The following is a 230,686-nucleotide window of genomic DNA, read 5'->3' as shown; positions in this document are numbered from 1 at the left end:
GCCTGCTGCGCCCTTGTTCGGAGTTTCACATGTTTGATTTTTCTACCCCGGTAGATCGTCACGGTACCTGGTGCACCCAGTGGGACTACATCGCCGACCGGTTTGGTACCGCAGATCTGCTGCCTTTCACCATCTCCGATATGGATTTCGCCACCGCCCCCTGCATTCTTGAAGCCCTGCAACAGCGCCTGCAACACGGCGTGTTGGGCTACAGCCGCTGGCAGCATGAAGACTTTCTTGGTGCGGTACGGCATTGGTATCAACAGCGCTTCAATGCCCCCATCGATACGACCAAGGCGGTCTATGGCCCTTCGGTGATTTACATGGTGGCGCAGCTGGTGCGTATCTGGTCGGCTCCGGGGGAATATGTGGTCACCCATACGCCAGCCTATGATGCGTTCTATAAGGTGATCCTGGGTAATCAACGCCAGGTGTTGCCTTGCCCGCTGCACAAAGTGGATAACGATTGGCAATGCGATATGGCGCATCTGGAAGCCCTGCTAGCTCGGCCGCAAACCAAGATCCTACTGTTGTGCAGCCCGCAGAATCCCACCGGCAAGGTGTGGACACAGCAGGAGCTGGAGCAGATGGCAGAGCTGTGCGAACGCCATGACGTCAAGGTGATCAGCGATGAGATCCATATGGATATGGTTTGGGGGGAACATCGTCACACTCCATGGAGCCAGGTAGCTACCACTCCGTGGGCGTTGCTGACTTCCGGCTCTAAAACCTTCAACATTCCGGCGCTCACCGGGGCCTATGGCATTATCAGCGATGATAGTGCGCGGGATAGCTATGTTCAGGCGCTGAAAAGCCGCGATGGATTATCCTCTCCGGCGGTGCTGGCGGTTGCAGCCCATATTGCCGCCTATCGCCACGGCGAGCCTTGGCTAGACGCCCTGCGCGACTACCTGCAAGATAACCTGACCTACGTGGCAGAACGGCTCAACCAGGCGTTGCCACAGCTAAACTGGCAGCCACCGCAGGCCACCTATCTGGCGTGGATCGATATACGCCCATTGGGCATTGACGACCGCGAATTGCAGCAGGTGCTGATCGAACGTGAGAAAGTCGCCATCATGCCAGGCTTTACCTATGGCGAAGAAGGCCGTGGTTTCCTGCGCTTGAACGTCGGCTGCCCACGCAGCAAGGTTGAGGCCGGGATGGATAAGCTGATCGCCGCGTTGCAATTTGTCCTGGACGCAAAATAGGTTATATCGCCAGGGGCGTAGTGCCCCTGGTTTTTCATTGAGTGCCAACTCCCCTCAGCATTGTCATGCTACCCGTTAAAACCAGAACCATTGCGATTGACCTGATTTCATCGACTAATGACCTGAGAGCATGCCTCTGCTTACCCGCCTTATACATCTACCCCATATCCTGAAGTGCGATCTTGCGATTTAATGTGACTACAATCACTTTTTTATGCAACTCAATAGCTATTTTCATTCATTTGTTTTTATACTGCTCTGCACTTTACCTATACAAAAACAATGAGTGCCGCCATGATTGACTCCCGCTTGCCCCTTACCGATATTCACCGTCACCTGGACGGTAACATCCGCGCGCAAACCATTCTTGAACTGGGCAGCCAGTTCAATCTAGCCCTGCCAGCCAACGAGCTGGCTGCCCTGCTTCCCCATGTGCAAATCACCCAGACTGAACCCGATCTGATGAGCTTTTTACAAAAGCTTGACTGGGGCGTGGCGGTGCTGGGCGATCTGGATGCCTGCCGTCGCGTGGCCTATGAAAACGTGGAAGATGCAGCAAACGCTGGATTGCACTACGCCGAACTGCGTTTCTCCCCATACTACATGGCGATGAAGCACCAGCTACCGGTGGCTGGCGTGGTGGAAGCGGTGATTGACGGCATTCGCTATGGTTGCCGCGACCGCGATATTGATGTGCGCCTGATCGGCATCATGAGCCGTACCTTCGGTGAAGCGGCCTGCCTGCAAGAGCTGGACGCCTTGTTAGCCCACCGCGATGGCATTACCGCATTGGATCTGGCCGGCGATGAACTCGGCTTCCCTGGCAGCCTGTTCCTCAGCCATTTCAACCGTGCTCGTGACGCAGGCCTGCGCATTACCGTTCATGCCGGTGAAGCCGCTGGCCCAGAAAGCATCTGGCAGGCGATCCGTGAGTTGGGTGCAGAGCGCATCGGCCACGGGGTAAAAGCGGTAGAAGATCCGGCACTGATGGATTACCTGGCGCAGCATGCCATCGGCATTGAATCGTGCCTGACCTCGAATATACAAACCAGCACTGTAGCTTCGTTGGCACAACATCCGCTGGCCACCTTCCTGCGCCATAGCGTGGTGGCCTCAATCAATACCGACGATCCGGCCGTGCAAGGCATTGAGATTGAGCATGAATACCGCGTGGCGGCTCCACAGGCGGGATTAACGCCGCAGGAAATCCGCACCGCGCAGGAAAACGGCCTGAAGATGGCCTTCCTCAGCGAGCAGGAAAAACAGGCGTTACGCGCGAAAGTACTTGGCTAATCCCCTGTTGCAGACTCAGCGGCCTTGCCCGTTGGGTCTGCTCTCAGGACCTTGCCCTGGCGGTTCTGGATATTTTCATCTCATAACGTAAAACTCAGTAAACCTGAATTTTCACTCTAAAAGTATCAGACTATAGCCCCAGAATAAAATGTGTTATGGTTGATTTTTGAACTCATCATTTGTCCTCAACAGCATAAACGTCAGAAACGAAAGTTATAAATGGTGTGCATATGGACTTGTACAGATATACGGAAAACTTATCGCTATTTATTGATATTGCCAGAAATGGTTCATTTTCTTCTGTTGCACGCAGGCACGGGGTGAACCCATCCTCGATCATGCGCAAAATAAACAGGCTTGAAGATGTGATGAGGATAAAGTTATTTATCCGTTCTCCCCGTGGACTGATGCTTACCGATGCCGGAGAGGCCTTATATCTTCGATCAATAAAAATCCTTGATGCTCTCAGTGATATGTATAGTGAAATAGGCTCAATGAACACAGGGCTAAAAGGAATTTTACGTGTTAGCTGTTTGCCCACCTTCGCCAAACTTCATATATTCCCATGGCTGTCTGAGTTCAAGAAAAATTTCCCTGATATTGATCTTGCGCTGGATTTGACGGAACGGTTGGCCAATCCATCGATCGAACGACTTGATGCCGTCATCAGAATTGGTCCCCTAAAAGATAGCGCACTGTATGCCACTCATATTGCGGACCAGTATTGGATAGCATGTGCAAGCCCGTTTTATCTGCAGAACCATGGTCATCCAAGCGGGCTTGATGAACTTGAAGGGCATCATCTGCTAGATAAATTTCAGGATCCCTATTCGATATGTTGGCGGAGAGTGATCTATCAGGATCCAGAGAGGAAGCACCATATCTATTTACGCTGCAATGATTTTGACGCACTGCGCATTTCGGCTGTCCATGGATTAGGTATTGCATTCCTGCCTAACTGGGTGGTCGGTACTGATATTAACGCAGGGCGACTCGTGAAAGTCTTTGATGATCCTCAACAGCAGACTCAGGAAATCCACCTCTTACGTGCCGAACCAAAAGTTTCCCCTAGGTTGACAGTGTTTCTTCAGGCGCTACATAAACACCTGGCCAACGAATTGGGGAAACCTTAGGAATAATTCTCATATTATAACGAAGGGGGAGACGGTCGCCGGAACAAAGACAGCATCCCTTTGAAGTTGAAGAACATGACGATCAGGGAGGTGATAACGCCAAGCAACGCAATGCCAAACCATCCAAATCGCAGGCTTAGCTCTGCACCTATGCGTGTGCCTAAGGCTCCGCCGAGAAAATAGCAAAACATAAAGACAGTATTGAGCCTACTGCGGGCGGTTTCCGACAGTGCCAGAGCACGTAACTGATTGCCAACTAGGCCTGCCCGTCCTCCAACATCTAGAAAAATGACGCTGATGATGAGTGCGGTCAAGTAGTGTCCTGACATTGCCAGCAGTAAAAAACCGACTATAGCGCAGAGGCTGCCTAATATAACAATCGCCTGTGGAGTATACCTGTCCGCCAAATTACCGATAATCGGCGTCATCAGGATCCCTGCGATTCCTGCAAAACCGAAAGCACCAACAATATCACTACCGAAATGATAGGGAGGACGAGACAGAAGCAAAGCCAGGGCCCCCCATAATGCACTGAAAGAACCAAACATTAACGCTCCAGAAAGACAGGCTTTGCGTAACTCGCTCTCTTGCCGGAAATAGGCTAAAAGCGATACGATTAACTGTCGGTAAGGCATCGGATTTTTTGATGGGCAGTTATGAGGCAGTAAACGATAGATTATCACTATCATTATCACATTGATGGCTGCTGCCACGATGTACATGACACGCCATCCCCAATGCTCACCAATAGTCCCGGAAAGGATACGAGCAAACAGCACTCCGGCCATCAGTCCACTCATCACTATTCCGACAGCCCGTCCCCGTTGTTCCTGGGGCGCCAACAAAGTCGCCATAGGAATAATTATTTGTGCACCCACTGCGGTCATACCAATGGCGACATTACTTATCAGCAGTTGTGCAATATCTTGAGCCATAGCGGCGAACAGTGAAGCAACAGCATTAATCCCCAACAAAATGCCCAGCAGCCTTCGCCGCACAACGCGATCGCCCAAGGGGACAAAAAAGACCAATCCTGCGGCATAAGATAACTGAACAACCATCGCAATTGAGCCTACCGTCTTGGCATCAGCGCTGAATTCCCTAGAAAACAGCTCCAGCAACGGTTGGTTATAATAAATATTCGCCACAGACAGCGCGCACAAACAGGCTAACGAAAAGTAAACCCTCGTTTCTATCATAGTAAATTCACCATTATCATTAACTGCTTCAGTCGAATTAAAATGAGGCCAATTTCCCTGGGGGAACAGGCAAGAATTTTTGATCCTGTAAGTAACCGAGATAGCGATCGAGAAGTTCATACTTCAGTAAAGGCAACTCATGCCTAGCTAATTCGGTAGCCTCCTTGACTTTTTTGTAGCGGAACTTTTCAATTTCCCGGCCAAATCGTAATATTTTATCGTGTGCGCCTTCAGAACCATAAAGAGGCAGGAACCTGTACAATGCATTTTCTTCATTATCCGCTAGCAGTTTACTCTGCCATTCATAAAAGGGTATAATTTTAATGTTGTACCCTCTGGCATTTAACCAGCTTATAATACCCTCCCAACTAATTAGGCCATGATAATTAAAAAGGTTTAGCACTTCCCCACCCTGACATCTATATTTTGACTGACTCATTAAGGCTATCGTATAGTCGATTGGGGTAAAATTAATTGTTCGTGCCAATTCCGGTGCATAACCTAGTTGAATACAACTTTTTATAAACAACATAAATTGATTATTAGCAAATAGCGCAACGCCTGTTTTGCTGTGGCCGGAGATGTAACCAAGGCGGAATAGGTTGGTTTTACCCCCTTCATTCTGGAAGCAAGAAAGTAACTTCTCAGCTTCCCACTTTGACAGTAAATACCCCATATCTGAATGCCAAGGTGTGCGATCAGGAAGTTCCTCAACATAAAAACCCTGTTTGTCTTTTTTAGCGGCAGAACCCAATGTTGATACAAAGTTGACTATTTTTGTTTTTCCTGTCCGCGCCATCGAAATAATATCAGCGAGGCTGTCAACATTGGCACTCTTGAGGGCTTCATAAGATCTTATGTGATTGACACGAGCAGCAACATGATAGATAACATCAACTTCTTTGCAGAGTTCTTTATAATGCACTTTGTTGATACCAAGAGATGGTTGCGTGATATCTCCTTCTATCATATGGATGTTTTTGGTATAGACCAGTACATCCAAGCTATCAATTGAGAACTTATGGTATGCTTCAATCAGTCTCTGCCTTTCATTATTCGGCTGAATGTTTCGACATAATACATATATCTTACCAACGGAAACATCGGCAAGTAAATCATGAAGCAAGTAGGCCCCTACAAATCCAGTTGCCCCTGTGATTAATATATTAATTTTACTTTCCACTTTATCACCTAAATAGTAAATAACCCGTTTTTATTTTATTTACTGGTGACGATAGTGGAATACCATTAAATCAGATAATGGCTTTGCAGGTATCGCAAAGCTCATGCAAGAAAATAAGAGATTTATCCAAAGTCTACAATCCGTTTGCCAGTTGGAGATGGCACCGATCCGATATCAACCAGTGCCACTTCCCCGACCGGACAATTCCGTTTAGCCCACAACCCACGGCAGGTCAGGGCTGATACGGCAGCACCACCCGGTGGCTCTCCTCGATCAGGGCCACAATCTCGGTACGTGGCCCCTCCAACCAAGCTTGGCTGCGGTAGAAGGCCTGCAATACCTGTTCCATTTCCGCCATGTCGTCAAACCGCCGCATCAGGTAGTAGGCATCAGGATCGTGTAGCGAGACACCGTGCTCCAGCACGGTGATCCCTGCGGCCTTGTGGAGCGGCACGCTAACATGCTGCATTAGGTGGTGAAAACGCTCGCCACTGTCCGCTTGTAAACGATATTGCAAAATCTCGACTACCTTGATCATGCTACGTCCTTGTCTTTTATTTAGTTACGGCAACTTCGCGTTGCTGTGCTGTTTTACGCGCATAGCGCTGTGCCAGTACTGCACATACCATCAACTGTACCTGATGGAAAATCATCAAGGGTAATACCATAGCCCCAACGGCAGCGGCCGGAAATAGCACGTTGGCCATCGGAATGCCGTTGGCCAGGCTCTTTTTCGAACCGCAAAACACGATAGTGATCTCATCGGCGGTATCAAAGCCCAGCCAACGTGCAGCATAGGTGTTGATAATCAGTACCACCGCCAACAGCACCAGCGACATCACCAGGATCGTCAGCAGCGACCAGCCGTCAATGGTGTGCCAAATCCCCTCAACCACCGCCGCGCTGAACGCGGTATAGACCACCAGCAGGATCGAGGAACGGTCGGTGAGATTAATCAGTTTGCGATGGCGATCGATCCATTTGCCAATCAGCGGACGTGCCAGATGGCCAATAACAAACGGCACCATCAGTTGCAGAATAATCGAGCCGATGGCATGCAATACGTCAGTATTGCCTCCTTGTGTATGCATCAATGCCCCCACCAGCAGCGGAGACAGGAATACCCCAAGAATGCTGGATGCCGAAGCGCTGCAGATCGCCGCCGCCACGTTCCCGCCAGCTGCGGAGGTAAAAGCGATTGCCGATTGAACCGTGGCAGGCAAAGCACAAAGATAGAGGAAACCCAGATAAACGGTGGGCGTCATTATGCCCGGCACCAGCAGGTTCATCGACAACCCTAGCAGCGGGAAGAGCGCAAAGGTACTGAGAAACACCACCAGGTGCAGTTTCCAGTGGCTCATGCCGGCAACGATCGCCTCACGGGAGAGTTTCGCCCCATGCATGAAGAACAACAGGGCTATCGCGGCGGTGGTTAAATGTTCAAAGAAGGTCTGCCAAATCCCTTCACAGGGTAGCAATGAGGCCAACAGCACCACCATCAGCAGTACCAGTAAAAACTTGTCGATACGTAGACGTTGTAACCAGGACATCCTGCACAATTCCTTGCTATTTAATGCGTAAATAAGGGTTCAGAAGCGCTCTGAACCCTACTGTTATTATTGCTATTAGCTGACAGGTAGCGCTTTTTGCTGTTTCGCCGACTCAATGCCCAGCTCGATCATTTCCATGACCTGTATCGCCTCGCTTGCCGGAACAGGGTTGGTACCTGCACCGGAAATCGCGTCGCGAATGGCGGCGTAATAGGCTGGGTAATTGCCCGGAATGGTCAACAGCGGCTGTTCCGCCAGCATGCCGTTACGTGACAACGTCACTACTCCGTCGCGCATATCGTAACCCCAGTCGGCCTGCGGCAAACGCTCACCGGCTTTCAGGCGATCTTCCTGCGGATCCAGACCATACTTGATAAAGCTGCCCTGTGTACCGTGCACAATGTAACGTGCAGTTTCTGCCGCGGCCAGCACCGTGCCATGCAGCACCACACGCCGATGGCCGTAATTGAGCACCGCATGGAAATAATCTACCGATTGTGAACCCGGGCGTAGCTCGCCCAGATCGACAAACAGCGTTTGTGGCTTGCCAAACAGCTGCAACGCCTGGTCGATCAGATGCGGCCCCAGATCGTACCAAATACCGCTGCCAGCCCCACCTTGCTCACGCCAGCGCTGGCGGACTTCCGGGCGGAAACGATCGAAATGGGATTCAAAATAGACCACTTCTCCTAAAGCGCCGTCTTTCAGCAAAGCTTTTAAGGTGAGGAAATCGCTGTCCCAGCGACGGTTGTGAAACACCGAAAGCAGTTGTCCACTCTGCTCTGCCTGCTGTTGTAGCTGCTGCGCCTGTGACAGTGTCACGGTAAACGGTTTATCCACCACCACATGCTTGCCCGCCGCCATCGCCTGTTGTGCCAATGGGAAGTGGGTATCGTTCGGTGTTGGAATGACAATCAGGTCAATCGAGGGATCGTTAAACAGCGCCTGTGGGTCGCTGACCACCGTCATCATCGGCCAGTCGGCGTGGACTTTACCGGCGTCGCTGCTGGAAACAGCGGCCAACTCCATGCCAGGGGTTCCCGCGATCAGCGGAGCATGAAAGGTCTTGCTGGCGTAACCATAGCCCACCAGGCCAACGCGGATTGTTTCAGACATCTTGTTTCCTCATACAGGGCGATATACACATCAATTCCAGGCGGTTGAAATGCTACGTCCATATAAGTCAGGGGCAAGAAACCCGCTCCTAGTGTTGCCGCGAGAAAAGATGAAGTCGTGATTGATTCGATTTGACACCATGATGCGGGCTGGAACAAGAGCTAAATGCAGATTGTTAACAAACTGGCAATAAACTGAACCGGCGCAGCATGCTGCGCCCCCAACAACGGTCGTATCCGCATGCCAATTAACGGGATGCGGCAATCAGTGGCCGATCCCGGGAAGGGTTCACCGGGTAGTTGATCTCCAGGCTGCGGCGGCGAAAATCGCTGGGGCTGACGCCAACCCGCTTGCGAAACACCCGGGAAAAATAGAGCTGATCGTCATAGCCAACTCCCCGGCCAATAGTGGCAATCGATTCCTGAGTGGTTTGCAGCAACAGTTTGGCGCGGATCACCCGCTGATCTTCACGCCAGCGCAGGATATTTATCCCGACCTGGTCACGGAACAGATGTGCCAGCCGCGAAGGCGAAAGGCAAACGTGGCGGGCCACTTCATCGATACGCAGCTCCCCTGCCAGATTGCCGGTAATAAACTGGCAGGCCTCAATCACCCGTGGGTCCATAATCTTCTGTGGGCTGAGGGGATCCTCCTCCATCGCGCGCAGCAACAGTCGTTCCAGCAGGTTCATGCCAATTTCTTCGGCAAAACGACGGCCGGAGCGTTGGGTCTGCTCAATGTTGGCAAATAGCCGGTCAAACTCGGTCAGCAACTCGTTGTTGGGCAGTGTCAGACGCCCTACCTGATGTGCCTTGCTGTGCCATTCCAGCCAGTCGGCCCAATAGGCCCGCGGGCGGAAATAAACCCAGCGGTGATACCAGCAGTCACTATCCGGTGATCGGCCATAGTTATGTGCCGCCTTGGGCGGAAATAGCAGTAGATCGCCGGGGTTACAGTAAAGCGTCTCCTCACCGTCAAACACTTTGCCCTGGCCTTTAATGGTCAGATTGAGGATGTAACCCTTCATGCCGCCGGGGCGGTCGATAAAGAAATCCAGCGGTCCGTCCGCCATAATCGGCGTCAGCCCGGCAACCAGGTAGGCGTTAAAGGTGTAACCCGGCAACAACGGGTTCGGTTGGGGTTCCTGAACCATGCGATGATACATCTGGCCTCCAAAAGTGTCGTTTCTTTATCCCAATACTTGGCAAAATGAGTGGCCTGTTCCCCTCACCCTAACCCTCTCCCACAGGGAGAGGGGACCGATCGAGTTCATTGATTTTTCTGTGTAAAACCTATCTTTCCTCTTACTCCCTACTTTCCGAAGTTGCACGGGTCAACCACGCGCTCCGTGCAGCTCCCACTCCCTACGGGAGAGAGTTCATTGATTTTTCTGTGTAAAACCTATCTTTCCTCTTACTCCCTACTTTCCGAAGTTGCACGGGCCAACCACGCGCTCCGTGCAGCTCCCTCTCCCTGAGGGAGAGGGTTGGGGTGAGGGGGAAATAGAAATTGCTGAATAACGACAAAACACTATCGCACCTATAGCAAGTTTACCCATTCGGCAAAATGCTGCTCATAGCAATCGCAAAATTGTGATGGGCCTTCACGCCCTGCTCTTCGCTTGTTGCTTGTAGCGGTCAAAAATCACCGCGGCCAGCAGGATCACGCCGCGCACCACATACTGCGAGAACGGTGAGATATTCAGCAGGTTCATGGCGTTCTCCACCGTGCCCAGGATCAGGATCCCAGCGATAACATAGGAAATTTTGCCAATCCCCCCTTTGAGCGAAACGCCACCCAGCACGCAGGCGGAAATCACGATCAGCTCATAGCCGATGGAGGTCATCGGCTGGCCGCTGGTCATACGCGAAGCCAGAATGATGCCCGCAGCGGCAGATACCAGCCCGGAAAGGACAAAGATGATGATCTTGGTGCGCACCACCGGCACACCGGCCAGACGAGCCGCTTCCTCGTTGCCACCGATAGCCAGAGTATTACGGCCAAAGGTGGTTTTATTGAGCAGGAAACCAAACAGGATCAGGCAGCCAATGGTGATCCAAATCGGTGCAGGCAGCCCCCACCAGTTGGCATAGCCGAGCGCAAAGAAACGCTCGTCTTCGATCCCCACCGCTTTCCCATCGGAAATGATATAGGCCAGGCCGCGGAAGATCTGCATGGTGGCCAAGGTGGTGATCAGCGCGTTAATCTTCAGCCGGGCGATCACAAAACCATTGATCAGCCCAGAGAGCACGCCCAACAGCAAACCGGCAGCCACGCCGATCCACAGGCTCTCCGTCATGTTGATGACCACCGCCGCGGTGACACCCGCACAGGCGATAACCGACGCCACCGACAGGTCAAAATCGCCCGAGGCCAGGCAAAACAGCATGCCGCACGCCACCATACCGGACATGGAGATCGCCAGCCCCAGACCCTTCATATTGATAAAGCTGCCAAAATTCGGCACAAACACGACGCAGGCAACAAACAGCACGGCAAATACCACCAGCATGCCATAGCTGTCCCAGATACGCGCTAACCCAAGGCCGCCACGGTTTTTCACAGAATCGGTTGTCATGCTCGACATCTCTTGCTCCTTCACAATCAGGCCATCGCCGCTGCAATATCAGGGGTACGTAACATCGCCAGGCTGAGGGCTTTTTCCTCAGTGGCCTCGCTATGGGTCAACTCGCCAGAGATTGCCCCTTCACGCATCACGATGATGCGATCTGCCAGCCCCAGCACTTCGGGCAAATCGCTGGAGGCGAACAGCACCGCAATGCCCTGCTGCGCCAACTGATAAATCACGTGGTAGATTTCGTGTTTTGCGCCAACGTCAATGCCGCGTGTCGGCTCATCCAGCAGGATCACCTTCATCTCTTCCGACAACCAGCGGCCCAGGATCGCCTTCTGTTGGTTGCCACCGGAGAGGTTCATGATCAGCTGTTCGGCGCTGGGGGTTTTGATATTCAGCGCGCGGATATGGTGATCGGCATTGCTGGTTTCCCAGGCGTTATCGATCAGGCAGCCCGCCTTGATGCTTTTGCGGCGTGCGCTGATGTTGATATTGTCACGCACCGAGTGCACAGGAATGATGCCGTCGGCCTTACGATCTTCCGGGCACAGCATCACGCCCGCACGGATAGCGTCGATCGGTGAACGAACATCGAGCCGCTTGCCATCCAGCATCAATTGGCCCGCAGTTACCCGCGTAGCGCCAAAAATTCCTTTCATCAATTCGCTACGCCCTGCGCCTACCAAGCCAAACAGGCCAACAATTTCGCCAGCGCGTACGTTAAGGCTGATAGGCGTTTTCACCCCGGCGGCCTGCAAATCGGTAAGCTGCAAACGCACTTCTCCCAGCTCGCGTGGCTGATAGCCATAGACATCACCGAGATCCCGCCCCACCATCGCCTGCACCAGCACTTCATTGTTCACCTGCTGCATATCGTCGAAGGTGCGTACATAGCGGCCATCCTTAAACACGGTAATGGCATCGCTCAGCGCAAAGATTTCCTCCATACGATGCGAGACATACAGGATCACTCGCCCTTCGGACCGCAACTCGCGGATCACCCGGAACAGTTGCTCAATTTCACGTGCCGACAGCGAACTGGTTGGCTCATCAAACGCAATTACTTTGGCGTTACGCGCCAGGGCCTTGGCAATCTCCACCATCTGCCACTGGCCAATCGACAGATACTTCAACGGGGTATCCGGATCGATGTCCAACCCGAGGTGTTCCAGCTGTAAGCGGGATTCATAACGCAGCAGTTTGCGATCCACCAGGCCGTGTTTGGTCGGCAACTGGCCAAGGTAGATGTTCTCTGCCACGGTCATTTCCGGCACCAGGTGCAGTTCCTGGTAGATAATCGCCACCCCGGCGTTTAACGCGTCGGTGGTATTGGCAAACTGCACCGCTTGCCCCTGGAGGTGGATATCCCCTTTGCTTGGGGCGTAATTACCGCTGAGAATTTTCAGCAACGTCGATTTCCCGGCGCCGTTTTCCCCCATCAGCGCGTGGATCTGTCCGGCCTGACAGCTGAAACTGATATCATCCAGCGCTTTGACGCCAGGGAAGCTTTTACCGATGCCTTTGAAAGCCAGATAGGGCGTGACGGCAGTCATAGTGCTTTCCTCAATGCTATGCGATAAATGGCCGCCCGCTTGTTGCAGGCGGCTCGCCCCTTACATCAGACCTTTTTTCTGCAGTTCCACCTGGAAGTTGTCGCGGGTGATCAGCACCACGTCAGTCACTTCGGTGAATTTCTCTGGTTCTACGCCTTTCTCTACCCAGTCATGCAGCATCTGAATGCTCTTGTAGCCATGAATATCCGGGCTTGGCAGCAGTGAACCGTAGAAGCCGGTAGCCTGTTTCTTGGAAAGCTCGCTTACCGCGTCAACGCCGTTGATACCAATGCCGATCACGTTAGGCGCTTTAAAGCCCTGGCCTTCGGTGGCTCGCACGCCGCCTAGCACGGTGTTGTCGTTCATCCCGACGATCAGCCAGTTTTTCACTTCCGGATGCTGCACCAGCATCGAGTTGGCGGCATCGAACGCCCCAGGGATATCGTTGGATTTGGTCGGTACCTTGTAGATCTGCTGCTCTGGGAAACCAGCGGTTTTCAATGCGTCCATCGAGCCACCGGTACGGCGGCGTGCAGTGTCCAGTTCATCGGAGGTGATCGCCATTACCCCCGTCTCTGCCACTTTCCAGCCACGCTTGTTCATCTCTTTCCACAGCTCTGCGCCTTGGCGTTCACCTATCTTGGTGGCCGCCATCATCACTAGCGGCACGCTCTCCATCGGTTTGCCTTTGGCGTTAACAAACTGGTCGTCAACCGCGATCACTTTCAGATCGTAGCTGCGCGCCTTGGCGACAATCGCCGAGCCGAGTTTCGGATCTGGGGTGCAGATGACAAACCCCTTGGCCCCGCTGGCTGCCAGGCTGTCGATGGCATTGAGGGTTTTCTCGCCGTCCGGCACGGCAATCTTGATCACTTCAAACCCCAGGTCTTTACCCGCCTTGTCGGCAAATTTCCATTCGGTCTGGAACCAGGGCTCTTCTGGCTGTTTAACCAAAAAACCCAGTTTCATGGTCTCTGCGACAGCTGAATGTGACATAACCGCCGTCAGACCAATCACTGCCAACGCCTTAGTGAATTTATGCATGGTACTCTCCGCTGTTTTGCTTTCATCGGCAGAAAAACCGGGCCACCGTGAAAACGTTATCATTATGAGATCCTGTCACGACAATGGCCTTATATCTCGCTTATTGCCGTCGACTCAGGTAAGACGCAAACAGTTTTAGCCGGTATTTGTTAGTTAAATGTAGAGCGCTATCACATCCCGAGATAACAGCAGATATGTGCATACATTTAGCAAATTTAACCAAGTGATAACTTTTGACCCCCATCACAAAATCACTGTAGCAAGCAGAAAAGTGCATACTTCCAGCCAATGATTCCTCACCTGCCTCCCCGTCCCGCTCCTATCGTTAACCTCAACCTAACAAGTAAGGAGTCCGCATCATGACGGCAGGTGCTATTGCCCTGGGATTAGACTTCGGCAGTGATTCAGTGCGGGTACTGGCTGTCGACTGTCAAAATGGTAACGAACTGGATACCGAGGTGGTCTACTACCCTCGCTGGCAGCGTGGTGACTTTTGTAACGCCGCGCAGAACCAGTTTCGCCACCATCCACTCGACTATATCGAAGCCATGGAACAGGCCGTCGTCGCCGTGGTGCAGCGCATGAGCCCGGAACAGCGGCAGGCCGTGGTCGGGATTGGGGTAGATTCCACCGGATCCACTCCCGCCCCGATTGATGAACATGGCGACGTATTGGCGTTGCGGCCGGAGTTTGCCAGCAATCCCAACGCCATGTTTGTGCTGTGGAAAGACCACACCGCCATCGAGGAGGCGGAGGAGATTAACCAACTGTGCCGCCGCGGCGATTTCCCCGATTATTCACGCTATATCGGCGGCGTTTACTCCTCTGAGTGGTTCTGGGCCAAGATCTTGCACGTTTCACGCCAGGATGAAGAGGTACGCCACGCCGCCGCCTCTTGGGTAGAGCTTTGCGACTGGGTACCGGCGCTGCTTTCTGGCACTACCGCACCGGATCGGTTAAAGCGCGGCCGTTGCAGCGTTGGGCATAAAACGTTATGGCATCCGGACTGGGATGGTTTGCCACCTAAAGCCTTCTTTGCGGCTTTGGATCCGTTGCTGGTGGAAGATCTGCCCTATCCGCTGTTTACCGGTTCTTACACTGCCGATCTTCCGGTAGGGACTCTGAGCAAAGAGTGGGCCACACGGCTAGGGCTATCAGAAAGCGTGGTGCTGTCAGGTGGTGCGTTTGACTGTCACATGGGGGCCGTCGGAGCCGGAGCGCAGCCTTATACGCTGGTGAAGGTGATTGGCACGTCGACCTGCGACATTCTGATCGCCGATCGTGAGCGCGTGGGCGATCGTGCCATCAGCGGCATCTGCGGCCAGGTGGACGGCAGCGTCGTGCCGCAAACCATCGGGATGGAGGCCGGGCAATCCGCTTTCGGCGATATGTACGCCTGGTTCAGCCGCCTGCTGAGCTGGCCACTGCGTGAAGCCGCCAAGACGCAACCGCAACTCCAGACACAGCTGCAACAAATCGAGCATGACATGCTGGCTGCCCTGACTGCCGCCTGGGCCAAAAACCCGTCGCTTGACCATCTACCCGTGGTCTTGGACTGGTTCAATGGCCGCCGCACCCCCTACGCCAACCAGCGCCTGAAAGGAGTGATCACCGATCTCAACCTCGGTACCGATGCACCCACGCTGTTTGGTGGCTTTATCGCCGCAACGGCTTTTGGCGCTCGTGCCATCATGGAGTGCTTCGAACAGCAGGACATTCCCGTCGATAACGTGTTGGCTTTGGGCGGGATTGCCCGAAAATCTCCGGTGATTATGCAGGTTTGTGCCGATGTGATGGATCGTCCGCTACAGATCGTCGCCTCCGACCAATGCTGTGCACTGGGTGCGGCCATTTTCGCCGCAGTGGCCGCCGGGCACTTCAGCGACGTTCCGCAAGCTCAGCAGCATATGGCTTGCAATATTGAACGTACTTTGCAGCCCGATCCGGCAAACGTCGTGCGCTACCAACAACTTTATGAACGCTATCAACAGTGGTGCCAGGCCGCAGAGCCGCGCTTTGCCGCAACCACCAAAAATTAATATGCCGGGGCAGCCCCCTCGGCTCAATAAAACCTCTAGATCCAGGAGTTTTTGATGAACATCTTTAAGCAACGTGAAGTGTGGTTCGTGATCGGTAGCCAGCATCTTTATGGCCCCAAAACCCTGCAACAGGTGATGGAAAACGCCGAGCAGGTCGTGAACAGCCTGAACCGCGACGCAGGTTTACCTGTGAAGATGGTGCTGAAACCGCTGGTCACCACGCCGGACGAAATCACCACCGTCTGCCGTGATGCCAACTATCACCAGGACTGCGTCGGCATCATCACCTGGCTGCACACCTTCTCACCGGCAAAAATGTGGATTGCCGGCCTGTCGATCCTCGATAAGCCGCTGCTCCAGTTCCATACCCAATTTAATGCCGAGGTTCCCTGGGACAGCATGGATATGGACTTTATGAACCTGAACCAGACCGCCCACGGTGGCCGTGAGTTCGGGTTTATCGGTGCTCGTATGCGCCAGCAGCACAGCGTGATCGCGGGCCACTGGCAAGACAAAAATGCCCAGGAACGTATCGCTCAATGGATGCGTGTTGCCTGTGCCAAACAGGAAAGCCAGCAGCTGAAAGTGGCGCGTTTTGGTGACAACATGCGCCAGGTCGCCGTGACCGATGGCGATAAAGTGGCCGCGCAGATCCAGTTTGGCTACTCCGTGGATGCTTACGGCATCGGCGATTTAGTCAGCGTAATCGATGAAGTGAGCAAGGGCGATATCGATGCTCTGATCGAAGAGTACGAAGCCAGCTATGAGCTGAGCGACGTAGCAAAAGTTAACGGTGCCAAACGGCAGAACCTGATCGATGCCGCGGCTATCGAACTGGGTATGAAACGTTTCCTCGAACAGGGCAAGTTCCACGCCTTCACCACCAATTTTGAAACGCTGCACGGCATGAAGCAGTTGCCAGGTTTAGCGGTACAGCGCCTGATGCAGCAAGGCTACGGCTTTGCCGGCGAGGGCGACTGGAAAACTGCGGCCCTGCTGCGCATTATGAAAGTGATGGGCAGCGGCTTAAACGGCGGCACTTCGTTTATGGAGGACTACACCTACAACTTCCAGCCGGGCAACGATCTGGTGGTGGGTTCCCACATGCTGGAGGTCTGCCCTTCCATCGCCAAAGAACACAAGCCGCTGCTGGATATTCAATATCTGGGCATCGGTGGCAAGGCCGATCCGGCCCGCCTGATCTTCTCTACCCCGGCAGGCCCGGCGGTAAACGCCAGCCTGATCGATATGGGCGATCGTTTCCGCCTGCTGGTCAATCAGGTTGATACCATTGAGCAGCCTAAACCGTTACCTAAACTGCCGGTGGCGCGGGCGATCTGGCGTGCTCAGCCTTCCCTGGCTACGGCGGCGGAAGCCTGGATCCTGGCAGGTGGCGCACACCACACGGTGTTCTCGCAGTCACTGAACGCAGACTACCTGCGTCTGTATGCCGAAATGCACAACATCGAATTCCTGCTGATCGATAACGACACCACCCTGCCAGCGTTCAAGAACGAAATCCGCTGGAATGAAACCTACTACCAAATCAACCGTCGCTAAACGCTCCCGCAAAAACTGCAACCGGTTTCAGAAACCGGTTGCAAACTCATTTCAACTCGACCTAAACTAGACTCAATATTTAACGTATAGAGAGAATAGTTATGTCTGCTTTCCCGAAAGAGTTCCTCTGGGGCGCGGCTAGCGCGGCGTATCAGGTTGAAGGCGCACACGATGCCGACGGCAAAGGCCCATCCATCTGGGATACCTTCTCCCACCTGCCAGGTACCACTTACCAAGGCACAAACGGCGACGTTGCCGTCGATCACTATCACCGCTTCCGTGAGGACGTGGCGCTGATGGCCGAAATGGGGATGCGGAGCTACCGCTTCTCTATCTCCTGGCCGCGCCTGCTGCCACAGGGCCGGGGCACCATCAATGAGGCCGGGGTCAAATTCTATAGCGATCTGATCGATGCCCTGTTGGAACACAACATTGAGCCGATGATCACCCTGTACCACTGGGATCTGCCGCAGGCATTGCAAGATGAAGGCGGTTGGGAAGCACGCAGCACTGCGGAGGCTTTCGAAGAGTATGCCCGCCTGTGTTACCAGCGTTACGGCGATCGTGTCAAACTATGGTCTACCTTCAATGAGACCGTGTGCTTTATCGGCTTCGGTTACATCACCGGCGGCCACCCACCAGGCGTACAGAGCCCGGCGCGCGCTATCCAGGCCTGCCACCACGTCTTTGTGGCCCACGCCAAAGCGGTGGCTGCATTCCGCACTAGCGGCATTGCCGGCCAAATCGGCTTCGTCAACGTGTTGCAAACCCATACCCCGCTCAGCCAATCTGCGGAAGACCTGGCGGCCTATCAATTGGCCGAAGGGATCTTTACCCACTGGCTGTACGATCCGGTACTGAAAGGGGAATATCCAGCTGAACTGCTGGCGCAGACTCAGGCACTGTGGGGCGTGCCACAATTCGCACCTGGTGATGAGCAACTGCTGCGCGACAATATCTGTGACTTTATTGGCCTGAACTATTACAAACGTGAAACCATCGCGGCCAATAATCAAGAGTCACATCTGACCATCAACACCACCGGTGAGAAAGGCAGCGGCCACCAGCAGGGTAACGAATTCGGCTTTAAGGGGCTGTTCAAGTTCGTCCGCAACCCGAATGGCGTGTATACCGATTGGGACTGGGAGATTTATCCCCAAGGTCTCACCGAAGGGATCATGAATATCAAGGCGCGTTACGGCGATATCCCTATCTACATTACCGAGAACGGTCTGGGAGCCAAAGATCCGATTATTGATGGTGAAGTGGTGGATGACGATCGTATCGACTATCTGCGCCAGCACATTGGTGCCATTGAAGACGCCATCAAACTGGGCGCCGACGTACGCGGCTATTACCCATGGTCGTTTATCGATCTGCTGAGCTGGCTCAACGGCTTCCAGAAGCAGTACGGCTTTATCTACGTTGACCACAACAAAGATCTGGCACGCCAGCGTAAGAAGAGCTTCTTCTGGTACCAAAAGCTGATCGCCAGCAACGGTGCGGAACGTTAACAGCCGCTAAGTGGGCGCAGCATGCAGCGCCCCTACAATAAGAACCGGCTGAGGTTTGTAAGCCATGTCATGCCAGTCAGTGCAATCTGACTGGCATTTTGCCGTTGGTACCGCCTTATCCTCGCGCATTGGCACATATTTGAGTAAGCTATGCCGCTTACTTCGTTGGAATACCACTCAGGATCTCGTATGACCCAAGCTGAATATTCGCGCATCGGCGGTTGGCTGCTAGCCCCGATGGCCTATCTGATCGTTACCCTGCTCAGTGCCAGCCTTATGTTGGCTCTGTACGGTATGGCCATTTTTATGCCGGAATCACGCGAGTATCTGAGCACCAATGCTCACGCCTTCTCCACGCAGTGGTATCTATCGGTGATCACTACGCTGGTGATGTGGTGCTTTACGCTGTACCTGCTGTGGCTGTTCTGCCAGCGTTCACAACGTTTTCCAAAGCTGTTCTTGGTCTGGCTGCTGATCACTGTGCTATTGGCGATCAAAGCGTTCGCCTTTTCTCCCGTGCCCGATGAGCTTGCCGTGCGTAGCCTGCTATGGCCGTTGGTGATGGCCGCCCTGCTGGTGCCCTATTTTAAGCGCTCCCAACGCGTGAAAGGCACCTTCACAGAGAAGTAACCACGGCAAGGCACGATTTGATCGCCCTGCCGGATAAATTTTCAGCAAAACAGGCAAAAAAGCGCAATACCCTTGCGATTAGTATGTTGTCGTTACGCCGCCGATTACCGATAATAGGCGGCTTTTATTTTTTTAGGCATTGCAATGACCGAATACCTGCTCTTGTTTGTTGGCACCGTACTGGTGAACAACTTTGTCCTGGTGAAATTCCTGGGCCTGTGCCCCTTTATGGGCGTTTCCAAGAAACTGGAAAGTGCCATCGGCATGGGCATGGCGACCACATTCGTGATGACGCTGGCCTCGGTCTGCGCCTGGCTAATCAACAGCTTTATCCTGATCCCGTTGGATCTGGTTTATCTGCGCACGCTGTCCTTTATTCTGGTGATCGCCGTCGTGGTGCAATTCACCGAAATGGTGGTGCGTAAAACCAGCCCGGCGCTGTATCGCCTGCTGGGGATTTTCCTGCCGTTGATCACCACCAACTGCGCCGTGTTAGGCGTGGCGTTGCTCAACGTCAACCTTGGCTACAACTTCCTGCAGTCTGCGGTTTATGGCTTTAGTGCCGCCGCAGGCTTCTCATTGGTGATGGTGCTGTTTGCCGCCATCCGTGAACGCCTGGCGGTAGCCGATGTGCCCGCGCCGTTTCGCGGTTCCTCCATCGCCTTGATCACTGCTGGCCTGATGTCTCTGGCCTTTATGGGCTTTACCGGGCTGGTGAGATTCTAATGACTGCGTTGTGGATTGCGGTGGCGGCATTAAGCGCTCTGGGGCTGCTGTTTGGCCTGGTGCTAGGCTTTGCCGCGCGCCGCTTTGAAGTCGAAGAAGATCCGGTCGCCGAACAGATCGACGAAATTCTGCCACAGAGCCAGTGTGGCCAATGTGGTTATCCTGGCTGCCGTCCCTATGCCGAAGCGGTTGCCAATGGCGAGATGATCAACAAATGCGCCCCGGGTGGCGAGCAGGTGATGCTCAAGCTGGCCGAGTTACTCAACGTCGAGCCGCAACCGCTGGACGGCGGTGCCGCCGTGGCCGAACCGGTACGTAAGGTCGCCTTTATTGACGAAGCCAACTGCATCGGCTGCACCAAGTGCATTCAGGCCTGCCCGGTCGACGCCATCGTGGGTGCCACCCGCGCCATGCACACGGTCATTACCGATCTCTGTACAGGCTGTGATCTATGTGTTGCGCCCTGCCCAACCGACTGTATTGAAATGAAACCGGTCGCCACCACGACCGCCAGCTGGAAGTGGGATATGCAAACCATTCCGGTGCAAGTGATCCCCGTGGAGCAACATGTTTAATCTGTTCGCCGCTTTGAAAAAAGATCGGATTTGGGATTTTGACGGTGGCATTCATCCACCCGAAATGAAGACCCAGTCCAGCGGTGTGCCACTGCGCGTGGCTCCCCTACCCGACATTTTTATCGTCCCCTTGCAACAGCATCTCGGGCCAGAGGGTGAGCTGTGCGTCAAAGCCGGTGACCGCGTACTGAAAGGCCAACCGCTGACCTTTGGCCGTGGCCGCACCTTGCCGGTACATGCGCCAACCTCGGGCACCATCCGCGCCATTGAACCTCATGTTACCGCCCACCCTTCAGGGCTGGCGGAACTGTGCGTGATTATTGATCCAGACGGTGAAGATCGCTGGTGCGAACTGACGCCGGTCGCCGATTATCGCCAACTGGACGCGGCAGAGCTGATCCAACGTATTCATCAGGCCGGGATTGCCGGTCTGGGGGGCGCAGGTTTCCCAACGGCCAGTAAGCTGCAAGGCGGCCGTGAAGAGGTGGAAACCCTGATCCTCAACGCTGCCGAATGCGAGCCCTATATCACCGCCGACGACCGGCTGATGCAGGAACAGGCCGCTCAGATTATCGAAGGCACCCAGATCCTGCGCCACCTGCTACAACCCAAGGTGACGCTGATCGGCATCGAAGATAACAAGCCGGAAGCCATCGCCGCTCTGAAAGCCGCTTTGCGCGGGCAGGATGGGATCGCCCTGCGGGTGGTTCCCACCAAATACCCTTCCGGCGGTGCCAAGCAGTTAACCAAAATTCTGACGGGCAAAGAAGTGCCTCACGGCAAGCGTTCGTCCACCATCGGCGTGCTGATGCAAAACGTGGGCACCGCCTTTGCCATCAAGCGGGCGATTGTCGATGGCGAACCGTTGATTGAGCGCGTCGTCACCTTAACCGGTGATGCCATGAGCCAACCGGGCAACGTCTGGGCGCGCCTCGGCACGCCGGTGCAACACCTGCTGGCCTTTGGCGGTTATCAATCACAATCCCCGCAGATGGTGATAATGGGCGGCCCGCTGATGGGCTTTACGTTGCCAACGTTAGACGTGCCGATCGTCAAAATCAGCAACTGCTTGTTGGCCCCGACGGTTGACGAAATGGCCGTACAAGAGCCAGAGCAGTCATGTATCCGCTGTGGGCTATGCGTTGATGCCTGCCCTGCCGGGCTGTTGCCACAGCAGCTTTACTGGTTCAGCCGTGGCGAAGAGCACGAGAAGGCGCGTAAGCACAATCTGTTCGACTGTATCGAATGTGGTGCCTGTGCCTACGTCTGCCCCAGCAATATTCCGCTGGTGCAATATTATCGCCAAGAGAAGGCCGAGATTAACGCGTTGGATCAGGAAGCGGCACGTACCGCCGAAGCCAAAGCACGTTATGAAGCCAAGCTGGCCCGCTTAGAGCGTGAGAAATTGGCACGTGAAGAGCGTCATAAAAAGGCCGCAGTGAAACTGACCGACAGCGATCAGGATGCCGTTCAGGCGGCGCTGGCTCGCGTGCGCAGTAAAAACAGTGAGGCTGCTGGCATTGCTATCAGCGGCCAGGAGCCGGATAACAGCGCTGCCATTGCTGCCCGCGAAGCGCGTAAGGCACAGGCCAGAGAGCGTAAGCGCGAGCAAGCAAGCGAAATGCCTGCGGCGGCAGCGGTGCAAGAGGAAGACCCACGTAAAGCGGCCGTGGCTGCAGCATTGGCACGAGTCAAAGCCAAGAAAGAGGCACAGGCACAAGAAGCTGAAAGCGTGGCGGAAACTGTAGCTTCAGAGGATCCGCGTAAGGCTGCGGTAGCGGCGGCATTAGCCCGCGTGAAGGCGAAAAAGGCTGCGCAGCAGGCTGAGCTTTCTCAACCACCAGTTGACGAGGAACCCATCCCTACGGCTGAATCGGAGGATCCACGCAAGGCCGCTGTTGCTGCCGCGCTGGCCCGAGTCAAAGCCAAAAAGGCGGCGCAGCAAGCTGAGCTTTCTCAACCGCAAGTTGACCAGGAACCCATCCCTACGGCTGAACCGGAGGATCCACGCAAGGCCGCTGTTGCCGCCGCGCTGGCCCGAGTCAAGGCAAAAAAGGCCGCTCAGCAAGCTGAGCTTTCTCAACCGCAAGTTGACGAGGAACCCATCCCTACGGCTGAACCGGAAGATCCGCGCAAGGCCGCCGTTGCTGCTGCACTGGCACGAGTCAAGGCAAAAAAGGCCGCTCAGCAACTAGCGATGGTAGATAAAGAGTAAGCGGTATGGGGTCTTGCTGAATGCAAGACCCCACTTAATCGATAGAAATCAGGTAGGTGTAATTGACATCGATCTGCCGCAGTTTCGCATCCTGGTTCCACGCCTTAGCTTCGATCACCTCCATCTCTACGCTTCCGCGTACTTCATTACGCAGCCCTGGCATCACATGCGAGATCAGGTAAAAGATAAATTTCACGCACTCTTTGGCCGTCCCCTGATGGGTAATAGCGATGTACTCACGCGCTGGCAAGCGAATATCTTCAATCTTGTGACCAGAAAGGATGTCCTTCTTGAATTCCGGCTCCACCGCCATGGTATGCGTGACTGAACACTCGCCTTCGCCACGCTCATTGTCAGAATGGATGCTGTAAACCTTGTGGCACTCCATATTCAGCCCTTTGAAGAAGTCATTAAAGATTTCCCCCTTCATGGCGATACAGGAAGAAATGGCCATCTCTTGGGCAGTATCAAATTCCATCTCACGCGTAAAACCGACCAGGTGCGTATCCGGCAACGTCAACCGTTGAATCTCCGGATAAAAACCGGCCTCATACACGGCTTCGAAGTCGAAGCGCGGCATCAGGCTCTTCACGTCCCATTTATCCATGGTACGGTAGCGGTTTGGCGTAATGCCAAAACGTTGCTTAAACATCCGGGTAAAGGTTTGCTGTGAATCAAAGCCCAATTCATCGGAGATATCGATAATTGTACGATTGCTGATGCGCAGCGCGACCGCCGCGCGGGTAAGAATGCGTGAGCGAATATAGGTGGCGAGCTGGATACCGGTGATACGCTTGAACTTACGCTGCAGGTGCCACTTGGAGTAGCCGGAGATACGCGCAACTTCATCCAGATTGGGCCGCGTCTCAAGATGAATTTCGACCCATTCAATCAGCTCTTCAATAAATAAAATATCTTCATTAGTCATTATTAGATGTTCGCTACTTCAAAAATGCTCAGGATAGTAACCTGCGTTAATTATATGAAAGTTGTTATTCCGTGCGCAAAGCAGTCCAAAAATAGCAGCTCGATCATCAGTATGACAACCCATACTGCACGTTTTACATCCAGCCTGGCTTTTTCTCACCGCAAAAGCTGAATATCCTTATGATTAGCACGTATTACCCGGCATATGATTGAGGTAGAATGCAGCGCTGTAATTTCCCCCGGTGCCCGCACCGTGAATGCACTGATTAACATGGCAAAGAAATGGTAGTTATTCTATGAAGTTCAGGCCGGTACAACAGGCAGCCCCCAAGGGCTTACACATCGCCAGCTCTCCGTTTACCCATAACCAGCAAAGCACCAGCCGCATCATGCTTTGGGTTATGCTGGCCTGCATTCCCGGCATGGCCGCACAGGTGTGGTTCTTTGGCTATGGCAACCTTATTCAGACCGCGCTGGCCATGGTGACCGCCCTCGGGGCCGAGGCCGCCATTCTTGCGCTACGTAAACAGCCAGTCAAGACACGGCTGGCAGATAATTCCGCCCTGCTCACTGCGCTGTTGCTGGGCATTAGCCTGCCACCGCTGGCTCCCTGGTGGATGATCGTTATCGGCACCTTCTTCGCCATTGTGATCGCCAAACAGCTATACGGCGGACTGGGGCAAAACCCTTTCAACCCGGCCATGGTGGGTTACGTGGTGCTGCTAATCTCCTTCCCGGTACAGATGACCAGTTGGTTACCGCCGGAAGAGCTGCGCGCAACCACCCTGACCCTGCCGGATACCCTGCTAGCTATTTTCAGTGGCCACACCGCCCAGGGAGCCACTCTGCACGAATTGCAGATGGGCGTTGATGGCATCAGCCAGGCGACGCCATTAGACGGTTTTAAAACCGGCCTACGCAGCGGCCACTCGGTCGAACAGGTACTCCAGCAACCGCTGTTCGGTGGCACCCTGGCCGGTATCGGCTGGCAGTGGATTAACCTGGGCTTCCTGCTCGGCGGCCTGTTTATGCTGGGTCGTAAGCTGATCCACTGGCAAATCCCGTTCAGCATGTTGGCCGTCATTACCCTGTGCTCAGGATTAGCCTGGACGTTAGATCCGGCCCATCAGGCTTCCCCGCTGATCCACCTGTTTTCCGGGGCCACTATGCTCGGGGCTTTCTTTATTGCCACCGACCCGGTCAGTGCCTCTACCACGCCCAAAGGTCGGCTGATTTACGGCGGCCTGGTTGGCTTGCTGGTCTGGCTGATCCGCGTGTATGGCGGTTATCCCGACGGGGTAGCCTTTGCCGTACTGCTGGCCAACATTACCGTGCCTTTGATCGATCACTACACGCAGCCACGCGTGTATGGCCACCGTTGAGGAGTCATTATGCTTAATTCCATGAGAAAGCATGGCACCACACTGGCCGTGTTTGCCGCGGTCACCACCGGCCTGACCGCCGTGGTGTACCAGTTAACCAAAACCACCATTGCCCACCAGGCGGCTTTGCAACAAAAAGCGCTGCTGGACCAGGTCGTCCCGCCGGAACATTATGACAACGATATGCAGAGCGAATGCCTGCTGGTCAGCGATCCGGCGTTAGGCAACGGCGCGCCGCACCATCTGTATCTGGCCCGCAAAAATGGTCAACTGGTGGCAGCCGCGTTGGAAACGACCGCGCCAGACGGTTATTCTGGGGCGATCCAACTGCTGGTCGGGGCCGATTTTAACGGCACGGTATTGGGAACCCGCGTGATAGAACATCACGAAACGCCTGGGCTGGGCGACAAAATCGAATTACGTATCACCGACTGGATCACCTTCTTCAGCGGTAAAAAGATCGACGGCCCGGATGATAAACGTTGGGCAGTGAAGAAAGACGGCGGCATGTTTGATCAGTTCACTGGGGCCACCATCACCCCGCGAGCAGTGGTCAACGCCGTGCGTCGTACAGCGTTGTTTATGGAGACGCTGCCGCCTAAACTGGATACCTTGCCTGCCTGCGGAGCCAGCGAATGAGTGAAGCCAAAGAGTTAATCGTACAGGGGTTGTGGAAAAACAACTCTGCGTTAGTGCAATTATTGGGGCTGTGCCCGCTGCTGGCGGTAACGTCAACTGCCACCAACGCCTTGGGGCTTGGGCTGGCCACCACGCTGGTGCTGACCATTACCAACGGTTCTATTTCCGCCCTGCGCCGTTGGATCCCGAGTGAGGTCCGAATTCCGATTTATGTGATGATCATTGCTGCCGCGGTGAGTATCGTGCAAATGCTGATCAACGCCTACGCTTTCGGTTTGTATCAGTCGTTGGGGATTTTTATCCCGCTGATCGTCACCAACTGCATCGTGGTGGGCCGGGCTGAAGCTGTCGCGGCGCGAAAACCGGTAGGACTGGCATTGATCGACGGTATGGCCATCGGCCTTGGTGCCACCAGTGCCATGTTTGTGCTGGGCTCGTTACGCGAGCTGATTGGTAACGGTACGCTATTTGATGGCGCTGACCTGCTGCTGGGCAGTTGGGCCAAGGTGTTGCGCATTGAAATTGTCCATTTCGACACCCCTTTCCTGCTGGCCATGCTGCCACCGGGTGCCTTCATCGGTCTGGGCTTGATGCTGGCAACCAAATATCTGATTGACGAAAAAATGAAGGCGCGTAAAGCCAAGGCCTTGGCAGTTGAACCTAACATGGAACAGGGACACGTAGAGAAAGCGCTATGAATAAAGAGAAACGCCTGGAGATCCTGACCCGCTTGCGGGATAACGACCCGCATCCGACCACCGAGCTGGTGTATACCACCCCTTTTGAGCTGTTGATTTCCGTGCTGCTCTCCGCTCAGGCAACCGACGTCAGCGTTAACAAGGCCACGGCCAAGCTCTACCCGGTTGCCAACACGCCAGCGGCCTTGCTGGCGTTAGGGGTAGACGGCGTCAAGGAGTACATCAAAACCATCGGCCTGTTTAACAGCAAAGCCGAGAACGTGATTAAAACCTGCCGTATCCTACTGGAAAAGCATGAGGGTGAAGTGCCGGAAGATCGCGCTGCACTCGAAGCCCTGCCCGGCGTGGGGCGCAAAACAGCCAATGTGGTGTTGAACACGGCCTTCGGTTGGCCAACCATTGCTGTTGATACCCATATCTTCCGCGTCTGTAACCGCACCCACTTCGCCCCAGGGAAAAACGTGGAGCAGGTAGAGGAAAAGCTGCTGAAAGTGGTTCCCGCCGAGTTTAAAGTCGACTGCCATCACTGGTTTATCCTGCATGGCCGCTATACCTGTATCGCCCGTAAACCGCGCTGCGGTTCATGCATTATCGAAGACCTATGCGAGTTTAAAGAGAAGGTCTATCCGCTTGATTGAGAGTACCGGGCACGGCGATCCGTGTCCGCGACTCTTCCCTCCGGTTTTTTATCAAAAATGTGACGTCGGGCAGCATTAACCTTGGTGGAACCCGGGATTACCCTACAAACTCGCTGTTTCAGATATTTTCAACCGTAAAATTAGTCAAAAATTGTGGTTAACCTCACGTCTTGACGATCACATCTCATTTACAAACCTCACTACCGATCTGTTCATTTTCAGATATTTTGCATAACCCAATTTATGCACAACAAACCAAGGCCTAATCAATCATGAGCATTGATATGGACTGGATATGACTTAAATAGCAGAAGATATAACTAAATTAATTCAGGATAGCTTTTAATCAAAACAAAAACTCGGCAAATTTAAAAATGGCAAACGTTAATACTGCATAACATTTGCAACATAGTTGCATAGCGTTGCCTATGTTATATGTAACAGAACATGTCAAAAAGCTTGCCACGTTGACAAAGATAGTGAACATTAACCGCCGGCATTCATCCTATAACAATGCAGAAGGGTGCAGCCCTGCATCACATTCTGCTATTCCCGTCCTGACAATACGGGTAGTGAAAAAACCAGAGGTACCAGTGTCAACTGCAAACAACAATTCTTCGGAAAACATTAGCCTTAACGCGTTTAAGCAACCTAAGGCCTTCTACCTGATCTTCTCGATTGAACTCTGGGAACGTTTCGGCTACTACGGTCTGCAAGGCATCATGGCGGTCTATCTGGTCAAGATGCTTGGCCTGAGTGAAGCCGACTCGATTACGCTGTTCTCCTCATTCAGCGCGCTGGTGTACGGTTTCGTGGCCATTGGTGGCTGGTTGGGGGATAAAGTTCTTGGCTCCAAGCGGGTGATCGTATTGGGGGCCATTGTGCTGGCCGCCGGCTACGCCATGGTGGCCTATTCTGGCCATGATATCTTCTGGGTTTATCTGGGGATGGCCACCATCGCCGTGGGTAGCGGTCTGTTTAAAGCCAACCCTTCTTCCCTGCTGTCTACCTGCTATGAGAAAGACGATCCACGTTTGGACGGTGCATTTACCATGTACTATATGTCCGTCAACATCGGATCATTCTTCTCCATGCTGGCAACCCCATGGCTAGCGGCCAAATATGGCTGGAGCGTCGCCTTCTCACTGAGCGTGGTGGGGATGCTGATCACCCTGGTCAACTTCATGATGTGCCACGGCTGGGTTAAGCAATACGGTTCAAAACCTGACTTTAAGCCCCTGCAGGTCAAAAAACTGCTGATGGTGATCGTTGGTGTTGTGGCGTTGATCGCCATTTCCAGCTGGTTGCTGCACAACCAGATTATCGCACGCTGGGCACTGGCTATCATCTCTGTGGGTATCGTCATCGTGTTCGCCAAGGAAACCTTCGCCTTACACGGCGCTGCTCGTCGTAAAATGATCGTGGCCTTCCTGCTGATGCTCGAAGCGGTGGTGTTCTTCGTGTTGTACAGCCAGATGCCAACCTCACTGAACTTCTTTGCTATCCACAACGTTGAGCACAATATTCTGGGGATCGCTTTTGAACCAGAGCAGTATCAGGCACTGAACCCGTTCTGGATCATGATGGCCAGCCCTATTCTCGCCGCGCTGTATAACAAGATGGGCGATCGTCTGCCAATGCCGCACAAGTTTGCCTTCGGCATGATCCTGTGTTCCGGTGCATTCCTGGTGCTGCCGTGGGGCGCAAGCTTCGCCAACGACCAAGGCATCGTGTCCGTTAACTGGCTAATCTTGAGCTATGCGCTGCAGAGTATCGGTGAGTTGATGATCTCTGGTCTGGGTCTGGCCATGGTCGCCCAGTTGGTACCACAGCGCCTGATGGGCTTTATCATGGGCTCATGGTTCCTGACCACCGCCGCCGCCGCGTTGATCGCCGGTAAGGTAGCGGGTCTGACTGCCGTCCCAAGCGACATTAACGATGCGCATGCTTCTTTGGCTATCTATAGCCACGTGTTTATGCAGATTGGTATCGCCACGGCAGTGATCGCCGTGCTGATGATGCTGACCGCACCGAAGCTGTATCGCATGACGCTGGATACCGCAGAAGATACGGCAGCAAAAGCGAAAGCTGCTGCTCTCTAATCTCTGCTGTAACCTGACCTCAAAAACGCCGGAGCCTAGCTTCGGCGTTTTTTATGATGCACAGAAAAATTGCGAATCGCTTCGCTATCTGAACAATCGCGTGCATTCAACAGCGAGGGTATTAAGTAGACTGCAGGTGGGTGCTCTGGATCTTTCTGTCTGGAGCATTTGGTAAAGGATGGAAAGAGAAAAGCCCCGGACCGATTTACATCAATCCGAGGCCGATCTCACTCCCTAACAAGGTGAGATTATCCTCTAAAATTCCCGAAATCAAGGGACAAGGAGGTTAATAATGCCGCAAAAACTGCTGGTTTTATGCCTGATCGTTATCTGTGTGACGCTGATCGCAGTCATCTGGATAACACGTGATTCGCTGTGTGAATTACGCGTCAGGCAAGGAACAACGGAAATTGCCGCCATTCTGTCTTGCCTGAAACAGCGGTAAGGCGATCCCACGGATGGGGTTCGCCCCATCCGTAACTTGCTGGGAGGCGATCCGCGAGCACCCTTCTTTGACCTTTCAACATCCTGTCAAATCATCCCACACGCTTTTCCTTATCAATTCCCCGGATGCCAGCATTCGGTATTGCAGTACGTGCACAGAAAAATTGCGAATCGCTTCGCTATCTGAACAATCGCGCGCATTCAACAGCATGGGTATTAAGTAGACTGCAGGTGGGTGCTCTGGATCTTTCCGTCTGGAGCATTTGGTAAAGGATGGAAAGAGAAAAGCCCCGGACCGATTTACATCAATCCGAGGCCGATCTCACTCCTAAGCAAGGTGAGGTTAGCCTCTTAAAATCCCAAAATCAAGGGACAAGGAGGTTAAGAATGCCGCAAAAACTGCTGGTTTTATGCCTGATCGTTATCTGTGTGACGCTGATCGCATTCACCTGGATAACACGTGATTCGCTGTGTGAATTACGCGTCAGGCAAGGAACAACGGAAATTGCCGCCATTCTGTCTTGCCTGAAACAGCGGTAAGGCGATCCCACGGATGGGGTTCGCCCCATCCGTAACTTGCTGGGAGGCGATCCGCGAGCACCCTTTTAGCACGTCAAAATTCACTGCTGCGATTAAATCCGGTTTAAACCAGGGGGTAATGGATCAAGTCGTGAATACGTACCGGCTCTGCGCTGGCATTATGATACGCATGTGGGCAATCCGCCTGGAAACGCATGGCTTCGCCGCTGGCAAGGCTATGCCACTCACCGTTAATCGCCAGTTCAAGTTGGCCACTGATGACAATGACATGTTCAATCACGCCCGGCTCATGAGCCGAGGATTCACTGAGCGCGCCAGGGGCTAAATCGATGACAAACATATCAAAACCCAGTTGGTGGTCGAACGGGAAAAGCGGCACCACACGCATGTCGGCATTGTCTTGATTGAAGATTGGCAACTCGCCATAACGATGCAACATAGCCGCCGGCTGCAACGGCGCCGTTTCCAGAAAGGCAGAGAAAGCCACGTTAAACCCGGTAGCAATTTTCCATAAGGTCGCCACCGTTGGGCTGGACTCACCCCGTTCGATCTGCCCCAGCATCGCCTTGCTGACGCCCGTATTTTCGGCAGCCTGATTAAGGCTCCAACCGCGTTGCGTACGTAATGACTTCAGCGTTTGCGCCAAATGGCTGGCAAGATCCTGCATAGCTATTCTCCTGAAAAACCTGCGGCGATTATAGCCCCTTGTGCGCTATAACGCACGATGCTATGCTCCGTCAATTCGACCGTTATAACGCACACTACTCGGGAGCGGTTATGCGTCCTGCACTCTCATTACGTGATATCTCCTTTTCTGCCATCGTTGCCGGTTTTGTCGCCGTGCTGGTAGGCTATACCAGTTCTGCAGCGATTATCTTCCAGGCCGCTGCTGCTGCGGGGGCAAGCCCGATACAAATTGGCGGCTGGCTGAGCATGCTTGGTCTAGGTATGGGTATCACTTCGGTGGGGCTCTCGCTCTATTACCGTACGCCAATCCTCACCGCCTGGTCGACGCCTGGTGCCGCGTTGCTGGTCACCAGCTTGCCCGGTACCCCGCTCAATGAGGCCATCGGGGTATTTATTTTCGCCAGTGGGCTAATCCTGCTGTGTGGTGTCACCGGCCTGTTTGCCAGGTTGATGAATCATATCCCGCAGGCCATATCGGCAGCGATGCTGGCCGGAATATTGCTCCGCTTCGGGTTGGACGCCTTTGCTTCCTTGCAGATCAACTTTTCTCTCAGCGCCGGTATGTGCCTGGTGTATCTATTCACCCGCCGCTATCTGCCGCGTTACGGGATCGTTCTGACGTTGCTGGCCGGGCTGATCATCGCAGCGTTACAGGGTAACATTCATTTCACCCAACAAACGCTGTCCTTCGCCAAGCCGGAATTTATCGCTCCGCACTTCACGCTGTCGACGCTGCTGGGCATAGGTATTCCTTTCTTTGTCGTGACAATGGCCTCGCAGAACGCGCCTGGCATCGCCACTCTCAAGGCTGGCGGGTATGACGTCCCCACTTCACCATTAATCAGTTGGACTGCCCTGACGGCTCTGGTGCTGGCCCCCTTTGGCGGCTTTACAGTGTGTATTGCGGCCATCACCGCCGCCATCTGTATGGGGCCGGATGTTCATCCCGATCCCAAGCGCCGTTATATGGCCGCCGTGGCCGCCGGTGGTTTTTATCTGTTAGCTGGGGTGTTCGGCGGTACCATTGGCATGCTGTTCAGCGCCCTGCCGGTAACCTTGATCCATACCATCGCCGGGCTGGCGTTATTAGGCACCATTGCAGGTAGTTTGCAACGCGCGCTCCAGGATGATAAACAGCGGGACGCCGCGGTGATCACCTTTCTGATCACCGCTTCCGGGCTGACGTTGTTAAACGTGGGGGCTGCGTTCTGGGGGTTGATTGGCGGTGTACTGGCATACGCTATTTTCTCATTACCACGGCGCAAAATGCCTTGAATCCCGCTATTGGCTCTCAACGATTGGCAGGATAAATCCGCTATCACCCTGCGGCAGCGCGATACCCAAGGCACGCGCTGCCAGTTCTGCTACGCGAAAATCGATATCCGCTTGCTCACCATCTTCCAAAAACCAGGCCGCGGAAAGTCCCGCCCAGGCCAGGATCCACTGCAGCAGACGGCAACGTTCCAAGCCAGCCAGCGAGCAAACCTGTTCAACGCGACTATGGAAGATATCGGGATCGGTGGCGACACCGTAATTGGGGTTGCAGAAGATATTGGCGTAATCAAATCCTCGCTCGCCATACAGACGCTTGGGATCGATCACTAGCCAGCCGCGTTCGGCAAAATCCAGCACGTTGTCATGGTGAATATCCCCATGCAACACCCCTTGATCCCGCGGGCTGGTCAACAGTTCTGCCGCAGCGGTAGCACTCAAGCGCAGCATGCCTCCGTGAGCCTGCGCTGCGGGCCATAGGGCATTAAACCACTGATGCAAGGGGATCAATTCGGGGTAAGGTTCATCTCGCGGCGCATGCAATCGAGCAATGACCTTGCACAGAATAGCGGTTGCCCGTTGGTCTTCACCGTTGCGTACCAGCTGTGCCAATGACAAAGGCCCCATAGCCCTTTCCAGCAAAATGCCGTCATCATGCCAGGCCAGCACCCGCGCAGCACCTTCTCCACGCCACCAGCACATCAGTTGGCCGCCAAATTTTTCTTCCTGTTCGCGGGCAATTTTCAGCATTGCGGGCATCATTTGATAGCGTACCGGCATCAACAGGCTGCTATGGGTTTCAAACGCTTGCCCGTCTGGCTCAAGTTGCCAACGTTGCAGATAAGGAATAAATGCCTGGTTGATCACCCTTATGCACCCTTATTGCGTGAACGACTGCTTGGGATGATAGTATTACCAGGCAGCATCATGCAAAACTTTCGGCTGCACGCGCTGATGAGTGCGTGCTATTGGTCATCTCGTGGGGTCATCATGTCATTACTCAAACGTACCAACTATGCAAAATTACCTAAGCCGGGTGGGCCCTATGTGCACGCGGTACGCCACGCCGATACGCTGTACGTTTCTGGCCTGACCGCCTTTGCCACCGAAGCCCAGGGACAAGCGGTACAAGACCAGGCTCGCGCCATACTGGAACAACTGGCGGCCGTGGCTGCCAGCGAAGGCACCAATCTTAAATCACTGATCAAAATCACCGTTTTTCTGACCGAGATAGCCGACCTGGCCGCCATCCGTGACGTCCTGTTCGACTATCTGGACGGTGCGCTCCCTGCAAGTTCACTGGTTGCCGTCAGCGCCCTGTTTTCACCCGATCTCAACGTCGAGATCGAAGCCATTTTGGCACTGTAAATCAGGGGGGCGCTATAATGCGCCCTCATCCAGTTCACAAGGCCCAATCTTAAACCAGGCCTTGGCGATCTTCCCTTGCTCAATTTCATAGATGGCAATAACGTCCATCTTCCCGCGTCCCTGTGGAAAATTGCGCGTGACCACCTCTTGGTCGATGACCAAATTCTCCACCACCATACGTTTTATTCGCTCCCCGTATAGGCTAGGCTCTTGGAAGCGGGCAAGATGACGCTCACGAATTTCACCTTTACCACGAGCAAGCAGCGTATCCGGATGCTGATAATACAGCGCATCATCGGCCCAGCAGGCCATAAAGGCGTCGATATCACGGGCATTGTAGGCATCAAGCTGCTGTTGCACGGTCTCTTCTGGGCGCACTGTTTTGCTGTTCATCGTAATCCCCTGCATAACGTTGAATCCGAGGTTAAAGCTCGACGATTTCATCAACCTGATGGTGAAACACGTAAGGATCGGAGATCAGCGCGAAGGCTTCATCATCCGGATAAGTGACCGCCACCTGATAGGCTTCACCGGCGAAACACTTGATGGCCGCCAACGAGGTCCAATAGGTTGCCAGAAAGAAATGCGCATACTCTCCCTGCACTTCTTGCCTGACAAAAGCCCCACGGTTGCCCGCAATCTCTTTAGCATGCTTGACGCCTGTGACATGTAAATGATCGGCAAATCCTTGCCGATGTTGTAGCGGCACGCAGCCGTGCCAGGTTCTGACAATCATCGCCACCCACTGAATATAAAACCGTAAATAGTGAATAAATAACCTATCATGTTTTTGGCCGATTTCAATCCGTCAGCGCATGATTTTTAAACCGATGCAAAAAGTGACATAACAGCCATTATCCGCTATGACGCTGTCGGGAATAATCTGCTAATTTAGCAACTGGACTGATTGATGATGAGTGACTATGCAGCAAAAGCCGGTTTTGCATGAAGCCAGACAGTTGAAACGCCTTAACGCCGCAACGCGGCGGCAGTCGCACATGTATAAGTGGATTGCCCTGGTGGCGGCGCTGGATGCATTGTTGGTGTTTTATTATGACCGGGATATGCGTAATGTTTCATTTTCAACGCTGGTGGCCCTGGTTTGCGGCTATCTATGGATACGCGATCGCAATAAGGCACGCGGCTATCGGCGCGAGTACGACAACAAATACGGCAACCTTCGCAACGAGTAATCCCTCCTCACTTCCAGCCTATTGATAAGGATCGATTTGTGCATTCTCCAACTGTCTCCCCAGAGCTGTTACAACCCTTCTCTCCATTTCAGGCATTAGCCCAGGAATTGCTGCCGCTGACGCTAGAGGGCGATGATGGCTCGCACGATGTAGCCCACCTGCACCGCGTGTGGAAAAATTGTCGCCAAATCAGCCAGGATGAAGGGGGAGACCAGCAAATTCTGTGTGCCGCCGTGTTGCTGCATGACTGCGTTGCGGTAGAGAAAAACTCCCCTCAGCGCCATCTGGCCTCCCGCATGGCGGCAGAAAAAGCCGGCATCGCGCTGGCAACCCTTGGTTGGTCTGATGAGAATATCAACAAGACCGCGCACGCGATTGAGGCTCACAGCTTTTCTGCCGCTATTCCACCGCAAACGCTGGAGGCCAAAATCCTGCAGGATGCCGACAGGCTGGATGCGATTGGCATGATCGGCGTTGCCCGCTGCTTCTACATCGGTGGCCGCATGCGTAGTGCCCTATACGATGCCGCCGACCCGCTGGCGCAACAGCGCCAGTATGATGACAAGCGATTCACTCTGGATCACTTCGAAACCAAGCTGTTCAAACTACAGGAAGGGTTTCAGACTGCGGCAGGCCGAAGGATGGCGGCATTACGCACCGAACGCATGCGCCGCTTTCTCAGCGAACTACTGGAAGAAGTTTGATAGGCTCGTTGATAACTTCAGAACAATATCTTTGCCATAAATGCTGTACACTGAAAGTCAACTTCACAACACAGGTTGCCAAAATGAAGAGACTAACGCTGAAAGAGATGACAGAAAGCGAACAACGTGAAGTAAAAACCGATCTGGACAGAGCAAGCAAAAACCTCGAGCGCCAGTTGACCAACTCCGAACATAATAGAATTAAAGACGAAGCCATCGATCGCATTATGGCCGCGCGTGAAAAGATTGCCAAAGCGACCCGCGCAGAACGCAAAGCCAACCGGGCACAGCCAACAGGTGCCACCTTCAGTTGGACTGCCTCCATCAGCACGCGCCCACATCGTTGATCACAGACCCCGCTTCGGCGGGGTTTCTGTTTGATAAGCCAGATTCATATGCACCCTGCCATTATTAATATCACTATTATCATCTAGTTATCCATTGACAGCTAACCGTGACCTGTCCACTATCGGGTGACATTCACTGGTTACGAGATCGCCATGACCCCTTTCATCCAACAGGCAACACCGCAGCAAACCGCGTTGACCGTGGGTGAAGCTTTGGCGCTTACTTCGAAGAAACAGCCGCTCATTTGACCGGGGCGCGCTGTCCCGTCAGATGAGCTGACTGGATGGTGTGCAACGCGATACTCCTCTCTGGTTTTCTCATCTGACTCCTAGTCGGTCACGCAGCAGGAGTTTTACATGGCTTCATTTTCCGGTATTTGGGTAGCACTGGTTACCCCATTCAATCATGACGACGTGGATTTCCCGGCAGTCAAAAGGCTGGCTCAGCATCTGATCGCCAAAGGCGTCGCTGGCGTGGTGGTCTGCGGTTCAACCGGTGAAGCCGCGGCCCTGAGCAAAGAAGAACAGTTGGCGGTGCTGGATACCGTTCTCGAGGTGGTGCCAGCCTGCCAGGTGGTCATGGGCCTTTCCGGAAATAACATGGCTAGTACCTTGCAGATGCAGCAAGCCATCAACCAGCGCGATATCGCCGGTGTGCTGATCCCCGCCCCATACTATATTCGCCCTTCGCAGGCGGGCCTGGTGGAGTATTTTACCCGCCTTGCCGATGCCTCTCGCGTCCCGGTAATTTTGTATAACGTGCCTTATCGCACCGGAGCAACCTTTGAGCTGGCAACGCTGCGGCAACTCGCCCGCCACCCGCAAATCAAGGCGATCAAAGATTGTGGCGGCTGCCCCGAGGCCACCATGGCGCTGATCCAGGACGGAGAGATCGACGTGCTGACCGGTGAAGACCATCTGATCCTGACCACGCTATGTTTGGGAGGAAGTGGCGCGATTTCCGCTGCGGCACACCTGCACCCGGAACGCTTTGTTGCTCTGGTTGAACAAGTCGTGCAAGGCGATCTGGCCGCCGCACGCAGCAACTTCTATACCCTGCTGCCGATGATCCAACAGATGTTCAGCTACCCGAACCCAGGCCCGGTTAAAGCGGCGCTGTCTCAGCAAGGGCTGATAAAAAACGAGCTTCGCTCCCCAATGCAAATCGCGCCACAGGCATTGCAACAGCAAATCGCCGATTTACTGGCGCAGATGCCAGCGCTCACTTTGGTGAAGTAATAAAATATTGTTGGTAAAACCGCTGTAATTTTTCTGGCCTAGGACTAGGATGGGAGGTTAAACCTGCCTGTCCTTCATCACCATCAAGGAGTTTTCGATGAAATTGTTCTATAAAGCTGGCGCCTGTTCCCTGTCCCCTCACATCGTATTACGTGAGGCCGGGTTGGATTTCACCGCAGAGAAAGTCGATTTAGCTCACAAGAAAACCGAAAGTGGTGCCGACTATCTGGCGATCAACCCGAAGGGGCAAGTCCCGGCGTTGGTACTTGACGATGGCAGCCTGCTGACCGAAGGCGTGGCGATTGTGCAATACCTGGCGGATCGCGTACCAGATCGTAACCTGATCCCGGCCGCTGGTACGCTTTCTCGCTATCATGCGATCGAATGGCTGAACTACGTGGCCACCGAGCTGCACAAAGGCTTCAGCCCGCTGTTTAACCCGAAAACGCCGGACGAATATAAAGCGATTGCCCGCGATAAGCTGGCTAGCCAGTTCAGCTATCTGGATTCAGTGCTGGAGAAGCAGCATTACCTGTTGGGCCAGCGTTTCAGCGTGGCGGACGCGTATCTGTTCACCGTGTTGCGTTGGGCGAAGGCGTTACAGTTTGATCTCACGAAGCATGCACACCTGACGGCTTATTTCGATCGCGTAGCGGCTCGCCCGGCGGTGGCAGCAACGTTAAGTGCCGAAGGTCTATAAAACCAGAATAAAAGAAAGGGGCCACATTGGGCCCCTTGTCAGCATCAAAACAGATTATTTCCAGTCAACCAGGCAGTAATGCTTTTTGCCACGACGCAGCAGCGTGTAACGGCCAAACAGGCGATCGCTATCGGTAAACAGATATTCTGGGTTGGACTGCTTCTCACCGTTGATGGTCACCGCGTTGGAACCGATCATGGTGCGAGCCTGGCCACGAGAAGGAACCAGCTCCGCATTAACCAATGCCTGTTGCAGATCGGCATCGTTCTCCAGCTTGATGGTTGGCATGCCATCCTGAGCCAACTGCGCAAAGTCCGCCTCGGTCATATCATGCAGTGCGCCAGAGAACAGGCTCTGGGTGATACGTTTCGCCGCGGCCAAGCCCTCAGCGCCATGCACCATACCGGTCACTTCCTCTGCCAGCACATACTGGGCGCGCGGCGCTTTGCCGCTGTTCTTGTCTTCTTCTTCTAGCGCATTAATCTCTTCAATGCTCAGGAAGGTGAAGAACTTCAGGAAGCGATAAACGTCCGCATCCGCGGTGTTGATCCAGAACTGGTAGAATTTGTACGGGCTGGTTTTTTCCGGAGCCAGCCATACCGCACCGCCTTCGGTTTTACCAAACTTGGTACCGTCTGACTTGGTGATCAACGGCACCGTCAGGCCAAACACCTGTTTCTGGTGCATGCGGCGAGTCAGGTCGATACCCGAGGTGATGTTGCCCCACTGGTCTGAACCCCCGATCTGCAGCTCCACCTGATGGCGGTTATACAGCTCGGAGAAGTCGAACCCTTGCAGCAGGTTGTAGGAAAACTCGGTGAAGGAGATCCCGGAATCATCACGGTTCAGGCGCTGCTTGACCGCTTCCTTGTTGATCATCTGGTTAACCGAGAAGTGTTTACCGATGTCACGCAGGAAGGTCAGCACGTTCATGCCGCCAAACCAATCGTAGTTGTTGGCCGCAATGGCGCTGTTGCTGCCACAGTCGAAATCGAGGAACGGAGAAACCTGCTTGCGGATTTTCTCGACCCATTCGTTGACTGTTTCCGTGGTGTTGAGTTTGCGTTCGGCGGCTTTAAAGCTTGGGTCGCCGATCATACCGGTCGCGCCACCTACCAACGCTACCGGCGTATGGCCGGCCAGTTGGAAACGCTTCAGGCACAGCAGAGGCACCAGATGGCCCAAATGCAAGCTGTCAGCGGTCGGATCGAAGCCGCAATACAGTGCAATTGGCCCTTGCGCCAGTCGCTCTGCTAACGCTTCCTCGTCCGTCACTTGAGCCACCAGGCCCCGCTCTTGCAGTTGTTGAATCAGGTTGATGCTAGCCATCAATTTCTCCATGTATAAACGAATGCACCTTTGCCGGTACACGGCCTTCGCCCATTGGCGAAAATCACAAAATTCGGGGTAGCGCATAGAATAAAGCGCCAGCGGCATCAGTGCCAGCGCTTAAGGGGGATTTTCCGTCTATCAGGGTGCCAGTCGGTCAATTTTCCAGTCATTTCCCTCGCGTTGATACAGGAAACGGTCATGCAAGCGGTGCGCGCCCCCTTGCCAGAACTCAACGGAGTCGAATCTGACGCGGAAACCACCCCAGAAACTGGGCAATGGCACTTCCCCTTGCTGGAACTTTTGCTTCAGTTCGAGGAACTTGCTTTCGAGGATGCCACGGGCAGAAATGCGCGTTGACTGTTGCGACACCCAAGCGCCAATCTGGCTGTCTTTGGGCCGACTGTTGAAATACTTCATCACTTCCAGCGTTGACAGCCGCTCGGCCTTGCCGAGGAAGATCACCTGACGATCCAGCATATGCCACGGGAACAGCAGGCTGATATGCGGGTTTTGCGCCAGTTGTTGCGCTTTGCGGCTGCCCAGGTTGGTATAAAACACCAAGCCTTGGTCATCGAAGTGCTTTAGCAACACGATGCGTTGGAAAGGCTGCCCCTGCTCGTCCACGGTAGCGACGCACATGGCGGTAGGATCGGCCAGACGCGCCTCACAAGCCTGTTTGAGCCAGCGTTCGAACAAATCCAGGGGGTTGGCGGTCAGATCGTTACGGCGCAGACCGCCACGGGTATATTCACGGCGCAGATCCGCCACATCAAACTCATTATTATCAGTCATCTGGATTAGCAACCAAGCGGTAAATTCGTTGTCATATTCTGCGCCTGTAGCAGTAGGATCTCAATCATTCTGCTAGCAAATAGCTCCCCCGATAATGCAACAGGTGAGAGTCATGCAGAACGCCGACACGCCGTAAATCCATCCATGGAGGCTCGTATCGCACATCCTTGCGCTCAACGGTCGGCTAACCTGCACAACTCCCACCTGCCTCAGGCTTCAGTGGCGCGGTATTAAGCGTGGTTCGCGTCTTGAGCCAGCACGCAGTCGCTCATGATCACTTTATCATTGCGCTCGATAAAGGCGTTTGGCCCTTTCGACCAGAAGGTGTATTTACCGTCGCTGTATTTGGCACCGGACGCCGCCAGCACCTGTTTCAGCTTCAGCTGTTCGCCGTCCATCAGGAAGCTGACCGTGCTCTCTTCACCATTGAGATCTACGGTGAGCGGCGTCGTTCCGCATTGATAGTGCAGCGTTTCGCTTTTTTGCGGGACTACGTAACTGCAACCCGCCAACACGAGAACCCCGACAACCATCGCTATTTTTTTCATCTGGTGCTCCTTAAGATATTAACCCTTTCTTTATCCTAACAGAGCTAGCGGTAGCCCAACGGCAAAACCGGATAAATCCCACCCAGCAGAGTTTCACAACTGGCACCGGTAACCGAAGGCAGATTTCCCGGCAGACCGGAAATGGTTCGGAATGCCAGCCAGGCGAAGGCTAACGCCTCCATGTCATCCCCACTGACGCCAAAGTGATCGGTGGTAGCCACCTCGGTCCCCGGCAGTAAAGCGGACATTCGCGCCATCAGCAGTGGATTACGGGCACCACCACCGCAGACCAGCAGACGCTCACAGCCCCCAGCCAGCATCACCTGCTCGCAGATGGTGGTGGCGGTCAGCTCCACCAGCGTGCTCATCACATCCACCGGAGTTAACCCCGGCAACGTCGCCAGCTGTTTTTCCAGCCAACTGATATTGAAATATTCCCGACCGGTACTTTTCGGTGCCGGTAAGGCGAAATAAGGATCGGCCAACATCTGTTGCAATAGCGGTAAGCAGACGCGCCCTTCCATCGCCCAAAGGCCGTCTTTATCAAAAGGTTTTGAGCGGTGGCGCCATACCCACGCATCCAGCAGCATATTCCCCGGCCCGGTATCAAAACCGCGCACCGGTGCGCCGGGCAGTAGCAGTGACAGGTTGGCGATGCCGCCAATATTCAGCACCATACGGCGCTCGGTCGGGTGAGCCAACAAAGCCTGATGAAACGCGGGAACCAAGGGCGCGCCTTGGCCACCATAGGCCATATCACGGCGGCGAAAATCCCCCACGGTAGTGATATTGGTCAATGCCGCCACCCGGTTATTGTCCCCAAGCTGCATCGAAAAGCGCGTCTCGCCCTCCGGTTCATGCCACACCGTTTGGCCATGACAGCCAATGGCGGTGATTTCATGGGCAGGAATACCGGTTTGCTTTAACAGCCCCAGCACCGCTTCACCGAACAGCGTGCCCAACTGGGCATCCAACCGTCCTACGGCAGAAAGCGTGGTCTGCTGCCCTTGGCACATCCCCAGAATCTCTTTTTTCAGTTGGATCGGCATTGGGTGGCTATAGCTTGCCTGTTGCGCCACCATACGTTCATCGATCGCGGCAAGCACCACGTCGATCCCATCCAGACTGGTGCCAGACATAACACCAATATAGCGGCCTGACTTCATCAGCACTATCCTTTACCCTTTCCAGGTTGCAACCGTTTTCACCCTTTAAATAGACCAGAATTGTGCGATTAACGCCATGAATTATGATGCCTTTTTTACAGCCTGTGAGCGAAGTTGTTTATTTTATGTCGAGCATTGGTTACATAATAAACAATTCAGGGGAGAATAAAGCGCCGGTTATTTGTTTTCAGTTCTGTCACAAAGTTAAACCACCGTTTATTATTGGTTGAACAGAGAAAAGCTAAGCTGTATACAGAAGGCAACACATGGGTGATATCAAACCGATTCAACCATAATTGCTGTAAGATTTATAGAACTTGGTTTGGGCCTATCTCCCAGATCTGGATTACCAACTGCAGGAGCTTTATATGATCAAGCGTCTTCTTGTTGTCGCTCTCGCCTCAGTCACACTGGCGGGCTGTGCAAACCAAACCGCGTCCGGTGATGTCTATTCCGCCTCTCAGGCCAAACAGGTACAAACCGTGACCTTTGGGACCTTGGTGTCCGTACGCCCGGTGCAAATTCAGGGCGGTGAAGGCTCAAGCATGCTTGGCACTATCGGCGGCGCAGTCCTGGGTGGATTCCTGGGGAATACCATTGGTGGCGGCACAGGCCGTAGCCTGGCAACCGCAGCGGGCGCCGTAGCCGGTGGTGTGGTAGGCGACAGCGTCGGTAGCGCAGCTAGCCGTAGCAACGCTTGGGAGCTGGAAATCAAAACCGATAATAAAGAAAATATCGTAGTGGTACAGAAAGCCGGGTCGACTAAATTCAGCCCAGGCCAGCGCGTTCGTATGGCGCAAAATGGCAGTACCGTTACCGTTTCTCCACTGTAACGTCCTTGCCTGAATGTAAAACCGGAGGCCCCTGGGCCTCCGGTTTCTGTTTGTTGCTGTGACTAAGCATAATAATAAAGGCGCTGGATTTATTGTTTTTCTTGCAGTTCGATGATGTTCTGTTCCAGCTTGCTAATCAGACCAACTAAAAGTCTTACTTCTTCTGCCGAGATACCGCTGAGAATTTCGCCTCTGGTCGACGTGATCACACTATCCACTTCACGAATAATCGGCTCTGCCGCCTCGGTCAATTTGATGCGCTTGGCACGGCGATCGTTAGCGCAGGTGTGTCGGGTGATCAACCCTTTTTCTTCCAGTTGATCCAAAGTACGAACCAATGAAGGCTGCTCAATACCTATCGCTTTTGCCAATTGGATTTGCGACTGTTCTGGCGGTAATCGATTGATATTGTGCAATGTCACCCAATGCGTTTGTGTAAGCTCCAACGGCTTTAGCCGATGATCGATCAGCGCACGCCAAACACGAACTAATCGTGCTAAATCTGAACCTAACGTTGATTCCACTTCCCCCTCCTTATAGTTAGCATGCTAACATTACTCCCCAAAGTGTAGCCCATTTTGGTTAATTAACATTAAAAACACAAATGTATATAATCCAAATCGCAAAAATAGACACATTTTTATCGGTAATTGGTTATCCTCTATGCAAACATCCTTCATATTCACTCATCGGGATTGCTAACGTGAATACGACTTGGCTCCATACTGCGTCACCACTGCCCGATCTGGTGCTGGGTGCATCGCTTTATTTCCCACCTCTATTTAAAGCTTTCTTACTCGGGTTAGTCTTCTGGCTGCTGGTGCATCATTTGCTACGCGACTGGATGTACTCCGGTGATATCTGGCACCCTATGCTGATGGATCTGTCCATCTTCGTCATTACCGTCAGCGGTTCCCTGTGGCTCCTAGCGAGTTGGTAGCTCATGAAGCATAAGACATTAAAGTATTTTTCGACGGTTATTGTTTGCGCCATCGCGCTTTGTGCCGGCTGGTGGTTATGGAATTACTACATGCAATCCCCTTGGACACGCGACGGTAAGGTGCGGGCTGAGCTGGTCAATATTACTCCGGAAGTCTCTGGCAGATTAGAGAAGATACTAGTTCATGATAACCAGTTCGTTTCTGCGGGCAGCTTGATTTTCAGCATTGATCCCGTGCCTTACCAAATTGCGTTGGACAATGCCGAGGCGGCACTAGCCAAAGCGCAGGCCGATATGGCCAAGGCCGACCATGAAGCGGCCCGCCGCCGCAGCCTGCCCCGTAACGTCATCTCCTCTGAAGATCTGGATGAGTCAAACCTGGCCGCCGCCTCCATGAAAGCCTCGTATAAGGCGGCTCAGGCCAATCTGGAACAGGCCAAATGGAACCTCAGCAAGACGCGGATCTATGCCCCAACCGACGGTTACATCACCAACTTACAGGCCCGCGTCGGCAACTACGCCACCGCAGGAACGCCGTTGGTGGCGCTGGTAGACACCCATTCGTTCTATGTGCTGGGTTATTTCGAAGAGACCAAGCTCAGGCATATCAGAGAGGGTCGCAAGGCGGATATCGTGTTATATAACGGCAATATTCGGCTGCAAGGGGTGGTCGAAAGCATTGGCCGGGCCATTTACGACCAAAGTGCCGACAGCAGCAGTGACTTGCTGATGGATGTGAAACCCAACGTGCCTTGGGTGCGCCTGGCACAGCGGGTGCCGGTACGTATCAAGCTGATCGATATTCCGGCCGACCTGACTCTGGTAGCCGGTACCACCTGCACCATTTCAATTCATCAGCAGGACTAATGTGTGAACCTGCCCTTTCTTGAATGGAAGCGCTCGCCCTGGGGTAAAGCCACCGCAGGGCAGTGGCGCTATGCGTTACGCAACACCCTGGCAATGTGTCTGGCTCTGTGGGTCGCCTTCGTTCTACAGCTGGATGAGCCCTATTGGGCACTAACCTCCGCCGCCGTCGTTAGCTTCCCGACGGTTGGCGGCGTGATCAGCAAAAGCATTGGCCGCATTTTTGGCAGCCTGATCGGCGCCATGGCTTCACTGCTGATTGCCGGTTGCCTGAACGATCCCTGGTTGTTCACCCTGTCGATTGCCAGTTGGTTGGGGCTGTGCACCTACATTTCCAACCACTACCAGAACAATGTCTCCTACGCCTTTGCCCTGGCGGGCTATACCGCCGCGATCATCGTGTTTGGCACGGTTAATATTACCGACACCCAGCAAATTTTTGATATCACCCAGGCACGCGTCTGTGAGGTGATCACCGGTATCCTGTGCGGCGGCCTGATGATGATGATCCTGCCAAGCACGTCGGATGGTGAGACTTTGCTGGTATCGCTACGCCGCATGCACTTACGCCTGCTGGAACACGCCGCCATGCTGTGGCAACCGGAAATCAGCCTGCGGATGCGTACCTCCCACGAGGGCGTTATCGGCCAGATCCTCACCATGAACCTGCTGCGTATTCAGGCCTTCTGGAGCCATTACCGGCTGCGTCGGCAAAACAATATCCTCAACTACATGCTGCACCAGCAATTGCGCATCACCAGCGTCATCTCCAGCCTGCGCCGCATGTTGTTAAACTGGCCAGATCGTCCGGAGAATCTGGCGGCGGTGTTGGAGCAGGTGTTGAATGAATTACGCGACCCCACCACAGATAAATACCGGCTGGCTCATATTCTGGTCGCCATCGCTCCCCAGGATCCAGCCGATTATCGCCATCGGGCCTTCTTCCTGCGCCTGCGCCACTTTTGCTGGCTCTATCTGCGCTGTACCCGTTGGCTACAACGGCTGGAAAGCGCTACCCAGGTCAGCGATATCGAACCACCGCGGGTTACCTCACTCGCGCGCCATACCGACAGCGTTGAGGCCGCCTACAACGGGCTTCGCACCTTCTTGTGCATCCTGATCGGTTGCGCTTATTGGATCACTACCCAGTGGGACGCCGGTAGCTCTGCGCTGACGCTGATCGCGATCAGTTGCGTGCTCTATTCCTCTACCCCTTCGCCGATCAAATCCATCACCACCTTACTGAAGGCCGTTTCCCTGCTGTTTGCCTTCTGCTTTGTGATGAAGTTTGGCCTGATGATCCAGATCGACGACTTCTGGGTGTTCTGCGCCTTCCTGTTCCCGACCCTGGTCACGATGCAGATGATGAAACTGCAAAATCCCCCCTATGCCCCACTATGGGGTCAGTTGATCGTGTTTATGGGATCGTTTCTCGCCGTGACCAACCCGCCGAGCTACGATTATCAGGGCTATATCAATGACAGTCTCGCCAAGATTGCCGGCGTGCTGTTGGCCGGATTGGCGTTCCAAATCCTGCGGCCCAGTTCGGACAAACGCAAAAGCCGACGGATTATCCGCGCGTTACGCCGTGATTTCATCGATCAGTTGAGTAAGAAACCGCAGCAAAGCGAAAGCCAGTTTGAGTCGCGTATCTATCACCGCATCAGTCAACTGAATCAAAGCCTGGATCAGGAGGCTCGCACCTGGCTATTGCGTTGGGGAGTCGTGCTGCTGAACTGCAGCCACGTTGTCTGGCAACTGCGTGATTGGCAAACCCGTTCAGATCCGCTGGCCGCCGTGCGCGACGTCTGTATTCATTGTTTGAAGGGAGTCATGACTGAGAAAGGGGTGCAGCATGCGTCGTTGGACGCCACCTTGCAGGAGCTGCAGCGTATGAGTAATGCGCTTGCCCAGCATCCAGAACAGGCAGCTCGTGATTTGGCGGGTTTGATTTGGCGGCTGTACTGCTCACTGCAACAATTGCAGCAGGCAATCATTCCACAGGAAGCGGCAACAGCGCCCACGCCAGGCTGACGCAGGCGGCTGATTTATTTGATTACGCCACAGGCGAAGCGATCGCCACCACCACCCAGAGGCTTGGGTTGATCGGAGTGGTTATCCCCCCCGGCGTGTACCATCAGCGCTTTGCCTTCGATTTCGCTGATTTTCTTCAAGCGCGGAGCCAGGACCTGGGTGTCAGCCATACCGTCCGCTGTGACATAGATTGCTGGCAAATCGCCTAAATGCCCGTTGGCATCATAAGGCCCGAGATGCTTGCCGGTTTTTTCAGGGTCAAAGTGGCCACCCGCAGCCAGTGCGGCTACCGCCTTGCCGTCTTTCATACCCGGCTCACAGCTGCCTTTCTCATGAACGTGAAAACCGTGCACACCAGCAGGCAAGGCTTTCAGCTGCGGGGTGAACAACAGGCCGTAAGGCGTTTCGCTAATTGTGATTTTACCAATGTCCTGACCAATTCCCTGGCCGGTCACCAGATTCATTTCGACATCAACCGTTGCCGCCTGCGCAACGCCGCAGGCCATCAAACCCAATGCCGCACACCAATAACGTTTCATCACTCAATCTCCATGCGATAGTTATAGTCCTTAGGGAGTATATACCGAATAAATCCTGCCACAGTGGAAACCACCGTTAATCAGCGCAGCCACTGAGTCGGTTATAATATTTTGTGACCTTCCTCCCGTTATTCCTTGGTTTTCTGCCACCCTGCATCGGCAAGTGTCATTAACACAAAGGTCCCAGCGCCATTTATTTCTTAAGCTGCAATCTTGCTGATAATTAAAAGGAATAGTGCGTGAAAAAGAAAATAATCCCGCTGGTCACTCTGTTTTTAGCCATGATATGGCAGCCCACCGCAGCGCTATCGCAAGATCAGGCCAACACAGAACAGACAAAAACGCTGCGCTTTTATTTAGTTCGCCACGGGCAGACCTACTCCAATATCAAGGAAATGACCATTGGCGGTGGCGGTAACGCCCAATTGACCCCAAAAGGCCGTTATGACGCCAGCAGTTTAGGGCTGGGGCTGGCAGAAGTAGAGTTTATCGCCGGTTATAGCAGCACCTTGGGCCGGGCCTATGAAACCGCCAACCAGATTTTGCGTGGCCGCAACATGCAGGTGAAGCAGATTGACGATCTGAAAGATATCTCGTGGGGCGACGCCGAAGGAGGCCGAATTGACGATCTGACGGATAAATTCGGCCATTCTGGCAACGACTTCGCGTTCTATTTCGGCGCCTATAACGATCCCGCGTTCAAATCCCCGGTCAATGCCGAAAATATGGCTAATTTTTCGGCGCGCTTTGAAGGTGCATTGCGACAGATTGCCACACAGCATGCCGATCAGGATGGTAATATTCTGGTTACCGCCCACTCATCAATGGCGTTCTACCTGCAAAAATACCGCGCCAACCAACCACTGGCCGGGTTAGCTAATACCAGCGTCTCGGTGCTGGAGTTCAAGGATGGCCAATTCCATCTTATCGATTTTAATAATACCGATTATCTTAAATCTGGCTACGCCAGAGCAAAGGCCCTGCCACCGCTGGAAATCACTCTGGTCGTTAATCCGCTGACCCAATTGCAGCAGGCTGGTGTCATGGAAGGCACCACAGATTCAGACTTCACCGACGCGGGCGAAAAGGCTAACCAGCAATTACACCGCACGCTAAAATCCACCCGGTTTATCGCGGCTTATAGCAGCGAGTTGGGGCGTGGCTACAAAACCGCCCAACGCGTGATGGCTGACCATCAAATCCCGGTTCAGCAAGATAATCAATTGAACGAAATGTTCCTGGGGCACTGGGAGGCAGAAAAGGTGGCAACGCTGAAAAACGACCAGAGCGAAGCGGCGAGAAACCTGTTCTCTGCCAACAACCTGATCCGCTTTGTTGCGCCAGATGAAGGCGAGAATGGCGAGATTGCCGCCTACCGTTTGGATAAGTTCCTGTCCGCTATCGGTCAAAAATATGAATTTAGCCAGGGTAAAGTGATCGTCTTCACCCACCCGCTAATACTGAATGCATTCTTTAACAAGCGGTTGCCAGATTCCTCATGGCAACCAAGCCAAGGGCTGCAAGTTGTCACCTTGGCATATAAAAACGAAACCTTCAGCGTTATGCAAGTGAAGTAGTGGCAAAGGCTGGCACAATGCCAGCCTTACCAGCTCAACTTAAGGTACGTCGTAACCTAGTGCCGCTTTACGAATGCGGAACCACTGCTGGCGGCTCAAGGCCAGCTCTTGCGCCTTCAGGGCCGAACGTACGCGTTCGATCTTGCCGGAGCCGATAATTGGCAGCGGTGCCGAAGGCAGACGCATCACCCAGGCATACACCACCTGCTCAATGGTTTCGGCACCAATCTCTTGCGCCACCGTTTGCAGTTCATCGCGTAACGGCTGGAACTCAGCATCGCTGAACAACCGCCCGCCACCCAGGCAAGACCAGGCCATCGGTTTAATACGCAGTTGCTGGCATTGATCCAGGGTGCCATCGAGGATCGCTGGCTGATAAATCGGGGATATCTCGACCTGGTTGGTCACCAGTGAGAACGGCAGACGCGACTGCAATAAGGAAAACTGTGCTGGCGTAAAGTTCGAAACGCCGAAATGGCGCACCTTGCCGCTTTTATGCAGCGCCACAAAGGCTTCTGCTACCTCATCGGCCTCCATCAACGGATCGGGACGATGGATCAACAATAAATCCAGGTAGTCCGTATGCAGGTGCGATAAAGACTGCTCTGCGCTGTGCACAATATACTCGCGATCGGTGATGTAATGCCCGATTGGGTTACCCGGCTTGGCGGTGGTAGCGATGCCGCACTTCGACACCAGCTCCATCCCCTGGCGCACCGAGGGCTGTAGCTTGATAGCCTCGCCAAAAGCCTGCTCACAGGCATAGCCACCATAAATATCCGCGTGGTCCGCCGTGGTCACCCCTAGCTCAACGTGTTGCTTGATAAACGTCAGCAACTGCTGCGGTGACATGCCCCACTCCATCAAACGCCAGTAGCCGCAAATCATGCGTGAGAACTCAGGCCCAAGTGGTGCCAGCTTAATACGATTCAGCATTGTTAAACCTCATGACAATAGTTAACGCCAGCATACACAAGCGCCCAAGCCGTAGGAAACGCAAAAGTAGCCTTAACGTGCGGCAGATCGAGAAAATCAGCAATAAAGTTAAAACAGCGAGGGCTGCTCTGGCGGGATCTCTTCTGGCTGCTTGCCGGTACGCAATGAACGCAGGTAACGCTGGCGACACAGGCGCAGAACGTCCTTTTTCTGGACATCGTTCATTTGCATCCAGCCAAAGCGCTCCTCGCGGCTGCGCAGGCAACCACGACAATAGCCGCGCTCATCGGCCTGGCAAATGCCACGGCACGGGCTTGGGATGTCAAAGAACTCGAGTTGCTGCGCCACACGTCCTCCTGCGTTGTCATGCTAATTGAAGACGTCATCGGGGCCATTGGCAAGTGGCTTTTCCCCATGACGGCGAAAATATTCTCGCAAATAGTGCAGCGCCTGGCGCGTTTTCTCCGGCAGAACCCGTTCCAGAGTCAACGCATGCAGCCGATATGGCGCTGGCCGCCACTGCGGTAACAGGGCGATTAATTCTCCCCGGCGCAGTTCGTCACCAATTTCATACAGCGGTTGGCCGGAAATCCCCAGACCATTGCGGGTAAAGGCCCGGATCACGTTCATGCTACCACTGACAACCTGCCCCGCCGCCAGGCGTAGTTTGAATGTTTCACCCGCATGGTGATGTAAATCGAGATGCAGCCCGTGACCGCTGCCGGTGATCCAGCGATGTTGCACCAGTTCCTGGGGCGTTTCTGGCACGCCATGCTGGCTAAGATAACGCGGCGCGGCACAGAGCACCATGGGCCAGGCGGTCAGCGGGTGAGCAATCAGGTTGGTATCTGCCAGTTGTAGATTTACGCGCAGTGAGATATCTACCCGCTGCTCGATCATATCCACTACCTGGTCATCTGCCAGAATGCGCAGCGTCAGCTTCGGGTGCGCCAGCAGCAAAGGAGCCAGAGCCTCCGCCAAGGGGCCGCTACCGATCCCGACGGTGGTGGCAATACGTAGTTCGCCCACCAATGTATCCCGCAGTTCCGCCAGCCGCTGCTCCGCGCGCTGTGCTTCCTGCAACATGGCTTCACAGCCGGGGTAAAAGGCTTCCCCCGCATCGGTGAGTGCCAAGCGGCGAGTCGAGCGGTGTAATAACGGCACGCCCAACGACTTTTCTAACGACCTCATATGCTGGCTGACCGCAGAAGGCGTCATCTCTAGCCGACGGGCCGCCGCAACAAAAGATCCCTCGGCCACCACGGTGGCGAATACCGCCATTCGATTCAGTTTATCCATGATTATGAAGTTTTACTTAATCAAGAAAGCATAAATATGGCACTAATCAGCCGCATTGTTAAGGCTTATAGTATTTCTACTGCGCCGCCACTGAGTGGTACGGCAACCCGTTAAAAAACATTTCACAGGAGAGACCTCATGAAAGTCGCCATTATTGGAGCAACCGGTTTTGTTGGCCGCCGCGTAGTCGATGAAGCTTTGGCCCGCGGCCTGCAAGTGACCGCCATCGCCCGTCAGAAAAAAGATCTGCCGGATAATGCCAATCTCACCATCGCCTTGGGTGACGTGGCCGACGGCCCGTGGTTGGCACAACAGTTAGCTGGCCATGATGTCGTGATCAGCGCCTATAACCCAGGTTGGGCAGAAGCGGATCTGTATGAGAAAACCGCTAAAGGTGCTCAGCAGATCCTGGCGGCGGTAAAACAATCCGCGGTTAAACGCCTGCTGTACGTTGGCGGTGCCGGCAGCCTGGAAGTGGCTCCAGGAGTTGAGCTGGTTGATACCCCGCAGTTCCCGGAAAATATTCGTCCAGGGGCCCAGGCGGTACGGGATTTACGTAATGCGTTGAAAAAAGAAACCCAGTTGGATTGGACCTACCTTTCTCCTGCCGCGTTGCTGGAACCCGGCAAGCGTACCGGCCAGTTCCGTTTGGGCACGACACAATTGCTGATGAAGGGGGACGCACCAGCCAATATTTCGGTAGAAGACCTCGCGGTTGCCATTATCGACGAAGTTGAAAAACCACAGTTCATCAAGGCACAGTTTACCGCTGCCTATTAATCGTCCGCCAGCGGCTGTAATCGTTGCAGCCGCTGTCCTGCCGCTCACTACGTCTAAGGTTATCTTAAGTTTCATCTGGTAAATTTCGGCGCATTACCTCATGGCAGGATCCAGATTTGGCAATGCGCTTACGTCAATCATTACAATGCAACAGCTTGGGTTTTATCCTGGCTTGCGCCCTATTCTTCACGCTTTTCCAGAACCTGCTATTTATTCACCAGGCCTGGTCATATATCACCTTTGATAGCGTACATAGCATCATTTTTGCGGCGACTATGCCGGTGGTTATTTTCTGTGCCCTGAATATTATCTTCAGCGTATTAACCATTCCGTTCCTGCGTAAACCTCTGGTTATTCTGTTGCTGCTCGGCAGCGCGGCGGCCAACTATTTTATGTTCAGCTACGGCGTGGTGATTGATGGCAATATGATGCAGAACGCCTTCGAGACCAACCCGCAGGAAGCGACGGCGTTGCTCACCCCTCGTATGGGGCTATGGCTGCTGTTGCTGGGTATTTTGCCTGCCGTTTTCGTGTGCTTTGTACGCATCAATAAAACCCGCCCTTGGTGGTACATGATTGGCCTGCGCGCGGCCAATGTGATGCTTTCCGTGGTGGTGATCCTGTTGGTTGCGGCGTTGTTCTACAAAGATTACGCCTCGCTGATCCGCAACAATAAAAGCGTGGTGAAAATGCTCACCCCAAGCAATTTTGTGGCTGGCACCATCAAGTACGCTCAACACCGCTATTTCCACCAAAATCTGCCGCTGGTCAAAATTGGTGAAGATGCCCATTTAGGCCCGGTGATTAGCAGCCAGGCCAAGAAGACCCTGGTGATACTGGTGGTCGGTGAAACCGCGCGGGCGGAGAATTTTTCGCTAGGTGGTTACTCACGGGAGACGAATCCCCGCTTGAAGCAGGACGATGTGGTTTATTTCAAAAATGCCAGTTCCTGCGGTACCGAAACGGCTATCTCCGTGCCCTGCATGTTCTCCAACATGCCACGCAGCGATTACGACGCCACCTTGGCCGCACACCAGGAAGGCATACTGGACGTAATGGCACATGCTGGAGTCAACCTGCTGTGGCGCGAGAATGACGGCGGTTGTAAGGGCGCCTGCGATCGTATCCCACATATCGACATGACCAAACTGAAGCTTTCACAGTATTGCGACGGCGATGTCTGCATGGATAATGTGCTGCTGCATAAACTGGACGATTATATCAACGGCCTGCAAGAGGACGGTGTGATCGTACTGCATCAGATGGGGAGCCACGGTCCGGCCTACTATCGCCGTAGTACGCCAGAATTACGTCAGTTCTCACCAACCTGTGACAGCAACCAGATCCAGGACTGTACCCACGAGCAACTGGTGAATACCTACGACAATTCGCTACTGTACACCGACGCCATGCTGGACAACACCATCAAGCTGTTGCAGCAATACAGCGGCAAATTCAATACGGCGATGGTCTATCTTTCCGATCACGGTGAATCGCTCGGGGAGAATGGCATGTACCTGCACGGTACGCCGTATATGTTCGCGCCTTCTCAGCAGACCCACGTGCCTTTCCTGATGTGGATGTCGGCCGATTATGAACGCAATTTCGGCATTAACCGCCAATGCCTGCAATCCCTGGCGGAGATCGATAAGGTTTCACAGGATAATCTGTTCCACACCCTGTTGGGCATGTTAAACGTCCAGTCACGTCAATATCAGCCCGACCTGGATATTCTGCAGCGCTGTCGCAACTAGACGGGCGCAGCATGTGGCGCCCCTACGGTATGAGGTCTTGTGCAGCACCTCGATAGAATGTAAGTTGGTCGACTGTTTACCGTCAGAACCGGGAATTTTTTTACCGGTTTTTTTATCTGCGACTTGACCTAGACCAATCGGTCTATTATTCTCATTTTCATTATGACAAAACAGACGAATTGCAACGGGGATACCCGAGAACATCTGCTCGCTACCGGCGAAACGCTCAGCCTGCGCCTTGGTTTTACCGGCATGGGCCTCAGTGAGTTGCTCGCTACCGCTGGCGTGCCCAAAGGGTCGTTCTATCACTATTTTCGCTCGAAGGAAGCCTTCGGCGAAGCAATGTTGCAACGCTATTTTGCCCATTACGACGCTCAAATGCAGGCTCTATTTGCCGACAGCCGCAGCGATGCGCGTAATCAGTTATTAAGTTATTACGCCCAGGCCATCAGCTTCCACTGCCGTAGTGAGTGCCATAACGCTTGCCTGGCAGTGAAACTCTCCGCAGAGGTCAGCGATCTTTCTGAACCTATGCGCCATGCCTTGGAAGCGGGCACCAGCCGCGTGATCGGTCATCTGCAAGACGCGATCGAACGCGGCATCCGTGAAGGTTCACTGGCTGTCACCATGAGCCCAGCGGCCACGGCGGAAACGCTGTATTCGCTGTGGTTGGGCGCATCGTTGCGGGCTAAAATCCGCCACTCGGTCGCCCCACTGACCTGTGCGCTGGAAAGTATCGAATTGCTGTTGCGCCCAGCGCAGCCATAAACTCCCTTTTTTACCCGAAAGACATTGTAGCGATATTGTTTATCATCACTAGTCGACTGGTCTAATACTATAGGATGCACTATGAAGATTGAAAAATTGTTCTCTCCGCTCAAAGTTGGCCACACCACCCTCCCCAACCGTGTGTTCATGGCTCCGCTGACTCGTCTGCGCAGCATCGAGCCAGGTGACATCCCAACGCCGTTGATGGCGGAATATTATGCACAGCGTGCCAGCGCTGGCCTGCTGATCACCGAAGCCACCCAGATTTCTTTCCAGGCGAAAGGTTATGCCGGAGCTCCCGGTCTGCATACCCCAGAACAAATCGCCGCGTGGAAAAAAATCACCCAGGCAGTACATGACAAACAGGGCCATATTGCCGTGCAGCTGTGGCACGTAGGGCGTATCTCCCACTCAAGCTTGCAGCCGGGCCAGCAGGCTCCGGTCGCGCCTTCAGCGATCAATGCCGAAACCCGCACCACGGTGCGTGATGAAACCGGTGCCTGGGTTCGTGTGCCAACCTCAACCCCACGTGCGTTGGAAACCAACGAAATCCCGGGGATCGTCAACGATTTCCGCCAGGCTGCTGCCAACTCGCGTGAGGCCGGTTTTGACTATATTGAACTGCACGCCGCGCACGGTTACCTGCTGCACCAGTTTATGTCTCCGGCGTCCAACCAACGTACCGACCAATACGGTGGCAGCATTGAAAACCGTACCCGTCTGACGCTGGAAGTGGTCGATGCCAGCATTGCCGAAATCGGTGCCGATCGCGTTGGTATCCGTATCTCACCGTTGGGCCCGTTCAATGGCCTGGACAACGGCGAAGATCAGGAAGAAGCGGCGCTGTATTTGATCGAAGAGCTGAACAAGCGCGGTATCGCCTACCTGCATATTTCCGAGCCAGATTGGGCCGGTGGCAAGCCTTACTCAACCGCCTTCCGCGATGCAGTAAGAGCGCACTTCCAAGGCGTGATTATTGGCGCGGGTGCCTATACGGCGGAGAAAGCGGAAGAGTTGATCGCCCAAGGCTTTATTGATGCCGTCGCCTTTGGCCGCAGCTATATCGCCAATCCAGATCTGGTGGAACGCTTTAAACACCAGGCTCCACTCAACGAGCAGCGTGCCGATTTCTTCTACGGCGGCGGTGCCGAGGGTTATACCGATTACCCGACACTGTAAAGCTCAGCTAAATAGGTGCGCTGAATACCGCGACGCCTCAAGGCTGAGCCGGGTGGGAGCCATACAGGTTAGCCGACCGTTGAGCGCATGGATGCGCGATACGAGCCTCCATGGATGGATCCACGGCGTGTCGGCGTTCTGTATGGCTCCCGCCTGCTGCACTATTATCCGCAGCTATTTTTTGTTTGTGACAACGTAACCTACCCCATCACCAACCGCACGCGTTGAATTGCCTTATGCGACAAGGCTATACTGTCTGACGCTGTTCAAGTCACCTGCCGTCAGCCGCGGCATATCCAATCAGAGGAAATTATGCGCTTACTCCATACCATGCTCCGTGTCGGCGATCTGCAACGCTCCATCGACTTCTATACCAAGGTATTAGGCATGCGCTTACTGCGTACCAGCGAAAACACCGAGTACAAATACTCGTTGGCCTTCGTGGGTTATAGCGATGAAAGCGAAGGCTCGGTCATCGAGCTGACCTATAACTGGGGCGTAGACAGCTACGACATGGGCTCCGCATTTGGTCATCTGGCACTGGGCGTCGATGATGTAGCAGCCACCTGCGACAACATCCGTCAGGCCGGTGGCAAAGTCACCCGCGAAGCCGGCCCAGTCAAGGGCGGTACCACCGTGATTGCCTTCGTCGAAGATCCGGACGGTTACAAGATTGAACTGATCGAGAACAAGCACGCAGGTCACGGCCTCGGTAACTGAGGTTTCTCTAGGGCGCCCCCTGCGCCCTGCTTTCTATCTCCGCTGCACCAAGACAAGAAATTTGTCATAATGCGCGCTGAATTCGCTAAAGATAAGAAACTGATGGCCGAAAAAAGTGATCTTAACGCCCTGAGTGGCCGTTTCCGTGGGTTTTATCCCGTTGTTATTGATGTGGAAACCGCTGGGTTTCATGCTCAGACCGATGCGCTGCTAGAGATTGCCGCCGTCACGCTGAAAATGGATGAAAATGGTTGGTTGCAGCAAGATGAAACGCTGCATTTTCATGTAGAGCCGTTTGAAGGGGCGAACCTGCAACCGGAAGCGCTGGCCTTCAACGGTATCGACCCACATAACCCACTGCGTGGCGCAGTGAGTGAATATGATGCGCTGCATGCGATTTTCAAAGCCGTACGTAAAGGTCTTAAGGATCAGGGGTGTAACCGGGCGATCATCGTGGCGCATAATGCCAATTTTGATCACAGTTTCCTGATGGCTGCCGCCGAACGTGCCAGCCTGAAGCGCAACCCGTTCCATCCGTTCGCCACCTTTGATACTGCTGCGCTTAGCGGGCTGGTATTGGGGCAGACAGTACTGGCTAAAGCCTGTATCGCCGCCGGTATGCCGTTTGATAGCAGCCAGGCACACTCAGCCCTGTATGATACCCAGCAAACCGCCCAACTGTTCTGTGAATTGGTCAACCGCTGGAAACGTCTCGGTGGCTGGCCGATTGCCAACAGCCATAATGACGGCGCGGAGTAATTTAGAACGTATACCCTATGGATTTCAAGCCGCAGCTAGGCGACAAGCTTGCTCATCCCCAGGAGCTTACTTTAGTAAGTGACTGGGGTGAGCAAGTGCAGGTAACAACGCTGCGGTTTGAAAGACGACGGGTATAAAAAAATCGGGCGGCACTGTTAAAGGTGCCGCCCGATTTTATTTGGTAAAAACCTGCGCCATTAAGGCTGCTGGTCTTCCTGATCTTTATACTTCTCGGCCGTTTCTTTGATCAACGGCTGCAGTTCACCACGCTGGTACATCTCGATGATGATATCGCAGCCGCCAACCAGTTCACCATCAACCCACAGCTGCGGGAAGGTTGGCCAGTTTGCGTACTTTGGCAGCTCAGCGCGGATGTCCGGGTTTTGCAGAATATCAACATAGGCAAAACGTTCGCCACAGGCTGAAAGCGCCTGCACGGCCTGAGCAGAGAAACCGCAGCTTGGCAATTTCGGTGAGCCTTTCATATACAGCAGGATCGGGTTGGCAGAAATTTGCTGCTGAATTTTTTCAATCGTCGTCATTATTGCTTCCTCAAGCCACATCATGGCTACAACATGCATCACACTGGCTATTGTAGCGGCAGGACCGGTGCCAAGAAAACGCCATCTTTTGCAGGGACATTCTCTGATTGCCTTAGCAAAAGCGGCGGACACACCGAACCGGTTAAAACATGGCCCCAGAATAACATTTTTAATCGGGACGTTTCACTATTATATTTGCCCTGCCCAATGCCGGCGAGCAATAAGCCAACCACATGATCTCTGTCGCTTTTTTAGGCGCCAGGCGTTTGATTTTGCAACAATAAAAATGCCATTAACGTTTTCTCACAATATGGATTAGTATTTATGAGATCCACGCTGTTTTATAGGGTGAATTTCGGGAATACTGTGACTCATTCGATTTCTGTTTCGGAGCCAAGGTTGGTAACGTCGATATGCGGTTAATTATTACACTTTTTGTGCTGCTATTTACGCAGCTCTTCTTCAATTTGGCGCACGCTGCGCCACAGGCACGTGTTTCTGCCGAGCAGCGCAAGAGTCACGTTAATGAAGCCCGGCCAGACGACCGCAAGAAAAAGAAAGCGGTGAAAGCCAATAAAAAAGTGAAGGCAGCCACCCCTCCGAAAACGCTAAAAACCAAACCAGCAACCTTAAAGACCGCCAAAAAAACCACCAGCGTTAAAACCAAAAGCCAGGCAACCAAAACGGCCAAGCTAAAAGTAACTCCGCCTAAAAAAGGCTATAAAAAAGGTTATGGTCGCCATCGTGAAGAAGGCAAAGCTACGGCAAAATTAGCTGGCCGCGAAAAGCCGTTGAAACTTTCCGCCGCTCACAAAAAACGTTATCAGCACGCCAAACAGACCGCCATGGCCAAGCTGATGGGGCAAATGGGCAAACCCTATCGCTGGGGTGGGTCGTCACCTGGTACAGGCTTCGACTGCAGCGGGCTGATTTATTACGCGTACAAAGACGTGGTGAAAATCAAAATGCCGCGTACCGCCAACGAAATGTACCACCTGCGTGATGCAGCGCCGATCAAGCGTAATGAGCTGGAGAAAGGCGATCTGGTGTTCTTCCGCATCAACAACCGTGGCACCGCCGATCACGTTGGCGTCTATCTTGGTAACGGTAAGTTCATCCAGTCACCGCGCACCGGTGAAGAAATTCGCATCAGTCAGTTGGATAACGACTATTGGCAAAACCATTACATTGGTGCCCGCCGCGTAGTGACCCCTACCACCATCCGTTAACCTTTCACGGCTGAGCCAACTGCTCGGCCGTGCTCTCTATCACCCGCTGCAACTTTAAACAATCAGTCACTTGGCACACTTTGGATGTTCTTTTCCCTCCGAAAGTTGTTAAGATTAATAACCATAACAAAAGTGGTGCAATTGCGTTTTTCCGCCCTCGGCCCCCCTTAGGCCTGCAGCGTCGGAGAGGCGTATTGTCTATAAAAGGAGAAAGCAATGTCGTTTGAATTACCTGCATTACCATATGAGAAAAACGCTCTCGAACCGCACATTTCCGCAGAAACGCTGGAATACCACTATGGCAAGCACCATAACACCTACGTGGTTAACCTGAACAATCTGGTGAAAGGTAGCGAGTTCGAAGGCAAATCCCTGGTCGAGATCGTCAAGACCTCCACCGGCGGCGTGTTCAACAACGCCGCTCAGGTCTGGAACCACACCTTCTATTGGCACTGCTTATCACCGCAAGGTGGTGGCGAGCCAACGGGCGCAGTGGCAGAGGCGATCAATAAGTCATTCGGCTCCTTCGCCGCCTTTAAAGAGCAGTTCACCGATGCCGCCGTGAAAAACTTCGGCGCTGGCTGGACCTGGCTGGTGAAAAAAGCGGACGGTAGTTTGGCGATCGTCAGCACCTCAAATGCGGCAACCCCGCTGACCGGCGCAGACGTTCCGTTATTGACCGTTGACGTGTGGGAGCATGCTTACTACATCGACTACCGCAATGCGCGGCCAAAGTACCTGGAAAACTTCTGGGCGTTGGTGAACTGGGCGTTCGTGGCAGAAAACCTGGCTTAACGGCGGGTGGCTAGCTAATAATAAGGCGCGGCATCAAGCTGCGCCTTTGTTTTTCTGCTGCGGATCAGTTCAATGCGGCAATAAAACTGAAAGCAATAATCATTGCCAAAGCACCCACGGTGGTGAGTAATGACATCTTCAAATTGGTATCCATATACAACTCCCTCTCAGATTGGCTTTTCCAGAGCATAAGCCACACAGTTTATACGTCAAATCATTTTCCCACAGTTCGTGATTAAAATCTTGTTATGATTTCCCCGCTGATAATTACCGATTAGCTCTTCCACTTTTCTTCAATATGCGACAAAATCCGCAGTTCACAACTGCGTACCGATAAACTGCCCCTCCCTGTTCAAGCGATTTACGACTTCAGCACTAAAAACTCAGTTTTCGCTTATCTGGGAAAGGATCTACGTAGGCAAACGATTAACATCATACTTACATGCTGTAACATGTGGGTTTAGGAGTCATTTTTTACATGGCAACGATTAAAGATGTGGCCAAACGCGCTGGCGTTTCTACCACTACCGTTTCGCACGTTATCAATAAAACGCGTTTCGTCGCCGAAGATACCAAAACGGCCGTTTGGGCCGCCATCAAAGAGCTGCACTATTCACCCAGCGCCGTCGCCCGCAGCCTCAAGGTCAATCACACCAAATCGATCGGTTTGCTCGCCACCTCGAGCGAGGCCCCCTATTTTGCCGAAGTGATCGAAGCGGTAGAAAACAGCTGCTACAGCAAAGGCTATACCCTGATCTTGTGTAACTCGCACAATAATCTGGATAAACAGCAAGCCTATCTGGCGATGCTGGCGCAAAAGCGCGTCGATGGCCTGCTGGTGATGTGTTCAGAATATCCAGATCAGCTACTGGGCATGCTGGAAGATTACCGTAATATTCCCATGGTAGTGATGGATTGGGGTACCGCACGCGGAGACTTCACCGATACCATTATCGACAATGCCTTCGAGGGCGGTTACCTGGCAGGCCGCTACCTGATCGAACGTGGCCACCGTGACATCGGTGCAATTCCTGGTCAACTGGCGCGTAATACCGGTGGAGGTCGCCACCAGGGCTTTCTGAAAGCTATGAAGGAAGCCAACATCGAAGTGCGCGAAGAATGGATCGTGCAGGGGGATTTCGAGCCTGAATCTGGCTACAAAGCCATGCATCAGATCCTGTCGCAAAAACATCGCCCAACCGCCGTTTTCTGTGGCGGCGATATTATGGCCATGGGGGCGATCTGCGCCGCCGACGAGCTGGGGTTGCGTGTACCGCAGGATATCTCGGTTATTGGCTACGACAACGTGCGTAATGCCCGCTACTTCACCCCGGCGCTGACCACCATTCACCAGCCGAAAGAGCGCCTGGGCGAAATGGCCTTTACCATGCTGTTGGATCGTATCATCAGCAAGCGTGAAGAATCGCAGGTAATTGAAGTGCATCCAAAACTCATCGAGCGCCGCTCAGTCGCCGATGGTCCTTTTGTCGATTACCGTCGCTAAATACTGTGCCTTAACCCCATATTTCTCCGTAGAGGCGCCGCATGCTGCGCCCGATTACCCCCCGGATCCTCTTCACTGAGCCATTCCTGATTGAGCGTTTCGCTATCGCCCAGATAGTCCAGCAGCCAGGCCATGGCCGGAGACTGGGCGTTTTGCTGCCAGGTCAGGCAGCAAGCGCTGGGCGGGAAAGGCTCATGCAGTGTCAACACCACCAGTTCGCCACTTTGCACCAACGGCAATACGCGATGTGCAGGCACCATGCCCACACACAGCCCGGCACGCAAACAATCTACCGCCGAAACCCAGTCAGGCACGGTCAGCCGCCGCTGGTTGTCCAGCGACCAGGTCACCCGCTTGGGTAAATTGCGCGAAGTATCTTCCAACAGCAACGAGGGATAAGGCCGTAGCTGATCGTCGCGCAGCTTTCCTTGCAAGGCGGCGAGCGGATGTTTAGCATGTACTACGCAGAGCCAATTCATAAAGCCCATATCGCGAAAGGCAAAACCGCCACCCACCGGCACCGCCCGCGTTGCACCAATGGCCATCTCCGCACGGCCATCGACTAGCGCATCCCATACGCCGTTGAATACTTCCGGCTGCACTATCAGTTCCACGTCGGGGAAATGGCGATAAAAATCCAGCACCAGTTGGCGGCTGCGCTGAGGTTTGACGATCAGATCGACCGCAATCCGCAGTTGCCCGCGCCAACCGTTGGCCACCTGCTGGCACTGTCGTCGGGTATCGAGCATTTTTTTGATAACAACCCGCGCCTCCTTAACAAACAGCGCCCCCGCTGGCGTCAGTTCCACATCGCGGTGACGGCGTTCAAACAGCGGTACCGCCAGCCATTGCTCCAGTTGGCGTACCGTATAGCTCACCGCAGAAGGAACTCGGTGCAACTCCTGTGCCGCCGCACTGAAACTGCCGGTCCGCGCTACCGCATCTACCACATCGAGTGAATATTCAGACCACATAAGTTTGCCTTCAAATTTTTTAACAGCACCTTGCAAATATTACCGTTTCACAAGCAGAGATCCAGCCGTATACACTTGCCGGCGCTTCAAAACCTGCGACAACATAATTTTAACGAGAAATAGCAATGCGAAATTTTGGATTTATGTTCTACCTGGCCGGCCTGAGCATGTTGGGCTATCTGGCTACCGATATGTACCTGCCCGCCTTTGGGGCAATGCAGCAGGATCTGCAAATCTCCGCTGGGGCGATCAGCGCCAGCCTGAGTATCTTCCTGGCAGGCTTTGCCTTTGCCCAGTTGCTGTGGGGGCCGCTGTCCGACCGTATTGGCCGTAAACCCGTGTTATTGATTGGCCTGGCGCTGTTCGCCGTCGGCTGCCTCGGTATGCTTTGGGTCGAGAACGTGGCACAACTGTGGTCACTGCGCTTTATTCAAGCCATTGGCGTGTGTTCCGCCGCCGTCACCTGGCAGGCGATCGTGGTCGATCGCTACCGCGATGGCAAAGCCAACCGCGTTTTTGCCTCCATTATGCCTCTGGTTGCCCTCTCTCCGGCGCTGGCCCCGCTGCTGGGCGCCTGGTTGCTCAACCATATGGGATGGCGGGCCATCTTCGCCGTGCTGCTGGGGATCACTGCCCTGCTGCTGATCCCCACCTTACTGCTGAAAGACCGTAGCAGACTGGTACCTTCCGCCGATAAAAAGCCCAGCCTTGGCTTTATGCAGATCTTGAAATCCCCGGTGTTCAGCGGCAACGTGATGGTTTTTGCCGCCTGTTCTGCCGGGTTCTTTGCCTGGCTGACGGGCTCCCCCTTTATCCTCGGCGATATGGGGTATAGTCCCAACGATATTGGCCTGAGTTATGTGCCACAAACGCTGGCTTTCTTATTAGGAGGTTACAGCTGCCGTAGCGCCTTAAATCGCATTTCTGGCAAAACCTTGCTGCCATGGCTGTTGGTAGCTTATGGCATCAGCATGGTAGCGCTGTATCTGATTGCCACCCTGAGCGAACCGACGTTGACCACTCTGCTGATCCCGTTCTGCTTTATGGCGTTAGTAAACGGTGCCAGCTATCCTATTTTAGTGGCCAATGCGTTGATGCCCTTCCCCAACAACAGTGGCAAAGCCGCTGCGCTGCAAAACACGCTACAATTGGGATTATGTTTTATCGCCAGCCTGTTGGTTTCGGCATTTATCGCCCAACCGCTGTTAGCCACGGCTACCGTAATGGTTGCTACCGTATTTTTAGCGGCCTTGGGCTATCTGATCCAGCGTGGGAAAGGAACGGATGAAACTCAGGTAACACGGCCGGAGCATGCCGACTCCGTCTCATAATTACCTATGTAAATAGTCACTTAATGAAAATTCTTGCCGAGCGCGATTTGCAGTTGAGTCTACGCCTCGGCAAGCCTATACTCAAAAACGACCTTTTAGAATAACAGTTATACTAAGCTCTTATTGCAGCAACTGCTGCGTACGTGGATGGCATCACACTTTATTTAAGGTTGCATTTACCCGCGTCCTTTGACGCAGGGAGTCTCTTAAATTTCCTCTGTTCAAGTCGGATTTCAGACACCACGGTGAATTTTTACCGTAGGTATACGTATGTCCCTGTAGAAATTGTCTACGCTAAATTCTGCAGGATCATAAGTCAGAAGAAGGTGATGGAGAAGCTATGAGTTCATCGTGTATAGAAGATCTGAGCATCCAGGATAACCATTGGTATCGTATCGCTCATGAAATGCTTAGCATGGCCGGTATTGAAATCAATGGTTCACGCCCTTTCGATATTCAGATCAATAATCCCAATTTCTTTAAACGCGTACTGCAAGACGGCTCTCTGGGGCTGGGCGAAAGCTATATGGACGGTTGGTGGGAGTGTGAACGGCTGGACATGTTTTTTCAGCGGGTTGTCGCAGCTGGCCTGGAAAAGAAACTGCCCCACCACCTGAAGGATATCTTGCGTATTGCCGCCGCCCGCCTGACCAATCTGCAATCCCAAAAACGTGCCTGGATCGTTGGCAAAGAGCATTACGATCTGGGTAACGATTTGTTTACTCAGATGCTGGATCCCTATATGCAATATTCCTGCGGCTATTGGCAACAGGCCACGACGTTGGAAGAAGCGCAAGAAGCCAAGCTACGGCTAATTTGCGAAAAGCTGCACCTGCGGCCCGGCATGCGGGTATTGGATATCGGCTGTGGCTGGGGCGGTCTGTCTGCTTATGCGGCCAAGCACTACGGCGTTTCCATGGTGGGGGTCACCATCTCCGCCGAACAGCAGAAAATGGCGCAAGAGCGCTGTGCCGGGCTGGACGTGGAAATTCTGCTGCAGGATTACCGCGATCTCCACCAGCAGTTTGACCGCATCGTCTCGGTCGGCATGTTCGAACACGTTGGGCCGAAGAACTACCGAACCTATTTCGAGGTGGTGGAACGTAATTTAAAACCTGATGGCATTTTCCTGTTGCATACCATAGGGTCCAACGAGACCGATATGAACGTTGATCCGTGGATCAATAAATACATCTTCCCCAACGGCTGCCTGCCGTCGGTGAAACATATTGCCCAGGCCAGCGAAGGCCGTTTCGTCATGGAAGATTGGCATAATATCGGCGCAGATTACGATCGCACCCTGATGGCCTGGTATGAACGTTTCAAACACAGCTGGCCACAGCTGGCATCGCGCTATTCCGAACGTTTTGAAAGGATGTTCAGTTATTACCTTAATGCCTGCGCAGGAGCGTTCCGCGCTCGCGATATTCAACTTTGGCAGGTGGTATTCAGCCCTAAAGGCGTCGAAGGCGGTCTGCGAGTTCCCCGCTAAAATCCTTTACCCCAACCCACAGGGTTGGGGTAAAGGGTTATTAACCGCAATAAACGCGAATGATTTTGTCTTCACTGTCACCCAGGAAGTTCAAGCGCTTTAGATTGAAGTCCATGGTTACCATCGAGTTATAAGGAATAGTCCGAACCTGCTGGGGAATATTGACCCCGTCCAACGCAGACAGCGGTTTACCCACATAATTCTGATACTGCGATGCACCACAGGTATCATCTTCAGCCTCGGCAGACTGTGAGTTCGCCTGTTCTGGGGAGCTTGAACAGGCGGTCAGCGCCAACAGCGCCGCTAGCATCATCGTTTTCCCGTAAAACTTCACGTTTGGCTCCTATATGTGGTTATTGGTGCAGGGTTATCAGGCTTTGGGTACAGACGGCTTGGTGACAGCTAACGCAGCCTCACGATTAGCTAGCACACGCTCGACGGTATCCACCACCGCTTGAGTTTGCGGATCGATTTCTATATTGACCTTATCCCCCAGGCGCTTTTTACCCAGCGTGGTGCGCTCAAGGGTTTCCGGGATCAAATGCACGCAGAAACGGTTATTGACCACCTCACCTATGGTCAGGCTAATGCCATCAATGCCGATGAAACCCTTATGCAGCACATATTTCATCAAATCGATATTCGGCATACGCAGCCAGATCTGGCGATTATTTTCCGAGGTATAAATCTTGGTGACTTCCGCGGTACAGATAATATGCCCGGACATCAGGTGCCCGCCGATTTCATCGTTAAACTTGGCGGCTCTTTCCAGATTGACCACATCACCCAGTTTAAGATCGCCAAGATTGGTCAACCGCAGAGTCTCTTTGATCAAATCAAAGCTGACGCGATTGCCTGCAATCTCCGTGACGGTCAGACAGCAGCCGTTGTGGGCCACCGAGGCCCCCAACTCCAGCCCTGGTAACAGCTCATCAGGCATTTCAACAACGTGGGTACGGAAGTTGGGTTTTTCATCAATGGCAACCAGCGGGGCGGTGCCTTGTACGATACCGGTAAACATGTTGGCCTCTTCTTTATGACTATGTTCAACGCGCTGTAAGCAGTTTGCCCCAGTTACGGCAGAAAACCAAACGCACAACGGCAAAAAAGCAGTGCTTGCCTAGTTTATGCCCTGGGGGCTAACAGCACTGTAGTTTCAAGACGACGAGTATAACTATTTCGTTACAACCTTTGCTTAACCCCGGCTAGCAGGTACAATCTTTTCGGCATATTCCGCAGTTTTTAGTTGTTGCTGATGCAGCGACACCCCTTCCCCATAAATAATTAGAAAGGTGTATACGTGCAGAAGTACTTTATTGAGGCGCGTAGTTTATTGACCCTCGCAATTCCGGTCATCATCGCGCAAATATCCCAAACCGCAATGGGCGTGGTCGATACCATCATGGCGGGCTCTTATAGCGCCACGGATATGGCCGCCGTTGCCGTCGGGACCTCTATCTGGCTGCCGACCATCCTGTTCGGCCACGGTTTACTGCTGGCCTTGACCCCGGTGATCGCCCAGCTCAACGGCGCGGGTCGCCGCGATCGTATCGCGTATCAGGTGCGCCAGGGCTTTTGGCTGGCATCAGGGGTTTCATTACTCATTATCGCCGTGATTTATAACAGCCAGTTGGTGATCGACATGATGCACAACATCGATCCGCTGCTGGCTGAAAAGGCCGTTGGTTTCCTGCATGCCATTATGTGGGGAGCTCCCGGCTATTTGTTCTTCCAGGTCGTCCGTGGCCAGTGTGAAGGTTTATCCAAAACCAAGCCCGGCATGGTAATCGGTTTTTTGGGTCTGCTGATCAACATCCCGATCAACTACATATTGATTTTCGGCAAGTTTGGCATGCCGGAAATGGGCGGCGTCGGTTGTGGTGTCGCCACCGCCAGCGTGTATTGGATGATGTTCCTGATGATGCGCTGGTATGCCAAACGTGCGTCCTCGCTGCGGGATATCAAGCTGGAGGAAGGTGCACATCGTGGTCCGGACTGGCAGGCGTTAAAACGCCTGATCGGTATTGGTCTGCCGGTTGCCCTGGCCTTGTTCTTTGAGGTGACGCTGTTTGCCGTGGTGGCATTATTGGTTTCACCGCTGGGCATCGTCGCGGTGGCCGGGCACCAGATTGCCCTGAACTTCAGCTCACTGATGTTTGTACTGCCGCTGTCGCTCGGCGTTGGGGCGACTATTCGTGTTGGACACCGTCTGGGCGAAGGCTCGGTAGAGGGCGCTCGGATTGCCGCCTATGCGGCGATTGCCGTAGGCATCGCCATGGCCAGTTGCTCGGCATTGTTCACCGCCGCGTTCCGCGAGTCTATCGCCCTGCTGTATAACGATAACCCTGCGGTCGTGACCATGGCCTCCCATCTGATGCTGCTGGCAGCGATTTATCAGATATCCGACTCCATCCAGGTGATCGGTAGCGGTATTCTGCGGGGCTATAAAGATACCCGGGCGATCTTCTATATCACCTTTGTGGCCTATTGGGTTCTCGGGTTGCCAAGCGGCTATCTGCTGGCGCTGACGGACTACATCGTGCCAGCGATGGGGCCTAGCGGATTCTGGTTCGGCTTTATTATTGGCCTGACCTTCGCCGCCATCATGATGGTATTGCGGATGCGTTGGTTGCAGCGCCAACCCCCGGCGTTGATTTTGCAGCGTTCCACCCGTTAATAGCGTTCGCCGGTTTGTCACAGGCAAACCGGCGAGTTCCTCGCCAGCCATTGCAGAAAAAACCGCCTTACTGCACATAAGCTCAGCAATCGCGTGAAATACCAAATAAAATTGCGTTTTTCCCCTTGCCAGCAGCCAGGTTGCTCGTTAATATTCGTCCCCGCTGTCAGCCATGACAGAGAGGGAAAAGATGCGTCTGTAGCTCAGTTGGTTAGAGCACCACCTTGACATGGTGGGGGTCGATGGTTCGAGTCCATTCAGACGCACCAAATTCCTGAAAGTAGCACAGTGCGTCCGTAGCTCAGTTGGTTAGAGCACCACCTTGACATGGTGGGGGTCGATGGTTCGAGTCCATTCGGACGCACCACTTCTTGTTTCGCTTCCCAGTATTATCTCTCGCCTAACGGCAACCCAATTTAACAGTAATACCGGACAGAGCGTCAGCCCGTCGCGTATCATCAGCGCAGTATCCTGATGGAGGTAATTTTGATGTCGGTTTTTAAATCACAGCTGCCGTTCGAACAACTCGACAATGGCCTCGCCCGCCGCCAAGGGCTAATGAGCGATGGTAGCACCGCCTGGGAAGTCAAGTTTGCCGCAGGCACCTTCGACCAACTGCAAAAACGCCCCTACCCCCAACACATCCGCATCCTTTCTGGGATCTTCGAGTTCACCGTCGGCAGTGACGTGCATACTCTGATGGCCCAGGAAACGTTGGCGATCCCTGCCGCTACCGTATTTGGCTGTTTCTGTCTGGATGACGGAGTCCTGTTGGAAATTCAGCAAAATGTTTGAAAGCGTGAAGTCCGTCACTTTATTTTTTTGAAAACATAATCCGTTACAGTAATGCTATTTGCGCAACAAACCCGCTGGCAGGCGGCCAATTTGCGCCACATTTGCTGACTTTATGTACAAAACTGCCGACAACTGCGGTTTTTTGTTTTGTTTCCAGCCGCATAGCCTTATAATGCGCAACGTCTTTCAGTTGAATGGTTTCAGCCCTTGATCTGCGAAAACGCAATTACAACAAATTCTCATCCTCGCTTTTTGCGCAGCTTACCCGCACCTGGGCATCGGCCGAATTTTTCCACCCCATTTCGACCAAGGTCACCTATCCTTAACTATGTTTTGCATTGCCAGGCACAGCCCAAATCCCTTACCGATGGCCTAGCCGCCGGTACCGTTAGTTTTATTATCCATCACAACTTGCAGAAAAAATCGTCATGAAAAAGACCAAAATTGTTTGTACTATCGGCCCGAAAACCGAGTCGGAAGAAATGCTGACTAGCCTGCTGAACGCGGGCATGAACGTAATGCGCCTTAACTTCTCCCACGGCGATTATGAAGAACACGGCAACCGCATCAAGAACATGCGTGCGGTAATTGCCAAAACCGGTAAAAACGCCGGTATCCTGCTCGATACCAAAGGCCCGGAAATCCGTACCATGAAGCTGGAAGGCGGCGTTGATGCAGCCCTGGTTGCTGGTCAGACCTTCACCTTCACTACCGACCAGAGCGTTATCGGCAACAAAGAGCGCGTTGCGGTGACCTACCCTGGCTTTGCTGCCGACCTGAAAATTGGCAACACCGTCCTGGTGGACGATGGCCTGATCGGTATGGAAGTGACTGCGGTCACCGAAAGCGAAGTGATCTGTAAAGTACTGAACAGCGGCGATCTGGGCGAAAACAAAGGCGTTAACCTGCCAGGTGTTTCCATTCAGCTGCCAGCGCTGGCCGAAAAAGACAAACGTGACCTGATCTTCGGTTGTGAGCAAGGCGTAGACTTCGTTGCGGCTTCCTTCATCCGTAAGCGTTCCGACGTGCTGGAAATCCGTGAGCACCTGAAAGCCCACGGCGGCGAAAACATTCAGATCATCTCCAAGATCGAAAACCAGGAAGGCCTGAACAACTTCGACGAGATCCTCGAAGCGTCTGACGGCATCATGGTAGCTCGTGGCGATCTGGGTGTTGAAATCCCGGTTGAAGAAGTAATCTTCGCGCAGAAGATGATGATCGAGAAGTGTAACCGCGCACGCAAAGTGGTTATCACCGCGACCCAGATGCTGGATTCAATGATCAAGAACCCGCGCCCTACCCGTGCAGAAGCCGGTGACGTTGCCAACGCCATCCTGGACGGTACCGATGCGGTGATGCTGTCTGGTGAAAGCGCCAAGGGTAAATACCCGCTGGAAGCCGTTACCATCATGGCAACCATCTGCGAACGTACCGATCGCGTGATGCCTAGCCGTATCGACACCCTGAACGACAACCGTAAACTGCGTATCACCGAAGCGGTATGCCGCGGTGCGGTAGAAACTGCCGAAAAACTGGACGCGCCACTGATCGTGGTTGCCACCAGCGGCGGCAAATCAGCCAAATCCGTGCGTAAGTACTTCCCTAACGCCGTGATCCTGGCACTGACGACCAACGAAGTCACCGCTCGTCAACTGATCCTGAGCAAAGGTATCACCACTCAGATGGTCAAAGAAATCGCTTCTACCGACGACTTCTACCGCATTGGTAAAGAAGTTGCTTTGGCGAGCGGCCTGGCACAGAAAGGCGACGTCGTAGTGATGGTTTCTGGTGCTCTGGTACCAAGCGGCACCACCAATACTGCCTCGGTTCACGTGCTGTAATAATAAACGTGACAACAAGTCTGTGACCCAAACGCCGCTTAGCGGCGTTTTTTTTATCTGCAATAACGCACTTTCAGAAAAACGCAACCATTAAAGCGGTTTATTTCGCCAATTTCATTTGAGAGTTGTCCCATAGAATCAGGCTGTTTTCCTTCGATTTTTTAACTATTTTGCAAAACAAGATGCAAGTTTGAGCGAACGATCAAAATAAAGGGCCTTAATACAAAAAATTTATTCTCTTTCGAAAAAAGTTTGTGTAATACTTGTAACGCTACATGGAGATTAACTCAATCTAGAGGGTGTTATAATGAATCGTACTAAACTGGTACTGGGCGCGGTAATCCTGGCTTCTACTATGCTGGCTGGTTGCTCAAGCAACGCTAAAATCGATCAACTGTCTTCTGACGTTCAGACTCTGAACGCTAAAGTTGATCAGCTGAGCAACGACGTGAACGCAATCCGTTCTGACGTTCAAGCAGCTAAAGACGACGCAGCGCGCGCTAACCAGCGTCTGGACAACCAAGCACACGCTTACAAAAAGTAAGTTTGCTTCGGTTATTGAAAACGGTGCACATTGTGCACCGTTTTTTTTTGCCTATAAATAAATAGCCCCTGCACATCATCCCATCCCATACCTAGGCACAAAAAAAGGGCCAGGCTCAATGCCGGACCCCACTACTTTCGCACCATTAAGGTTTAGTTCACCGAGCTAATCGGTGCACCAGTCTCGCCAGAGGTGTCAGCTCCCTCACCAGGAAGCGCTGTAGGCGGTGTAGCGACCTCAGAAGGGTCTTGCCCTACACTGACCAGCACCGGCATGCCAGAACGCCGTACGATGGCGCTGTCGAGCATTGCCTTATCGGTCTCTGGATCGGTAGCAAAGGCTTTCTGATTTTTAGAAAGTGCGATCGGCATGGTCTGCGGATCGTCATTGGCCACTCTCGACAATGGCTGATGCACTTCTACATAGCGTTTGCCGTCTGGTTCAACGGAGACCTTCAGCGGTTCATTGACGATTTGCACTCTGGTACCTTGTGGCACCTGGTTGAACAGCGCTTCGATATCGTCCGGGCGCAGGCGGATACAACCTGAGCTCACGCGCATCCCGATACCAAAGTTGGCATTGGTGCCGTGGATCAGGTATTCACCGTGCCCCATGGCCAGACGCATGGCAAACAGCCCCATCGGATTCTCTGGCCCAGCCGGTATTACCGCAGGCAGAGTCACGCCCTGTGACTGGTAGCGCTTGCGGATGTTGGCAGTTGGCGTCCAGGTTGGATTCGGGATCTTCTGGCTGACCGAGGTCACCTTCAACGGTGTATTCATACCGGTCTGGCCGATACCGATCGGATAGACGATCACCTTATCTTCCCCTTTCGGGTAATAGTACAAGCGCAGTTCCGCTAGATTGACCACAATGCCTTCACGTGGAGTATCCGGCAGCAGCATCTGAGTCGGGATCGTCAGCGCCGTCCCCGGTTTAGGCAGATAGGGATCGGTACCCGGGTTGGCTTCCAGCATGCCCAAGAGCCCAATCTTGTAGTCAGCCGCAATGGCTTCCAGCGAACGGCCATCATTTGGCACGTTGTAAATCGTATTCTCACCAATCAGACGGCTGCCTGGCGGCGGCAATGGGTATTCGTTCGCACTGGCGACCTGGGTGCCGGTCAGTACGGTGGCGAATAACACGCCCATTAGAGTCAACGCACGTTTCATTCTTATCCCTATTGATTTTACGGTTCATTGCAAGGCTAGCGGTCGCTGGCCAGCAGGTAAATAAGATAAATGCTCGTTCGATATTAGCAAGATCCGATTTAAAGGCAATAAATTGCAAAAAATCAACATGTTATAACGTAATCAAACGCAGGAATTGTCAATGACTCGTCAACGGGTAAACGGCTGAAATACTTATAATTTGTGGAAAAATGACGGGACTTGGCAGGAATTGTAAAGGCTCATTGACATAACATGCCATCAATAAGCCTTGGGTGCCCGCTCAGACGAGCTGGGCCGCTTTACTGCGAATAGCGCGGATCATCGCCTCCAAACCTTGAGAACGAGAAGGCGTCAGATGTTGGCTCAAGGCCAGTTCGCTGAAGAATGGGCGCACATCCAGATCGAGAATTTGCTGCGGCGTAAGCTGGTGATAAACAATAAACACCACCGCCAGCAGCCCCTTGACGATAGCGGCATCGCTATCACCATGAAACTCTACCTGCCCTTGCGCGTTGTTGCTCATCACGATCCAGACCTGGCTTTGACAGCCAGAAATCAGGTTAGCCGCCTGCCGCTCGCTTTCATCCAGCGGTGGCAACTGGCTACCCAGTTCGATCACATACAGGTACTTCTCTTCCCAGTTCAGGCAGCGGGAAAAGTTACGCACCAATTTATCTTTGTCCGGCAAATGCGCCATGGGGCTCCCTTTAATGATTAGCCTAACAAGCTGTGGATGCGCTGCAAACCGGCGACCAGCCGATCCACTTCCTGGCGGGTATTGTACAACGCCAGCGAGGCACGGCACATACTTGGTACCTGGTAGAACTCCATCAGCGGCATGGCGCAGTGGTGCCCAGTGCGGATCGCAATACCGTATTGATCCAGGAAACTGCCCACGTCGTAGGCATGATGTTCACCCAGGTTAAAGGCTATCACACCGGCACGCTGTGCAGGGCCGTAGATCTTCAGCGTTGGCACCTGCTGCAATTCATCCAATGCGTAATGCATTAAAGACTGCTCGTAATCGTGAATATTTTCCAGCCCCAGAGCCTCGACATAGTCGATGGCCGCCCCTAGCCCCATCATCCCCGCCGTATTAGGTGACCCGGCCTCAAAACGCCATGGTGGCGCTGCAAAGGTAGTGCCTTGCGTCAGGCTGACCCGTTGGATCATCGCGCCGCCGCCTTCCCACGGAGGCATCTGTTCCAGCAACGCCTGCTTGCCATACAGAATGCCGATACCGCTTGGCCCATACAGCTTGTGGCCGGAGAACACATAAAAATCACAGTCAAGCGCCTGGACATCGATACGCTGATGCATTACCGCTTGAGCGCCGTCCACCAGCACCTTCAGCCCAGCCGCTTTGGCCACGGGAACGATCTCACTCAGTGGGTTGACGGTTCCCAGCACGTTCGATACCTGGGTGATCGCCAACAGCTTGGTGGAGGCATCGATCAGGCCCGGCAGTTGCGCCAGATCCAAGGTGCCGTCTGGCTGCAATGGCCAGACACGCAGCGTGATGCCTCGCTCCTGCGCCAGCATTTGCCACGGCACAATGTTGGCGTGGTGCTCCATCTCGGTGATGATGATGCTATCACCCGCCGTGAGCAAATGGCGGCCAAAGCTGTTAGCCACCAGGTTGATGCCTTCAGTGGTGCCTTTCACGAACACAATTTCTTCCGCCGAGCCCGCGTGGATAAAGCGCGCCACTTGCTCACGCACGGCCTCCATCTGCTGGGTAGCTTCGGCGCTCAACGTATGGATACCGCGATGAACCGCGGCATAACCGTGACGGTAGAAATCCAGTTCGCGGTCAATCACGCTCTGCGGTTTCTGCGCGCTGGCAGCACTGTCCAGGTAAGCCAACGGTTGCCCATTGACCTCCCGAGCCAACAGGGGGAAATCGCTACGTACCCGTTCCAGGGGATAACTCATGCCGCCTCCTGGGGTAAACGATCGGCGATACGCGCCAGCACCAACTCCCGAATGACCGGGTCGGCAATGCCCTCCGTCAGTTCAGCGGCAAAGGCAAAGATGATCATCTGCTGCGCCGCGTGCTTATCAATACCGCGCGATTGCAGATAGAACAGCTGCTCTTCATCGATGCGGCCCACGGTGGCACCGTGGCTGCATTTGACATCATCGGCGTAGATTTCCAGCTGCGGTTTGGTATCGACCTCCGCCACCTTGCCCAACAACAGGTTGTGGTTGTTCATTTGGCCGTCGGTTTTGATCGCGTGTTGCGCGACCTTGATCATGCCGTTAAACACCGCTTTGGCCCGATCGCTGACCACCGTTTTGTGCAGTTGGCGGCTTTCGCAGTAGCCTTTGTTGTGTTCCAGATAGGTGCGGGTATCGCACACCTCTTTACCCACCGGCAACACCAAACTATTGATTACCACATTGCTCCCCTCACCGTTTAACTGCGCACTGGTGTGGTGGCGAGTCAGCCCAGCTCCCAGCAGGAAGCTATCGCTTTTAACTCGAGCGTCGCGGCCTATCATCAGGTCGTTATGGGCAAAGTGGTAACTGGCCTGGCTCTCAAACGCCAGTTTGCAATGATGCAGCTCGGCATTATCACCCACCATCACGGTCAGGCGCGCACCGGTGAAGTGAGCCGCAGCGCTGACGCTGGCATAGTGTTCGATGACCGAAGCTCGTGCACCACTCGCAATCTCCAAATGGTGCCGGTGATGCAGCGTATTCACTTCTCCGGGCTGCTCGCGACCGGTGCTGATATGCAACAGATAGAGCGGTTTAACCGGAGCTTTGCCCGCCGCCAGGCTAATCACGCTGGTTTCCTGCGCCAGGCTTTCGGTCAAATGCAGAAAGATTTCTGGTTGGATCGGTTCCGGCAGCGTTAGTGGCGCATCATAGGCCACCCTAGTCAACCGGTAGTCGCCAAGATCCTCATCGCTCAGTTGTGGACATAAGCGCCCATCGACAAACACCAGGCAATACGCATCGATCTTCAACGCCAGTTTGTCGCGCTGTTCCGCGTTGAAAACGTTGTCCACAGGCTCCAGGAACTGTTGCTCCAGCAAGCCTTCCAACGGGGTATATTTCCAGTTTTCCTGCTTGCGAGTCGGCCAGCCTTGGCGTAAAGCCTGCTGCCAATGGGCTAACGCATGCGCAGAACGCTCGCCGCCGCGCGCTTCGAACAGGCTGTACAACTGCTGTAACGCCCGTGAATTACTGTTGGTCGGAAAGCCAGCCATAGCCCTGCTCCTCCAACTGTTTCACCAATGAGAAATCACCGGACTTCACGATGCGCCCCTGGGAAAGCACGTGAACGTAATCCGGTTTGATGTAATCGAGAATGCGCTGATAGTGGGTGACAATAATAAAGGCGCGCTTGCCGTCACGCAGCGAATTGACGCCGTTGGCGACGATCTTCAGGGCATCGATATCCAGCCCGGAATCCGTTTCATCCAGAATGCACAGCTCCGGCTCCAGCGCGGCCATTTGCAGGATGTCGTTTCGTTTCTTCTCGCCGCCGGAAAAACCGACGTTGACCGAACGGGTCAACAAATCCGCTGGCATATTCAGCAACTCAATCTTCTGTTCGATAAAGTCGGCGAAGTCGAAGCGATCCAGCGCCTCTTGGCCACGGTAATTACGCACCGCATTCACCGAGGTCTGCAGGAAGAAATGGTTGCTGACGCCGGGGATCTCTACCGGGTACTGGAACGCCAGGAATACGCCCTCACCGGCCCGATCCTCAGGAGCCAGTTCCAACAGATCTTTGCCTTTAAACGTCACTTCACCTGCGGTGACCTCATACTCTTCCCGGCCAGCCAACGTGGCGGAAAGCGTGCTTTTGCCGGAACCGTTGGGCCCCATAATGGCGTGCACTTCGCCCGGTTTGATGTCCAGGCTCAGCCCTTTGAGGATTTCATTTCCTTCGGCGCTGACGTGCAAATTCTTGATACTTAACATGCTGTGTCCTCTGATCGCGCTACTGCGCTATAAATACGGGTGCTTAACCGACGCTGTGTTCCAGGCTGATAGCCAGTAACTTCTGTGCCTCTACGGCAAATTCCAGCGGCAGCTCGGAGAACACGTCCTTACAGAAACCATTGACGATCATCGAGATGGCGTTATCTTCGCTGATGCCCCGTTGCAGGCAGTAGAACAGTTGGTCGTCACCAATCTTCGAGGTGGTAGCCTCATGCTCAAGCTGGGCGCTGTTATTGCGCGTCTCCACATAGGGGAAGGTATGCGCCCCGCTGTTGGGCCCGATCAGCATCGAATCGCACTGGGTAAAGTTACGGGCGTTTTCCGCCCCGGGCAGGATCTTCACCAGTCCACGATAGGTATTTTGGCTGTGCCCGGCGGAGATCCCTTTGGCAATAATGGTCGACTTGGTGTTTTTACCAATGTGGATCATCTTGGTGCCGGTATCCGCCTGTTGGTAGCCGCTGGTCAGCGCCACCGAGAAAAACTCACCGATCGAGTTGTCGCCCTGCAAGATCACGCTTGGGTATTTCCAGGTGATGGCCGAGCCGGTTTCAGACTGTGTCCAGGACATTTTGGACCCTGAGCCTTCACACAGCGCACGCTTGGTGACGAAGTTAAGAATGCCGCCCTTGCTTTCGCCGCCGCCGGAGAACCAGTTTTGCACCGTGGAATACTTCACTTCGGCGTCTTTATGCAGGATCACTTCTACTACCGCCGCGTGCAGCTGATAGCTGTCGCGTACCGGCGCTGAGCAGCCTTCAATGTAGCTGACATAGCTGCCTTCATCGGCAATCAGAATGGTGCGTTCAAACTGGCCGGTTTTCGCGGCGTTAATGCGGAAATAGGTGGAAAGCTCCATTGGGCAGCGTACGCCCTTCGGCACGTAGACGAAAGTGCCGTCGGAAGCCACCGCAGCGTTGAGTGCGGCAAAGAAGTTGTCGTTATGCGGCACCACTCGGCCCAGATACTTACGTACTAAGTCTGGATGGTCGTGAATGGCCTCACCGAACGAGCAGAAGATCACCCCGCTCTCCGCCAGCTTTTCACGGTAGGTGGTCGCGACGGAAACCGAGTCGAAAATGGCATCTACCGCCACTTCACTACCTTCACGCACCGGTACACCCAACTGATTAAACGCCAGTTCAACTTCGCTGGTCAGGTAGCCGTTTTCCGTACTGGCGCCAGGCTGCTGTTCCGCCCCAGGCTGAGAACCGCAGGCGTCATCACAGCTGCCGCAGGACGGCGCTGAATAGTAGCTGTAATCCTGATAGTTCAGCTTGTCATAGTTGGCTTTCAGCCAGTGTGGCTCTTCCATTTGCAGCCAGGCACGGTAAGCCTCCAGGCGGAATTCCAGCATCCACTCGGGTTCGTTACGCTTGGCCGAGATGGCGCGTACCACCTCTTCGTTGATACCTTTGGCCAACTCATCGGTGGCCAGTTGGGTAAAGAATCCTTCCTTGTAGCGACCTTCGCTGACCCAAGCCGGTACATCTTTCGCTGTTTCTACGTTGCTTCGTGTCATGTTGATTGCATCGCTTAAACGCCAAAGCTCTCACCGCATCCGCAGGCGTTCTGAGCTTTAGGGTTATTAAATTTGAACATCTGATTCAGCCCTTCCCGAACAAAATCTACCGTGGTGCCATCGATAAACGGCATCGCTTTGAGCGGCACGAATAGCTTGGCCCCGTCACGTTCAAACAACAGATCGTCGCTGGCCGGTTCGCGGGTCAAATCCAGTACGTAGGCAAAGCCCGCACAGCCAGATTGTTTGACGCCGAGTTGCAACCCTTTCACCTGCGCATCCTGCTGCATGAGTCTGATTATCTGCTTCACCGCGCTGTCGCTCAGCGAAATGCCTTGCCAGACGTTGTCTGCCAAGGAAAAAGTACCAACATCTTCCGTATGCATATGGCCTACCTCACATTCGTGTTTTACTACAGCCGATCTGGCTTACCGCCCATGTTAGTGATAATGATTATCACTTCAACCGTTTGTTTTGCGGGGGTATTTACCAAACGCCCGGATTTACGCTCGGCAACACGATAAATCGATGGCGCATCCAGGCAAAATAGACACGGGGATAATTTTTATCCCTCTGAATTCATGGCAATTCATCATATCTCGTACGGCTTATCCCGCTGCCCCGACAAGGTTATAGCAACGGATAAGTCGTCTGTTTTAAACATTCATAGAAAATACCTATTTCTGCATTTTGTCTGTCTGAAAAATGCCTTTCCCTGCTTTAAGTCTAGTCGCTCACGTGTTTTTAGCCCGTGAGGGTCAAAAGACCCATAACAGAAAAAAATCTGCGGGGAGCATTGATCATCGCCACAGCTGCAAATATGATAATGATTATCATTAAGCTTTAATTGGGCGTGGACCTATGGCTATCTCGATGAATGCGTGGCTGCTGAGCAAAATTGATGAATACAAGTTCAACATCCGTGATGCCACGGTGGATTTCTATATGGCGGAAGCGGCGCTACAGCGGCCGGAATGCAACATCAATCATCTGAAGCGTTACAACGGTGTCAGCCTTGGCATGGCGAATTTATGCCTGGAAAATGGCGATGACGAGAGTTATCTGCATGCGCTGAGCAAACTGCATAACCGGCTGATCGTCGAGATCAACAACCCACAGCGCTGTCAGCTGTTCCGCGTGCAGTGCTATCATTTTGCCCGGCATACGCTAACGCTGATTTGCCAGAAATATTCGATGGAAGGCGGCTGGGACAAGGCTACCGCTTTTCAGAAGGATTTTGTGAAACGGGTGCCGTTCCAACTCTAACGTTTGCCCCGCAGGCGAAAACCTGCGGGGTAGGTGTTACTCCAATACTGCCGTGGTCAGCCGCGAGGTACAGCACAGGCGATCGCGATCGTCGAAGATCTCGATCTGCCAGACCTGATTGCGGCGGCCAGCGTGTAACGCACGACAAACCCCGCGTACCTGCCCTTTAAATACCGCGCGCAGGTGATTGGCGTTAATCTCCAACCCCACCACCTTTTGTTCCCCTTCGGTGCACAGATAACCCGCCATTGAGCCCATCGACTCGGCCAGCACCACCGAAGCCCCGCCGTGTAACAGGCCAAACGGCTGGGTAGTGCGGTGATCGACGGGCATCACCGCCTCTAAATAGTCATCTTCCAAGCGGGTAAACTGAATGCCCACATGGGCCACCATACATCCTTCGCCGCTTTGGTTGAGTTGTTCCAGCGTTGTTTCACGTTTCCACAGCTTCACGCAATCATCTCCAGAAGTGCCTGTAATGGATGCCGCACGCCATTGCCTTCAATGCGTTTAACCTGGCTGCGGCAAGAATAACCGGTCGCCAGACAGCGTTGCCTTGGCAAACGTTGTAGCGCCTGATGCCATGATAGCTCATAAATCCCCAGGGAATTTTGCAGATTCTTGGCTTCGTGACCGTAAGTGCCCGCCATGCCACAGCAACCCACGCTGACGTTTTCCAACTTGGCACCAAAACGGGCAAAGATGGCAGCCCACTGCTGGGTACTCGCCGGTAATGCGGTGGTTTCGGTACAGTGGCCAAACAGATACCAGGCTTCCCCGGTGGCAGGCTGTTCCGCACGTTCTGCCAGCAACTTTTGCAACCATTCATGGACCAGTTGCACCTGGAAACTCCCCCGTTCGGCCCCGAGAATTTCTTGATACTCGTCGCGGTAACACAGCACCAGCGCCGGATCGACACCCACCATCGGCATCCCCAGTTTGGCTACCCGGTTAAGGAAGTCCGCTGTCTTGCGCGCCGTTTTGGCAAAGCGCGTCAGGAAGCCTTTGATATGCTGTGCCTTACCGTTCGGTGAAAAAGGCAACAGCACCGGCTTGTAGCCCAGCTTTTCCACCAGCCGTACAAAGTCTGCCACGACCTGGGCATCGTAATAGCTGGTAAACGGATCCTGCACCACCAGCACATGCTGTTCGCGCTGGCTTTCGCTCAATGCTTCCAACTGTTCAAGCGTCATGCTGAACGCGCTATGGCCCGACAGTTGTTGGCGTAACGTTGGGCTGGATAGCAATGGTAAATCCACCATGCCGATGCTGTTGCGGCTCAGTTCGCGCACCCATGGCTGCTTGAAGAAGAAGTTGAACACCTTCGGCGCTTTGGCCATCAACGGGGTATAGCTCTCGACGCCAGCGACCACGTAGTCACGCATTGGGCGCAGATAACGGGTGTGATAAAGCTGCAGGAAGCGCGAACGGAAGCCCGGCACGTCGATCTTGATCGGGCACTGGGTCGAACAAGCTTTACAGGCCAGGCAGCCAGACATCGCTTCTTTGACTTCATGGGAGAAGTCATATTCACCCTTGCCTGCATGCCAGCTATTACGGGTTTTCTCGACCAGGGTGCGGAAGCTGAGGCGCTGCTGCGGCAACTGCTTTTCCAGCGCGACGGGGTCGACGCCCTGCTCTGCCAATAACCGTAACCATTCGCGCACCAGGGCCGCACGGCCTTTCGGCGAGTGGATCCGATTAGCGGTGATCTTCATCGACGGACACATCGGGCTGTGCACGTCAAAGTTGAAACAGAGTCCGTTGCCGTTACACTCCATCGCACCACGGAATGAGGTGCGGACATCGATGGGAATGCGGCGATCGAATGTACCGCGTTTCACCGCATCGACTTTCATCATTACGGCATCTACGCCCAGCGGCGGGCAGATTTTGCCCGGGTTGAGGCGATTGAGCGGGTCAAACGCGGCCTTGATGCGGCGCAGTTCTTCATAGAGCTCCTCGCCGAAGAACGCCGGGCTGTACTCCGCCCGGAAGCCTTTCCCGTGTTCCCCCCACAGCAAGCCACCATACTTCGCGGTTAACGCCACCACCTGGTCAGATATTTGCTTCATCAGCACTTCTTGCTGGGGATCGCACATATCTAACGCCGGGCGCACGTGCAGCACTCCAGCATCAACGTGGCCGAACATACCGTAGCTCAGGTTATGGCTATCCAACAGTTGGCGGAACTCGGTAATGTAATCGGCCAGATGTTGCGGCGGCACGCAGGTATCTTCGGCAAACGGGATGGGCTTAGCCTGCCCTTTGGCGTTGCCCAACAACCCAACCGCCTTTTTGCGCATATTGTAGATGCGCTCAATGCCGGTCAAATCGCCGCAAATCTGATAACCGATCACCCCAGCCTGCTGCTCGGAGATCAGATCGTCCAGACGCTCGCACAGCGCTTCCATCTGGCCGTCGATCAGTTCCTTATCGTCACCGGCAAACTCAACGATGTTCAACCCGAGCATCTCTTTATCCGGCACATTGGTGATCAGTTCGCTGACCGAGTGCCAGACGATATCTTCGCGGGCCAGATTCAGCACCTTGGAGTCAATGGTTTCCACCGACAGCGCCTTGGCTTCCACCATAAAGGGCGCATTGCGCAGGGCCGAATCGAAAGAGTCATATTTGACGTTTACCAGGCGCCGCACCTTCGGCAGCGGTGTGATATCCAGCCGCGCTTCGGTGATAAAGGCCAAGGTCCCTTCGGCACCGGTCAGAATGCGGGTCAGATCGAAGGTTTGCAGATCGTCGCTCAGTACGTGGCGCAGATCGTAGCCGGTGAGGAAGCGGTTAAGCTTGGGGAATTTCTCCAGGATCAGCGCCCGTTGCTCACGGCAACGGTTCAGCACGGTGTGGTAGATCCGCCCCTCTGGCGTATCTTCCTGGGCAATCGTTTCCGCCAGCGGCGTTGGCATGGCGCGGGTGTCGATCATTTCGCCCCCCAGCAACACCGCCCGCAGCCCCAGCACATGGTCTGAGGTTTTACCGTACACCAGCGAACCCTGGCCAGACGCGTCGGTATTGATCATACCGCCAAGGGTAGCTCGGTTGCTGGTGGAAAGTTCCGGCGCGAAGAAATAGCCGAACGGCCTTAAATACTGGTTGAGCTGGTCTTTAATCACCCCGGCTTCTACCCGCACCCAACCCTGCTCGACGTTGATGTCCAGAATGCGGTTCATGTAACGCGACATATCAACCACTATGCCGGTGTTAAGTGCCTGTCCATTGGTGCCGGTGCCGCCACCGCGCGGACTGAAGGTCAGCGCCTTGAAGCGTTCTTCGTCGGCCAGCCGGGCGATTAGCGCCACATCAGCGGTTGAGCGAGGAAACACCACCGCATCGGGCAACAGCTGATAAATGCTGTTGTCCGTCGCCATCGTCAGCCGATCGGCATAGCTAGTGGCGGTATCGCCGTTGAATCCGCTCTGTTTTAACGCGGCCAAAAAGTCCAGCACCCGTTGAACGAGGCCGGATGCCTGAGAAATTTGTGGGATCATTCGCTTGTTTGACTCTGTCTGCTCTTAATTGCTTAATCGGGCCCGGAACTGGCCCTCCCCTGTCTTTTATTATCACGATAACCGCAAGGGCCGTTACCCGCCCCTGCATCATCGCTATCTACCTCATAATGGCGGGTGTTTTGCCGCTTGTACATCCTGAATTTGGCATTATTTGGCTGGGAAAATGATAGCGCAGCCGATGGCTGCGCTTTAGGAAGAGGAAAGTCTGGCGGTTATTCCACTGCGCTTAATAATGAAAGGCTGTACCGCGGATGGTGTTCCACGACAAAATGTGCGGCTGACTGTGAAAGTTGCCAAAAATGCTCCATGATAAAAGGGTACCAAGGAATTAACTCACTAGGATGAAAATGCATTCATGACACAACCGCAACGCCGCTACGATTTACCGACGATAATTTTTGGTGTGCTGTTTATCGCCATTATGATCGTCGCCAGTTTTTGGGTCATTCAACCCTTTATTCTGGGATTTGCCTGGGCATCGATGGTGGTGATCGCCACCTGGCCGGTATTGATTAAACTGCAGAGCCTACTTTGGGGCCGCCGGTCGCTGGCAGTGGTGGCGATGACTATCCTGCTGCTCTTGCTGTTTGTGCTGCCTATTGCCCTGCTGATCAGCAGCGTGGTGGATAACAGCGCGCCAATCGTAGCCTGGGTGAACTCGCCGGGCCAGCTCCATGTTCCACAGTTGGAGTGGCTGCGCTCCATTCCGGTGATTGGGCACAAAGTCTATAACAGCTATCATCTGTTGGTGAACACCGGTGGTAACGCCCTGGTGGCCAAAATTCAACCTTACTTCGGCCAGACCGCCACCTGGTTTGTCACCCAGGCAGCGCATATTGGTCGTTTCCTGATCCACTGTTCGCTAATGTTACTGTTCAGCGCCTTGCTGTACGCCCGCGGTGAGCAGGTCGGCATGGCGATCCGCCATTTTGCCGTGCGCCTTGCTTCCACTCGGGGCGATGCGGCCGTGTTACTAGCCGGGCAAGCGATCCGTGCCGTTGCATTGGGCGTGGTGGTGACAGCATTGGTGCAGTCGATCCTGGGCGGTATTGGGTTGGCCATTTCTGGCATTCCCGCAGCCACCTTGCTGACCGTAGTGATGTTCATCTTTTGCCTTGCCCAACTGGGGCCATTGTTGGTCTTGATCCCGGCCATCATCTGGCTGTACTGGACCGGTGACACCACCTGGGGCACCGTGCTATTGGTGTGGAGCTGCGTGGTCGGAACGCTGGATAACTTCCTGCGCCCGGCGCTAATCCGCATGGGTGCCGACTTGCCATTGATTCTGATCTTGTCAGGCGTTATCGGTGGCCTGCTGGCCTTCGGGATGATTGGCCTGTTTATCGGCCCAGTCGTGCTGGCGGTCTCTTATCGGTTGGTTAGCGCCTGGGTGAACGAAGCTCCAGAGCCCACCGCCGATCTGGAAGAAGTCGCCAAAGATTTAGAACAGTTGTGATCCCTACATCGCCTGCCCATTCATTGGGCAGGCGATTAACCCGCATATTCCCTTTCGCCGCCGCATCGCTGCCGATAATTATTCTGCTGACTCACTTGTTGCAATAATAGATGCCATTCAAATACCTGTTCTCGCAATGAACCAGTACAATCCAGGCTATTTTATTGGGACGATTCTTAATGACGCGCACCAGATAACTGCCTAGTATAAAACTCTATCTTGCTGAAAATCATTGCTTTCCATGCATTGTTTTACCAGTCAAGTCAGCCAACAAGGTAACCCCGAATCACTGAATTGCTGTGTGTAGTCTTTGCCCGTCTGTTGATGGGCTTTTTTTTGTGCAAAATAACCCGCCGATATAAAAAAACCGCCAGGTTTAACCGGCGGTTGGCAATTAATGAAAAAATGGCAATGTTATTTAACTTGACGGGCGCAGCATGCAGCGCCCCTAAAACTATCTTTGTGACAAATTAACCCAGGTCTGCACCACGGTATCCGGGTTAAGCGACAGGCTATCAATCCCCTGATCCATCAGCCACTCGGCAAAGTCCGCATGGTCTGACGGGCCTTGCCCACAGATGCCGACATATTTACCGTGACGCTTGGCCGCCTGGATCGCCATGGAAAGCAGCACCTTAACCGCCTCATTGCGCTCGTCAAACAGCTCAGAGACCACTCCGGAATCGCGATCCAGCCCCAGCGTGAGCTGCGTCATATCGTTGGAACCGATAGAGAAACCATCGAAGTGCTCAAGGAACTGATCGGCCAGCAAGGCGTTGGATGGGATCTCACACATCATGATCACTTTCAGCCCGTTCTCGCCGCGCTTGAGCCCTTGGCGCCCCAACTCTGCCACCACGGCCTCCGCCTGAGCCACGGTACGCACAAACGGTACCATCACCTCAACGTTGGTCAGGCCCATCTCATTACGTACCCGCTTCATCGCGGCACATTCCATGGCGAAGCAGTCGCGGAAACTGTCTGCCACGTAACGACCCGCGCCACGGAAACCTAACATCGGGTTTTCTTCGTGCGGCTCATATTTCTCGCCGCCGACCAGGTTGGCGTATTCGTTAGATTTGAAATCGGAAAGGCGTACGATGACGCGCTTCGGCCAGAATGCAGCGCCAAGCGTAGCGATCCCTTCGGTCAAACGACCGACATAGAACTCGACCGGATCGTCATAACCCAGCATCAACGTCTTGATTTCTGCCTGCAGATCCGGGGTTTGCTGGTCGAACTCCAACAGGGCACGCGGGTGTACGCCGATCATGCGGTTGATAATAAACTCCAACCGGGCCAGCCCCACACCTTCATTTGGCAAGCGAGCGAAGTCGAACGCACGGTCAGGGTTTCCGACGTTCATCATAATCTTCAACGGGAGTTCCGGCAGTTCAGTGACTTCCGAGCTTTGTACGCTGAATTCCAGCATGTCGCTGTAGACAAAACCGGTGTCGCCTTCGGCGCAGGAGACGGTGACTTTCTGCCCTTCTTTCAGCAGGTCCGTTGCGTGGCCACAGCCTACAACAGCAGGGATCCCCAGTTCGCGGGCAATGATCGCCGCATGGCAGGTACGCCCGCCACGGTTGGTAACGATCGCTGCCGCCTTCTTCATGATCGGTTCCCAATCCGGGTCGGTCATGTCGGTGACCAATACGTCGCCCGGTTCGATGCGATCCATTTCGCTGATATTGTGGATGACCTTCACCGGGCCTGCCCCAATGCGATGGCCAATAGCTCGCCCTTCCACCAGCACGGTGCTGTTACCGTTCAGTTGGTAGCGTTCCATCACCTGCTCATTGGAGCGCACGGTTTCTGGCCGCGCCTGGACTATCAGCAGCTTGCCGGTGTGGCCGTCTTTGGCCCACTCGATATCCATCGGGCGGCCGTAGTGTTTTTCAATCAGCAACGCCTGATGTGCCAGTGCCTGAACTTCATCATCGGTCAAAGAGAAACGATTGCGTTGCTCTTCTGGCACATCCTCGATACGGACCTGCTTGCCGTGATCCTGTGAAGGTGCGTACACCATGCGGATTTTTTTCGAGCCAAGGTTGCGGCGCACAATGGCCGGTTTGCCCTTCAACAGTGTCGGTTTATGGACATAGAACTCATCCGGGTTGACCGCCCCTTGCACCACCATTTCCCCCAGGCCAAACGCCGAGGTAATAAATACCACCTGATCAAAGCCGGACTCCGTATCGATGGTAAACATCACCCCAGAGGAAGCCAGGTCGGAGCGAACCATGCGCTGTACACCGGCGGAAAGCGCCACGCCACGGTGATCGTAACCCTGATGCACACGGTAGGAGATGGCCCGGTCGTTAAACAAAGAGGCGAAGACGTGTTTGATCGCCACCATCACCGCATCAATGCCCTGCACGTTGAGGAAGGTTTCCTGCTGGCCGGCAAACGAGGCGTCTGGCATATCTTCGGCGGTGGCGGAAGAACGCACGGCAAAGGAGGCTTCGCTTTCGCCCTCGGAGAGTTGTTGGTACGCCAGGGTAATTTCACGTTCAAATTCCGCGTGGAAAGGCGTATCGATCACCCATTGGCGAATTTGCGCACCGGCCTTGGACAGTTGAGCAATATCGTCAACGTCAGTCTGATCCAGCAGCTGATAAATGCGCTGGTTAACCCCACTTTGCTCAAGAAAATCGTTAAATGCCTGGGCGGTGGTGGCAAAACCGTTGGGTACGGCCACGCCCAAATCGGAGAGATTGGTGATCATTTCACCGAGGGAGGCATTTTTGCCACCGACACGGTCAACGTCGTGCATGCCAAGCTGGTTGTACCAAAGCACATTACGCAAGTCTGGGCCATTGTTAGACATCGAGACAATCCTTATTGCTATCAGTAGGGTATTGACGGATTTTTGACTCGTACCGCAAAAAACGGCACCCACCCACACTAGCACAATGATCCATAGACAATGGACAGGTGAATCGATCAAGCCAATGAAGAAAATAGCAATTAAGAGAATTCCAGCGGGCACAATTTTATTAGGGATCGTTCCCTAACTGGCTAAAAGCTTACAATTCAACAAATTATGTATTATTTAAACTTTTGCTTAAATACCCGTATTTTTAATGATTGATTTGACGAAAATAGCGCCAATTTGCTTCTGAGCAGGTAGCTAAAATAGCATTCGTCATTTTATTAAAAATGAAATTAGGTTTTATTAAATATATTTAATTGCCGCGAATGATTCCCAACGTCACAAAATTTCTGTCCCCCTCTTTACCGTATGTGGGTATGCAGACCATGATGTTGCTATCAGTCGTTTCAGGCATTAAGGAGTTATGGGTGGAAAGAAGCGTTTTTTATATCTCGGATGGCACGGCCATTACCGCCGAAGTTTTGGGGCATGCGGTGCTGTCACAGTTTCCCGTCAAGGCCACCACTTTCACTCTGCCCTTTGTGGAAACCGAAGCGCGTGCGCGGGGCGTATGCCAGCAGATCAATGATATTTACCAGCAGACTGGCGTGCGCCCACTGGTGTTCTATTCGATTATCTCGCCGGAAGTGCGCCAGGTGATCACCCAAAGTGAAGGGTTCTGTCAGGATATCGTGCAGGCCCTGGTTGGCCCGCTACAGGGGGAATTAGCGGTGGATCCAACGCCGGTACCTAATCGCACCCACGGACTGACCGAAAACAACCTGGGCAAGTATGACGCCCGGATCGCGGCCATTGAATACACCCTGGCCCATGATGACGGCATATCGCTGCGCAATCTCGATCAGGCGCAGGTGATCCTGCTCGGCGTATCCCGCTGCGGTAAAACCCCCACCAGCCTGTATCTGGCGATGCAATTTGGTATCCGCGCGGCCAACTATCCGTTTACTGCCGATGATATGGATAATTTGCAGCTACCCGCCGCGCTAAAACCGTTTCAACATAAATTATTTGGGTTGACCATCAACCCAGAGCGGTTAACGGCGATCCGCGAAGAACGCCGCGAAAACAGCCGTTACTCTTCCCCGCGCCAATGCAGGATGGAAGTTGCCGAGGTGGAAGCGCTGTTTCGCAAAAACCAGATCCGCTATCTCAATACCACCAACTATTCGGTGGAGGAGATCTCCACCAAAATCCTCGATATCCTCGGTATGAGCCGGAGGATGTTCTGATACTAGGGGCTGGCGGATAGTCGTCTATGCCCCCTTTTTTGTGCTTTTTTACCGGTTTTAATCAGCCGATCACAATCTCTACGGTTGAATTCAGCGGTTTTTGCGTTATTGTGATCGCCATCACTTCCCGGTATTCCTGCCGTCGCGAAGAACAGTTTTAGAGACAATCATGCACAAAACAGATGAACTGCGGACCGCGCGCATCGACAGCTTGGTCACGCCTCAGGCGCTGGCAGAGAAGTTGCCGATCTCAGCATCGGTAGCCGATAACGTGACAGCGTCACGTAAACGTATTGAAAAAATCCTCACCGGCGAAGACAAGCGCCTGTTGGTGGTGATTGGCCCCTGCTCCATTCACGATCTGGATGCGGCGATGGACTATGCCACCCGCCTTAACGCACTGCGCGAGCGCTATCAGGACCGCCTGGAAATCGTGATGCGCACCTATTTTGAAAAACCGCGCACCGTGGTGGGCTGGAAAGGCTTGATTTCCGATCCCGATCTGGACGGCAGCTATCAGGTCAACCGTGGCATTGAGATGGCGCGCAAACTGCTATTGTCAGTGAACCAACTTGGCCTGCCAACAGCGACCGAGTTCCTGGATATGGTGATCGGCCAGTATATTGCCGACCTGATCAGCTGGGGCGCGATTGGCGCTCGCACCACCGAAAGCCAGATCCACCGTGAAATGGCCTCGGCGCTCTCCTGCCCGGTCGGTTTCAAAAACGGTACCGACGGCAACACCCGCATCGCCATTGATGCCATCCGTGCCGCGCGCGCTGGTCATATGTTCCTGTCACCGGACAAAACCGGCCAGATGACCATTTACCAGACCAGCGGCAATCCTTATGGCCATATCATCATGCGCGGCGGCAAGACGCCAAACTATCACGCGACCGATGTGGTTGCCGCCTGTGATAGCCTGCGCGAGTTCGATTTACCTGAACAACTGGTGATCGACTTCAGCCACGGCAACTGCCAGAAATTGCATCGCCGCCAGTTGGAAGTGGCGGAAAACGTCTGCCAACAGATCCGTGCAGGCTCAGTGGCCGTGGCTGGCGTGATGGCCGAAAGCTTCCTGGTGGAAGGCACGCAGAAGATTGTGGCTGGCCAATCACTAACCTACGGGCAATCCATTACCGATCCTTGCCTGAGCTGGTCGGACAGCGAGCAGTTGCTGGCTATGCTGGCCGATGCGGTAGATACCCGTTTCTGATTATTTTAGCCAGCATGCTTTTGGCCTGCTGGCTCTCATTTATCCGTTCACTCAGTATCACTTTCGTAATGGGATTGAAAACTCAATAATTCATCCACTCAATCATAAAAACCAAAAAAGGTATGAAAGAAAGAGTTACGTACAACATACCTATGTTATCTATTTCTTTTAGGCGTTTCTTTCCTTTAACCCACCGTATTACACAAGCCAATAGCATGAGAATAATGCAAAAATTTGCAGTGAAAATCTTATAGCCACTAGATACCCCTGCAAACAAAAGCATCAAAGAGGCAAGTATCATTGTATTTCTCTTAACGTCTGGAAATACTCTCGAACCCACAAGAAAGTGGCAACAGACTGATAATATTAAAAATCCCACACTTAATACATTCATATCATCTCCCTATGCAACAACTAGCTCATACTTTCCCTATTTACGTAGATACCACAAAATAATGTTACACATTCAAAAACCCAAGCGTCAATGCCTGTAAAATAAAAGCTGAACACCTATTATTACTTAATCAATTAAACATTTTCAATATAACATGGCATTTACATGTGATGCTGACTTTAATTTAATTATTGCTTTTCAACGAGTAAGTGGGGATTTTAAACACTGCATTATCTAATTTTCATCACCTAAATCAGGTTATTGATGCTATATTCTACGAAGTATTCTTACGTCATTCAGCTATACTTGCCAAACGTCCGAGCTAAACCGATCTGGAGCCCTCTTCCGTGAACCATTCACTGCTGTCCATTCCCTGTATCACCCTGCAAGGGGAACATAAAACGCTGGCTGACTTTCCGGCGCGAGCCTACTTGGTGGTCAATACCGCCAGCAAGTGTGGCTTTACCCCGCAGTATGCGGGCTTGGAAAAGCTGTGGCAGTATTATCGCTCACGCGGGTTGATGGTGCTGGGCTTCCCCTGCAATCAGTTTGGCGGGCAAGAGCCGGGCAATCCGCTGGAGATTGCCAACTTCTGCACCCTCAACTATGGCGTCAGCTTTCCGCTGTTCAGCAAGATCGACGTCAATGGCGCGCAGGCGCATCCCCTGTTCAGCGAGTTAAAACGCCGTGCTCCTGGTCTGTTAGGCAGCCAACGTATCAAGTGGAACTTCACCAAATTCCTGCTCACCGCCGATGGCGAGCGCATCACACGCTTTGCCCCCATCACCAAACCTGAGCGCCTGTTCAGCCGTATCGAAACCCTGTTGAAATAGCCGTTTTATCAGCAAATTGATCGCAATCAATCTAGCTCCGGTAAGCATGACGACAAAAAGGTTCCATCGGTAAGAAAATTTCCCTTGATGTAACCTTTCGTTCACATGATAATGATTATCAATTTGATATTAATTACCATTTACCGGTTGAATTTATGGACAATCTCAATAATTGCCAACAGTCCAACAACGCTTTGGTTACCCCTGACGGCAGTGCTCCTGCCGCTTTACCGCCCTGTTTCGACAGTGCCGAGCTGCTGGGCACTGATGGGCTGGCGGTGATCATCCATCAAGGGCAACGCTATCAACTTCGCCAAACCAAAGCGGGAAAATTGATCTTAACCAAATAACGTCTTAGTTCCTTTTAACGCCAGCCACCCCGATCTTGCGATCCAGGCAGCCAGCAAATCTATTGATATGTTGAGTCATACGGAGAGTTGCCACATGCCTGCCATTTTTGCCTCCCGGCTGCGTTTATCCGCATTAAGCCTGGCCATTGCCTGCGCTTTGCCTACGGTGGTTTTTGCCCAGACCGACACCAGTGTTTCCGCTGCCACCAAGGCACAAGAAAAAAACAAAGATGAGACCATGACCGTGGTCGCCACCGGTAATCAGCGCAGCAGTTTTGAAGCGCCGATGATGGTGACGGTGATCGACGGCAACAGCCCTCAGAGCCAAACCGCCACCACCGCCGGCGATATGCTGCGTCATGTGCCTGGGGTTACCGTGACCGGTACTGGCCGGAGCAATGGGCAAGACATTATGATGCGGGGTTACGATCGCCGTGGCGTGCTGATCCTGGTTGATGGTATTCGTCAGGGAACCGATACCGGCCATATCAATGGCACCTTCCTGGATCCTGGCTTGGTAAAACGGATTGAAGTAGTGCGTGGCCCATCGGCATTGTTGTACGGCAGTGGCGCATTAGGTGGGGTTATCTCCTATGAAACGGTGGATGCCGCCGATCTGCTGTTGCCCGGCCATAACACCGGCTATCGCGTGTTCGGCACGGGGGCTACCGGCGATCATAGCCTGGGCATGGGCGCCAGCGCTTACGGTAAAACTGACGATCTCGATGGTCTGATCTCTTTCGGCACCCGCGATATTGGCGATATTCGCCAGGGCGATGGTTTTAATGCACCGAACGACGAGACCATCAGCAACGTTCTGGCCAAGGGCACCTGGGCCATCGATGACAACCAGTCCCTGAGCGGTAATCTGCGTTATTACAACAACCGGGCACAAGAACCTAAGAACCCGCAAACGCCTGATGTTTCCAGCAGCAATGTGTTAACTAACCGTTCTACGATTCAGCGTGACGCACAGCTCGGCTATAAGCTCAAGCCCACAGGCCAAGATTGGCTGGATGCCGATGCCAAGCTCTATTACTCCGAAGTAGAGATCAATGCGCATACCGACGGCAGCACGGATGAAGCTCGCAAACAAACTACCAAAGGTGGCAAGCTGGAAAACCGTACCCGCCTGTTTGCCGACAGCTTCGCTTCACACCTGTTTACCTATGGTAGCGAAGCCTACCGGCAGGAACAGACGCCGGGGGGCGCAACAGAGAGCTTCCCGCAGGCCAAAATCAACTTCGCTTCCGGCTGGTTGCAGGATGAGATCACTCTGCGTGACCTGCCCGTCTCTTTCCTGGCTGGGACGCGTTATGACAACTACAAAGGCTCTAGCGACGGTTATGACGACGTCAACGCCAACAAGTGGTCATCCCGTGGTGCGATGAGCGTTACCCCTACCGATTGGCTGATGATGTTCGCCTCCTATGCTCAGGCGTTCCGCGCACCAACCATGGGCGAGATGTACAACGACTCCAAGCACTTCTCGATCCCGATGGGCCCGACCACCATCACCAACTATTGGGTGCCTAACCCGAATCTGAAGCCGGAAACCAACGCCACGCAGGAATACGGCTTCGGCTTACGCTTTGACGATCTGCTAATGGCCGATGACAGCCTGCAATTCAAGGCCAGCTACTTCGATACCAAAGCCAAAGATTATATTACTACCGGTGTCACCATGGAGTTAGGCCGTGGCCCACGCGGTATGTACTGCATTAGCTGTACCACCTTCTCAACCAATATCGATCGCGCCAAGATTTGGGGATGGGATGCCTCGCTGAACTATAAAACCCAGTGGTTCGGTTTGGATCTGGCCTACAACCGCACACGTGGTAAAGATGAAACTACGGGTGACTGGCTCTCCAGTATCAACCCGGATACGGTCACCAGCGTGTTGGATATTCCTATTGCCGAGACCGGTTTATCCACCGGTTGGGTTGGAACCTTTGCCCAGAGTGCCCACCACGTGGCTACCGGCTACACCAAGCAAGCCGGTTATGGCGTGAACGATTTCTACCTAAGCTATAAAGGCCGCGAAAACCTGCAGGGCGTCACCACTACCGTGGTACTGGGGAACGCCTTCGATAAAGAATATTACTCACCACAGGGCATTCCGCAGGATGGTCGTAATGCCAAACTGCTGGTCAGCTATCAGTGGTAACCCATTGAACCACAGCGGGCAGACCGTTTTTGCCCGCTCCTCACCCACAATTACAGGAAGCAAAATAATGAGCGAGACTCTATACCAACGTTATGAGCAGGCGAAAATTGATCACCCAGGTAAATATGCCCGCGATCTGGCCGAGCTGTTGGGTATCAGCGAAGCCGAACTGACCCACGCCCGCGTCGGCCACGATGCTCGTCGCCTGCAAGCCGATGCCCGTACGCTGCTGACCGAACTGGAACAGGTTGGCGTCACCAAGTCCATTACTCGTAACAGCTATGCGGTACACGAGCAGGTTGGGCGTTATCAGAATCAGCATCTCAATGGCCATGCCGGGCTGATCCTCAACCCACGCGAGCTGGATCTGCGCCTGTTCCTCAACCAATGGGCCAGCGTTTTTGCCCTGAGTGAAACCAACAAGCGTGGCGTGCGCCACAGCATTCAGTTCTTTGATCATCAAGGCGACGCGCTGCATAAGGTCTACACCACCGACGAAACCGATCTCGCCGCCTGGTTCGCCCTGGTCGAGCGCCATCAAAGTGCAGAAAACCCGACGCTGGAGCTGCAACCGGCCGAGATTAAAGAGAGTAACGGCGCGCCAGATACCGCCAAAATCGATGCCGAGTGGCGGGCCATGACCGACGTCCACCAGTTCTTCCAACTGCTGAGCCGCAATAATCTGACCCGTCAACAGGCCTTCCGCGCCGTGGGCAACGATCTGGCCTATCGAGTGGACAACAGCGCGCTGACGGCGATCCTGGAAGCCGCCAAGTCTGCGCAAAACGAAATCATGATCTTCGTCGGCAATCGGGGCTGTGTGCAGATCTTTACCGGCCAGATTGAGCGCCTGATGCCGCAGGACGGCTGGGTCAACATCTTCAACCGCCACTTTATCCTGCACCTGATTGAAGGGGCGATCGCCGAAAGCTGGATCACCCGCAAACCAACTAAAGATGGCATGGTCACCAGCCTGGAGCTGTTTGCTGCCGATGGCACCCAGATCGCCCAACTTTACGGGCAGCGTACCGAAGGCCAACCGGAGCAGCTCCAGTGGCGTGAGCAGGTTGCTGCACTTGAACCGAAGGAAGTCGCCGCATGATAGCTTCATTGCCCCGTCGCCTGGCGCTGTGCATCGCCCTGGCGTTTCCATTAGCCGCCGTGGCGGCCGAGAGGATTGTCTCAATAGGCGGTGACGTGACCGAAATTGCCTTCGCGCTGGGCGCGGGCGATGAAGTTGTGGCACGAGACAGTACCAGTTTGCACCCTGCTGCGGTGCAGAAATTGCCCGACGTCGGCTATATGCGCCAGCTGAATGCCGAAGGGATCCTGGCGCTGAACCCCACCCTGATCCTGACCACCGAATTAGCTGAGCCCGCGTTGGTGCTTAAGCAATTGGAAGACAGTGGCGTGAAGGTGGTGCGTATCCCTGGGGATACCACCGTGCAGGCGGTGCCCAAAAAAATCAGCGTGATAGCCGATGCCATCCATCGCAGTAGCCAAGGCAAGCAGTTGGCCGAACGCTATCAGCAACAGTTGGCAGCAATAGCCAATACGCCGCTGCCGGTGAAAGTGCTGTTCGTGATGAGTCACGGAGGTATCACCCCCATGGCCGCGGGCCAACAAACCGCGGCAGATGCCATTATCAGAGCGGCTGGGTTGAAAAACGCGATGCAAGGTTTCAGCCGTTACCGCCCACTCTCGCAAGAGGGCGTGATTGCCAGTGAACCAGACTTGCTGCTGGTGACTACCGATGGCGTTCGCTCCATCGGTGGCCAGGAAAACCTGTGGCTGTTGCCCGGCATGGCTCTGACACCGGCGGGGAAAAACCGCCGCGTGCTGATCGTTGATGATATGGCGCTGCTTGGTTTTGGTCTGGAAACACCGCAGGCGCTGGGTCTGTTGCGTAAAGCGGCGGAGCAAAAGTAATGCGATGCCGAACCTCACCCCGCCTGGCGATCGGCAGCCTGCTGATCTTGCTGACGGTCCTGGCGCTTGGGGCCGCTAACCTGGGGGCGTTGACACTGTCATTTCGCACCCTGTGGCTGGCTCCCCTCAGCGATGCCTCCTGGCATATCTGGCTGAATATTCGCCTGCCTCGCGTGCTATTGGCCGTGGTCATCGGCTGCGCGTTGGCCGTTTCCGGTGCGGTGATGCAGGGGCTGTTCCGCAACCCCTTGGCCGATCCCAGTCTGTTGGGGATCAGCAGCGGCGGTGCACTGTTCGTCGCCCTGGTGATCGTCATGCCGCTGGCCCTGCCCCCGCTCATCGCTCTGTACAGCCATATGCTGGCGGCGTTTCTTGGCAGCCTGCTGGTTTCGATACTGATTTACGGCATCAGCCGCAGCGGACACGGCAGCCTGTCGCGGCTGTTGCTGGCCGGTATCGCCATCAATGCGCTGTGCATGGCAGCGATAGGCGTACTGTCGTACCTCAGTAGCGATCAGCAATTACGTCAGTTTTCACTCTGGATGATGGGCAGCCTTAGCCAGTCACAGTGGCCTACCTTAGTGGTGTCCGCTTCGCTGATCTTGCCAGCCGCATTGCTGACGCTGTTACAGGCTCGTCGTTTGAATCTGCTACAGCTGGGCGATGAAGAGGCACATTACCTTGGGGTTAATGTGCAACGCGCCAAGCTACAGTTGCTACTGTTGAGCGCCTTGCTGATTGGGGCCGCGGTAGCGATGAGCGGCGTCATCGGTTTTATTGGCCTGGTGGTTCCCCACCTGGTGCGTATGCGGCTTGGGGGCGATCACCGCTGGTTGTTGCCAGCCTCTGCCCTCGGCGGTGCCTGCCTGCTGTTGGTGAGCGATACGCTGGCACGTACGCTGGTCGCTCCGGCAGAAATGCCAGTAGGCCTGATGACCAGCCTGATCGGTGGTCCCTATTTTCTGTGGCTGGTGATGCGCCAGCGGGAGCGCACGGGTGGATGATTCATCAACGCTGACAGCACGGCAATTGCGTTACAACCTGGGGGAGCGCCGGTTGATCACTGATGTTTCCCTCAGTATCGCCAGCGGTGAGATGGTGGCGATTATCGGCCCCAACGGCGCGGGGAAGTCGACCCTGCTTCGCTTACTTACCGGTTATCTGGCCGCAGACTGTGGCGAGTGCCGCCTGCAAGGTAAACCGCTTGAGCAGTGGCAACCGCAGCAGTTGGCTAAGGTTCGGGCGGTAATGCGTCAACACAGCGAGCTGGCCTTTCCGTTTACCGTAGAAGAAGTGGTTGCCATGGGACGCTCTCCGCATAGCGGGCGCGATGCCAAACGGGCGATCCAACAGGTGATGGAACAGACCGATTGCGCCAGCCTGGCCCAACGCGATTACCGCCAGCTATCCGGCGGGGAACAGCAGCGGGTGCAACTGGCCAGAGTATTGGTGCAGTTGTGGCAGCCGCAACCCGCACCATCCTGGTTATTCCTTGATGAACCTACCTCGGCGCTCGATCTGTATCATCAGCAGCATACCTTACGCCTTCTGCGCTCCCTGACGCGTCAGCAACCGTTGGCGGTCTGTTGCGTATTGCACGATCTTAATCTGGCCGCGCTGTACGCCGATCGTATTCTGTTGTTGCATCAGGGCCGCCTGGTCGCTTCCGGTACCCCGCAGCAGGTATTACAGACGGATATCCTGACACGTTGGTATCAGGCCGATCTCGGTGTCACCGCCCACCCGGAAACCGCACTGCCGCAGGTATTTTTACGGCAGTAACGGTAAGCCATGGAGGGCTTGCTGCATTCAGCTCGAACAGGAAATTTCCAAGTGCTTGCCCCAATCCGGTGGTAAGGCCGCCAGATCGTCATACTGAGCATCATCGGCAAAAGGTTGCAGCAACGCCTGGTGCAAACGTGCCAGCTTGCTGACATCGTCCTGCTCTGCCGCTTCGATGGCCTGTTGCGCCAGATAATTACGCAAAATCAGTTTAGGATTCGCCAGCTTCATCGCTTGCTGGCGCTCGGCATCACTCACCTGTTCAAGCTGTAAGCGCTGGCGATATTTTTGATACCAGCCGTCGAACGCATCGCGATCGATAAATTCGTCGCGCATTGGCGTTTGCGCCTGCTGCTGCTCAACGTCGCTCAATAAACGGAAGGTCCGGGTGTAGTCACGCCCCTCTTGCGCCATCAGGCTCAATAAGCCGGTCAGCAGATCGTTATCCTGTTTCGACTGGGTAAACAAGCCCAGTTTGGCACGCATTTGCTCGCCATAAGCCTGCATCAGCGCCGGTTCATAGGCGGCCAGTGCCTGCTGTAACTGCTCGGCACTCAGTAAACCGGACAGCGTTTGCGCCAATCGATGCAGGTTCCATAGCCCCACGGCTGGCTGGTTATCGAACGCATAACGGCCCTGATGATCGGAGTGATTGCAGATATAATCGGGCCGGTAGTCATCAAGGAAACCATAAGGCCCATAATCCATCGTCAGGCCGAGGATCGACATATTGTCGGTATTCATCACGCCGTGGGCAAATCCCACGCACTGCCAATGGGCAATCATACGTGCGGTGCGTTCCACCACATCGGTAAACCACAGCAGATAGCGATCTTGTTCATCAACCCATTGCGACCAGTGGCGCGCAATAACGAAGTCCGCCAGTTGCCTGACCTGTTCCGACTGTTTGCGGTAATAGAAATGTTCGAAATGGCCAAAGCGGACATGGCTTTCCGCCACCCGCAGCAGCATTGCCCCGCGCTCCGGTTGTTCACGGAACACCGGATGTTCGCTGGTGACTATCGTCAGGGCCCGCGTCGTCGGGATCCCCAAATGGTATAGCGCCTCGGAGGCCAGGAATTCACGGATCACCGAGCGTAGCACCGCCCGCCCATCACCCATGCGGGAATACGGCGTCAACCCGGCGCCTTTCAGATGCCAGTCCATACTGCGGCCGTCCGCGAGCCGCTGTTCGCCCAGCAGGATCCCCCGGCCATCTCCCAATTGCCCCGCCCAGGAACCAAACTGATGGCCGCTGTAAACCTGCGCCAAAGGCTGCATGCCGGGTAACAGGGTTTCACCTGCCCAAATTGGCGTTTTCTCTGGGGTAAACCAGCTTGGGTCCAGCCCCAGTTCCTGAGCCAGCGGCTGGCTGTAATACAGCAGACGGGCTGCTTTAAGCGGCGTCGGTGGCAGTGCGGTATAAAAACCGGGCAGCTGTTGGTAATAAGCGTTTTCAAATTGCGGCATAGGCCCTCCGTAACGTTTAGTGTAGAGCCTGAAGGTGCGGATTAACACGGAGGATTTACAAGGGATTCGCCCCTGGCCGATAACCTTAAGGGGCGTGGTACACTAAAAAGCGGCGGCGAGCCCTATTAGCTTGGTTATTTAACGCCGGCGGCGTGAGTCTTTTAATGACCTACTACGCGCATGGCTAAAGTGCTTTATCAATGATAAAGCGACAATAATTATCAGTACAGGGATCACGGTAAAAATCATCCAGTCCACTATTTACCCCGGTGTGTAAGAAAAAATCAGCTATTATTATCGAACTCTTCAGCAATCCTGCGTAGAGACCGCAGATTATCCACACTGATGGCAGGCCATAAAAACCCCTGTAGCCCTAAAACACCGGTGTTGGTCAGTTTATTGAAATACTCATGTTTCTCAATGCCGCAAACAATAACTCCCTTACAAAGTTGATTGATATTCTTAAGCAGTGAATCGATAACCAGGTCATATCCCTGTTGGGTAACCAATTGCCAATAAAAGCGTTTGTCGATCTTCACAAAATCAAATAAACCATCGTACAACGCGGTCAACGTCGCTTTGCCAGAACCGAAACCATCGAGCCACAGCGAAAAGTAGTCGCTTAACGAGCGTATTTTCACATTGTCTTTCCCAGCGGAAAGGTTGGGGAAACGCTCATTGATTTCAAAAGCAATAAACGGCAGCTGCTGCACTCGTTGACGACGTGTTTCACTGCCAAGCAGCCAATCGACAACCGTTTCTTCGATATTAATGGTCAATGTCACCCCGTTGGCAACAAACCATGACGCGTGCTTTTCAGCCAGCGTGAGTTGATCGGTGAATAACTCAATCCTTTGTTCTGGGGTTAATAACCGCAGGCCGATCTCCGTAGGCATCGCCAGGTTGTCGCCCGAGCCAGTAAAACGGGTGAGAAGTTCCACCGCCAGTAATCTTCCCGTCATGGCGTAAATCGGCAGGAAGACGTACTGACTAATAAAATCAACGTCAGATTGAATATTCATTTTAATGCCAGAGGCTTAATGGCGTGCAAACCATCGTATAACAATAAGTTATACCGATCAATCCCTGGGAGATAGTTCAGAAATAGTAATGTGATTAGCCAGTCGTTGCCAAGTAATTGATAGTTTTGGCGATGTTTTTTTGTACAGGCAGTCAGGTGCGTTAATTTAATTTGCGGCATGTATCATTACAAATTAAAAGCTTTACGCAATATGTGAATTATTTTTTATGTTCAACGATCAGGTGATGCGGCGACCACCTGATTTTATTAATAAAATTCCTAATTTATTTACCACACAGCACTACTTAATGGTTTCCAACAGCCAACGCCGCAACTCACTAAGCTCGCTCTCCTGCTGCGGATATTGCGCTACCAGCTGTGCACAACAGTCTGCCAACGCCTCGCTGCGATAGGCACAGCCCACCAGCTTTTCGGCCAAAGTCTGTAATGGCGCAGGGTTAAGGCTGTCGGTGAAGATCTGCGCGCGTACAATCGCGCCCTTCTCCACGTCAAAGAAGATATCCACCCCACCCCAGGTAAAGCGCTCATTCAGCAAGTGGCTAAACGCTGGCGCTTTGCCAAAATTCCATTCCCAACTGCTCTGCTTGGCAAATTGCTGGGCAAAATCGGGCAGGTCTGGGAAGACATCCGGGGAGATCACTTCCGGCTGTGCCGTTTCACCATAATGAGCGAAGAAAGCCTGAATGACGGCGTCACAAACCTGCTGATGGTCGATTTCTGGCACAAACTCGGCCAGGTTGGCGACCCTGGAACGCACGGAGGTAATGCCTTTCGCCTGCAATTTTTTCGGATCGGGATTGAGATAATCCGCCAGGCGATTGAGATCGGCATTCAACAGCAGCGTACCGTGATGAAAACCACGATCCTGAGTTTCGCGGTAGGCTGAGCCGGAGATCTTGCGCACTCCGTCGGCCGTTTCGACCACCAAATCGTTACGTCCGGAAGCCGAAGCATCAACACCCAGCTGTTTCAGCGCCGCCAGAATAATGCCGGTAGAAACGGTTTTATCGTAGCCGGGCTTACCGGCCATAAAGGTAAAGCAGGTATTGCCCAGGTCGTGAAACACCGCCCCGCCGCCGCTGCTGCGCCGTGCCAGACGAATGCCATCCTGCTCCATCCGCCGGGTATTGCACTCTTTCCACGGGTTCTGCGACTGGCCGATCACCACGGTTTCGGCATTACGCCACAGGAAGAGGATTTTTTGCGTGGTCATTTCGCGGAAGATGCACTCTTCTACCGCCAGATTAAACCAGGGATCGTAGGAATCGGAAATCAATAAACGTAAGGAATTCATGGCAGTCACCTCATCATGCAGTGCTGCCATAATACACCAGATAGGGGGTTTGGGGCGTTAAATCCGGCGCGCCTGCCAGTACACCTTGCGCCAATAGACGTTGTTGAGTGAGGAACGTGTCACGCCTTTACTGGTAGAGGCATGAATAAACTCGTCGTTGGTATCGTAGATCCCCACATGCAGGCCATTCTCTCCGCTGCCGGTTTTAAAAAACACCAGATCGCCCGGCATCAGCTCGTCGCGCGAGACTTTGGTCCCCAGCCCGGTTTGCTGCGCCGTGGATCGCGGTAATTGCATATCAAAACGATCGCTGAAGGTGCGATAGACAAAGCCGGAACAGTCGACACCGCCGCGATCTAACCCACCATAGCGATACGGGGTACCATACCATTGACGCAGTTGCTCGTTCAATTGCGCTACCACCACGATGGAATCGGACAAACGGCCACTCGGCGGCGGCGCATGGCTGCTGCAACCGGCGAGAATTAAACTGGCTAATAGAAACCACACACGCATCGCATTTTACCTTTCACTTGAACACCGAAGCGGATCAACCGCCTGCGATATTTCACCACGCCACCCCAGGTAAGGAGAATGCTGTTTGGCATTAATTTATCGCTCAAGTTAATAAAAAGGCAAGTTTTGTCCATGAGATATTCGAATCGACAACGATTTTTTCCGCTATTAACGGTTTTTTGCCGCCCGATGGCTGTTAATCAACCACACACCGAACAGAATAAACAGCGTCCCCAGCGTTTTGAGCAAGGTGGCAGATTCATTAAACCAGGGCAGGATCACCGCCGCCAGGTAAACCAGCGCATAACTGACGCTCAGTAGCGGATAAGCCCGGTTCAGCGGCAGATAATGTAGCGCGAAGAACCAGCACAGCATTGATAATGCATAGCCGAAGATGCCAACGGCCACCGCTATCAAGGCCATTCCGTACTGGTTGAGTAACGGCCAGGTAACATCGGCAAAGGACAACAGCGGGATTTGTCCCATGCCCCATTTCATCAGCAACTGGGCCAACGTCACTAACAGAACGCTGCCCGCCCCCCAAAGATAACCTTTCATGATTGCAGACTCATCAGCAGGATCCCCAGCATGATCGACGCCACGCCGCACCAGTGACGCACCGTAGTCGGCTCGTTGAACAACCAGCGTGCCGCCAGCGTCACCAGGACAAAATTGAGGCTCAGCATCGGATAGGCCAGGCTGAGCGGCAGACGCTGCAACACATTTAGCCACACCAGCATGCCCAGCCCCATTAGCAGCACCGCCAGCGCCAACCAGCGCAGCGTTAAAGCCCGCCGCCGATCGCCAGCCTGTTGCCAGGTAAGGGCAGCCTGTTTCTGACACAGCTGCCCCGCACAGGTGAACAGGCTAACCAGGATCACCAATAAATACGCCATCATGGTTGCTGCTTATACCATACCAATGCCATGCGATGCATCTCGACCACGCTGTCTGGCGGTGGCAAATCTGTCGGCACGTGTTCACCACGGGAGAGTTGCATTACCAGTGACACATCCCCCTGTTTACGAGCCTGAGCCAACCAGCCAGCAAAATCTTCTTCGCCGATATAGTGGCCACGTGCATCGGGATAGGCCAAGCCATAAGTGAGCTCGCCTTTTTCACCGTACATCAGCACATCGCTGCGTTTCAGTTCCCAGGCCAGGCCAGCGGCGATACCCACGCGATCGGCCAACACAAACTGGCTCTGGCTGAGCGTGGCGATATTGTCACGAATGAAGTTTTGCGGCTGCTTGGAGTCGATCACCTGCTGTGGGATAGCGTAGCCGATCAACAGACAAAGCAGCAGCGGGCAGGCGGCCGCCCAGGTCCAGCGTTTCGCGTTATCACGAGCGGAAATCACGGCAAACAGCAGCCAACCACCAAAGGCAATCAGACCGAGCACGATTTTCGGCCACTCATCGGCAGTAAACAGATGTACTTTATGTAACACACCGGAACCGATGAGCAACAACGCGATAATGCCAATCAGACCAAACAGGCCATTCAGTAGAGCATTCACCTTGAAGACCCGAGTACGTAACTGCCCTGCGCAATCCTCGGCGTAAGCCGCCATCAGCAGTGCCAACGGCGCCATGCAAGGCAGAATATAGGTAGGCAGCTTGCCTTTGGCGATGCTGAAGAAGATCAGCGGCATCACCACCCAGCTCAACAGGAAAAACAGCTCTGGGCGCTGCACACGCTCACGCCATCCCTTGAGCAGGGAACCAGGCAATAATCCCAACCACGGCAGTACCGCAGCGATCAGGATCGGGATGTAATACCAAAAGGGTGCCTTATGCTGGGCATTGTCTTCGGCAAAGCGCTGAATATGCTCCACCCAGAAGAAGTAGTTCCAATAGTCCGGCTCGCGTTGGGCCACCGCTAGCGCCCACGGCAGGCTGAGCAGTACCGCCACCACGATCGCCACTGGCCCATAGCAGAACAGATCTTTGACTTTACGCTGCTGAATAACAATGGGGATAACGGCAATCACCGGCACCGCCAGCGCCAGAAAGCCTTTGGTCATAAACCCCATGCCACAGGCCAGCCCGAGCAACACATAGCCCCCCAGCTTACCTTTGGCGGTGGTGGCTTTCAGCGTCAGATAATAGCTGACCATGGCTGCCGTCAACCACAGCGAGATCATCGGATCGAGGACGCTATAAGTACCGATACTGAATACCAGCACCATCGACAGGAAGATCAGCACTGCCAGGCTGGCACGACGCGCATTTTTCCACATCAGCCAGGCCAGGGCAAAGACCAGCAAGGCGGTCATACCAGTGCTGAATATCGAACCAAAGCGCACGGCAAAGTTGCTATCGCCGAACAACCACTGGCTAATGTTGTTAAACCAGTAACCGGCGACCGGCTTTTCAAAATAGCGCAGGCCTAGCAGGTTAGGCACAACCCAATCTCCGCGCGCCAGCATTTCACGGCTGATTTCGGCATAGCGGGTTTCATCCGGCTGCCACAGCAACCGCCCATTCACCGGCAGCAGATACACCAGGGCAAAAAAAATGGCCAATACGATGGCCCAGGATCCTTTCAACGCTTTCATGAAACCTTTTCTCCCCCAACTTCGGTTTGATAACCCAACCAGCCTTCTCGGCCAGGAAATGGGGCGCGAGTAATGCGGCCTAGCGGCAGTGATGACACGTCTTGGGGCAGTAACGCGCTCAGCGGGCAGAACTCGATACCTTGCTGTTTTGCACGCTGTAACAGCTGTTCGAACATGGCCGACTGCGACATACCTTCCACCTCGGTATGTATGGTGTACACTGGCACCCCACCATCGTTTTCTATCGCTCGCAGAATATAATCATTGAAATCCGCCATGCTGGTTTCACGGCCAACCACCTCATCAAAGGTGGGGAGCGTCACGGGGATTTGCACCGTGCCCGGCTGGCCGTTCTCTAATAGCGGACGGAACGGATGGGTGCCACGGCAATCGCTGTTATACTCGAAACCAAAACCTTGCTTAACCTCCACCACGCGCTGATCGGCACGCCACCCCGCCACCGCCGAAAATCGGACCGGTTGACCGATTGCATTGGCCAGTGCATCAACGCCCAACTGAACCTGACGCGTCAACTCGGGTTTGGACCACTGCCCCACCTTGGCCTGCCACCCTTGATGATCCCAGGCATGCAACCCTACTTCGTGGCCCATTTCCAACGTGCGCTTCATCAACGGCCCCAAAGGTCGGGAAATATTCCGCCCAGGCCACGCGGTCCCCGCCAGCAGGATATCCCAACCGTACAGAGACGCCGCCTTGGAACGCAGCATTTTCAGCAGGAATTGGGGACGAAGCAGGCGCCACAAGTGGCGCCCCATGTTGTCCGGCCCGACGCTGAAGAAGAAGCTGGCCTGAATATCGTATTTGGCAAACAGTTCCAGCAGGCGCGGCACCCCTTCACGGGTACCGCTAAAGGTGTCTACATCAACTCGCAGGCCGACCTTCTTCATGCACCATCACCTTCCTTTACCGTAGTACGCAGGAAGTAGTCCAGCGTCTCGGCAACGGTTTGCTGCATGGCGATCGTCGGCTGCCAGCCCAGCAGGCGGCGCGCGTTCTTGATGCTTGGTGTACGGTGCTCAACGTCCTGATACCCTTTGCCGTAGTAGCTGCTGCTTTCCACGTCCTTGAAACCGGCAAACGGCGGGAAATTACCGCGCAGCGGATGCTCATTGAAGCTGGCCAGCAGCATTTCCGCCAGCTCACGAATACTGGCTTCGTTGGTCGGGTTGCCGATGTTGACGATCTGACCATCACATTGACCGTCGCGGTTTTCAATAATGCGGTACAGCGCTTCAATACCATCGTTGATATCGGTAAAGCAACGTTTCTGCGCCCCACCGTCCACCAGTTTGATCGGTGAGCCTTCAACCAGGTTCAGGATCAACTGGGTGATCGCGCGCGATGAGCCGATGCGCGCCGCATCCAGGTTGTCCAGACGTGGCCCCATCCAGTTAAACGGACGGAACAGCGTGAACTTCAGGCCTTCTTTAGCCCCATAAGCCCAGATAACCCGGTCCAACAGCTGTTTGGAGACCGAATAGATCCAGCGCTGTTTGTTGATTGGCCCGACGATCAGACGCGAAGTGTCCTCATCAAACTCTTTATCGTCACACATGCCGTAAACCTCGGAGGTGGACGGGAAGATGATGCGTTTGTTGTATTTCACGCAGTCGCGAACGATTTTCAGGTTTTCTTCGAAATCCAGCTCGAACACGCGCAGCGGATTGCGGGTGTATTCGATCGGTGTGGCGATCGCCACCAGCGGCAATACCACGTCGCACTTCTTGATGTGATATTCGATCCACTCCGAATGAATGCTGATATCCCCTTCCACAAAGTGGAAGCGCGGGTTATCGAGGAAACGGCTGATGGCATCAGAGCCGATATCCAGGCCATAAATATCGTAACGATCTTCGCGCAGCAGACGTTCGGTGAGATGGTTACCGATAAAGCCGTTAACGCCCAGGATCAACACGCGGGTCCGGCGCTTCATCACCGAGCTTGGCTTGGCAGCCAGACGTACGTCGCTCACCATGCCCATTTCCGCGGCAAGGCGGTTGCCTTGCACATACAAACCAGACTCGCTCTGGCCAGCCACGATTTCCAGCGCCCCTTCACCACAGGCAATCACCAGTGGAGTGGTGCTCAGCACCGTGCCAGGCTGCTTATCATGTGCGGTATCCAGCACGCGTGCGCGCCAAACGATCACCTTGCGCTGGCCCAGATAGCTGAAGGCGCCCGGATAAGGTTCGGTGACAGCTCGCACCAGGTTGTTGATTTCATGAGCAGACTTGTGCCACTGAATCTCACCGTCGGCAGCGGTACGGCGGCCAAAATAGCTGGCATCCGCTTCGTTTTGCACCGTCAGGCTGGCCGTACCGTTTTTCAGTTTCGGCAGTTGTTCTTTCAAGACGATCTGCGCCGCTTCCAACACTTTTTTGTGCAGCGTCAGTGCGGTGTCCTGATCGGAAATCGCCACTTTATGCTGACCTACGATATCACCAGCATCCGGACGTTTGACCATCTTGTGCAGCGTGGCTCCGGTCTCGGTTTCGCCGTTCACCAGCGCCCAGTTGATCGGTGCGCGGCCACGGTAGCGTGGCAACAGTGAACCATGCAGGTTAAAACCACCTTTTGGAGCCAGAGACAGGATCTCATCGCTCAACATATTGCGGTAGTAGAAAGAGAAAATAATATCCGGTTGCAGCTCACGGATACGCTCCACCCACAGCGGATGATTGACATCTTCCGGTGCATACACCGGCAGCTCCAGTTCAGCGCCCTGGCGAGCAACGGAAGAGAAGAAGTTGTTTTCACCTGGATCATCGGTATGGGTAAATACGGCCTGTACGTCATAGCCCGCTTCTGTCAGCGCTTTCAAACCCGCGCAGCCGATATCATGGTATGCAAATACAATAGCTTTCATCATTCTTCTTCCTGAGTATTTTGGGTTGGTTTAGCACCGACCACTTTCTGGACAAAATAGCGGGGACGAGCGCGGACGTCGTTATAAATCCGGCCGATGTACTCCCCTAACAATCCCATACCGACAAACTGTGCACCGATAAAGGTGAATAACACCGCAAACAATGTGAACACTCCGCCTGCCGCCCATTCCGGCCCCAGAACCAAGCGCAGCACGATCAACAACACCGCCAGCACGAAGCCCGACAGTGCAATCACGCTGCCTATCACGCTAAGCAGACGCAGCGGCGTGGTGGTCAGGCAGGTGATCAGGTCATACATCAGGTTGATCAGCTTCATCAGGCTATATTTGGAGTCACCGAACTCGCGTTCAGCGTGACGCACCTCGATCTCCGTGGTACGGCGAGCAAAGGTGTTGGCCAGGATCGGAATAAAGGTACTGCGCTCATGGCAATGCAGCATCGCTTCGATGATATGGCGACGATAGGCACGCAGCATGCATCCATAGTCGCCCATGGATTTACCGGTCGCGCGCTGGATCATCATATTGATCATGCGGGAGGCCGTCTTGCGGAACCAGGAGTCCTGACGGTTGGCACGCACGGTACCCACCACGTCATAGCCCTCTTCCGCGACGCTGACCAGACGGGGAATTTCCTCCGGCGGGTTTTGCAAATCGGCATCCAGGGTGATCACCAGATCGCCACTGACCTGATTGAAACCCGCCATGATGGCGGAATGCTGGCCGTAGTTACGGTTCAGGAGCACGGCAATAATGCAACTCCCCGGTTGTTCCGCCGCGGCGGTCAGCATGGCGGCAGAGTTGTCGCTGCTGCCATCGTCAATCAGAATAATTTCATAAGGTTGCAATAGTTGTTTACAGGCGGCGGTGGTGCGCTCCAACAAGGCAGGTAAACTCTCCTGCTCGTTGTACACCGGGATCACCACCGAAACTTTGCTAATAGGTTCAGCGCGAGACACGGGAAGACTCCAATACGGAAGACAAGGCATTGACCACGCGATCGACATCGGCTTCGGTCATATCCGGGAACAGCGGTAAAGTACACAGGCGTGCCGAATTCCATTCGGTATTAGGCAGTGACAGCTGTGGGTAACGTTCGCGGTAGAATTTTTGTGTATGGGCGGCACGGAAATGCAGACCGGTACCAACCCCAACTTCTTTCAGCCGTTCCATCAGTTGATCGCGCCCAATGCCGCAACGTTGTTCATCAACACGCACCATAAACAGGTGCCAGGCGTGATCGTGCGGATAATCTGGCAACCCCAACGGCTGGAAAGGCGAGTCTTGCAGCGCGGCCAGGTAACGTTCCGCCAGCACCTTGCGCCGGGCGTTCAGCTCTGGCAAGCGCGCCAGCTGCACCACAGCGATCGCCGCATGAATATCTGACAGGTTGTATTTATAGCCAGGTTCAACCACTTCTGCCTGCGGCTTACGCCCCTGCAGTTGGCGGTCAAAAGCATCAACGCCCAGGCCATGGAACTTCAGGCAGCGGACGCGATCGGCCAGTTGATCGTCATCGGTCGCGATCAGGCCACCTTCTGCACAGGTCAGGTTTTTGATGGCGTGGAAAGAGAAAATGGCGGTGCCCCGCGCGCCCACCCATTCACCATTGAAACGGGTGCCCACGGCGTGAGCGGCATCTTCAATCAGGGGAATATTATGGCGTTGAGCCACTGCGCGCAGTTCATCCATCGGTAATGGTGCGCCCGCATAGTGGACGGGAATAATCGCTTTGGTACGTGGGGTGATTGCAGCCTCAACATCGGCTGCGCTGACCATCAAAGTGTCACGGTCAACATCGATCATCACCGGCGTAGCGCCCAGCAACTCGATCATATTGAGCGTGGAAACCCAGGTTTGAGAGGGGGTAATGACTTCATCCCCTGGCCCGATATCCAGAGCCATCAGAGTGATGTGCATCCCCGCAGTTGCAGAGCAGACGGCAACCGCATGCTTGCAGCCGAAAGTACGGCAAAACTCGCTTTCCAACTGCTGATTTTGCGGCCCGGTAGTGATCCAGCCCGAACGCAACACCTTTTCTACCGCCGCAATTTCTTCATCCCCAATTGCCGGGCGTGAAAAAGGCAGGAATTGATCCATAATTAAACCCCAAACGTCTCGATTTTCTTTAAACCACTGTAAGACTTTTACATTTAACGAATAGTAAACGTCACAAAGAATGATCACTGGTGGATTAACTGCCAATGTACGTGGGCAAGCTTAACTAAACCTTAAGGGAGAAATTATTATCAGGAAACCTTCTGTAAAACTTCTTCATCAAGGAAATAATGATTAGTTGTATAATCATTGAGTTATGTAGTTATAATTTTTTACTTAATTCTTTTTCAACCCGTTCAGCCTAGCAGGTAATCGTGGATTTACCATGTTATTTTGTGAGATTACCCGCAAGATTTGTACCCTTATTGGGTAATTATATCGAGCACGTTTACTTTTCGTTTAATCTCCGTTTTATCGGTTAAAAAACGTCTAAACATCGCTAGGCCGTTTTAGTCATAATCCAGCGCTGTTCCCCTACCGCCTGCAGATGAAAATCCACGTCATAAACCTTGGATAATAACCCCGGCTCCATGACCTCGTGGGTGCCCCCCTCGGCCACCAACCGTCCTGATTGCAGCAACCAGACCCGATCGGCCTGTTGCAAGGTATGATTGAGATCGTGAGCACAGACCAGGGCGCTGCGGCCACTTTGGCAAAATTCGCGCAGCAGGCGATCGAGCGCCACCTTTTGCGCCACATCCAGACTGTTGGTCGGTTCATCGAGCAGCAGTAATTGGCTAAGCGGGTTGACCGTCGGCCAAACCTGTAACAACACTGCGGCCAGCCGCACCCGTTGCCATTCCCCCCCAGAGAGTTGAGTCAACATGCGGGATAATTTATCCGCCAGCTTTAGGCTACGTGCCAAATACAGGATGGCTTTTTCCAGCTCGCTTTCTTCCGCCCCGGCGGGCTGATGTAAGGCGAGATATTGAAATACCGGCATTAGCGCAACCGGAGGCTGCTGCTGACACAGATAAGCCCGGTGCCTTGCCAGTTCATTCCCCGTATACGCTTCCAGTAAACGCCCAGACAGCCGAACTTCGCCAAGCCCTGGCAACATTCCCGCCAATCTGGCCAACAACGTGCTCTTACCTGCGCCGTTAGGGCCGATCAGGTGCACCTGCAACCCAGCGGCGATCTGCCCAGAAAACGGCACCAATCGCCCTTCTACCCCTACCTCACTGAGTTGCAGCATGGTTCTGTTCGCTCCTTTACTTGGCCAAAGCCTGTTTGATGGCCTCGGACACCTGTGGATCTTCCGGCGTCATATCCGGCGAGAAGCGTTGGATCACCTGACCATCACGGCCAATCAAGAATTTCTCAAAGTTCCACAGGATATCGCCGGTGTGCTTCGGCGCACGGCCTTTGCTGCTCATCCGCTCCAGGAAACCACTGCCTTCTGGTACGACGGCCTCTGGCTGTGCGGCAATCAGTTCCCGATACAGCGGATGACGGCCCTCACCATTGACTTCGATTTTGGCAAACATTGGGAACTGGACGCCAAAGGTGCCACGGCAAAACGCCAGGATCTCTTCATTGCTGCCCGGCTCCTGGCCAAGAAACTCATTGGAGGGGAAGCCCAACACCGCTAAACCCTGCTCACGCCAGGTTTCATAAAGCTTTTCCAGACCTTCGTATTGCTTGGTCAGGCCGCATTCCGACGCTACGTTGACCACCAGCAGCACCTTGCCAGCATAAGCGTTCAGCGTGGTAGATTGGTTCTCAATGGTTTGCAGGGGAATGGCATAAATCGGGTTGCTCATCAGATGTTTTCCTTTGGTTTTATTTGCAGGTGAGACAGAAAAACGCCGCCGGACATTACCGGCAGCCGGTTTACCTTACGCTTTTTGTCCGCGCCAGTAACCAGATAAAAAGAGGCGCTCCAAGCGTTGCAGTGACCACGCCGATGGGTAATTCCGCCGAAAACAGCGCAATCCGCGCCACCACGTCCGCCACTAACAATACGCCCGCGCCTGCCAAGGCGCAGCCAGGCAGCAGGTAACGTTGGTTGGTCAAACCACTGAGGCGCAAAATATGCGGGATCACCAGGCCGATAAAGCCAATCACGCCCGCCAGGGCCACACTGGTGCCCACCAGCCAGCCGATGGCCAGCACCAGCAGATTACGCCATACGTGCAGAGAGAGGCCCAACTGCCGGGCCTGCATTTCGCCAAGCGCCATCAAGTTCAGCACCTTGCCTTGCGCGCATAGCCACAGCAGCGCCGGCAACAGGGCTAACAGCAGCCATTTCTGCCGCCAATCCACCCCGCCGAAACCGCCCATCATCCAGTACATTAGCTGCCGCAGGTCGAGGCTCGAACTGAAATAGACGGCCCAGGTCATAATCGCGCTGCACACAATCCCCAGCGCTACCCCCACCAGCAGCAAGCGTGCGTTGCTCAACCGGCGACGGCGGGCAAAAATCAGCAACAGGAAGGTCATCACCAGGGCGCCTGCGATGGCGTTCATGCTCATCAACGCCACCGGCAGCAGGCCGTTACCGAACAGCACCGTCAGCACCAGCGCCACTCCGGCACCGTTGGATACGCCAAGCAGTCCAGGCTCCGCCAACGGGTTCTCAAACAGAGCCTGCATCGCCGCCCCGGCCACCGCCAGGCTTGCCCCCACCAGCATCACCGCCAGCGCTCGTGGCAGGCGCAATTGCCAGACAAACAGCTGTGCAGGCTCACTCAACCACTCCGCAGGCCAGATCCACAGATCCCCGGCGCTCAGGCTGAAGGCAAATGCCAGCACGACGCCCAGCGTCAGCCAGGTCAAATAGCGTTTATCGCGGCGGTGTTGATGCTGTTGCAACAAAGTGAAGGTCTGACTGCTCGGCATAACTACACAACTTCCCTACTGGCCGATAGCGGCCTGAAAATAACGTCTTGCAGCAAATAGTAGGAGGTTCGGGCGCTTAGGGGAAGGACTGAGTCATCGAATGGTTGGGAAAACAGCGGCTGGCATTGCCGGTCATCGGTGCAATGATGGCAATAGACCGGAACAGCATGCAGCGCTGGCCCAGTGAGGTTGATAAACTGGCTAAAGAAAAAGGCCGCTTGCGCGGCCTTTTTGGCGTTGTGTAACCTACTCTTTCGGGCTGGCGTTCTCCACCCGGCTTTTCAGTTTCTGTCCCGGACGGAAAGTGACCACGCGGCGCGCCGTAATCGGAATGTCCTCACCGGTTTTCGGGTTGCGTCCCGGACGTTGGTTCTTGTCTCGCAAATCAAAATTGCCAAAACCAGACAGCTTGACCTGTTCTCCGTTCTCCAGAGCTCGACGGACCTCTTCAAAGAACAGTTCTACCAGGTCTTTGGCATCCCGTTTGCTAAGCCCTAGCTTCTCAAACAGGTGTTCTGACATTTCAGCTTTAGTAAGCGCCATAGGTTCAATCCCTCAAGGATGCTTGGAATCGCTGTTTTAGAGCCTCTACACATTTTGCAACGGTAGCGGCAATCTCCTCTTCTTCCAGTGTACGGGCGGTATCCTGCAACACCAGACTGATAGCCAGGCTCTTATAACCCTCAGCTACGCCCTTGCCACGGTACACATCAAACAAGTTTACGCCAACTACCTGATTTGCGCCAACTTTCTTACACTCTGCCAAAATATCTTCTGCGGCGACGTTTTCAGCCACTACAACGGCGATATCGCGGCGGTTTGCAGGGAAGCGAGAAACCTCACGGGCCTGAGGCACGGCGCGGCTTGCGAGCTTGTTCCACTCCAATTCAAATACCACAGTACGGCCGTTAAGATCCAGTTTACGTTCAAGTTCTGGGTGAACCACACCGATGAAACCGACACGCTCGCCGTGTAAATAAATAGCCGCACTTTGCCCAGGATGCAGGGCGGGATTGGACTCTGCCTTGAACTGAATTTCGGATAATTTACCGGTCAGCTCCAATACCGATTCCAGATCCCCTTTCAAATCATAGAAGTCCACTGGCTTTCTTGCCAGATCCCAATGCTCATCATGGGTATGCCCGGCAATCACGCCAGCCAGCATGACATCCTGGCGGATACCCAGATTTGCCGCAGTATCAGGGACAAAGCGCAGCCCGCTCTCAAACAGGCGCACCCGAGTTTGCTGGCGATTCTGGTTGTATACCACCGCCGAGAGCAGGCCGGTCCACAGTGACAGACGCATCGCGGACATCTCTACCGAGATAGGGCTTGGCAGGATCAGGGCTTCTTCACCTGGGTGCAGCAACGCCTGCACTTTCGGGTCAACAAAACTGTAAGTAATTGCTTCCTGATAGCCATGATCGACCAACATGGTCTTCACGCGCTTCAGGGTCAGATCGGATTCGCGGTGTTTGGTCATCACCAGATCGGCGCGCACTGGCACATCCGGGATGTTGTTGTAGCCATAGACACGGGCCACTTCTTCCACCAAATCTTCTTCGATCTCCATATCGAAACGCCAGCTTGGCGCCACCGCCAGCCAGTTGTCGCCCTGCTCGGTAACCTGGCAACCCAGGCGGCGCAGAATATCGCTCACCTGCTCGCTTGGCACCACGTGGCCAATCAGACGGTCCAGTTTTTCACGGCGCAGCGCAATGGTGGCTCGCTTCGGTAAGGTGCTCTCATCGCTAACGTCAATGATTGGGCCAGCCTGACCACCGCAGATGTCAATCAGCAGGCGTGTGGCACGCTCCATCGCCTTATGTTGCAGTGCCGGGTCTACGCCACGCTCGTAACGATGTGAAGCATCGGTATGCAGGCCATGACGGCGAGCACGACCAGTAATCGACAGCGGGCTGAAGAAAGCACACTCCAGCAGCACATCCTGGGTTTCGTCATTCACGCCAGAGTGCTCACCGCCAAAGATGCCACCCATGGCCAGCGCTTTTTGCTGATCGGCAATCACCAGGGTATCTGCCTGCAGTTTGGCTTCGTTGCCATCCAGCAGACGCAGCGTTTCACCTTCGTGAGCCATACGCACCACGATACCGCCCTCAATACGATTGAGGTCAAAAGCGTGCATCGGTTGGCCCAGCTCCATCAGCACGTAGTTGGTCACGTCGACCACGGCATCAATCGAGCGAATACCGGCACGGCGCAGCTTCTCACGCATCCACAGTGGTGAAGGTGCCTTCACGTTGATGCCTTTCACTACGCGGCCAAGGTAACGTGGGCAGGCCTGAGGGGCTTCTACACGGATTGGCAGGGTGTCGGTGATGGTGGCAGCAACCGGGCTCATATCCGGCTCGGTCAGCGGCAGTTGGTTCAGCACGGCAACGTCGCGCGCGACGCCAATGATGCCCAGGCAATCGGCACGGTTCGGCGTGACGCTGATTTCGATCGCGCTATCGTTCAATTGCAGATAGTCACGGATATCGGTGCCGATCGGTGCATCTTGCGGCAACTCAATGATGCCGTCATGATCGTCTGAAATCGCCAGTTCGGAGAACGAACACAGCATGCCTTCAGAAGGCTCGCCACGCAGCTTGGCGGCCTTGATTTTGAAGTCGCCCGGCAGCACGGCACCGACGGTAGCAACGGCTACTTTCAGGCCAGAACGGCAGTTTGGCGCGCCACAAACGATGTCTAACAGGCGTTCACCGCCCACATCGACTTTGGTGACGCGCAGTTTGTCGGCGTTCGGGTGCTGACCGCACTCCACCACGTGGCCCACGACTACGCCGTTGAACACGCCAGCCACCGGCTCAACGCCGTCTACTTCCAGGCCAGCCATGGTGATTTGATCGGATAATGCTTCGCTGCTGATGGCCGGGTTTACCCACTCGCGCAACCAGAGTTCACTGAATTTCATGTGATATTCCCGCCTTACTTAAACTGTTTGAGGAAACGCAGATCGTTTTCGAAGAACGCGCGCAGGTCGGTGACGCCGTAACGCAGCATCGTCAGGCGCTCCATACCCATACCGAAGGCAAAGCCGGAATAGATTTCCGGATCGATACCCACGTTGCGCAGTACGTTCGGGTGCACCATGCCGCAACCCAACACTTCCAGCCACTTACCGTTTTTGCCCATTACATCCACTTCGGCAGAAGGCTCGGTGAACGGGAAATAGGAAGGACGGAAACGAACCTGCAGGTCTTCTTCAAAGAAGTTGTTCAGGAAATCGTGCAGCGTCCCTTTCAGGTTGGTGAAGCTGATGTCCTTGTCGACGATCAGCCCTTCCATCTGGTGGAACATCGGGGTATGTGTCTGATCGTAGTCGTTACGATACACGCGGCCCGGTGCGATGATGCGGATCGGTGGCTGCTGGTTCTTCATGGTGCGGATCTGCACGCCAGAAGTTTGGGTACGCAGCAGGCGCGTCGCGTCAAACCAGAAGGTATCGTGGTCGGCGCGCGCCGGGTGATGCCCAGGGATATTCAGCGCGTCGAAGTTATGGTAATCGTCTTCGATTTCCGGGCCGGTCTCAACCGAGAAGCCCAGTTCGCCAAAGAAGGTTTCGATACGATCGATGGTGCGAGTGACAGGGTGCAGGCCACCGTTCTCCAGGCGACGCCCCGGTAGCGAGACGTCGATGGTCTCCGCCGCCAGGCGAGCGTTCAGCACCGCAGACTCCAACGCGTTCTTACGCGCGTTCAGCGCATCCTGAACTTCCTGTTTTGCCTGGTTGATCACCGCCCCGGCTGCCGGGCGATCTTCCGCTGGCACTTCACGCAGGGACTGCATCTGTAAGGTAAAATGACCTTTCTTGCCAAAATATTCGACGCGTACCAAATCCAACGCGGCAACATCTTGGGCATCTTCTACGGCTGCCTTGGCGTTGGCAACCAGCTCTGCGAGATGTGACATTGCTTTCCTCTTCCTCTGGCCTTGTGGCCCTAAGTAATTGTTATCTATTATTCCAACACGCCTTTGGTTGATCTTCAAAGAATTTCAAGCCGTAGCCAAGCAAGTGCCGCGGGCCCGAAAGGCGCAGAAGGTGGCCAAAAACAAAAAAGCCTCCACTTGGGAGGCTTGGGCGCTACTTTCCGTTTCTTTTCTTACGCGCAAAGCCTCCTGAAGTCAGGCGCTAAAGTAAAAAAAGAAGCGGAAAATAACAGCGTGCATGTTGGTGATACCTTGTCGATAGAGTGGCAACCAGTGTTAAAGCGCCAGCCAAAAAAGTCAATATCTGTATTGGGAACAAACAGTAAAAGAGGGAGCAAGCTCCCTCTTTTCAACTAGCTTACGCCAGTGCTGCTTTCGCTTTTTCAACCAGTGCGCCAAAGGCCACTTTGTCGAATACTGCGATGTCAGCCAGGATCTTACGGTCAATTTCAATAGAAGCTTTTTTCAAGCCGTTAATGAATTTGCTGTAAGACAAGCCGTTCTGACGAGCAGCTGCGTTGATACGTGCAATCCACAGCTGACGGAACTGACGCTTACGTTGACGACGGTCACGGTAAGCATACTGACCTGCTTTGATTACTGCCTGGAAGGCAACACGATAAACGCGCGAACGGGCACCGTAGTAACCTTTCGCTTGTTTCAGTATTTTCTTGTGACGTGCGCGTGCAATTACACCACGTTTTACGCGAGCCATATGCTCTCTCCTAAAGTCTTATTCTAGATTCAAAAAATGTGGCTTATGCGTACGGCAGGCACGCGATAACCAGGACCAGATCGTTTTTAGACACCATGCCTTTCGGACGCAGATGACGTTTACGCTTGGTTGCTTTTTTGGTCAGAATATGACGCAGGTTAGCATGTTTGCGCTTAAAACCACCGCTGCCGGTCTTTTTGAAGCGCTTGGCTGCACCACGTACAGTTTTAATCTTTGGCATGTTAATTAAATCCACTTCGCATTGTTAAACAACGAATCAGTGAGGCGAATAAAACCCACGCACGCTTGCACGGCGTGGGTTCGATTACTTGGAAGCCTTACTGTTTCTTCTTGGGTGCGAGCACCATAATCATCTGACGGCCTTCGATCCTTGTTGGGAAGGACTCGACCACTGCCAGATCAATATCTTCACACAGGTCTTTACGGACGCGGTTAAGCACTTCCATACCGATCTGCTGGTGCGCCATTTCACGCCCACGGAAACGCAGGGTGATCTTGGCTTTATCGCCGTCTTCCAGAAAGCGAATCAGGTTGCGTAGTTTGACCTGATAGTCGCCATCATCGGTGCCAGGACGGAATTTGATTTCCTTAACCTGGATAACTTTTTGCTTCTTCTTCTGTTCTTTTGTCGACTTGCTCTTCTCGTAGAGGAATTTGCCGTAATCCATGATCCGGCAAACTGGCGGTTCGGCATTTGGGCTGATCTCTACTAAATCAACACCCGCTTCCTCAGCTTTTTCAAGAGCTTCATTCAGACTGACAATACCAATCTGCTCGCCATCGACGCCGGTTAGGCGAACTTCTTGCGCGCGAATTTCTTTGTTAATGCGATTTGGACGCGCCGGTTGAACTCGTTTTCCGCCTTTAATACTTTATTCCTCCAGTTGATGAAGACTTCGGCTGCGTATCTCATGTAGCAGCTTGTCTACGACTTCTTGTACGTCCAGGCTCCCCAGGTCTTTGCCACGGCGGGTACGAACGGCAACTTTGCCTGATTCGACCTCTTTATCACCGCACACCAACATGTATGGAACCCGTCGTAAAGTATGTTCGCGAATTTTAAAGCCAATCTTCTCGTTTCTCAAGTCCGCTTTTGCCCGAATGCCTGCATCTTGCAGTTTTTTGGTCAATTGCTGGACGTAATCAGACTGGCTGTCGGTGATATTCATCACCACTACCTGCACTGGAGCAATCCAGGTTGGGTAGAAACCGGCATATTCTTCGGTAAGGATACCGATGAAGCGCTCCATGGAGCCAAGAATAGCACGGTGTATCATTACAGGGACCACGCGTTCGTTGTTTTCGCCAACATACGACGCGCCTAAACGGCCCGGTAAGAAGAAATCGAGTTGCACGGTACCACATTGCCATGCGCGATCCAAACAATCATGCAAGGTAAATTCAATTTTTGGTCCGTAGAAAGCGCCCTCACCCGGCTGATATTCAAACGGAATCCCATTTTCAGTCAGCGCAGCGGCCAGATCGTTTTCGGCTCGAGTCCACATTTCGTCAGTCCCAATGCGCTTCTCTGGACGGGTGGACAGTTTCACCACAATCTTTTCGAAGCCAAAGACACCGTACATATCGTAGACCATTTTGATGCAGTCGTTCACTTCGGAACGCACCTGATCTTCGGTACAGAAGATATGGGCATCGTCCTGGGTGAAGCCACGCACACGCATCAGGCCATGCAGCGAACCTGATGGCTCGTTACGGTGGCAGCTACCGAACTCGCCCATACGCAGCGGCAGATCACGGTAAGACTTCAGGCCCTGGTTGAAGATCTGCACGTGGCCCGGGCAGTTCATCGGCTTGATGCAATATTCACGGTTCTCTGAAGAAGTGGTGAACATGGCGTCTTTGTAGTTTTCCCAGTGGCCGGTTTTTTCCCACAGTACGCGGTCCATCATGAACGGCCCTTTCACTTCCTGATACTGGTGCTCTTTGAGCTTCATGCGCACAAAGGCTTCCAGTTCGCGGAAGATGGTCCAGCCGTCGTTATGCCAGAACACCATGCCAGGGGCTTCTTCCTGCATATGATACAGGTCGAGCTGCTTGCCGATCTTGCGGTGGTCACGCTTGGCCGCTTCTTCCAGGCGTTGCAGGTAGGCGTTCAACTGCTTCTTGTCTGCCCAGGCAGTGCCGTAGATACGTTGCAGCATTTTGTTTTTGCTGTCGCCACGCCAGTAGGCACCGGAGGTTTTCTGCAGTTTGAAATGGTGGCAGAAACGCATATTCGGCACATGCGGGCCACGGCACATATCCACGTATTCTTCGTGATGATACAGGCCTGGGCGATCGTCATGGCTGATATTTTCATCCAGAATCGCCACCTTGTAGCTTTCACCACGGGCTGCGAAGGTGTCGCGGGCTTCCTGCCAGCTCACTGTTTTCTTGATGACGTCATAATCTTTGTCGGCCAATTCATGCATCCGCTTCTCCAGCAGATCCAGATCTTCCTGCGTCAGGGTATGGTCGAGGTCAACATCATAGTAAAAACCGTTGTCGATCACCGGACCAATGGCCATTTTGGTGTCTGGCCACAGCTGTTTGATCGCATGACCCAGCAGGTGCGCACAGGAGTGGCGCATGATTTCCAGGCCTTCGGCATCTTTGATAGTAATGATGGCCAGCTGTGCATCGGCTTCAATGGCATCGTTGGCATCGACCAGTTCACCGTTAACGCGGCCGGCGATACAGGCTTTGGCAAGGCCAGGGCCAATATCACGGGCAACATCCATCGGGGAAACGGCATGGTCGTATTGACGCTGACTTCCGTCAGGAAGAGTAATAACAGGCATTCATAATTCCTTATCTACAGTGGTGACCCACACGACAGATCACATGCAGTACAGATATTTTGGTTAGTGTTGAGTCAGTTATGCGTCATATCTCGCCCACAATTGCCAGATTGACGCACAACTTGGTCCGTTAGTAACACGCGAACCTCCAGTGGCTGTTCACAGCCTTGCGAATAGTAACATTAAAACTGTGGAGGATAAATAAAGCGCAGTTTACCCTGCGGCATAATTGATCGCACTTGACTTACCACGGTAATTCAGCCAAATTACCCGGGTAAAACAATTTAACCCGGGTATAAAGCACATGAAAACTATCAGTACGCCAAGCTGCACCGCCTTCTTGCAGCATCAACGAGTGGCTGCCGGGTCTTATGCCGATGTTGCTCAGGCGCTTGCTGCGATGGATCTTACTGCCGGTGGGCTGTTAGTGTTTGATGATGCCACCGGCTCCCAGGTGGATTACCCTTGGCCAGCAGGCTACGTTTGGCCTCAGCCTGGTGGCGATGTCGCTGAGCTTGACAGCGAACCGGCAGCTCAGCCCTCAGTTGGTCGGCCCAAGCTCGGCGTAGTAGCCCGCGAAGTGACCCTCCTACCCCGTCATTGGGAATGGCTGGCACAACAGCGTGGTGGAGCCTCTGCGGCACTACGTCGCCTGGTTGATGAAGCCCGGCGTACTACGATCGAGCAAGACAATGAGCGCCGCATCAAAGAGAACAGCTACCGCTTTATGAGCGCCATCGCCGGTGCTTTGCCAGGCTATGAAGAGGCCACGCGCGCACTGTTTGGCCACGATGGTAAACTGTTTGCCGAGCGAATTGCGCACTGGCCTGCCGATATTCAGGTACATCTGGCCTGGATGACCCGAGATGCATTCCCCCAGTGATTGCGGTGCCCCTAAATATGAGTCTCAGTATCACTGGAGCTCTTTACACGCCTTTAAAGCGCAGGAAAAACGATTAAATGCAAACCCGTCCGCAGCACAAGCAGCCACCGCTTTGGCGCATCTATCTGATCTTTTTGGTGCCCATGGTGCTGTCCAACTTCCTGCAAGGATTTTCAGGCACGCTGAACGGCATCTATATCGGCCAGATGCTCGGCACCCATGCGCTGGCCGCCATCTCCGGCATGTTCCCGGTAGTGTTCTTCTTTATTTCACTGGTGATTGGCGTTGGTGCCGGTGCCTCGGTGCTGATTGGGCAGGCATGGGGCGCGAATGAACCAGAAAAAGTCAAAACCATTGCCGGTACGGCCTTGATGCTGGGCGTGACGCTTGGCTTACTGGCGGCGGTATTTGGCAGCCTGTTTGCCCGCCAGGCGCTACAAGCGCTAGGCACACCAGCTGACGTGCTGGAAGAGGCGGTCTCTTACGCCCGCATCATGATGCTGATTATGCCGTTACTGCTGGTATTTGTGTTGTTCACCCAGTTGCTGCGCGGCGTCAGCGATACGGTCTCGCCACTCTTGGCCCTACTGCTGTCTACCATCGTCGGCTTGCTGCTCACCCCGGCCCTGATCCGTGGCTGGCTGGGCTTTGCCCCCATGGGCATACAGAGCGCGGCTCTGGCGGGTATGGTCGGTAACGCACTGGCGATGGTGTATCTGACATTGCGCCTGCGCCGCAAAAAACACGTGCTGGCTCCCGACCGGGCGATGCTGGCCGCGCTCAAGCTGGATACGGTGGTACTACGCAAAGTTTTACGTATTGGCCTGCCTACCGGTTTGCAAATGGTGGTAATTTCTATCTCTGAATTGATCATCCTGACGTTGGTCAACCGCCACGGTTCGGATGCTACGGCAGCCTACGGTGCAGTGACACAGATCGTTAACTATGTGCAATTCCCTGCCCTGTCGATTGCCATCACCGCCTCTATTTTGGGTGCTCAGGCCATCGGCGCTGGCAAAACCGAACGCATTGCCCCCATCTTGCGTACCGGGTTGTATATCAACCTCTGGCTGACCGGTTCGTTGATTATTCTGGTCTACCTGCTGTCACATTGGCTGCTGGGCTTGTTCCTGACCAGCCCGGTAGTATTGGCAGAAGCGGAGCATTTATTGCATATCATGCTGTGGAGCATGCTGGTATTTGGTTTCCAGGCGATTGTCGGCGGCATCATGCGCGCCAGCGGCGTGGTGTTGGTACCGGTGACGATCTCCATTCTCTGCATCGTGGCCGTACAGTTGCCAGCGGCCTATCTGCTCAGCAATCACTTCGGATTAGAGGGGTATGGATGGCGTTCCCTATCGCCTATTTGACAATGCTGGCATTGCAGACAACGTTTTATAGGTTGGTATGGCGACACAGAAAAATTGAGCGTCTGGTCTGACGCTGATAGTCACAATACTTTTTGGGCGTAGTGACTGCGCCCCCATTTCATTCTCTTGCTGGGGTTTGTTTTATGTCGAGTATTCTGCAGTTGTTTCAGGCCATAGGGCTGGGGCTAGCCCTACTATTGCCACTGGCCAACCCGCTCACCACCGTGGCGTTGCTGCTTGGTCTGTCGGGAAATATGACCAACGAAGAGCGCAACCATCAGTCGCTGATGGCTTCGGTCTACGTGTTCAGCATCATGACGGTGGCGTTCTATGCCGGTCAGCTAGTGATGAGCACCTTTGGGATTTCCATCCCCGGCCTGCGGATCGCCGGGGGGTTGATTGTCGCCTTTATCGGTTTTCGCATGTTGTTTCCGCAGCAAAGTGCCGATGAAGCACCAGAGGTAGAATCCAAAAGCAGAGAACTGCACAAGAAAACCTCGGCCAATATCGCCTTTGTCCCACTGGCCATGCCAAGCACCGCCGGGCCGGGGACTATCGCCATGATCATCAGCACCGCATCCAGCGTCCACGAAAATACGCTGGGCTTTGCCCACTGGGTGCTGCTGGCCGCACCGGTGGCCATTTTCCTGTCGATATCGATCATTCTGTGGGTCTGTTTACGCAGTTCCACGGCGATCATGAAACTGGTTGGCGAAAGCGGTATCGAGGCCATTTCGCGCCTGATGGGCTTCCTGCTGGTGTGCATGGGCGTACAGTTTATTATCAACGGCGTGTTGGAGCTGATATCTACCTACGTGCCTGTTGCCTGACCCAACCGGGCCCCGCAGTCGCGGGGCCAATTTGATCTCTATGCCAAACCGTAAACTAAAGCGGAAAGCGCAATCAGCCCCATCACTAGTACAAAGACATTACTCAAGGCACGATAACGGCGCATAGCCGGAACCGCGCGCACCGCATACATCGGCAAAATAAACAGGATCACCGCAATTAGCGGACCGCTGATGGTTTCAATGATATGCAAGGCGCTCGGATTCCAGACGGTGGCCGCCCAGGTGAGCAAGAACAGCACCACGCCGGAAATACGATGGGTAGTGACGGCAGTTAGCGGCTTGCCAACGGCGCGTGTTAGCCCATCAATCAGGCTGGTTGCCCCTTCGGTTACGCCTAATGACGTGCCAAGATAGGACTTTGCCATCGCCAACATCGCCATCACCGGCCCAAGATAAGCTATCAGCGGGTTGGAGAACTTGTTGGCCAAAGTGGTCAACACCGTGATGTTCTGCGCTTTCGCCTGCTCCATCTCCTGGTGCGAAAGGCTCAGCACGCAGCTGAACACGAAGAACAACACGGTGACGCAAATCAGCAGGTAGCTGTAACGCATAATCCGCGCACAACGGCGCTCGGCCTTGTCACCGTATAAGCTGTTCTGGGTGGAAGCGAACGACGAAATGATCGGCGCATGGCTAAAGGAAAATACCATCACCGGGACCGCCAACCACAGCGAATGCCACAGCTCGGGGCTGTCAAATTGGGTGTTGGCCAAACCACTGACAAAGTTCTCGGTCTGCCAGGTGGGTACCAGATACAGCGAAATCCCCATCAGAAACACCAGCAATGGGAATACCAGAACGCCCATCGCGGCCACGATCGTATCCTTTCCACGCAACAGCACCAGATTGAGCACCACCACCACCGCCAAACTCAGCCAGATGCGGGGTACCGGGGCGAAGTGAAATTGGTGAGTCAGGAAGCTGTCCAACGCGTTGGTGATGGAAATACTGTAGACCAGCACGATGGGGAAAAACGCCATCAGGTACAGCACCATAATGATCTTGCCGGCTAACACGCCGAAATGCTCGACCACCACGTCCTGAATGTTGCCATCACGGCTGGAGCCGGAAAGGACAAAGCGGGTTAGCGCCAGATGGGGTAAATAGGTCAGAGGGAAAGCGAACAGTGCCATCAATAACAGCACCAGCGGGCCATTCAGACCGGCATTGATCGGCAGAAACAAGGTGCCGGCACCCACGGCCGTGGCGTAAAGCCCGAACATCCAGACGGTGTCGGTCTTGTTCCATTTGGCAGGTTGTGCAATGGCCAACCTGCCCTGATCTGGAGAAATCGTACTCATGAGACAGCTTACCTTAATCTACAGCGCCAACGATTGCGCCCGACGGAAACTCCCTTCTCCGTAGAATGTTTATATAAAACAGGATATTAATGGCGAGAGAAATTCACCTACCTGATAAAAGGACGGCAAAGGATAAAGAAAATCTCTGGAATGGTCTATATTTCGGCGGTTAACTGCGCGCTTCGTGAGCAGCCGATGCCGCTCACGAGCCATATGAAATGAAACAATGCCTAGGCGCTGGCGGCGGCCACAAACCGGCGTATTTCGCCGATATGCTGCGGGCCATAAGCACATTGCCCTACTTCTATTTTTGGCTTGTTACGCCCGTGGAAATCACTGCCGCAGGTAACAAAAGCTGAACGACCAACGGTAAACTCATACAGCTGGCTGGCCAATTCGGGTGAATGATAGCTTGAGAACACTTCGACCCCCATCACACCAATCTTCAACATTTCATCTATGACTTGGGTATGATCCTGTTTAACGTTGGCACCGATATGCGCCAGGATCGGGATCCCCCCATTATGGCGGATCACCTCCACCATGCGGCTCATGGCGGGATAGGTGACCGGCATATAGCACACCTTCCCTGGGCCAAAGAAATCCCAGTAGAAGTTGATTAACGGCATATCAGCTCTTTCACCACCGGGGCGATAAGGCATCAGCAACGGATGCCCATCATTGCGTGGGTCTTCGAGTATCACCTCGCCCATCTGCTCTTCCTGCGGGATAGCGCCACCGCATACCTGCTCCAGGCGTTGCTCATCCAGATGGAATTTCAATCCACGCAGCTTGGCAAACTTTTGCGGCGTCAGTTCCCGTTGAATGGCACTGAAATTGTTATAGATTTCAACAAAGTCATTGCTGGGGGTAAACCCGTAGCCCAACAGGTGGAAGTTGCGCCCAGCGAAGGTGCAGTCGATCTCGATACCAGACAGGACATTGAGGCTGGACGATGCCAGCGCCTTGGCTTCCGGCACCGAGTTGGCATTATTATGGTCGGTCACCGCCAACGTACTGATGCCGTTGGCCAGGCAGCGTGCAATCACCGTCTCAACCGGGAAGTCTGCATCATCGCTGTAGTTGGAATGCATATGCAGGTCGATTTTTTCCATGGCAATGTCCTTTGGCGAATGCTCAAACCAAGACCATACTAAAGCCGCCCCTGAATGCATACAGTGGATTTGACACTTTTTATCGTCGGGATCACAAAAGCGTGGGTCTGCTCACAGGGTGTAGATCGACATGTTGACGAGATCGATAACGGTGCAGACTGTTAACAGGCATTGACGATGCCAAATAACTGCGGCTACTTGGTCATCCATCTAAAATGCCCCACTTTTCCGGGGCATTTCACCTGATGAAATCTGCTTTTTTTGCCAAAGATGGCAAACCGCAACACATCATGTTCGAAAAAGCAGCGTATCGATTAACCTCGCACATTTCCTTTTGAACTTGATGCGCTTTCTGTAGGTATATTTTCGACCAAGACTGATACAGATACGCTTACGTCTATCAACCTCAAAAGCAATGGAGATGTACACCACCATCAATAAAACTATTACCATCACGCCCATAGCCTCCCTTTGGTTTCAACGCTCCCTTGCGATTAACATTAATAACATTAATGGAATTTTTATTCACCAATAAATGAAATTACAACAACCCAATCAATAACAGCGACATAGCACAAATATGAAGTGCAATATATCGCAGACATGGTAACAATCTCAGATCAAATAGTTTAAAACCCCAGGAATATGCCGTTAAAGGTGATTAAAAATCACACACAGTGAAATGATTAACAATTCTAACTTATTTAAGGATAATTAAGATAATTAAAGGGCCCCGAACGAGGCCCTTGGGAAGATTACTTGGCACCCACTGGCTCTGGGACAGCAGAGCTGCCCATCGCCTTCTCATCGCGAATTATTGAACGATCCTTACGCACGTCAGCCACATCGGAGGCGCTGATAGCTTTGGCGTTGTTACCCCAACTGGAACGGATAAAATTCACCACGTCCGCTACCTGTTGGTCGTTCAAGCGCCAGCCAAACGGCGGCATGGTGAGGTTGGAAACCGCCCCTTTCACCGCTGGCGTAGTATTGCCGACCAGCACAATGTGGATCAGCGAGGTCGCGTCTTCGGTCTGCACCACCGGGTTGCCCTTCAGCGCCGGGAAGGCACGCTTGTAACCAACACCATCGGTACGATGGCAAGCGGCACAGTTATCGACATACAGCGCGGCGCCGGGCTTGCTGTCGTTACCACGCCACAAATCTTTGGCTACGCTGTCTTCAACCGGGGCGGCCTGCTGTTTACCGTCTTTCGGCGGCAAGGTTTTCAGATAGCGGGCAATCGCGGTCAAATCCTCATCGCTGAGATATTGCAGGCTATGTTCGACCACGTCGCTCATGCCACCAAATACCACCGACTTATCGTTGCGGCCAGTTTTCAGGAACTCGGTCAGTTCACTCTCGCTCCAGGTGCCTAGACCATCTTTATTGTCGCCACGCAGGCTGGATGCCACCCAACCGTCGATCGGCGCGTTGCTGCCGGACAGGTAATCATCCCCTTCCGTATTGCTCAACGCCTTCTCTTGCATGGTCAGGCTACGCGGCGTATGGCATGCACCACAGTGCCCCAACCCTTCGACCAGATAGCGGCCACGTTCGATAACCGGATCGGCGTTGGCGTTTGCCGCAAAATCAGCCGGTGTTGGTGCAAACATCGAACGCCAGATGTGCAGTGGCCAACGCATGGACAGCGGCCAGGGAATATCGGAGTCTTGGTTCGCTTGTTCGACTGGCTGCACGCCGTGCATGAAATAGGCATACATGGCACGCATATCCTCCTCTTTCACCAGCGCAAACGAAGGATAAGGCATCGCCGGGTACAGGGTGCTGCCGCTCTTGGCGACGCCTTTGCGTACCGCATTGTCGAAATCTTCAAAACTGTAATCGCCAATGCCGGTGGTTTTGTCCGGGGTGATGTTGGTGGAATAGATAGTGCCAATCGGCGTTTCCATCGCCAAACCACCAGCAAAGGGCACGCCGCTTTTGCCATTGGTGTGGCAGGCCACACAGTCACCGGCACGTGCCAGATATTCACCGCGTTTGAGCAATTCGCTGCTGACCGTCGCGTCTTGCGCCAATACGGAAAAACTCAGTGCACTGAGAACCAGTGCGGGAACCAAAGCTTTCATCAGATTGCCTCCGGGAAACCTCGGCCTTTAGGCCGGGGAGGAAAGGAGGCGGTTTTCAAGCTAACTTCTTTTTGTCTTTTCACTATAACTCCTGTAATTTTGTACATATGAAACGCGCCTACAAATATCGGTTTTATCCAACACAGGATCAGATTGAGTTTTTAGCTCACACCTTCGGCTGTGTGCGTTTTGTCTACAATTCAGTTCTTCGCTGGCGAACTGATGCGTACCGCGAACGGCAGGAGAAGATCGGCTACATTCAGGCCAATGCCCGACTAACCGCCCTAAAAAAAGAGCCTGAATTGACCTGGCTGAATGATGTTTCCTGCGTCCCGTTACAGCAGACTCTTCGCCACCAACAGACCGCCTTTTCTAACTTCTTTGCGGGGCGTGCCAGGTACCCAGCATTCAAAAGCAAACACCACAAACAATCTGCTGAATTTACGGCGAGTGCCTTTAAATACCGTAACGGCACGCTGTACATGGCTAAAAGCACAACGCCACTCCATGTTCGCTGGAGTCGTGAACTCCCCTCGACACCTTCAACCGTCACCATTTCCAAAGACGCATCAGGTCGATATTTCGTGTCCTGCTTGTGCGAATTTGAATCAAAATCACTGCCTGTTACCGCAAAAATGACGGGCATTGATATGGGTTTAAAAGATTTGTTCGTCACAGATAGCGGATTTAAAACCGGCAATCCCCGCCACACGGCGAAGTACGCGAAACGTTTAGCGTTGTTACAGCGCCGATTGAGCAAGAAGCAAAAAGGTTCAAGGAACCGTGCTAAAGCAAGATTAAAAGTCGCAAAGCTCCACGCTAAAATTGCTGATTGCCGAATGGACAGCCTGCATAAGTTGTCCCGCAAACTGATAAACGAGAACCAAGTTGTTTGCGTTGAATCCCTGAAAGTGAAAAACATGATCCGTAATCCCAAACTGTCGAAAGCGATATCCGATGCCGGATGGGGTGAATTTGTGCGGCAGCTACAGTACAAGGCGAAAGAGTCTGGACGTTCTGTCGTTGCCATAGATCAGTTTTTCCCGTCGTCAAAACGCTGTAGCTGTTGCGGCTTCATCATGGAAAAAATGCCACTTGATGTTCGAAACTGGCACTGCCCTGAGTGCGGTGCTGAGCATGATCGAGATATCAACGCGGCGCGCAATATCAAAGCTGCCGGGCTGGCAGTGTTAGCCCACGGAGAGCCTGTAAATCCTGAATCGCAGCACGCGGCTTAGGTTCGGCTCTGTGAAGTGGGAGTCCTCGCCCTTTAGGGCGGGGAGCAGTCAACACTCGCATCCTCATGCCTGCACCAATGGGCCTGGGTTTTTCAAATACTGCTCGCGAATGGCGCGGGCAGACCAGTAGGCCAACGCGGCAACGGTGCCGGTCGGGTTGTAGCCTAGCCCCTGCGGGAAGGCCGATGCGCCGATCGAGAACACGTTATGCACGTCCCAGCTTTGCAGATAACGGTTTACCGCGCTGGTCTTGGGATCTTCTCCCATCACCGCACCGCCGTTCATATGCGTAGTTTGGTAGCTGGTGGTATCGAAATGGCTGTTGGCGTTTTTCGGGCTGCCGGAAATCAGTTTCGGGTTCATCGCCTTGGCGATCGGGGCCATCTTGTTAAACATAAACTGCGCCATCTTGATGTCGTTTTCCTGCCAGTCGAAGGTCATGCGTAGCAGCGGTTGGCCAAAGACGTTCTTGTAGGTCGGATCGAGATCGAGGTAGTTGCTACGATAGGACTGGTGCGCGCCATGCGCATCCATAGAGACATGGTGCGTATAGGCATCCGCCACCGCAGCTTTCCACTTACTGCCCCAGGCTGGAGTGCCAGGAGGCGTTGGCAGGCCGGAGATCGGTTTGGTACCCGCCTGGTTGACCCAGAACGGTGAGCCACCGACAAAGCCCTCTTTGCCGTGGTCAAAGTTATCCGCGTTGAAATCATCCACGCCGACGCCGTTACCGCCCGCGCCAATAAACGGGTTGGTGTGGACGTCCTTATCAAAGAACGCTTTGATGGTAGTCATGTTCTGGTAGGCAAAATTACGCCCAACCACCCCTTCGCCGGTCTGTGGATCGTAAGGTTTGCCAATACCGGAGAGCAGCATCAGATGCACATTGTGGAACTGGAAGGCACCTAGGATCACCAGATCGGCAGGTTGTTCAATCTCGCGCCCCTGGGCATCGATATAGTTGACCCCGGTCGCCCGGCTTTTGTCAGCGGTCAGGTTAACTTTCAGCACGTTAGCGTTGGTGCGCAGCTCAAAGCGCTTCTCCATCCGCAGTGCTGGCAAGATATTGACGTTCGGCGACGCCTTGGAATACATGTAGCAGGCATAGCCGCTGCAATAACCGCAGAAGTTACAAGGCCCCATCTGCGCGCCATAGGGGTTGGTATAAGAATCTGAGGTATTGGCGGAGGGCAGATTGTAAGGGTGATAACCCACCTCACGCGCGGCCTTTTCAAACAATTGAGCGGAGAAGGTGTTTTTCTGCGCTGGCAGAGGGAAATGGTCGGAACGGTCTGGTGCAAAGGGGTTTCCGCCTTTGTCTTTACCCACCAACTGCCCCTTCACCGACCAGGCAGTGCCTGAGGTGCCGAATACCTTCTCGGCCTTATCGAAGAACGGCTCCAGCTCGTCGTAGCTCACCCCAAAATCCTGGATCGTCATGTCTTTTGGAATAAAGCTTTTTCCGTAGCGTTCTTCATAATGGCTGCGCATACGCAGCTCGATAGGATCGACACGGAAATGCACGCCAGACCAGTGCAGCCCAGCTCCGCCCACGCCGGTGCCCGGCAGGAAAGCCGCCAACTGGCGATAAGGCACTGCGGTTTGGCTGGTGTTGTGACGGATGGTCACGGTACTTTTGGAAAGGTCCTGGAACAGCTTGCGGCGGATATTATAGGTCAGTTCATCGATCACTTGCGGGTAGGAACCGTCTGGGTAGGTATCGCGCATCGGGCCACGCTCAAGCGCCACCACGTTCAGCCCGGCCTCGGTCAACTCCTTGGCCATAATGGCACCAACCCAACCAAAACCGACGATCACCACATCCTGCTTCTTCATTACCGTTGCCATAATTACCCCCTCTCCCCACGAATCGATACCGGTGGGAAGGGATAACGTTCCCCTCGCTCAACCCAGTCCATAAAGTCGGCGCGCGCGCCCGGAAAATTAATCAGCTTCCATCCCACCATTTCTTTGTTACCGCCATGGATTGGATCGCTGAAAAAACCTTCACGGGTGTTTTGCAAAAGGTAAGAGAAGAACAGCTTGGCAGGCAGTTGCGCAAACTCGGCCTCACCGGATTCAAACTTCTGCAACAGCGCATCCTGTTGTGCGCCATCCAGCTCGGCGAATACTTTACCTGCCGTTTTCTTGCTGTAGGCATCCGCGTCGCTGATACCCAGGTTATAAATCTGTTTCGGCACCAACGGCAGTTGATAACCCATTTCCGGTGCGACATCTGGATTGAACGGCCCTTGCATGTACCAGATTGAACCGGTGGCATAAGGCGTATTCATCTGCCGATCGATAAACTCCGGCACGCCTGCTTCCAAAGCGCCCGGGCCGCGCTCGTCCGCAGGGATCAATCGCGCAACCACCGCCTGAACAAAGGCCCACTCTTCGGGGGTAAAGAAGGTCGGTTGATACTCTGCCTGCTTGGGAGTATCGCTAGCGGCAAGCGCGGGTGTGGGCGCCGTCAGGGCACTCACACCGCTGCCACCGATAACGGCTGCGGGGATCAGCGTCATCGATTTCAGCAAGAAATCACGCCGGGAGTTGTTGGTTTTATCGTTCGACATAGCACATTCCTTCCAAAAAAAATCACAACTATTTAACCTCAACCTCGCGGTCTATACGGAGTTTAAACATATATTGTTACGTAATTGTTTATTTTTTGAAGGTCAGAATGTGAGCTTTGGCAGCAATGTTACCGGTAACTATTTGATTGAACGTAAAGTTTTCTTTGTTAATGTAAAATTAACAATTTGTGCGGTTTTTTAGTTCAAAAGGCGGGAGAACAGCGGAAATGGGATATGGAGCACATTTTTACCGGCAAGAAATAGCAAAACCGGCCCTTTATTGGGGCCGGCTGTAGGTAATCTGAGGCTAGTCGGCCATCGCTTGATAAGCAGTGGTAACCTTCCACAAGTAACGCGGCGCTTGCGGTGCCGGGTGCTTCTTCTGGATATGCTGATAAAACTCGTCCGGGCTCATCTGATTGATGCGGTTAACCGCCACACGTTTATCTGATGAGAAGGTCCGTAACATCGCGCCTGCCCCGTTCACATAGGAAACGATGGTGGCATAGCGTAACGTTTGTGGATTGGTGATCCCGGCTAGCTGCTGGCTTTGAAGAATATTGATATAGGCTGTTCCCAGATCAATATTGACCGCCGGATCCTTCAACTCGCGTGAACTTGGCTGCCCGTTCTTTCCCTTCATACGGTAAGCATCGCGTCCAGCGGTTGAGGCTTTCAGCTGCATGAGCCCCACGGCATTCGAGGTGCTGACCACATTCGGGTTAAACCCGGACTCCACCTGAATGATCGCCTTAATCAGCGTTTCGTCGACGCCATAGTTGCTGGCGGCCTGACGAATATAATCGTTATAAGCGACCGGTGTCCCGGTACGGTTGCTTGGTGTTTGCGGTGGGGTTTTTAGCCAACCGCCCGAAGTGCCACTGCCTGCCTGGTTGCCGGTAGTTTGCGGATCTTTCGCACAACCGGCTAATAGTACGATTGCCATCAGGCAACCTATTTTTGTTTTCACAGAATCCCTCACTCCTTTCAATGAGTTGCGTAGCATATACAACTGGTAAGGATACCTGCATAACTTTTTTGGTCTATTCTCAGGCTATCCATATACCAAGAGGTGATTTATGAGTCAATCTTCGTCCATAGGATTTGTGGTGTCTTTCACCTATCCGGAACAGAGCTTAACCGATTTAGCTAAATTAACCGGACAAATGACGCTGGCCGGTTTTTCCACCATGCTCATCGACAGCAACGGCATTCCTCACGAGCTAGGGATCAACAGTTTTTCGCTAACAACGCCCTTAAATCAAGAAGATGTCAAACAGTTGGCACAAGGCTTGGGCGAGGTGGCATTGGGGGCAAAACCCGAAGTGGAGATAGTCACTGGTAGTGACTACTTTAAGCGGTTACATCCCGATACATAAAATGTTATAACTCACACGGCGGTACTATTTCATTAACAACAACATAACCCCTTGGCAAAGCTTGGTGATGCTTGACTTCCGCTCAATTGATATTGATAATCATTTTCATTTGAATAAGGAGACGTCATCATGCTAATGAAAAACAACGTATTTACTCGTCGTCGTTTTAGTTTGTCCCACTTTCGCCCCCTTGCCCTGCTCTGCGTATGCCTCAGCGTTATTGCTGTGAGCCAACCGGCTTTGGCAAAGGAAAAACTGCGCGTGGTGACAACCTTCACCATTATCCAGGATATCGCCCAGAACGTGGCAGGCGACGCCGCCGTGGTAGAGTCCATCACCAAGCCTGGGGCGGAAATCCACGACTATCAGCCCACGCCGCGCGATATCGTTAAGGCACAGCACGCCGATCTGATTTTATGGAACGGGATGAACCTGGAGCGCTGGTTCCAACGCTTCTTCGAAAATATCAAACAGGTGCCCGCCGCCGTGGTGACCGAAGGGATCACCCCTCTGCCGATCCACGAGGGCCCGTATAACGGTAATCCAAACCCCCATGCCTGGATGTCGCCAAGCAATGCGCTGATCTACATCGAGAACATCCGCAAAGCGCTGGTGCAGCACGATCCTGATAACGCCGAAACCTATAACCGCAATGCCAAAGCCTACGCTGAAAAAATCGCGGCGCTGGATGCCCCGCTACGCGAGCGTTTGTCGCGTATTCCGGCAGCCCAGCGCTGGCTGGTAACCAGCGAAGGCGCCTTTAGTTATCTGGCCAAAGACTATCAGTTGCAAGAAGTCTACCTGTGGCCGATCAATGCCGACGAACAGGGCTCACCGCAGCAGGTGCGCCGGGTGATTGATACCGTGCGGGCCAACCACATTCCGGTGGTGTTCAGCGAAAGCACCATTTCGGATAAACCTGCCAAGCAGGTGGCCAAAGAAACCGGCGCGCAATACGGCGGCGTGCTGTACGTCGATTCGCTTTCTGCCGCCGACGGGCCGGTGCCCACCTATATCGATCTGCTCAATGCCACCGTGCAAACCATCGCCAAAGGATTCAATCAATGAGTGAAGAGACCTTTATCCGCCCCGAACTTAGTGTGGATGACGTATCGGTCACCTATAACAACGGCCATACCGCGATCCATAACGCCAGTTTTACCCTTAGCGGTGGCTCGATCTGTGCGCTGGTGGGGGTTAACGGCAGCGGAAAATCGACCCTCTTCAAAAGCATCATGGGCCTGGTAAAACCGACATCCGGCCAGGTGACGCTGAGCGGGCAACCGGTTGTCGCTGCGCTGAAGAAAAATATTATCGCCTACGTGCCGCAGACCGAAGAGGTTGACTGGAACTTCCCGGTGCTGGTGGAAGACGTGGTGATGATGGGCCGCTACGGCAAAATGAACTTCCTGCGCATTCCTACCAAGGAAGATCGCCTGTGGGTAGATAAGGCGCTGGAGCGCGTAGGCTTGAGTGAGCTACGTAGCCGACAGATCGGCGAGCTTTCCGGCGGGCAGAAAAAGCGCGTATTCCTGGCCCGTGCCCTGGCTCAGCAGGGGACGGTGCTGCTGCTTGATGAGCCTTTTACCGGCGTGGATGTCAAAACCGAGAACGCCATTATCGAGCTGTTACGTTCGCTGCGCGATGAGGGGCACCTGATCCTGGTATCGACCCACAACCTCGGCAGCGTACCGGAGTTTTGCGATCGAGTGATCCTGATTAACCGTACCGTGCTTGCTGCCGGCCCGCTCGAGACCACGTTCACGCAAAGCAATCTGGAACTGGCGTTCGGTGGCGTATTGCGCCATATCAACCTCTCCGGGCCCGATCTACACGATGACAACGATCCCCGCACCGTGACGGTAATCACCGATGACGAGCGCCCTGCGGTGTTTTATGGTCATACCAAGAGCGATCCTCCGGCGCAAAGTCAGCAAAAGGAGAATAACCCCTGATGCTCGAGATCCTGCTGCAACCGTTCAACTACAACTACATGGTCAAGGCGATGTGGGTCAGCGCCATTGTCGGTGCGGCCTGCGCTTTTCTGTCGGCGTATCTGATGCTGAAAGGCTGGTCGTTGATGGGGGATGCGCTTTCCCACTCCGTGGTGCCTGGCGTGGCCGGTGCCTATGCCCTCGGTCTGCCCTATGCAGCTGGTGCGTTTTTCACCGGCATGCTGGCCGCGCTGGCGATGACATTGGTACGCCACGTTACCCGCCTGCGTGAAGATGCGATTATCGGCTTTATTTTCTCCACCTTTTTCGCCGTCGGCCTGTTGATCATTTCGCTCAATCCAACCTCGGTGAACGTGCAGTCAATCATCTTCGGCAACATTCTCGGTATCGCAGATGAAGACGTGTTACAGGTGGAGATTATTATCGGTGTTTCGTTACTAATCTTATGCCTGGTGTGGAAAGACCTGCTGGCCGTATTTTTCGACGAAAACCACGCGGTATCGATCGGGCTTTCGCCACTAAAGTTGAAGATCCTGTTCTTTACCCTGCTTAGCGCCTGTACCGTGGCCGCGCTGCAAACCGTCGGTGCCATTCTGGTGATCGCCATGGTGATAACCCCCGGTGCCACCGCCTATCTGCTGACAGACCGTTTTGGCCGGCTGGTGATTATCGCCATCGCCATCGGTGCCTTGACCAGCGGACTGGGTGCATACCTCAGCTTCTTCGTCGACGGGGCAACCGGCGGCGTGATCGTCACGCTGCAGACGCTAGTGTTCCTGGCGGCCTTCCTGTTCGCGCCGAAGCACGGGCTGTTAGCCTCAAAACGCCGCGTCACCCGTGGCAACTCTCCGGAGGGCAACTGATGGAACTCCTGTTGCAATGGTTCTCAGAGCCGTTCGCCTATCCCTTTATGCAACGCGCCATCATCGCGGCTATCGTCACCGGTGTCGTCTGCGCCGTGCTGTCTTGCTATCTGGTGTTGAAAGGCTGGTCACTGATGGGGGATGCCATTTCTCACGCCGTGCTTCCCGGCATTGTGTTGGCCTTTGTGTTCAGCATTCCACTGGCGATTGGCGCATTTCTTTCCGGTATTTTCTGCGCGGTCGCGACGGGCTATCTGAAAGAACACAGCCGGGTAAAGGAAGATACGGTGATGGGGATCGTATTTTCCGGCATGTTTGCCTTTGGGCTGGTGCTGTTTGCCCGCATCGATACTGATCAACACCTCAGCCATATCCTGTTCGGCAATATGCTGGGGATCACCGACGGTGAACTGCAGCAAACATTGTGGATCGCCGGGATCACGCTGGCGATCGTACTGCTCAAGCGCCAGGACTTTATGCTTTACTGTTTCGATCCCAATCATGCACGCGTCATCGGCCTGCCAGTGAAGTTACTGCACTACGGCTTACTCTGCCTGCTGGCGTTAACCATTGTGGCCTCGCTACAGGCGGTGGGGGTGATCCTGGTGATTGCGATGCTGATAGCACCGGGGATCATTGCATTCACCCTCTGCCGCAGTTTCAACCGGATGCTGATTGTCGCCACCATCGCTTCGGTTTTTTCCTGCGTGCTGGGCACGTTAATCAGTTTTCATATCGACGGCGCAACCGGGCCGTGCATCGTGATCGTGCAAGCGCTGCTGTTTGTCATCGCCCTGCTCTATAGCCACTTCAAACCCGTGCAACGTCACGAAATCACCGTAGTTAAAAACCATTAAGCCGCCCTCACCCTAACCCTCTCCCCCAGGAGAGGGAACAGAATGTGCCACAGACTGACTCCTGCACCTACCCAGGCTCCGTACCAACTCCCTCGCCAGAGAGCACTGTACATGCCGCAGACTGACTCCTGCACCTGCCCACGGCTCCGCACCAGCTCCCTCGCCAGAGAGCACTGTACATGCCGCAGACTGACTCCTGCACCTGCCCACGGCTCCGCACCAGCTCCCTCGCCCTGTGCTGTCTCTTATACACATTTCCCCGGCGCAAACGCCGGGGAGTTTTTGAACTTTCTCCCCGTCTGTTGATCTCTCTTTATATTCTCCTCTTCTTCGGTTTTTAGTATGGTGCTTTCTGATTGCTATTCATGGGCTAACGAGACTTTTGGTCTCGCTCAACTTGGCGACTATCGGCGAACTCAGCGTCTCGTCAAATTCACTGCCTCGTTGGCTAAAAAAACAGGACTTTCTATTGTGAAATCATCCCAAACCGCCGCTGAAGTTGAAGGGGCTTATCGTCTGATCCGCAACCCCAATGTCTCACCCGACGCCATTGCCGAGGCGGGCTTCAATGCGACGGCAAACGCTGCTCATACACACACGCTGCTCCTTGCACTGGAAGATACGACCTCTATTAACTTCGCCCATACCACCGCGTATGACGAGTTGGGGAACACCACAACCAGCAAGAATACTCATGGTCTACTCGCTCACTCCGTCCTGCTTTATGCTCCCGATGCCGCACAGTTCCTGGGACTTATCGACCAACATCGTTGGAGTCGTGAGGCTAATGAATACGGTAAAAAACACCAACGTAAACACGTGCCTTATGAAGAAAAAGAGAGTTACAAATGGCAACAGGCATCTGAACGAACGGCACAGCGGCTCGGTGACACACAAGCAAAAGTTATCTCCGTCTGTGATCGAGAAGCGGACATCTGGCATTACCTTGATTATAAAACGAAAAATAGACAGCGCTTCGTCGTTAGGGCGGCTCAGAACCGGTTGCTGAGTGGACAGGATAAAAAACTGTTGGAGTTGCCAGAAACACTAACAGAAGCAGGCAGTTATCTACTAAATGTGGTTCAGAAAGGCGGGCGTGCTGCGCGTGAGGCACAAATGAGTATCCGCTATAGCTCGGTCGAACTCAAAATGCCGGGGAGTACGTCAGAAGAGAACAGTGTCCCGCTGACATATATCTGCTGTCGTGAAGAAGCTGAAGAGGGAGCATGCTGGCATCTTCTGACATCAGAAAAAGTTACTTCAGCAGAAGAGGCTCGGGTCATTATCAGCTACTACGAGCGTCGCTGGTTGATAGAGGAATACCATAAAGCCTGGAAAAGCGGTGGAACGCAGGTGGAACAGTTGCGGATGCAAACGCGAGATAATCTGGAGCGAATGATCGTGATCCTGAGCTTTATAGCGGTACGTGTGTTGGCCTTACGCCAGGGCGGGTTGAGTGAAGAAACGCTCAATGAAAGCTGTGAACGGGTACTGAGTCCACTAGAATGGAAGCTGCTGTGGGTGAAACAGGAAGGTAAAACCTTGCCAAAGACGCCACCGAGCCTGAAGTGGGCGTACCTGAATCTGGCAAAGCTGGGGCGTTGGTATGACAGTAAACGAACGGGACGAGCGGGATGGGTGGTGATGTGGGAGGCATGGTTCAAGCTTCAGGACATCGTCGAAGGGTATAAACTGGCGAAGTCTCTTGATCAGGAGATCTGATCAAGAGACAGCGCCCTGTGGGAGAGGGTTGGGGTGAGGGGAAAATCCCTACTATGACGTTTCCCGTGTAACAAGGAACTCGGCAAATTAGCCTGAACCAGGCAGCATTCAGCATAAGCGTACTTAAATTAATCAATAGCGTATATACTTTGACCAGACACGCGGCGATGATATTTTCGTCAATAGATGGCGCAGCTGTGCGCCACATCGTGTTTTCGCCGCAGGAAAGACGCTAACCTAATGAAATCGCAGGCAACACAGAAGGGGATTACTATGTGGCAAGCCGTTAGCCGTCTGTTGAGTGAACATCTTGGCAGCGCAGAAATCCGCGAAAGGACTGAACTGCCCGGGGGAGAAATCCACCCGGCGTGGCGCGTGAGTTACGGTGACAGCGAGGTGTTTGTTAAATGTGATGCCCGCGAAATGCTGCCGATATTCACCGCAGAGGCAGACCAACTGGCGCTGTTGGCACGCAGTAAGACCGTGCGTGTCCCCGAAGTGTATGGGGTTGGCAGCGATCGCGATTACAGTTTCCTACTATTGGAGTATCAACCCCTTAAGCCGCTGGATGCGCACGGGGCGCACTGCCTCGGGCAACAACTGGCCCGCCTGCACCAGTGGAGCGAACAACCACAGTTCGGTCTCGACTTCGATAACGACCTTTCCACCACGCCGCAGCCCAACGCCTGGCAACGCCGCTGGGCGGAATTTTTTGCCGAGCAACGCATCGGCTGGCAGCTACAGCTGGCGGCGGAAAAGGGCATGACCTTCGGTGATATCGACGAAATTATCGACGTGGTGTATCTGAGGTTGCAACACCATCAGCCACAGCCTTCCCTGCTGCATGGCGATCTGTGGCCTGCCAACTGTGCTCAGGCCGCGGATGGGCCTTTGCTGTTCGATCCAGCCTGTTACTGGGGCGACAGAGAGTGTGATTTAGCGATGCTGCCGCTTTATCCTGAATTACCCGCCCAGATTTATGACGGCTATCAGAGCGTGTGGCCGCTGGAGGCCGGGTTTATCGAACGTCAGCCGCTGTATCAGCTTTATTACCTGCTCAACCGCAGCAACCTGTTTGGCGGCCAACATCTGGTCATGGCACAGCGGGCCATCGACAAGCTGCTCCATCCAGAAACGCTGTAATGTAATGGGCGCCGCATGTGGCGCCCATTACAGATCTACGCCACTCCGGCCATTTGCCCTAGCAGCTTGAGCACGAAATAAGCCACTACGGCGATCACCACCGGCAAGATATAGAGCGGGAAGTATTGCAGTAAAATGGTGTGGTGCGGCAACGTCACACGCTCCTCCAATTGCGCACGCGTGTGCCCTTCGCTGCCCTTGGCCTGTTCCAGGATCATCTGATCTTCCAATCCTTCACGGATAAACTTCACCTGACGCGACATACGCGCACCGGAAGTCTGCAATGCCAGGCCGACAAAAATCAGGAAATAGATAATGATAAACATCAGATTAGCGCCGCTAAACAGGCTCTTATCCACGTCCGGTACGGGTGAGTTGTACCAGAAAATATTCAGGAATGGCGTATTGAAGCGCACCATGTCGACCATGACGTGGACAAAATCCAGCATCACGGCGTTGATCCCTCTGGACTTCTCACTGTGTTGATAAACAAAACCCAGCAGTGAAACCAGCGTTGAAAGTAACGCCGGGATGAAAACGACCCATCCGAAAATGCGTTTCAGTATGGCAACGCGCCCAGCCTGTTGATACGTCATGTGTTCCCCTTGTAAGTGACGTAACCGTTGTTGCGCTAAGTCTACCTGTAGTTAATGAAACTCGCCCACCGTTTTCTTTATCTTCCCCCTCAGTTCCAGAGAGATCCTGTACTTTGGGAAAACACCCCGGGCCCGAAGGGTGCAGGTGCCTGAACAAAAATGATAGAGTGGCGAAAACATTTTCTTTTACTGGTGCTGCAGGAGTTAATTGTTAATGGCTTATTCGCAACGCATAGCAACCGCAATTTTTGATATGGACGGTCTACTGATCGACTCTGAACCCCTGTGGTTACAGGCGGAAATGGACATCTTCAGCTCATTGGGGCTGGATCTGTCTGACCGTCACAAACTTCCGGATACGCTAGGTTTACGCATCGATCTGGTGGTGCGGATGTGGTTCCAGGCCATGCCGTGGCAAGGACCCTCTCAGGAGGAAGTTGCTGGCCGCATTATCGAGCGGGCCATCGAGTTGGTACGGGAAAAGCGCCCGTTGCTGCCTGGGGTGCAACAAGCGCTGGAACTGTGCCGTAGCCTGGATTTGAATATTGGGCTGGCCTCCGCCTCTCCGCTACATATGCAGCAGCAGGTGCTGAAGATGTTCGATCTGGAGAGCTATTTCGATCAGTTGGTTTCGGCCGAATACCTGCCCTACAGCAAACCGCACCCGGAAGTCTATCTGATCGCCGCAGAACGCCTGGGCAGCGATCCACAGCACTGTATTACTCTGGAAGACTCCTTCAACGGTATGATTGCCACCAAAGCGGCGCGTATGAAATCGATCGTGATCCCTGCGCACGAATACAGTCAGGATCCACGCTGGGCCTTGGCTGACCTTAAACTGCAAAGCCTCGAGCAGTTGACTGCCGCCCATCTAGCCTGATCTTGAGGGCATCGGCCCCGCCGGTGCCCTTTTCCCTCCCCTGCACCCACAAAATAAATAAAACACCATTTCATTTTTATTGAATTAAGACACCATTCAAATTATGCTAGTTGCATAAAGAAAACACCGGGCGAATCGGTGACACTGTCACTGCCACGCGGTTGCCATCGAAAGCCCGGTGCTTTCTTCCCTCACGGCAAGAGAGCAAAGCTATGATTTTGAATTCCTTCGACTTAACGGGCAAAGTGGCGCTGATCACCGGCTGCAATACCGGCCTGGGGCAAGGCATTGCAATTGGGTTGGCGCAGGCCGGTTGCGATATTATCGGCGTGAACCGCAGTCAGCCCCTTGAGACCATGAGCAAAGTCACCCAGACCGGGCGCCGATTCCTGAATCTGAACGCCGATCTCGGCAATATCGACGCCATCCCTTCTCTGCTCGACTCCGCCGTTGAGGCGTTTGGCAGAATCGATATCCTGGTGAACAACGCAGGGATTATCCGCCGTGAAGACGCCCTGAATTTCAGTGAACAAGACTGGGATGAGGTGATGGACGTCAATATCAAGACCCTGTTCTTTATGGCACAGGCGGTGGCCAAACAGTTCATCAGCCAGGGCAGTGGCGGTAAAATTATCAATATTGCTTCGATGCTTTCTTTCCAAGGCGGCATTCGCGTACCGTCTTACACCGCGTCGAAAAGCGCAGTGCTCGGCGTCACCCGGCTATTGGCCAATGAATGGGCACAATACCAGATTAACGTTAACGCCATTGCACCGGGCTATATGGCCACCAACAACACCCAACAGTTGCGTACCGATGAAGACCGCAGCCAGCAGATCCTCGAACGCATCCCCGCCGGGCGCTGGGGCACTCCGGATGACTTGATGGGCCCGATCGTGTTCCTTGCCTCGACAGCATCCGACTACGTTAATGGCTACACGCTCGCAGTAGACGGCGGCTGGCTGGCTCGCTAATTCCAACTCGTCACGGGCGCAGCATGCAGCGCCCCTACATAATGAGTCTGCCTGTATCCCACGTTCGTAAGGCATGAGGTTTCAACCCTTTGTAAAACGGCGTAAAATTAACAAATCGTTACAGGGTAACCGCTTCCGTAACTGTAAAAATTCCCATATACTGGATAAATTAACAGTTTAGTGGCCGGAATATAGCAACATGACCGCGGAAGGACATCTCATATTCTCTGTTGCCTGCGCGATCTTTGCCAAGAAAGCGGAGGTGACTCCCGTGCTCGCCGCTGGCGATTGGTGGCACATCATTCCTGCCGCGCTGCTGACGTCGCTGTTACCCGACATCGATCACCCTAAATCCATCCTGGGCCAGCGCCTGCGCTGGATCGCAATCCCGATCTCACGCGCCTTTGGCCACCGTGGTTTCACCCATAGCCTGCTGGCGATCGTCGGCGGCATGTGGCTATTTCAGCTAGAAGTGCCGCGCGGTTGGCCTATCCCCGCAGACGTGCTACACGCCATGATTATCGGTTATTTCAGCCACCTGCTGGCCGATATGCTCACCCCTGCCGGCGTGCCGTTGCTTTGGCCCTGCCGCTGGCGCTTCTGCCTGCCGATATTGAACTCACAAAAAGGCAACCAGCTGGAACGGGTACTGTGTATAGTTTTGGTGGCTTTCGCCATCTACTGGCAAGGGGATTACACCTTTCCCGTGCAGTCGTATTTTGAGCAAATAAAAAATATCCGACTGTGATCACAAAAAATCGTCTATTTCCCCACCTTTCCGCTCATTACATCACCGATTTTAAGCCAAAAGTTATATTAAATTCTTTTTGGATATAAGTGCGCTGCACCGCAAACTGTTAGGATATTTACATCGCATTACATCGGTGCGTGGCACCTTTTATTATAAGAAAACAAGATTGGAGAACTGGGGATGAATCTACCGCTCGTATTAAACGTGCTGGTTTTTGCCGCCCTCCTTTTGCTGTTGGCGCAAACCCGCCATAAGCAATGGAGCCTGGCTAAAAAAGTGCTGGTTGGCCTGGCACTGGGTGTGGTGTTCGGTTTGGCACTGCAACTGGTATACGGCTCGGACAACCCGGTGCTGAAAGAGTCCATCGGCTGGTTTAACATCGTCGGTAACGGCTATGTACAGCTGCTGCAAATGATCGTGATGCCGCTGGTTTTCGCCTCTATCCTGAGCGCGGTAGCCAAGTTGCATAACGCTTCTTCGCTGGGCAAAATCAGCTTCCTGACCATTGGTACCCTGCTGTTTACCACGCTGATCGCCGCACTGGTGGGCGTATTGGTCACCAACCTGTTCGGGTTGACCGCAGAGGGTCTGGTCCAGGGCACACAAGAAACGGCTCGTTTGTCGGCGATCGAAACCAACTACGCGGGTAAAGTGGCCGATCTCAGCGTACCGCAACTGATCCTGTCATTTGTGCCGAAAAACCCGTTTGCCGATCTGACCGGGGCTAACCCAACGTCAATCATCAGCGTGGTGATTTTCGCTGCCTTCCTCGGTGTGGCTTCTCTGCAACTGCTTAAAGATGACCAACCGAAAGGCCAGCGCGTGCTGGTAGCTATCGATACCCTGCAAGCCTGGGTGATGAAGCTGGTCCGTCTGGTGATGAAACTGACTCCTTACGGCGTACTGGCGTTGATGACCAAGGTCGTTGCTGGCTCCAACATCCACGACATTATCAAGCTGGGCAGCTTTGTGGTTGCGTCTTACCTTGGTCTGGCGATCATGTTCGTGGTTCACGGCCTGCTGCTGAGCTTCACCGGCGTTAATCCGCTGAAATTCTTCCGCAAGGCTTGGCCGGTGCTGACCTTTGCCTTCACCAGCCGTTCCAGCGCTGCCAGCATCCCGCTGAACGTCGAAGCACAGACTCGCCGTCTGGGCGTGCCGGAGTCGATTGCCAGCTTCTCGGCTTCCTTTGGTGCCACTATTGGTCAGAACGGTTGCGCGGGTCTCTATCCAGCAATGCTGGCGGTGATGGTTGCGCCAACCGTGGGGATCAACCCGCTGGATCCACTGTGGATCGCAACGCTGGTCGGCATTGTTACCGTCAGTTCAGCCGGCGTTGCCGGTGTGGGTGGCGGCGCGACCTTCGCTGCACTGATTGTACTGCCAGCGATGGGCCTGCCGGTGACCCTGGTCGCCCTGCTGATTTCGGTTGAACCGTTGATCGATATGGGCCGCACCGCGCTGAACGTTAGTGGTTCGATGACCGCAGGTACCGTCACCAGCCAACTGATGAAGCAGACCGACAAAGCCATTATGGACAGCGAAGACGAAACGGAACTGGCTCACCGGTAATAATAGACTGATCCGCAAACTGAACCGGCGCCCAGGCGCCGGTTCAGTTTATTTAGCCTTGCGAAACGGAGGGTTGATGACATACGTTAATGCAGATTTGAGCCTTTTGCCCTCCCCCTCACACATTTAGCATAACGAACCAAACTCCATACTCTCCGGCTCAATGATCTCCAGAAAGGCATCACATACAGCTTGTCCCTGCCAGGATGCACAAATTGACTTTGCACTTAGTTGACTATCGGCGAATACAAGATCGACAAATACCCCATTGCCCAGGCTGACCAGATGCTGGCTTTTCCACCCAGGTTGAAACGCAAGATAATTTCCTACCATTTGGTTATAAACTTTATGCATTTCACTCTCGTGAATACCCGGCTTCAGACGAAATCTCCCGATTTCGATGCCACACCCTACTTTCAGTGAGGATGGCAGATTCTCTTGAGCGGTATAGTGCCCCATCTGGTGCAAACAACTGACAGAGGCTCGAAAAGATGAGAATTCAGGCTGGCTCTCGACAGCCTTTGCTGCGGCCTGTGCTTCTTCAGCACCACTCCAAACAACGAAATCGACACGTTCGCTAGAGCTATCAATGCCTGTAAATGCAATCCAGTCGATAAAGCCAGGAAAACCCTTTAAAAGCTGCTGTGCCGATGTTCTTGCTGAATCGGCTTGTGTCAAGTTTTCAACCCGATAGGTGACTATTTCGTAATAGGGTGCAGTCATTAGTAACTCCGTTATCATGTGATATGAAGTCTGAATCGTATTACACGCCCCTGACAGTTTCTGTCAGGGGCGTGTAATATCGACTAATGAAAACTATCCGACTGTTCGCTTTACTTGACCATCTTCGCGGTCGTGTACATCCAGTATCCGCTGAGGTGTTAGCACAATCTTTGAATGTTTCTGTGAGAACAATCTACAGGGATATGGCAACTCTGCAGGCCATAGGCGCCCCTATTCGCGGTGAATCAGGACTAGGTTACGTGCTTGAAAAAGATTATTTCCTTCCGCCGCTTAACTTTGACCCTGATGAGCTGGACGCTATTATGCTGGGAATACGGCTGATAGGGGCTCGGGGAGATGACATGCTTTCAGCAGCGGCAAAAAGAGTTTCAGCGAAGATCAGCGCTGTGATCGATGTCAAAAAGATAGACACCTACAAGCAACTCCCTTTTAGAGCGGCTTCTCGGCGCACAGAAGTAAGCGAGAAGGCAGCCAAACACTTGGCTTTTCTCCGTCTTGCTATTCGTAAAAGACTCCAACTGAATATTCATTATATTGACTTACAAGGAAGAGAGAGCAACCGAATCGCACGCCCGCTCGGCCTGACAATATTCGATGCTGTGTGGCTACTGACTATCTGGTGCGAAAATCGCTCAGGTTTTCGTAATCTGAGGGTCGACAACATAACTTCGGCGGTGAGCACTGGTCAGCAGTTTAGGGCAGAGAGCGGTAAATTATTTGAGGACTATCTCAAAACACTTTAGCAGTGTCGCTACGGCCAAGGGCCGTGATGCCATTCGTCCAGCCATTGCTGGGGTTCCACGTCACTTGTTCAAAGAGTGCAAGATAGGCAGATAGCAGACAGTTGGATTTTATAAACCGAGGGGATATTTCGAAGGTTGGGCGAGAAAGCGTAGGGGCGAAGCTATGTTCGGCCCCCTACAACTACGGCAGGCTTAAAACGGATAGTCGTGATAACCCATTTGCGCTGAAATCAGACGAGCGGCGGTATGCAACTGCGCCACGTAGCCCTCTTTGCCTTCTTCGGAGAAGCGGATGGTCGGGAAGGAGATGCTCAAGCCCGCGATCACCACGCCAAAACGGTCAAACACTGGCACCGCGATGCAGCGCAAGCCTTCTTCCTGTTCTTCGATATCTTCGCCAAACCCCTGCTCACGTACCTTATCCAACAGCGGCAGTAACTCTGCAGCGCTGGCGATGGTGTGCGGAGTGCTACGGGTAAACTCGACGTGGGACAGGATTTCTTCCACTTCGCCGCGATCGCGCCAGGCTAGCAGGACTTTACCAATAGCGGTGCTGTGCAGCGGGTTGCGGCGACCGATGCGTGAATACATACGCAGGTTATACATGGAGTCGATTTTGTGGATATAGACGATGCTGTCTTCATCCAGCGCCCCCAGGTGGATGGTCTCACGCGTCTGGTTAGACAGTTCACGCATCTGGATGTCCGCGCTGCGGATCAAATCAACGTTTTGCAGCGATTTGGCACCCAGTTCAAACAGCTTGAGGGTCAGCGAATATTTCTCCGACTCCCCTTCCTGTGAGACATAACCCAGCGACTTCATGGTTTGCAGGAAACGGTAAACGGTACTTTTGGACATCATTACCCGCTGTGAAAGCTCGGTAATGCCGATCTCGCGCTCATCACCCAGTGCCTGCAGGATGCCAAACACTTTCAGCACTGATGAAACGGAATCCGGTTGTTTGTCTAGATCTGCGTTAGCCATGGTTAATACCTTAACTTAACTATTTTTGTTTTAGGAAATTTGAACAAGAGTTTCAGTATAATCGGAACATTTCACCCCATGCAATGGAAGTTGCGCAATATTCGCCATTATTGATGGGATTAGCGGCAGACATCCCACTACTTTTACATTTAGCACAGAAACGGCGGGTGCATTCGGCGGGAAATATGATTAGCATTGTAATATTCCCCCTGTTTAATAAATACCTCCATGACAACGCTTGCTCATTCCGACGGCCTACCCGTCCCGCAACGCTACGGAGCGATCCTGGCCATTGCGCTAGGCATTACCGTTTCAGTGCTTGACGGGGCGATCGCCAACGTGGCCTTGCCGACCATCGCCCGCGATCTTAACGCCAGCCCGGCCAGCTCGATCTGGGTGGTCAATGCCTATCAGTTGGCGATCACCATCTCGTTGCTATCGCTGGCGTCCTTGGGCGATCTGATCGGCTATCGCCGTATCTATCAGGCTGGTCTGCTGGTATTCAGCATTACCTCGCTATTCTGCGCACTGTCCGATTCGCTATTAACACTAACGATTGCCCGCGTGCTGCAAGGGTTTGGTGCCGCGGCGATTATGAGCGTTAACACCGCTCTGATCCGCATTATCTATCCGCAACGCTATCTTGGCCGAGGCATCGGGATAAACTCGCTGATCGTGGCCTTCTCTTCCGCCGCCGGGCCTACGGTCGCCGCCGCCATTTTATCCGTGGCCTCCTGGCAGTGGCTCTTTGCCATCAACCTGCCGATAGGCATCGTCGCACTGATGCTGGGAATGAAATACCTGCCAGCTAACAGCCAGAAAAGCACTAATCAGCGCTTTGATCCTACCAGTGCGGTGATGAATGCCCTGACGTTTGGCCTGCTGATCACCGCCATCAGCGGTTTTGCTCAGGGGCAAAGCCTGCTGCTGATTGCCGCTGAAATCGCGGCGTTGCTGGTGATTGGTTACTTCTTTGTGCGCCGTCAGTTGCGGCAGACATCCCCTTTACTGCCGGTGGATCTGCTGCGCATCCCTATTTTTGCGCTGTCGATGGGCACCTCGATCTGCTCTTTTGCCGCCCAGATGCTGGCCATGGTGTCGTTACCCTTCTTCCTGCAGGCCTCTCTGGGCCGTGACGAGGTAGCGACAGGTTTGCTGTTAACTCCCTGGCCGTTGGCCATTATCGTGATGGCACCGATTGCAGGCCGCCTGGTGGAGCGTGTTCATGCGGGGTTACTGGGAGGGATTGGTTTGGCGACCTTCGCGCTCGGTTTGTTCCTGCTGGCGCTGTTGCCACATAACCCGACGGATCTGGATATTATCTGGCGCATGGTACTGTGCGGTGCGGGCTTTGGGTTATTCCAGTCGCCTAACAACCACACCATTATTTCTGCCGCCCCACGCCACCGCAGCGGCGGAGCCAGTGGCATGTTGGGCACTGCACGATTATTGGGGCAAACCTCTGGCGCGGCGCTGGTGGCTTTGATGTTCAACCTGTTCCCCACCAGCGGCACACACGCTTCGTTGGTGTTGGCGGGAGTCTTCGCCAGCGTCGCTGCCGTAGTGAGTTGCCTACGTATTACTCAACCCCGTGCGAACCTCGCTGAACCTGGTAACTAGCTTATCGGGCAGAACGCGGGTATCGGGCGCAGCATGCAGCGCCCCTACGCCATAAGCCCGGTGAGGGTTTGAAACTGCTGATATCAACCTAGCCACCTCGTAGGGGCGCCGCATGCTGCGCCCATTTAAACAGCAAAAACCCCGGCGAGCCGGGGTTTTGTTTGATGCAGGGTTATTTCAGATACTGACCGGAACGCAGCGCTTCGATACGCTTGTCCAACGGCGGGTGTGACATAAACAGCTCGCTGAACGACTTGGATTTGCCGTTGATGCAGAAAGCCATCAGGGTGCCCGCTTCCTGCGGTTCATAGCTGGTTTTCAAACGTTGCAGCGCAGCGATCATCTTCTCGCGGCCAACCAGTTTGGCTGAACCCGCATCGGCGTGGAATTCACGATGACGTGAGAACCACATGGTGATAATGCTGGCCAGAATACCAAATACCAGCTCCAACACCATCGACACGCCGAAGTAGATCATCGGGTTGCCGTTACCTTCGCCTTCCCCATCACGGTTACCCAAGAAACCGGCGGCCACCTGAGCAATCAGGCGCGATACGAAGATCACGAAGGTGTTCACCACCCCTTGGATCAGCGTCATGGTCACCATGTCGCCATTGGCAACGTGGCTGATTTCGTGGGCGATCACCGCTTCCGCCTCATCACGGCTCATGCTTTGCAGCAGGCCGGTACTGACCGCCACCAGCGATGCATCGCGGCGTGCGCCGGTCGCAAAGGCGTTGATGTCCGGTGCCTGGTAGATGGCCACCTGCGGCATGGCGATACCCGCCTGCTGCGATTGGCGGCGCACCGTGTCCAACAGCCAGCGCTCGGTTTCGTTACGCGGCTGTTCAATCACTTCCCCACCGACGGAGCGCAGCGCCATCCATTTGGACATCAGCAGTGAAACAAACGCACCGCCAAAACCGAACAGACCGGCCATGATCATCAGGCCCTGAACGCTACTGGATTGGATCCCTGTCAGGCTAAGCACCAGCCCGAAAACCAACATCACCGCCAGGTTGGTGAGCAGGAACAAAGCTATACGCATCATAGAATGTTTACTTCCTCGTTATTTGTTAACAAAACGCGACCTCAGATACCCAGATCTTATGGGCATTGGTCACAATTTCAAGATTGGCAGGCCATTAACCCACTAAAAATACGTAACTTTACAAAGTCACGAAGAAACAAGGGTTTTACAAAGTGTAAACGATCTCGGAGCCCAGGGTGGAGACCTCAACAGAAATTTTAGTGCGGGTATAGCGAAAAAAAAAAGCGCCCCCGAAGGTGCGCTCAATAACATTTTATCCGCAAATAACTTACTTGGCGGCGGCCGTCTGTTGTGATGGCTGCTGCTTTTCGTTATTGGCCAGATCCAGCGCGATCTTGACCGTTTCATCCAGATACGGATCCGGTTCCTTGTAGTCCTTTGGCAGATCTTCCAGGGACTTCAGCGGTTTCTTACCCTCACGCTCCAGACGCTCATTAATACGTTTCAGGCGCGTAGCATCATCGTCATGGTTCTCTTTCTCACGGGTAGCCAGATTAAGAGAAACGATGTTGCGCTTGTCTTTCAACGCCTTGTAATGGGCAATATCCTGCGCGATGTATTGGAACTCTGGATCCTTGGCGATACGCTGCGCATGGTCTTTCAGCAGTTGCGCTTCAAACGGCTTCAAATCACCGGTTTTGGTGTAGGCAGCCGCATTGACGCTATCCCACGGCATGGCGTTATCTTCGAAGCTCTCGCCGGTTTCTGCCGGATCGATCCCCGTTGGCATCAGAATATCTGGCGTGACGCCTTTACGCTGGGTGCTGCCACCGTCAACGCGGTAGAACTTCTGGATGGTGTACTGGACAGAACCCAGCGCAGGCCATTCAGGGCGCAGCATCTGATCGTAAATGCGGTTCAGTGAACGGTACTGCTGCACCGTGCCTTTACCGAAGGTAGGCTCGCCCACGATCAGCGCACGGCCATAGTCTTGCATTGCCGCAGCAAAGATCTCGGAGGCGGAGGCGCTGAAGCGGTCAACCAACACCACCAGCGGGCCTTTGTAGTAGACAACACCGTCGTTATCCGCATCTTCGCGGATCTTGCCGTTGTTATCACGCACCTGAACAACCGGACCACTTGGGATAAACAGACCAGAAAGCGATACCGCCTCGGTCAATGCCCCGCCGCCGTTGCCACGCAGATCGATAATCAGACTGTCGACGTTCTGCTTGGCCATCTTTTGCAGCTGGACTTTTACGTCATCGGTCAGGCCGACGTAGAAGCCAGGGATGTCCATCACCGCGACCTTCTGCTTGCCGACGGTCTTGATAGTCATTTTAACTGCGCGATCTTCCAGGCGGATACGCTCACGAGTCAGCGTAACTATACGGGTTTTGGTGCCTTTACCTGCCGGCAGGATCTCCAGGCGAACCTTGCTGCCCTTCGGCCCTTTGATCAGCGAGACAACATCGTCAAGACGCCAACCGATCACGTCTACCACCGGTTTGCCTGCCTGGCCAACGCCGACAATACGGTCGCCGACGGCGATCGCCTTGCTCTTGGCTGCCGGGCCGCCTGCCACCATGGAGTTGATCACGGTGTAATCATCATCCATCTGCAACACGGCACCAATCCCTTCCAGCGAGAGGCTCATCTCCGTATTGAACTGTTCGGTATTGCGCGGCGACAGGTAGTTGGTGTGCGGATCGATTTCGTGGGCAAACGCGGTCATGATCAGCGAGAACACGTCTTCGCTGTTGCTTTGCGTCAGGCGTTTGATCGCAAACTGATAACGCTTGGTCAGTGTGTCACGGATCTCTTTATCCGTTTTGCCGGTCAGCTTCAGGTTCAACTGATCGTATTTGACCTTGGCATCCCACAGGCGGTCCAATTCAGCCTTGTCTTTCGGCCACGGCGCTTTGCTGCGGTCTACGTCAATGGTGTCGTTGCCGGTGAAGTTCATCGGCTTGTCGAGCAGCGATAGCGCATACTGATAGCGCTCAAAGCGGCGTTTTTGCGCCAGATTGAACAGCGCATAAGGCGTAACCAGTTTGCCGGATTTCAGCTCTTCACCCAGCGTGCTGCGTTTGTCGGCAAATTGCGCGACGTCGGAGGCCAGCAGCACATTGTGGCTGTAGTCCAGCATATTCAGGTAGCGATCGAAGATCTTGCCTGAAAAATCCGCATCCAGAGCAAACTGGCGATAATGAGAGCGAGTGAAGCGCGATGTTACGCGCTCACTCACGGTTGCATGTTCAGCTTCCTGCTCAAGCTTGGGCAGTTCATCGATGCGGATGTTGGCTGTATCCGCTCCGTAACTGACACCCGCCCACAGCAAAGCCGCAACTGCGGTTAATCTGACAAATTTGTTCATGCCTTGGTTGGCCTCCGTATCAGAACTGCAAGTGTTCTGCGCGCACAATCATCGCCAGACCGGAGGAGAGCTGTACACGAACGCCATCTTTAGCGATTTCGAGTACGGTTGCGTCCATCGCGCTCTGACCTGCTCTGACTTTGATTTCCTGGCCAATTTGCAGTTTTGAGATGTCTGTGACTGGCACATGACGCGGCTGGCTGGCCTCTTTGGCTACACGAGGTTCACGAGCTTGCTGTGGGCGTGCTTGTTGTGGGCGCGGCTTGCGGTTCTCTGCTGCGGCTCCGCCTTCACGACGTACGGCTGGCTTTTTGCCGGCAGGACGCGGACGACGAGGCTCGGCAGTGGCAGACTCACCAGCAGCTTCACGTTTTTTGGCATTCTGTTCGGCACGCTGTGCCTGAACGCGCGCTTTGGCTTCTTCAAGCTGCTGGCGAGCATGATCGACATGCTGCTGTTCCAGCTCACCGCACGGGTTACCGTCCAGGTCTACACGCTGGGCGCCAACTTTGACACCGTACAGGTAACGCCAGCTTGAGGTATACAGGCGCAGAGCTGAACGCAGCTGCGTTTTGCTGAGGTTCTCTTCCCCTTGTACACGTTCTACCAGATCCTGAAAAATACCGATTTTCAGCGGGCGTGCTTCGCCTTCGGCGCTAAAGCAGAGCGGGAAACGCTCAGCAAGAAAAGCAATGACTTCTTTAACTGTGTTCAACTTGTGTTGATTTTCCATGAAATTTCCTGATTACAACGGGTTGCCAACAAGCCGCAGGCATGAACAGGCGTCATTATAATGACGTCATCGCTAAATGCCACGTTAACCGTAGATCAACTTGCCGCTACAGTGACATATTTCGCAAAATTGCTCTGTGCCAGCCGTGCGCAAAGCCCCGCCACCACTGCTTTCAGGCCGATTTCGTCCTGTTCATCGAAGCGTTGATAAACTGTGCTGTCGATATCCAGAACCCCGATGACCTGACCACTGACGTCTAACGGCAACACAATTTCCGCGTTGCTGGCGGCATCGCAGGCGATATGTCCAGGAAATGCATGAACATCGCCAACGCGCTGCACCTGGTTCTGCGCCGCTGCCGTACCACACACGCCCTTACCCAACGGGATCCGCACGCAGGCAATCTTGCCTTGGAACGGACCTAGCACCAGTTGATGGCCTTCCATCAGGTAAAAACCGACCCAGTTTACGTCATCAAGACGCTCATTGAGTAGCGCACTGGCGTTAGACAATGCGGCGATAAAGTTATCTTCCCCATCGAGCAATGCGCTCAAATCGCGTTTTAATTCCGCGTAGAATGATTCTTTAGTCATGATTAACCGTTCAAATACTCAAATAGCCTCGACTTAACCCGTATAAAATAAGCATTAAATGCGTATAGCCACAAGGTTAATCATCTGTTGCTTCACAAAACACGGTACAACAGGGTATGTTTGCCGTCTAAAAATCATTTGTAACCTGCGATGCTAATCCCTTTTTACCGGTTGATAGCATTGACGGGTTGGTTTTCAAGCTACGCTAAGTAGACCTCAGGTCGCCAAACAGCACTCATGATGAAGATACTCGCCATTACCGGCCCGCTCTCCAAGGCTCGCCACCAACGCTGTTGTGAATGCGATTTGCTGTTCACGTTGCCGCCGTTAACCCGCAATCAGGCCGCCTACTGCCCACGTTGCAACGCCAAAGTGGTGAATGGCCGCGACTGGTCAATGACCCGCCTGACCGCCGTAGCCGTCACCATGCTATTGCTGATGCCCTTTGCCTTTAGCGAGCCGTTGATCAGCATTCGCCTGCTCGGCACGAAGATTAACGCTAGCCTGTTGGAAGGCATCTGGCAAATGAGCAGCCAGGGGGATCCGTTTACCGCCAGCATGGTCGCCTTCTGCACCATCGGCGCGCCGCTGACGCTATCACTGTCATTACTGTACCTATGGTTTGGCCATACGCTCGGCATGAACCTGCGGCCAGTGCTGCTGATGCTGGAGCGTCTGAAAGAGTGGATCATGCTCGATATTTACCTGATCGGCATGGTGGTCGCGGCGATCAAGGTCAAGGAATATGCAGATATTGAACCCGGCAGCGCCCTGATTGCCTATCTGGCATTGACCCTGCTCAGCCTGCTGACGCTGATCCACATGAACCTGGAGCAGATGTGGGAACGCTACTATCCGCAGGAACAGCCAGAGGGCAAATCAGAGGCGTTACACGTCTGCCTGGCCTGCCATTTTACCGGTTTTCAGGATGAGCGTGGCCGCTGCCCCCGCTGTCATGTGCCGATGTGCCATCGCCAGCCTTACAGCCTACAAAAAACCTGGGCCGCGCTGATTGCCGCCATCGTGCTGCTAATCCCCGCCAACCTGCTGCCGATCTCGGTGGTTTACGCCAACGGCGCGCGTATGGAAGATACCATTTTCAGCGGCGTCGTCTCGCTGGCCAACTCGGGTAACATGCCGATCGCCGCCATCGTATTTATCGCCAGCGTCCTGGTACCCTTTACCAAGGTGATCGTGCTGCTGGTGCTGCTGTTCAGCATTCATTTCAAAACGTCGCACAGCCTCAAAACCCGCATCCGGCTGCTCCGGCTGGTCACCTGGGTTGGCCGCTGGTCGATGCTCGATCTGTTCGTGATCTCGTTGATGATGTCGCTGATCAATCGCGACCAACTGTTATCTTTTACTATGGGACCAGCAGCTTTTTACTTTGGGTCTGCGGTTATTTTAACTATCCTTGCCGTACAGTGGCTGGACAGCCGATTGATTTGGGATGCACATGCAACAGGAAACGCCGAATACGCCGACTGAGGCGCGGGTCAAAAACAAGCGCCGTATCTCGCCATTCTGGTTACTGCCGTTTATCGCCCTGCTGATTGCCGGGTGGCTGGTCTATACCAATTACCAGGAGAGCGGCAATAGCGTCACCATAGACTTCCAGTCTGCGGCAGGTATTGTCGCTGGCCGCACGCCTGTTCGTTACCAGGGTGTGGAAGTGGGTACCGTGCAAAGCATTTCGCTGAGCAAGGATCTGCGTAGTATCGTGGTTGAAGCCAGTATCAAAAGCGATCTGGAAGACTCACTGCGGGAAGGCACGCAATTCTGGCTGGTGACACCCAAAGCCTCATTGGCAGGGGTTTCCGGCCTGGATGCGCTGGTCGGTGGTAACTACATCGGCATGATGCCGGGCCGCGGTAAACCGCAAACCCACTTCACCGCGCTGGATACGCAGCCGAAATACCGCCTGAATACCGGCGAGCTGATGATCCACCTGCAAGCAGACGACCTCGGTTCCCTGAACACCGGTTCGCTGGTCTATTATCGCAAGATCCCGGTCGGTAAAGTGTATGACTACACTATTTCGCCGGGTAACAAAGGCGTGATCATCGACGTGCTGATCGACCGCCGCTTTGCCAATCTGGTGAAGGACAACACCCGCTTCTGGAACGTTTCCGGTTTTAAAGGCGATTTCAGCCTGTCCGGTGCCAGCGTGCAGATGGAGAGCCTGGCAGCGTTGGTAAACGGTGCGATAGCCTTTGACTCCCCGCTCGACGGCAAGCAGGCCAAGGCCGATCAAAACTTTACGCTGTATCCGGACCTGGCCCACAGCCAGCGTGGGGTTAACATCTCGCTAGACCTGCCCGACGGCAACAGCCTGAGCGAGGGACACACGCCGCTGATGTATCAAGGATTGCAGGTCGGCACCTTGACTCGTCTGGCTCTGCAACAGGATAGCAAGGTAACCGGCGAACTCACCATCGATCCTTCGGTGGTCGATCTGATGCGTAGCGGCACGCGCATTGAGATGCGCAGCCCAAAAATCAGCCTTAACGACGCCAAGCTGAGCCAGCTGTTAACCGGCAACACACTAGAGTTGGTGCCGGGTGAAGGTGAACCCCAGCAGCATTTTACCGTGTTGGACAGCAGTAAAACGCTGCTGCAACAGCCTGGCGTGGTGACAGTCACCTTGAATGCCCCGCAAAGCTACGGCATCGACGTTGGGCAGCCATTAATCGTGCACGGTATCAAGGTCGGCCAGATCCTGACCCGTACCCTGACCGACGGCGGTGTGACCTTTACGGCAGCGATCGAAGCACAGCACCGCAGTTTGCTGCACAAAGACAGTAAATTCGTGGTCAACAGCCGTGTGGATGTCAAATTCGGGCTGGACGGTGTGCAGGTGTTGGGGGCCAGCGCCCAGGAGTGGCTGGACGGCGGCGTACGCCTGATCCCTGGTGGTAAAGGCGAGCCGGACGCGCAGTATCCGCTGTACAGCAACGCGGAAAAAGCCGCCGAAGGCATCGTCGGCAACAACCCACTGCCTACCTTGACGCTTACTGCCACCAGCCTGCCAGATGTGCAAGCCGGTTCGGTGGTGCTATACCGCAAGTTTCAGGTGGGTGAGATTGTCAACGTACGGCCTAAGGCCAACGAGTTTGACGTTGAGGTCTATATCAGCCCGGAATACCGCAAGCTGTTAACCAGCGAAAGCATTTTCTGGGCGGAAGGCGGTGCCAAGGTGCAATTGAACGGCAGCGGCCTGACGGTGCAGGCTTCCCCGCTCAACCGCGCGCTGAAAGGCGCCATCAGCTTTGATAACCTGCAGGGCGTTACGCTGGATAAAGGGGCCAAACGCGTGCTGTACGCCTCAGAAACCGCCGCTCGCGCCGTGGGTAGCCAGATCACGCTACGCACCTATGATGCCAGCAAACTGTCCCCTGGCATGCCAATACGCTATCTGGGCATTGATATCGGCCAGCTTGAATCACTGAAACTGGCACCAGAGCGTAACGAGGTGCTGGCGAAAGCGGTATTGTACCCGGAGTATGTGAAAACCTTTGCCCGTCTCGGCAGCCGTTTTGCCATCGTTTCACCGGAGATTTCTGCCGCTGGGGTCAATAATCTGGACTCCCTGTTGCAGCCCTATATCAACGTGGAACCTGGCCACGGCGGTTCAATGCGCTCGTTTGAGCTGCAGGAAGCCAGCATTACCGACTCCCGCTACCTGGATGGCCTGAGCGTGATCCTGGACGCCGCCGAGACCGGTTCGCTGCAAATCGGCACACCGATCCTGTTCCGTGGCATTGAAGTGGGTACCGTGACCGGTTTCTATCTGGGGGCGATGTCAGATCGCGTGCACGTCTCGCTGCGCGTCAGCAAGAAATACCAGCATCTGGTGCGTAACAACACCGTCTTCTGGTTGGCCTCTGGCTATAACCTGCAGTTTGGCCTGACGGGCGGCGTGATCAAGAGCGGTACCTTCCAGCAATTTATTCGCGGCGGTATTGCCTTTGCCACCCCACCTAGCATTCCGCTGGCCCCTAAAGCCACGCCGAACAAACACTTCCTGCTGAATGCGGAAGAGCCGAAAGATTGGCGTGAATGGGGCACCGCCATCCCAAGGGACAACTGATAGCTAGCGGCAGGGTTCAATGTTCTGAACCCTGCCGCGCCCACCAAGATAATCCATACCATTACTGCTTTGCCATTCAACTCATTGACCGAAACTTACCGATATTCTCAGGGCGGGTGTTTATGGTAAACTAGCCCCTTCGATTTTTTTCCGCCCTGAGAGCTCCCTGTGGCTAAACCTGCCCCTGCTTTTTTGCCTCCTGCTTTTCTCGACGCAACTCGCGCCATCATGCCTGACCATTTATCCATGGATGACTTCATCGCTATTTGCCAACAACCCTTGCGGCGGAGCCTGCGGGTCAACACGCTGAAAATCAGCGTTGCGGACTTTCTGGCGTTGGTAAAAGACTACGACTGGCGGCTGGAACCCATCCCCTGGTGCCCCGAAGGCTTTTGGATCGAGCGCGAGGACGAAGCATTACGGCTGGGCAGCGCGGCGGAGCATCTAAGCGGCCTGTTCTACATTCAGGAAGCCAGTTCCATGCTGCCGGTGAGCGCCCTGTTTGCCGGGCGTGAAACCCCGCGCCGGGTGCTGGATGTCGCCGCCGCGCCGGGTTCCAAAACCACCCAGATCGCCGCGTTGATGGGCAATCAGGGCGGCATTGTCGCCAATGAATATTCGGCCAGCCGGGTCAAGGTGTTGCACGCCAACATCAGCCGCTGCGGCGTCAAAAATACGGCGCTGACCCATTTCGACGGCCGGGTGTTTGGCGCAGCCTTACCGGAAAGCTTTGACGCCATCCTGCTGGATGCGCCCTGCTCTGGTGAAGGCGTGGTGCGTAAAGATCCGGATGCCATGAGCAACTGGTCGCCAGAAAGCGTAACCAGCATCGCGCAAACCCAATGGGAACTGATCGACAGCGCCTTCCACGCCCTGGCCCCCGGCGGCGTGATGGTTTACTCCACCTGCACGCTGAATGCCCAGGAAAATCAACAGGTGGTACTTCAACTGTTGGCAACCTATGGCGACGCCGTCAGCGTTGAGCCGCTGGGCGACCTGTTCCCACAAGCGCAACTGGCCCTCACTCCAGAAGGCTTCCTGCACGTCTTCCCACAGATTTATGACAGTGAAGGCTTCTTTGTCGCCCGGCTACGCAAAAATCACAGCGTTCCGGCCTTGGCAAAACCGAGCTATAAGCTGGGCAAGTTCCCTTTCGCCCCACTTTCTGCCCAAGAGTCCTCGCTGGTGGCGCAGGCAGCTGCAGCCTCGGGTTTAGTCTGGGATGAAACCAGTAAATTATGGGCGCGGGATAAAGAAATCTGGCTGTTCCCAGCCGCGCTGGAGCCTTTAGTCAGCAAAGTGCGTTTTTCACGCATTGGCGTTAAGTTGGCGGAACGCTTCCCAAAAGGGTTCCGCTGGCAGCATGAGGCGGTGATCGCCTTGGCTGCCAGTGGCAACCCACAGACTTTTGAGCTCGATGCAGCACTGGCCCAGGAATGGTTCCATGGCCGCGATCTCTACCCCTCGCCCCCTCCACAGAGCAATGAGTGTATCGTCACTTATCAGCATCAACCCCTAGGGTTGGCCAAACTGATCGGCAGCCGGATTAAAAACAGTCTGCCCCGCGAACTGGTGCGCGACGGAGTGCTGGATTTTCATCAATAACGTCTAATAGGCGACGGTAACCGTTACAGTGTCACTATAGCTCCCCGCTGGCTGGTTGTTTTGCGACAGGTTAACCGAGGCGGTATAGGGAAAGGATTGCGAGGTGCCCGTGCCCGTCGCGTTGCTATTGGTGGCGGCGGTCCAAACGGTGCTATCCCCTTGAACAGCTGATACTGAATATAGCTGGTGGTGCCGTTTACCGTAGACGCCATTTGCCGGTATTGCCCCGAACTGGCGACGCTGCTGGTCAGGTTGACCGAATAGCTGGCGTTGAGGGTGCAACGTACGCTGAGGGTATTGGAAACTACCGTAGTGAGGCCAGACGGCAACGCCGCGCTACCGAACCCGACATTTGGCGCGCTGTCGATATAGCAATAGTTGCTGACAACCAGCGACAGGTTGATATAGGAACCCGTCGGGATACTACCGGTGTCTGCAAGACATAGCAGTGTCCCAATTGCCACCGAGCAGATGTTCCAGGTCCAGGCAATCGGAATGGTATCGGTATAAGTGCCAGCGGCCAGATTGGAGTTCATTTGTGGCCGGATAAAAATCGGCAGCGTGCTGCTTGGCCCGGTAAACAGGCCTAATAAACCCAGAGCGGTGGTACTGCTCCAGGTGATGACACTGCCCTGATTATACAGGGTGCTGCAGCCGCCATCCTGGCACAGGCTATAAGGCAGATACTGGCCAGTTGCCGCACTATATAGGCGGGGTTGTGTCCCGTTGGGATGTAAAGTCGAGCCGATGGTTGCAGTGATGGTGTTAGTGCCACCAATATTGAGCAACCCACCGGTGCATTTAAGCCCGCTACTGACAGAGGTGGTTAACGGGGTACTGCTGACATCAAAGGAATTTTGCGTGCCCAGACTACCTGCGGTTGCAGGGGCGGTGCAGCCCGCCCAACCGAATGGCATTACCCCCACTAACAGCAGCAATGCCAATCCTGCTCGCATCCATCGTAATAACATAATCATGATTTTTTCTCTTCGGCACTGCCTTGGCAGACCAGCGGCCCGACCTGTTCAATGCTGTGATAATTGGGGTTCAGGTCGAAATCCACACGGCACATTGAGCGGTCGTCCTGCTGAATACTTAACTGGCCGTGGGATTGTAAATGTGAGAAGTACACCAGCCCGTCATAGCCGACGACAGTGGTTTGTTGCGTGGTCTGTTCCGTGACCAACGTGCCCAATTTCAGCGGTTGCCCAGTGCTGTCATGCAACGTGATATTGGCCGAGAGGACTTTTTGTACCGGGAATTTCACCACCATCCCGCTGCCCTGCTTAACGGCAATGCGATTGTTGACCTGGTTGGCCACCACGTCCGCCGGTAACGGCAGCGTGTCGATCTCGACCTTGGCCGGATAGTACGAACTGATCGACGGGATCAGCAGGTGCCCGTTGCTGTCGGTAGTGCCCATCTTCTGATTCTCATACAGCACCGAAACCCCGGCATAATTATCGGTATCCACCACGATAAACGCGTCGTTGATCTTGTCCGACAGGAACCAGGAGTTGGCCATAAACACCACTGAGCCGCTCAGGTCTGTCCAGTTGGTATATTCCCCTTGTGGGCCGAAGATGCCGCCTTGCAGCGTGGCATAGCGGGTTTTCCAGGTGACATCGGCCTGTTGATAGGCATCACCACCGCCGCTGTAAGCCAGATTCCAGCCCATGCCGCCATCCGTGGGAGCTGCCTTGCTGGCCCCCACCTGTTGCTGATAATGCCCATTATTGTTACGTGCCAACCCGGCATTGAGGCTGATATCACTGCCCAGTGGAATAATGAATTGCAACTGCGCACTGTAACCGTTATCCCCCAACGTTTTGTTGAGTGAGACAAACATGCTGCTCTGGCCCCACAGGGCACGGCTGTAAGAGAAGTTAACCAGGCGGGTATGCGAGTTGTCATAGGCCTGCACGTCGTAATAGCCCAAGCCCAAAGTGCCATTGTTTGAGCCAAACGGCGAAGCGCTGAAGGTGGCCTGGTCGGATTTACGGCTCAGGCGGGTATTACTGGTGTAAGAAGTGAGATCCTGATAACCCACGGTGCGCGAGGCCCGCTGTGCCGAAAAGCTAAATAGCGTCGAATTATAGGAGTAGCCCAAAGTGTACTGGCTACCATCCTTTTTATCCGTCACGTTAGTGCCCAGCGGATTATCAATATCCTGATTGGGATCGGGCATACCTGGCGTATTCGGCCGGACAATCTGGTCGTTCACCACGTCGCTGGTCGCCACCGGCGGATGATTAGCCTTGCTCTGGCTGCCAGACAGGCTCAGCGTCCCCCAGGTCCCCACCGCGATATCGGCCCCTAACCCGCCGAGTGCCAGCCCTTGCGTAGCCTCGGTGTGTCCGGACAGCGTCAGATAATTACTCAGCCCGTAGCGGTAAATCCCGCTGAAAGCCGCGTCGGAATAGTCACCGTTGGAGATGCCATAATCCTGGCGTACCGCGCCAAGTGACACATCAAAGTCGCTCAGGTTTTTACGCAACAGGGTGTTGGACACATAAAACGGCACCGTGGTCGATACCTGGCGCCCGACCGCATCGGTGGTGACGATTGTCGCTTCACCGGCACCGTTGATATAAGGCACATTAGTGAGGGTAAACGGCCCGGAGTTAAGATTATTGCTGCTGGCCTTAAAACCGTTGAGAAACAAGTCCACGGTGCTGGGGACCGCAGCGGTACCGCTATATTGCAACAGCGGATAGGTCACCAGATCCGGGCGCAGGGCAAAATTGCGGCTGATGCGTAATCCTCCCATGCGGGCTGAATTACTCCAGGTTAGCGAGTTGCTGACAAAATCCCCAAGCTGATAGCTGATCAGATCTTGCTCATCGCTATAACGCCAGAACGTATCGTAGCGCAGATAGCGGTCTTGTACGGCACTGCCGCCCTCGCCCGATACTGTGTCGATATTGTAGCGATAGGTCCCGGAGTTACTGATAAACCCCAGGTTGCTGAACAAACGCTGCTCCATCCAGGTGGCAACCGATCTGGAGCCCTCGTGGGGATCGGTATAATAGGAATCGTAGTTTAGCAGCAGACCGGTGCTGCTTTGCGCCACCGTGTAATTCATCAGGTTGCCGCCGCCGACGTCCTGTTTTGGCAACCAGGCATCCGGTACTTGCAAGGTCAGTTGCTGGGCGGAAGAATCATATTTCACCTTCACCCCAGGCAGATCCTCGACCTTAATCAACCCTTGTTGACCATTGGTATGCACGTGGTTCTTTGCCAGCACGCCGGCCTCCACGTAATACGCATTGTCCCGATAGGTCACGGGAACCACCTGCCCGTCGCTCTGGCCATTGACGACTAGGGTCAGGTAGAACATCGCATTGGTGATCACCGGTGCCGCACGCGGGGCATCGGGCAATGATGAGTATTCCTGCGCCTGAACGCAGAAGGTACTCAGGCAGAGCAGGCACAGACCGCCCCGGCAATACAGCGGATACTGATGACCGGGACGAGTAATGGCTCGGATCGACATTCGCCGCGCGTCCTGACGTTATTCGCCGCGCGCAATGACAATAGGCTTGGTGTTATCCGCAATCTGGGCATTGAGTTGCCCACCAGGACTAACCCCGGCAGGAACCGGCCAGCGCATTGACTGGCCCGGCAACACGTAGCCCATAAAGCCCGCGTTCATGGTTTTCACACCCTGCTGCTGGTTGCCAGGCTGAGACCAGAACACATTGCTCAACCGCGCATGTACGATGCCGCTATTACGGACCTGCAAATAGGTTTTTCCGCCATCATTAACCGTGCTCCATTGCAGCACTGGGCGCGTCGCCGTAGCCGCATCGCGTTTGATATCGCTACGTTCGTTGGTCCACAAGCCGCCACCATCCATAAACAGCGGCAGCAGATAGCGCATCTGTAATTGCAGTCCTACTACCGCTTTGCTTTGCCCCCCGGCAGCGCCGTTGATCGGCGACGGGATTTCATCAACGATGATGCGGTAGGCCTGCTCAGTATTGGCCGGTACCGGCGTATTGCGGATCAGCCTGATCAACTGCCGTTGCCCTGGCGGTACGGTGGCAAACGGTGGGCTGGCGACCACGTTATTCTGATCGGCATAGCGCTCGTTAAAATTTTCCTGTTTCCACGCCAGCACCCGCACCTGAAGAGAAACGGGTTCTGCCCCTCTGTTTTCCAGCCATAAGGCGGAACCATTCTGATCGGATTCAATGATTTGATACACCGGCCAGACCAGCACCGAGCTGGCGGCTTGTGCCGTGATTGAAGCACACAGGGTGTAACTCAGTACTACAGCGCTGATAATGCGGGTAAACAAGGTCGACATGGCTCATATCCTGATGATTCAATAAGTTAATGTTACGGTGACCGTATCGGTATAAGTTCCTGCCGAAGGCAGTGTGGTCACGGCGTATAAACGGGCATAAACCGGGTAGGTTTGTGTGGTACTGGGAAAGCTGGGGATAGACATTGCCAATGCGCCATTACCCCAGACCTGACTACGGTTGGCATCACGAAACAGCTGATAACCCAGCGTGTCGCTATTAGCACTGTTTTGCATGAAACGACGGGTGGCATTGCCCCCGTGGGTACCGTAATCCATGGCAATAGTGACCGTCGCTCCCGGCGTACAGGTCACCACCACCGAACCGGCACCCGCAGTGCTCACGGTATCGACATTACTGGCAATGGTTGTCATGGTGCCGAAATTGATGGTACCGAGGTTGGAAGTGGGGCTGGAAATCGAGCTGCCAAAAGCGCAGCCGTTGGTCAGAGTTGCCGTTACGGTAAAGGTCGTGGTGGTTGGCGTGGCGGCACGTAGCTCACCACACATCATCAACGGCAGCAGGATCAAAGAGAAATAGCGCATCAATGGCCCCCGCTACCAGGACACGGTGACATTCACCGTATCCAGATAAACACCGGCAGCCGGCGTGGTTTGCGCCGGAACACGACCATAGACGGTGTGCCATTGATCGGCACCGTTGCCGGTGTCACTCAGCCCGGTGGTATTATCCCAAATCGTCCCCCCGGGTTGGTTGGTGTAAAGGTTGTAGAGCACGCTAGCCGAACTGTTGGTGGTATTCACCATTTTGCGATTCGTGACCACGCCGCTGCTGCCTCCATCCAGCAAGATTTTATAACTCAGCCCACTGACGCATTTGACACGGATCGAGCCCGCCAACTGGGCGCTGGTCGCGTTAATCACAGTGTTCACAGCGGCAAAATTGCCGAAATTCATCGTGCCAAAGCTGGTATTGCCAGACGTCGTTGTTCCCGCTTCACAGGCGGGCAGCAACGTGGCCGCAATGCCGATCGTCGCCGCCTGGCCTAAGGGAATGTTGAGCAGCAAAGACTGCGACAAGATCGCTGGCAACAGCAGCAATACCCTGATCCCCATGCTCATTCCTTCCCGTATAGAAAACCAGCCAGGGGCTGATTCGCCCCCGACGGAATAACAGCCTTACCAGGAAAGCGTGGCGACTACGGTATCGTTGTAAGTCCCTGCGGTTGGTGTGGTACTGAGTTGGTCGCCAGGTAATACGCGGCCATAAATCGGGATGTTTTGCGCCGTTGTGCCCGTCGTTAAAGCAATAGGCGTATTAATGGCGATTTCCGTGGTACGCGCACTATCAGAATAGAGGCGATAAGGAATGGTGTCGCCACCGGAACTCATAGCACGCAGCGCGCCCGTTGCCGCCAGACCGCCATTGAGCGACAGCGTCGGGCTAAGGCCGGTGCTGCAGGTGATGGTGACCGCGCTGGAGCCATTGGCACCAAACACCGTACCGTTGATTACGCTGGTCAGATCGGAGTAACTGCCAAAGTTCAAGGTCCCCCATTGGTTGGCGCCGCCAGTCGCACCGCCATTACCCACGGTACAGCCGCTACCGATCGTCAACTGAATACCGACTTGCCCTGTCAAGGTCCCCGCAGCCTGTACACCGGAGGTCAACGCCAAGGTTGCAGCAGCCAGCAAGGCCAGTAATAAACTCTTTTTTTCGCCCATGATAACTCCCAATAACAACTTACACCGATGTGTATTCATGCAACCAGGTTGCGTATGGAAATTCTCTGGTGGACTCACGCACTGCCAAAAACTGCCAAAGATGACGCTCAAGCCGGGTTCTGATTTTTTGCAAGGGAACCCTGACGGTAACAGCCTGATGAAACAGGCTATCGAGGTTAAATATAGATTAATAAATTTAGCTTAAGCGGAATTTATCTACTTTAAGTCAAATAAGAATAAAAAACCGTTTTTCAAATTATTAACAAATTTTACTCCAGTAAATCACGCCATAGCTCGACTTTAAAATGGTTAAGAGGTGCGATAGTGAGTAACGTTAATATTTATCGTGGCAACTAAGTGATCCTTGACGGTTGGGTTGAGTGCCTAGAACGGCGCCCAGCGGGCCGATGGCATCTTTTTTTGTGACTTTTTCGCCCCTTTGTCTATGCTTATTGGGTGGTCGCAACTGGTCACACCTCATACCACTAGTTTCAGCAAGGAGTTCCAATGGGCAAAACCGTCGTGAAAATAGGCAGCTTCGAGGTTGATGACGCGCATTTAACGCCAGCATCTGAACACGCCGAAGGGAAAAGCACCCTGGCGATCCCCTGCAAATCAGACCCCGACCTGTGCATGCAGCTGGACGGTTGGGACGAGCACACCAGTATTCCGGCTATGCTGGATGGCCAACAGTCGCTGCTGTACAAACAGCATTACGATCGACATGCGGATGCCTGGGTGATGCGGCTGGAGTAGAGAGGTTCAGGAGAAAGGACGCGCCGTGTTCCCATTGGGCACGGCACGTTGTGTTATGCGATGGCGATACCACGCCCGGCAAAGAAACGGCCGAAGTCCGTCAGTGACATTGTCACCTTCTGGCGACTGGCGAGGCTGTCACCGGAAGGATTATGAAAGGTAACGCTATGCCGATCGGCAGCAAACACCAACACCAGATGCCCACCCCGGGATGGCGGTTGTGACGCTGGTTGCCGGATATTCGGATGCACCGAGGCGATAAAATAGCGGTGCTGCTCCAGCAACGGCGGCAACTGATGTTCATCGAGATTGACTCGCACCTCCGCCGTTAGCGCAAACTGTTCACTCACAAACACCACAAAGGGTGCATAAATCAGCCCTTTTATCCGTTCGCCGTCACGCACATAGGCCCCGTAAGGCAAGCTGCGGCGTGCCAGCTCCAGCAATGGCGGTGCCGTGCCGTCCCGGTGCGTCAGCACCATTTTCAGACAGGCCATGCCGCACACGTGGTTGGCCCACTCGACATATTCCGCCGGGCTGGCCGCCCCGCTCTGCACCCAGTTGGCATCATCCGCCAACGTGGCACGCCCGGCAATCAGATCGGCAGCCAGCTCTGGCGTCGCCCATTGGCACACGTAGGGCACTTCAGGCTGTGACATCACTCAGAACTTTTCGATAACCTTGAAATGCATCAACACCAGCGTCATATCCGGTGAGAACAGTTCATACTCTTCAAAGAAGCGTTTATGCTCTTTGCGCCAGTAATCCAGCGAGCGATCGCCTTCACCTTCCGCCAGGGCATGAGCCGCATCCACCTGCTCATAGGTGCTCATATCCACCTTCGTCAGCTCAATGGCGCACACCGGCTCATTCTTGCCGTCCACCACCACAAAGACATCGCCAGGCTGTGGAATACCTTCACCATCCAGATTGGAGCAGGTGGCGGTCTTGACGCCATCCAGCACCAGCTTCACCAACTCATCCGCCTGCTGTTCGGTATCACCAAACGCCCAACGTTCTACATTTTCATACTTTTCAGGAATGGCCATTGCTTTACCTTTATTGATTGAGTCACAGGTGCTCAGGCAATATTACACCGTATTCCCTCACGTCTGCATCCATCACGTTGCCGCTCCACCTCGCAGCCCCTGCTTTTTACCTGACTTTACGGTAAAGTTCTGTGCGTATCGCAGCGCAGCATTCATACTGTGGATCAACACGTCCTCAATGGCAGCCAATCTGCCAGGGCAATAAAATGAATCAGGCAGAGCAAGATCCCGATGACACCTTCAGTGATTTACTGAAAATCATCACAGTTATAGCCATCACCCTTATCGCTCTGGGTAGTTGGTACCTCTGCGTCTAAAGGAAAATAAGGAATCCCGACTTGCCAACCAAGCGTATGCGTACCAAACACTGGAAAATGTTTGTGATCCTGGTGCTGATCTGTCTGGCCCTGCTGTTATTGCGCTGGGCGGCTATCGTCTTCGGTTAACCCTGCGTTTTGTTAGTCGCCTCTCCCGCTCGGGCTGCAGGCGCTTTGGACACCGGCTCCAGAAGTTCACGCAGATAGGCGATGCGGGCCTCCCCCTGTGGTAGCCACCAACGGCACCAACGATTTTTCACTTCGGCATGTCGGCTAAGTTGATAATAAGCCGCTAATTGTTCGACCAGTTTCATGGTTTCGCCCCCCTCATTGATTTGACAAAACCAGTATTGAATATAAAAACCAGAAGAAACACTGATGGGATGATTTTTATACTTCCGGTTTTATTTTCTCTGTGGCCTGGCGGGTAGCGCAGCCGGTTGGCAACTGCTACATTGAGCAAAAATCACCCAGCTGAGGTTGGCGATGAAGTTCTCGGAACAGGAGATCAAACCAGTATGGGATGAGGTTGCCCGATTGATTGGCGACAGCGTGATGCAGTTGCGTCATCGCGGAGAGGAATTATCGGTGGAGAGCCTGTCCAAGCAGTTGGCGCAGCATCTGGCGGAAAGCCACGATATTGAGCAGCGCATCCTGATCGGTGCGGCGATCAACATGCTGAAAGAGGGAAAGTGAATCGCCAACCGAAATGGTTGGCGATCCTGTAAGAGCCCAAGGTATGCAAGCCCGGCCTCTCTTAGTGCTATATTCTCACGTCAGCCCTGGCAGAGTAATCGGAATAGTCCAGATTGGTGACAAAGAATACGCGGGCGCGGCCTACAGCGCCTCTACAACAGCGTGGCAGGCACGATATCGGCCCATAGGGCCCGCGCATCATTGCCCTGAGCCACCAGCCGTAGCGGGCCATTCCCTGGTAGCCACCAGCAACCCTGGCGTGCGGCCAGCAAGCTGCCGTCTGGCAACTGCCATTGCCCTCGCAGCAGATATAGCACACCGGCATGTTGTAACGATAACCCGATGGTCTCAGCAATGCGTTGCACATGCGCCTGGTAGTGGCCACGCCGCGTCATGATGTTGAAATCCTGGCTGCTGCCGCCTAATAATCTGGCCTCTAGCGCCACATCCCCGGAGAAGGCAAAAGGCTCACCGATGCGCTGCAACTGGTGGTCGATCAGGCCTTCGCTGTACAAATGTACGCCATCGCCTTCCAGCAAAGTAATGGAACGATCAATGCCGTTGAAGGCCGAGAAAGGCCCATCCTGCGCGATGGTGGCAATGCTGGCACGCCAGCCGAATTCGGCGTTGCCCGGCGGTTGGCTGGTAATTTCGCGCGTTTCTCCACCGCCATTACGCCACGGGCTCACCGGCAGATCGGCAAAATCGAAACGGTTCAGTTTCATCACGCCTCCTGTTGGAAAGTTTTCAGCACCTGTAGGAATTCAGCGCTGCTTTGCTGTTGCAACGCGTGACGCCCCTGCTCAATCACCTGTCGGCCGGCAACAAATACGTCGCGGATCTGTTCTTTGCCCCCGGCAAACAACCAGCGGTTGAGGATAGAAGCATCAGGCGCAGATGCCAGATACGGGTCGTCACCATCCAGCACCAACCAGTCCGCACGATAGCCTACCGCCAGTTTTCCGATTGCCGTACCGCAGGCCTGAGCGCCGCCCCGTAATGCCTGGTGATAAAGCACGTCTGCTACAGCGGGTTGCTCTGGCGTGGTCAGGCGGTTACGGCGCTGATCGCGCAGCCGCTGCCCATACTCAAACCAGCGTAACTCTTCCACCACGTTTAGGGAAACGTGGCTGTCTGATCCGATCCCCCAGCGCCCCTGGTGATGCAGGTAACTGTCGCCAGGGAAAATGCCGTCACCCAGATTGGCCTCTGTGGTCGGGCATAATCCGGCTACCGCTTTACTCCGAGCCAGTTGTTCAAGCTCTTCACGATCCAGATGAGTGGCATGCACCAGACACCAGCGGCTATCTACCGGTAAATGTTCATACAGCCAGGCCACCGGGCGTTGACCGCTCCAGGCCAGGCAGTCGTTAACCTCTTTTTGCTGCTCGGCGATATGAATATGTACCGGCAAGGTCTGGTCGGAGGCAGCCAGGATCTGCTGCATCTGCCCCAGTTCAACCGCCCGCAGCGAATGGAAACATAACCCCTGATTCTGCAATGGTTGACCTGCCAGTTGACGAGCTATCACCTGTTGCTGTTCGAGGTAACTCTCCGCACTCTGAATAAAGCGCCGTTGCCCCGCTTGCGCAGGCTGGGCACCAAACCCGGCGTAGCTGTAGAGCACCGGCAATAGCGTCATGCCAATGCCTGCCTGAAGCGCTGCCTCGCTGAGACGCCCGGTCATCTCGCCCCGGTCGGCGTAGGCTTTTCCTTCCGGTGTGTGATGCAGGTAATGGAACTCGGCAACCTGGGTGTAGCCGCCCTTGAGCATTTCGATATACAGTTGACGGGCGATAATCCCAACCTGCTCCGGGGTTAAGCGCTGGACCAGGCGATACATCAGATCGCGCCAGGTCCAGAAGCTGTCTTGTGGGTTGCCCGCTACCTCTGCCAGCCCGGCCATCGCGCGCTGGAAGGCATGAGAGTGCAGGTTCGGCATGCCCGGCACCACGTCGCCGTGCAGGCGCAGGCAACCGTCTGAGTCAGCATTGGGGGTCACTTGGGCCAATTGGCCGTGAGCGTCGACTTCGAGCCGTACGTTATGGGCCCAACCGGTCGGAAGCAGTGCGCGAGAGGCAAAATAAGCAGGCATAGCAGTATTCCAAAGTAGGTGTAACGGCTAAGAACGCACGACTGTCAGGCCGCGCAGGTAAAAAATTTGTAAACCAGTTTCATTCATCTGGTGAACGGACGCTTACTTGTATATACATATACATATCTTCAACATCAACAGTAAACTGGTGTTATTATTTTTTTATTTGACGAGGTTAACGTCGTGGTAGATCAACAGACCGTGTTGCAGCTGGCTGCAGCAATGAGCGAAACCCCCGCCCCGATCTATCAACGGGTCAAACAGGCCATCGTAAGCCAAATCCGTGCGGGCCACTGGCAGCCGCACCAACGCGTTCCCTCGGAAAGTGAACTGGTCAGCGAGCTGGGCGTCAGCCGCATGACCATCAACCGGGCCTTGCGTGAATTGACCAGCGAGGGCTTTTTGATCCGCATGCAGGGCGTTGGCACCTTCGTGGCCGAGGCCAAGGCACATACCGCGCTGTTGGAAGTGCATAATATCGCCGATGAGATCGCCGCCCGTGGGCACCGCCACAGCAGCAAAATTTTGCAGCTGACCGCCCGCCCGGCCAGCGCAGAGGAGGCGACGGCATTGGGGATCCCGCCGGGCCAGCAGCTGTTCTACTCGCAGATTGTGCATTATGAAAATGACGTGCCGGTACAGGTGGAAGATCGCTGCGTCAACCCGCTGGCCGCCCCCGATTATATGAAGCAGGATTTCGATCGGGTCACGCCCTATATTTACCTGACCCAGTCCGCTCCGCTGACCGCAGGTGAACATATTGTAGAAGCCGTGGTGCCAACCAAGCAGGAGCGCGAACTGCTGCAATTGGAAGATCACGAGCCAGGCCTGCTGATCCATCGTCGCACCTGGTCTGGCAAAATGGTGGTGACCTCCGCCCGCCTGCTCTATCCAGGCAGCCGCTATCAGCTGTTTGGCCGTTTTATCAATCAGGTTTAATTTCGACAGAGCGTGCTACCCAGTGGGCGCAGCGTAAAGCGCCCCTACGGTAGAATCCAATGACGTTCAACCCTGCCTTTTTCGCGTTTCATCACATCTCGGTAACAAATTTTTATCCCCTCTCTTGTCGCAGCCCGGCGAATGCGCTAGGTTGTTTTTAATTGTATATACAACCATGTGGGAGCGGGAACACCATGACGTCTGAGATCCACTGCGACAGCCTGTGGCACGGGGCCGATATCGTCACCATGCGTGACGGCAAGTATCACATCATCAGCAACGGGGCGATCGCCGTACGCGCAGGCAAGATTGTCTGGATGGGTGAACAGGCCGCCATGCCTGCCTTGGCCGCGACCAAAACGGTGAAGCTTGACGGTGGCATCATCACCCCTGGACTGGTGGATTGCCATACCCATCTGGTGTTTGGCGGCAACCGCAGCGGCGAGTTTGAACAACGTTTGAACGGGGTGAGCTACGCAGAGATCGCCGCTCAGGGCGGTGGCATTATCTCCACGGTCAAGGCCACGCGCGATGCGCAAGAAGCGTTGTTGCTGGAACAAGCCTTGTTCCGCCTGCGGCCATTGCTGGCCGAGGGTGTCACCTGCATAGAAATCAAATCCGGCTACGGCTTAACGCTGGCAAGCGAGTTGAAAATGCTACGCGTGGCGCGTCGTCTGGCAGAAATATTACCTGTCGAAGTGAAAACCACCTGTCTGGCCGCTCATGCCCTGCCACCGGAATATGCCGGACGCAGCGACGACTATATCGACCTGGTGTGCAATACCATCATCCCTGAAGCCGCAGCAGCAGGCCTGGCAGATGCAGTAGATGCGTTTTGTGAACATCTGGCCTTCTCCCCTGAGCAGGTTGAGAGGGTTTTCGCGGCCGCTGAGCTTGCTGGCCTGCCGGTAAAACTGCACGCGGAGCAGCTTTCGGCGCTCGGCGGTAGCGCTTTGGCGGCACGGCATCATGCCCTTTCCGCCGATCACCTGGAATATGCCACCGAACAAGATGCGATAGCGATGGCGGCAGCCGGAACCGTAGCGGTGCTGTTGCCGGGCGCCTACTACCTGTTACGCGAAACGCAGTGCCCACCGGTTGAGCTGTTCCGCAAACACGGCGTAGCGATGGCTATTGCCAGCGATGCCAACCCAGGCACCTCACCCGCGCTATCGCTGCGTCTGATGATTAATATGGCTTGCACCCTGTTCCGTCTCACACCGGAAGAAGCGCTGGCAGGCGTAACGCTGCATGCCGCCAAGGCTCTGGGCCTGCAGGAAACCCACGGCTCACTGGAAGTGGGTAAAGTGGCCGATTTTGTTCACTGGCCGCTGGCACGCCCGGCAGAGCTGGCTTACTGGTTGGGCGGCCAACTGCCCTGCACGGTGATTTTCCGAGGAGAAGTCCGTAAATGATGATTCGCGATCCTTTCGAGTTCCAGAGCGGCCAGCTGCCGCTGTTGATCAGTATTCCCCATGCCGGTACCCGCTTGACGCCAGCGGTTGAGAAAGGGCTAACCGATGAGGCCCGTCCCCTGCAGGATACCGACTGGCATATCCCACGGCTGTACGATTTTGCCCGTGCCATGGGTGCCAGCATCTTGGTGGGTAACTATTCGCGCCTGGTGATTGACCTCAACCGCCCAGCAGATGACAAACCGCTCTACACCACTGCCACCACCGGTCTGTTTCCGGATGTGTTGTTCGATGGCCGCCCCAGTTTTCTGCCGGACGCAGCCCCTTCGGACGAAGAAAGGGCCGGATACCTGCAAAACATCTGGCAACCCTACCATCAGCAACTACAAAATGAGCTGGCACGGCTAAAAGCCCAACACGGTTACGCCTTACTGTTTGACGCCCACTCGATCGCCTCCGTGATACCGCGCCTGTTCGACGGTAAGCTACCCGATCTCAACTTGGGCACCAACGGGGGGAAAGCTGCCCAGCCTCACTGAGTGACAGGCTGGTCACCTGCTGTCAGCAGCAGCAACAGTTCAGCCACGTGCTCAACGGACGCTTTAAAGGGGGCTACATTACCCGTGCCTATGGTCAACCGCAGGAAAACCAGCACGCGGTGCAGTTGGAGCTGGCGCAGGTGAACTATATGTCCGAGCAGACATTTGAATTTGATGCCGCCCGTGCCGCACCTTTACAACGCCTGTTACAGCAGATGATAGAAAGCATGCTGGCCTGGGGCGAGCAACAACGCTAATCCGCCACAACTCCGGTGCCGCTATCGCGCCGGAGTCAACCTTGCCCTCACCGTTGTCCCCTCCTGTGTTTTCACGCCCTTCCATGACGATTTGCGCACTGCATCCCAATTTTGATGGAAAGGTTGCCCACTGGTCTGAACAGCGCACAAAACAGCGGCCCGTGACTTTTGCCTTGCGCCACAATTGGGCCTCTTTCATCCCATGCCCACCCGTTGCAGGCCAGAGATCAGAGATTGAAAGACCACCCTTGCCATACCCGCCATCCACTTCTTTATCGTGGCTGTGGTAGACACGCGTGTGTAGTCAGCCACGGTGATGTGTGGCGTTCGTTATCTCAGGAGGAAACTATGTCTGACACCCCGCTAAACTGGCGCGCCGCACAGGCAGCCGCCGCTCAACTGTTGGCAGGCTGGCAAACCGCAGGCCAACCCGGTGGGGCTATCACCCTGTTTGACAAAGATATTACCCAGGCGGTGGTGTGCGCTGGGCTGGCCGATCTGGCACGCCGCGAGCCTTTCACTGCCGATACCGTGGTGCGCTATGCCTCCATCACCAAACATATTTTTGCTGCGCTGGCGCTCAATGCCACCGATAACGCCCTGCAGCTCGACGATCGCCTTGGCAGTCTACTGCCTGAATTGCAGGGGCAATTGGCCGAGGTGACGGTAGGCCAGGCTTTGGACATGACCAGCGGGCTACCCGATATTCGGCAAACGTTGGGGCTGCTTGGCGTTTCGGTCAACACCGTCAGTGAGGCCCAGCCGGTGATGGAGTTTATCCATGGTTTAACCCAGCTCAACTACCCGGCAGGGAGTGAGATCACCTACACCAATACCGGCTACCGCCTGGTAGAAACGGCGTTGAAGACTAAAGGATACGCCTTTGAGGATCTGGTTCAGCAGCATCTGGCCCGCCCTCTGGACGTACAACTACAAGCCCCCGAAAGCTGGTTTGATGTGGTGCCTGGGCTAGCTCCCGGCTATTGGCATACGGCCAACGGTTGGAAGCAGACCAGCGCCGGTTTGCATCTCTCCGCCTCTGGCAGCCTGACAGGGAGCGCCAACGGCCTCACCCGCTGGTTGCAATGCCTGCTGGCCAATCGCGGTCCTGGCAAAGGGGTTCTGACGCAGCTAAGTGCCCCGCGTCACCTCAGCCAAGGTCAAATCAGCCATTACGGACTAGGGCTGGCACAAACGCCGCTTGGCAGCCAGACATTGCTGGGCCATGGCGGTTCTCATGCAGGCTACAAGACCTATTTTCTGCTAGCGCCAGACCGGCAAGCCGGTGCCCTGCTGGTCGCCAATCGTGAAGATTGTGACAGCTTTGCCATCATTTTACAGGTGATGGCAAAGCTGCTGAGTGAACCGCTACCCCAACGCAGCACGGCGATCCCAGATGGCATCTACGCCACCCGGGCGGAACCCTATTGGTTGGAAGTTAAAGGGGGCAACGTGGCTTATCTGGGCTCCAACGAACCGCTGTATCAAAGTGAAGACGGTTATGCGGTATCGCTCTCTGCCCATCAGCCAATGCGCCTTAAGTGGACGGGTGAAGCCGTAGAAGGTGAAGTTGGCCACGTTGCACGCCGCTTTTTGCCGGTGGCTAGCGAAACGGTCTGTCTCAAGCAGGTTCAAGGGCACTGGTATCATCCACAATACCGCACCGCGTTCGAAATTTGCGGCAACCAGATCCACATTGGGGTCGGCCCGGCGGTACAAACCGGCACCCTGAGTTCGCTGGGGGATGGGAGGATATTGGTTGAAAGCAACGATGGGCCCAACCTGAATCGTTTTTGTCTGTATTTCCGCGGTTATCAGGTCGATCTGATCGCCAGCCGCAGCAGGGTACTCACGTTCAAAAAGAACATCAGTGCCCGCGCGTAAAGGTTCGCCGTGCTCTGTAGGGGCGCCGCATGCTGCGCCCGCCTAACAGCCTGACATATCATTCACACAAATTATTAAAAAATAGATCGTGGCCATCAGACAAAAAATTGTTCACGCTCAAAACTACTCATGATTTCCGAGCAAATACCGTAGATTTTTCTTGCGGCAAAATAAGCCATCCAGTAATTTTAGTGGGCCACAAAAATGAGTAAACCTGCTCTTTTTCGTTGCACCTCAAAACCTATTTTATGTCATCGATAAATGATAGTACTCAATTTCCCGCCGTCCCGTGCGGGAATTCTTTTACTACTTTTCACTACTATAACACCACTTCTTAGTCTTTTTTGTTGCTGTTTTGTTGCGAATAATTTACCTTTAGGCCTTGAAAAGCTCAACCACTCAGCGTGGCGAAACCGCTATTTCTGGGCGTTTAGGAGATATATCCATGCACATGACGTTGATGGAGTACATCCAGCTGCACTTCAATGGTGATATTTATCGCTATGCGCAATTTGAAGGTGTCAGCCGTGAGCAAATCCTCAAGTGGATCGACAATGAGTGCTACGTTATCAAGGGAAAATTGGTTATGCCGGTTAAACATTTACCCGCAGAAAGTTACCTGAGATGATGATAAAAAAACCCCGCCAGTGCGGGGTTTCCTGTTTCTGATACCACGAAAAATCAGAAGTTATAACCGGCAACCAGGTAGTAACCCCAGCCGGTAGACTTGATTGGCCCCTGCGGCGTACCGATGTCCACCCCATCATTCCATTGACCACCGTTATGGAAGTAACGTGCCACGAAGGAGTAATGCCAGTGATCGTAGTTCAGCGCCAAAATGTGGCTGGAGGCGATAGAGTTGCTGGTACGTGCCTGACGACCATCCACCACGAAGTTGTCGCTGCCCAGATCGGAATCAAAGTCAAAGTTGGTGAAACCGATATAGCTCAGGTTGCCGCCCCACATTTCGGTCAACGGCACAAAGTATTTCACCTTGAAGCGATAGCCGTCCCAGCTGTTTTCGTTGGATGCGCCATAGTTCTGCCATTGGTATTTGGCATAGATGTTCATCGACAGGCTCATCGGCAGACCGGTTTCGATATCGGTGCCCAGACCCATATACCAGGTGCTTTGACGGGAGGCGTCGTTACGCCCCATGTCGTAAATATAGTTGTTGGCAAAATACCACTCTTTGAACGGCCCAAAGCCCAGGTTGGTGCCGGTCAGTTTATCGATGGAGAAGCGCGGTTCGATCTCCATAAACAGCGGTGAGCCTTTGTCCCAGATACCACGGTTTGGCGTGTTACCGGTGCCGAAGAACTTTGGCACGTCCACGTAGCCATAGAAATCCAGCCAGTCTTTCTTGGCAAAGGCTTCATACTCCAGATACACGTCATTGTTCAGCTGCGGCCCGAAGCGGGTATGGTAGCTGCCTACTACGTTGACACTCTGATGCCACCAGTCTGAAAGATACTGGCTGTCTTTGCTTTCTGCCGCCATGGAAGCGGGGCTGAAAGACGCGGAGAGAAGCACACCTGCTGCGAGAGCTATTTTCTTCATTTTATTACCACATGCTGAGTGGGCCAATTCCCTGCCCGTTGGAATGATATGTGTCTGGCGACGCCTGCTGTAAACAAACGGTTACCTATTGCCGGTTGCCGTGCGCATTATAGAAAGCTCTCGCTGTAATAATCTGTGATCCAGTTAGGCATTTTACCATCGCGTAATCGATTGCGTTCTCATTTTATAAAATAAATTGCAGTGCAAAACATTTTTGATGTGATTTTCATCATATCGATAAATTTTCAAACAACGACTTTTGGTGTCTTTGTGTTCAACACCAAATTTTAACCTGGGGTTAAAAAGCGCGTAAAAAAGCCGACGCTTATGTCGGCTTAGTGGCAGGCGGGCGCAGCATATGGCCCCTTATATCGCGAACCGGTTGGTTTTATCAACGGGCTCCGGGTACGGCCTTGGCAATGTTCTCTTGCCGGAATACCACCTCATCACCCGTGGCAATTTCCCATTGGCTCACTGGGATATCGACTTTCGGCGAGGCCACGACGACCGAACCGTGGATCAGCTTGTCGTCACGGCGCAGGATCATCACATCCAACTGGTATTCATGCGGCAGGTTAGCGGTGGTCAGGCGAACGATATCGCCGGTGCTGAAACTGTGGCCATTAAGCGCTGGCTGCTGAATAAATTGAATATCTTTTCTCATTTTCCCGTTCCTTCTGGCAGAACACTTACCTTGAGATTAGCTCGAAATTCATTATTCTGCCGCCTGCGCAGGTAAAAATAGGCCTCAGTCAGCGCGGGTGGCCCGCCAGCAAATCAGCGATCCTAGCGTTACCATTATCACCCCCTGCCAGAAGTTGAGGGTCAGCGTGGTGCTGAGTACCACGGCGGCAAACACCGATGACAACACCGGGGTAAAGTAAGATACGGTCGCCAACAGCGTCATATTGCCATGCAGGATCCCAACGTTCCAAGCGGCATAGCCAGCCCCCATCGCCGTCCCCACGCACAGCAACGCCACCACAACCGGCAGGCTAAAGTGCATGCCGCTTTCATTGCTGAAAGGATAAATCAGCCACAGCGCCAGCGCGGTGAGCGAGATAAACAGCACCACCGCGTTTTTGCCCTGGGCGATCCTCTTGGTCACGTTGCAATAGATGGCCCAAATCACCGCACCACTGAATGCCAGCCCGTAACTCAACGGATTGCTGCGCACGTTGGCCAGCATTTGCGCTGGTGACCAACCGCCGCTGCCGCTCATGATCCAGCCAATCCCAAACAGGGAAAGCAACAAGCCAGGCACCACCCACCATTTGGCCTTTTGCCCATTGAACAGGATGGCCATCAATACGGTAAAACAGGGCCAAAGATAGTTGATCATCCCCAGCTCAATGGCCTGCGTACGGTTGCTGGCATAGCCCAGCGACAGAGAAAGGCAAATCTCATACAGCACAAACAGCAGGCTGCCGAGGATCAGATAGGAACGGCGGAACTCGCGCAGCTTGGGAATGCCCATCACCACCAGCAGAAACAGCGTGCCCACACTATAGATCATCGCCGCCCCGCCTACCGGCCCCAGCCCTTCACTGACGCTGCGGATCAGACCAACCACACTGCTCCATAACACAATGGCCAGCAGGCCGAGCAAGGTAGCTTTATGGGAAGCGGACAACGGAGGCATTAGCGTAGGATCCAATTAGTTATTTTTATACGGTTTTTTTACTCTACTGCCCTACCGGGGAAAAAGAAAGGGCGCTGCGCTGCGCCCATACCTTTACTGCTGAGGTTGGCGCTCCAACTGCGGCGGCGGCTGGCGGAAACGACGGGTGAGATAGGCCAGATAGCCAAACCCGAGCGCCGCCCACAACAACCCCATGGTCAAGGAGCTTTTTTCCAGGTTCAACCACAAGATCCCTACCGTCAACGCCCCCACCAGCGGCAGGATCAGGTAATGGAAGCGGTCTTTCCAGCTCTTGTTCCGCCCTTGCCGAATATAGAAGTGACTGATCACCGAGAGGTTGACGAAGGTAAAGGCCACCAAAGCACCGAAGTTGATCAGGGCGGTCGCCGTCACTAAATCGAAGGAGAGTGCCGATAATGCCACCAAGCCAACCAGCAGCACGTTAAGCGCTGGGGTACGCCATTTAGGATGCACGTAACCAAAGAATTTTTCCGGGAACACATTGTCGCGCCCCATCACATACAGCAGCCTGGACACGCTGGCATGGGAAGCCAGGCCAGAAGCCAGGGTGTTGATAAAGGTGATGCACAAGAAGATGGACTGGAACAGCTTGCCGCCCACATACAGCGCAATTTCCGGCAGTGCTGCATCAGGCTGTTTGAAACGCTCCAGCGTCGGGAAGAACAGTTGAATAAAGAACGATACGGTGATGAAGATTACCCCACCATAGAGTGCGGTAAGGAAGATAGCGCGCGGGATCACACGGGCGGCATCAGGCGTTTCTTCACACAGCGTGGTAACGGCATCAAAACCCAGAAACGAAAAGCACAGGATGGTGGCGCCGGTAATGATCGGCAATAGATGGGCGTTTTCACTGATAAAGGGTTGCAAACTCCACACCTGGCCAACCCCTTCGCCATTGTGCAACCCTCGTACCACCAGGAAGATAAACACCACGATAATCGCCACCTGCGCCACCACGAACAGGGTGTTGAAGTTTGCCACCAGGCTGACGCTTTTCAGGTTGATGGCGGTGATCAGGGTCACAAACCCGACCACCCAGATCCACGGTGGGACCTCTGGGAACAAGGCCGTAAGATAGATTTTGGCCAATAGCGTATTGATCATCGGCAAAAACAGGTAATCCAGCAGCGATGACCAACCAACGAGGAAACCCACGTGCGGGTTGATAGCCTTTTGCGCGTAAGTATAAGCCGAGCCCGAGGTCGGGAACTGGCGCACCAGCTTGCCATAGCTGATGGCGGTAAACAGCACCCCGGCCAATGCCAACAGGTAGGACGCCGGAACGTGCCCGTCCGTCACTCCAGAAACGATACCGAAGGTGTCAAACACCGTCATTGGCGTCAGATAGGCCAGGCCCATCATCACCACTTGCCACAGTTTTAATGTCTTGCGCAGTTGCGGTTTGCCCGCGCCATTATCGTCGATGGCACTTATCGTCATTGGGTTATTCCTCACCGGCGTCCTGTACGCCAAGTTGGAAGAAGTCATCACCGTCGCGCACGGCTTCGCCAGGCCACAGGTAGCCCGCGGGAATGCGCCGGCGCGCGGTAGGATCGGGCTGAGGACGTCAGGCGTTTTTCAGCATCCACTCGATTTCGGTTTCGGTGATCAGCCGCTCAAACTGCTCCAGCTCATCGGTCTTACAGGCCAGATAGACGTGGCTGAAACGTTCGCCCAGCAGCGCATTGAGCACCGGCTGGTGTTCGAACTCATACAGCGCATCGCTCTGGCGGATCGGGAACGGCAGCCCCTCTTGCTCCAGCCCGTTGCCGGTGACTGGCTCAAGCAGCGGTAACTGAGTGTCGAGGCCGTAGACAATCCCGGCCAGAATGGTTGCCATCACCAGATAAGGGTTGGCATCTGCCCCCGCTACGCGATACTCCACGCGGTGGCTGTCGCGATCGCCACAGGGAATACGTAGCGCTACGGTGCGGTTGTTATGGCCCCAGGATGCCTGGGTAGGAACGTACATCCCCGCCTGGAAGCGGCGATAGGCGTTGACGTTGGGTGCCAGTAGCGCCATAGAGGCAGGCATCAAGGCGATCATGCCAGCCAGCGCCTGCTTCAACAGCGTGGAGTCTTCACCATCCGCATCGGCAAAGACGTTGTTACCTTGCTTGTCCAGCATGCTGATATGCACATGCATACCGCTGCCCGCATGTTCCTCGTAAGGCTTGGCCATAAAGGTTGCATGCATATGGTGCTTCTCCGCCACCATGCGTACCAGCCGCTTTAACGCCAGGGCATGGTCACAGGCCTGCAACACATCATTGGTGTGATGCAGGTTAACCTCAAACTGGCCCGGTGACGCTTCCGCTACCGCACCGTCGGCCGGGAGCCCTTGCAGGCGGGCCAGTTCGTCGATTTCGCTCAGCACGTCGGCAAAGTGGTTGAGGTTGTCCACCGAATAGACCTGGCTCTGGGTGTTACGCTCCTGGGTGCCGGGCGCGCAAGGGGGTTGCAAATAACCTTCCGGATCGCGCTGGCGATCGATGAGATAGAACTCCAACTCTACCGCTACTACGGGGAATAACCCGCGCTGACGCAAACGCTGCCACACTCGGTTCAGCACATTGCGCGGTTCAACGTCAAAGGGAGTACCATCTTCATCCAGCATGGTGAGCAGTACCTGGCCCAGATATTGCGGATCGGCCGCCGATGGCGTCAGGGTTCCGGCTACCGGCACACAAATATGGTCCGGCTCACCCATTTCCTGCCCCAAACCCGCCTCTTCCACCACGTTGCCAAGAATATCCATCGCGAACACCGAGGCCGGGAAGTAACAGCCCTTCTCCAGTTTACCCAGCCCGCTCACCGGGATGCGCTTGCCACGGAAGCTGCCGTTGAGATCGGTCAGCAGCACGTCGATATGCTGGGTTAACGGATAACGTTCCAGATACTTCTTCACTTCGCGCTGGAACGTGCTACTTCGCCTTTCTTCATTGTGTTGCACAAAGTTTTCGACTTCTACGATGTTGGTTTGCATGTTTCACCCGCCGTTGTGTTTGGTCTGTGGTTCTCACACTTACTGACTTCGATGTTTTGACCATCTTGCTCAATATAATGTCCACCAATGAAACATAGATGCAACAAAAATGTTTTGCAAGTGTTAATTTTGGTTTGAATATTGGCCATTCGACTGCTAGATTTAGTGAATATTGAACAAAAAAGGCGATTAAACGGCTTATCGGTCATAATTTCGAACAACCTGTAGGGGATAGCATGGGCAATATATTTAACAGACCAATCGTCGGCGTCGTGATGTGCAGGTATAGGTTAAACCAGCACCTCACCCAGACCTTGCAAGAAAAGTACCTAAATGCGGTGTTAGCTGCCGGAGGATTACCGATCGCCTTGCCACACGCGCTCGCAGAGCCGGAAATGCTGGCAGAGTTGCTGCCCCATCTCGACGGCATCCTGCTGCCGGGCAGCCCCAGTAATGTGCAGCCGCACCTTTATGGTGAAAACGGCGATGAGCCTGACGCCGATCCTGGGCGCGATGAATTGAGCCTGGCGCTGATCGGCCTGGCACTGAGCAGGCGCATCCCCCTTTTCGCCATTTGCCGCGGTATGCAAGAGCTGGTGGTCGCGACTCAAGGCACGCTACACCGTCGTTTATATGAACAACCTGAGCTGCTCGAGCACCGTGAAGATCACGATCTGCCGCTGGAGCAGCAATATGCCCCTGCTCATGAAGTTACCGTGCAAGACGGAGGATTGCTGGCACAGCTGCTGCCGGATTGCCACCGATTCTGGGTGAATTCCCTGCACGGCCAAGGAGCCAAAACCCTCGGCCCCAGCGTACGTGTTGAAGCCTATGCCGCCGACGGTCTGGTGGAAGCCCTCAGCATTCGCGATCAGCCCTTTGCCTTAGGGGTGCAGTGGCATCCTGAATGGAACAGCGATGAATACGCCCTGTCCCGCCTGCTATTCGAGGGATTTATTAACGCCTGCCAGCACTACCAAAAGGAAAAACGCCTATGAGCGACGTCAGCTTGGCACCGGGGAAACGCTTATCACAGATCCGCCAGCAGTTAGGGCTATCACAGCGCCGGGTAGCCGAACTGTCTGGCTTGACGCACAGCGCCATCAGCACCATTGAACAGGACAAGGTCAGCCCGGCCATCAGTACGCTGCAAAAGCTGCTGACAGTGTATGGGCTGTCGCTATCGGCTTTTTTTACCGAGCCGGAACAGCCGCATGAGCCGCAGATTGTGATCGACCATGACCATCTGATCGAAATCGGCAGCCAGGGGGTTTCGATGAAGCTGATCCACAACGGCGATCCCAACCGCACACTGGCAATGATGATCGAAACCTACGATCCGGGCACCACCACCGGTGAACGGCTCAAACATCAGGGGGAAGAGATTGGCACCCTGCTGGAAGGCGAAGTGATGCTGCAGGTCAACGGGCAAAGCTATCACCTACAGGCAGGCCAGAGCTACGCCATCAACACCGCGATCCCCCATAGTTTCAGCAACACCTCGGCGCGCATTTGCCGAATTATCAGTGCACATACGCCGACGACATTCTGATTAACGGAGCAAGGTATGGACTTCCACCACCTGGAATATTGGCAACAACGGGCACAGGCCCTGAAGATTGAGAACCGGCTGTTTATCAATGGCCGCTACCTCCCGGCGGCCGAAGGGGAAACCTTTAGCGTTCAGGATCCTGCCGGGGTTCGTGAACTGGTGCAGATGGCCCGTGGCAGCCACATCGATATCGATTTGGCAGTCAAGGCGGCGCGCGAGGTGTTTGAACGCGGCGACTGGTCGCAAGCCTCCCCCGCCAAACGCAAGGCAACGTTGTTCAAACTCGCTAACTTGATGGAAGAGCACAGCGAGCAGTTAGCGCTACTGGAAACGCTGGATACCGGCAAGCCCATCCGCCACAGCCTGCGCGATGATATTCCAGGGGCGATCCGCTGTATCCGCTGGTACGCCGAAGCTATCGACAAGGTGTATGGCGAAATTGCCCCAACTGGCCATGATGCGCTCGCTCTGATCCAGCGGGAACCCATCGGCGTGGTGGGTGCCATCGTGCCGTGGAACTTTCCGCTGCTGTTAGCCTGCTGGAAGTTAGGCCCGGCGTTGGCGGCCGGTAACAGCGTGGTGCTTAAACCCTCGGAAAAATCACCGCTTACGGCGATTTATCTTGGCGCTTTGGCACAGCAGGCAGGATTACCGGATGGCGTACTGAACGTTATTCCTGGCTTCGGCCACGATGCGGGCAAGGCGTTGGCACTGCATAACGACGTTGATGCTCTCGCCTTTACCGGCTCTACCCAGGTAGCCAAGCAGTTGATGAAGTACGCCGGTGAATCCAACATGAAACGCGTGTGGCTGGAGGCCGGTGGCAAGAGCGCCAACATTATCTTCGCCGACTGCCCGGACCTGGATAAGGCGGCGCAGGGAGCCGCGGCTGGCATCTTCTATAACCAGGGCCAGGTGTGCATTGCCGGTACGCGCCTGTTGGTAGAGGAAAGTATTCAGCAGGCCTTTTTACAAGCATTGCAGCGACATGCAGCAGCCTTCGCACCGGGCAACCCGCTCGATCCGCAAACGCTGATGGGTACGCTGATCGACCAACAGCATTGTGAAAAAGTCACCAGCTATATCGAACAGGGTCTGAGTCAGGGAGCCTCGCTGTTCCTTGATGGACGTGCCCATCCGCAAGGCGATCATCACGGCTATCTCGGCCCCACCATTCTCACGCAGGTGGACAATGCAATGAACGTTGCGCGGGACGAGATTTTTGGCCCGGTCTTGGCCGTCACGACTTTCAACGGTGAGCAACAAGCACTCGCATTGGCCAACGACAGCGAATACGGGTTGGGTGCGGCAGTCTGGACCCGCGATCTGTCACGGGCACACCGCATGGCACGACAGTTGAAAGCGGGCACCGTGTTCGTCAACAACTACAACGACGGCGATATGACCGTACCGTTCGGCGGCTACAAACAAAGCGGTAACGGCCGCGATAAGTCGCTGCATGCGCTGGATAAATTTACCGAACTGAAAACCACCTGGATTTCACTGGAATAAGGAATTGATGATGACTGAACACGTAAAAAGCTACTACGCGGCAACGGCCAATGACCATCAGCCTTATCCGCAGTTGAATGAATCGATCGACTGTGACGTCTGTATCGTGGGGGGCGGCTATACCGGCCTGTCATCGGCGCTGTTCCTGGTTGAAGCCGGTTATAACGTGGTGCTGCTGGAGTCTGCCCGCATCGGCTTTGGTGCCAGTGGCCGCAACGGTGGCCAACTGGTCAACTCCTACAGCCGTGACATCGATGTGATCGAAAGCCGTTACGGTGCAGAAAGCGCCAAGGTGCTTGGTAGCATGATGTTTGAAGGCGCAGAGATTATCCGCAGCCGCATCAAACGCTATGCCATTGACTGTGACTATCGCCCCGGCGGGATCTTCGCCGCGCTGAACAATAAACAGTACCACGCGCTGATCGATCAAAAGCAGCACTGGGAGCGTTACGGCAATACGCAACTTGAACTGCTGGATGCCGACCGTATCCGCCAGGAGGTCAGCAGCGATCGTTACGTTGGCGCATTACTCGATCACAGTGGCGGCCATATTCATCCACTCAACCTGGCATTAGGCGAGGCCGAGGCCATTCGCCTGCAAGGAGGACGGATATTCGAACAGTCCGCAGTCACCAATATCCGTCACGGAGAACCAGCGGTGGTCAGCACCGCCAACGGCCAAGTCACCGCTCGTTACGTGATCGTAGCTGGAAATGCTTATCTGGGCGATAAACTGGAGCCAAGGTTGGCCAAGCGCAGTATGCCGTGCGGGACTCAAGTGGTCACCACCGAACCCTTGGCTCCAGAAGTGGCAGCCTCACTGATCCCACAAAACTATTGCGTGGAAGATTGCAATTACCTGCTGGATTATTACCGTTTAACCGGCGATAACCGGTTGCTGTATGGCGGAGGCGTAGTCTATGGCGCCCGCGATCCGGATGATATCGATAACCTGATCCGTCCCAAGCTGCTGAAAACTTTCCCGCAGTTGAAAGGCGTACGCATTGATTACCGCTGGACCGGCAATTTCTTGCTGACACTATCGCGCATGCCGCAGTTTGGCCGGTTGGAAAACAATGTCTACTACATGCAAGGCTACAGCGGGCACGGCGTGACCTGCACCCATCTGGCGGGCAAGCTGATTGCAGAACTGATGCGTGGCGATGCAGAACGTTTTGACGCCTTTGCCAAACTGCCGCACCTGCCGTTCTTTGGCGGCCGTAACCTGCAAATCCCCTTCACCGCCATCGGCGCTGCCTACTACACCCTGCGCGATCGAATTGGGGTTTAATTCAACGCTGCCTCCGCACAAATCTGCTACTTAAATTGATACATTTTTCTAACTAGGCTGATTCTTACAGGTCGGACTAGTTAGAACCTTTGTTTAGCAAAATTATCAGTAAGTTAGCGATCTTAATTTTTATTAAATACCGTTTAATATTTTACAGACCATTTACTTAATATTAATAACTGCCGTTATGAAATAGAGCGGATTTTAAACTGGAATTTGTTGATTCCACTATATTTTATATTGTTTCTTTGTTGCTCTACCGCCAAAAAAACAATATTATGAGACTTAGGATTAACGTTAATTAAGTTAATTGCACTGTCTGACATGGAGTGAATCAACATGACAAAGCCCCAATATCTCATCGAAGGAGATGTCCTTTTCTGCCCGAATAGCGTCGGTTTTTATCATCAGGAAGTTCAGGAAGAAATCGTCACCATTTCCTCGTCTGCAGCTCGACTTTTCTCCTTTCTTATTAAAAATAAAGGAGAAATTGTTGAGAGAGAAGTGCTTCTGCAAAAAGTGTGGGATGATTACGGCCTACAGGCCAGCAATAATAATCTCAACCAATGCCTGAGCACGCTACGGCGGATTATCAAGAGCATGGGTATTGATAAAAACATCATAGAAACCATACCAAAAGTAGGGTTAAGAATTGCCAGTGATGTCGCCATTGAAGAGATCGCAATTAATCAGGGTGAACCTGAATTACCTCGTAAAGAGAAAAAGAACTTTCTGAGCAAAGTTAAAATCACTTACGTTTTAATTGCGCTGGTGATTATATTAACGGTGACTACCGTGGTGCATATATTTCACATCTACCAGCACTACTACCAATCAGATGCGAACGTTACCGCTATGAGGTGGAGCAATGTGCTCTGCGAGTCAACAGCAGAGCAGTCAGTAGGTCATATACCTAAGCTTTCCTCTTTTGCTAACACAGGCAGTCACCTATTAAAAAGGGAGCTGGTTAGCTCCCTGAAACTGTAAACATTCTAGCCAAGTAGCGGCGCAGCATGCTGCGCCCGCTGATTCAACCGACAGGTTCTAGCTCACATCGCTACGCCGATACAGCGCAACACCTACGGCCAACACGCCAAGCATGCCAGCACAGCTACGGTTTACCCAGCGCATCACGTTCGCCGAGAATTTACGCATCGCATGGCGGCCGCCGTAGGCATAGATTGTCATCATCACGCAGTCGATCATCGCGCTGACCAATGCCAGGATCAGGTATTGCATGGCGATCGGCTTTTCTGGCTGAATAAACTGCGGCAGAAAGGCCGAGAAAAACAGCAGGCCCTTAGGGTTGGACAAACCGACCATCAGGGAACGCAGGAATGCCGTTTTCCCGGTCGCCGCGGCGGCGCTAGCGCTTACCGCTAAAGCCTTTACCGGCGCCCGCCACAGCACCCAGGCCAGGTAGACCAGATATAACGCACCACCCCACTTCACCACGGCAAACAGTTGCTCAGAGGCCTGCAACAACGCCCCTAGCCCGCAACCGACGGCGCCGATCAGCAACAGATCGGCCAATACCGCCCCCAGGAAACCATAACTGGCAATACGCATACCGTGGATTGCACCATTGTTTAGCGCCAACAGCATGGAAGGGCCAGGCGTCACCATCACCGCACTGACGGCAATCACGTAAAGCAAAAGCGTAGTTAACTCCATCAACAACTCCGGACAAATGTAAAACTCTCTGCGCCGCTGCATCGCAATACGACAACTTCGTTATGGGTGGGGAATATAGGGGATCTGCCCGATGTGATTCAAGTCACATTCCGTTTTGGGAGGGGTGATGGAGCAAGAAATCACCCCCAAAGGTATCTATTCAACAAAAAATAACCAGCATGCCGACTTATTGCTCACAAATAGCGAACAAATTCACAAAACGTATGAATAAAGCCAAATACATACAAATTAATTAACTATAATGTTGCAATAATGCAGCAATTTATTGATGAACTCTCGTCTCAAAAAACATATAGTAATAGCAGATTAATCATCAACGATTTCCCTGGTGTTGTTGTGTTTGCCCCTCATTTTTTGCGGGGCTTTTTTCTGCCCCCTCGCCCCTTCACCCCACTTGTTACTCCCTTTTTAGCGCGCAGCTAGCCACGTCTCTACCAGTGGTTTACCAATCTATGTGGAGCTATCACCGAGCGATAAAGGTACACTGAACTCCTCCTACCTCTACCCGGTGAAAAAGATGTCTTTCTTTGATGCTTTTAAGCTGTTCGGTGACGCCCCCGTTGATGTCACCTGCCCTGAATGCGCAAAAAGTTCGCCGCAAAATCGCAGCAAGGTGAAAAAAAACGTCACGCTGATCTGCCCCCACTGTGGACATTATTTCCGTAAACGCGAAGATTGAGAGTGCCAGGAACGAACTGCGTCGGCTGGGATACCGTTGGAATGGCTGTGAAAAAAACCGCTATCAATATCAATGGGCTCGATAGCGGCAAAGACCACAAAGGACTTCGGAACGTTGTTTGAATGGATATGACAAACACGGTGATTATATCCATGATCATTGAATGGGTAATGCCTGCCCTCTTCATTTAGGAATTTACCCCGGAATTTCACTCCAGGCTGACCCAATGACTATCGACTCCCAGTCTCTGACGCTCAAACAGGTTGGAAGCTAAGCACTGTTTGTTTGAATTGATGGTAGGTTTCGTCGTCATATGGCGCGGGGATGTCCGCATTTTTGATAGCTTTTATCGCAGCTTCACACAGCGGAGGATAGCCGTTGCCCTGCAGGTCATATACCTTCCCGTCTTTAGACATCTTGATGTTGATGTCACAGGTTTTACCGCGATAGTCATCCTCGATAAAAAGCTTTCTTTGAATGGCTGCCCGAACTTCACGAGCGTACATGAGCGGTTTATCAACGAGCGGTGCCACTTCCGTTGGCCTTAGCTCGATGGGTTTGGTATTGGAGCTTTTGTGGGGGCTACAGGCCGAGGCAAACAACAAGCTGAGTAGACAAACTGAGGCAAGTTTTTTCATGTCTAAATTCCTTTTTAATGTTTGCATTGAATGTAGCAAAGAGGATCTTTCGCGATAACAACCGAAGTTGATTTCTGTGCTGGCTGTATTGCAATGAATATTGGTAGACACAAGGGATTTAAAGACTGTTGATAAACCTTCACCGGCCTCACACGTAGGGGCGCTGCATGCTGCGCCCGTTTTTTATCAATAGGTTAGCTAGTTTCGAACAGTTTATGCCGTTAAAACCCAGCGACATTGTCATTTTGTCGCCAATCAAAAGGGATTTAAAATTCCTCGCTTACTGACCTGCCTGTACGGCAGTGAACGATGAAGTTTAGCGAGGTTGAACGCCGTGAATTTTCTAAGCTGCCTGCACGGCAGTGAACTGTTACATCTTAGCTCTAATTCTCTGTTACCTAAACAATAACCTTAAAATCTTCCGGAAAACCCTTTTATCACCCACTCTCTATCCCTAATCGAAAATCAATGAGTTATGAGTGGTTTCAAAATTAGGGTCTAGAAGGAGACTACCAGTCTCATGGATAGATATAGCTTCGGGCAGCCCTCGTCAGATTGATAGCTAAGTGTGCTGTCTCTATTGGCAAACTGAATCGAAGACCTGGATCGCTGAAACGGGGCTGTTTTTTGCCTGTGGCATCAGCATATATCCCACAGTACATTGCATGTCATTACCGGCACCCCATTTCACAATCAGTTCTCCTTTGTCTTCCGCTACGCGAGCATACATTTGCCCACCTTGCCCCACAGAGCCCACACTGTTGCCTTTGCTATCAAAGATATCGGCGCCGAACGGTACCGGTTCACCCTGATAGGTCGCATTCACCAGAATTGCCGTCCCTTGTTTAGTGTTGTATTTCAATTTCACCACCGCCCCGGAATACGGCGCAACTTTCTGACTGGTGTTATCCAACTCAACGTCCGCCGCGGTACCTTTCGAATCAATGCTGATTTCATTCATCTGGTAGGGATTCAGGTAAGGCACCATTGCATAGCCGCGGGAGTTAACGTTCACCCCAGGATACGACGACACGCTAGCCCCTTCAGCTCCCTTGGCCTCTACCAGGGCAAAGGTGTCTGAGGTGTATGGAGTAAAGGTGATCCCTCCTGCGTGGGCGATCACCGTCCCTGTCATACCGGCAGAGCCGCTCTGGTAGCCTTTCCCGGTGCTGTAGGTTCCACTCAGTGCACTGACCCGGCTGCGATAATTACCATTCACCGACCCGCTGGTGCCCATCCCCTGGTTGGCGTTCATCGCGGTTATGCCATAACTGAGCTGGTTCTCCACACCGGAGGTACCAGATACCGTGGCCTGCTGGCCATAACGCCCACTGCTGTCATGAGACAGGTCCATTCTCAACTGTGGCGTGTGGAGTTCGTCATCCCGGCCCAGCGGCAAACTGAAGCTTAGCAGGTAGTTGGTTTGCATCTGCCCGATGCTCGAGTGACTGCGGTTGGCACTGATGCCGTAGGACAGGCTCTTATAACGGTTGTTATACCCCACCTGATACTGTATATCGCTGCCATCCTGATTCCAGTAGTCCTGAACTGAGCCACTGACATACAGTTGCCCCCAATTATCCGGCAAGCCTTGCCCTGCGGTCAGCGTCAGGCGGTTTTTGACTCGTGCTATGGAGTCCAGAAAATCCCCCTGTTCCGCCGCATCACGGGTTTGCGCGGCGGTCAAAAAATCCAGGTAATTTTGGGAAGAGGATCGATGGAATACCGCCGAAAGGTTGCTGTTGGTTTCGCTGATAAGCTTGCTGTAGCTCAGTTGGTAACTCTGCCCGCTTAGGGTGCCGCCTGGCTGGCTGCGCCCGTTCGCATCGGTGCTATCACCCAGTTTCGTGCCGGCCTGAGTGACGTCAAAGGCCAGTGCCCCGATCGGGATCCCCAATGCCGCCCCTACCTGCACCGCATAGTAGTCCTGGCTGATTTGCAGCCCACCATAGCCGGTAATGGCATTGGTCAGGCCATATTGATAGGTACTTTGGAATAAAGTCGGTTCATCATGCAGGTTTTCGCTACGCAATTGACCCGCAGTGACAGAATAGCGCGATGACCCCGGGCGCAACAGTTGTGCCACCGAAGCATAAGGCACACTGAAGGTCTGTTCGGTGCCGTCGGACTCACGCACGGTAACCACAAGATCGCCACCGTAGCCGGTCGGGTAAAGGTCATTAATCAGGAACTCCCCCGGCGTCACCGTGGTTTCATACAATACCTGGCCCCCCTGGGTTACGGTCACCCGGGCGTTAGTTCGGGCGATCCCCCGGATCTCCGGTGCATAGCCACGCAGAGATTCCGGTAACATCCGCTCGTCGCTGGCCAGTTGAGCACCGGTAAATGGCAAGGTATCAAACAATTGCCCGGTAGTATTCGATTCCCCCAGCAACATACGCCCTTTCACTAGCGGGATGTCGCGCTGTAGATAGGTATTGATACTGCTGTACTGGCTGGGCCCGTCACTCATCTGGTTATAAGAACCGTTGTGGCGCAAATACCAAGCCCCCACGTTCAGCCCGGCATTCACCCCGGCAAACAGCGAGTTAAAGGTGTTGCCGTGCGATTCGCTGGTGTAGCCATTCACGTTGTAACCAAACAGGAACGCCGGGATACCGCTGTCCCATAATTCCGGGCTCACGGTGCCCCGGGCAATATTGAGCATGTAAATCTGAGGGATAATGATGTCCAGGCGTTGTTCATTACTGTCGAAATTCACCTGGGCTTCGGGAAGCTTATTTTGCAGATCCATGCATAGGGCGCCGCTAGACTGCTGTTTCAAAAAATCGGCGGGCAGTTTTTCGTAGTTGAACGCAATATTTTTAATAATGTCGCTGGTCAGGCAGGGATAGACCGATTTATCGGCCCGAGACTTGAATTCAATATCGGTATTACTGATCAGTTGATCGTTGACATACAGCGCGGTTTTGTAAATTCCGGGCAACCCGGAGGCGCCTTCGGCGAAACGGCTGAGATCGACCGACTGAATATCATCAACGTTCAAAAAAGACGAGTCGAACTCCAGGCTCTTTGCGCTGGTTTGCGGCTCATTTTCAGTTGCCGCGTCGACGCTTCCCGCCACAAAAATCGATAGCGCCACTACTGCCAAAGAAGCAAGAGACTCCCGGATAGCATTGCGCATAACTTTTGACATCCCGCCCCCTCAAGAGCTTGATACCAGGTGAGTCACTAATCAAAATAGTGATGAATATTTTTACTTAATCACGGCATCGAAGGGGTTGACCGCACCATAGTCATTAACAACACTTCCACTGATTTTGTTGCCCCCATTGCCAGCCAGATTCAACACCATGCTTGAGCGCGGTGCCACCATCGCGTTGTCGAGTTTTTTGCCGTTGACTGACAGGTTCACAAAATTGACATAAAACGGCGTGGGATTGGTTGCCTGTACTTTGCCGCCTTGCGTGTTCCAGGTAACCGCTTTAGAAGCATCATTAGCATTGCCTTGCAGGCCCGCCGGGCGATAGAACAGCTTGATCCGGGTACGGAAAGCCATTTGCAGACGGTTTTCGCTCGTTTTGGCTTCGCTTTTGGCCGGAACTTCCAGGACATTCAACCAGAACACCGATTCCTTATCCATAGGCAAGGTTCCGCCAGCATAGCTGATACGTAGTGTCTGGCCTTTACCCTGCTCTACTCGGTTCATGGGTGGAGTCAATACAAAGGGAACTTTGATTGCCGAAGGTTTGGCATTGGGATCGCCATTATCTATCCAGCTCTGCAGCAGTACCGGCGAGGGGCCGACATTATTGATTTTGACGCTGACTTCTTTGGCGTCCGACGGATAAATGACACGTGTGCCGCTGAGTACCACGCTGGCCAGGCTACTGCTACTGAAAAGGGCAATCGCTGCAAAAGTGCCAACCTGACGCGCAATATTGAAAGGAAAAGGTTTCATCAAAAACTCCTAACTCAGCGGGAGATAAAAAGGGGGGATGACTCCCCCCTGCTAAAACCGATTACTGATACTGAATAGAATAGACTACATTGCTGATCACGGTGCCCGCAGTAGTGGCTCCTTCAGCATAATAACGCACTGCATAAGGCAGGGTTGCGCTACCGCTGGTAACATCCTGATAAGTGGTGTTGGTCACCTGGTTCGCGTTACCGGCCTGGATCACCGCCCTAGACGAGCTGGACGCGTCCAGCAGTTGCAGACTGACGTTGGAAGCCGTGCCAGTCAGGTTTTTCAGGCGCCCAGTCACGGAATCTACCGAAGCACCCGCTTCAAAGAAGGCGGAGGCAGTCTGCAGTGTGCCTGAACAGTTGTTCAGTGCCATCACGAAACCTGTTTCACCTGCGGTTTGGGTCGCGCCATTCAACTGGCTGGTGCCGACGGTTGGCAGCACGACAGTGGCGTCTGCCGTCTGACCATCGACTACGACATCACAGGTGTTGGCGGTCAGTTCACCGTTAAAGGTGATGGTACCGGTAGAAGCGGCCTGAGCCAGACCCACAGAACCAAATACTGCAACCAGGGAAGCTACGATTGTTAAGTTTTTCATGTTTATTCCTATTTACCTTGCGTCATTAAACTATTAGGTTACCCACGGAGGGTAGATATATTTGTGCAATACATATCTCTATAAATATGGCGAGTATATGTCGGCAATAACACAGCATTTAAAATGCAGGGCAATAACTGGCGTTATCAAATTAAATGAAGACAAACTACATTCACAAGATATCAATGAACGGCAGTTCCTTGTTGAAAGCCTTTCAGCGTACCTTTATCCCTTACCTATCACGAACCATCCGTCCGGTACTGCATACTGCTTTGCTGTTGGAATAAATATTACCGCCACATACAGAATATTCTTAGTGAAGTAGTATAAAACGCAGGATAAAATAACTTATACACATATTAATCAATAAGTTATATTAAATTCTTATATAAAAAAACGCATTTCTTAATTGTTCTATCAGCACTGAAACATCATATAAGAAAAACAGCAATCCCATTGATATATAAAAGAAAGGTACAGTATTAAGGGGGTTTGACAGCGATACATCGATAGCTTCGCTTACCCGTAGGATCTTTCATTAATCAGTAATAGTTAATCGTAAACGTGACTTTGCCGTTCGCCTTGCCTGGCGAAGTCCCAGAAGCGGTTTGAATATAACGAGCAGCCAATGGAACACGAATTGTCGGGCTACCGTCTTTTGGTAGCGTTACTGACTGCTCTGCCGCAAAGTTAAACAGCGTCGGCGTTTGGCTGCTATTTCCCCAACCAAGCTGTATCCCCACCCCCGATGCTGCACCGGGTACCGTAGAGTCAATAGCCATAATCCCATTGGCAGCATCAATCACCGAAGTCGTCGGGGTCAGTCGCACGCCAATACTATTATTGGTTGAGTTGGCTACCTGCCCGGAGCCGATAGAATAATCAAACATTAATGTACTGTTGGCGGCATTATAATAACCATAGAAGGTTGGGCAGTTGGTCAAGGTGATCGAAGCATCAACCCACGGAGTGGTTGCCCCCTGTCTGGTAAAGTATTGCCGCGTGTCGTAACTCCCCAGATTAACATTCACATCTGGCGTAGTGCAGGTCTGGGCTGATACCGTTAACTGCCCCTGAAACTTGATAATGTACGCTTTGATGGGAAGCCCGGCTGTCGGCGGATAATTTATCGGATTCACAACCGACAGTGCGGCAGTCGGCAGTGTCGTCCCATTGAGGGTGTAACTGCCCGGCGTAATGGCACCGATTTTAATCAACGTTGCATAGATCGTTCTGTTAGTCAGAAAAGGTTTATAGGATCCTCCAGTCACCAGGCTGTTCACATCCGCCGGAAACTGATAGTTAGGTTGGCCTAATATCGCCGCATCGCCATTATTATTGCGGGAGATGGCAATACCTACCCCTGGGATACTGGTCTGATAGACAGCGCCACCGAAAGGGCTACCCGCCCAGTTGGCGAGGGGAAGAGGCGCTTGCTCAACAGTCCAGGCAATGTTAAGCCACATTGAGGTATCCGTCGGCGAGTCGCAGGACATTACCGAAAGGCCGGTAGCACCACTCACCCATCGGCCTTGATAAATCACCGTTCCGACTGGAAGATCACTCCCCGCCGAGATCGCTGAAGGAGACAGCGTCACATTATCGGTACGTGGGGAGCCATTCAACGGTGAACAAACTACCGCGGCCCAGGCACTATTGCTGGCGGACATGAGCAAAAGCAACCCGATCGTACCTTGTATTATCCCCTTCATTTTTACCTCTGGCGCTAATGGCGCACCACGTTTGCCATTTTCGATGTCAGCAACCCGATGTCGAGCTGGTTTAAGACCACCATATTCGCCGCGAGTCGGATTTTCAAGCTGACACTAACGGGAGCAGGTACCTTGACGACACAAGCGTAACCGGGCAATGAAGATAAAGACTGTTTAATGCGACAGAATCGGCAGAAGTAACAATCTGACAGGCCATATTGTGAGAAAAAAGTTTCGTGAAAACTCCTGACCCAACGGCAGGTAAAGAGGGGATGACTCCCCCCCTGCTAAAACTGATTACTGATACTGAATAGAATAGACTACATTGCTGATCACGGTGCCCGCAGTAGTGGCTCCTTCAGCATAATAACGCACTGCATAAGGCAGGGTTGCGCTACCGCTGGTAACATCCTGATAAGTGGTGTTGGTCACCTGGTTCGCGTTACCGGCCTGGATCACTGCCCGAGACGAACTGGACGCGTCCAGCAGTTGCAGACTGACGTTGGAAGCCGTGCCAGTCAGGTTTTTCAGGCGCCCAGTCACGGAATCTACCGAAGCACCCGCTTCAAAGAAGGCGGAGGCAGTCTGCAGTGTGCCTGAACAGTTGTTCAGTGCCATCACGAAACCCGTTTCACCTGCGGTTTGGGTCGCGCCATTCAACTGGCTGGTGCCGACGGTTGGCAGCACGACAGTGGCGTCTGCCGTCTGACCATCGACTACGACATCACAGGTATTGGCAGTCAGTTCACCATTGAAGGTGATGGTACCGGTAGAAGCGGCCTGAGCCAGCCCAACAGAACCAAATACTGCAACCAGAGAAGCTACGATTGTTAAGTTTTTCATATTTATTCCTAGTGACCTTACGTCATTAAACTATTAGGTTACCCACGGAGGGTAGATATATTTGTGCAATACATAACTCTATTAATATGACGAGCATATATTGGCAATAACACAGCATTGAAAATGCAGGGCAATAACTGGCGCTATAAAAACAAATGACATACATTCACAAGATATCAATGAATGGTAGTTCCGTGTTGAAAGCCTTTTCAGCGTATCTTTATCCCTTATCCCATCACGACTCATTCGTCCGGTGTTGCATACTGCCTTGCTGTTGGGATAAATATTATCGCCTAACACGGAATATTCTTAGTGAAGTAATATTAAACGTAGGGAAAACCATTTAAGCATTTATGAATCAATAAGTTAAAGTCCGTTCTTATATGGTGAACAAGATTTCTTTATTGTTCTAACAGCACTGCACTTCCATATAAGAAAGTCAGGCAACAAATTGATATATAACAAAAAAAACCAAGAAAAGGGATTTTGGCAGCGATACACAGATAGCTTCGCTTACCCGTAAGTTACTTACTGCTCTGCCGCAAAGTTACACCTCATCAGCGTTTGGCTGCTATTTCCCCAACCGTTCTGTTTAGACGGGCGCAGCATGCAGCGCCCCTACGCTGTGAGACCTGCGAGAGATTGTTAGCAGATACAGTTTGTCGTGATGATTGTGGTCAACCAAGGATTAATGCAGCTCATTTTACATAAGGTTTTGCAGAAGAATATTTTGGAGAAAAACAAACGGGAGCCATCAGGCTCCCGATACTCAATAGTGAATTTTTGAGTTACTGGAAATTCAGCTTGAAACCAGCCGCAGCCTGATAATCACCCGCTTGAATATTTCCCGGCACACCATCTCCCTGAAGGTAAATGGTAAAAGGAAGGGTGTTATTACCATTCTGGAGCGAAAAATTTTTGCTGGGCTTCCCCAGTTCGAGAACATTTCCTGAACCATCGGTCAATGCAACACTGGCACCGCTAGCCGTACCTGTAATGCCAAGACGACCATCCTTTCCTTCCATGCCAACAAAAGTAACGGTTACGCTATTACCTGCAGAAACTTCACAATTTTCCAATTGAATATTGAAATGTTGCGGAGCCGACTTACCAGAGCCATTGTTTTCAAGCAGTGCGGCATCGGCCACCTGCCCTAACGCAACTGTCTGATCAATGGACTCAGGTGCAATAGCGCAAGATGTTTGCGTCTTAATAATGCTACCTGACACGGTCATTCTTCCACTACCTTCGGCCATCGTTGCCGAGCTAAAAGCAATAGTTGTTAAGAATAGTACAGCTAACAAGTTTTTAATTTCCATAATAGAACCCATTGTTGAAAATAATAGCACCAAATGTGCATGGCTATAATCGCATTTTACGGAAGAATTGAAATTCGTTTGCGTTGTGCCAGTGACAGGCAAAATTATTTAATCTATTCATACCTCGTGTACTTCTTAGGGCGTATTTCACCGACTACGCTCGCAATAGTTAACATTTTTCAAGGGTGGATATAGCCGCTAGCGATCTGCAACCATTCATTATTGAAATAAGATTTAGGCCAATTGAACTCAGGATGTAAAAAAGCCAGCATTAATGCTGGCTAGGTTAGATTAGATTAGATTAGATTAGATTAGATTAGATTAACTATAGGGGTATCGTTTAAAGGCAGCCTTTTATACCGGAAATTAATATTTTCTTACTACCCCAAATTCTATCCCCGTTATGGTAAAAAACGACTCTGCTTTTACCATCAACTGAAGGTGAAACATCAACTATTTCTGTATAATTAAGAGTATATAGTGTTATCATATCGCCGGTGTTTCGCTGACTGACACCAGCTGCGGTAAGTCCCATGTGAACATCACTGTTTTGCCAAGCATTTTTTATACATGCTGCCGTAATTTCCGTATTCATAGATGAGGTGTATTCACTATCCATCCCGTTATACGCTCTTCCAGACTCAACGTTGGCAATGAAACAACCAGATAAAGCGACAGGAAGGATGAGGGCAATCCATTTATAAACTTTCATTTTTCCTCACATTAGCAAGTATTTATTTGCAGCAGCTTTAAAATTGTTTAATTCTTGAGCGGCATCATTATTAACAGATATTTTTTGCATAAAGGCGACCCAGTCTGCGTATGTATCTATAAGTGCTGCTTTTTCCTGTTCATTCATTGGCACTGACTTTAGCTGTTGGAATTGTTGTTCTGAAAATTTAATAGCATTTTCGCGCGTTGTTAATGTACATGCGTGTACTTCTTCTATGTACGCTTGATCTGCTTTAGCTTGAGCGGTTTTTAGCTTTTTTGCCCCTATATCATTGAATAAACTAGCTAGAGAGGCCATTTGTTGCAAGTTGTTGATGAAGTCAGATTTACCAACCGTATCACGCTTCACATTTTCAGTTATATTAGGGCATTCAAACCTATGAAGATCCCAACCTTTACCTGTTACATCATATGTGCAACCTGATAAAAGAACCGTTCCTAAAAGAATAAAAGTTAAACTTACCGTCCTCACATCCTCATCTCCATACCTAACATTTTGTAACATCCTAATGCCAATAGAACACAAAAGAAAGTGAGAAAAACAGCAATCGGAACTAGCTAGTCATCTTTGTGATGAATAGAGCCCCCCCAGAAGTACCGTGCCGCGTTGGCGGTCTTTGCCGTACTGATGCCAGCGTTGTTTGCGTAGTGGTTACCAGGAATTTGTTAATCATCTCGACAATAACTTTCAAAACCGAGGTACTAATCTACTTGAATGAGATTTTAGCGGTTGGTTATTAGGCATGAAAAAGCTCATCTTTTACGCAGTCTTGCGGAGAGGTTTTTGAGGGTAAAAAAAACGGGAACCATCAGGCTCCCGTTATCAATCAACGCTAAATCACACTTACATGTGTTTAACGATAGCGTCGCCAAACTCGCTACATTTCAGCAGTTTAGCGCCTTCCAGCTGACGCTCGAAATCGTAGGTCACGGTCTTGGCAGCGATAGCGCCTTCCATGCCCTTAACGATCAGGTCAGCAGCTTCGAACCAGCCCATATGACGTAACAGTAGATAGCCGAAAAATCTATAACCATATGATTTATATTAATATAAACACTGATTTGTCATGACTTAACCACATTTGGTATAGTTTATAAGTCATTGATTACTTGATAAGTAAAGCGAGTTTTGATAACCGGTTTTAACCCCCTACAGCATGAAGAAGCGAGGCTAACATGACCAAAAGCGAAACCAAAGAAAGGTGCAGGGACATTTATCTTGCATGGGAAGGTCGCCATGAGCATGGACCAGCAAAAGGAATGCTTTTCCAAGCGCATATGCGAACACAGCCTGATTTCCTTTTTTTCACCTACGGCCGTAACAGCATGCATCAGGTTGTTCAGGGCTGGGTTGATGAATGGGAGCAAAGATTCCAATAAGCGCCATCATGTAGCGCACCGTCATGGGGTGTCGGGGGTCGGAGGTTCGAATCCTCTCATGCCGACCAATATTCGATAGAGAAACCAACCACTTACGGTTGGTTTTTTTATGCCTGGAATTTGGCAATGGTAAAACGATGGTAAAATGATGGTAAAACTGCCGACATAAAAGCCATTTTCGCGACGTTCAAAATCAAAAAAGCGTGAAGTTATCATCAAACTCATCAGCATGCCTTTCAACGCTCCGAAGGATCATGATGTAGTCAATCCCCTCACTAAGTGACACTGGCCGCTCTATCTCAAAGATAAAAGCATTATCGTATGCTTTCCCCAGCCAGTAACCACCGCCACATTCCTTTGGCCGCTGAATGAACATCACTCTACCGGGTGGAATGTAATCTCGCGTTTCCCCACGATAGAGGATGTCATAATCCCCGTCTTTGCAACCCATACAACCCTCACAAAACAACTGTTCATACATACAGTATAAGCATGGCGTAATCATTGTGTGAAGATCGATTTGGCTGGTGAATGATAGGATACTGATCAGCAAAGAAAGATATATGGCCGGGATTTCTCCCGGCCTTGTTACTATTCCTTAGGCTCTTCGTTCGGGGCGGGGACATCACCCGGTGCCGGTTCTTCGCCACCCTCCAGCTCAGTTACTTCCGGGGTGACTTCCGGCACTTCGTCCTCCGGTACCGGCTCATACTCTGGCTCATCGCCTCCAGGCATCTCGACACGCAGATCAATCCAGCGACCTGCAGGGATGTCGATCGGCTGACCTTCCTTGTATCCAGTCTTAACGTTCTGTGCGAACTTCGGCGCGGTAGAGTTAACCCGGTGGAACGTCTTGATCAGCAGGTCGCCGGTTTCGTCAACTTCGTAATCTACCCACACTAGCGGCAACTTATTGCGGTCTGTCGGGATTTCGATACCGCCATCCACCCCGCCCCACTCTGCATCAGCATTAAAGCCAAGGGTGCCAGATATGCGATAGACACCTTCGGAAACCCGCTCAGTAGTAACGCCCTGGCTCTGATCGTTAAACTCGCTCTCGCCGGTGCCAAACAGCTTCACGATCGGGGAGGCTTTCTTGATAAAGCCGTTGGCATCTACAGTGGTGTTTCCACTGTGCCAGATTGATGACCATGGCCCCCATACACCAGCTACTGACCTGCATCGGGTCTGTAAATAGGCACTTGTTGAACCCATGACCCACGACATTTCCCAGCGCGACGCGCCATCGTAACCACCTTGCAATCCAGCCCATGGTGCTGTAGTTGGAGCTCCCGGTGTATTTGCCGGATATCTAATAAACTGATTTACCCCGACATTGCTTGCATCATACACAACAGTGGATGCCGTGCTGCCGAGACCGAAGTCCCCAACCCTGACGGGGTTAGGTAAACTGCCCTCTGTCCATACCTTAATAATCTCCTTACCTAAGGTAATAACAGGGTCTGCAACCATAGTTGTAGACCAAGTCCAATTATCAGCTATATGTGTAATTGAGGTGCTGCTGATAGATGCCGATATCCCGCTTACGAATGGATTAAATTTTAGATACAAGTCAAACGAATTTGCAGATGTCTCGATTAATCCAATATCGCTAATCAACTGCGTTGACGTCACAAAACCAGGGCTATTCGTTACATATGCGCTCACTGACGCACGCCCAGGAGCATTTACTGTGGTAACTGAACCACTGCCTGTCCTGATAACTACGTCAACCAATCCATTTGCATTTGTATTTCCGTTATATGAAGCAGTACCGCCGAACGTAATAACTATTGTCTGTCCACCTTGGCCCATATTATTGATGGTGCCAACTTTACGCCAAGTTGCATTTGATACTGCTGTAGTAGGCGAGAAATTAAGTTTTTTCAAAACACCAGTGAGGCTATCAGCGCTACTTTTTGCCAATGCGGCTGATGCAGCAGCATCTGCCCGCATGCGGTCTACGGTTGCTACGATTTCCGGGTTGAGGTCGGTTTCACCGGGAATAGTCAAGAAATCGTTTAGCGTCCCAGCCTGTGAGTTTAACATCACCTGAATACCACCCACACGCTCCGGCTGGCGACCTGCGGCAGTAATCATTACATCATACTGACCAGGCTCAACGCTCAGCGTATAGCGGCCTGTAGCGTCAGTAACAGATTGAGAACGTGCCTGGATAACCACAGTCGCAGACGTTCGGACAGCGCGTAACTCGATTACTACACCCACACGCGTATCACCCATCGGTCCTTTTAATACACCGCTGATTACTGCCATATTTTTACTCTCCAATAAAAAACCCGCCGAAGCGGGTGATAGTGATTGTTAGTTTTCCATAACTACGAAGAGAATGGATTTTGCCCCTTTCGGAATGCCATTACAGCTATGGCACCTCCAGTGCCGGGAACTCCGGGGCCGGGATGAATCGTACTTGTCCAAACGTGTCCACTTGGTGCTCCAGTAATTCCGAACTCAACATCTAGCGTTCCGTTAGCTGGGACATCAATTACGATAGAACCTCTATATGTAGAATAAGAGTCATATCCTGCACCGCTCGCATTAGAACGCCAATAATCAACACCGTTTATTTTAATATAGACTTGCCCGCCCCCAGGACTCGAGCCGGTTGTGACTATATTCACATAAGGGACAACTACAACAGATGCATAAGGGAGTCCGCCGTTAAAATACCTATGATTGCTTCCATTGACGCCTACAACATAAATTGGATTCCACACTCCAACATGTACTGTATCGCCTAAAATTTTCTCGGCGAAAACAGTTCCAGTAAAATACCCATCCGCACCACGTATCTCCCCGCCGAAGTAACCGTTATATGCTCGTAACTCCCCGGCAAAGTAACCGCTATCAGCGCGCACCTCCCCTCTGGCAGAAATATCACTAAATATTGCTCTGCCATTTTGGTTTATTGCCCACCCTGTTGTCTTTGATAAGTCAGGATCCCATACATAATTTGTTGAACTTATTTCCTGAGCAATTTTCGCTGTCGTAATTGTCCCGTCTTTGATAAATGCAGAATTCATAAAGACCTGGCCACCCTCGACCGCGAACGGGCTCGATACCGCCGAGCCGGTACCGCTGGCCGTATTCAAAATAGCGAAACGGTCAGCTACTACCAACACTTGACTCTGCATACCCTCTGGCGTGTTCTCCACACCAACGCCGATCCCTGCCGTGTACAGCTTACCGTCTTCAGTTTTGCCTACCTTGACAGACCACATGTCCTGCAGCTTGCTTGCGTCCTCTATCGGCCCCAGTAAGTCCTTACCGAGCTGTGTTTGGGTGATCTGCCCGGTTAGATAGTCCAGCACGTTGCTAGCGTCGTCGCTCGATGTCCCTGCCGTCCACGCTGTCCATGGCCCGGCATTGCCGAGACGATCGACCAGGCGAGCTTGGAACCAGAAATTCACGCCAGCGGCGAGGCCAGTCATTGTGTGGCTGCGCTGTGGGTATGCGTAATCGCCCAAGTGCATTTTGCCGCTGCCGTTCGATTGGCGGCTATACCAGATCTCCGTCCTCTGTGTGTCCTCCGCACCAGGTGGAAACGCCCAATTCAGCACTATGCCAAACACCTGACCAACCGTGTTAAAGCTTGCAAGCGCGGGCGGCTCTCCGATCTTGCCCTTCAGCACCATTTCCGGTGCGTTAGCCCACACGCTCGAAATCTCTGCCGGGTTTATTGCCCGGACACGCGCCTGGTACCGGCCAGCGTAAATGCCCTGCACTTCAAAGCCCAGTGTTGAAACACGCGGACCGGGGATCCAGTTGCCGTTATCCCTGCGCCATTCCGTTTCGTATGCAATAGCGCTCTCGGCTCTGTCCCAAGTCACATAGAGCGTGGCCACCGCCAACCCCTGGATCGTCGCAGAGTTCTCTCTGATCCGGACGTTAGCCGGTGGTGCCTGTACGCCCGGAGGAATCACACTGATCGGGCGGTCTTCGATACGTGCGCCGGTGTCGATACGTGCGTACTTGTCCGGGTCGTGCTCGATGGCCGTGATATCGAACGAAACACCGTCTTCGTTTTCCGTTATACCGGTGACACGGAATTGTTGAATAGCCAGATCGGAAGCATCAACAGCCCACGCGCATTCTGCCGCTGGCGGCTCGCTGTAAGTGGTCGATACTGTTACTACCTTCCCGCTCACGGCGCTGATTGTCCTGGCCTGTGATTTGCCGCTGGGCAGGTTCACGATAAGCCGCTCACCAACCTTTGCCGAAGACACGCGATCGAGCGTGATGTTGCGGCCAGACACCGCACTGATACGGCCACCGAGTGGCCGCCCTGCCATTGCCTCATCAGCCACACCGATAATCCAGCCTGGTAGCGGGATATTGCCATCCATCCCGACCGTGAAAGAGATCACCCTGTCTTTGTCGTTGGTCAGCAACAACCATTTCCCACGGCGGATAGCTTCTGTTTGACGGGTGCAGCCGATGGCCGTTAAATCGGCCTGCTTGACGTTGTAACGCCGGATCAAGTTGTTATCGAACACTGGCTCTACAGAGTCCTGATAGCCGTTTGCAGGGTCGCTCCAGCTCACCATTGCCACACTATAGTGTGTCTTCTCACTGGCGCTGCTGTCCGTAAACAGCCCATCTTTGACGTTGGCGCGCGTGTAGATGTAGTCAACATCGCGTGGCATATCCGCCAGCGCATTCATACTGTTATTTGCCCAGTAAGTCATGCCCCGGAAGATGTTCGCGAAGTCGCGCAGAACAGTCCAGGCTTCCTCCTGCGATTGAATGTAGGCATCACAGAGAAAGCGTGGCTCGGTACCGCTGCCGCCACGACCATCGGGTACCAGTTGATCGCAATACTGAGCGATGGCGTATAAGTCCCATTTCGTCAGCGCCAGGTTCTCGGCTTTTACCCGGCTGCCGATGCTGTAGCGGTCGTTGATAAGCAGATCGTAAAACACCCAGGCGGGGTTATTCGTCCATGCCCATTTAAAGCTGCCGTTCCAAGTGCCGGTATAAGTCCGTTTTACGGGGTCGTAGGTTGTGGGGATGCGGATCACAGAGCCTTTAGGCTCGCAGGAAACCTGCGGGATACTCTGGAACTGTTTAGCGTCGAACTGCACGAATAACAGAGCCGTTTCTGGGTACCGGAGTTTCACGTCGATCTGTTCGGTGATCGACTCAATAACCATCTTATCCGCAATACGGTTGCTTGTGCTGTTGGGCGTGATCCTCCGTACACGCACCTGCCAGCCGGTGGTGGCCTTCGGTAGATTAATGCGATGGCTGCGCTCGTATTTTGTCGTGGTTTTACCATCGACCGCAGTTTTCAGCACTTCCCGGTAGGCACCGCCATCAGTGGCAACGTCGAGCGCATACTCGATGCGGTAGCCCACCACATCACCGTTATCCCACTGCTCTTGCAACTGCTGCCATGAGAAGCGAAGGCGAATAGCTGAAAGTTGGGTGTTGGTCAGCGAACGAACCCACGGGTTTAGGCTGGTGAGTTCGGTACCAACGGTTATCTCGTTCTCAACATCCGGCATGCCGGGAATGTAGTCCTGGTCGGGGGTGCCAGAACGAAACTCCCACTTCACACCAGGAAAGTTTTCCGAGCCGTCTGGGCTGATGATCGGGGTGCCATCGAGAAAGATATTTTTTCCGTCTAAGCCACCGGCCAATTCTCCCTCGGCAAGCGCAAGCAGGATTTTGGCGTAAGAGGTAGATTGCAGGGAGTCAGGGGACTCAACAGGCGTATGAGCATCACCACCGCCCCCTTGTGGCCTTCAATTGTTGCCATTAATTTTCTCCAGGCGTAAAAAAACCAGCGCTAGGCTGGCCATTGAGGAATGCAGATTGTTTACTGCTGGTCTTCGGCGAAGATCCCCGCAGAGATGATGGCACCACCGATCCGGCGCTTGCCGTAGAGAATCGGGACGGGATTACCCTGGGCGATGGTGTTCACCGGCCCGCCAAAGGCATATGACGGCTTATTATCCGGGCTTTCGCGTCGAGCTAGGCCGCCCTGCTGTGGTGAAAGCATTTGCACAACACCCCCAACATCATTGCCCCGCCCATTTGGAAACCATACATTGCGCCAGCCCAGTCGTTTGTGAATACTCCATATCCGACACTGGCTGCTACAATTACCGCGCCCAAGATGGTTTGGAAAACACCCGCCTTTTTACTGCCAATAATCATTGGTGCAATGCGGATATCATCGCTACCGGAAAACTCCAACTCATCTTTACCGATATTGTTTTTCCCTACAAATATCGAGAATGTCAGCCCCCTTTCTTTTGCTGTATGCAAAAATCGTTCAAAACCTGGAATGGTTATGGATAGCGCCTTGATTGCTTCTTGTGGCGTAGATACAACTAGTTCATGAACTCTGCCAAATGTTGCACCAAGAACGCCGTAAAGCCTAACAACCCTATATTTATTTATAGAAGTATTCATGCTCAGTCCAATAAAAAACCCGCACTAGGCGGGCTTATAAAAATACCATTTATATGCAATTAAATAATGACTGGAATTTTCACTTCAGTTCCATTTCTTAAAACGGAAAACATTAATTTATCACCTCGCGCGTGCTTATCAATTAAATTACCGTAATCAATGAGTTTAACAACGCGGTTTTCGTTTACATAAGTTATTATGTCATTTGGTTGCAAACCGTTACTTTGAGCAATTCCTCCTGGCACAACACTTCGAATCAGCAACCCAAAAGAATCTGAGGCGGATTTTGCTTCAATACCGTTTTTGGTTGCCATTCCTATAACAAATCCGAGTTTTATCGGAGCAAACTGACTAATATAGTTATTTATATCCTTGTTGAATTTCATGACCGATTCATATTGATCTGGCACGCATCCAATCATATTTGCGCATTGTATTTTTATACTTATCGCTGTAATACCATTTGGCAGTAGGGTTTTATTTACTTGACATGATGTAGCAGCTGAGCTTCCAATTGAGTTATACGTTTCAATATAATCATTGCTATATGTCTGTATCTTCATTCCGCAATTTTCATTAATCCATTGCCTAGCCCCAGACCAAGCTGCTACGCATTGCTTATCGGATTGACATATAGGAATCGTTTTTTCAATTTCAGCTTGCTGTGCTGACCTTTCAGATTTCGACACACATCCAGAAAGCCACAGGATACTAAAAATAATCAGAGTCGCCTTTTTCATTTTTACCCTTTTCCTTGTTTGATATTTCGTGAGGCAGGTTATCACTGCTTGACGACAAGATCACTATAGCGAAGCGTGATAATCGTCCTAGCCTGCCAATAACCATCGTAGGGAACATGTTTGCTGAGTTGCCCGTACATGTGGTGGAGCATAACCCCATCACCGAGATATACCCCAGCATGGTTCGGCTCGTCGGCACGTACCTGCATAATGATTACGTCACCCACCCGCAGATCGCCACTGGACGGGATAAACCCGGCCTCGGCGTAGTGCTGCATATAGAGGTTTTCGCCACGCTCCCACCAGCCGTCTGACCGCTCGAAGTTCGGTATTTCGATATCACACTCCAGCCGGTACCAATCCCGCACAATCGCGTAGCAGTCCCAGATGCCATGGACGAACGGACGGCCTAGCAATGGCTTAACGTCCTCCGTTGGCATAACCGTTCTGATATCGCCTTCTGGCCAACTGGCAATCACCCAGGGAAGTTGTGACAGGTCACATTGCGCCATATCGAGCTGGCTCGGCTGCGTGGTGGCGTCCGGGTGACTGTGAACGATAGCGGCGATCTCCCCGACATCCTCCGCTGCTGCGTAGTCCTCCGGATGCATGCTGAATTGTTCGGTAGGCTCCGCCGCGGTATTCCGGCAACGGAGATACTGCTGACGGCGGCCATTTTGCACCACCAGCCCACAGCATTCTGCCGGATAGCTTTCTTCGGCATGCAATAAAACGGCGTTGATAATGTGTTTTCTCATGACTACCTCTTTATTAAAAAAATTAGGAGAGTCACAAAACTAGGTCTGTTCGACGTTCCTTACTTTGCACGGACTAAATACGCATCCATAAATAAAAAAGCCCAGAAAAAACCGAGCTTTAATTTACAAATAAATTAAAATTTAGTTGCAGTTTAATACTGAAGTCGTAGCGGTTGTGTGTGACTCACAGCGCTTATTTCCATGAATTGAAATTGTTTTAATGGAACCATCTGATAATCTATATGAATCAACATGAACCTTCCCATCTTTACGATAGGATTCATACAGTTCTTCTTTAGCTGCATAGAAATTAATGGTTTCTTGCCTTTCCTTTTCATTCTGTAATGCAACTTTTTTTCTATACTCACTCAAAGTCAGCCCTTCTTCATCCGCTTTATAAGCATCTGTTGAATCCTCCTTCTGTTTTGCCAGTTCATCTCCAAACACTTGATGACACTGCCAGTCACCATTAGATAATTTAGTCACCTTAAAATCAGCCGTACTAAAGTAACCAGCCCAGCTTCCGTTTTGAACACGAGCATCGCTCGCGCACCTTTCACGGGCTTGGTATTCAGTTTTATGATCATTGCCATTGACTATTCCTGGAGTACAACCAGATAACAACAAGACACAGACACCCGACATGATAATTTTTTTCATTGTCACATCCCTTTTATGAATATCCCAATATCATATCAGCAGTTTAGATTTCGTAACAAAAAATTACTCACGTATTTGACCGACAACCACCGTAGAATGACTACCTTTTCAGCAATGCGGATCCAGGGAAACCGCCAAACGGCAGCGGATTACCTTTTCCCCAGCGGGGTTCGCAGCCGGTGGATAGCAGGCCAGAACAAGCATCTTTCGACGGGTCACTAACTGGCTTGCCGTCAGCGTCAAAATACTTGGTCCCGGTATACCCGCATGATGCCCCTCGGTACTGGCCACGGATGCACCAGGTGCATAGGCTGTGGATCTGCCGGGTGGGGATCATGATGCCTTGCAAGTCAGCAGGTGAAGATAGAGCAAACTGGATGCCGGTATTGCTGCCGCTGATCTTGCGATCGATATACCACACATCAACCTTTTGCTGTGTAGCGTCGGCCTGCGGGTTGCCCTCTGGAAAGTTTCGGGCATCGAGGTAATGGGCGTAGGTGTCGCGGATCGTGACTTTGAACATGGCCAGGTTTTGGTATGCCAGGCACATTGAACCCACGGTACCATCGATATTACCGACTGACAGCGTGGGACTCGGCGCGGTACCGTCGCTTGTAACCTCTAACCCCTCAATTTCCACCGGCCACGGCTTGTATTCCCGCCCGCCGAACCAGATAGATTTTGCCGGTATCTTGGTCGGATAATCACCTGCCTTTTCCAGCTCTGCCGGAGTGAACGGGATCGGGTGGCTGTGAAAGTACAACTCAGGCCCGCTGAACTGACTACCGTCAACTTCGAACAGGCGAATTTTACTCCCAGGCTCAAGCACCTGGTGATCAGCATTGATAGACATTGGTTTTTCCTACGGTCTGAAAGCTATATCAAAGGTGGCTTCGAGCTGGTACATCTGATCGCCGCTGGCATTCTTGCCCAGTGCGGTTACCTGATATTTATTGCAAGTGAACAGCCCCAATTCAAAATTAGGCGTCATCCATTTAAAGGACTTATAACCGGCATGACGTTTGAAAAAACTCCTGATCTCGAAAGTGCGCTTCCAGTCGCCGACAAATGTTAATGACCAGCTTTGGAGCTCTGTATTCAGCCCATCGCCAACCTGCTGTTTATAACCATCGCCAAATTGCACCTCGCGAACGCGGTATGAGTGATCGCCTGTAGGATTGACACGGGCGGCATAAGTGAACGTTTCGAGCGCCATTATTTGCCCCCTCTAATTGCGCTATTGATTGCCCCGCCCTGGCGCAGATCCTTATTGCGCAGTTTGACGTATTCCCTCTGAATAATTGCCGTAAACTCACGCGCAAAGCTCTCGCTCTCCCCGCCGCCAGAAACCGATGTGGAACCGTTTTCGTTAATCGTTACATAAACATTTCCGCCGGTACCGCCGCCCACGCCCGAGCCGATAGGTTCGCTGGCTGTAAGCGCCCGAACACCCAGCGAACCACCTGCAACCGGTGAAGGAGAAACCAAACCGCCATCGGCATAGCCACGCATCATGCCGTAAAGGTTCTCTACGCCGATCCGTTCCGTGGCCTCTTTGGTCATCACGAACTCGCCTCGGTGCACCACACCAGCGGGTTCATATTTACCGCCAGCGCCTGTGTAACCGCCAAGGTCATACGCTGCAAAGTTGGTGCTCAACCCCATCGCACCAGTGCTTGCCGATCCTGCTGCGCCACTAACCCCGGATGCCGCTCCACCAATGCCACCAGCAAGCCCACCGACAACACCGGTAATGGTCTGCATGATGGAACTGGTAACCAGCGCCTGCGCGGTTATATCGATAAGGTTTTGAACGATGGATTGAGTTAGGGAAGCGAAGAGGTTAGTCACCCCCTCCCTGAACGTTTGGGTACCTGTCAACAGCCCGGTAAGCATGTTGCTTGCACGTTCTGTAGTGGTCTGGAACATATCGACTGCCATCTTCTGCATATCACCTTGACTGGCATAAAATTGCAGCGATGCCTGGTAACGTTCTTCCATCGCTTCACGATCCGCCGCAACGATGAGCTGATTGGCCCGCTCCTGCGTTACCACGCCCGCCGTAGCATAGCTCTCGATCAACGCATGCCGTTTTGCCAGTTGGTTCTCGAGGTTCTGGATAGGATCGACATTACCGGCCAGCTCAGCTGTACCGGAAACCGCGTAACGTTGATTTGCCTCGGCCACAGCTTGTAGGTAGGCAGTGTTGATATCCTGCTTGCGGCGAGCCAGTTCCTCAGCACTTTTGATTTCGCCATCAGCAAGTTGGCGTTGTAGCTGCTCGTTAGCCTTTTTCTGCACGTCCGCAGCCTGGCGGTAGGGATCGGAAGCAATAGCCGCGTTGTGGTCTTCCCACCGCTGCTTTGCCTCTGCTAGCGTCTTGTTCAAACGCTCCAGCCCTGCCCGCTGTTCGTTAGTCCACTTTGTACCGGCTTCCAGAGACGCGGAGAATAAAGCCGCCGCCGCATCGCCCTCTTTCAGTCGGACGCCTTCAACCTGAATTTCCTTATTCAAGTTGGCTATCTTCTGCTGGTAATCCCCTGCCACCCCAGCGGATTTCTTGCTAGCGGAGGCTGCATCTTGCTCCGCTTTTTGCTGGGCTTTTGTCGCTGCTGTGAGGCTCTCAGTTGTTCTCTCAGCAGCAACTTTACCCGCAACATAAGCCTCATAATGACCAGGGGGAAGCTTTAGATCATCGGCCTCATAAATAGCCTGTTGCTCGGCCTTTGCTATCCCTTTTAGCCCTGCAAGTGCCTTTTCTCGCTGGACTTTTATCATTGCTGCTTGCTGCTTTTCGTCAAGCTTCGGAAGCGCCAAGCCTGCGAATTTTGGAGCTGCCACAGAGGTAGATAGGCCCGTTACTCTGTTAAGCTGCGCATACATTTCCGCAAGGCTACCAACAGCCCCCGCCAGTGCTGCGGTTTTATTTATCGATTCATTAATCGCCTGAGTACGAAGGGCTTCTGTATTACGTAATGTTTCCGTTTGCCGCTCAAGTGCAAAGTTTTTCTGGCTTAGCTGCCCCTGCGTCTCGATCATCGCCTGCTGGATGTCTTCAAGCGACATCAGCGTATTGATACGACTCATCCAGGGACTTTCTTTAGCGTCGGCCTCCATTTTCGTCAAAGCAGACAAGCTATCTTTCAGCTTGCGAACTTCTTCTTCCGTTTTGGCGATTTCAGAACGCTGCACAGCGATAGATTTTCCGGCATCTACAGCAGTGGATTCCAAGCCAGCGATCGACATGCCGGACATTTGCTTTCTGACTTGCTCAACGGTGTTGCCATAGGCCAGTGCGGTTTTTCTGGCTTGCTCATTCTTTTCATGCACGTAGTACCAAGCGGCCCCGACACCAAGCACAATCCCAGGGATCCCGCCGACGGCACTTAATAGCCCGCTACCCAGCCTTGTTCCCAGCGATGTTACGGCGTTGAGACCACTTTGAGCCGTCGTGCGGGCCGTGATGCTGGCTGCTAACTGGCCCTGTGCAACAGCAAGCTGCCTTTCTGCAATGATTTGAGCCTCAATCCCCACCGCCGCAGCCCTTGCCTGCTGAGCGCGGTAAAGCGTGGCTCGAGCTGCGGCAGTAGCTGCTTTTGTACCTTCAACCTGGGCGGCCGCAACGGCTACCTCTGTGCGATATGCCGCCAGCATCCGTCCTGTGGCTGTTTGCACACCCAAGGCTAGATTACCGAAGTAACGCACAGCGCCGATCCCGACAAGCACACCCAGACCAGTGGCAACATTATCGATATTACCTGCAAGCCCATCCATAACACCGGCAAGTGTTGTTGTAATGCCCGTGGCCTGGTTCTGTCCGCCAACCCATTCAGCAAACGCATTATTAATACGGTTAGATGCTGCGCTGACGCTGTTTGGCATCGTGTCGAATTCTTTTCGCAGCTGCCCGAGCTGGCTGATCAGTGCAGGCACGATCTTCGGTGTTGTCAGTTCGCCAGCGTCAGCCAGCCCTTTGAGGTCTTTTTGTGCAACGCCGAGACCATCCGCCAGCGCTTTCATGATCCGCTGGCCAGATTGCGCAACGGAGTTAAAGTCCTGCCCACGCAGAACGCCGCGCCCAAGTGCCTGGGAGAGCTGAGTGATCAACGATGCCGTTTCGTCAGCAGATGCCCCAGACACCTGCAGACCAGTGGCCAGCGCATCGGTGAGTGACAGGATATCTTTTGTTGTATACCCGTATTCGCGCAGCGAACTGGATGCCCGCGAGAATAGAGCGGCGTTTGATTCGAACGTTGAGCCGGTGTACTGGCTGATCTGCATCAACCCCGCCTGTGCAGCACTGAAATCCTCCGCAGAGGTGGTGGCCAGCTTCACCCGCGCATTGAGCGAGTTCCACTTGTCAGCCATGGCGATCAGGTTACCTGTAGCAAATGCCCCGGCAAACGCGCCAGCCATCGCCAATGCGCTGCTGCGGACGGTCGCCAGTTGCCCATTCAGATCGGCCAGTGCACGCTGGCTTTGCCGAGTCGCATTTTCCGCCTGGCGGTTACCCTGCGTCATTGTTCTGTGGTAATCGGCCCCCATGCGTGAGGCACGAGCGATCTCAGTCTGGAAGGAACTTGAGTTGGCCGAAATTTTAATGATTAGCTCACGCAGAGATGCCATATTTCACCCATAAAAAAACCCGCCGCAGCGGGTGTTAACTAGCCAGATTTTCCAGAAATGCCTCAAGCCCAGCGGTATCCTCTTCTTCCGCGTCTTCCTCCGCGTTCCAGCGGATCAACATATCCCCGATGGACAATGGATCTTTTGTTCGCTGGGCATTGAAAACAGCGGCGGCGATTTGCGCGGCGTGATAATCATTACGGTCATCGCCAATTGGGCTTATCCGGTCAAAGGCCATCCACATGCGCAATTCACTGACGCTGATAGATTGCTGAAGCTCGCCAAGGGTTTTGCCGAGGCGTAGAGCCAACTGCATCAAGAAGAAGGTTTCTGGCTCTCTGACTTTTTTTCAGCGTCTTCCGTCGATGTTTGCAAAGCCATTGCCTGCTTTAACAGCCGTGAATGCACCGGCCCGTAAAAGCCAAGAACTTCGGTCAGATCTTCCGGTGTGAAAACAGGCTGTTGATCTTCATCGAGCAGAACATCGATAAACATCACAGCATCAGCGCGGATGTTGCGTTGCGTCTGTTCCGTGATTGAAAGCTCAACCGCTTTTGCGCCCTCTTTTGGCTCTTCAGGCTCCATAACCTCGCGCCACCGGCCCCAACCTGCTGGCGAGGGTTCACGCAGGATCACCTTTGCCCCATTCCACTCGGCGACCTCAACCAGCTTGGTGCGAAAGCCCGCCATCGGCGCTGACACCAGCGCCTTGAGGTTTAATTTCTTTGCTGCCATGGGTTAGCGCTCCTATTAGGCTGCTGTAACGGTCACAACACACGTTGCGGTTTTAGCGCCGTCCGTGGTTTTAACGGTGATTGTTGAGGTACCAGGTGTGAGGCCGGTGATAACGCCCTTATTGGTCACCATCACATTGCCTGGGGCGGAAGATGTCCAAGTCACGCCGCGGTTAGTGGCTGACGCCGGGGCAATCGTTGGGGTCAGGGTGAGGCTGGCACCAGCGGCAACGGTTGCCGTGGATTTGTCCAGGGTGACACCGGTCACTGGAATGTTTACAGCGTAAATCCGCACAGGCTTACCAATGATGCGCAGCGTATATGAGGCAGATACGATGCCGGATGTGGCCGCACTCCAGCTGTTTTGACGCACTTCGGCAAGATAGGCAAAGCCGTTACCGGAAGGGAATACGATACGAATAGCGCGGCGGCTGTCGTCTTCATAGGCATCCATCAGGGAATCCTGGGCAGCATCGTAACCGCTCCAGTTTTTACCGATGGTCATTTCAGAGGGGGCTTTCAGGCCGTTTGTCATCTCCTGCTCTTCGGAGCACAGCGTGGTAACTTCAATATCAGCCTTTTGGCCGCCTGTGTAGCTGAGTTCCTTTGTGCTGCACGATGCGGCAAGCCAGGTAACACCAACAGGATTAGCTTCGCTGACTTCACCAGCGGAGACGCTGATCACCGTGCCTTGTGTTTTTTCATACTTACTTGTCATGTGATTTCTCCAGACATAAAAAAACCCGCCGTAGCGGGTCATGGTCAATGGTATGGGTTACTGCCACACTCGGAATTCGAATGAGGCGCGGAAAAGGCCGGTTTCGGGTTCGTGACCGCTAAATAGATGGACTTCGGCAGGTGACAGCACGGTTACCGCCGCCTCGGCCTGCTGACGTAGAGCTTTCGCCTCGTCAATGCTGCTGGCGTACACGTCGATCTGCACCATGTAGGCAGTTTCAGCGTTACCGCAGAACACATCACCCCGATTTTCATCGGGAACGGTGTAGACGATCCACGGTGGCTTTACCGCTGGCTGCCCCTCCGGCGTAAGTTTGACGACATAGGGATAAGCCTGCCCGCCCACAAGCGGTTTTAACAACGGGTTTAGATCGGCTTCGGTCATTTGGACAGTACCATATCGATCGCCTCATTGACCTTGGCAAACGCCGCCTCTGCCGCCGCCCCCTCTTTGGCATCGTATGCGGGTCGGATAAACGGTACAGGTGCCATCTTCACCGTCCCCAGCTCCACAAATCGCCAGTAGAAAGCATTTTTCGGGTTGCTGGCCTTCATCGAATTATCGCTGTTGCCCGTTCGTGGATTGCGGCCCCGGATATGCACCCCGGCAACCGCCCCACCATCTTTTGCCCGCATGTTCACAGCAACGACATTGCGCGCCAGCTTGCCGGTTTTCTTCGGCGCCCGCGCTCGAACTTCATCACGGAGCACGTTTGCACCCGCCCGCGTAGCCTGGCGTAAAACGTTGCGGTTCTCAGCTTTGCTTAACAGTTCCAAATCCTTCGAAATGTCGAGCAGACCGGAAAAATCCAGATTGCCGCTGATCATGGTTTCACCCCACTTTTACAGAGAATTTCCAGCCGGGTTCCCTTGGGATCGGGGATCGGTGGGCCGGTAATCTCCAGCACGGCCCCTTTAAACGGGCCATTCAGACACAAAAGCCGGGAGGCGGCGGTAACATCGGTGCGGTGACGCATCCAAACGCGGATAGTGGCCTCTGCCTTCTCTGCGCCGGATGCCACCAGCTCGCGCCCGCTGATCGCCTTCACCTCTGCATAAACAGTCTTGCCGTCGCGCCACTCCTCCAGCTCCTGCCCGGAAGCGAGTTCCACCGGGACAAAGTTCTGAATGGTGACACGGTGCCGCAGTCGGCCTGCTTGCATAGCGCCCCCTTACAGCGGAATAAATCGGTAGGGCTCCAGCAGAGCCTTAAACCCGAGCGGAATACTGACTTTCTGTACGTCGGCGGTATCTTCCCGATTTTCGTACCAGTGACCGACCGCCAGCATGATGGCTAGCATAATGTCATCACTGACCAACAGCCCTTCACTCTGCCCCTCGGGAACTGAGTCATCATAAAGCGTCCGATTGGTATAATTTTCAGCCTTGCGTCGGGCAGCGCCCGCATAAAGCGTTAACAGCTCATCGCCTGAATCATCATCGTCATCAAGACGACATTGCAGGCGCAATTGCTTGATGCTTGGCTTCATCAATGCTCCTTACCTGCAACCTGTTGCCAGATTGCAGGCATAAAAAAACCGCCGAAGCGGTGCGGGGATACGCCGGAATAATGATTATTTCCCGGTCAGCGCCTTGATCGCTGATGTATCTTCCAGCACACAGTCGAAACGATGGAAGGCCAGGAACGCGGTCTGATCGTACTCGGCAAAACGTTCAACCAGGCGTTTCAGTGTCATGTAGGTAATACGGCGCAGGATGAAGCGATCGAAATCACCGCAGTAAATAAACTTCTTACCCGTTGCCATGCTGTCGATCGCCTGATCGATAACGTACTGCATGCCCAGCACCGACGCAGGCGCAACACCGACAATATCTGGCAACCACAGCGGGCGTTTATTACCGTCCACCAGTTCAGTGAGCGTTTTCAGCGTGGAATCGTTGAACGCCAGGCGGAATTTTGGCCCGTTTCGGTAGGCAGGGTCAATGCTGTGTTTCAGGGTGTTGATGTCTGTCCAATCGAGCGTTACCGCCTTGGCCGCCACGGTACCGGTTACGGATACCTCAAGTCCTTTAGGCTGCACTGGTGTGCCTGAGCCGGTACCTTTAACGATGTATTTGGCTTCACCGCGCCCGATACGCTGAGCGATACGACCAGCCAGATACGCCTCGATATCAACCCCGCTATCCTGCAACAGCTCGTTAGAAACGCGGATGATTTTGGAGCTGAGTTTTTTCGCGCCAAGGATCGCGGTACCAAACTCCACATCTTGCTCAGATGCTGCGGTGTTTTCCCCCAGCAACTCCCCTTCTTCCGCCGTGCCGTCAGACGTTGACCAGGTAACGTCCTGCCCATTGGACGAGTTATAGATTTGCGCCACGCTTGCAATACCGCCGTAGGCTTTCATGGCATCGACGATTTTAGCCAACATCTGGGTAGGAACGGTGTAGCCACCCTTCTCATCTGGGGAGGTGCCTTGTGCGCGCAGCTCACGTACAGCGGCGCGCTCTTCGGCACTCAGCTCGGCAAAGCCCTGGCGCAGGAACTTATCGAACGCAGCAGCGCGGATTTCGTGCTGTTTGTGCTCAGGGTTGTCTTTGTTCAACTGCTGGCGCTGTTCATTCTGGTTATCATCAACAAAGGTCTGATCCAGTGCGCGCAATTCCTCCTCTCGGGTGATTTGCTGATCGATCTTGGTCAGTTCATCCTTGGCCTTGTTCCATTCGGTACGCTGCTCCTCCGTCCAGGCGGTATCCCCGATCTTGTCGTTGAGAGCGCGCATATCGGTGGCGATGGTGTTACGTTTTTGCTTCAGTTCGTGCAATTTGATAATAGGCATGGTCTTTCCTTACGCATTTAATAAAGTCAGCACGCGCTCGCGCGCCATTCGTTGGTTAATGGCTTTCTGCAACGCGCCACTATCACGCGCCTCCTGCCAGGCTTTCATGGATCGGACGGCTGAATCAGCCTCCTGATAGGCGGGGTAGGTCACCGGGCTTACGTCGAACAGGCGCGAAACCTTGGTAATCTCACGGATCACCACCCCTTGTTCATCCTGATACCAGTCCTCGCCATCACGGGCGACACGGAAGGAAAAGGAAGATTGGTTGATGTCGCCGCGCTGCATAGGGCTGATCACCAGATCGCGAATGGTCTGGGTTTCCGGCGCCACAATGTTGTATTGCAGCCCCCGAGCATCCACGGATAACGACAAGGTACCCGCCGAACTGCGGCCCAAGATAAAGTTGGGATCGTGGTTAAACAGGCCGCGAACGTCATCTTTGAGTACATCATCAAAAGCACCAGGCTTGATGATTTCGCGAAAGCCCCAGAGCACCTCTGAGCGGCTATCGAATACCGAGCCGTAGCCGATAATGTGCGTAGGCTGGTTTTCTTCCTGCTGGGCGCGCACCTCACCACCGTAACAGCGTGTTTCTCTGTCACTCATCGGGGTTTTCCTCTTTTTTGGGGTCTGTAAAGTCTTTGACTGGGTTGGCCGCATTGACGCTGACCAGCATTTCATCCAAGCCGTCAACCGGGTTCATATCTTCAAAGGCGCGGGCCTCGTTCCGGCTCATCCACCCGTCTGTAATAGCAAAGTGGTAGAACTGGGCGCGTTCCTGCGGGGTACCGCGTAACAGGCCAGCCAGGTTAAACCGGATGTAATACCCTGCCGCGCGCTCGACGGCTGTGAACAGGCGGCGGTTTAACTCCTGTTCCCAGTTCACGATCCACGGCATGACCGTATGGCGAACAAACTGGATGGATTGCTGGGTGATGTTGGAGAACGTTGCCTTCTCCAGGTCGTTGATCATGTGCGCCGGAATATTGAAGATCCCGGCAATCTGCGACCGGTTAAGCTTCATCAGGTCGATGAGCTGGGCATCCACCGGAGATACAGTCAGCGCCTGGTAATCCAACTCGGCGGGCAGCAGCATGGTTTTGTTTTCCTGGCTGCGTAAGGCGTGTGTGGCCTTCTGCCACATCTCTTTCAGCCGTGCCCACGACTCGGCATTCAAAGCGGATTTAACGGATACGATCCCCGCAGGCCTAGCATTGCCACCAAAGAAGTTACTGGTGTACTGCTGTCCACTCATCCCCATGCCGATCGTTTCAGCATGCTGCAGGATGGGACTCAGCCCCATTTTTTGGTTATTGCCCAGCGCCCGGATGTGGATCATGTCGTGGGGGTTAATGGCAAAGCTACCTTCTTCGTTGTATACCCCGTAGGTGTACCGGCCACCGGTATTGAGCAGCGTGGTTTGCCATGGCATGCAGGCTTCCAGCGCGGTAACTTCGCCCCGGCGAGATCGAACGATCTTTGTGTACCCGTTGCCCCACCCCAAAACGTGGCGCTCTTTGAGTTCCCGCCACTTATAGCTGGTCTGCCACTCGTTCGGCTCATCGTGCACCAGGTAAAATAGTGGATGATCCCGGCCCTGCACCACCTTGTCGCCAGTTTTACGCATCACATGCACTGGCATCTGCGCCAGCGTAGAAGACAGCACGTAGATACAGGCATAAACCGCAGCCAGTTTCATGGAGGTTTCAGGGCTGACAAAGACATCACCCGCCCGAAACCCCATATCAACACTGTCGCCAGTGATCGGGGTGGCAGGGTTTTCCAGCGATTCGCTACGGAAAAGGGCATCAAATAGCACGTTTATTCCTCCTGGCCGCCGCCAGCGCAAACGCCAGCATTGAACCGCCACCAGCCATTAGCGCGATCGCGGTGCCGTATTGCAGGTAAAGCCCTGCGACGAGCAAGCCGAAGCCGGCCAACCCGCAAAGGTCGATAATGAGTGATTTCATAGGGTCAGTAGTTCTTCGTCTGGATCGAGAGTGGAAAGGAAATCCCCCTCTCCGCCACCATTTACAAGCAGACGGCTCATTGCGATAAACATTGCGACAGGGCCATCTATCTTATTTTCTGGTGTGGATTTGTTAGGGAAGATATTTTCATTTTTGTCCGGTTTGACCGTGATATTTGACATCATCCAGGTCATTACGGGATTGCCGTCATGATGTAGGCGGCCAGCGTAAACTTTAGCCTCAGTTTCTTTCATGGCTTCGGAAAGGTTTTTCACCGTCTGAGCAACCTCGACAACTGGCACACCCTCTGCGGCAATAGCCAGGCCAAACTGTGTGGCGCTCCACGGGTCATACGCCAGCTCATTCATCGAATCACCACCAGCCCAAGCCAATGTTTCCTCTTTGATCAGCGCATGATCGACCACATCACCATCCGTAAACTCAAGGTAACCAGCTTCATTCCATTTGCGGTAAAGCTCCGCCTGCTGCTTAGAACACGCCTCCAAACGGCCTTCTGGTATCCAGAAGCGGGATTTAATGTAAATGTCACCATTTGGTGCCTGCCAGACTTTCACTGCAGCGGAAATGTCGATCTTGTTTGCAAGGTCAACCCCAAGCCACATTGGCCATGCCGCGGTAAGTAAAGACGCCCACTCATCCCGGCATTTATCCCAGCGGGACATATCCATCCAGGCATTTTCACCCTGCACCCAGATATTGAGATGCTTGGTAAAGAAGTTAATACGTGCTGCCACCTGTTCCTTGGCTTTCTTGGCCAGGCGGCGCATGTCATCCCAACGTTTACAAATGCCGAGACCCGGATTGGCTTTCGGCCAGTTGGCCTCATCAAAGGGATCGTCTTCCTTATCAAGGGTATAGATCAGAGCAAAATAACTATCATCCTTAACGGATAAGGGGTCTGGGTTGTCAAAGTTACGTAATACCTTGATAGCGTAATCACGCTGTTCGTAGCAGATGCCCTCTTTGTTAAAACCGGCCGTGGTGATAGCGAAAAGCAGTGATTGCAGACGGGCACCGGTCGCAGTCTCCAGTACATCCCAAACGTCACGGGTTTTATGGGCGTGTAGTTCATCCACGATCCCGCAATGAATATTCAAACCATCCAGATTGTTCGCATCGCTGGCTACCGGCTCGAATTTAGAGCCGGAGCGCTCCTGGTGGATGTTCAGTTTGTTGCTGCCGAACAGTCGCCCAAGCGTCTTAGGTGCCAACTTGATCATTCGTTTGGCATCGTCAAACACAATGCGGGCCTGATCGCGGGTTGTTGCTGCTGAATAAACCTCTGCACCACCCTCACCATCAGCACCGGTCATATAAAGGCCGATGCCAGAGGACAGCGTTGATTTAGCGTTCTTACGTGCGACTTCGTCATAAGCTGTACGGAATCGGCGTACAAAAACAGGATCGCCGTCGTCGTCCAGCATGGCTTCAAACGTTATTTCATTGATGAGGGGAACAACAAACCCGAACAGGTTTATAAGGATGAATATATGCCAATCCATCAGGTCGATTGGCTTGCCGGTCAGGTGTCCTTTAACATGTGGAACAAAGTTATAAAAATCGAGAATGTGCTGGGCGCGGCCTTCATCGAAGTAAACACCGCGCCCAGGGCCGTGCTCTAGATCATGAAGGAACCGCTGGCACGCCAGGCGCACCAGTTCGCCAGCAACAATATCGCCAGATACCACGCGCTCTGCGTAGCGGAATCCATCTGCAACGGTTGCCATTCATCATTTGCGCTTTTTAAGGAATTCTTCCAGTGGGTCGGCCTCTACCGGGCCTTTGGCACCGACTTTGGAGCGACTTGCGGGGGTCATACCAAACTCAGAAAGCATGGCACGAATTCGTTTCCAGACATCCGCCTTCATGATGGCGGCTGGATGCTGCTTAATCATTCTGATTTCCCGCTCTTTTCCTTCATCGGGCGCGTCTTCGCTGTATACCGCGTAGGTGTATCCTTCACGATCCAACGTGTCGCAGTGATGTCGGTACTCGACATAAGCCTCGATCAATAATTCGAGCGCCTTTGCATCAAGGGTGGTCATCACACCGACGGCATCAAGTTCCTCCCCGATCCGTTTAAACCAATACTTCCCCTGCTTATCAAAATGTTTGGGTGTTGGGGGTACCCCAGATGGCGGTTTTGGCTCGTTTTTGTTGATCGCCCGTTTTGATGGGTTCCCCTTCACTAAAGTCAGGTGTGTCGGGGTTTTCGGTGGTCCAGGCATAATCGAAAACTCCTATTAATAGCCGCTAGGGATCCCCAAAAAAAGTTTCCTAACCTGCGGCGGTGTGAAAAAAGGTAATGCGGCGGTACTTTGGGCAAAAGGTTGCAGAGATTTGATCCCCCCCCGCCCGGTGATGAGAATTGATATCATTTGATGGTGAATAATTCAAAATTCAATCATTTCACAATGGTATCAATCGGTATAAAAGTCATCGTTCAACTCCCTGCGCCGACCAGCGCTGGCGTTATGCAGGCAGGCGTTTGATGTATGCCCAGAGCCGCCACAATAGCCGCAGTGCAGATTTGCTCGCCTTGCTGAGCCGCCGAAGGTGTGCGGGCAATTGGCTTTCGTGTGTTGCTGTGAGCCACAGTATGTGCATCGCTGGTAGCTCATCGCAGTCTCTCCATTGCTGTCTTGCGGCGGTGATCTGTCCAGCACAGGCTTTCAAGATTCGAATCGTCATCGGTACCCCCATGCGCCTTGGGTACAATGTGATCCACTGTTGTAGCCGGTGTTGCCCTGCCATTACGCAGGCACTCCTGGCAGATATGGTTATCGCGCTTGAGGATACGGGCGCGGCGAATAGTCCAGTCGTTACCGTAACCACGCTGGTGCCTGCTCTTGCCCTGTTGGTGTACTTCCCAGCCTGTGTTCTGATGTTCGGTGCAGTAGCCTGAGCGGTCGGTGGTGGTATGACGACAGCCGTGCTTACGGCATGCCCTGGGTATCCTTGGTGGCATGGGGTACCTCACATAGAAAAGCCCCGGACTATGCCGAGGCTCTTGGTTATTGTTAACCTAATAAAAACATGAGGATACATGTAGTTCAAGCTACTATCGCGAAACTATTTTAGTCCCCAATCTTGAGGATAGTTATATGCTCGTTCTGACATGCTTACCGATGTTATAACATCGTTAGTGCGACCTGGTTCGAAAAGACTAGAATCCTGCCTCACAATTCCAAATGCATCTTTTTGCCTAAATGGGTCATTCAAAATCACCCCAATAACTTCTTCTTTTGTTACGGGGATCCGTACATTCTCATTAATGGCTAGCATCACGTCACTAATTTCTACAAAAAAAGGTCTGCCGTTGTTAGCCGTAAACGCGTTGCATAAGACGTTATAAAGACGCTGCCCTATATCACGTAATTCCATATCGACACCTTAATTAACAATTGAGGTGCTAGATTACTCTAAATACATATTAGAAAAAACATTATGCTCGACCTGTCAGAGGGCTTTATTTATTACCCAGAGTTTCTCTCTGCCACTTAATCAGCCCCTCAATCCGAGACGCACATACATCCAGTTCGTTCTGCGCGACCTGCAGTGCAATGACGGCATCACCGAACGTTGAGCCAGTGAACGGGGTTTTCTCGCATAGCTGCGTATATACGGCGGGCGGGTACACGTAGATAATCTGCGGGGCTGGTGCGGGTTTAACTCTCTCGGCGCAGGATGTAGATAACATCATCAGGCAAAGGCTGATTGCCACAGCCACTATGCTCCAGAGCCTCGCGTAACTTTCTGTTTTCAGCATCAGCCTTGGCTCTCTTCTGCTGTTCGATTTTCAGTTGCTCCTCGGTGGCGCGCCGGTCAGCACCAGCAGCATCATTTAGCGCTTTGATTATGCCGTCCCGATCGCCTACTGCTTCCACCAGCTTTTCATTTGCTTTATCGGCCTTATCAAGTCTGTCGGTCAGCACGGAGCTGTACCAGCCCAGCAAGATGGCCACCAACAACACACCAATAAGACCGTGCCGGGATAGATTTTTCATTTCCGCCCCCAGTTACAGATCTCTCGCTCAACTTCACGCCGATTAATAAGTCCCTTCCAGACCTTGCCACCAGCCTTATTCCATCGGCGCATTTCATCGCAAGCTCCTTTGCTGTCACCAGCATTGAGCTTTCTCAGCAGCGTGGAGGATTCGAAGGCTTTGACGCCGACGTTGTAGCTGAAACTGATCAGAGACGCCTTCTGGTATTCACTCGCTGGGATTTTTACCGATCGCTCAACTGAACGGGCAAAAGGCACCAGATCTTTATCGAGCAGTGCCCCGCATTCGCCCGAGGTATAGCGCTTGCCGATCACAATGTCGGCCCCGGTGTGCCCATAGCAAACAGTCAGTACCCCAGCTACATCACGATAAGGCTCATAGCGAACACCCTCCAGATCGGGGACCAGCACGGCAGCAATGGCAATGGTTCCACCACCAGCGGCGGCGATCAACGATTTACGCAATGTGGGTGACATTGGCATGTTAATCCCCCTCAGGATGAATAATGATGCCCCTTTGGGCTGCATGCTCCATGGCCTTTGTCTGGCGGCGCTTGTAATAAAAGTTGGTAAGGAAGGTCGCGATACCGATCACGATGCCGCTAATCACCGCCACCTGGTTCCAGTCAATGTTCTTAAACCATTCAACTAGCCATCCCATGGTGATAAGCGTCCCAGAAGTAAAGTAAGAGAAGAATGTCGCTATTTTCTCCGGCATGATTTTCATAACCTCCCCCAGGTCGGGGTCTTGCCCGATCATCGGGTGATAGATATAGAAAAGCCCCGGACTATGCCGAGGCTCGTTTATCCCTCCGGGTTTATCTCCCTGAAGGTTTGATCGAATCGTTCCTTTTCCAGCTCCACGCCTAGGCCAATACGGCCCAGCTTTATCGCCTCTTTGATGGTGGAGCCGGATCCCATAAAGAAATCTGCCACCACATCACCAGGGCGACTGCTGGTGTTGATAATGTGCGCCATCATGGCTGCTGGCTTTTCGCAAGGGTGCTTGCCTGGATAATACTGCACCGGTGGGAATGTCCAGACATCGGTATACGGCACATCCACAGACACGGAGAAAGGCCGCCGCAATTGTTTGTACTCCTGGCAAAGCGCCTTGTATTCCCGATTCAGTGAGGCATATTCACGCACAAGAACATGATGCGGCTTATCGAGCCAACCAGCCTGGTGCTGCTCGATAGCCTTACGCCGGAAAAGCTCTTGTAGCGCCAGATACTGTTTTTCGCTGGGCAGGTGCCATTGGCTTTCGCTAAACCAGTGGCTGGCCATCTGGCGACCTGTGGCGGCGTTTATCTCTTTGGCTGATACGTTCAGTGCCTGCCGTGCCGATTTGAAATAGTTGATCAGCGGTTTGAAGACGTTTTGCTTCAGCTCAGAACACTTGGCAGCGTGGCCGGTATCTTTTGACTGATACGGCCCGGCATAATGCCCCGCAAAGATGAGCCGCTCGGTTGCCGGGAAGAAAGCACGTAGGCTCTCTTTGTTCTGGCGTCTCCACGGCCCGGAGGGCTTGGCCCACACGATATGACTCAGCACGTCGAACCGCTGGCGTACCAGCAGCTCAGTATCTGACGCTAACCGGCTGCCACAGAACATGTAAAGGCTGCCGCTCGGCTTGAGTACCCGCCAAAACTCAAGCAGTAACGCATCTAGCCAGGCTAGATAGTCTGCCTCGGTCTTCCATTGGTTATCCCAATCACAACTCTTTACCCGGTAATACGGCGGGTCAGTCGCGATCAGGTCGATGCAGTTATCAGGCAGGGTTTTGATGTATTCGATTGTGTCAGCGTTGACAAGACTGGTACCTAAAATCATGAGCGCCCTCTTTTGATAGGCTCATACCGCTGTTAAGCAGCATGGGCAAAGGTTCGCTTGTGACCGAAAAGCATGAGCGACTGGCGGTTAGTTTGCTGGTAACACGCTAACCGCTGCCCAACTCACAAACTCTAAAACGACAAAACCCTGCCGGTGCAAGGTTTTTTGATTGGATAAGCTACTAACTGCGTAATCACTCTTACCACATTACAATTAATTTTGCGTACGCGTTAGCAATTATGTAAAATTTATTTACACAGCAAATTTTTTAGCAAAAATACGGATATCATACATGGCCACTTTGGATGCTTTTAGCAGGATCATCACACATCATACAGTTACCATTGATACAAAATTTCGTACAAAAAAAATGGATGAAAGCACCAAAGCGAATTGCACTTGCCCTATACCAACAATGCGTGATCTTGTTTTGTTGATACAGGCTCAGAAAGGTATGGAGCATAGCTATGAAAAAGGTGATCTAGTTCTCACTTTACAAGATGCAAAGCTATTCTCGACTAGAACTGATAAGGCTCCGACACACCTTGGTTTATTAATTAATGCAGTAGATAAGAATGGTAGCACTACCGTTTTGAAAAACACGCAAACAAATGCTCGAACCGAAATCGCTCCAAAACACGAGGAAGGTGAAGGCTATGAAGTTTCATCTCATGTACTCATATCGCTAGATGGGACAATGAGAACTTACGACATGAGTTTTATGCCCATACCCGGTATCTCAACAGCTAAAATGAATGGATTTTTAGACAGAGTTTTGTATAAAGTAGCTAAAGAAAATGAGGGGAAATTCACTTGCAACACCATGACAAATATTGTTTCTTCCTCTACAAATAAACCAATAAAGGTTTTATACAAACCCGTTTTTGACATAAGTGGAAAATTGGATCAAGAGTTATTTAATAAAATAAATAAAGAAGGACTTTCTGACGTAATTTTATTTAAAAATGAATTTAGAGTCATAAATGCTCCAGATGTAAATGCAGCAATTATTCCTAAAGAAACCACACTAAGGCTAGTTCCTAATCATGGCCCAAATGATGTAATTGGCTGGTTACGTTCTATATCGAATTATTTCAAAGACGACAATCATGGCGGCTTTGATATGATTAAAATAAAATTCAAAGAACCAGAGACTGGCGCAACAAGACAGGTTGACTTCCAAACCTCAAACATTAGGCTTGATAGCCTTGAGAAAACATTCATAAAAAAAAGTGTTTTGACCAATTTTTCATCGCGCCTAAAGGACTCTTATGATAGTATTAATTTAGAGTTTGTAATAAAAATAATAGAAACTATGTGAGGTTCATATGTTTAATATTTTTTCACACTTACTAAAACCTTTTAGTTACCTTTTTATAAAGGGGATTAGCGGGAAGCAGGCTTATGATTGGTACGCACCTGCTTTTCTAACAACACTTTCAATTTTGTTTTTCTATACTTTTAGCATCCCTGAAAGTGAATTACTTAAAGATGGAGGTTTCGTTAAAGCTGTTTCCGGGTTCATATCTAACTTACCTGGTTTCTACATTGCAGCACTTGCTGCAATTGCGACCTTCAATCGAGAGCAAATTGACCACCCTCTAATTGGCTTAAATGGAACACCATTTATTAAAGTGAAACGAACTAAAGAAAATGGAAGAACTATTGATGTTCAAGAAAAACTCACCCGAAGATTATTTCTTTGCATGATGTTTGCATTCCTTACTGCATTGAGTATTAGCATTGTAATGCTCAATGCTTTTGCCGCGCCAGTAATAAATACGATTAAGAATGGCATAGTAAACTGGTGTTATATTGTTGCATTCACTTTCTTTTCTTGGCAGATGTTAGTAACAACCTTTTTTGGACTGTATTATTTAGGTGACCGCATCCATGTAAATTAATGATATGGGGTTTAGAAAAATGACTGCATTATAAGCCCCATATCTGTCTTACATCGATCCTTGTTCTCTCATTCTTGCTATATGTCCATATCCATTTTTACATCAAGCATGGCCAAGCAACCACCTACAAAGCCCTCCGCCGTCTGCATCATTTTTCGCACTGTCCCATCAGAGCATTTACGCCCCCGCGCGATTGAGCGAATTGACTGCCCATACAGATGATGTCTCATGACTAGTTCATGCTCCTCAGGCTTAAACTTAAGCAATTTAGCTATGCAGCCATCGATCATTAGACCGTCATTGTCACTGCATGCCTGCTTACCGCTTGATTGCTGCGGCATTAGCCTTTTAAACCCGGCTGCTATGCTGGAATATCCAACACCTTTGTTATCACGAGCCCACACGCCCCACCGGGACAAAACTTCATACATATCTCTCATGCTAATTCTCCAGGTGTCTGGCCCGCATACCAGCTCACCAATTAATCCACACATTAACCCTATTCTTGCGACTGTTTAATTAGTAGTTGGCTCCTCTGATTTAACCACTTTAGGTTGAGGTAAAGCTCTACTATCAATCAATAGTGCATGTCTTATATCTAAAAGCTCGCTAATTGGCATATTATCAAATATCATAAACTCAATGGCATATCTTTCAAACGCCTGCCCCTCAGCATAAATACAGTTATAAAACAACATCAGAAGCTCATAATTCGATAGCTGAGCTCTCACTATATTAGCATATTTTTTCTTTTCACCTGAGTTAAGCTCAGACTCAGAAATAAATCTAAATATATTAAATAAAAAACGGAAATAATGCCCAAGATCCTGTTGCCGTTTCTTATATATCTTACCATAAAAATGCCCTAAATTAGTCTTGTAGACTGAACTGAATTTCTCATTAAGTATATTACTTTCCCTCTCCTTCATTGCGAATGACGTAAATCCTTTTTTTAGGTCAACCAAATAAATGAACTTAAAACAATCCCTTCCTTTCCTATCTTTTTTCCCAAATATATCCATATCACTAATAATATCTTGCAATAAACTCAACATTTGAAAAAGACTGGACTCAAATTGCTGAACCCTCATGAATCTTGCTTGCTCTGAATAAGTTTTTCTTGCCTCTTTGAATGAACTCACTTGCATTCTATTATTAAGTAAAACACCAATGAAAGCCATGGCCGAGAATATCGAGGTCAGAAACCCCCACGAGTCACCAAATTGGCCAAGCTCTTCACGACCGACGCCATAAAACGGTCCTTCTAAATAAAAGGACGCTATAAAATAAAAGAAGCAAACAAATAGTACTATTGCTGAAATTATGATATTCATTTTCTCTCCCTCTTAAAGATTGTCATAATTCTACAGTATTGCACCAACACTTAGCGACCCATCAATGAACCTATACCACAACTCGATTTGACTACCGTGCTCCACTTCCCACCGTGACACGTCACGGTGTAAATCCTCATGATGCTGACGGCATAGCGGAATGGTGAGTAGGTCATGGGCCTTGGTTCCCATGCCACCCTGCCCGTGGCCAATGATATGATGAGGATCGTCAGCTCTGGACCCACAGCAGACGCATGGCTGCGACTTAACCCACTGCAGATACTTCGGGTTCACCCAGCGGTGACGCTTCGGGATCTTCATGAGGGATTGCGGTGGCTCTGGGTCTATCTTCAACACCTTGATCGCCTTGCTGGCCTTTGCCGCCACAATCTCCTGCGCCGCTGGCGTATGGGTGATATCAACCTCCCTTTTGATTCCTGCTGGTACCGTGTAGGGTTTCACACGCAAGGAGGCAGCTGATACATCCTCTGGCAGAAGATCGGCAAGGTCATGGAGTACAGCCCACCAGCACAACTCAGGCAAGGTTAGCTGGTGGCCTTCCGGCAACAGGAAATGGCCACGCACGCGATCGACTATCCAGGCGGCCCTGTTCGTATCAGCGATTACATCAAGCTTTGGTAGTGTTTGCCCGGTATAGAGGTTGTCGTGGCTCTGACAGAGACGTAATGCACTGCTGCCGTAGCGGAGGGTTACCATATGCCGAGAGTGCTCACCATCGGCCTGGCAGGCTGATATCTGGGATACCCAATACTCCAGCGCGTTAATGCCACCAGCGGCACGGATCACCCTTTCTTGCTGATAGAAAGGCTGGAAGCGTGGATCGTTCGCTATCAACTGATCAGCAGCAGGCAGCGCACCAGATGGTAGCTTGCTGAATTCGTGCGGCTCGGTTGATATCAAGACACGCCCGCCGAACATAGGCAGCAGCGCCTTGCCCGGCTTGAGGAAAACCAGTCCTAACTCGGGCTGGATGATTGGTTTCAGGAGTGCTCTCACGCGGTCACCTCAGCCTTACCAGGTACCATAATCACCGACTGATCACACTGATTTCCCCAGGTATGCCAGCCAGGCGCCTGCTGACGGGCGAACAGCTCAATACGTGGAATATCCCCCAGCAACTGCACCAACTTCTCTCCGAACACCTCAGGCTTTGCGCTGTGGTCCATTCTCGGGGCAGTGATATGCTGGCAGATCGATGCATCCAGGCGAGGTGGTAACCGTCCCTTGACGGCAAACAAGCAATCTTCACTATTGGCGCGGGTCATGTGGCCCATACCGATCGCGCTGTTGCCCTTGTTGCGGTTCGTCTTGTGCCAGGTGAAACCCTTCATGGTCATTAATCGGAAGCCCCAGGCCTCTACAACCTTCAATGCTTCGACCGGTTGAGTCGGTACCCACCACATTGCCAGTAAGCAAGATTCCGCAGCCAAGTCCCAAACGGGTAAGCGGCAAATATCGGCAACCTTCATCGTTGAGTATTTGAAACCAACCCCACGTTTGCCATCGGCGCACTTGTCGTTATAGGTCCACGGTGGATCCGCATAAATCAGACGGTATTTCATGCAGCGCCCCTCACATGCTTCATGTAGCGGATCATCTCTTTGCCCATCCATTCACCGACCTGCTTGCTCACACCGTTACCGATCTGTTTGTACGCTGAACTGTCGGAAACGGGGAAAGTGAACCAATCGGGGATCCCTTGTAGGCGGGCATATTCCCGAACTGAATACGGGCGAACGCCGAACGGGAAACGCTTATCAACAACCAACCGAGTGCTCTTGTCTTTCGCGTAGTGAGCAACACAGGTCGGCGCAATGTCACCCCTTGCCGGATCGCTGATAATCGGCAGGTCACGATAGCCACCATTAAGGCGCTTTTTGATTGCTGCAGGCAGCGTCACTCGTGGTTCTTCCTCCAAAATTGAGGCCAGTGCCACCGGCTTTGTGTTCTCAGGTGGGCGAATTGGGAACGGGCGACGAGTGCCGATGATGATCAGCCGGTTACGGCGTTGTGGTAGCCATAGCTCTGACTTGACCGGACAGAATACCGTTACATAATAATCTGGCATCTTGGTCATGGCCTCCATGACGATCGGGAAAGCCAGCATGCCAGGGACGTTCTCAGCGCCGAAGAATTCAGGCCGGGCTATGAACATATGGCGTAGTGCGTGGAGATAGAGCTCGTCACCGGTACGTGCTCCGTGTATGTCTCCGATCGTGGAATACTTGGTGCATGGGTACGTGAAGAACATCCCATCGCAAGTATTCTGATCGAGCACAAGCTCTTGTGTCAGGTCGCACTGCTTGATGTGGTCGCCCAGATTGTGCCGGTAGGTCTTGCAAGCATCGGGATCCATCTCAAAGGACTGATTGATCTTGATCCCCGCCTCCAGCAAGCCGATATCCATCAGCCCTGCCCCGCAGAAATAGCTGTTAACTGTTACCGTCATACAGCCCCCTTCGTAGCTCGACGCGCCAAGCGCTTAACGCCGTAGTAATCCCGGCCAAAGTTCTGGCGCTGCCATGCGGTCAGCCAGCCGCGCTTTATGGCATAGGCCCGAAATTCTCCGCGATCCTGCCAAGTGCGAGCGGCTTCACGCAGTAGGTACCAGCGGCGGAGGTGATGCAGGATCTCCCTCGTTCCTGTGATAAACGTCATGCGGCCTCCTGCTCTACGGCTACCAGGCGGTAGAAATAAACCATCTTCCCGGACTCGGCTCTTACCATTTGACGCTCCTTGATCAGGCCATTACGTGGCTTGCTGAATTCACGCAACCGGGCGCTGATCGCTGACTGGGTATCAGCCACGCCGTACATCTGCAAAACCAGCAGCTCCAAATCACGCAGAGTGCGCCACGTTGCGCCTGCGGCGGCAAGCATTACCCTGGTCTGTTGGCTTTCTGGGTTGTCTTTGAGCATGCCAGCGCGAACTAGGCCACGAATGCCGGTGTTGATGCGGTCGCTTTCGAATACGTCCACAGGGATCGTTAATTTTTTCATGATGCCAACCTCGCTAAATCGTTCTCGCTGGCCTTGGTCAGTGCCTGCGCCCAAATACCTGCCCACGCCTTACGGGCCTCGTAATCCGTGATGGTTCGGCCAAATGAACCCGCCATTTCCTTAGCAAGCCTCTCCACCTCGTTGCGCGGCTTGCGGCGCTGAGAGATAAGGCGTTCATAGGCTTCGTCACGGGCGGCGGTATCCAGTTTTTGAACCTTCGGCAGATCGTTGGCCCGTTCCTCTTTCACCTTGAGGTAGCAGCCCTCGGTGATCAGGTAATCGAAGTCTTTACGGCGCCACGTTTTGCCCGAATGGGTGTCAGGCCGGTCTTCAAGCATCCAGCGACATTTCTTGGCGATGTAACGCAGGTAGGCGCCCCACTTCTCAACGTTCAGGTCGTACTCTTTCCAAAGCTTGCGCAGTACCTTGCGACGGGCTTCGGTGATCTTGAGAACCTTCGGCAGCTCAGGGAGCGTGGTGTGGAATAAATCCAAAACAGAGGCGTAATCGATTTTCAGAGGATCAACCGCTTGTTGGTCACCAGGCGAAGCCGGGGGACGTACAATCTCTGTTGTATTCTCTGCTGTAGTCTCTGTGTAATCTCCTGTAGGAATGGATGCGGGATTTCCCCTAACCTGTTCGCTGGTTTCCTGCAAACTTGCCTGTGGGTTTTCCGCATTCTTGTCTGCTGGTTTGCCGCATCCTAGTTTGCGGGTTTTCCGCATACTGGATTGCTGGTTTTCCGCATGCTGGATTAACAGGGTTTCCAGGGCGATTTCGTTAACACGGAAGAACAGCTTGGCCGGTACTCCACGGAGTTTCTCTTCCAGTACGCCAGCGGCGATCAGCTTCTTACGTGCGCCTTCCTGCTCGTAACGGGTCAGCCCGGTTTCAGTGGTCAGCTCGGCTTGTGTCTTGTAGAACCAGCCGTCCATCCTGTTTTGCCAGTAGACAAGCTGGGACAAGAGCACTGCTCCGGTAACACCGGCACCGATAGCAACGAATGAAGGTTGAAAGGCGATCGGTCTATCAAGCAGTTGCATGAGGATGCTCATTGCTCCACCTTCTTGAATTTTTTACCGAAGTCGCGGCGCGGGCAGGCGCAATCATGCTCATAGCCTGGACGCCGGAAAATGACTCGGTGGTTCAGTTGATCAACCCCAGTCACGCGAACTATCACGCCGTGACTGTCACGACAGAGCATTTCAAACGGCACGATTACCTCGTTTTCCATTCGATCCTCCTTTGGGCTTTTTCGGGGTTTGAAAGCGGCAGTGCTGGCGCGCCTGCGCGAGGCAGTCGTCGAAGCAACGCCCTTTGCGGCTGGCTTGCGACATGCGGCGGTAGAGATCCACGCCCTCTTCTGCCCCCCCCTGGCAACATCTTCGGGAAAGCCCTCGCCAACGAGCTGCGCCACGATGTTTTTACGGATGAACTCGATCGGGTTCATGGGCGGGCTCCTTTAGTCAGGAACTCCCCGTTACCCACAACCCAGGCCGCAAAGTTGTGGTTGATGGCCAACCACCGGCCCTGTACATTCAGCTCATACCGAAACGCTGTAGCTGACCGCCCACCGGTAACAGCGCGGCAACGAAGTTGCGGAATACCCGCTAAATTTCGTACACTGCTCATGCGTTAATTACTCCACACGTTTAATTGATGCGACCGACGCCCGGGACCGCATATCCTGGGCGTCACCCTCTCCAAACATCATCACTGTCACGGCATAGATTTCTGCCACCAGTGATTGCACTCGGTACCCTTTGGCCTTAAGCCGCTTACTCTCGCTTTTATCCAGCACCCCATCGGATGTGAATTCGTTATGTGCCTGGGCAAACTGCCCCAGCGCCGCCATCAACTCGTTGAACTTGATCAGCAGCTCTTCGTTATCCACTTGGCCGACTTCCGGCAGCTTCACGAACACGCCACCAGCACGACGACAAATTGCTTCGGTGATATCAGTCCGGCCCGAGATCGATTCCATCTCGGCAGCCATACCCAACGGCACTACCTGGCCAGCGATCTGGCGTACCCGATTACGCAGCGCGTTTT

229 protein-coding genes, 2 tRNA genes, 6 pseudogenes and 1 other annotated feature (1 of these 238 running past the window's edge) are annotated in these 230,686 nt (G+C 53.3%); of the genes and pseudogenes, 94 read left to right on the top strand and 143 right to left on the bottom strand.

Annotated elements, in window-relative coordinates; genetic code table 11:
• The first annotated feature begins 29 nt into the window (after positions 1-29).
• The 3 genes from D9980_RS06465 to D9980_RS06455 all read left to right on the top strand — a co-directional run bounded on the left by D9980_RS06465 (position 30) and on the right by D9980_RS06455 (position 3,637).
• A complete protein-coding gene (locus tag D9980_RS06465) occupies positions 30-1,211 on the top strand; it encodes a MalY/PatB family protein (protein WP_021178043.1) in 1,182 nt (393 codons plus the stop codon).
• A gap of 294 nt (positions 1,212-1,505) precedes the next feature.
• A complete protein-coding gene (add, locus tag D9980_RS06460) occupies positions 1,506-2,504 on the top strand; it encodes an adenosine deaminase (RefSeq protein WP_121606759.1) in 999 nt (332 codons plus the stop codon).
• A 230-nt stretch (positions 2,505-2,734) separates the two neighbouring features.
• A complete protein-coding gene (locus D9980_RS06455; RefSeq protein ID WP_121606758.1) occupies positions 2,735-3,637 on the top strand; it encodes a LysR family transcriptional regulator in 903 nt (300 codons plus the stop codon).
• Positions 3,638-3,651: 14 nt separating this feature from the next.
• On the opposite strand, the gene D9980_RS06450 is transcribed toward D9980_RS06455, so the two are convergent.
• The 9 genes from D9980_RS06450 to D9980_RS06410 all read right to left on the bottom strand — a co-directional run bounded on the left by D9980_RS06450 (position 3,652) and on the right by D9980_RS06410 (position 13,857).
• Positions 3,652-4,956, bottom strand: a complete 1,305-nt coding sequence (locus tag D9980_RS06450; RefSeq protein ID WP_238393690.1) for an MFS transporter — start codon at positions 4,954-4,956, stop codon at positions 3,652-3,654.
• Entirely contained in the window at positions 4,874-6,019 is a 1,146-nt protein-coding gene (locus tag D9980_RS06445) for a thioester reductase domain-containing protein (RefSeq protein ID WP_121606756.1), read from the bottom strand. Before D9980_RS06445 ends, D9980_RS06450 begins: the two co-directional genes overlap by 83 nt.
• Positions 6,020-6,251: 232 nt before the next feature.
• On the bottom strand, positions 6,252-6,557 hold the full coding sequence (locus tag D9980_RS06440) for an NIPSNAP family protein (RefSeq protein WP_121606755.1): 306 nt from the start codon (positions 6,555-6,557) through the stop codon (positions 6,252-6,254).
• Positions 6,558-6,573: 16 nt separating this feature from the next.
• Positions 6,574-7,569 carry a bile acid:sodium symporter family protein gene (locus tag D9980_RS06435; protein WP_065686141.1) on the bottom strand — a complete coding sequence of 332 codons (996 nt, stop codon included), beginning with the start codon at positions 7,567-7,569 and terminating at the stop codon, positions 6,574-6,576.
• Between the two features lie 75 nt (positions 7,570-7,644).
• Positions 7,645-8,685: an oxidoreductase gene (locus tag D9980_RS06430; RefSeq protein WP_121606754.1), complete on the bottom strand. Its 1,041-nt coding sequence runs from the start codon at positions 8,683-8,685 to the stop codon at positions 7,645-7,647.
• A 247-nt stretch (positions 8,686-8,932) separates the two neighbouring features.
• Positions 8,933-9,850, bottom strand: coding sequence for an arabinose operon transcriptional regulator AraC (gene araC, locus D9980_RS06425; RefSeq protein WP_121606753.1), 918 nt, complete (start codon positions 9,848-9,850; stop codon positions 8,933-8,935).
• Positions 9,851-10,288: 438 nt separating this feature from the next.
• Positions 10,289-11,272 (bottom strand): L-arabinose ABC transporter permease AraH, encoded by a 984-nt coding sequence (gene araH, locus D9980_RS06420; protein ID WP_121606752.1) that lies wholly within the window; start codon positions 11,270-11,272, stop codon positions 10,289-10,291.
• A 17-nt stretch (positions 11,273-11,289) separates the two neighbouring features.
• A complete protein-coding gene (araG, locus tag D9980_RS06415; RefSeq protein WP_121606751.1) occupies positions 11,290-12,813 on the bottom strand; it encodes an L-arabinose ABC transporter ATP-binding protein AraG in 1,524 nt (507 codons plus the stop codon).
• Between the two features lie 60 nt (positions 12,814-12,873).
• A complete protein-coding gene (locus tag D9980_RS06410) occupies positions 12,874-13,857 on the bottom strand; it encodes an arabinose ABC transporter substrate-binding protein (protein WP_024486690.1) in 984 nt (327 codons plus the stop codon).
• A gap of 359 nt (positions 13,858-14,216) precedes the next feature.
• Between D9980_RS06410 and D9980_RS06405 the strand changes: the two genes are divergently transcribed.
• The 7 genes from D9980_RS06405 to rsxC all read left to right on the top strand — a co-directional run bounded on the left by D9980_RS06405 (position 14,217) and on the right by rsxC (position 23,116).
• On the top strand, positions 14,217-15,896 hold the full coding sequence (locus D9980_RS06405) for a ribulokinase (protein WP_121606750.1): 1,680 nt from the start codon (positions 14,217-14,219) through the stop codon (positions 15,894-15,896).
• A 54-nt stretch (positions 15,897-15,950) separates the two neighbouring features.
• On the top strand, positions 15,951-17,456 hold the full coding sequence (araA, locus tag D9980_RS06400; protein WP_121606749.1) for an L-arabinose isomerase: 1,506 nt from the start codon (positions 15,951-15,953) through the stop codon (positions 17,454-17,456).
• A 101-nt stretch (positions 17,457-17,557) separates the two neighbouring features.
• Positions 17,558-18,970: a glycoside hydrolase family 1 protein gene (locus tag D9980_RS06395; protein ID WP_121606748.1), complete on the top strand. Its 1,413-nt coding sequence runs from the start codon at positions 17,558-17,560 to the stop codon at positions 18,968-18,970.
• A 189-nt stretch (positions 18,971-19,159) separates the two neighbouring features.
• On the top strand, positions 19,160-19,600 hold the full coding sequence (locus tag D9980_RS06390; protein WP_121606747.1) for a DUF2569 domain-containing protein: 441 nt from the start codon (positions 19,160-19,162) through the stop codon (positions 19,598-19,600).
• Between the two features lie 144 nt (positions 19,601-19,744).
• Positions 19,745-20,326 carry an electron transport complex subunit RsxA gene (rsxA, locus tag D9980_RS06385; RefSeq protein ID WP_021178056.1) on the top strand — a complete coding sequence of 194 codons (582 nt, stop codon included), beginning with the start codon at positions 19,745-19,747 and terminating at the stop codon, positions 20,324-20,326.
• Complete coding sequence (gene rsxB, locus D9980_RS06380) at positions 20,326-20,901, top strand: electron transport complex subunit RsxB (protein WP_021804523.1); 576 nt, start codon at positions 20,326-20,328, stop codon at positions 20,899-20,901. Before rsxA ends, rsxB begins: the two co-directional genes overlap by 1 nt.
• Positions 20,894-23,116, top strand: a complete 2,223-nt coding sequence (gene rsxC, locus D9980_RS06375; RefSeq protein WP_121606746.1) for an electron transport complex subunit RsxC — start codon at positions 20,894-20,896, stop codon at positions 23,114-23,116. The genes rsxB and rsxC overlap by 8 nt, the downstream gene beginning before the upstream one ends.
• Positions 23,117-23,150: 34 nt before the next feature.
• Here rsxC and D9980_RS06370 read toward each other — a convergent pair whose 3' ends face one another.
• Complete coding sequence (locus tag D9980_RS06370) at positions 23,151-24,044, bottom strand: helix-turn-helix domain-containing protein (RefSeq protein ID WP_121606745.1); 894 nt, start codon at positions 24,042-24,044, stop codon at positions 23,151-23,153.
• A gap of 295 nt (positions 24,045-24,339) precedes the next feature.
• Here D9980_RS06370 and rsxD point away from each other — a divergent pair, with 295 nt between their 5' ends.
• The 7 genes from rsxD (at position 24,340) to D9980_RS06335 (ending at position 30,486) form a co-directional block, all read left to right on the top strand.
• Positions 24,340-25,425: an electron transport complex subunit RsxD gene (gene rsxD / locus D9980_RS06365; protein ID WP_121606744.1), complete on the top strand. Its 1,086-nt coding sequence runs from the start codon at positions 24,340-24,342 to the stop codon at positions 25,423-25,425.
• A 9-nt stretch (positions 25,426-25,434) separates the two neighbouring features.
• Positions 25,435-26,064: an electron transport complex subunit RsxG gene (rsxG, locus tag D9980_RS06360; protein ID WP_021804527.1), complete on the top strand. Its 630-nt coding sequence runs from the start codon at positions 25,435-25,437 to the stop codon at positions 26,062-26,064.
• A complete protein-coding gene (locus tag D9980_RS06355; RefSeq protein ID WP_024486620.1) occupies positions 26,061-26,762 on the top strand; it encodes an electron transport complex subunit E in 702 nt (233 codons plus the stop codon). Before rsxG ends, D9980_RS06355 begins: the two co-directional genes overlap by 4 nt.
• The gene (nth, locus tag D9980_RS06350; protein ID WP_121606743.1) at positions 26,759-27,400 is read left to right on the top strand and encodes an endonuclease III; all 642 of its coding nucleotides are present in this window, start codon (positions 26,759-26,761) and stop codon (positions 27,398-27,400) included. Before D9980_RS06355 ends, nth begins: the two co-directional genes overlap by 4 nt.
• Before the next feature lie 593 nt (positions 27,401-27,993).
• The gene (gene dtpA / locus D9980_RS06345; protein ID WP_024486618.1) at positions 27,994-29,502 is read left to right on the top strand and encodes a dipeptide/tripeptide permease DtpA; all 1,509 of its coding nucleotides are present in this window, start codon (positions 27,994-27,996) and stop codon (positions 29,500-29,502) included.
• A gap of 292 nt (positions 29,503-29,794) precedes the next feature.
• On the top strand, positions 29,795-29,947 hold the full coding sequence (locus tag D9980_RS06340; RefSeq protein ID WP_080660769.1) for a Hok/Gef family protein: 153 nt from the start codon (positions 29,795-29,797) through the stop codon (positions 29,945-29,947).
• A gap of 386 nt (positions 29,948-30,333) precedes the next feature.
• Positions 30,334-30,486, top strand: coding sequence for a Hok/Gef family protein (locus tag D9980_RS06335; protein ID WP_059200725.1), 153 nt, complete (start codon positions 30,334-30,336; stop codon positions 30,484-30,486).
• Between the two features lie 103 nt (positions 30,487-30,589).
• Here D9980_RS06335 and D9980_RS06330 read toward each other — a convergent pair whose 3' ends face one another.
• Positions 30,590-31,153, bottom strand: coding sequence for a helix-turn-helix domain-containing protein (locus D9980_RS06330; RefSeq protein ID WP_046808208.1), 564 nt, complete (start codon positions 31,151-31,153; stop codon positions 30,590-30,592).
• 110 nt (positions 31,154-31,263) lie between these two features.
• Here D9980_RS06330 and D9980_RS06325 point away from each other — a divergent pair, with 110 nt between their 5' ends.
• On the top strand, positions 31,264-32,448 hold the full coding sequence (locus tag D9980_RS06325) for a benzoate/H(+) symporter BenE family transporter (RefSeq protein ID WP_121606742.1): 1,185 nt from the start codon (positions 31,264-31,266) through the stop codon (positions 32,446-32,448).
• A 6-nt stretch (positions 32,449-32,454) separates the two neighbouring features.
• Here D9980_RS06325 and D9980_RS06320 read toward each other — a convergent pair whose 3' ends face one another.
• A complete protein-coding gene (locus D9980_RS06320) occupies positions 32,455-33,309 on the bottom strand; it encodes an aminoglycoside phosphotransferase family protein (RefSeq protein ID WP_121608966.1) in 855 nt (284 codons plus the stop codon).
• 126 nt (positions 33,310-33,435) lie between these two features.
• Between D9980_RS06320 and D9980_RS06315 the strand changes: the two genes are divergently transcribed.
• Positions 33,436-33,813, top strand: coding sequence for a RidA family protein (locus D9980_RS06315; RefSeq protein WP_098931222.1), 378 nt, complete (start codon positions 33,436-33,438; stop codon positions 33,811-33,813).
• Positions 33,814-33,825: 12 nt separating this feature from the next.
• Here the strand turns inward: D9980_RS06315 and D9980_RS06310 are convergent, their stop codons facing one another.
• Both D9980_RS06310 and D9980_RS06305 read right to left on the bottom strand, forming a co-directional pair.
• Entirely contained in the window at positions 33,826-34,206 is a 381-nt protein-coding gene (locus D9980_RS06310) for a nuclear transport factor 2 family protein (RefSeq protein WP_121606741.1), read from the bottom strand.
• Positions 34,207-34,237: 31 nt separating this feature from the next.
• Positions 34,238-34,549, bottom strand: a complete 312-nt coding sequence (locus tag D9980_RS06305; RefSeq protein WP_121606740.1) for a hypothetical protein — start codon at positions 34,547-34,549, stop codon at positions 34,238-34,240.
• Between the two features lie 187 nt (positions 34,550-34,736).
• On the opposite strand from D9980_RS06305, the gene D9980_RS06300 reads away from it, so the two are divergent.
• The 5 genes from D9980_RS06300 to gstA all read left to right on the top strand — a co-directional run bounded on the left by D9980_RS06300 (position 34,737) and on the right by gstA (position 37,996).
• Entirely contained in the window at positions 34,737-35,006 is a 270-nt protein-coding gene (locus D9980_RS06300; RefSeq protein ID WP_121606739.1) for a hypothetical protein, read from the top strand.
• A gap of 38 nt (positions 35,007-35,044) precedes the next feature.
• Positions 35,045-35,710, top strand: coding sequence for an HD domain-containing protein (locus D9980_RS06295; protein ID WP_024486508.1), 666 nt, complete (start codon positions 35,045-35,047; stop codon positions 35,708-35,710).
• Positions 35,711-35,793: 83 nt separating this feature from the next.
• Complete coding sequence (locus D9980_RS06290; protein WP_024486509.1) at positions 35,794-36,057, top strand: DUF3811 domain-containing protein; 264 nt, start codon at positions 35,794-35,796, stop codon at positions 36,055-36,057.
• 357 nt (positions 36,058-36,414) lie between these two features.
• A complete protein-coding gene (dapA, locus tag D9980_RS06285; RefSeq protein ID WP_121606738.1) occupies positions 36,415-37,296 on the top strand; it encodes a 4-hydroxy-tetrahydrodipicolinate synthase in 882 nt (293 codons plus the stop codon).
• Positions 37,297-37,393: 97 nt separating this feature from the next.
• A complete protein-coding gene (gene gstA / locus D9980_RS06280; protein WP_021178076.1) occupies positions 37,394-37,996 on the top strand; it encodes a glutathione transferase GstA in 603 nt (200 codons plus the stop codon).
• A 54-nt stretch (positions 37,997-38,050) separates the two neighbouring features.
• Here the strand turns inward: gstA and tyrS are convergent, their stop codons facing one another.
• From tyrS to anmK, 4 genes are all read right to left on the bottom strand, one after another.
• Positions 38,051-39,325 carry a tyrosine--tRNA ligase gene (tyrS, locus tag D9980_RS06275; protein ID WP_121606737.1) on the bottom strand — a complete coding sequence of 425 codons (1,275 nt, stop codon included), beginning with the start codon at positions 39,323-39,325 and terminating at the stop codon, positions 38,051-38,053.
• A gap of 141 nt (positions 39,326-39,466) precedes the next feature.
• Positions 39,467-40,120 carry a pyridoxamine 5'-phosphate oxidase gene (pdxH, locus tag D9980_RS06270; protein ID WP_021804541.1) on the bottom strand — a complete coding sequence of 218 codons (654 nt, stop codon included), beginning with the start codon at positions 40,118-40,120 and terminating at the stop codon, positions 39,467-39,469.
• A 230-nt stretch (positions 40,121-40,350) separates the two neighbouring features.
• Entirely contained in the window at positions 40,351-40,668 is a 318-nt protein-coding gene (locus D9980_RS06265; protein ID WP_121606736.1) for an MliC family protein, read from the bottom strand.
• Between the two features lie 44 nt (positions 40,669-40,712).
• A complete protein-coding gene (gene anmK, locus D9980_RS06260; RefSeq protein WP_046808207.1) occupies positions 40,713-41,834 on the bottom strand; it encodes an anhydro-N-acetylmuramic acid kinase in 1,122 nt (373 codons plus the stop codon).
• A gap of 368 nt (positions 41,835-42,202) precedes the next feature.
• On the opposite strand from anmK, the gene D9980_RS06255 reads away from it, so the two are divergent.
• Positions 42,203-42,667, top strand: coding sequence for a glycine zipper 2TM domain-containing protein (locus D9980_RS06255; protein WP_021178081.1), 465 nt, complete (start codon positions 42,203-42,205; stop codon positions 42,665-42,667).
• A gap of 89 nt (positions 42,668-42,756) precedes the next feature.
• Here the strand turns inward: D9980_RS06255 and slyA are convergent, their stop codons facing one another.
• Positions 42,757-43,191: a transcriptional regulator SlyA gene (gene slyA / locus D9980_RS06250; protein WP_021178082.1), complete on the bottom strand. Its 435-nt coding sequence runs from the start codon at positions 43,189-43,191 to the stop codon at positions 42,757-42,759.
• A 179-nt stretch (positions 43,192-43,370) separates the two neighbouring features.
• On the opposite strand from slyA, the gene D9980_RS26835 reads away from it, so the two are divergent.
• The 3 genes from D9980_RS26835 to D9980_RS06235 are packed head-to-tail and all read left to right on the top strand — an operon-like array spanning position 43,371 to position 46,505.
• On the top strand, positions 43,371-43,607 hold the full coding sequence (locus tag D9980_RS26835) for a DUF1656 domain-containing protein (protein ID WP_024486868.1): 237 nt from the start codon (positions 43,371-43,373) through the stop codon (positions 43,605-43,607).
• Positions 43,608-43,610: 3 nt separating this feature from the next.
• The gene (locus D9980_RS06240; RefSeq protein WP_121606735.1) at positions 43,611-44,474 is read left to right on the top strand and encodes an HlyD family secretion protein; all 864 of its coding nucleotides are present in this window, start codon (positions 43,611-43,613) and stop codon (positions 44,472-44,474) included.
• 3 nt (positions 44,475-44,477) lie between these two features.
• On the top strand, positions 44,478-46,505 hold the full coding sequence (locus D9980_RS06235) for an FUSC family protein (protein ID WP_121606734.1): 2,028 nt from the start codon (positions 44,478-44,480) through the stop codon (positions 46,503-46,505).
• A 14-nt stretch (positions 46,506-46,519) separates the two neighbouring features.
• On the opposite strand, the gene sodC is transcribed toward D9980_RS06235, so the two are convergent.
• Positions 46,520-47,044 carry a superoxide dismutase family protein gene (gene sodC / locus D9980_RS06230; RefSeq protein WP_121606733.1) on the bottom strand — a complete coding sequence of 175 codons (525 nt, stop codon included), beginning with the start codon at positions 47,042-47,044 and terminating at the stop codon, positions 46,520-46,522.
• Between the two features lie 239 nt (positions 47,045-47,283).
• On the opposite strand from sodC, the gene D9980_RS06225 reads away from it, so the two are divergent.
• Entirely contained in the window at positions 47,284-48,621 is a 1,338-nt protein-coding gene (locus tag D9980_RS06225) for a histidine phosphatase family protein (protein ID WP_121606732.1), read from the top strand.
• 39 nt (positions 48,622-48,660) lie between these two features.
• Here the strand turns inward: D9980_RS06225 and D9980_RS06220 are convergent, their stop codons facing one another.
• The 3 genes from D9980_RS06220 to D9980_RS06210 form a co-directional block, all read right to left on the bottom strand.
• Complete coding sequence (locus tag D9980_RS06220; protein ID WP_121606731.1) at positions 48,661-49,557, bottom strand: aldo/keto reductase family oxidoreductase; 897 nt, start codon at positions 49,555-49,557, stop codon at positions 48,661-48,663.
• Between the two features lie 108 nt (positions 49,558-49,665).
• Positions 49,666-49,905, bottom strand: coding sequence for a DUF1289 domain-containing protein (locus D9980_RS06215; RefSeq protein WP_021804547.1), 240 nt, complete (start codon positions 49,903-49,905; stop codon positions 49,666-49,668).
• Between the two features lie 21 nt (positions 49,906-49,926).
• Positions 49,927-50,856 (bottom strand): LysR substrate-binding domain-containing protein, encoded by a 930-nt coding sequence (locus D9980_RS06210; protein WP_024486928.1) that lies wholly within the window; start codon positions 50,854-50,856, stop codon positions 49,927-49,929.
• A gap of 138 nt (positions 50,857-50,994) precedes the next feature.
• Between D9980_RS06210 and D9980_RS06205 the strand changes: the two genes are divergently transcribed.
• The 6 genes from D9980_RS06205 (at position 50,995) to rnt (ending at position 56,816) form a co-directional block, all read left to right on the top strand.
• A complete protein-coding gene (locus tag D9980_RS06205) occupies positions 50,995-51,636 on the top strand; it encodes an NAD(P)-dependent oxidoreductase (RefSeq protein ID WP_046808205.1) in 642 nt (213 codons plus the stop codon).
• Between the two features lie 122 nt (positions 51,637-51,758).
• Positions 51,759-53,390, top strand: a complete 1,632-nt coding sequence (gene eptA / locus D9980_RS06200; RefSeq protein ID WP_121606730.1) for a phosphoethanolamine transferase EptA — start codon at positions 51,759-51,761, stop codon at positions 53,388-53,390.
• A 162-nt stretch (positions 53,391-53,552) separates the two neighbouring features.
• Positions 53,553-54,158 (top strand): TetR/AcrR family transcriptional regulator, encoded by a 606-nt coding sequence (locus tag D9980_RS06195; RefSeq protein ID WP_037413224.1) that lies wholly within the window; start codon positions 53,553-53,555, stop codon positions 54,156-54,158.
• An 81-nt stretch (positions 54,159-54,239) separates the two neighbouring features.
• Positions 54,240-55,337 carry an alkene reductase gene (locus D9980_RS06190; protein ID WP_121606729.1) on the top strand — a complete coding sequence of 366 codons (1,098 nt, stop codon included), beginning with the start codon at positions 54,240-54,242 and terminating at the stop codon, positions 55,335-55,337.
• Between the two features lie 312 nt (positions 55,338-55,649).
• A complete protein-coding gene (gloA, locus tag D9980_RS06185; protein WP_021178093.1) occupies positions 55,650-56,057 on the top strand; it encodes a lactoylglutathione lyase in 408 nt (135 codons plus the stop codon).
• A gap of 69 nt (positions 56,058-56,126) precedes the next feature.
• Entirely contained in the window at positions 56,127-56,816 is a 690-nt protein-coding gene (rnt, locus tag D9980_RS06180; protein ID WP_121606728.1) for a ribonuclease T, read from the top strand.
• Positions 56,817-57,013: 197 nt separating this feature from the next.
• Here the strand turns inward: rnt and D9980_RS06175 are convergent, their stop codons facing one another.
• Positions 57,014-57,361 carry a Grx4 family monothiol glutaredoxin gene (locus tag D9980_RS06175; protein WP_172413932.1) on the bottom strand — a complete coding sequence of 116 codons (348 nt, stop codon included), beginning with the start codon at positions 57,359-57,361 and terminating at the stop codon, positions 57,014-57,016.
• Between the two features lie 410 nt (positions 57,362-57,771).
• Here D9980_RS06175 and D9980_RS06170 point away from each other — a divergent pair, with 410 nt between their 5' ends.
• Together D9980_RS06170 and sodB are read left to right on the top strand one after the other, a co-directional pair.
• A complete protein-coding gene (locus D9980_RS06170) occupies positions 57,772-58,587 on the top strand; it encodes a C40 family peptidase (protein ID WP_024486436.1) in 816 nt (271 codons plus the stop codon).
• A gap of 216 nt (positions 58,588-58,803) precedes the next feature.
• Positions 58,804-59,382: a superoxide dismutase [Fe] gene (gene sodB / locus D9980_RS06165; RefSeq protein WP_021178097.1), complete on the top strand. Its 579-nt coding sequence runs from the start codon at positions 58,804-58,806 to the stop codon at positions 59,380-59,382.
• Between the two features lie 64 nt (positions 59,383-59,446).
• On the opposite strand, the gene D9980_RS06160 is transcribed toward sodB, so the two are convergent.
• Positions 59,447-59,536 carry a YnhF family membrane protein gene (locus D9980_RS06160; protein ID WP_158006235.1) on the bottom strand — a complete coding sequence of 30 codons (90 nt, stop codon included), beginning with the start codon at positions 59,534-59,536 and terminating at the stop codon, positions 59,447-59,449.
• Between the two features lie 324 nt (positions 59,537-59,860).
• Here D9980_RS06160 and purR point away from each other — a divergent pair, with 324 nt between their 5' ends.
• Entirely contained in the window at positions 59,861-60,886 is a 1,026-nt protein-coding gene (gene purR, locus D9980_RS06155; protein ID WP_021804552.1) for an HTH-type transcriptional repressor PurR, read from the top strand.
• On the opposite strand, the gene punR is transcribed toward purR, so the two are convergent.
• Positions 60,883-61,860: a DNA-binding transcriptional activator PunR gene (gene punR / locus D9980_RS06150; protein ID WP_046808204.1), complete on the bottom strand. Its 978-nt coding sequence runs from the start codon at positions 61,858-61,860 to the stop codon at positions 60,883-60,885. The genes purR and punR overlap by 4 nt on opposite strands.
• 125 nt (positions 61,861-61,985) lie before the next feature.
• Here punR and punC point away from each other — a divergent pair, with 125 nt between their 5' ends.
• Both punC and cfa read left to right on the top strand, forming a co-directional pair.
• Positions 61,986-63,191 carry a purine nucleoside transporter PunC gene (gene punC / locus D9980_RS06145; protein WP_121606727.1) on the top strand — a complete coding sequence of 402 codons (1,206 nt, stop codon included), beginning with the start codon at positions 61,986-61,988 and terminating at the stop codon, positions 63,189-63,191.
• Between the two features lie 340 nt (positions 63,192-63,531).
• Complete coding sequence (cfa, locus tag D9980_RS06140) at positions 63,532-64,683, top strand: cyclopropane fatty acyl phospholipid synthase (RefSeq protein ID WP_121606726.1); 1,152 nt, start codon at positions 63,532-63,534, stop codon at positions 64,681-64,683.
• Between the two features lie 40 nt (positions 64,684-64,723).
• Here cfa and D9980_RS06135 read toward each other — a convergent pair whose 3' ends face one another.
• Both D9980_RS06135 and D9980_RS06130 read right to left on the bottom strand, forming a co-directional pair.
• Complete coding sequence (locus tag D9980_RS06135) at positions 64,724-65,017, bottom strand: I78 family peptidase inhibitor (RefSeq protein ID WP_037374799.1); 294 nt, start codon at positions 65,015-65,017, stop codon at positions 64,724-64,726.
• Between the two features lie 36 nt (positions 65,018-65,053).
• Entirely contained in the window at positions 65,054-65,704 is a 651-nt protein-coding gene (locus tag D9980_RS06130; RefSeq protein ID WP_024486163.1) for a riboflavin synthase, read from the bottom strand.
• 279 nt (positions 65,705-65,983) lie between these two features.
• Between D9980_RS06130 and D9980_RS06125 the strand changes: the two genes are divergently transcribed.
• The 6 genes from D9980_RS06125 to D9980_RS06100 all read left to right on the top strand — a co-directional run bounded on the left by D9980_RS06125 (position 65,984) and on the right by D9980_RS06100 (position 70,540).
• Positions 65,984-67,360, top strand: a complete 1,377-nt coding sequence (locus D9980_RS06125; RefSeq protein ID WP_121606725.1) for an MATE family efflux transporter — start codon at positions 65,984-65,986, stop codon at positions 67,358-67,360.
• A 192-nt stretch (positions 67,361-67,552) separates the two neighbouring features.
• A tRNA-Val gene (locus tag D9980_RS06120) sits at positions 67,553-67,629 on the top strand.
• 21 nt (positions 67,630-67,650) lie between these two features.
• A tRNA-Val gene (locus D9980_RS06115) sits at positions 67,651-67,727 on the top strand.
• 122 nt (positions 67,728-67,849) lie between these two features.
• Positions 67,850-68,155: a hypothetical protein gene (locus tag D9980_RS06110; RefSeq protein WP_024486165.1), complete on the top strand. Its 306-nt coding sequence runs from the start codon at positions 67,850-67,852 to the stop codon at positions 68,153-68,155.
• A 428-nt stretch (positions 68,156-68,583) separates the two neighbouring features.
• The gene (gene pykF, locus D9980_RS06105) at positions 68,584-69,996 is read left to right on the top strand and encodes a pyruvate kinase PykF (RefSeq protein ID WP_024486166.1); all 1,413 of its coding nucleotides are present in this window, start codon (positions 68,584-68,586) and stop codon (positions 69,994-69,996) included.
• Positions 69,997-70,303: 307 nt separating this feature from the next.
• On the top strand, positions 70,304-70,540 hold the full coding sequence (locus D9980_RS06100) for a major outer membrane lipoprotein (protein WP_005165631.1): 237 nt from the start codon (positions 70,304-70,306) through the stop codon (positions 70,538-70,540).
• Positions 70,541-70,692: 152 nt separating this feature from the next.
• On the opposite strand, the gene D9980_RS06095 is transcribed toward D9980_RS06100, so the two are convergent.
• From D9980_RS06095 to sufA, 7 genes are all read right to left on the bottom strand, one after another.
• Entirely contained in the window at positions 70,693-71,712 is a 1,020-nt protein-coding gene (locus D9980_RS06095) for a L,D-transpeptidase family protein (RefSeq protein ID WP_121606724.1), read from the bottom strand.
• 280 nt (positions 71,713-71,992) lie between these two features.
• Entirely contained in the window at positions 71,993-72,409 is a 417-nt protein-coding gene (sufE, locus tag D9980_RS06090) for a cysteine desulfuration protein SufE (RefSeq protein ID WP_121606723.1), read from the bottom strand.
• Positions 72,410-72,426: 17 nt separating this feature from the next.
• The gene (sufS, locus tag D9980_RS06085) at positions 72,427-73,647 is read right to left on the bottom strand and encodes a cysteine desulfurase SufS (RefSeq protein ID WP_121606722.1); all 1,221 of its coding nucleotides are present in this window, start codon (positions 73,645-73,647) and stop codon (positions 72,427-72,429) included.
• On the bottom strand, positions 73,644-74,930 hold the full coding sequence (gene sufD, locus D9980_RS06080; RefSeq protein WP_121606721.1) for a Fe-S cluster assembly protein SufD: 1,287 nt from the start codon (positions 74,928-74,930) through the stop codon (positions 73,644-73,646). Before sufD ends, sufS begins: the two co-directional genes overlap by 4 nt.
• Positions 74,905-75,651: a Fe-S cluster assembly ATPase SufC gene (gene sufC, locus D9980_RS06075; RefSeq protein ID WP_021804565.1), complete on the bottom strand. Its 747-nt coding sequence runs from the start codon at positions 75,649-75,651 to the stop codon at positions 74,905-74,907. The genes sufD and sufC overlap by 26 nt, the downstream gene beginning before the upstream one ends.
• 43 nt (positions 75,652-75,694) lie before the next feature.
• Entirely contained in the window at positions 75,695-77,194 is a 1,500-nt protein-coding gene (sufB, locus tag D9980_RS06070) for a Fe-S cluster assembly protein SufB (protein ID WP_024486171.1), read from the bottom strand.
• A gap of 14 nt (positions 77,195-77,208) precedes the next feature.
• Positions 77,209-77,580 carry a Fe-S cluster assembly scaffold SufA gene (sufA, locus tag D9980_RS06065; RefSeq protein WP_021178114.1) on the bottom strand — a complete coding sequence of 124 codons (372 nt, stop codon included), beginning with the start codon at positions 77,578-77,580 and terminating at the stop codon, positions 77,209-77,211.
• A gap of 475 nt (positions 77,581-78,055) precedes the next feature.
• Between sufA and D9980_RS06055 the strand changes: the two genes are divergently transcribed.
• A complete protein-coding gene (locus tag D9980_RS06055; RefSeq protein ID WP_024486172.1) occupies positions 78,056-78,460 on the top strand; it encodes a hypothetical protein in 405 nt (134 codons plus the stop codon).
• A gap of 36 nt (positions 78,461-78,496) precedes the next feature.
• Here D9980_RS06055 and menI read toward each other — a convergent pair whose 3' ends face one another.
• Together menI and D9980_RS06045 are read right to left on the bottom strand one after the other, a co-directional pair.
• Positions 78,497-78,913 carry a 1,4-dihydroxy-2-naphthoyl-CoA hydrolase gene (gene menI / locus D9980_RS06050; protein ID WP_021178115.1) on the bottom strand — a complete coding sequence of 139 codons (417 nt, stop codon included), beginning with the start codon at positions 78,911-78,913 and terminating at the stop codon, positions 78,497-78,499.
• Positions 78,910-81,966 carry an FAD-binding and (Fe-S)-binding domain-containing protein gene (locus tag D9980_RS06045; protein WP_121606719.1) on the bottom strand — a complete coding sequence of 1,019 codons (3,057 nt, stop codon included), beginning with the start codon at positions 81,964-81,966 and terminating at the stop codon, positions 78,910-78,912. Before D9980_RS06045 ends, menI begins: the two co-directional genes overlap by 4 nt.
• A 376-nt stretch (positions 81,967-82,342) precedes the next feature.
• Here D9980_RS06045 and ydiK point away from each other — a divergent pair, with 376 nt between their 5' ends.
• A complete protein-coding gene (gene ydiK, locus D9980_RS06040; protein ID WP_121606718.1) occupies positions 82,343-83,443 on the top strand; it encodes an AI-2E family transporter YdiK in 1,101 nt (366 codons plus the stop codon).
• Between the two features lie 454 nt (positions 83,444-83,897).
• Here the strand turns inward: ydiK and ppsA are convergent, their stop codons facing one another.
• Positions 83,898-86,273: a phosphoenolpyruvate synthase gene (gene ppsA / locus D9980_RS06035; RefSeq protein ID WP_121608965.1), complete on the bottom strand. Its 2,376-nt coding sequence runs from the start codon at positions 86,271-86,273 to the stop codon at positions 83,898-83,900.
• Between the two features lie 473 nt (positions 86,274-86,746).
• Here ppsA and D9980_RS06025 point away from each other — a divergent pair, with 473 nt between their 5' ends.
• On the top strand, positions 86,747-87,568 hold the full coding sequence (locus tag D9980_RS06025) for a pyruvate, water dikinase regulatory protein (protein ID WP_021804571.1): 822 nt from the start codon (positions 86,747-86,749) through the stop codon (positions 87,566-87,568).
• Positions 87,569-87,737: 169 nt separating this feature from the next.
• The gene (locus D9980_RS06020; protein ID WP_024486981.1) at positions 87,738-88,784 is read left to right on the top strand and encodes a 3-deoxy-7-phosphoheptulonate synthase; all 1,047 of its coding nucleotides are present in this window, start codon (positions 87,738-87,740) and stop codon (positions 88,782-88,784) included.
• 82 nt (positions 88,785-88,866) lie between these two features.
• Here D9980_RS06020 and D9980_RS06015 read toward each other — a convergent pair whose 3' ends face one another.
• Positions 88,867-89,178: a hypothetical protein gene (locus D9980_RS06015; RefSeq protein ID WP_162304239.1), complete on the bottom strand. Its 312-nt coding sequence runs from the start codon at positions 89,176-89,178 to the stop codon at positions 88,867-88,869.
• A 347-nt stretch (positions 89,179-89,525) separates the two neighbouring features.
• Between D9980_RS06015 and D9980_RS06010 the strand changes: the two genes are divergently transcribed.
• From D9980_RS06010 to D9980_RS05980, 7 genes are all read left to right on the top strand, one after another.
• Positions 89,526-90,011 (top strand): glutathione peroxidase, encoded by a 486-nt coding sequence (locus D9980_RS06010; protein WP_021804573.1) that lies wholly within the window; start codon positions 89,526-89,528, stop codon positions 90,009-90,011.
• 155 nt (positions 90,012-90,166) lie between these two features.
• Positions 90,167-90,361 carry a hemin uptake protein HemP gene (hemP, locus tag D9980_RS06005; protein ID WP_021804574.1) on the top strand — a complete coding sequence of 65 codons (195 nt, stop codon included), beginning with the start codon at positions 90,167-90,169 and terminating at the stop codon, positions 90,359-90,361.
• Positions 90,362-90,455: 94 nt separating this feature from the next.
• On the top strand, positions 90,456-92,528 hold the full coding sequence (locus D9980_RS06000) for a TonB-dependent hemoglobin/transferrin/lactoferrin family receptor (RefSeq protein WP_121606716.1): 2,073 nt from the start codon (positions 90,456-90,458) through the stop codon (positions 92,526-92,528).
• A 67-nt stretch (positions 92,529-92,595) separates the two neighbouring features.
• Positions 92,596-93,630: a hemin-degrading factor gene (locus tag D9980_RS05995; protein ID WP_121606715.1), complete on the top strand. Its 1,035-nt coding sequence runs from the start codon at positions 92,596-92,598 to the stop codon at positions 93,628-93,630.
• The gene (locus D9980_RS05990) at positions 93,627-94,457 is read left to right on the top strand and encodes a hemin ABC transporter substrate-binding protein (RefSeq protein ID WP_121606714.1); all 831 of its coding nucleotides are present in this window, start codon (positions 93,627-93,629) and stop codon (positions 94,455-94,457) included. Before D9980_RS05995 ends, D9980_RS05990 begins: the two co-directional genes overlap by 4 nt.
• Entirely contained in the window at positions 94,457-95,461 is a 1,005-nt protein-coding gene (locus D9980_RS05985; RefSeq protein ID WP_121606713.1) for an iron ABC transporter permease, read from the top strand. Before D9980_RS05990 ends, D9980_RS05985 begins: the two co-directional genes overlap by 1 nt.
• Positions 95,454-96,239 (top strand): heme ABC transporter ATP-binding protein, encoded by a 786-nt coding sequence (locus tag D9980_RS05980; protein WP_121606712.1) that lies wholly within the window; start codon positions 95,454-95,456, stop codon positions 96,237-96,239. The genes D9980_RS05985 and D9980_RS05980 overlap by 8 nt, the downstream gene beginning before the upstream one ends.
• A 27-nt stretch (positions 96,240-96,266) precedes the next feature.
• Here D9980_RS05980 and D9980_RS05975 read toward each other — a convergent pair whose 3' ends face one another.
• From D9980_RS05975 to thrS, 22 genes are all read right to left on the bottom strand, one after another.
• Positions 96,267-97,709, bottom strand: coding sequence for a protein adenylyltransferase SelO (locus D9980_RS05975; protein ID WP_121606711.1), 1,443 nt, complete (start codon positions 97,707-97,709; stop codon positions 96,267-96,269).
• Positions 97,710-97,993: 284 nt separating this feature from the next.
• Positions 97,994-98,731 (bottom strand): EAL domain-containing protein, encoded by a 738-nt coding sequence (locus D9980_RS05970; protein ID WP_121606710.1) that lies wholly within the window; start codon positions 98,729-98,731, stop codon positions 97,994-97,996.
• Between the two features lie 300 nt (positions 98,732-99,031).
• A complete protein-coding gene (locus D9980_RS05965; protein ID WP_121608964.1) occupies positions 99,032-100,045 on the bottom strand; it encodes a lipoate--protein ligase A in 1,014 nt (337 codons plus the stop codon).
• Between the two features lie 57 nt (positions 100,046-100,102).
• Entirely contained in the window at positions 100,103-100,561 is a 459-nt protein-coding gene (locus tag D9980_RS05960) for an NlpC/P60 family protein (protein WP_021178133.1), read from the bottom strand.
• Positions 100,562-100,729: 168 nt separating this feature from the next.
• Positions 100,730-101,119 (bottom strand): 4-amino-4-deoxy-L-arabinose-phosphoundecaprenol flippase subunit ArnF, encoded by a 390-nt coding sequence (gene arnF, locus D9980_RS05955; RefSeq protein WP_024486712.1) that lies wholly within the window; start codon positions 101,117-101,119, stop codon positions 100,730-100,732.
• Positions 101,116-101,460, bottom strand: a complete 345-nt coding sequence (gene arnE, locus D9980_RS05950) for a 4-amino-4-deoxy-L-arabinose-phosphoundecaprenol flippase subunit ArnE (protein WP_024486713.1) — start codon at positions 101,458-101,460, stop codon at positions 101,116-101,118. Before arnE ends, arnF begins: the two co-directional genes overlap by 4 nt.
• Entirely contained in the window at positions 101,457-103,121 is a 1,665-nt protein-coding gene (gene arnT / locus D9980_RS05945) for a lipid IV(A) 4-amino-4-deoxy-L-arabinosyltransferase (protein ID WP_121606709.1), read from the bottom strand. The genes arnE and arnT overlap by 4 nt, the downstream gene beginning before the upstream one ends.
• The gene (gene arnD, locus D9980_RS05940; protein WP_121606708.1) at positions 103,118-104,029 is read right to left on the bottom strand and encodes a 4-deoxy-4-formamido-L-arabinose-phosphoundecaprenol deformylase; all 912 of its coding nucleotides are present in this window, start codon (positions 104,027-104,029) and stop codon (positions 103,118-103,120) included. Before arnD ends, arnT begins: the two co-directional genes overlap by 4 nt.
• Complete coding sequence (gene arnA, locus D9980_RS05935; protein WP_121608963.1) at positions 104,026-106,008, bottom strand: bifunctional UDP-4-amino-4-deoxy-L-arabinose formyltransferase/UDP-glucuronic acid oxidase ArnA; 1,983 nt, start codon at positions 106,006-106,008, stop codon at positions 104,026-104,028. The genes arnD and arnA overlap by 4 nt, the downstream gene beginning before the upstream one ends.
• Entirely contained in the window at positions 106,008-106,988 is a 981-nt protein-coding gene (arnC, locus tag D9980_RS05930) for an undecaprenyl-phosphate 4-deoxy-4-formamido-L-arabinose transferase (RefSeq protein WP_121606707.1), read from the bottom strand. Before arnC ends, arnA begins: the two co-directional genes overlap by 1 nt.
• Positions 106,975-108,129, bottom strand: a complete 1,155-nt coding sequence (gene arnB / locus D9980_RS05925) for a UDP-4-amino-4-deoxy-L-arabinose aminotransferase (protein WP_121606706.1) — start codon at positions 108,127-108,129, stop codon at positions 106,975-106,977. The genes arnC and arnB overlap by 14 nt, the downstream gene beginning before the upstream one ends.
• Before the next feature lie 397 nt (positions 108,130-108,526).
• Positions 108,527-109,282, bottom strand: coding sequence for a vitamin B12 ABC transporter ATP-binding protein BtuD (gene btuD, locus D9980_RS05920; RefSeq protein ID WP_121606705.1), 756 nt, complete (start codon positions 109,280-109,282; stop codon positions 108,527-108,529).
• Positions 109,283-109,298: 16 nt separating this feature from the next.
• A complete protein-coding gene (locus D9980_RS05915) occupies positions 109,299-109,850 on the bottom strand; it encodes a glutathione peroxidase (protein WP_121606704.1) in 552 nt (183 codons plus the stop codon).
• Between the two features lie 70 nt (positions 109,851-109,920).
• Positions 109,921-110,928 carry a vitamin B12 ABC transporter permease BtuC gene (btuC, locus tag D9980_RS05910; RefSeq protein WP_121606703.1) on the bottom strand — a complete coding sequence of 336 codons (1,008 nt, stop codon included), beginning with the start codon at positions 110,926-110,928 and terminating at the stop codon, positions 109,921-109,923.
• 246 nt (positions 110,929-111,174) lie between these two features.
• Positions 111,175-111,471: an integration host factor subunit alpha gene (gene ihfA / locus D9980_RS05905; RefSeq protein WP_004943604.1), complete on the bottom strand. Its 297-nt coding sequence runs from the start codon at positions 111,469-111,471 to the stop codon at positions 111,175-111,177.
• A 4-nt stretch (positions 111,472-111,475) separates the two neighbouring features.
• Positions 111,476-113,863 (bottom strand): phenylalanine--tRNA ligase subunit beta, encoded by a 2,388-nt coding sequence (pheT, locus tag D9980_RS05900; RefSeq protein WP_121606702.1) that lies wholly within the window; start codon positions 113,861-113,863, stop codon positions 111,476-111,478.
• Between the two features lie 14 nt (positions 113,864-113,877).
• Entirely contained in the window at positions 113,878-114,861 is a 984-nt protein-coding gene (gene pheS, locus D9980_RS05895; protein ID WP_021804595.1) for a phenylalanine--tRNA ligase subunit alpha, read from the bottom strand.
• Between the two features lie 139 nt (positions 114,862-115,000).
• Positions 115,001-115,125 (bottom strand) — a sequence feature (Phe leader region).
• The gene (pheM, locus tag D9980_RS05890; protein WP_121608962.1) at positions 115,075-115,119 is read right to left on the bottom strand and encodes a pheST operon leader peptide PheM; all 45 of its coding nucleotides are present in this window, start codon (positions 115,117-115,119) and stop codon (positions 115,075-115,077) included. (Overlaps the previous feature by 45 nt.)
• 112 nt (positions 115,126-115,237) lie before the next feature.
• Positions 115,238-115,594 (bottom strand): 50S ribosomal protein L20, encoded by a 357-nt coding sequence (gene rplT / locus D9980_RS05885; RefSeq protein ID WP_004963673.1) that lies wholly within the window; start codon positions 115,592-115,594, stop codon positions 115,238-115,240.
• A gap of 43 nt (positions 115,595-115,637) precedes the next feature.
• Complete coding sequence (gene rpmI / locus D9980_RS05880; protein WP_024485856.1) at positions 115,638-115,835, bottom strand: 50S ribosomal protein L35; 198 nt, start codon at positions 115,833-115,835, stop codon at positions 115,638-115,640.
• Positions 115,836-115,932: 97 nt separating this feature from the next.
• Positions 115,933-116,484: a translation initiation factor IF-3 gene (gene infC / locus D9980_RS05875; RefSeq protein WP_071683678.1), complete on the bottom strand. Its 552-nt coding sequence runs from the start codon at positions 116,482-116,484 to the stop codon at positions 115,933-115,935.
• A gap of 3 nt (positions 116,485-116,487) precedes the next feature.
• A complete protein-coding gene (gene thrS / locus D9980_RS05870) occupies positions 116,488-118,416 on the bottom strand; it encodes a threonine--tRNA ligase (RefSeq protein WP_021178149.1) in 1,929 nt (642 codons plus the stop codon).
• A gap of 304 nt (positions 118,417-118,720) precedes the next feature.
• Here thrS and D9980_RS05865 point away from each other — a divergent pair, with 304 nt between their 5' ends.
• The 3 genes from D9980_RS05865 (at position 118,721) to D9980_RS05855 (ending at position 121,499) form a co-directional block, all read left to right on the top strand.
• On the top strand, positions 118,721-119,299 hold the full coding sequence (locus tag D9980_RS05865; protein WP_174332856.1) for a DUF2239 family protein: 579 nt from the start codon (positions 118,721-118,723) through the stop codon (positions 119,297-119,299).
• Between the two features lie 77 nt (positions 119,300-119,376).
• A complete protein-coding gene (locus tag D9980_RS05860) occupies positions 119,377-120,669 on the top strand; it encodes an MATE family efflux transporter (protein ID WP_202913976.1) in 1,293 nt (430 codons plus the stop codon).
• A gap of 143 nt (positions 120,670-120,812) precedes the next feature.
• On the top strand, positions 120,813-121,499 hold the full coding sequence (locus tag D9980_RS05855; RefSeq protein ID WP_121606701.1) for a MarC family NAAT transporter: 687 nt from the start codon (positions 120,813-120,815) through the stop codon (positions 121,497-121,499).
• Between the two features lie 38 nt (positions 121,500-121,537).
• On the opposite strand, the gene D9980_RS05850 is transcribed toward D9980_RS05855, so the two are convergent.
• The 3 genes from D9980_RS05850 to D9980_RS05840 form a co-directional block, all read right to left on the bottom strand.
• Positions 121,538-122,821, bottom strand: coding sequence for an HAAAP family serine/threonine permease (locus tag D9980_RS05850; protein ID WP_121606700.1), 1,284 nt, complete (start codon positions 122,819-122,821; stop codon positions 121,538-121,540).
• A gap of 230 nt (positions 122,822-123,051) precedes the next feature.
• Positions 123,052-123,936 carry a PHP domain-containing protein gene (locus D9980_RS05845; protein WP_121606699.1) on the bottom strand — a complete coding sequence of 295 codons (885 nt, stop codon included), beginning with the start codon at positions 123,934-123,936 and terminating at the stop codon, positions 123,052-123,054.
• A 755-nt stretch (positions 123,937-124,691) separates the two neighbouring features.
• A complete protein-coding gene (locus D9980_RS05840) occupies positions 124,692-126,026 on the bottom strand; it encodes a cytochrome c (protein ID WP_121606698.1) in 1,335 nt (444 codons plus the stop codon).
• Positions 126,027-126,133: 107 nt separating this feature from the next.
• Here D9980_RS05840 and D9980_RS05835 point away from each other — a divergent pair, with 107 nt between their 5' ends.
• On the top strand, positions 126,134-127,264 hold the full coding sequence (locus D9980_RS05835) for an RNA-guided endonuclease TnpB family protein (protein ID WP_046808485.1): 1,131 nt from the start codon (positions 126,134-126,136) through the stop codon (positions 127,262-127,264).
• Positions 127,265-127,327: 63 nt separating this feature from the next.
• Here the strand turns inward: D9980_RS05835 and D9980_RS05830 are convergent, their stop codons facing one another.
• The 3 genes from D9980_RS05830 to D9980_RS05820 form a co-directional block, all read right to left on the bottom strand.
• Positions 127,328-129,112, bottom strand: a complete 1,785-nt coding sequence (locus tag D9980_RS05830) for a GMC family oxidoreductase (protein WP_024487051.1) — start codon at positions 129,110-129,112, stop codon at positions 127,328-127,330.
• 2 nt (positions 129,113-129,114) lie between these two features.
• Complete coding sequence (locus D9980_RS05825; protein WP_121606697.1) at positions 129,115-129,840, bottom strand: gluconate 2-dehydrogenase subunit 3 family protein; 726 nt, start codon at positions 129,838-129,840, stop codon at positions 129,115-129,117.
• 307 nt (positions 129,841-130,147) lie between these two features.
• A complete protein-coding gene (locus tag D9980_RS05820; RefSeq protein WP_021178197.1) occupies positions 130,148-130,810 on the bottom strand; it encodes a transglycosylase SLT domain-containing protein in 663 nt (220 codons plus the stop codon).
• A 109-nt stretch (positions 130,811-130,919) separates the two neighbouring features.
• Here D9980_RS05820 and ghoS point away from each other — a divergent pair, with 109 nt between their 5' ends.
• From ghoS to D9980_RS05785, 7 genes are all read left to right on the top strand, one after another.
• On the top strand, positions 130,920-131,219 hold the full coding sequence (gene ghoS, locus D9980_RS05815) for a type V toxin-antitoxin system endoribonuclease antitoxin GhoS (protein WP_121606696.1): 300 nt from the start codon (positions 130,920-130,922) through the stop codon (positions 131,217-131,219).
• A 129-nt stretch (positions 131,220-131,348) separates the two neighbouring features.
• A complete protein-coding gene (locus tag D9980_RS05810) occupies positions 131,349-132,287 on the top strand; it encodes a metal ABC transporter substrate-binding protein (protein WP_024486843.1) in 939 nt (312 codons plus the stop codon).
• A complete protein-coding gene (locus tag D9980_RS05805; RefSeq protein ID WP_121606695.1) occupies positions 132,284-133,174 on the top strand; it encodes a manganese/iron ABC transporter ATP-binding protein in 891 nt (296 codons plus the stop codon). Before D9980_RS05810 ends, D9980_RS05805 begins: the two co-directional genes overlap by 4 nt.
• Positions 133,174-134,037, top strand: coding sequence for a metal ABC transporter permease (locus D9980_RS05800; protein ID WP_024486841.1), 864 nt, complete (start codon positions 133,174-133,176; stop codon positions 134,035-134,037). Before D9980_RS05805 ends, D9980_RS05800 begins: the two co-directional genes overlap by 1 nt.
• Positions 134,037-134,894: a metal ABC transporter permease gene (locus tag D9980_RS05795; RefSeq protein WP_024486840.1), complete on the top strand. Its 858-nt coding sequence runs from the start codon at positions 134,037-134,039 to the stop codon at positions 134,892-134,894. The genes D9980_RS05800 and D9980_RS05795 overlap by 1 nt, the downstream gene beginning before the upstream one ends.
• A 342-nt stretch (positions 134,895-135,236) precedes the next feature.
• Positions 135,237-136,616: an IS4 family transposase gene (locus D9980_RS05790; RefSeq protein ID WP_121606694.1), complete on the top strand. Its 1,380-nt coding sequence runs from the start codon at positions 135,237-135,239 to the stop codon at positions 136,614-136,616.
• Positions 136,617-136,889: 273 nt separating this feature from the next.
• Complete coding sequence (locus D9980_RS05785; protein WP_046808194.1) at positions 136,890-137,759, top strand: fructosamine kinase family protein; 870 nt, start codon at positions 136,890-136,892, stop codon at positions 137,757-137,759.
• Between the two features lie 35 nt (positions 137,760-137,794).
• Here the strand turns inward: D9980_RS05785 and D9980_RS05780 are convergent, their stop codons facing one another.
• Positions 137,795-138,355 carry a YniB family protein gene (locus tag D9980_RS05780; RefSeq protein ID WP_024486719.1) on the bottom strand — a complete coding sequence of 187 codons (561 nt, stop codon included), beginning with the start codon at positions 138,353-138,355 and terminating at the stop codon, positions 137,795-137,797.
• Between the two features lie 214 nt (positions 138,356-138,569).
• Between D9980_RS05780 and hxpB the strand changes: the two genes are divergently transcribed.
• The 4 genes from hxpB (at position 138,570) to D9980_RS05760 (ending at position 142,532) form a co-directional block, all read left to right on the top strand.
• Positions 138,570-139,235 carry a hexitol phosphatase HxpB gene (hxpB, locus tag D9980_RS05775; protein WP_024486718.1) on the top strand — a complete coding sequence of 222 codons (666 nt, stop codon included), beginning with the start codon at positions 138,570-138,572 and terminating at the stop codon, positions 139,233-139,235.
• 212 nt (positions 139,236-139,447) lie between these two features.
• Positions 139,448-140,209: a 2-dehydro-3-deoxy-D-gluconate 5-dehydrogenase KduD gene (kduD, locus tag D9980_RS05770; protein ID WP_121606693.1), complete on the top strand. Its 762-nt coding sequence runs from the start codon at positions 139,448-139,450 to the stop codon at positions 140,207-140,209.
• Positions 140,210-140,408: 199 nt separating this feature from the next.
• Complete coding sequence (locus D9980_RS05765; RefSeq protein WP_021804614.1) at positions 140,409-140,957, top strand: metal-dependent hydrolase; 549 nt, start codon at positions 140,409-140,411, stop codon at positions 140,955-140,957.
• A gap of 183 nt (positions 140,958-141,140) precedes the next feature.
• Positions 141,141-142,532, top strand: coding sequence for an L-cystine transporter (locus D9980_RS05760; protein ID WP_074030955.1), 1,392 nt, complete (start codon positions 141,141-141,143; stop codon positions 142,530-142,532).
• 126 nt (positions 142,533-142,658) lie between these two features.
• On the opposite strand, the gene D9980_RS05755 is transcribed toward D9980_RS05760, so the two are convergent.
• Positions 142,659-143,255, bottom strand: coding sequence for a hypothetical protein (locus D9980_RS05755; protein ID WP_121606691.1), 597 nt, complete (start codon positions 143,253-143,255; stop codon positions 142,659-142,661).
• Between the two features lie 86 nt (positions 143,256-143,341).
• Here D9980_RS05755 and D9980_RS05750 point away from each other — a divergent pair, with 86 nt between their 5' ends.
• Positions 143,342-144,019, top strand: coding sequence for a YafY family protein (locus D9980_RS05750; RefSeq protein ID WP_094981814.1), 678 nt, complete (start codon positions 143,342-143,344; stop codon positions 144,017-144,019).
• 192 nt (positions 144,020-144,211) lie between these two features.
• Here D9980_RS05750 and kdgR read toward each other — a convergent pair whose 3' ends face one another.
• Positions 144,212-145,003, bottom strand: coding sequence for a DNA-binding transcriptional regulator KdgR (kdgR, locus tag D9980_RS05745; protein WP_021178210.1), 792 nt, complete (start codon positions 145,001-145,003; stop codon positions 144,212-144,214).
• Between the two features lie 228 nt (positions 145,004-145,231).
• Here kdgR and D9980_RS05740 point away from each other — a divergent pair, with 228 nt between their 5' ends.
• Positions 145,232-146,623 (top strand): MFS transporter, encoded by a 1,392-nt coding sequence (locus D9980_RS05740; RefSeq protein ID WP_121606690.1) that lies wholly within the window; start codon positions 145,232-145,234, stop codon positions 146,621-146,623.
• Positions 146,624-146,795: 172 nt separating this feature from the next.
• On the opposite strand, the gene htpX is transcribed toward D9980_RS05740, so the two are convergent.
• The 4 genes from htpX to D9980_RS05720 all read right to left on the bottom strand — a co-directional run bounded on the left by htpX (position 146,796) and on the right by D9980_RS05720 (position 151,317).
• The gene (gene htpX, locus D9980_RS05735; protein ID WP_021178212.1) at positions 146,796-147,674 is read right to left on the bottom strand and encodes a protease HtpX; all 879 of its coding nucleotides are present in this window, start codon (positions 147,672-147,674) and stop codon (positions 146,796-146,798) included.
• Positions 147,675-147,942: 268 nt separating this feature from the next.
• Positions 147,943-149,991, bottom strand: coding sequence for a carboxy terminal-processing peptidase (prc, locus tag D9980_RS05730; protein WP_121606689.1), 2,049 nt, complete (start codon positions 149,989-149,991; stop codon positions 147,943-147,945).
• A gap of 19 nt (positions 149,992-150,010) precedes the next feature.
• A complete protein-coding gene (proQ, locus tag D9980_RS05725; protein WP_021804621.1) occupies positions 150,011-150,724 on the bottom strand; it encodes an RNA chaperone ProQ in 714 nt (237 codons plus the stop codon).
• Between the two features lie 95 nt (positions 150,725-150,819).
• Positions 150,820-151,317, bottom strand: a complete 498-nt coding sequence (locus tag D9980_RS05720) for a GAF domain-containing protein (RefSeq protein WP_021178215.1) — start codon at positions 151,315-151,317, stop codon at positions 150,820-150,822.
• 240 nt (positions 151,318-151,557) lie between these two features.
• Here D9980_RS05720 and yebS point away from each other — a divergent pair, with 240 nt between their 5' ends.
• The 3 genes from yebS (at position 151,558) to rsmF (ending at position 157,012) form a co-directional block, all read left to right on the top strand.
• Positions 151,558-152,805, top strand: a complete 1,248-nt coding sequence (gene yebS / locus D9980_RS05715) for a membrane integrity lipid transport subunit YebS (protein ID WP_121608960.1) — start codon at positions 151,558-151,560, stop codon at positions 152,803-152,805.
• Positions 152,774-155,407 (top strand): PqiB family protein, encoded by a 2,634-nt coding sequence (locus tag D9980_RS05710; RefSeq protein WP_121606688.1) that lies wholly within the window; start codon positions 152,774-152,776, stop codon positions 155,405-155,407. The genes yebS and D9980_RS05710 overlap by 32 nt, the downstream gene beginning before the upstream one ends.
• Positions 155,408-155,575: 168 nt before the next feature.
• Positions 155,576-157,012 carry a 16S rRNA (cytosine(1407)-C(5))-methyltransferase RsmF gene (rsmF, locus tag D9980_RS05705; protein ID WP_121606687.1) on the top strand — a complete coding sequence of 479 codons (1,437 nt, stop codon included), beginning with the start codon at positions 155,576-155,578 and terminating at the stop codon, positions 157,010-157,012.
• Between the two features lie 3 nt (positions 157,013-157,015).
• Here the strand turns inward: rsmF and D9980_RS27245 are convergent, their stop codons facing one another.
• From D9980_RS27245 to D9980_RS05675, 7 genes and pseudogenes are all read right to left on the bottom strand, one after another.
• Positions 157,016-157,294 carry a spore coat protein U domain-containing protein gene (locus tag D9980_RS27245; RefSeq protein ID WP_370454328.1) on the bottom strand — a complete coding sequence of 93 codons (279 nt, stop codon included), beginning with the start codon at positions 157,292-157,294 and terminating at the stop codon, positions 157,016-157,018.
• A gap of 266 nt (positions 157,295-157,560) precedes the next feature.
• A pseudogene (locus tag D9980_RS27240) lies at positions 157,561-157,929 on the bottom strand (spore coat protein U domain-containing protein); the annotation flags it as partial.
• Between the two features lie 56 nt (positions 157,930-157,985).
• Positions 157,986-160,508 carry a fimbria/pilus outer membrane usher protein gene (locus D9980_RS05695; RefSeq protein WP_121606686.1) on the bottom strand — a complete coding sequence of 841 codons (2,523 nt, stop codon included), beginning with the start codon at positions 160,506-160,508 and terminating at the stop codon, positions 157,986-157,988.
• Positions 160,509-160,526: 18 nt separating this feature from the next.
• Complete coding sequence (locus D9980_RS05690) at positions 160,527-161,324, bottom strand: molecular chaperone (RefSeq protein WP_121606685.1); 798 nt, start codon at positions 161,322-161,324, stop codon at positions 160,527-160,529.
• An 18-nt stretch (positions 161,325-161,342) separates the two neighbouring features.
• Positions 161,343-161,867, bottom strand: coding sequence for a spore coat U domain-containing protein (locus D9980_RS05685; protein WP_121606684.1), 525 nt, complete (start codon positions 161,865-161,867; stop codon positions 161,343-161,345).
• Positions 161,868-161,879: 12 nt separating this feature from the next.
• The gene (locus D9980_RS05680; protein ID WP_065685973.1) at positions 161,880-162,398 is read right to left on the bottom strand and encodes a spore coat U domain-containing protein; all 519 of its coding nucleotides are present in this window, start codon (positions 162,396-162,398) and stop codon (positions 161,880-161,882) included.
• Between the two features lie 63 nt (positions 162,399-162,461).
• Positions 162,462-163,007: a spore coat U domain-containing protein gene (locus D9980_RS05675; RefSeq protein WP_121606683.1), complete on the bottom strand. Its 546-nt coding sequence runs from the start codon at positions 163,005-163,007 to the stop codon at positions 162,462-162,464.
• Between the two features lie 507 nt (positions 163,008-163,514).
• Here D9980_RS05675 and D9980_RS05670 point away from each other — a divergent pair.
• Complete coding sequence (locus D9980_RS05670; RefSeq protein ID WP_021178226.1) at positions 163,515-163,763, top strand: DUF1480 family protein; 249 nt, start codon at positions 163,515-163,517, stop codon at positions 163,761-163,763.
• A 53-nt stretch (positions 163,764-163,816) separates the two neighbouring features.
• Here the strand turns inward: D9980_RS05670 and D9980_RS05665 are convergent, their stop codons facing one another.
• Both D9980_RS05665 and D9980_RS05660 read right to left on the bottom strand, forming a co-directional pair.
• Positions 163,817-164,422 (bottom strand): hypothetical protein, encoded by a 606-nt coding sequence (locus tag D9980_RS05665; protein ID WP_121606682.1) that lies wholly within the window; start codon positions 164,420-164,422, stop codon positions 163,817-163,819.
• A gap of 3 nt (positions 164,423-164,425) precedes the next feature.
• Positions 164,426-164,812 (bottom strand): ASCH domain-containing protein, encoded by a 387-nt coding sequence (locus tag D9980_RS05660; RefSeq protein WP_021804633.1) that lies wholly within the window; start codon positions 164,810-164,812, stop codon positions 164,426-164,428.
• Positions 164,813-165,150: 338 nt separating this feature from the next.
• Between D9980_RS05660 and yniD the strand changes: the two genes are divergently transcribed.
• Positions 165,151-165,258, top strand: a complete 108-nt coding sequence (yniD, locus tag D9980_RS26945; protein ID WP_223499378.1) for a small membrane protein YniD — start codon at positions 165,151-165,153, stop codon at positions 165,256-165,258.
• Here yniD and D9980_RS05655 read toward each other — a convergent pair.
• The gene (locus D9980_RS05655) at positions 165,255-165,443 is read right to left on the bottom strand and encodes a hypothetical protein (RefSeq protein ID WP_024486130.1); all 189 of its coding nucleotides are present in this window, start codon (positions 165,441-165,443) and stop codon (positions 165,255-165,257) included. The genes yniD and D9980_RS05655 overlap by 4 nt on opposite strands.
• 172 nt (positions 165,444-165,615) lie before the next feature.
• On the opposite strand from D9980_RS05655, the gene D9980_RS05650 reads away from it, so the two are divergent.
• Positions 165,616-165,825, top strand: coding sequence for a DUF2767 family protein (locus tag D9980_RS05650; RefSeq protein ID WP_024486131.1), 210 nt, complete (start codon positions 165,616-165,618; stop codon positions 165,823-165,825).
• 152 nt (positions 165,826-165,977) lie between these two features.
• Here the strand turns inward: D9980_RS05650 and D9980_RS05645 are convergent, their stop codons facing one another.
• Together D9980_RS05645 and D9980_RS05640 are read right to left on the bottom strand one after the other, a co-directional pair.
• Positions 165,978-166,550 carry a HutD family protein gene (locus D9980_RS05645; RefSeq protein WP_121606681.1) on the bottom strand — a complete coding sequence of 191 codons (573 nt, stop codon included), beginning with the start codon at positions 166,548-166,550 and terminating at the stop codon, positions 165,978-165,980.
• Positions 166,550-167,920 (bottom strand): formimidoylglutamate deiminase, encoded by a 1,371-nt coding sequence (locus tag D9980_RS05640; RefSeq protein ID WP_121606680.1) that lies wholly within the window; start codon positions 167,918-167,920, stop codon positions 166,550-166,552. The genes D9980_RS05645 and D9980_RS05640 overlap by 1 nt, the downstream gene beginning before the upstream one ends.
• Before the next feature lie 183 nt (positions 167,921-168,103).
• Here D9980_RS05640 and hutC point away from each other — a divergent pair, with 183 nt between their 5' ends.
• From hutC to D9980_RS05615, 5 genes and pseudogenes are all read left to right on the top strand, one after another.
• On the top strand, positions 168,104-168,859 hold the full coding sequence (hutC, locus tag D9980_RS05635; protein WP_021804639.1) for a histidine utilization repressor: 756 nt from the start codon (positions 168,104-168,106) through the stop codon (positions 168,857-168,859).
• A gap of 194 nt (positions 168,860-169,053) precedes the next feature.
• Positions 169,054-170,274: an imidazolonepropionase gene (hutI, locus tag D9980_RS05630; RefSeq protein ID WP_121606679.1), complete on the top strand. Its 1,221-nt coding sequence runs from the start codon at positions 169,054-169,056 to the stop codon at positions 170,272-170,274.
• Positions 170,271-171,070, top strand: a pseudogene (hutG, locus tag D9980_RS05625) (N-formylglutamate deformylase). Before hutI ends, hutG begins: the two are co-directional and overlap by 4 nt.
• 348 nt (positions 171,071-171,418) lie before the next feature.
• Entirely contained in the window at positions 171,419-172,954 is a 1,536-nt protein-coding gene (locus D9980_RS05620) for a serine hydrolase (protein ID WP_121606678.1), read from the top strand.
• 445 nt (positions 172,955-173,399) lie between these two features.
• The gene (locus tag D9980_RS05615; RefSeq protein WP_121606677.1) at positions 173,400-173,582 is read left to right on the top strand and encodes a hypothetical protein; all 183 of its coding nucleotides are present in this window, start codon (positions 173,400-173,402) and stop codon (positions 173,580-173,582) included.
• A 53-nt stretch (positions 173,583-173,635) separates the two neighbouring features.
• On the opposite strand, the gene D9980_RS05610 is transcribed toward D9980_RS05615, so the two are convergent.
• The 5 genes from D9980_RS05610 to D9980_RS05590 all read right to left on the bottom strand — a co-directional run bounded on the left by D9980_RS05610 (position 173,636) and on the right by D9980_RS05590 (position 179,166).
• Positions 173,636-174,514: a nucleoside-specific channel-forming protein Tsx gene (locus tag D9980_RS05610; protein WP_121606676.1), complete on the bottom strand. Its 879-nt coding sequence runs from the start codon at positions 174,512-174,514 to the stop codon at positions 173,636-173,638.
• Positions 174,515-174,905: 391 nt separating this feature from the next.
• Positions 174,906-175,178, bottom strand: a complete 273-nt coding sequence (locus tag D9980_RS05605; RefSeq protein WP_021804644.1) for a hypothetical protein — start codon at positions 175,176-175,178, stop codon at positions 174,906-174,908.
• Between the two features lie 84 nt (positions 175,179-175,262).
• Entirely contained in the window at positions 175,263-176,156 is an 894-nt protein-coding gene (gene yddG / locus D9980_RS05600; protein WP_121606675.1) for an aromatic amino acid DMT transporter YddG, read from the bottom strand.
• A 93-nt stretch (positions 176,157-176,249) separates the two neighbouring features.
• Complete coding sequence (locus tag D9980_RS05595; protein WP_121606674.1) at positions 176,250-177,620, bottom strand: APC family permease; 1,371 nt, start codon at positions 177,618-177,620, stop codon at positions 176,250-176,252.
• Positions 177,621-177,747: 127 nt separating this feature from the next.
• Positions 177,748-179,166, bottom strand: coding sequence for a glutamine synthetase family protein (locus D9980_RS05590; RefSeq protein ID WP_121606673.1), 1,419 nt, complete (start codon positions 179,164-179,166; stop codon positions 177,748-177,750).
• A gap of 236 nt (positions 179,167-179,402) precedes the next feature.
• Here D9980_RS05590 and puuD point away from each other — a divergent pair, with 236 nt between their 5' ends.
• The 5 genes from puuD (at position 179,403) to D9980_RS05565 (ending at position 184,508) form a co-directional block, all read left to right on the top strand.
• Positions 179,403-180,164, top strand: a complete 762-nt coding sequence (gene puuD, locus D9980_RS05585; protein ID WP_024486944.1) for a gamma-glutamyl-gamma-aminobutyrate hydrolase — start codon at positions 179,403-179,405, stop codon at positions 180,162-180,164.
• A complete protein-coding gene (gene puuR / locus D9980_RS05580; protein ID WP_024486945.1) occupies positions 180,161-180,718 on the top strand; it encodes an HTH-type transcriptional regulator PuuR in 558 nt (185 codons plus the stop codon). The genes puuD and puuR overlap by 4 nt, the downstream gene beginning before the upstream one ends.
• A 15-nt stretch (positions 180,719-180,733) precedes the next feature.
• A complete protein-coding gene (puuC, locus tag D9980_RS05575; RefSeq protein ID WP_121606672.1) occupies positions 180,734-182,230 on the top strand; it encodes an aldehyde dehydrogenase PuuC in 1,497 nt (498 codons plus the stop codon).
• A 10-nt stretch (positions 182,231-182,240) separates the two neighbouring features.
• Positions 182,241-183,521, top strand: a complete 1,281-nt coding sequence (locus D9980_RS05570; RefSeq protein WP_046808186.1) for an FAD-binding oxidoreductase — start codon at positions 182,241-182,243, stop codon at positions 183,519-183,521.
• 339 nt (positions 183,522-183,860) lie between these two features.
• Positions 183,861-184,508, top strand: a complete 648-nt coding sequence (locus D9980_RS05565) for a winged helix-turn-helix domain-containing protein (protein ID WP_121606671.1) — start codon at positions 183,861-183,863, stop codon at positions 184,506-184,508.
• Between the two features lie 57 nt (positions 184,509-184,565).
• Here D9980_RS05565 and D9980_RS05560 read toward each other — a convergent pair whose 3' ends face one another.
• Positions 184,566-185,195: a LysE family translocator gene (locus tag D9980_RS05560; RefSeq protein WP_024487014.1), complete on the bottom strand. Its 630-nt coding sequence runs from the start codon at positions 185,193-185,195 to the stop codon at positions 184,566-184,568.
• Between the two features lie 538 nt (positions 185,196-185,733).
• Between D9980_RS05560 and D9980_RS26830 the strand changes: the two genes are divergently transcribed.
• The gene (locus D9980_RS26830) at positions 185,734-185,895 is read left to right on the top strand and encodes a YnfU family zinc-binding protein (RefSeq protein WP_021178250.1); all 162 of its coding nucleotides are present in this window, start codon (positions 185,734-185,736) and stop codon (positions 185,893-185,895) included.
• Between the two features lie 254 nt (positions 185,896-186,149).
• Here the strand turns inward: D9980_RS26830 and tolA are convergent, their stop codons facing one another.
• The 10 genes and pseudogenes from tolA to D9980_RS05510 all read right to left on the bottom strand — a co-directional run.
• A complete protein-coding gene (tolA, locus tag D9980_RS05555; RefSeq protein ID WP_162304238.1) occupies positions 186,150-186,533 on the bottom strand; it encodes a cell envelope integrity protein TolA in 384 nt (127 codons plus the stop codon).
• Between the two features lie 577 nt (positions 186,534-187,110).
• Entirely contained in the window at positions 187,111-189,690 is a 2,580-nt protein-coding gene (locus D9980_RS05550) for a fimbria/pilus outer membrane usher protein (RefSeq protein WP_121606669.1), read from the bottom strand.
• A gap of 60 nt (positions 189,691-189,750) precedes the next feature.
• Positions 189,751-190,455 (bottom strand): fimbria/pilus periplasmic chaperone, encoded by a 705-nt coding sequence (locus D9980_RS05545; RefSeq protein WP_121606668.1) that lies wholly within the window; start codon positions 190,453-190,455, stop codon positions 189,751-189,753.
• Positions 190,456-190,516: 61 nt separating this feature from the next.
• Positions 190,517-191,062 carry a fimbrial protein gene (locus D9980_RS05540; protein ID WP_121606666.1) on the bottom strand — a complete coding sequence of 182 codons (546 nt, stop codon included), beginning with the start codon at positions 191,060-191,062 and terminating at the stop codon, positions 190,517-190,519.
• 542 nt (positions 191,063-191,604) lie between these two features.
• The gene (locus D9980_RS05535) at positions 191,605-192,732 is read right to left on the bottom strand and encodes a fimbrial protein (RefSeq protein WP_237734105.1); all 1,128 of its coding nucleotides are present in this window, start codon (positions 192,730-192,732) and stop codon (positions 191,605-191,607) included.
• A gap of 339 nt (positions 192,733-193,071) precedes the next feature.
• Complete coding sequence (locus D9980_RS05530; protein WP_121606666.1) at positions 193,072-193,617, bottom strand: fimbrial protein; 546 nt, start codon at positions 193,615-193,617, stop codon at positions 193,072-193,074.
• A 788-nt stretch (positions 193,618-194,405) separates the two neighbouring features.
• Complete coding sequence (locus D9980_RS05525; RefSeq protein WP_121606665.1) at positions 194,406-194,936, bottom strand: fimbrial protein; 531 nt, start codon at positions 194,934-194,936, stop codon at positions 194,406-194,408.
• 340 nt (positions 194,937-195,276) lie between these two features.
• On the bottom strand, positions 195,277-195,648 hold the full coding sequence (locus D9980_RS05520) for a hypothetical protein (protein ID WP_024485967.1): 372 nt from the start codon (positions 195,646-195,648) through the stop codon (positions 195,277-195,279).
• 6 nt (positions 195,649-195,654) lie between these two features.
• Positions 195,655-196,173, bottom strand: coding sequence for a hypothetical protein (locus D9980_RS05515; RefSeq protein WP_024485966.1), 519 nt, complete (start codon positions 196,171-196,173; stop codon positions 195,655-195,657).
• 339 nt (positions 196,174-196,512) lie between these two features.
• A pseudogene (locus tag D9980_RS05510) lies at positions 196,513-196,680 on the bottom strand (isocitrate/isopropylmalate family dehydrogenase); the annotation flags it as partial.
• A 164-nt stretch (positions 196,681-196,844) separates the two neighbouring features.
• Between D9980_RS05510 and D9980_RS05505 the strand changes: the two are divergent.
• Positions 196,845-197,048 carry a hypothetical protein gene (locus D9980_RS05505; protein ID WP_121606663.1) on the top strand — a complete coding sequence of 68 codons (204 nt, stop codon included), beginning with the start codon at positions 196,845-196,847 and terminating at the stop codon, positions 197,046-197,048.
• 193 nt (positions 197,049-197,241) lie between these two features.
• Here the strand turns inward: D9980_RS05505 and D9980_RS05500 are convergent, their stop codons facing one another.
• The 31 genes and pseudogenes from D9980_RS05500 to D9980_RS05360 form a co-directional block, all read right to left on the bottom strand.
• Positions 197,242-197,529: a hypothetical protein gene (locus D9980_RS05500; protein WP_238393689.1), complete on the bottom strand. Its 288-nt coding sequence runs from the start codon at positions 197,527-197,529 to the stop codon at positions 197,242-197,244.
• 110 nt (positions 197,530-197,639) lie between these two features.
• Entirely contained in the window at positions 197,640-199,325 is a 1,686-nt protein-coding gene (locus tag D9980_RS05495; protein ID WP_121606662.1) for a prophage tail fiber N-terminal domain-containing protein, read from the bottom strand.
• Positions 199,326-199,387: 62 nt separating this feature from the next.
• A pseudogene (locus tag D9980_RS05490) lies at positions 199,388-202,810 on the bottom strand (DUF1983 domain-containing protein); the annotation flags it as partial.
• Between the two features lie 80 nt (positions 202,811-202,890).
• Positions 202,891-203,489, bottom strand: a pseudogene (locus tag D9980_RS05485) (tail assembly protein).
• A 59-nt stretch (positions 203,490-203,548) separates the two neighbouring features.
• On the bottom strand, positions 203,549-204,229 hold the full coding sequence (locus D9980_RS05480) for a PDZ domain-containing protein (protein WP_121606660.1): 681 nt from the start codon (positions 204,227-204,229) through the stop codon (positions 203,549-203,551).
• A 41-nt stretch (positions 204,230-204,270) separates the two neighbouring features.
• A complete protein-coding gene (locus D9980_RS05475) occupies positions 204,271-204,987 on the bottom strand; it encodes a C40 family peptidase (RefSeq protein WP_121606659.1) in 717 nt (238 codons plus the stop codon).
• Positions 204,988-205,128: 141 nt separating this feature from the next.
• Positions 205,129-205,647, bottom strand: coding sequence for a hypothetical protein (locus D9980_RS26635; RefSeq protein ID WP_162304237.1), 519 nt, complete (start codon positions 205,645-205,647; stop codon positions 205,129-205,131).
• A gap of 100 nt (positions 205,648-205,747) precedes the next feature.
• On the bottom strand, positions 205,748-206,500 hold the full coding sequence (locus D9980_RS05470; RefSeq protein ID WP_121606658.1) for a phage minor tail protein L: 753 nt from the start codon (positions 206,498-206,500) through the stop codon (positions 205,748-205,750).
• A gap of 9 nt (positions 206,501-206,509) precedes the next feature.
• Positions 206,510-206,863 carry a phage tail protein gene (locus D9980_RS05465; RefSeq protein WP_121606657.1) on the bottom strand — a complete coding sequence of 118 codons (354 nt, stop codon included), beginning with the start codon at positions 206,861-206,863 and terminating at the stop codon, positions 206,510-206,512.
• Positions 206,863-210,273 carry a tape measure protein gene (locus D9980_RS05460; RefSeq protein WP_121606656.1) on the bottom strand — a complete coding sequence of 1,137 codons (3,411 nt, stop codon included), beginning with the start codon at positions 210,271-210,273 and terminating at the stop codon, positions 206,863-206,865. Before D9980_RS05460 ends, D9980_RS05465 begins: the two co-directional genes overlap by 1 nt.
• Positions 210,274-210,307: 34 nt before the next feature.
• A complete protein-coding gene (locus D9980_RS05455) occupies positions 210,308-210,589 on the bottom strand; it encodes a DUF4035 domain-containing protein (RefSeq protein ID WP_094981909.1) in 282 nt (93 codons plus the stop codon).
• Positions 210,589-211,008, bottom strand: a complete 420-nt coding sequence (locus D9980_RS05450; RefSeq protein WP_121606655.1) for a phage tail assembly chaperone — start codon at positions 211,006-211,008, stop codon at positions 210,589-210,591. Before D9980_RS05450 ends, D9980_RS05455 begins: the two co-directional genes overlap by 1 nt.
• A gap of 15 nt (positions 211,009-211,023) precedes the next feature.
• Positions 211,024-211,275, bottom strand: a complete 252-nt coding sequence (locus D9980_RS27235) for an Ig-like domain-containing protein (RefSeq protein WP_314726178.1) — start codon at positions 211,273-211,275, stop codon at positions 211,024-211,026.
• Positions 211,276-211,278: 3 nt separating this feature from the next.
• A pseudogene (locus D9980_RS27230) lies at positions 211,279-211,725 on the bottom strand (phage tail tube protein); the annotation flags it as partial.
• 57 nt (positions 211,726-211,782) lie between these two features.
• Positions 211,783-212,106 (bottom strand): DUF3168 domain-containing protein, encoded by a 324-nt coding sequence (locus tag D9980_RS05440; protein ID WP_238393688.1) that lies wholly within the window; start codon positions 212,104-212,106, stop codon positions 211,783-211,785.
• Positions 212,107-212,126: 20 nt separating this feature from the next.
• Positions 212,127-212,573 (bottom strand): HK97-gp10 family putative phage morphogenesis protein, encoded by a 447-nt coding sequence (locus D9980_RS05435; RefSeq protein ID WP_121606652.1) that lies wholly within the window; start codon positions 212,571-212,573, stop codon positions 212,127-212,129.
• Complete coding sequence (locus tag D9980_RS05430; protein ID WP_059199687.1) at positions 212,570-212,908, bottom strand: phage head closure protein; 339 nt, start codon at positions 212,906-212,908, stop codon at positions 212,570-212,572. The genes D9980_RS05435 and D9980_RS05430 overlap by 4 nt, the downstream gene beginning before the upstream one ends.
• A gap of 9 nt (positions 212,909-212,917) precedes the next feature.
• Positions 212,918-213,235, bottom strand: coding sequence for a head-tail connector protein (locus tag D9980_RS05425; protein ID WP_121606651.1), 318 nt, complete (start codon positions 213,233-213,235; stop codon positions 212,918-212,920).
• An 84-nt stretch (positions 213,236-213,319) separates the two neighbouring features.
• Complete coding sequence (locus D9980_RS05420) at positions 213,320-214,534, bottom strand: phage major capsid protein (protein ID WP_121608958.1); 1,215 nt, start codon at positions 214,532-214,534, stop codon at positions 213,320-213,322.
• 18 nt (positions 214,535-214,552) lie between these two features.
• The gene (locus D9980_RS05415; RefSeq protein ID WP_121606650.1) at positions 214,553-215,152 is read right to left on the bottom strand and encodes an HK97 family phage prohead protease; all 600 of its coding nucleotides are present in this window, start codon (positions 215,150-215,152) and stop codon (positions 214,553-214,555) included.
• The gene (locus D9980_RS05410) at positions 215,145-216,365 is read right to left on the bottom strand and encodes a phage portal protein (RefSeq protein WP_121606649.1); all 1,221 of its coding nucleotides are present in this window, start codon (positions 216,363-216,365) and stop codon (positions 215,145-215,147) included. Before D9980_RS05410 ends, D9980_RS05415 begins: the two co-directional genes overlap by 8 nt.
• The gene (locus D9980_RS26825; protein ID WP_021805898.1) at positions 216,355-216,516 is read right to left on the bottom strand and encodes a hypothetical protein; all 162 of its coding nucleotides are present in this window, start codon (positions 216,514-216,516) and stop codon (positions 216,355-216,357) included. The genes D9980_RS05410 and D9980_RS26825 overlap by 11 nt, the downstream gene beginning before the upstream one ends.
• Positions 216,513-218,264: a terminase large subunit gene (locus D9980_RS05405; RefSeq protein ID WP_121606648.1), complete on the bottom strand. Its 1,752-nt coding sequence runs from the start codon at positions 218,262-218,264 to the stop codon at positions 216,513-216,515. The genes D9980_RS26825 and D9980_RS05405 overlap by 4 nt, the downstream gene beginning before the upstream one ends.
• Before the next feature lie 3 nt (positions 218,265-218,267).
• On the bottom strand, positions 218,268-218,765 hold the full coding sequence (locus D9980_RS05400) for a phage terminase small subunit P27 family (protein WP_121606647.1): 498 nt from the start codon (positions 218,763-218,765) through the stop codon (positions 218,268-218,270).
• A gap of 389 nt (positions 218,766-219,154) precedes the next feature.
• Positions 219,155-219,505, bottom strand: a complete 351-nt coding sequence (locus D9980_RS05390; protein WP_121606645.1) for an HNH endonuclease — start codon at positions 219,503-219,505, stop codon at positions 219,155-219,157.
• Positions 219,506-219,609: 104 nt separating this feature from the next.
• A complete protein-coding gene (locus D9980_RS05385; RefSeq protein WP_121606644.1) occupies positions 219,610-219,921 on the bottom strand; it encodes a hypothetical protein in 312 nt (103 codons plus the stop codon).
• 85 nt (positions 219,922-220,006) lie between these two features.
• On the bottom strand, positions 220,007-220,237 hold the full coding sequence (locus tag D9980_RS27225) for a hypothetical protein (RefSeq protein ID WP_121606643.1): 231 nt from the start codon (positions 220,235-220,237) through the stop codon (positions 220,007-220,009).
• Positions 220,206-220,544 carry a DUF2570 family protein gene (locus tag D9980_RS05375; protein ID WP_121606642.1) on the bottom strand — a complete coding sequence of 113 codons (339 nt, stop codon included), beginning with the start codon at positions 220,542-220,544 and terminating at the stop codon, positions 220,206-220,208. The genes D9980_RS27225 and D9980_RS05375 overlap by 32 nt, the downstream gene beginning before the upstream one ends.
• Positions 220,541-221,026, bottom strand: a complete 486-nt coding sequence (locus D9980_RS05370) for a lysozyme (RefSeq protein ID WP_305000456.1) — start codon at positions 221,024-221,026, stop codon at positions 220,541-220,543. Before D9980_RS05370 ends, D9980_RS05375 begins: the two co-directional genes overlap by 4 nt.
• A gap of 1 nt (position 221,027) precedes the next feature.
• Positions 221,028-221,270, bottom strand: coding sequence for a phage holin (locus D9980_RS05365; protein ID WP_121608956.1), 243 nt, complete (start codon positions 221,268-221,270; stop codon positions 221,028-221,030).
• A gap of 77 nt (positions 221,271-221,347) precedes the next feature.
• Positions 221,348-222,376: a site-specific DNA-methyltransferase gene (locus D9980_RS05360; protein ID WP_121606641.1), complete on the bottom strand. Its 1,029-nt coding sequence runs from the start codon at positions 222,374-222,376 to the stop codon at positions 221,348-221,350.
• A 292-nt stretch (positions 222,377-222,668) separates the two neighbouring features.
• On the opposite strand from D9980_RS05360, the gene D9980_RS05355 reads away from it, so the two are divergent.
• Both D9980_RS05355 and D9980_RS05350 read left to right on the top strand, forming a co-directional pair.
• A complete protein-coding gene (locus D9980_RS05355) occupies positions 222,669-223,697 on the top strand; it encodes a hypothetical protein (protein ID WP_121606640.1) in 1,029 nt (342 codons plus the stop codon).
• Positions 223,698-223,704: 7 nt separating this feature from the next.
• On the top strand, positions 223,705-224,280 hold the full coding sequence (locus tag D9980_RS05350; RefSeq protein WP_121606639.1) for a hypothetical protein: 576 nt from the start codon (positions 223,705-223,707) through the stop codon (positions 224,278-224,280).
• 77 nt (positions 224,281-224,357) lie between these two features.
• On the opposite strand, the gene D9980_RS05345 is transcribed toward D9980_RS05350, so the two are convergent.
• The 10 genes from D9980_RS05345 to D9980_RS05295 all read right to left on the bottom strand — a co-directional run.
• Entirely contained in the window at positions 224,358-224,720 is a 363-nt protein-coding gene (locus D9980_RS05345) for an antiterminator Q family protein (protein ID WP_121606638.1), read from the bottom strand.
• A gap of 75 nt (positions 224,721-224,795) precedes the next feature.
• Positions 224,796-225,614: a putative phage abortive infection protein gene (locus D9980_RS05340; protein WP_121606637.1), complete on the bottom strand. Its 819-nt coding sequence runs from the start codon at positions 225,612-225,614 to the stop codon at positions 224,796-224,798.
• Positions 225,615-225,644: 30 nt separating this feature from the next.
• Positions 225,645-226,631 carry a DUF968 domain-containing protein gene (locus D9980_RS05335; RefSeq protein ID WP_121606636.1) on the bottom strand — a complete coding sequence of 329 codons (987 nt, stop codon included), beginning with the start codon at positions 226,629-226,631 and terminating at the stop codon, positions 225,645-225,647.
• Positions 226,628-227,197, bottom strand: coding sequence for an MT-A70 family methyltransferase (locus D9980_RS05330; protein WP_121606635.1), 570 nt, complete (start codon positions 227,195-227,197; stop codon positions 226,628-226,630). Before D9980_RS05330 ends, D9980_RS05335 begins: the two co-directional genes overlap by 4 nt.
• Entirely contained in the window at positions 227,194-228,084 is an 891-nt protein-coding gene (locus D9980_RS05325; RefSeq protein ID WP_121606634.1) for a DNA cytosine methyltransferase, read from the bottom strand. The genes D9980_RS05330 and D9980_RS05325 overlap by 4 nt, the downstream gene beginning before the upstream one ends.
• Positions 228,081-228,293 (bottom strand): hypothetical protein, encoded by a 213-nt coding sequence (locus D9980_RS05320; RefSeq protein ID WP_121606633.1) that lies wholly within the window; start codon positions 228,291-228,293, stop codon positions 228,081-228,083. Before D9980_RS05320 ends, D9980_RS05325 begins: the two co-directional genes overlap by 4 nt.
• Positions 228,290-228,634, bottom strand: coding sequence for a hypothetical protein (locus D9980_RS05315; RefSeq protein ID WP_121606632.1), 345 nt, complete (start codon positions 228,632-228,634; stop codon positions 228,290-228,292). The genes D9980_RS05320 and D9980_RS05315 overlap by 4 nt, the downstream gene beginning before the upstream one ends.
• A complete protein-coding gene (locus tag D9980_RS05310; protein ID WP_202913975.1) occupies positions 228,631-229,689 on the bottom strand; it encodes a hypothetical protein in 1,059 nt (352 codons plus the stop codon). Before D9980_RS05310 ends, D9980_RS05315 begins: the two co-directional genes overlap by 4 nt.
• On the bottom strand, positions 229,686-230,084 hold the full coding sequence (locus tag D9980_RS26940) for a DUF4222 domain-containing protein (protein ID WP_238393687.1): 399 nt from the start codon (positions 230,082-230,084) through the stop codon (positions 229,686-229,688). Before D9980_RS26940 ends, D9980_RS05310 begins: the two co-directional genes overlap by 4 nt.
• A 189-nt stretch (positions 230,085-230,273) precedes the next feature.
• Positions 230,274-230,686: the 3' portion of a YmfL family putative regulatory protein gene (locus D9980_RS05295; RefSeq protein WP_121606630.1), read on the bottom strand. 121 nt of this gene lie beyond the right edge of the window; 413 of the gene's 534 nt are visible here — the last part of the coding sequence; its start codon lies off the right edge, out of view — the gene reads right to left on this strand; the stop codon is at positions 230,274-230,276.

This window comes from Serratia sp. 3ACOL1 (assembly GCF_003668775.1).
In the GTDB taxonomy this organism is placed as follows: Bacteria; Pseudomonadota; Gammaproteobacteria; order Enterobacterales; family Enterobacteriaceae; genus Chania; species Chania fonticola.
Note: the sequence above shows the minus strand (reverse complement) of the source record. Positions and strands in the feature narration are given on the sequence as shown.

Bases quoted from the DNA above. Each gene is read 5' to 3' on its own strand.
- D9980_RS06055 (WP_024486172.1), top strand. From the start codon at position 78,056: ATGGCTATCTCGATGAATGCGTGGCTGCTGAGCAAAATTGATGAATAC.
- D9980_RS26940 (WP_238393687.1), bottom strand. From the start codon at position 230,084: ATGAACCCGATCGAGTTCATCCGTAAAAACATCGTGGCGCAGCTCGTT.
- rsxG (WP_021804527.1), top strand. From the start codon at position 25,435: ATGCTTAATTCCATGAGAAAGCATGGCACCACACTGGCCGTGTTTGCC.
- D9980_RS05480 (WP_121606660.1), bottom strand. From the start codon at position 204,229: ATGAAAAAGGCGACTCTGATTATTTTTAGTATCCTGTGGCTTTCTGGA.
- D9980_RS06455 (WP_121606758.1), top strand. From the start codon at position 2,735: ATGGACTTGTACAGATATACGGAAAACTTATCGCTATTTATTGATATT.
- D9980_RS06160 (WP_158006235.1), bottom strand. From the start codon at position 59,536: ATGGATACCAATTTGAAGATGTCATTACTCACCACCGTGGGTGCTTTG.
- D9980_RS05835 (WP_046808485.1), top strand. From the start codon at position 126,134: ATGAAACGCGCCTACAAATATCGGTTTTATCCAACACAGGATCAGATT.
- D9980_RS26830 (WP_021178250.1), top strand. From the start codon at position 185,734: ATGTCTTTCTTTGATGCTTTTAAGCTGTTCGGTGACGCCCCCGTTGAT.
- D9980_RS06390 (WP_121606747.1), top strand. From the start codon at position 19,160: ATGACCCAAGCTGAATATTCGCGCATCGGCGGTTGGCTGCTAGCCCCG.
- D9980_RS06210 (WP_024486928.1), bottom strand. From the start codon at position 50,856: ATGGATAAACTGAATCGAATGGCGGTATTCGCCACCGTGGTGGCCGAG.
- D9980_RS05320 (WP_121606633.1), bottom strand. From the start codon at position 228,293: ATGACGTTTATCACAGGAACGAGGGAGATCCTGCATCACCTCCGCCGC.
- araA (WP_121606749.1), top strand. From the start codon at position 15,951: ATGAACATCTTTAAGCAACGTGAAGTGTGGTTCGTGATCGGTAGCCAG.
- D9980_RS05975 (WP_121606711.1), bottom strand. From the start codon at position 97,709: ATGCCGCAATTTGAAAACGCTTATTACCAACAGCTGCCCGGTTTTTAT.
- D9980_RS05535 (WP_237734105.1), bottom strand. From the start codon at position 192,732: ATGTCCGCCAGCAATAGTGCCTGGGCCGCGGTAGTTTGTTCACCGTTG.
- D9980_RS05825 (WP_121606697.1), bottom strand. From the start codon at position 129,840: ATGTCGAACGATAAAACCAACAACTCCCGGCGTGATTTCTTGCTGAAA.
- D9980_RS06095 (WP_121606724.1), bottom strand. From the start codon at position 71,712: ATGAAACGTGCGTTGACTCTAATGGGCGTGTTATTCGCCACCGTACTG.
- D9980_RS05590 (WP_121606673.1), bottom strand. From the start codon at position 179,166: ATGCAAACCAACATCGTAGAAGTCGAAAACTTTGTGCAACACAATGAA.
- punC (WP_121606727.1), top strand. From the start codon at position 61,986: ATGCGAAATTTTGGATTTATGTTCTACCTGGCCGGCCTGAGCATGTTG.
- D9980_RS05690 (WP_121606685.1), bottom strand. From the start codon at position 161,324: ATGTCGACCTTGTTTACCCGCATTATCAGCGCTGTAGTACTGAGTTAC.
- pheS (WP_021804595.1), bottom strand. From the start codon at position 114,861: ATGTCACATCTCGCAGAGCTGGTTGCCAACGCCAAGGCAGCCGTAGAA.
- ghoS (WP_121606696.1), top strand. From the start codon at position 130,920: ATGAGTCAATCTTCGTCCATAGGATTTGTGGTGTCTTTCACCTATCCG.
- dapA (WP_121606738.1), top strand. From the start codon at position 36,415: ATGGCTTCATTTTCCGGTATTTGGGTAGCACTGGTTACCCCATTCAAT.
- add (WP_121606759.1), top strand. From the start codon at position 1,506: ATGATTGACTCCCGCTTGCCCCTTACCGATATTCACCGTCACCTGGAC.
- D9980_RS05430 (WP_059199687.1), bottom strand. From the start codon at position 212,908: ATGCAAGCAGGCCGACTGCGGCACCGTGTCACCATTCAGAACTTTGTC.
- D9980_RS06405 (WP_121606750.1), top strand. From the start codon at position 14,217: ATGACGGCAGGTGCTATTGCCCTGGGATTAGACTTCGGCAGTGATTCA.
- D9980_RS05915 (WP_121606704.1), bottom strand. From the start codon at position 109,850: ATGAGCAACCCGATTTATGCCATTCCCCTGCAAACCATTGAGAACCAA.
- D9980_RS05325 (WP_121606634.1), bottom strand. From the start codon at position 228,084: ATGACGGTAACAGTTAACAGCTATTTCTGCGGGGCAGGGCTGATGGAT.
- prc (WP_121606689.1), bottom strand. From the start codon at position 149,991: ATGAACAAATTTGTCAGATTAACCGCAGTTGCGGCTTTGCTGTGGGCG.
- anmK (WP_046808207.1), bottom strand. From the start codon at position 41,834: ATGAAGTCAGGCCGCTATATTGGTGTTATGTCTGGCACCAGTCTGGAT.
- D9980_RS05340 (WP_121606637.1), bottom strand. From the start codon at position 225,614: ATGAATATCATAATTTCAGCAATAGTACTATTTGTTTGCTTCTTTTAT.
- gloA (WP_021178093.1), top strand. From the start codon at position 55,650: ATGCGCTTACTCCATACCATGCTCCGTGTCGGCGATCTGCAACGCTCC.
- D9980_RS05455 (WP_094981909.1), bottom strand. From the start codon at position 210,589: ATGCAGTTGGCTCTACGCCTCGGCAAAACCCTTGGCGAGCTTCAGCAA.
- D9980_RS05750 (WP_094981814.1), top strand. From the start codon at position 143,342: ATGAAAACTATCCGACTGTTCGCTTTACTTGACCATCTTCGCGGTCGT.
- D9980_RS05830 (WP_024487051.1), bottom strand. From the start codon at position 129,112: ATGGCAACGGTAATGAAGAAGCAGGATGTGGTGATCGTCGGTTTTGGT.
- tyrS (WP_121606737.1), bottom strand. From the start codon at position 39,325: ATGGCTAGCATCAACCTGATTCAACAACTGCAAGAGCGGGGCCTGGTG.
- D9980_RS06240 (WP_121606735.1), top strand. From the start codon at position 43,611: ATGAAGCATAAGACATTAAAGTATTTTTCGACGGTTATTGTTTGCGCC.
- D9980_RS06340 (WP_080660769.1), top strand. From the start codon at position 29,795: ATGCCGCAAAAACTGCTGGTTTTATGCCTGATCGTTATCTGTGTGACG.
- D9980_RS27225 (WP_121606643.1), bottom strand. From the start codon at position 220,237: ATGTTATCTACATCCTGCGCCGAGAGAGTTAAACCCGCACCAGCCCCG.
- D9980_RS05845 (WP_121606699.1), bottom strand. From the start codon at position 123,936: ATGGAAAAAATCGACCTGCATATGCATTCCAACTACAGCGATGATGCA.
- D9980_RS05645 (WP_121606681.1), bottom strand. From the start codon at position 166,550: ATGAAACTGAACCGTTTCGATTTTGCCGATCTGCCGGTGAGCCCGTGG.
- sodB (WP_021178097.1), top strand. From the start codon at position 58,804: ATGTCGTTTGAATTACCTGCATTACCATATGAGAAAAACGCTCTCGAA.
- sodC (WP_121606733.1), bottom strand. From the start codon at position 47,044: ATGAAACGTTATTGGTGTGCGGCATTGGGTTTGATGGCCTGCGGCGTT.
- rsxD (WP_121606744.1), top strand. From the start codon at position 24,340: ATGAAGTTCAGGCCGGTACAACAGGCAGCCCCCAAGGGCTTACACATC.
- D9980_RS05515 (WP_024485966.1), bottom strand. From the start codon at position 196,173: ATGTTACAAAATGTTAGGTATGGAGATGAGGATGTGAGGACGGTAAGT.
- D9980_RS05995 (WP_121606715.1), top strand. From the start codon at position 92,596: ATGAGCGAGACTCTATACCAACGTTATGAGCAGGCGAAAATTGATCAC.
- araC (WP_121606753.1), bottom strand. From the start codon at position 9,850: ATGTATCATCGCATGGTTCAGGAACCCCAACCGAACCCGTTGTTGCCG.
- D9980_RS05365 (WP_121608956.1), bottom strand. From the start codon at position 221,270: ATGAAAATCATGCCGGAGAAAATAGCGACATTCTTCTCTTACTTTACT.
- rsxA (WP_021178056.1), top strand. From the start codon at position 19,745: ATGACCGAATACCTGCTCTTGTTTGTTGGCACCGTACTGGTGAACAAC.
- D9980_RS05655 (WP_024486130.1), bottom strand. From the start codon at position 165,443: ATGAAACTGGTCGAACAATTAGCGGCTTATTATCAACTTAGCCGACAT.
- araG (WP_121606751.1), bottom strand. From the start codon at position 12,813: ATGACTGCCGTCACGCCCTATCTGGCTTTCAAAGGCATCGGTAAAAGC.
- D9980_RS06170 (WP_024486436.1), top strand. From the start codon at position 57,772: ATGCGGTTAATTATTACACTTTTTGTGCTGCTATTTACGCAGCTCTTC.
- D9980_RS05800 (WP_024486841.1), top strand. From the start codon at position 133,174: ATGCTCGAGATCCTGCTGCAACCGTTCAACTACAACTACATGGTCAAG.
- hemP (WP_021804574.1), top strand. From the start codon at position 90,167: ATGGACAATCTCAATAATTGCCAACAGTCCAACAACGCTTTGGTTACC.
- D9980_RS06435 (WP_065686141.1), bottom strand. From the start codon at position 7,569: ATGTCCTGGTTACAACGTCTACGTATCGACAAGTTTTTACTGGTACTG.
- D9980_RS05565 (WP_121606671.1), top strand. From the start codon at position 183,861: ATGACAAAGCCCCAATATCTCATCGAAGGAGATGTCCTTTTCTGCCCG.
- sufS (WP_121606722.1), bottom strand. From the start codon at position 73,647: ATGAGTTATCCCCTGGAACGGGTACGTAGCGATTTCCCCCTGTTGGCT.
- arnF (WP_024486712.1), bottom strand. From the start codon at position 101,119: ATGAAAGGTTATCTTTGGGGGGCGGGCAGCGTTCTGTTAGTGACGTTG.
- D9980_RS06255 (WP_021178081.1), top strand. From the start codon at position 42,203: ATGATCAAGCGTCTTCTTGTTGTCGCTCTCGCCTCAGTCACACTGGCG.
- D9980_RS05760 (WP_074030955.1), top strand. From the start codon at position 141,141: ATGAATCTACCGCTCGTATTAAACGTGCTGGTTTTTGCCGCCCTCCTT.
- D9980_RS06355 (WP_024486620.1), top strand. From the start codon at position 26,061: ATGAGTGAAGCCAAAGAGTTAATCGTACAGGGGTTGTGGAAAAACAAC.
- D9980_RS05765 (WP_021804614.1), top strand. From the start codon at position 140,409: ATGACCGCGGAAGGACATCTCATATTCTCTGTTGCCTGCGCGATCTTT.
- D9980_RS05495 (WP_121606662.1), bottom strand. From the start codon at position 199,325: ATGGCAGTAATCAGCGGTGTATTAAAAGGACCGATGGGTGATACGCGT.
- rplT (WP_004963673.1), bottom strand. From the start codon at position 115,594: ATGGCTCGCGTAAAACGTGGTGTAATTGCACGCGCACGTCACAAGAAA.
- D9980_RS05560 (WP_024487014.1), bottom strand. From the start codon at position 185,195: ATGGAGTTAACTACGCTTTTGCTTTACGTGATTGCCGTCAGTGCGGTG.
- purR (WP_021804552.1), top strand. From the start codon at position 59,861: ATGGCAACGATTAAAGATGTGGCCAAACGCGCTGGCGTTTCTACCACT.
- D9980_RS06325 (WP_121606742.1), top strand. From the start codon at position 31,264: ATGCGTCCTGCACTCTCATTACGTGATATCTCCTTTTCTGCCATCGTT.
- D9980_RS06440 (WP_121606755.1), bottom strand. From the start codon at position 6,557: ATGATCAAGGTAGTCGAGATTTTGCAATATCGTTTACAAGCGGACAGT.
- D9980_RS05475 (WP_121606659.1), bottom strand. From the start codon at position 204,987: ATGAGAAAACACATTATCAACGCCGTTTTATTGCATGCCGAAGAAAGC.
- D9980_RS05840 (WP_121606698.1), bottom strand. From the start codon at position 126,026: ATGAAAGCTTTGGTTCCCGCACTGGTTCTCAGTGCACTGAGTTTTTCC.
- arnA (WP_121608963.1), bottom strand. From the start codon at position 106,008: ATGAAAGCTATTGTATTTGCATACCATGATATCGGCTGCGCGGGTTTG.
- D9980_RS05400 (WP_121606647.1), bottom strand. From the start codon at position 218,765: ATGCCTGGACCACCGAAAACCCCGACACACCTGACTTTAGTGAAGGGG.
- D9980_RS06370 (WP_121606745.1), bottom strand. From the start codon at position 24,044: ATGACTAATGAAGATATTTTATTTATTGAAGAGCTGATTGAATGGGTC.
- D9980_RS05610 (WP_121606676.1), bottom strand. From the start codon at position 174,514: ATGAAGAAAATAGCTCTCGCAGCAGGTGTGCTTCTCTCCGCGTCTTTC.
- D9980_RS05450 (WP_121606655.1), bottom strand. From the start codon at position 211,008: ATGGCAGCAAAGAAATTAAACCTCAAGGCGCTGGTGTCAGCGCCGATG.
- D9980_RS05310 (WP_202913975.1), bottom strand. From the start codon at position 229,689: ATGAGCATCCTCATGCAACTGCTTGATAGACCGATCGCCTTTCAACCT.
- D9980_RS06100 (WP_005165631.1), top strand. From the start codon at position 70,304: ATGAATCGTACTAAACTGGTACTGGGCGCGGTAATCCTGGCTTCTACT.
- D9980_RS26825 (WP_021805898.1), bottom strand. From the start codon at position 216,516: ATGAAATCACTCATTATCGACCTTTGCGGGTTGGCCGGCTTCGGCTTG.
- thrS (WP_021178149.1), bottom strand. From the start codon at position 118,416: ATGCCTGTTATTACTCTTCCTGACGGAAGTCAGCGTCAATACGACCAT.
- yddG (WP_121606675.1), bottom strand. From the start codon at position 176,156: ATGCCTCCGTTGTCCGCTTCCCATAAAGCTACCTTGCTCGGCCTGCTG.
- D9980_RS06045 (WP_121606719.1), bottom strand. From the start codon at position 81,966: ATGATCCCACAAATTTCTCAGGCATCCGGCCTCGTTCAACGGGTGCTG.
- D9980_RS05315 (WP_121606632.1), bottom strand. From the start codon at position 228,634: ATGAAAAAATTAACGATCCCTGTGGACGTATTCGAAAGCGACCGCATC.
- D9980_RS05550 (WP_121606669.1), bottom strand. From the start codon at position 189,690: ATGTCAAAAGTTATGCGCAATGCTATCCGGGAGTCTCTTGCTTCTTTG.
- rsxC (WP_121606746.1), top strand. From the start codon at position 20,894: ATGTTTAATCTGTTCGCCGCTTTGAAAAAAGATCGGATTTGGGATTTT.
- D9980_RS05865 (WP_174332856.1), top strand. From the start codon at position 118,721: ATGAAAACTATCAGTACGCCAAGCTGCACCGCCTTCTTGCAGCATCAA.
- D9980_RS05785 (WP_046808194.1), top strand. From the start codon at position 136,890: ATGTGGCAAGCCGTTAGCCGTCTGTTGAGTGAACATCTTGGCAGCGCA.
- D9980_RS05385 (WP_121606644.1), bottom strand. From the start codon at position 219,921: ATGGAATTACGTGATATAGGGCAGCGTCTTTATAACGTCTTATGCAAC.
- punR (WP_046808204.1), bottom strand. From the start codon at position 61,860: ATGTGGTCTGAATATTCACTCGATGTGGTAGATGCGGTAGCGCGGACC.
- D9980_RS06315 (WP_098931222.1), top strand. From the start codon at position 33,436: ATGTCATTACTCAAACGTACCAACTATGCAAAATTACCTAAGCCGGGT.
- D9980_RS06220 (WP_121606731.1), bottom strand. From the start codon at position 49,557: ATGCTGAATCGTATTAAGCTGGCACCACTTGGGCCTGAGTTCTCACGC.
- D9980_RS05860 (WP_202913976.1), top strand. From the start codon at position 119,377: ATGCAAACCCGTCCGCAGCACAAGCAGCCACCGCTTTGGCGCATCTAT.
- D9980_RS05540 (WP_121606666.1), bottom strand. From the start codon at position 191,062: ATGAAAAACTTAACAATCGTAGCTTCCCTGGTTGCAGTATTTGGTTCT.
- D9980_RS05805 (WP_121606695.1), top strand. From the start codon at position 132,284: ATGAGTGAAGAGACCTTTATCCGCCCCGAACTTAGTGTGGATGACGTA.
- D9980_RS05710 (WP_121606688.1), top strand. From the start codon at position 152,774: ATGCAACAGGAAACGCCGAATACGCCGACTGAGGCGCGGGTCAAAAAC.
- D9980_RS06020 (WP_024486981.1), top strand. From the start codon at position 87,738: ATGCACAAAACAGATGAACTGCGGACCGCGCGCATCGACAGCTTGGTC.
- D9980_RS06205 (WP_046808205.1), top strand. From the start codon at position 50,995: ATGAAAGTCGCCATTATTGGAGCAACCGGTTTTGTTGGCCGCCGCGTA.
- arnE (WP_024486713.1), bottom strand. From the start codon at position 101,460: ATGATGGCGTATTTATTGGTGATCCTGGTTAGCCTGTTCACCTGTGCG.
- pykF (WP_024486166.1), top strand. From the start codon at position 68,584: ATGAAAAAGACCAAAATTGTTTGTACTATCGGCCCGAAAACCGAGTCG.
- D9980_RS05350 (WP_121606639.1), top strand. From the start codon at position 223,705: ATGTTTAATATTTTTTCACACTTACTAAAACCTTTTAGTTACCTTTTT.
- D9980_RS05720 (WP_021178215.1), bottom strand. From the start codon at position 151,317: ATGACTAAAGAATCATTCTACGCGGAATTAAAACGCGATTTGAGCGCA.
- gstA (WP_021178076.1), top strand. From the start codon at position 37,394: ATGAAATTGTTCTATAAAGCTGGCGCCTGTTCCCTGTCCCCTCACATC.
- sufB (WP_024486171.1), bottom strand. From the start codon at position 77,194: ATGACACGAAGCAACGTAGAAACAGCGAAAGATGTACCGGCTTGGGTC.
- ihfA (WP_004943604.1), bottom strand. From the start codon at position 111,471: ATGGCGCTTACTAAAGCTGAAATGTCAGAACACCTGTTTGAGAAGCTA.
- D9980_RS05375 (WP_121606642.1), bottom strand. From the start codon at position 220,544: ATGAAAAATCTATCCCGGCACGGTCTTATTGGTGTGTTGTTGGTGGCC.
- D9980_RS05675 (WP_121606683.1), bottom strand. From the start codon at position 163,007: ATGGGCGAAAAAAAGAGTTTATTACTGGCCTTGCTGGCTGCTGCAACC.
- rnt (WP_121606728.1), top strand. From the start codon at position 56,127: ATGCGCGCTGAATTCGCTAAAGATAAGAAACTGATGGCCGAAAAAAGT.
- D9980_RS06290 (WP_024486509.1), top strand. From the start codon at position 35,794: ATGAAGAGACTAACGCTGAAAGAGATGACAGAAAGCGAACAACGTGAA.
- arnT (WP_121606709.1), bottom strand. From the start codon at position 103,121: ATGAAAGCGTTGAAAGGATCCTGGGCCATCGTATTGGCCATTTTTTTT.
- arnD (WP_121606708.1), bottom strand. From the start codon at position 104,029: ATGAAGAAGGTCGGCCTGCGAGTTGATGTAGACACCTTTAGCGGTACC.
- D9980_RS06395 (WP_121606748.1), top strand. From the start codon at position 17,558: ATGTCTGCTTTCCCGAAAGAGTTCCTCTGGGGCGCGGCTAGCGCGGCG.
- D9980_RS05355 (WP_121606640.1), top strand. From the start codon at position 222,669: ATGGCCACTTTGGATGCTTTTAGCAGGATCATCACACATCATACAGTT.
- nth (WP_121606743.1), top strand. From the start codon at position 26,759: ATGAATAAAGAGAAACGCCTGGAGATCCTGACCCGCTTGCGGGATAAC.
- D9980_RS05390 (WP_121606645.1), bottom strand. From the start codon at position 219,505: ATGCCACCAAGGATACCCAGGGCATGCCGTAAGCACGGCTGTCGTCAT.
- D9980_RS06305 (WP_121606740.1), bottom strand. From the start codon at position 34,549: ATGATTGTCAGAACCTGGCACGGCTGCGTGCCGCTACAACATCGGCAA.
- D9980_RS06195 (WP_037413224.1), top strand. From the start codon at position 53,553: ATGACAAAACAGACGAATTGCAACGGGGATACCCGAGAACATCTGCTC.
- D9980_RS05810 (WP_024486843.1), top strand. From the start codon at position 131,349: ATGCTAATGAAAAACAACGTATTTACTCGTCGTCGTTTTAGTTTGTCC.
- D9980_RS05405 (WP_121606648.1), bottom strand. From the start codon at position 218,264: ATGGCAACCGTTGCAGATGGATTCCGCTACGCAGAGCGCGTGGTATCT.
- D9980_RS05620 (WP_121606678.1), top strand. From the start codon at position 171,419: ATGTCTGACACCCCGCTAAACTGGCGCGCCGCACAGGCAGCCGCCGCT.
- D9980_RS06300 (WP_121606739.1), top strand. From the start codon at position 34,737: ATGCAGCAAAAGCCGGTTTTGCATGAAGCCAGACAGTTGAAACGCCTT.
- D9980_RS06465 (WP_021178043.1), top strand. From the start codon at position 30: ATGTTTGATTTTTCTACCCCGGTAGATCGTCACGGTACCTGGTGCACC.
- D9980_RS26635 (WP_162304237.1), bottom strand. From the start codon at position 205,647: ATGAAAAAAATTATCATGTCGGGTGTCTGTGTCTTGTTGTTATCTGGT.
- D9980_RS05650 (WP_024486131.1), top strand. From the start codon at position 165,616: ATGAAGTTCTCGGAACAGGAGATCAAACCAGTATGGGATGAGGTTGCC.
- D9980_RS06130 (WP_024486163.1), bottom strand. From the start codon at position 65,704: ATGTTTACCGGTATCGTACAAGGCACCGCCCCGCTGGTTGCCATTGAT.
- D9980_RS05960 (WP_021178133.1), bottom strand. From the start codon at position 100,561: ATGCGTGTGTGGTTTCTATTAGCCAGTTTAATTCTCGCCGGTTGCAGC.
- proQ (WP_021804621.1), bottom strand. From the start codon at position 150,724: ATGGAAAATCAACACAAGTTGAACACAGTTAAAGAAGTCATTGCTTTT.
- hxpB (WP_024486718.1), top strand. From the start codon at position 138,570: ATGGCTTATTCGCAACGCATAGCAACCGCAATTTTTGATATGGACGGT.
- kdgR (WP_021178210.1), bottom strand. From the start codon at position 145,003: ATGGCTAACGCAGATCTAGACAAACAACCGGATTCCGTTTCATCAGTG.
- puuD (WP_024486944.1), top strand. From the start codon at position 179,403: ATGGGCAATATATTTAACAGACCAATCGTCGGCGTCGTGATGTGCAGG.
- D9980_RS05740 (WP_121606690.1), top strand. From the start codon at position 145,232: ATGACAACGCTTGCTCATTCCGACGGCCTACCCGTCCCGCAACGCTAC.
- araH (WP_121606752.1), bottom strand. From the start codon at position 11,272: ATGTCGAGCATGACAACCGATTCTGTGAAAAACCGTGGCGGCCTTGGG.
- puuR (WP_024486945.1), top strand. From the start codon at position 180,161: ATGAGCGACGTCAGCTTGGCACCGGGGAAACGCTTATCACAGATCCGC.
- D9980_RS05640 (WP_121606680.1), bottom strand. From the start codon at position 167,920: ATGCCTGCTTATTTTGCCTCTCGCGCACTGCTTCCGACCGGTTGGGCC.
- eptA (WP_121606730.1), top strand. From the start codon at position 51,759: ATGCGCTTACGTCAATCATTACAATGCAACAGCTTGGGTTTTATCCTG.
- btuD (WP_121606705.1), bottom strand. From the start codon at position 109,282: ATGCTGCAACTCAGTGAGGTAGGGGTAGAAGGGCGATTGGTGCCGTTT.
- D9980_RS05530 (WP_121606666.1), bottom strand. From the start codon at position 193,617: ATGAAAAACTTAACAATCGTAGCTTCTCTGGTTGCAGTATTTGGTTCT.
- D9980_RS06015 (WP_162304239.1), bottom strand. From the start codon at position 89,178: ATGAATGTATTAAGTGTGGGATTTTTAATATTATCAGTCTGTTGCCAC.
- D9980_RS06310 (WP_121606741.1), bottom strand. From the start codon at position 34,206: ATGAACAGCAAAACAGTGCGCCCAGAAGAGACCGTGCAACAGCAGCTT.
- D9980_RS05665 (WP_121606682.1), bottom strand. From the start codon at position 164,422: ATGTCACAGCCTGAAGTGCCCTACGTGTGCCAATGGGCGACGCCAGAG.
- D9980_RS05605 (WP_021804644.1), bottom strand. From the start codon at position 175,178: ATGAGAAAAGATATTCAATTTATTCAGCAGCCAGCGCTTAATGGCCAC.
- D9980_RS05330 (WP_121606635.1), bottom strand. From the start codon at position 227,197: ATGAAATACCGTCTGATTTATGCGGATCCACCGTGGACCTATAACGAC.
- D9980_RS05670 (WP_021178226.1), top strand. From the start codon at position 163,515: ATGGGCAAAACCGTCGTGAAAATAGGCAGCTTCGAGGTTGATGACGCG.
- D9980_RS06430 (WP_121606754.1), bottom strand. From the start codon at position 8,685: ATGTCTGAAACAATCCGCGTTGGCCTGGTGGGCTATGGTTACGCCAGC.
- D9980_RS05460 (WP_121606656.1), bottom strand. From the start codon at position 210,273: ATGGCATCTCTGCGTGAGCTAATCATTAAAATTTCGGCCAACTCAAGT.
- D9980_RS06335 (WP_059200725.1), top strand. From the start codon at position 30,334: ATGCCGCAAAAACTGCTGGTTTTATGCCTGATCGTTATCTGTGTGACG.
- D9980_RS05505 (WP_121606663.1), top strand. From the start codon at position 196,845: ATGACCAAAAGCGAAACCAAAGAAAGGTGCAGGGACATTTATCTTGCA.
- D9980_RS05850 (WP_121606700.1), bottom strand. From the start codon at position 122,821: ATGAGTACGATTTCTCCAGATCAGGGCAGGTTGGCCATTGCACAACCT.
- D9980_RS06110 (WP_024486165.1), top strand. From the start codon at position 67,850: ATGTCGGTTTTTAAATCACAGCTGCCGTTCGAACAACTCGACAATGGC.
- rsxB (WP_021804523.1), top strand. From the start codon at position 20,326: ATGACTGCGTTGTGGATTGCGGTGGCGGCATTAAGCGCTCTGGGGCTG.
- D9980_RS05545 (WP_121606668.1), bottom strand. From the start codon at position 190,455: ATGAAACCTTTTCCTTTCAATATTGCGCGTCAGGTTGGCACTTTTGCA.
- tolA (WP_162304238.1), bottom strand. From the start codon at position 186,533: ATGAAAAAACTTGCCTCAGTTTGTCTACTCAGCTTGTTGTTTGCCTCG.
- D9980_RS05680 (WP_065685973.1), bottom strand. From the start codon at position 162,398: ATGGGGATCAGGGTATTGCTGCTGTTGCCAGCGATCTTGTCGCAGTCT.
- D9980_RS05965 (WP_121608964.1), bottom strand. From the start codon at position 100,045: ATGAATTCCTTACGTTTATTGATTTCCGATTCCTACGATCCCTGGTTT.
- D9980_RS05615 (WP_121606677.1), top strand. From the start codon at position 173,400: ATGCACATGACGTTGATGGAGTACATCCAGCTGCACTTCAATGGTGAT.
- cfa (WP_121606726.1), top strand. From the start codon at position 63,532: ATGAGTTCATCGTGTATAGAAGATCTGAGCATCCAGGATAACCATTGG.
- sufC (WP_021804565.1), bottom strand. From the start codon at position 75,651: ATGTTAAGTATCAAGAATTTGCACGTCAGCGCCGAAGGAAATGAAATC.
- D9980_RS05970 (WP_121606710.1), bottom strand. From the start codon at position 98,731: ATGAATATTCAATCTGACGTTGATTTTATTAGTCAGTACGTCTTCCTG.
- D9980_RS05795 (WP_024486840.1), top strand. From the start codon at position 134,037: ATGGAACTCCTGTTGCAATGGTTCTCAGAGCCGTTCGCCTATCCCTTT.
- D9980_RS05570 (WP_046808186.1), top strand. From the start codon at position 182,241: ATGACTGAACACGTAAAAAGCTACTACGCGGCAACGGCCAATGACCAT.
- D9980_RS05525 (WP_121606665.1), bottom strand. From the start codon at position 194,936: ATGGAAATTAAAAACTTGTTAGCTGTACTATTCTTAACAACTATTGCT.
- D9980_RS06000 (WP_121606716.1), top strand. From the start codon at position 90,456: ATGCCTGCCATTTTTGCCTCCCGGCTGCGTTTATCCGCATTAAGCCTG.
- D9980_RS05790 (WP_121606694.1), top strand. From the start codon at position 135,237: ATGGTGCTTTCTGATTGCTATTCATGGGCTAACGAGACTTTTGGTCTC.
- btuC (WP_121606703.1), bottom strand. From the start codon at position 110,928: ATGCCGAGCAGTCAGACCTTCACTTTGTTGCAACAGCATCAACACCGC.
- ppsA (WP_121608965.1), bottom strand. From the start codon at position 86,273: ATGTCTAACAATGGCCCAGACTTGCGTAATGTGCTTTGGTACAACCAG.
- D9980_RS05755 (WP_121606691.1), bottom strand. From the start codon at position 143,255: ATGACTGCACCCTATTACGAAATAGTCACCTATCGGGTTGAAAACTTG.
- D9980_RS05465 (WP_121606657.1), bottom strand. From the start codon at position 206,863: ATGGCGCTCGAAACGTTCACTTATGCCGCCCGTGTCAATCCTACAGGC.
- D9980_RS06410 (WP_024486690.1), bottom strand. From the start codon at position 13,857: ATGCATAAATTCACTAAGGCGTTGGCAGTGATTGGTCTGACGGCGGTT.
- D9980_RS06330 (WP_046808208.1), bottom strand. From the start codon at position 31,153: ATGCAGGATCTTGCCAGCCATTTGGCGCAAACGCTGAAGTCATTACGT.
- D9980_RS05695 (WP_121606686.1), bottom strand. From the start codon at position 160,508: ATGTCGATCCGAGCCATTACTCGTCCCGGTCATCAGTATCCGCTGTAT.
- D9980_RS06265 (WP_121606736.1), bottom strand. From the start codon at position 40,668: ATGAAAAAAATAGCGATGGTTGTCGGGGTTCTCGTGTTGGCGGGTTGC.
- D9980_RS05595 (WP_121606674.1), bottom strand. From the start codon at position 177,620: ATGACGATAAGTGCCATCGACGATAATGGCGCGGGCAAACCGCAACTG.
- D9980_RS06450 (WP_238393690.1), bottom strand. From the start codon at position 4,956: ATGAACTTCTCGATCGCTATCTCGGTTACTTACAGGATCAAAAATTCT.
- D9980_RS05500 (WP_238393689.1), bottom strand. From the start codon at position 197,529: ATGTATGAACAGTTGTTTTGTGAGGGTTGTATGGGTTGCAAAGACGGG.
- arnB (WP_121606706.1), bottom strand. From the start codon at position 108,129: ATGGATCAATTCCTGCCTTTTTCACGCCCGGCAATTGGGGATGAAGAA.
- D9980_RS05415 (WP_121606650.1), bottom strand. From the start codon at position 215,152: ATGAGTGACAGAGAAACACGCTGTTACGGTGGTGAGGTGCGCGCCCAG.
- yebS (WP_121608960.1), top strand. From the start codon at position 151,558: ATGAAGATACTCGCCATTACCGGCCCGCTCTCCAAGGCTCGCCACCAA.
- D9980_RS05685 (WP_121606684.1), bottom strand. From the start codon at position 161,867: ATGCGCTATTTCTCTTTGATCCTGCTGCCGTTGATGATGTGTGGTGAG.
- hutI (WP_121606679.1), top strand. From the start codon at position 169,054: ATGACGTCTGAGATCCACTGCGACAGCCTGTGGCACGGGGCCGATATC.
- D9980_RS05360 (WP_121606641.1), bottom strand. From the start codon at position 222,376: ATGATTTTAGGTACCAGTCTTGTCAACGCTGACACAATCGAATACATC.
- pheT (WP_121606702.1), bottom strand. From the start codon at position 113,863: ATGAAATTCAGTGAACTCTGGTTGCGCGAGTGGGTAAACCCGGCCATC.
- D9980_RS05855 (WP_121606701.1), top strand. From the start codon at position 120,813: ATGTCGAGTATTCTGCAGTTGTTTCAGGCCATAGGGCTGGGGCTAGCC.
- sufD (WP_121606721.1), bottom strand. From the start codon at position 74,930: ATGGCTGGCTTTCCGACCAACAGTAATTCACGGGCGTTACAGCAGTTG.
- sufA (WP_021178114.1), bottom strand. From the start codon at position 77,580: ATGCATACGGAAGATGTTGGTACTTTTTCCTTGGCAGACAACGTCTGG.
- D9980_RS05435 (WP_121606652.1), bottom strand. From the start codon at position 212,573: ATGATCAGCGGCAATCTGGATTTTTCCGGTCTGCTCGACATTTCGAAG.
- D9980_RS05345 (WP_121606638.1), bottom strand. From the start codon at position 224,720: ATGAGAGATATGTATGAAGTTTTGTCCCGGTGGGGCGTGTGGGCTCGT.
- D9980_RS05370 (WP_305000456.1), bottom strand. From the start codon at position 221,026: ATGCCAATGTCACCCACATTGCGTAAATCGTTGATCGCCGCCGCTGGT.
- D9980_RS05990 (WP_121606714.1), top strand. From the start codon at position 93,627: ATGATAGCTTCATTGCCCCGTCGCCTGGCGCTGTGCATCGCCCTGGCG.
- D9980_RS05660 (WP_021804633.1), bottom strand. From the start codon at position 164,812: ATGGCCATTCCTGAAAAGTATGAAAATGTAGAACGTTGGGCGTTTGGT.
- kduD (WP_121606693.1), top strand. From the start codon at position 139,448: ATGATTTTGAATTCCTTCGACTTAACGGGCAAAGTGGCGCTGATCACC.
- sufE (WP_121606723.1), bottom strand. From the start codon at position 72,409: ATGGCGCATTTGCCGGACAAAGATAAATTGGTGCGTAACTTTTCCCGC.
- rpmI (WP_024485856.1), bottom strand. From the start codon at position 115,835: ATGCCAAAGATTAAAACTGTACGTGGTGCAGCCAAGCGCTTCAAAAAG.
- puuC (WP_121606672.1), top strand. From the start codon at position 180,734: ATGGACTTCCACCACCTGGAATATTGGCAACAACGGGCACAGGCCCTG.
- pdxH (WP_021804541.1), bottom strand. From the start codon at position 40,120: ATGACTGATAATAATGAGTTTGATGTGGCGGATCTGCGCCGTGAATAT.
- D9980_RS05520 (WP_024485967.1), bottom strand. From the start codon at position 195,648: ATGAAAGTTTATAAATGGATTGCCCTCATCCTTCCTGTCGCTTTATCT.
- D9980_RS05470 (WP_121606658.1), bottom strand. From the start codon at position 206,500: ATGTCTATCAATGCTGATCACCAGGTGCTTGAGCCTGGGAGTAAAATT.
- D9980_RS05985 (WP_121606713.1), top strand. From the start codon at position 94,457: ATGCGATGCCGAACCTCACCCCGCCTGGCGATCGGCAGCCTGCTGATC.
- ydiK (WP_121606718.1), top strand. From the start codon at position 82,343: ATGACACAACCGCAACGCCGCTACGATTTACCGACGATAATTTTTGGT.
- htpX (WP_021178212.1), bottom strand. From the start codon at position 147,674: ATGATGCGTATAGCTTTGTTCCTGCTCACCAACCTGGCGGTGATGTTG.
- D9980_RS05780 (WP_024486719.1), bottom strand. From the start codon at position 138,355: ATGACGTATCAACAGGCTGGGCGCGTTGCCATACTGAAACGCATTTTC.
- D9980_RS05425 (WP_121606651.1), bottom strand. From the start codon at position 213,235: ATGAAGCCAAGCATCAAGCAATTGCGCCTGCAATGTCGTCTTGATGAC.
- D9980_RS06190 (WP_121606729.1), top strand. From the start codon at position 54,240: ATGAAGATTGAAAAATTGTTCTCTCCGCTCAAAGTTGGCCACACCACC.